At 62.4% G+C, this 230686-nt stretch carries 205 protein-coding genes, 5 tRNA genes, 1 other RNA gene and 4 pseudogenes (2 of these 215 only partly in view); 86 read left to right on the forward strand and 129 right to left on the reverse strand.

Features of this window, described 5'->3' with window-relative positions; translation table 11 throughout:
- Nucleotides 1–1160, reverse strand: partial view of a PvdJ/PvdD/PvdP-like protein gene (locus LOY53_RS18335; protein ID WP_252825201.1) — the 5' portion only. It extends 466 nt beyond the left edge of the window; only the first 1160 of its 1626 coding nucleotides appear in the window; the start codon lies at nucleotides 1158–1160; the stop codon falls past the left edge of the window.
- Between the two features lie 198 nt (nucleotides 1161–1358).
- Here LOY53_RS18335 and pvdM point away from each other — a divergent pair, with 198 nt between their 5' ends.
- Together pvdM and LOY53_RS18345 are read left to right on the forward strand one after the other, a co-directional pair.
- Nucleotides 1359–2705, forward strand: a complete 1347-nt coding sequence (gene pvdM, locus LOY53_RS18340) for a pyoverdine-tailoring dipeptidase-like protein PvdM (RefSeq protein ID WP_252825203.1) — start codon at nucleotides 1359–1361, stop codon at nucleotides 2703–2705.
- A gap of 16 nt (nucleotides 2706–2721) precedes the next feature.
- On the forward strand, nucleotides 2722–4005 hold the full coding sequence (locus LOY53_RS18345) for an aminotransferase class V-fold PLP-dependent enzyme (protein WP_258703109.1): 1284 nt from the start codon (nucleotides 2722–2724) through the stop codon (nucleotides 4003–4005).
- A gap of 50 nt (nucleotides 4006–4055) precedes the next feature.
- Here the strand turns inward: LOY53_RS18345 and LOY53_RS18350 are convergent, their stop codons facing one another.
- Nucleotides 4056–5018, reverse strand: a complete 963-nt coding sequence (locus tag LOY53_RS18350) for an alpha/beta hydrolase (RefSeq protein WP_252825207.1) — start codon at nucleotides 5016–5018, stop codon at nucleotides 4056–4058.
- A gap of 140 nt (nucleotides 5019–5158) precedes the next feature.
- Here LOY53_RS18350 and LOY53_RS18355 point away from each other — a divergent pair, with 140 nt between their 5' ends.
- Nucleotides 5159–6280, forward strand: a complete 1122-nt coding sequence (locus LOY53_RS18355) for a cupin-like domain-containing protein (RefSeq protein ID WP_258703110.1) — start codon at nucleotides 5159–5161, stop codon at nucleotides 6278–6280.
- Nucleotides 6281–6393: 113 nt separating this feature from the next.
- Nucleotides 6394–7320, forward strand: coding sequence for a siderophore-interacting protein (locus tag LOY53_RS18360; protein ID WP_258703111.1), 927 nt, complete (start codon nucleotides 6394–6396; stop codon nucleotides 7318–7320).
- Between the two features lie 214 nt (nucleotides 7321–7534).
- Here LOY53_RS18360 and LOY53_RS18365 read toward each other — a convergent pair whose 3' ends face one another.
- The 3 genes from LOY53_RS18365 to LOY53_RS18375 form a co-directional block, all read right to left on the reverse strand.
- A complete protein-coding gene (locus LOY53_RS18365) occupies nucleotides 7535–8926 on the reverse strand; it encodes an aspartate aminotransferase family protein (protein WP_258703112.1) in 1392 nt (463 codons plus the stop codon).
- Nucleotides 8927–9091: 165 nt separating this feature from the next.
- Nucleotides 9092–10414, reverse strand: coding sequence for an ATP-binding protein (locus LOY53_RS18370; protein ID WP_099454853.1), 1323 nt, complete (start codon nucleotides 10412–10414; stop codon nucleotides 9092–9094).
- The gene (locus LOY53_RS18375) at nucleotides 10411–11094 is read right to left on the reverse strand and encodes a response regulator transcription factor (RefSeq protein ID WP_252825213.1); all 684 of its coding nucleotides are present in this window, start codon (nucleotides 11092–11094) and stop codon (nucleotides 10411–10413) included. The genes LOY53_RS18370 and LOY53_RS18375 overlap by 4 nt, the downstream gene beginning before the upstream one ends.
- 165 nt (nucleotides 11095–11259) lie before the next feature.
- Here LOY53_RS18375 and dsbD point away from each other — a divergent pair, with 165 nt between their 5' ends.
- The 8 genes from dsbD to LOY53_RS18415 all read left to right on the forward strand — a co-directional run bounded on the left by dsbD (nucleotide 11260) and on the right by LOY53_RS18415 (nucleotide 20033).
- Nucleotides 11260–12972, forward strand: coding sequence for a protein-disulfide reductase DsbD (gene dsbD, locus LOY53_RS18380; RefSeq protein ID WP_258703113.1), 1713 nt, complete (start codon nucleotides 11260–11262; stop codon nucleotides 12970–12972).
- Entirely contained in the window at nucleotides 12972–13808 is an 837-nt protein-coding gene (locus LOY53_RS18385; protein WP_099454856.1) for a TlpA family protein disulfide reductase, read from the forward strand. The genes dsbD and LOY53_RS18385 overlap by 1 nt, the downstream gene beginning before the upstream one ends.
- 1 nt (nucleotide 13809) lies before the next feature.
- A complete protein-coding gene (dsbG, locus tag LOY53_RS18390) occupies nucleotides 13810–14571 on the forward strand; it encodes a thiol:disulfide interchange protein DsbG (RefSeq protein WP_099454857.1) in 762 nt (253 codons plus the stop codon).
- Between the two features lie 1147 nt (nucleotides 14572–15718).
- Nucleotides 15719–16585 (forward strand): McbB family protein, encoded by an 867-nt coding sequence (locus LOY53_RS18395; RefSeq protein ID WP_258703114.1) that lies wholly within the window; start codon nucleotides 15719–15721, stop codon nucleotides 16583–16585.
- Nucleotides 16582–17373, forward strand: coding sequence for a SagB/ThcOx family dehydrogenase (locus LOY53_RS18400; protein WP_258703115.1), 792 nt, complete (start codon nucleotides 16582–16584; stop codon nucleotides 17371–17373). Before LOY53_RS18395 ends, LOY53_RS18400 begins: the two co-directional genes overlap by 4 nt.
- A 3-nt stretch (nucleotides 17374–17376) precedes the next feature.
- A complete protein-coding gene (locus LOY53_RS18405) occupies nucleotides 17377–18579 on the forward strand; it encodes a YcaO-like family protein (protein WP_258703116.1) in 1203 nt (400 codons plus the stop codon).
- Nucleotides 18576–19331, forward strand: coding sequence for a hypothetical protein (locus LOY53_RS18410; protein WP_252825221.1), 756 nt, complete (start codon nucleotides 18576–18578; stop codon nucleotides 19329–19331). Before LOY53_RS18405 ends, LOY53_RS18410 begins: the two co-directional genes overlap by 4 nt.
- Nucleotides 19332–20033 carry an ATP-binding cassette domain-containing protein gene (locus tag LOY53_RS18415; RefSeq protein WP_252825222.1) on the forward strand — a complete coding sequence of 234 codons (702 nt, stop codon included), beginning with the start codon at nucleotides 19332–19334 and terminating at the stop codon, nucleotides 20031–20033.
- Nucleotides 20034–20100: 67 nt separating this feature from the next.
- On the opposite strand, the gene LOY53_RS18420 is transcribed toward LOY53_RS18415, so the two are convergent.
- Complete coding sequence (locus tag LOY53_RS18420) at nucleotides 20101–33054, reverse strand: non-ribosomal peptide synthetase (protein WP_258703117.1); 12954 nt, start codon at nucleotides 33052–33054, stop codon at nucleotides 20101–20103.
- Between the two features lie 320 nt (nucleotides 33055–33374).
- Here LOY53_RS18420 and LOY53_RS18425 point away from each other — a divergent pair, with 320 nt between their 5' ends.
- A complete protein-coding gene (locus tag LOY53_RS18425) occupies nucleotides 33375–33905 on the forward strand; it encodes an RNA polymerase factor sigma-70 (protein ID WP_027592914.1) in 531 nt (176 codons plus the stop codon).
- A 41-nt stretch (nucleotides 33906–33946) separates the two neighbouring features.
- On the opposite strand, the gene LOY53_RS18430 is transcribed toward LOY53_RS18425, so the two are convergent.
- Together LOY53_RS18430 and LOY53_RS18435 are read right to left on the reverse strand one after the other, a co-directional pair.
- Complete coding sequence (locus LOY53_RS18430; protein ID WP_258703118.1) at nucleotides 33947–34960, reverse strand: GNAT family N-acetyltransferase; 1014 nt, start codon at nucleotides 34958–34960, stop codon at nucleotides 33947–33949.
- Nucleotides 34961–35023: 63 nt separating this feature from the next.
- Nucleotides 35024–35824, reverse strand: coding sequence for an ABC transporter substrate-binding protein (locus LOY53_RS18435; protein WP_252825225.1), 801 nt, complete (start codon nucleotides 35822–35824; stop codon nucleotides 35024–35026).
- Nucleotides 35825–35995: 171 nt separating this feature from the next.
- Here LOY53_RS18435 and LOY53_RS18440 point away from each other — a divergent pair, with 171 nt between their 5' ends.
- Both LOY53_RS18440 and LOY53_RS18445 read left to right on the forward strand, forming a co-directional pair.
- Complete coding sequence (locus LOY53_RS18440; RefSeq protein WP_027592917.1) at nucleotides 35996–36547, forward strand: exonuclease domain-containing protein; 552 nt, start codon at nucleotides 35996–35998, stop codon at nucleotides 36545–36547.
- Nucleotides 36548–36620: 73 nt separating this feature from the next.
- Nucleotides 36621–36905, forward strand: coding sequence for a pyrimidine/purine nucleoside phosphorylase (locus tag LOY53_RS18445; RefSeq protein ID WP_099454863.1), 285 nt, complete (start codon nucleotides 36621–36623; stop codon nucleotides 36903–36905).
- Nucleotides 36906–36956: 51 nt separating this feature from the next.
- On the opposite strand, the gene LOY53_RS18450 is transcribed toward LOY53_RS18445, so the two are convergent.
- On the reverse strand, nucleotides 36957–37649 hold the full coding sequence (locus LOY53_RS18450) for an alpha/beta family hydrolase (RefSeq protein ID WP_258703119.1): 693 nt from the start codon (nucleotides 37647–37649) through the stop codon (nucleotides 36957–36959).
- Nucleotides 37650–37698: 49 nt separating this feature from the next.
- Between LOY53_RS18450 and ccoN (LOY53_RS18455) the strand changes: the two genes are divergently transcribed.
- The 16 genes from ccoN (LOY53_RS18455) to LOY53_RS18530 all read left to right on the forward strand — a co-directional run bounded on the left by ccoN (LOY53_RS18455) (nucleotide 37699) and on the right by LOY53_RS18530 (nucleotide 53430).
- Nucleotides 37699–39123 carry a cytochrome-c oxidase, cbb3-type subunit I gene (gene ccoN, locus LOY53_RS18455; protein WP_027592920.1) on the forward strand — a complete coding sequence of 475 codons (1425 nt, stop codon included), beginning with the start codon at nucleotides 37699–37701 and terminating at the stop codon, nucleotides 39121–39123.
- Nucleotides 39124–39136: 13 nt separating this feature from the next.
- Nucleotides 39137–39745 carry a cytochrome-c oxidase, cbb3-type subunit II gene (gene ccoO / locus LOY53_RS18460; RefSeq protein ID WP_027592921.1) on the forward strand — a complete coding sequence of 203 codons (609 nt, stop codon included), beginning with the start codon at nucleotides 39137–39139 and terminating at the stop codon, nucleotides 39743–39745.
- Nucleotides 39746–39750: 5 nt separating this feature from the next.
- On the forward strand, nucleotides 39751–39945 hold the full coding sequence (locus tag LOY53_RS18465) for a cbb3-type cytochrome c oxidase subunit 3 (RefSeq protein ID WP_027592922.1): 195 nt from the start codon (nucleotides 39751–39753) through the stop codon (nucleotides 39943–39945).
- Nucleotides 39942–40883, forward strand: a complete 942-nt coding sequence (ccoP, locus tag LOY53_RS18470) for a cytochrome-c oxidase, cbb3-type subunit III (RefSeq protein WP_027592923.1) — start codon at nucleotides 39942–39944, stop codon at nucleotides 40881–40883. The genes LOY53_RS18465 and ccoP (LOY53_RS18470) overlap by 4 nt, the downstream gene beginning before the upstream one ends.
- Nucleotides 40884–41338: 455 nt before the next feature.
- Complete coding sequence (ccoN, locus tag LOY53_RS18475) at nucleotides 41339–42781, forward strand: cytochrome-c oxidase, cbb3-type subunit I (protein WP_027592924.1); 1443 nt, start codon at nucleotides 41339–41341, stop codon at nucleotides 42779–42781.
- Nucleotides 42781–43389, forward strand: a complete 609-nt coding sequence (gene ccoO, locus LOY53_RS18480; RefSeq protein ID WP_003254286.1) for a cytochrome-c oxidase, cbb3-type subunit II — start codon at nucleotides 42781–42783, stop codon at nucleotides 43387–43389. The genes ccoN (LOY53_RS18475) and ccoO (LOY53_RS18480) overlap by 1 nt, the downstream gene beginning before the upstream one ends.
- A gap of 5 nt (nucleotides 43390–43394) precedes the next feature.
- Complete coding sequence (locus tag LOY53_RS18485; RefSeq protein ID WP_033699345.1) at nucleotides 43395–43592, forward strand: CcoQ/FixQ family Cbb3-type cytochrome c oxidase assembly chaperone; 198 nt, start codon at nucleotides 43395–43397, stop codon at nucleotides 43590–43592.
- Nucleotides 43589–44569, forward strand: a complete 981-nt coding sequence (ccoP, locus tag LOY53_RS18490; RefSeq protein ID WP_252825228.1) for a cytochrome-c oxidase, cbb3-type subunit III — start codon at nucleotides 43589–43591, stop codon at nucleotides 44567–44569. The genes LOY53_RS18485 and ccoP (LOY53_RS18490) overlap by 4 nt, the downstream gene beginning before the upstream one ends.
- Nucleotides 44570–44868: 299 nt before the next feature.
- On the forward strand, nucleotides 44869–46284 hold the full coding sequence (gene ccoG, locus LOY53_RS18495) for a cytochrome c oxidase accessory protein CcoG (protein WP_027592927.1): 1416 nt from the start codon (nucleotides 44869–44871) through the stop codon (nucleotides 46282–46284).
- Between the two features lie 15 nt (nucleotides 46285–46299).
- On the forward strand, nucleotides 46300–46827 hold the full coding sequence (locus LOY53_RS18500; protein WP_085272544.1) for a FixH family protein: 528 nt from the start codon (nucleotides 46300–46302) through the stop codon (nucleotides 46825–46827).
- A gap of 143 nt (nucleotides 46828–46970) precedes the next feature.
- Complete coding sequence (locus tag LOY53_RS18505) at nucleotides 46971–49415, forward strand: heavy metal translocating P-type ATPase (protein ID WP_258703120.1); 2445 nt, start codon at nucleotides 46971–46973, stop codon at nucleotides 49413–49415.
- 13 nt (nucleotides 49416–49428) lie between these two features.
- Nucleotides 49429–49644 (forward strand): cbb3-type cytochrome oxidase assembly protein CcoS, encoded by a 216-nt coding sequence (ccoS, locus tag LOY53_RS18510; RefSeq protein WP_027592930.1) that lies wholly within the window; start codon nucleotides 49429–49431, stop codon nucleotides 49642–49644.
- Entirely contained in the window at nucleotides 49637–50320 is a 684-nt protein-coding gene (locus tag LOY53_RS18515) for a sulfite exporter TauE/SafE family protein (RefSeq protein WP_252825230.1), read from the forward strand. Before ccoS ends, LOY53_RS18515 begins: the two co-directional genes overlap by 8 nt.
- A gap of 204 nt (nucleotides 50321–50524) precedes the next feature.
- The gene (gene hemN / locus LOY53_RS18520) at nucleotides 50525–51907 is read left to right on the forward strand and encodes an oxygen-independent coproporphyrinogen III oxidase (protein WP_186682711.1); all 1383 of its coding nucleotides are present in this window, start codon (nucleotides 50525–50527) and stop codon (nucleotides 51905–51907) included.
- A gap of 186 nt (nucleotides 51908–52093) precedes the next feature.
- Nucleotides 52094–52828: a Crp/Fnr family transcriptional regulator FnrA gene (fnrA, locus tag LOY53_RS18525; RefSeq protein WP_099454870.1), complete on the forward strand. Its 735-nt coding sequence runs from the start codon at nucleotides 52094–52096 to the stop codon at nucleotides 52826–52828.
- Between the two features lie 53 nt (nucleotides 52829–52881).
- Complete coding sequence (locus LOY53_RS18530; protein WP_252825231.1) at nucleotides 52882–53430, forward strand: adenine phosphoribosyltransferase; 549 nt, start codon at nucleotides 52882–52884, stop codon at nucleotides 53428–53430.
- Between the two features lie 134 nt (nucleotides 53431–53564).
- Here LOY53_RS18530 and recR read toward each other — a convergent pair whose 3' ends face one another.
- The 3 genes from recR to dnaX all read right to left on the reverse strand — a co-directional run bounded on the left by recR (nucleotide 53565) and on the right by dnaX (nucleotide 56725).
- Nucleotides 53565–54167 carry a recombination mediator RecR gene (gene recR / locus LOY53_RS18535; RefSeq protein WP_027592934.1) on the reverse strand — a complete coding sequence of 201 codons (603 nt, stop codon included), beginning with the start codon at nucleotides 54165–54167 and terminating at the stop codon, nucleotides 53565–53567.
- 88 nt (nucleotides 54168–54255) lie between these two features.
- Entirely contained in the window at nucleotides 54256–54591 is a 336-nt protein-coding gene (locus LOY53_RS18540) for a YbaB/EbfC family nucleoid-associated protein (protein ID WP_008093501.1), read from the reverse strand.
- Between the two features lie 64 nt (nucleotides 54592–54655).
- Entirely contained in the window at nucleotides 54656–56725 is a 2070-nt protein-coding gene (dnaX, locus tag LOY53_RS18545; RefSeq protein WP_252825233.1) for a DNA polymerase III subunit gamma/tau, read from the reverse strand.
- Between the two features lie 123 nt (nucleotides 56726–56848).
- Between dnaX and LOY53_RS18550 the strand changes: the two genes are divergently transcribed.
- From LOY53_RS18550 to LOY53_RS18560, 3 genes are all read left to right on the forward strand, one after another.
- Nucleotides 56849–57616 carry an ABC transporter substrate-binding protein gene (locus LOY53_RS18550; RefSeq protein ID WP_252825235.1) on the forward strand — a complete coding sequence of 256 codons (768 nt, stop codon included), beginning with the start codon at nucleotides 56849–56851 and terminating at the stop codon, nucleotides 57614–57616.
- Nucleotides 57617–58300: 684 nt separating this feature from the next.
- On the forward strand, nucleotides 58301–58495 hold the full coding sequence (locus tag LOY53_RS18555; protein WP_085272539.1) for a hypothetical protein: 195 nt from the start codon (nucleotides 58301–58303) through the stop codon (nucleotides 58493–58495).
- 30 nt (nucleotides 58496–58525) lie between these two features.
- The gene (locus LOY53_RS18560; RefSeq protein ID WP_252825236.1) at nucleotides 58526–58705 is read left to right on the forward strand and encodes a hypothetical protein; all 180 of its coding nucleotides are present in this window, start codon (nucleotides 58526–58528) and stop codon (nucleotides 58703–58705) included.
- Nucleotides 58706–58720: 15 nt separating this feature from the next.
- On the opposite strand, the gene LOY53_RS18565 is transcribed toward LOY53_RS18560, so the two are convergent.
- Nucleotides 58721–59194, reverse strand: a complete 474-nt coding sequence (locus tag LOY53_RS18565) for a DUF2938 domain-containing protein (RefSeq protein WP_408981308.1) — start codon at nucleotides 59192–59194, stop codon at nucleotides 58721–58723.
- A 93-nt stretch (nucleotides 59195–59287) separates the two neighbouring features.
- On the opposite strand from LOY53_RS18565, the gene LOY53_RS18570 reads away from it, so the two are divergent.
- The gene (locus tag LOY53_RS18570; protein WP_252825239.1) at nucleotides 59288–59731 is read left to right on the forward strand and encodes a helix-turn-helix domain-containing protein; all 444 of its coding nucleotides are present in this window, start codon (nucleotides 59288–59290) and stop codon (nucleotides 59729–59731) included.
- On the opposite strand, the gene LOY53_RS18575 is transcribed toward LOY53_RS18570, so the two are convergent.
- The 7 genes from LOY53_RS18575 to LOY53_RS18605 form a co-directional block, all read right to left on the reverse strand.
- Nucleotides 59678–60868: an MFS transporter gene (locus tag LOY53_RS18575; protein ID WP_252827446.1), complete on the reverse strand. Its 1191-nt coding sequence runs from the start codon at nucleotides 60866–60868 to the stop codon at nucleotides 59678–59680. The two genes, LOY53_RS18570 and LOY53_RS18575, sit on opposite strands and share 54 nt — an antisense overlap.
- 94 nt (nucleotides 60869–60962) lie before the next feature.
- Complete coding sequence (locus LOY53_RS18580; RefSeq protein WP_258703122.1) at nucleotides 60963–61517, reverse strand: GNAT family N-acetyltransferase; 555 nt, start codon at nucleotides 61515–61517, stop codon at nucleotides 60963–60965.
- Nucleotides 61518–61672: 155 nt separating this feature from the next.
- An RNA gene (gene ffs, locus LOY53_RS18585) (signal recognition particle sRNA small type) lies at nucleotides 61673–61769 on the reverse strand.
- 121 nt (nucleotides 61770–61890) lie between these two features.
- Nucleotides 61891–64221 (reverse strand): NAD-dependent DNA ligase LigA, encoded by a 2331-nt coding sequence (gene ligA / locus LOY53_RS18590; RefSeq protein ID WP_258703123.1) that lies wholly within the window; start codon nucleotides 64219–64221, stop codon nucleotides 61891–61893.
- A gap of 239 nt (nucleotides 64222–64460) precedes the next feature.
- Nucleotides 64461–65342, reverse strand: a complete 882-nt coding sequence (gene zipA / locus LOY53_RS18595; protein ID WP_099454889.1) for a cell division protein ZipA — start codon at nucleotides 65340–65342, stop codon at nucleotides 64461–64463.
- 204 nt (nucleotides 65343–65546) lie between these two features.
- Nucleotides 65547–69035, reverse strand: coding sequence for a chromosome segregation protein SMC (smc, locus tag LOY53_RS18600; protein ID WP_252825244.1), 3489 nt, complete (start codon nucleotides 69033–69035; stop codon nucleotides 65547–65549).
- 2 nt (nucleotides 69036–69037) lie between these two features.
- A complete protein-coding gene (locus tag LOY53_RS18605; protein WP_027592947.1) occupies nucleotides 69038–69697 on the reverse strand; it encodes a GntR family transcriptional regulator in 660 nt (219 codons plus the stop codon).
- Between the two features lie 267 nt (nucleotides 69698–69964).
- Between LOY53_RS18605 and xdhA the strand changes: the two genes are divergently transcribed.
- From xdhA to guaD, 4 genes are all read left to right on the forward strand, one after another.
- Nucleotides 69965–71419 (forward strand): xanthine dehydrogenase small subunit, encoded by a 1455-nt coding sequence (xdhA, locus tag LOY53_RS18610; RefSeq protein WP_252825246.1) that lies wholly within the window; start codon nucleotides 69965–69967, stop codon nucleotides 71417–71419.
- Nucleotides 71412–73811, forward strand: coding sequence for a xanthine dehydrogenase molybdopterin binding subunit (xdhB, locus tag LOY53_RS18615; RefSeq protein ID WP_099428686.1), 2400 nt, complete (start codon nucleotides 71412–71414; stop codon nucleotides 73809–73811). The genes xdhA and xdhB overlap by 8 nt, the downstream gene beginning before the upstream one ends.
- 120 nt (nucleotides 73812–73931) lie before the next feature.
- Nucleotides 73932–74777, forward strand: a complete 846-nt coding sequence (gene xdhC, locus LOY53_RS18620) for a xanthine dehydrogenase accessory protein XdhC (RefSeq protein WP_085272530.1) — start codon at nucleotides 73932–73934, stop codon at nucleotides 74775–74777.
- A 10-nt stretch (nucleotides 74778–74787) separates the two neighbouring features.
- On the forward strand, nucleotides 74788–76092 hold the full coding sequence (gene guaD / locus LOY53_RS18625; protein ID WP_027592951.1) for a guanine deaminase: 1305 nt from the start codon (nucleotides 74788–74790) through the stop codon (nucleotides 76090–76092).
- Here guaD and aqpZ read toward each other — a convergent pair.
- Nucleotides 76089–76787 carry an aquaporin Z gene (gene aqpZ / locus LOY53_RS18630; protein WP_258703124.1) on the reverse strand — a complete coding sequence of 233 codons (699 nt, stop codon included), beginning with the start codon at nucleotides 76785–76787 and terminating at the stop codon, nucleotides 76089–76091. The two genes, guaD and aqpZ, sit on opposite strands and share 4 nt — an antisense overlap.
- A 236-nt stretch (nucleotides 76788–77023) precedes the next feature.
- Entirely contained in the window at nucleotides 77024–77779 is a 756-nt protein-coding gene (locus LOY53_RS18635; protein WP_027592953.1) for a GntR family transcriptional regulator, read from the reverse strand.
- 281 nt (nucleotides 77780–78060) lie between these two features.
- Here LOY53_RS18635 and LOY53_RS18640 point away from each other — a divergent pair, with 281 nt between their 5' ends.
- Nucleotides 78061–79410, forward strand: coding sequence for an NCS2 family permease (locus LOY53_RS18640; RefSeq protein WP_186704050.1), 1350 nt, complete (start codon nucleotides 78061–78063; stop codon nucleotides 79408–79410).
- A 514-nt stretch (nucleotides 79411–79924) separates the two neighbouring features.
- On the opposite strand, the pseudogene LOY53_RS18645 reads toward LOY53_RS18640, so the two are convergent.
- Both LOY53_RS18645 and uraH read right to left on the reverse strand, forming a co-directional pair.
- Nucleotides 79925–80155: pseudogene (locus LOY53_RS18645) on the reverse strand (RHS repeat-associated core domain-containing protein); the annotation flags it as partial.
- Between the two features lie 200 nt (nucleotides 80156–80355).
- Nucleotides 80356–80709 carry a hydroxyisourate hydrolase gene (uraH, locus tag LOY53_RS18650; protein WP_027592955.1) on the reverse strand — a complete coding sequence of 118 codons (354 nt, stop codon included), beginning with the start codon at nucleotides 80707–80709 and terminating at the stop codon, nucleotides 80356–80358.
- A gap of 375 nt (nucleotides 80710–81084) precedes the next feature.
- On the opposite strand from uraH, the gene puuE reads away from it, so the two are divergent.
- From puuE to LOY53_RS18685, 7 genes are all read left to right on the forward strand, one after another.
- Nucleotides 81085–82011 (forward strand): allantoinase PuuE, encoded by a 927-nt coding sequence (gene puuE, locus LOY53_RS18655; RefSeq protein WP_027592956.1) that lies wholly within the window; start codon nucleotides 81085–81087, stop codon nucleotides 82009–82011.
- Nucleotides 82011–82526 carry a 2-oxo-4-hydroxy-4-carboxy-5-ureidoimidazoline decarboxylase gene (gene uraD, locus LOY53_RS18660; RefSeq protein ID WP_027592957.1) on the forward strand — a complete coding sequence of 172 codons (516 nt, stop codon included), beginning with the start codon at nucleotides 82011–82013 and terminating at the stop codon, nucleotides 82524–82526. The genes puuE and uraD overlap by 1 nt, the downstream gene beginning before the upstream one ends.
- Nucleotides 82527–82575: 49 nt before the next feature.
- Nucleotides 82576–83079, forward strand: coding sequence for an ureidoglycolate lyase (locus tag LOY53_RS18665; RefSeq protein ID WP_027592958.1), 504 nt, complete (start codon nucleotides 82576–82578; stop codon nucleotides 83077–83079).
- 43 nt (nucleotides 83080–83122) lie between these two features.
- Nucleotides 83123–84439, forward strand: coding sequence for a urate hydroxylase PuuD (locus LOY53_RS18670; protein WP_027592959.1), 1317 nt, complete (start codon nucleotides 83123–83125; stop codon nucleotides 84437–84439).
- Nucleotides 84440–84602: 163 nt separating this feature from the next.
- Nucleotides 84603–85958, forward strand: a complete 1356-nt coding sequence (locus LOY53_RS18675) for a nucleobase:cation symporter-2 family protein (protein ID WP_027592960.1) — start codon at nucleotides 84603–84605, stop codon at nucleotides 85956–85958.
- A 143-nt stretch (nucleotides 85959–86101) separates the two neighbouring features.
- Nucleotides 86102–86887, forward strand: a complete 786-nt coding sequence (locus LOY53_RS18680; protein WP_258703125.1) for an outer membrane protein OmpK — start codon at nucleotides 86102–86104, stop codon at nucleotides 86885–86887.
- Between the two features lie 353 nt (nucleotides 86888–87240).
- A complete protein-coding gene (locus LOY53_RS18685) occupies nucleotides 87241–88023 on the forward strand; it encodes an outer membrane protein OmpK (RefSeq protein ID WP_027592962.1) in 783 nt (260 codons plus the stop codon).
- Nucleotides 88024–88088: 65 nt separating this feature from the next.
- Here LOY53_RS18685 and LOY53_RS18690 read toward each other — a convergent pair whose 3' ends face one another.
- Nucleotides 88089–88403, reverse strand: a complete 315-nt coding sequence (locus LOY53_RS18690; protein ID WP_258703126.1) for a hypothetical protein — start codon at nucleotides 88401–88403, stop codon at nucleotides 88089–88091.
- Nucleotides 88404–88555: 152 nt separating this feature from the next.
- Here LOY53_RS18690 and LOY53_RS18695 point away from each other — a divergent pair, with 152 nt between their 5' ends.
- Nucleotides 88556–90499, forward strand: a complete 1944-nt coding sequence (locus tag LOY53_RS18695; protein ID WP_258703127.1) for an LTA synthase family protein — start codon at nucleotides 88556–88558, stop codon at nucleotides 90497–90499.
- On the opposite strand, the gene LOY53_RS18700 is transcribed toward LOY53_RS18695, so the two are convergent.
- Nucleotides 90489–91397, reverse strand: a complete 909-nt coding sequence (locus LOY53_RS18700) for a DUF808 domain-containing protein (protein WP_258703128.1) — start codon at nucleotides 91395–91397, stop codon at nucleotides 90489–90491. The two genes, LOY53_RS18695 and LOY53_RS18700, sit on opposite strands and share 11 nt — an antisense overlap.
- Nucleotides 91398–91527: 130 nt before the next feature.
- On the opposite strand from LOY53_RS18700, the gene LOY53_RS18705 reads away from it, so the two are divergent.
- Nucleotides 91528–92139, forward strand: coding sequence for a TetR/AcrR family transcriptional regulator (locus LOY53_RS18705; protein WP_099428678.1), 612 nt, complete (start codon nucleotides 91528–91530; stop codon nucleotides 92137–92139).
- 135 nt (nucleotides 92140–92274) lie between these two features.
- On the opposite strand, the gene LOY53_RS18710 is transcribed toward LOY53_RS18705, so the two are convergent.
- The gene (locus LOY53_RS18710) at nucleotides 92275–92715 is read right to left on the reverse strand and encodes a heme-binding protein (protein ID WP_027592967.1); all 441 of its coding nucleotides are present in this window, start codon (nucleotides 92713–92715) and stop codon (nucleotides 92275–92277) included.
- Nucleotides 92716–92972: 257 nt separating this feature from the next.
- On the opposite strand from LOY53_RS18710, the gene gcl reads away from it, so the two are divergent.
- The 6 genes from gcl (at nucleotide 92973) to LOY53_RS18740 (ending at nucleotide 100532) form a co-directional block, all read left to right on the forward strand.
- Nucleotides 92973–94748: a glyoxylate carboligase gene (gene gcl, locus LOY53_RS18715; protein WP_027592968.1), complete on the forward strand. Its 1776-nt coding sequence runs from the start codon at nucleotides 92973–92975 to the stop codon at nucleotides 94746–94748.
- A 54-nt stretch (nucleotides 94749–94802) separates the two neighbouring features.
- Nucleotides 94803–95585 carry a hydroxypyruvate isomerase gene (hyi, locus tag LOY53_RS18720; RefSeq protein WP_027592969.1) on the forward strand — a complete coding sequence of 261 codons (783 nt, stop codon included), beginning with the start codon at nucleotides 94803–94805 and terminating at the stop codon, nucleotides 95583–95585.
- 166 nt (nucleotides 95586–95751) lie between these two features.
- A complete protein-coding gene (locus LOY53_RS18725; RefSeq protein WP_099428674.1) occupies nucleotides 95752–96645 on the forward strand; it encodes a 2-hydroxy-3-oxopropionate reductase in 894 nt (297 codons plus the stop codon).
- A 137-nt stretch (nucleotides 96646–96782) separates the two neighbouring features.
- Complete coding sequence (locus LOY53_RS18730; RefSeq protein WP_099428673.1) at nucleotides 96783–98057, forward strand: glycerate kinase; 1275 nt, start codon at nucleotides 96783–96785, stop codon at nucleotides 98055–98057.
- Nucleotides 98054–99469 (forward strand): pyruvate kinase, encoded by a 1416-nt coding sequence (gene pyk, locus LOY53_RS18735; RefSeq protein ID WP_238217376.1) that lies wholly within the window; start codon nucleotides 98054–98056, stop codon nucleotides 99467–99469. The genes LOY53_RS18730 and pyk overlap by 4 nt, the downstream gene beginning before the upstream one ends.
- A 184-nt stretch (nucleotides 99470–99653) precedes the next feature.
- Nucleotides 99654–100532, forward strand: coding sequence for an urea transporter (locus LOY53_RS18740; protein ID WP_252825251.1), 879 nt, complete (start codon nucleotides 99654–99656; stop codon nucleotides 100530–100532).
- A gap of 4 nt (nucleotides 100533–100536) precedes the next feature.
- Here the strand turns inward: LOY53_RS18740 and LOY53_RS18745 are convergent, their stop codons facing one another.
- Nucleotides 100537–101283: an RHS repeat-associated core domain-containing protein gene (locus LOY53_RS18745; RefSeq protein WP_258703129.1), complete on the reverse strand. Its 747-nt coding sequence runs from the start codon at nucleotides 101281–101283 to the stop codon at nucleotides 100537–100539.
- Between the two features lie 146 nt (nucleotides 101284–101429).
- Between LOY53_RS18745 and LOY53_RS18750 the strand changes: the two genes are divergently transcribed.
- The 3 genes and pseudogenes from LOY53_RS18750 to LOY53_RS18760 all read left to right on the forward strand — a co-directional run.
- On the forward strand, nucleotides 101430–102251 hold the full coding sequence (locus tag LOY53_RS18750) for an ion transporter (RefSeq protein ID WP_252825253.1): 822 nt from the start codon (nucleotides 101430–101432) through the stop codon (nucleotides 102249–102251).
- A 111-nt stretch (nucleotides 102252–102362) separates the two neighbouring features.
- The gene (locus LOY53_RS18755; protein WP_252825254.1) at nucleotides 102363–103361 is read left to right on the forward strand and encodes a sulfate ABC transporter substrate-binding protein; all 999 of its coding nucleotides are present in this window, start codon (nucleotides 102363–102365) and stop codon (nucleotides 103359–103361) included.
- A gap of 139 nt (nucleotides 103362–103500) precedes the next feature.
- Nucleotides 103501–103731: pseudogene (locus LOY53_RS18760) on the forward strand (mechanosensitive ion channel protein); the annotation flags it as partial.
- 49 nt (nucleotides 103732–103780) lie between these two features.
- On the opposite strand, the gene LOY53_RS18765 reads toward LOY53_RS18760, so the two are convergent.
- The gene (locus tag LOY53_RS18765) at nucleotides 103781–104707 is read right to left on the reverse strand and encodes a class I SAM-dependent methyltransferase (RefSeq protein WP_252825255.1); all 927 of its coding nucleotides are present in this window, start codon (nucleotides 104705–104707) and stop codon (nucleotides 103781–103783) included.
- A 31-nt stretch (nucleotides 104708–104738) separates the two neighbouring features.
- Nucleotides 104739–105635, reverse strand: a complete 897-nt coding sequence (locus tag LOY53_RS18770) for a DMT family transporter (protein ID WP_252825256.1) — start codon at nucleotides 105633–105635, stop codon at nucleotides 104739–104741.
- A gap of 134 nt (nucleotides 105636–105769) precedes the next feature.
- Here LOY53_RS18770 and LOY53_RS18775 point away from each other — a divergent pair, with 134 nt between their 5' ends.
- The 3 genes from LOY53_RS18775 to LOY53_RS18785 all read left to right on the forward strand — a co-directional run bounded on the left by LOY53_RS18775 (nucleotide 105770) and on the right by LOY53_RS18785 (nucleotide 108955).
- Nucleotides 105770–106207, forward strand: coding sequence for an Lrp/AsnC family transcriptional regulator (locus LOY53_RS18775; RefSeq protein WP_027592981.1), 438 nt, complete (start codon nucleotides 105770–105772; stop codon nucleotides 106205–106207).
- Between the two features lie 471 nt (nucleotides 106208–106678).
- Nucleotides 106679–108211: an NCS1 family nucleobase:cation symporter-1 gene (locus tag LOY53_RS18780; RefSeq protein WP_099454914.1), complete on the forward strand. Its 1533-nt coding sequence runs from the start codon at nucleotides 106679–106681 to the stop codon at nucleotides 108209–108211.
- A 15-nt stretch (nucleotides 108212–108226) separates the two neighbouring features.
- Nucleotides 108227–108955, forward strand: coding sequence for an aspartate/glutamate racemase family protein (locus tag LOY53_RS18785; RefSeq protein WP_027592983.1), 729 nt, complete (start codon nucleotides 108227–108229; stop codon nucleotides 108953–108955).
- 214 nt (nucleotides 108956–109169) lie between these two features.
- On the opposite strand, the gene LOY53_RS18790 is transcribed toward LOY53_RS18785, so the two are convergent.
- The 4 genes from LOY53_RS18790 to LOY53_RS18805 all read right to left on the reverse strand — a co-directional run bounded on the left by LOY53_RS18790 (nucleotide 109170) and on the right by LOY53_RS18805 (nucleotide 112719).
- A complete protein-coding gene (locus LOY53_RS18790) occupies nucleotides 109170–110363 on the reverse strand; it encodes a D-amino acid dehydrogenase (protein ID WP_252825258.1) in 1194 nt (397 codons plus the stop codon).
- 45 nt (nucleotides 110364–110408) lie between these two features.
- Entirely contained in the window at nucleotides 110409–111071 is a 663-nt protein-coding gene (locus LOY53_RS18795) for a histidine phosphatase family protein (protein ID WP_252825260.1), read from the reverse strand.
- A gap of 326 nt (nucleotides 111072–111397) precedes the next feature.
- Complete coding sequence (locus tag LOY53_RS18800; RefSeq protein ID WP_252825261.1) at nucleotides 111398–111736, reverse strand: FKBP-type peptidyl-prolyl cis-trans isomerase; 339 nt, start codon at nucleotides 111734–111736, stop codon at nucleotides 111398–111400.
- Nucleotides 111737–111777: 41 nt separating this feature from the next.
- Nucleotides 111778–112719, reverse strand: coding sequence for a DMT family transporter (locus LOY53_RS18805; protein ID WP_252825263.1), 942 nt, complete (start codon nucleotides 112717–112719; stop codon nucleotides 111778–111780).
- Nucleotides 112720–113104: 385 nt separating this feature from the next.
- On the opposite strand from LOY53_RS18805, the gene LOY53_RS18810 reads away from it, so the two are divergent.
- Nucleotides 113105–114352 (forward strand): IS256 family transposase, encoded by a 1248-nt coding sequence (locus tag LOY53_RS18810; protein WP_258702816.1) that lies wholly within the window; start codon nucleotides 113105–113107, stop codon nucleotides 114350–114352.
- Between the two features lie 127 nt (nucleotides 114353–114479).
- Here LOY53_RS18810 and LOY53_RS18815 read toward each other — a convergent pair whose 3' ends face one another.
- The 12 genes from LOY53_RS18815 to ccmA form a co-directional block, all read right to left on the reverse strand.
- Complete coding sequence (locus LOY53_RS18815; RefSeq protein WP_252825265.1) at nucleotides 114480–115268, reverse strand: PhzF family phenazine biosynthesis protein; 789 nt, start codon at nucleotides 115266–115268, stop codon at nucleotides 114480–114482.
- 51 nt (nucleotides 115269–115319) lie between these two features.
- Nucleotides 115320–116258 (reverse strand): 2-hydroxyacid dehydrogenase, encoded by a 939-nt coding sequence (locus LOY53_RS18820; RefSeq protein ID WP_252825266.1) that lies wholly within the window; start codon nucleotides 116256–116258, stop codon nucleotides 115320–115322.
- Between the two features lie 96 nt (nucleotides 116259–116354).
- Complete coding sequence (locus tag LOY53_RS18825) at nucleotides 116355–116774, reverse strand: hypothetical protein (protein ID WP_027592990.1); 420 nt, start codon at nucleotides 116772–116774, stop codon at nucleotides 116355–116357.
- Nucleotides 116775–116786: 12 nt separating this feature from the next.
- Entirely contained in the window at nucleotides 116787–117977 is a 1191-nt protein-coding gene (ccmI, locus tag LOY53_RS18830) for a c-type cytochrome biogenesis protein CcmI (protein WP_252825268.1), read from the reverse strand.
- Nucleotides 117970–118458: a cytochrome c-type biogenesis protein gene (locus tag LOY53_RS18835; protein WP_258703130.1), complete on the reverse strand. Its 489-nt coding sequence runs from the start codon at nucleotides 118456–118458 to the stop codon at nucleotides 117970–117972. The genes ccmI and LOY53_RS18835 overlap by 8 nt, the downstream gene beginning before the upstream one ends.
- The gene (locus tag LOY53_RS18840) at nucleotides 118455–118991 is read right to left on the reverse strand and encodes a DsbE family thiol:disulfide interchange protein (RefSeq protein ID WP_027592993.1); all 537 of its coding nucleotides are present in this window, start codon (nucleotides 118989–118991) and stop codon (nucleotides 118455–118457) included. The genes LOY53_RS18835 and LOY53_RS18840 overlap by 4 nt, the downstream gene beginning before the upstream one ends.
- The gene (locus LOY53_RS18845; protein ID WP_172960407.1) at nucleotides 118988–120961 is read right to left on the reverse strand and encodes a heme lyase CcmF/NrfE family subunit; all 1974 of its coding nucleotides are present in this window, start codon (nucleotides 120959–120961) and stop codon (nucleotides 118988–118990) included. The genes LOY53_RS18840 and LOY53_RS18845 overlap by 4 nt, the downstream gene beginning before the upstream one ends.
- Before the next feature lie 11 nt (nucleotides 120962–120972).
- Nucleotides 120973–121428: a cytochrome c maturation protein CcmE gene (gene ccmE / locus LOY53_RS18850; protein WP_099428657.1), complete on the reverse strand. Its 456-nt coding sequence runs from the start codon at nucleotides 121426–121428 to the stop codon at nucleotides 120973–120975.
- A complete protein-coding gene (gene ccmD / locus LOY53_RS18855) occupies nucleotides 121425–121601 on the reverse strand; it encodes a heme exporter protein CcmD (protein WP_099428656.1) in 177 nt (58 codons plus the stop codon). The genes ccmE and ccmD overlap by 4 nt, the downstream gene beginning before the upstream one ends.
- Nucleotides 121598–122365, reverse strand: a complete 768-nt coding sequence (locus tag LOY53_RS18860; protein ID WP_027592997.1) for a heme ABC transporter permease — start codon at nucleotides 122363–122365, stop codon at nucleotides 121598–121600. Before LOY53_RS18860 ends, ccmD begins: the two co-directional genes overlap by 4 nt.
- A gap of 46 nt (nucleotides 122366–122411) precedes the next feature.
- On the reverse strand, nucleotides 122412–123089 hold the full coding sequence (ccmB, locus tag LOY53_RS18865) for a heme exporter protein CcmB (protein ID WP_371097214.1): 678 nt from the start codon (nucleotides 123087–123089) through the stop codon (nucleotides 122412–122414).
- Nucleotides 123077–123709 (reverse strand): cytochrome c biogenesis heme-transporting ATPase CcmA, encoded by a 633-nt coding sequence (gene ccmA, locus LOY53_RS18870; RefSeq protein WP_258703131.1) that lies wholly within the window; start codon nucleotides 123707–123709, stop codon nucleotides 123077–123079. The genes ccmB and ccmA overlap by 13 nt, the downstream gene beginning before the upstream one ends.
- Before the next feature lie 165 nt (nucleotides 123710–123874).
- Between ccmA and LOY53_RS18875 the strand changes: the two genes are divergently transcribed.
- The 3 genes from LOY53_RS18875 (at nucleotide 123875) to LOY53_RS18885 (ending at nucleotide 128587) form a co-directional block, all read left to right on the forward strand.
- On the forward strand, nucleotides 123875–125431 hold the full coding sequence (locus LOY53_RS18875; RefSeq protein WP_258703132.1) for a flagellar hook-length control protein FliK: 1557 nt from the start codon (nucleotides 123875–123877) through the stop codon (nucleotides 125429–125431).
- Nucleotides 125428–125766 carry an EscU/YscU/HrcU family type III secretion system export apparatus switch protein gene (locus LOY53_RS18880; RefSeq protein WP_252825271.1) on the forward strand — a complete coding sequence of 113 codons (339 nt, stop codon included), beginning with the start codon at nucleotides 125428–125430 and terminating at the stop codon, nucleotides 125764–125766. The genes LOY53_RS18875 and LOY53_RS18880 overlap by 4 nt, the downstream gene beginning before the upstream one ends.
- 82 nt (nucleotides 125767–125848) lie before the next feature.
- Nucleotides 125849–128587: a dermonecrotic toxin domain-containing protein gene (locus tag LOY53_RS18885; protein WP_258703133.1), complete on the forward strand. Its 2739-nt coding sequence runs from the start codon at nucleotides 125849–125851 to the stop codon at nucleotides 128585–128587.
- A gap of 125 nt (nucleotides 128588–128712) precedes the next feature.
- Here LOY53_RS18885 and LOY53_RS18890 read toward each other — a convergent pair whose 3' ends face one another.
- The 55 genes and pseudogenes from LOY53_RS18890 to LOY53_RS19160 form a co-directional block, all read right to left on the reverse strand.
- Nucleotides 128713–129108 carry a DUF2802 domain-containing protein gene (locus tag LOY53_RS18890; RefSeq protein WP_099454927.1) on the reverse strand — a complete coding sequence of 132 codons (396 nt, stop codon included), beginning with the start codon at nucleotides 129106–129108 and terminating at the stop codon, nucleotides 128713–128715.
- A 1-nt stretch (nucleotide 129109) separates the two neighbouring features.
- The gene (locus LOY53_RS18895) at nucleotides 129110–129589 is read right to left on the reverse strand and encodes a chemotaxis protein CheW (protein ID WP_003254393.1); all 480 of its coding nucleotides are present in this window, start codon (nucleotides 129587–129589) and stop codon (nucleotides 129110–129112) included.
- 42 nt (nucleotides 129590–129631) lie between these two features.
- Nucleotides 129632–130507, reverse strand: coding sequence for a CheW domain-containing protein (locus tag LOY53_RS18900; RefSeq protein WP_258703134.1), 876 nt, complete (start codon nucleotides 130505–130507; stop codon nucleotides 129632–129634).
- Nucleotides 130507–131295 carry a ParA family protein gene (locus tag LOY53_RS18905; protein ID WP_027593005.1) on the reverse strand — a complete coding sequence of 263 codons (789 nt, stop codon included), beginning with the start codon at nucleotides 131293–131295 and terminating at the stop codon, nucleotides 130507–130509. Before LOY53_RS18905 ends, LOY53_RS18900 begins: the two co-directional genes overlap by 1 nt.
- Before the next feature lie 148 nt (nucleotides 131296–131443).
- On the reverse strand, nucleotides 131444–132301 hold the full coding sequence (motD, locus tag LOY53_RS18910) for a flagellar motor protein MotD (protein WP_027593006.1): 858 nt from the start codon (nucleotides 132299–132301) through the stop codon (nucleotides 131444–131446).
- Nucleotides 132302–132303: 2 nt separating this feature from the next.
- Nucleotides 132304–133044 carry a flagellar motor protein gene (locus tag LOY53_RS18915; protein WP_027593007.1) on the reverse strand — a complete coding sequence of 247 codons (741 nt, stop codon included), beginning with the start codon at nucleotides 133042–133044 and terminating at the stop codon, nucleotides 132304–132306.
- Nucleotides 133044–134177 (reverse strand): chemotaxis response regulator protein-glutamate methylesterase, encoded by a 1134-nt coding sequence (locus tag LOY53_RS18920; protein ID WP_252825277.1) that lies wholly within the window; start codon nucleotides 134175–134177, stop codon nucleotides 133044–133046. The genes LOY53_RS18915 and LOY53_RS18920 overlap by 1 nt, the downstream gene beginning before the upstream one ends.
- Nucleotides 134178–134223: 46 nt before the next feature.
- Complete coding sequence (locus LOY53_RS18925; protein WP_258703135.1) at nucleotides 134224–136443, reverse strand: chemotaxis protein CheA; 2220 nt, start codon at nucleotides 136441–136443, stop codon at nucleotides 134224–134226.
- Nucleotides 136444–136455: 12 nt separating this feature from the next.
- Nucleotides 136456–137244, reverse strand: coding sequence for a protein phosphatase CheZ (locus tag LOY53_RS18930; RefSeq protein WP_027593010.1), 789 nt, complete (start codon nucleotides 137242–137244; stop codon nucleotides 136456–136458).
- A gap of 20 nt (nucleotides 137245–137264) precedes the next feature.
- Nucleotides 137265–137639 (reverse strand): chemotaxis response regulator CheY, encoded by a 375-nt coding sequence (locus LOY53_RS18935; RefSeq protein ID WP_077068541.1) that lies wholly within the window; start codon nucleotides 137637–137639, stop codon nucleotides 137265–137267.
- 117 nt (nucleotides 137640–137756) lie between these two features.
- Entirely contained in the window at nucleotides 137757–138497 is a 741-nt protein-coding gene (fliA, locus tag LOY53_RS18940) for an RNA polymerase sigma factor FliA (protein WP_027593012.1), read from the reverse strand.
- On the reverse strand, nucleotides 138494–139327 hold the full coding sequence (gene fleN, locus LOY53_RS18945; RefSeq protein WP_027593013.1) for a flagellar synthesis regulator FleN: 834 nt from the start codon (nucleotides 139325–139327) through the stop codon (nucleotides 138494–138496). Before fleN ends, fliA begins: the two co-directional genes overlap by 4 nt.
- A 93-nt stretch (nucleotides 139328–139420) precedes the next feature.
- Nucleotides 139421–140728, reverse strand: a complete 1308-nt coding sequence (gene flhF, locus LOY53_RS18950; RefSeq protein ID WP_027593014.1) for a flagellar biosynthesis protein FlhF — start codon at nucleotides 140726–140728, stop codon at nucleotides 139421–139423.
- A gap of 11 nt (nucleotides 140729–140739) precedes the next feature.
- Nucleotides 140740–142869, reverse strand: a complete 2130-nt coding sequence (gene flhA / locus LOY53_RS18955; RefSeq protein ID WP_027593015.1) for a flagellar biosynthesis protein FlhA — start codon at nucleotides 142867–142869, stop codon at nucleotides 140740–140742.
- 318 nt (nucleotides 142870–143187) lie between these two features.
- Nucleotides 143188–144330: a flagellar biosynthesis protein FlhB gene (gene flhB / locus LOY53_RS18960; RefSeq protein ID WP_258703136.1), complete on the reverse strand. Its 1143-nt coding sequence runs from the start codon at nucleotides 144328–144330 to the stop codon at nucleotides 143188–143190.
- A 2-nt stretch (nucleotides 144331–144332) separates the two neighbouring features.
- Nucleotides 144333–145109, reverse strand: coding sequence for a flagellar biosynthetic protein FliR (gene fliR / locus LOY53_RS18965; protein WP_027593017.1), 777 nt, complete (start codon nucleotides 145107–145109; stop codon nucleotides 144333–144335).
- Nucleotides 145110–145116: 7 nt separating this feature from the next.
- Nucleotides 145117–145386: a flagellar biosynthesis protein FliQ gene (gene fliQ / locus LOY53_RS18970; RefSeq protein WP_027593018.1), complete on the reverse strand. Its 270-nt coding sequence runs from the start codon at nucleotides 145384–145386 to the stop codon at nucleotides 145117–145119.
- A gap of 21 nt (nucleotides 145387–145407) precedes the next feature.
- Nucleotides 145408–146163 (reverse strand): flagellar type III secretion system pore protein FliP, encoded by a 756-nt coding sequence (gene fliP / locus LOY53_RS18975; RefSeq protein ID WP_027593019.1) that lies wholly within the window; start codon nucleotides 146161–146163, stop codon nucleotides 145408–145410.
- The gene (gene fliO / locus LOY53_RS18980; RefSeq protein WP_099455882.1) at nucleotides 146163–146597 is read right to left on the reverse strand and encodes a flagellar biosynthetic protein FliO; all 435 of its coding nucleotides are present in this window, start codon (nucleotides 146595–146597) and stop codon (nucleotides 146163–146165) included. The genes fliP and fliO overlap by 1 nt, the downstream gene beginning before the upstream one ends.
- A gap of 12 nt (nucleotides 146598–146609) precedes the next feature.
- Entirely contained in the window at nucleotides 146610–147074 is a 465-nt protein-coding gene (gene fliN / locus LOY53_RS18985; RefSeq protein WP_099455883.1) for a flagellar motor switch protein FliN, read from the reverse strand.
- Nucleotides 147075–147121: 47 nt separating this feature from the next.
- Nucleotides 147122–148090: a flagellar motor switch protein FliM gene (fliM, locus tag LOY53_RS18990; protein ID WP_027593022.1), complete on the reverse strand. Its 969-nt coding sequence runs from the start codon at nucleotides 148088–148090 to the stop codon at nucleotides 147122–147124.
- A gap of 9 nt (nucleotides 148091–148099) precedes the next feature.
- A complete protein-coding gene (gene fliL, locus LOY53_RS18995) occupies nucleotides 148100–148597 on the reverse strand; it encodes a flagellar basal body-associated protein FliL (protein WP_085272506.1) in 498 nt (165 codons plus the stop codon).
- A gap of 338 nt (nucleotides 148598–148935) precedes the next feature.
- Nucleotides 148936–150201 (reverse strand): flagellar hook-length control protein FliK, encoded by a 1266-nt coding sequence (locus LOY53_RS19000; protein ID WP_258703137.1) that lies wholly within the window; start codon nucleotides 150199–150201, stop codon nucleotides 148936–148938.
- A 72-nt stretch (nucleotides 150202–150273) separates the two neighbouring features.
- The gene (locus LOY53_RS19005) at nucleotides 150274–150621 is read right to left on the reverse strand and encodes an Hpt domain-containing protein (RefSeq protein WP_027593025.1); all 348 of its coding nucleotides are present in this window, start codon (nucleotides 150619–150621) and stop codon (nucleotides 150274–150276) included.
- A 60-nt stretch (nucleotides 150622–150681) separates the two neighbouring features.
- Nucleotides 150682–152373, reverse strand: a complete 1692-nt coding sequence (locus tag LOY53_RS19010; RefSeq protein WP_258703138.1) for a fused response regulator/phosphatase — start codon at nucleotides 152371–152373, stop codon at nucleotides 150682–150684.
- A gap of 8 nt (nucleotides 152374–152381) precedes the next feature.
- Nucleotides 152382–152687, reverse strand: coding sequence for an STAS domain-containing protein (locus tag LOY53_RS19015; RefSeq protein WP_099454935.1), 306 nt, complete (start codon nucleotides 152685–152687; stop codon nucleotides 152382–152384).
- A gap of 248 nt (nucleotides 152688–152935) precedes the next feature.
- Nucleotides 152936–153388 carry a flagellar export protein FliJ gene (fliJ, locus tag LOY53_RS19020; RefSeq protein ID WP_027593028.1) on the reverse strand — a complete coding sequence of 151 codons (453 nt, stop codon included), beginning with the start codon at nucleotides 153386–153388 and terminating at the stop codon, nucleotides 152936–152938.
- Nucleotides 153389–153394: 6 nt separating this feature from the next.
- Nucleotides 153395–154753 (reverse strand): flagellar protein export ATPase FliI, encoded by a 1359-nt coding sequence (gene fliI, locus LOY53_RS19025; protein WP_027593029.1) that lies wholly within the window; start codon nucleotides 154751–154753, stop codon nucleotides 153395–153397.
- The gene (gene fliH, locus LOY53_RS19030; protein ID WP_085272502.1) at nucleotides 154743–155513 is read right to left on the reverse strand and encodes a flagellar assembly protein FliH; all 771 of its coding nucleotides are present in this window, start codon (nucleotides 155511–155513) and stop codon (nucleotides 154743–154745) included. Before fliH ends, fliI begins: the two co-directional genes overlap by 11 nt.
- A gap of 160 nt (nucleotides 155514–155673) precedes the next feature.
- Nucleotides 155674–156693 (reverse strand): flagellar motor switch protein FliG, encoded by a 1020-nt coding sequence (gene fliG / locus LOY53_RS19035; protein ID WP_027593031.1) that lies wholly within the window; start codon nucleotides 156691–156693, stop codon nucleotides 155674–155676.
- Nucleotides 156686–158464, reverse strand: coding sequence for a flagellar basal-body MS-ring/collar protein FliF (fliF, locus tag LOY53_RS19040; protein ID WP_027593032.1), 1779 nt, complete (start codon nucleotides 158462–158464; stop codon nucleotides 156686–156688). The genes fliG and fliF overlap by 8 nt, the downstream gene beginning before the upstream one ends.
- A 15-nt stretch (nucleotides 158465–158479) precedes the next feature.
- Nucleotides 158480–158812, reverse strand: coding sequence for a flagellar hook-basal body complex protein FliE (gene fliE / locus LOY53_RS19045; RefSeq protein ID WP_027593033.1), 333 nt, complete (start codon nucleotides 158810–158812; stop codon nucleotides 158480–158482).
- Nucleotides 158813–159059: 247 nt separating this feature from the next.
- Nucleotides 159060–160424: a sigma-54 dependent transcriptional regulator gene (locus LOY53_RS19050; protein ID WP_252825289.1), complete on the reverse strand. Its 1365-nt coding sequence runs from the start codon at nucleotides 160422–160424 to the stop codon at nucleotides 159060–159062.
- Entirely contained in the window at nucleotides 160424–161641 is a 1218-nt protein-coding gene (locus LOY53_RS19055) for a PAS domain-containing sensor histidine kinase (RefSeq protein ID WP_258703139.1), read from the reverse strand. Before LOY53_RS19055 ends, LOY53_RS19050 begins: the two co-directional genes overlap by 1 nt.
- A gap of 253 nt (nucleotides 161642–161894) precedes the next feature.
- Nucleotides 161895–163370 (reverse strand): transcriptional regulator FleQ, encoded by a 1476-nt coding sequence (gene fleQ / locus LOY53_RS19060; protein ID WP_099428640.1) that lies wholly within the window; start codon nucleotides 163368–163370, stop codon nucleotides 161895–161897.
- Nucleotides 163371–163538: 168 nt separating this feature from the next.
- Complete coding sequence (locus LOY53_RS19065) at nucleotides 163539–163832, reverse strand: flagellar protein FliT (RefSeq protein WP_099428639.1); 294 nt, start codon at nucleotides 163830–163832, stop codon at nucleotides 163539–163541.
- A 16-nt stretch (nucleotides 163833–163848) separates the two neighbouring features.
- Entirely contained in the window at nucleotides 163849–164244 is a 396-nt protein-coding gene (gene fliS, locus LOY53_RS19070; protein WP_027593038.1) for a flagellar export chaperone FliS, read from the reverse strand.
- A 78-nt stretch (nucleotides 164245–164322) separates the two neighbouring features.
- Nucleotides 164323–165677: pseudogene (fliD, locus tag LOY53_RS19075) on the reverse strand (flagellar filament capping protein FliD).
- 79 nt (nucleotides 165678–165756) lie between these two features.
- Nucleotides 165757–166107 (reverse strand): flagellar protein FlaG, encoded by a 351-nt coding sequence (locus LOY53_RS19080; protein ID WP_258703140.1) that lies wholly within the window; start codon nucleotides 166105–166107, stop codon nucleotides 165757–165759.
- 76 nt (nucleotides 166108–166183) lie between these two features.
- The gene (locus tag LOY53_RS19085; RefSeq protein ID WP_258703141.1) at nucleotides 166184–167884 is read right to left on the reverse strand and encodes a flagellin; all 1701 of its coding nucleotides are present in this window, start codon (nucleotides 167882–167884) and stop codon (nucleotides 166184–166186) included.
- A gap of 317 nt (nucleotides 167885–168201) precedes the next feature.
- Complete coding sequence (locus tag LOY53_RS19090; RefSeq protein ID WP_085272500.1) at nucleotides 168202–169131, reverse strand: ketoacyl-ACP synthase III; 930 nt, start codon at nucleotides 169129–169131, stop codon at nucleotides 168202–168204.
- A gap of 295 nt (nucleotides 169132–169426) precedes the next feature.
- Entirely contained in the window at nucleotides 169427–170992 is a 1566-nt protein-coding gene (locus LOY53_RS19095) for a flagellar hook-associated protein 3 (RefSeq protein WP_258703142.1), read from the reverse strand.
- 12 nt (nucleotides 170993–171004) lie between these two features.
- The gene (flgK, locus tag LOY53_RS19100; RefSeq protein ID WP_258703143.1) at nucleotides 171005–173047 is read right to left on the reverse strand and encodes a flagellar hook-associated protein FlgK; all 2043 of its coding nucleotides are present in this window, start codon (nucleotides 173045–173047) and stop codon (nucleotides 171005–171007) included.
- Between the two features lie 10 nt (nucleotides 173048–173057).
- Nucleotides 173058–174212, reverse strand: coding sequence for a flagellar assembly peptidoglycan hydrolase FlgJ (gene flgJ, locus LOY53_RS19105; RefSeq protein ID WP_258703144.1), 1155 nt, complete (start codon nucleotides 174210–174212; stop codon nucleotides 173058–173060).
- Between the two features lie 11 nt (nucleotides 174213–174223).
- Nucleotides 174224–175333 (reverse strand): flagellar basal body P-ring protein FlgI, encoded by a 1110-nt coding sequence (locus LOY53_RS19110; RefSeq protein WP_408981309.1) that lies wholly within the window; start codon nucleotides 175331–175333, stop codon nucleotides 174224–174226.
- Nucleotides 175334–175345: 12 nt separating this feature from the next.
- A complete protein-coding gene (flgH, locus tag LOY53_RS19115; RefSeq protein WP_016488460.1) occupies nucleotides 175346–176041 on the reverse strand; it encodes a flagellar basal body L-ring protein FlgH in 696 nt (231 codons plus the stop codon).
- Between the two features lie 48 nt (nucleotides 176042–176089).
- The gene (flgG, locus tag LOY53_RS19120; protein WP_238215402.1) at nucleotides 176090–176875 is read right to left on the reverse strand and encodes a flagellar basal-body rod protein FlgG; all 786 of its coding nucleotides are present in this window, start codon (nucleotides 176873–176875) and stop codon (nucleotides 176090–176092) included.
- A 46-nt stretch (nucleotides 176876–176921) separates the two neighbouring features.
- Nucleotides 176922–177662, reverse strand: coding sequence for a flagellar basal body rod protein FlgF (locus tag LOY53_RS19125; protein WP_186679627.1), 741 nt, complete (start codon nucleotides 177660–177662; stop codon nucleotides 176922–176924).
- Nucleotides 177663–177821: 159 nt separating this feature from the next.
- A complete protein-coding gene (locus LOY53_RS19130) occupies nucleotides 177822–178013 on the reverse strand; it encodes a hypothetical protein (protein ID WP_258703145.1) in 192 nt (63 codons plus the stop codon).
- 154 nt (nucleotides 178014–178167) lie between these two features.
- Complete coding sequence (flgE, locus tag LOY53_RS19135; RefSeq protein ID WP_252825301.1) at nucleotides 178168–179490, reverse strand: flagellar hook protein FlgE; 1323 nt, start codon at nucleotides 179488–179490, stop codon at nucleotides 178168–178170.
- A gap of 27 nt (nucleotides 179491–179517) precedes the next feature.
- Nucleotides 179518–180219 carry a flagellar hook assembly protein FlgD gene (gene flgD / locus LOY53_RS19140; RefSeq protein WP_085272497.1) on the reverse strand — a complete coding sequence of 234 codons (702 nt, stop codon included), beginning with the start codon at nucleotides 180217–180219 and terminating at the stop codon, nucleotides 179518–179520.
- A gap of 12 nt (nucleotides 180220–180231) precedes the next feature.
- Nucleotides 180232–180675 carry a flagellar basal body rod protein FlgC gene (flgC, locus tag LOY53_RS19145; protein ID WP_027593052.1) on the reverse strand — a complete coding sequence of 148 codons (444 nt, stop codon included), beginning with the start codon at nucleotides 180673–180675 and terminating at the stop codon, nucleotides 180232–180234.
- A gap of 2 nt (nucleotides 180676–180677) precedes the next feature.
- The gene (gene flgB, locus LOY53_RS19150) at nucleotides 180678–181085 is read right to left on the reverse strand and encodes a flagellar basal body rod protein FlgB (protein WP_027593053.1); all 408 of its coding nucleotides are present in this window, start codon (nucleotides 181083–181085) and stop codon (nucleotides 180678–180680) included.
- Between the two features lie 379 nt (nucleotides 181086–181464).
- Nucleotides 181465–182292 (reverse strand): protein-glutamate O-methyltransferase CheR, encoded by an 828-nt coding sequence (cheR, locus tag LOY53_RS19155; RefSeq protein WP_027593054.1) that lies wholly within the window; start codon nucleotides 182290–182292, stop codon nucleotides 181465–181467.
- 51 nt (nucleotides 182293–182343) lie between these two features.
- Nucleotides 182344–183273, reverse strand: coding sequence for a chemotaxis protein CheV (locus tag LOY53_RS19160; protein ID WP_099428629.1), 930 nt, complete (start codon nucleotides 183271–183273; stop codon nucleotides 182344–182346).
- A gap of 77 nt (nucleotides 183274–183350) precedes the next feature.
- Here LOY53_RS19160 and flgA point away from each other — a divergent pair, with 77 nt between their 5' ends.
- The 5 genes from flgA (at nucleotide 183351) to LOY53_RS19185 (ending at nucleotide 186646) form a co-directional block, all read left to right on the forward strand.
- Nucleotides 183351–184103 carry a flagellar basal body P-ring formation chaperone FlgA gene (gene flgA, locus LOY53_RS19165; protein WP_099428628.1) on the forward strand — a complete coding sequence of 251 codons (753 nt, stop codon included), beginning with the start codon at nucleotides 183351–183353 and terminating at the stop codon, nucleotides 184101–184103.
- Between the two features lie 156 nt (nucleotides 184104–184259).
- Nucleotides 184260–184574, forward strand: a complete 315-nt coding sequence (gene flgM / locus LOY53_RS19170; RefSeq protein WP_099454952.1) for a flagellar biosynthesis anti-sigma factor FlgM — start codon at nucleotides 184260–184262, stop codon at nucleotides 184572–184574.
- Nucleotides 184575–184624: 50 nt separating this feature from the next.
- Nucleotides 184625–185092 carry a flagella synthesis protein FlgN gene (locus LOY53_RS19175; RefSeq protein WP_252825303.1) on the forward strand — a complete coding sequence of 156 codons (468 nt, stop codon included), beginning with the start codon at nucleotides 184625–184627 and terminating at the stop codon, nucleotides 185090–185092.
- A 79-nt stretch (nucleotides 185093–185171) separates the two neighbouring features.
- Nucleotides 185172–185915 carry a flagellar brake protein gene (locus LOY53_RS19180; RefSeq protein WP_099454954.1) on the forward strand — a complete coding sequence of 248 codons (744 nt, stop codon included), beginning with the start codon at nucleotides 185172–185174 and terminating at the stop codon, nucleotides 185913–185915.
- Between the two features lie 152 nt (nucleotides 185916–186067).
- Nucleotides 186068–186646, forward strand: coding sequence for a hypothetical protein (locus LOY53_RS19185; protein WP_252825304.1), 579 nt, complete (start codon nucleotides 186068–186070; stop codon nucleotides 186644–186646).
- A 58-nt stretch (nucleotides 186647–186704) separates the two neighbouring features.
- Here the strand turns inward: LOY53_RS19185 and LOY53_RS19190 are convergent, their stop codons facing one another.
- The 3 genes from LOY53_RS19190 to bkdR form a co-directional block, all read right to left on the reverse strand.
- Nucleotides 186705–188045 carry an MFS transporter gene (locus LOY53_RS19190; RefSeq protein WP_027593061.1) on the reverse strand — a complete coding sequence of 447 codons (1341 nt, stop codon included), beginning with the start codon at nucleotides 188043–188045 and terminating at the stop codon, nucleotides 186705–186707.
- Nucleotides 188046–188175: 130 nt separating this feature from the next.
- Nucleotides 188176–189417: a glutamine synthetase family protein gene (locus LOY53_RS19195; RefSeq protein WP_252827447.1), complete on the reverse strand. Its 1242-nt coding sequence runs from the start codon at nucleotides 189415–189417 to the stop codon at nucleotides 188176–188178.
- 309 nt (nucleotides 189418–189726) lie between these two features.
- Nucleotides 189727–190212 carry a Bkd operon transcriptional regulator BkdR gene (gene bkdR, locus LOY53_RS19200; protein ID WP_027593063.1) on the reverse strand — a complete coding sequence of 162 codons (486 nt, stop codon included), beginning with the start codon at nucleotides 190210–190212 and terminating at the stop codon, nucleotides 189727–189729.
- A 197-nt stretch (nucleotides 190213–190409) separates the two neighbouring features.
- Here bkdR and LOY53_RS19205 point away from each other — a divergent pair, with 197 nt between their 5' ends.
- From LOY53_RS19205 to lpdA, 4 genes are read left to right on the forward strand one after another with little or no spacing between them, the layout of a single operon-like run.
- Nucleotides 190410–191642 carry a 3-methyl-2-oxobutanoate dehydrogenase (2-methylpropanoyl-transferring) subunit alpha gene (locus tag LOY53_RS19205; RefSeq protein ID WP_258703146.1) on the forward strand — a complete coding sequence of 411 codons (1233 nt, stop codon included), beginning with the start codon at nucleotides 190410–190412 and terminating at the stop codon, nucleotides 191640–191642.
- 1 nt (nucleotide 191643) lies between these two features.
- The gene (locus LOY53_RS19210) at nucleotides 191644–192702 is read left to right on the forward strand and encodes an alpha-ketoacid dehydrogenase subunit beta (protein WP_027593065.1); all 1059 of its coding nucleotides are present in this window, start codon (nucleotides 191644–191646) and stop codon (nucleotides 192700–192702) included.
- Entirely contained in the window at nucleotides 192703–193989 is a 1287-nt protein-coding gene (locus tag LOY53_RS19215; RefSeq protein WP_258703147.1) for a dihydrolipoamide acetyltransferase family protein, read from the forward strand. It abuts the gene before it with no gap.
- A 2-nt stretch (nucleotides 193990–193991) separates the two neighbouring features.
- The gene (gene lpdA / locus LOY53_RS19220) at nucleotides 193992–195371 is read left to right on the forward strand and encodes a dihydrolipoyl dehydrogenase (RefSeq protein WP_258703148.1); all 1380 of its coding nucleotides are present in this window, start codon (nucleotides 193992–193994) and stop codon (nucleotides 195369–195371) included.
- Between the two features lie 142 nt (nucleotides 195372–195513).
- Here lpdA and LOY53_RS19225 read toward each other — a convergent pair whose 3' ends face one another.
- A complete protein-coding gene (locus LOY53_RS19225; protein ID WP_252825309.1) occupies nucleotides 195514–196512 on the reverse strand; it encodes a sensor domain-containing diguanylate cyclase in 999 nt (332 codons plus the stop codon).
- Between the two features lie 215 nt (nucleotides 196513–196727).
- On the opposite strand from LOY53_RS19225, the gene LOY53_RS19230 reads away from it, so the two are divergent.
- The 6 genes and pseudogenes from LOY53_RS19230 (at nucleotide 196728) to LOY53_RS19255 (ending at nucleotide 201826) form a co-directional block, all read left to right on the forward strand.
- Nucleotides 196728–197255, forward strand: a complete 528-nt coding sequence (locus LOY53_RS19230; protein ID WP_258703149.1) for a hypothetical protein — start codon at nucleotides 196728–196730, stop codon at nucleotides 197253–197255.
- Between the two features lie 124 nt (nucleotides 197256–197379).
- The gene (locus LOY53_RS19235) at nucleotides 197380–198000 is read left to right on the forward strand and encodes a GntR family transcriptional regulator (RefSeq protein WP_099455885.1); all 621 of its coding nucleotides are present in this window, start codon (nucleotides 197380–197382) and stop codon (nucleotides 197998–198000) included.
- 264 nt (nucleotides 198001–198264) lie between these two features.
- On the forward strand, nucleotides 198265–199638 hold the full coding sequence (gene abaF / locus LOY53_RS19240; RefSeq protein ID WP_027593071.1) for a fosfomycin efflux MFS transporter AbaF: 1374 nt from the start codon (nucleotides 198265–198267) through the stop codon (nucleotides 199636–199638).
- A gap of 37 nt (nucleotides 199639–199675) precedes the next feature.
- The gene (locus LOY53_RS19245) at nucleotides 199676–200620 is read left to right on the forward strand and encodes a dihydrodipicolinate synthase family protein (protein WP_408981310.1); all 945 of its coding nucleotides are present in this window, start codon (nucleotides 199676–199678) and stop codon (nucleotides 200618–200620) included.
- A gap of 140 nt (nucleotides 200621–200760) precedes the next feature.
- A pseudogene (locus LOY53_RS19250) lies at nucleotides 200761–201500 on the forward strand (AzlC family ABC transporter permease).
- The gene (locus LOY53_RS19255; RefSeq protein WP_099430121.1) at nucleotides 201500–201826 is read left to right on the forward strand and encodes an AzlD domain-containing protein; all 327 of its coding nucleotides are present in this window, start codon (nucleotides 201500–201502) and stop codon (nucleotides 201824–201826) included. Before LOY53_RS19250 ends, LOY53_RS19255 begins: the two are co-directional and overlap by 1 nt.
- Nucleotides 201827–201895: 69 nt before the next feature.
- Here the strand turns inward: LOY53_RS19255 and LOY53_RS19260 are convergent.
- Together LOY53_RS19260 and phnN are read right to left on the reverse strand one after the other, a co-directional pair.
- Nucleotides 201896–201972 (reverse strand) — tRNA-Arg (locus tag LOY53_RS19260).
- An 88-nt stretch (nucleotides 201973–202060) separates the two neighbouring features.
- Nucleotides 202061–202690, reverse strand: a complete 630-nt coding sequence (phnN, locus tag LOY53_RS19265) for a phosphonate metabolism protein/1,5-bisphosphokinase (PRPP-forming) PhnN (RefSeq protein ID WP_252825315.1) — start codon at nucleotides 202688–202690, stop codon at nucleotides 202061–202063.
- A gap of 347 nt (nucleotides 202691–203037) precedes the next feature.
- Here phnN and LOY53_RS19270 point away from each other — a divergent pair, with 347 nt between their 5' ends.
- Nucleotides 203038–203364, forward strand: a complete 327-nt coding sequence (locus LOY53_RS19270) for an Arc family DNA-binding protein (RefSeq protein ID WP_003254499.1) — start codon at nucleotides 203038–203040, stop codon at nucleotides 203362–203364.
- 190 nt (nucleotides 203365–203554) lie between these two features.
- Here LOY53_RS19270 and mgtE read toward each other — a convergent pair whose 3' ends face one another.
- The 21 genes from mgtE to acs all read right to left on the reverse strand — a co-directional run bounded on the left by mgtE (nucleotide 203555) and on the right by acs (nucleotide 225559).
- Nucleotides 203555–204997 (reverse strand): magnesium transporter, encoded by a 1443-nt coding sequence (gene mgtE / locus LOY53_RS19275; RefSeq protein ID WP_252825316.1) that lies wholly within the window; start codon nucleotides 204995–204997, stop codon nucleotides 203555–203557.
- Between the two features lie 376 nt (nucleotides 204998–205373).
- A tRNA-Arg gene (locus tag LOY53_RS19280) sits at nucleotides 205374–205450 on the reverse strand.
- Nucleotides 205451–205522: 72 nt separating this feature from the next.
- A tRNA-Arg gene (locus LOY53_RS19285) sits at nucleotides 205523–205599 on the reverse strand.
- Nucleotides 205600–205671: 72 nt separating this feature from the next.
- Nucleotides 205672–205748 (reverse strand) — tRNA-Arg (locus LOY53_RS19290).
- Nucleotides 205749–205855: 107 nt separating this feature from the next.
- A tRNA-Ser gene (locus LOY53_RS19295) sits at nucleotides 205856–205946 on the reverse strand.
- A gap of 72 nt (nucleotides 205947–206018) precedes the next feature.
- A complete protein-coding gene (csrA, locus tag LOY53_RS19300; protein ID WP_003254503.1) occupies nucleotides 206019–206207 on the reverse strand; it encodes a carbon storage regulator CsrA in 189 nt (62 codons plus the stop codon).
- Nucleotides 206208–206367: 160 nt separating this feature from the next.
- Entirely contained in the window at nucleotides 206368–207603 is a 1236-nt protein-coding gene (locus LOY53_RS19305; RefSeq protein WP_027593076.1) for an aspartate kinase, read from the reverse strand.
- Between the two features lie 84 nt (nucleotides 207604–207687).
- A complete protein-coding gene (gene alaS, locus LOY53_RS19310; RefSeq protein WP_085272489.1) occupies nucleotides 207688–210312 on the reverse strand; it encodes an alanine--tRNA ligase in 2625 nt (874 codons plus the stop codon).
- Nucleotides 210313–210705: 393 nt separating this feature from the next.
- Nucleotides 210706–211713 (reverse strand): succinylglutamate desuccinylase, encoded by a 1008-nt coding sequence (gene astE, locus LOY53_RS19315; RefSeq protein ID WP_252827448.1) that lies wholly within the window; start codon nucleotides 211711–211713, stop codon nucleotides 210706–210708.
- 10 nt (nucleotides 211714–211723) lie between these two features.
- Nucleotides 211724–212014, reverse strand: coding sequence for a topoisomerase II (locus LOY53_RS19320; RefSeq protein WP_099454972.1), 291 nt, complete (start codon nucleotides 212012–212014; stop codon nucleotides 211724–211726).
- A gap of 14 nt (nucleotides 212015–212028) precedes the next feature.
- Nucleotides 212029–213378, reverse strand: coding sequence for an N-succinylarginine dihydrolase (gene astB, locus LOY53_RS19325; protein ID WP_252825320.1), 1350 nt, complete (start codon nucleotides 213376–213378; stop codon nucleotides 212029–212031).
- A gap of 23 nt (nucleotides 213379–213401) precedes the next feature.
- Nucleotides 213402–214865, reverse strand: a complete 1464-nt coding sequence (astD, locus tag LOY53_RS19330) for a succinylglutamate-semialdehyde dehydrogenase (protein ID WP_258703150.1) — start codon at nucleotides 214863–214865, stop codon at nucleotides 213402–213404.
- On the reverse strand, nucleotides 214866–215894 hold the full coding sequence (gene astA, locus LOY53_RS19335) for an arginine N-succinyltransferase (RefSeq protein ID WP_027593082.1): 1029 nt from the start codon (nucleotides 215892–215894) through the stop codon (nucleotides 214866–214868). It abuts the gene before it with no gap.
- An 86-nt stretch (nucleotides 215895–215980) separates the two neighbouring features.
- Nucleotides 215981–217000, reverse strand: coding sequence for an arginine/ornithine succinyltransferase subunit alpha (aruF, locus tag LOY53_RS19340; protein WP_027593083.1), 1020 nt, complete (start codon nucleotides 216998–217000; stop codon nucleotides 215981–215983).
- Nucleotides 217001–217142: 142 nt separating this feature from the next.
- Nucleotides 217143–218363 carry an aspartate aminotransferase family protein gene (locus LOY53_RS19345; protein ID WP_252825323.1) on the reverse strand — a complete coding sequence of 407 codons (1221 nt, stop codon included), beginning with the start codon at nucleotides 218361–218363 and terminating at the stop codon, nucleotides 217143–217145.
- 498 nt (nucleotides 218364–218861) lie between these two features.
- Entirely contained in the window at nucleotides 218862–219842 is a 981-nt protein-coding gene (gene argR / locus LOY53_RS19350) for a transcriptional regulator ArgR (protein WP_027593085.1), read from the reverse strand.
- A 103-nt stretch (nucleotides 219843–219945) separates the two neighbouring features.
- Entirely contained in the window at nucleotides 219946–220710 is a 765-nt protein-coding gene (gene aotP, locus LOY53_RS19355; RefSeq protein WP_027593086.1) for an arginine/ornithine transport ATP-binding protein AotP, read from the reverse strand.
- Between the two features lie 22 nt (nucleotides 220711–220732).
- The gene (locus tag LOY53_RS19360; protein ID WP_027593087.1) at nucleotides 220733–221431 is read right to left on the reverse strand and encodes an ABC transporter permease; all 699 of its coding nucleotides are present in this window, start codon (nucleotides 221429–221431) and stop codon (nucleotides 220733–220735) included.
- The gene (locus tag LOY53_RS19365) at nucleotides 221428–222117 is read right to left on the reverse strand and encodes an ABC transporter permease (protein WP_027593088.1); all 690 of its coding nucleotides are present in this window, start codon (nucleotides 222115–222117) and stop codon (nucleotides 221428–221430) included. Before LOY53_RS19365 ends, LOY53_RS19360 begins: the two co-directional genes overlap by 4 nt.
- An 88-nt stretch (nucleotides 222118–222205) precedes the next feature.
- Nucleotides 222206–222991 carry an ABC transporter substrate-binding protein gene (locus LOY53_RS19370; RefSeq protein ID WP_027593089.1) on the reverse strand — a complete coding sequence of 262 codons (786 nt, stop codon included), beginning with the start codon at nucleotides 222989–222991 and terminating at the stop codon, nucleotides 222206–222208.
- Between the two features lie 606 nt (nucleotides 222992–223597).
- Nucleotides 223598–225559: an acetate--CoA ligase gene (gene acs, locus LOY53_RS19375; RefSeq protein ID WP_027593090.1), complete on the reverse strand. Its 1962-nt coding sequence runs from the start codon at nucleotides 225557–225559 to the stop codon at nucleotides 223598–223600.
- Between the two features lie 408 nt (nucleotides 225560–225967).
- Here acs and LOY53_RS19380 point away from each other — a divergent pair, with 408 nt between their 5' ends.
- Entirely contained in the window at nucleotides 225968–226222 is a 255-nt protein-coding gene (locus LOY53_RS19380) for a DUF2790 domain-containing protein (RefSeq protein ID WP_252825325.1), read from the forward strand.
- A 72-nt stretch (nucleotides 226223–226294) separates the two neighbouring features.
- Here the strand turns inward: LOY53_RS19380 and LOY53_RS19385 are convergent, their stop codons facing one another.
- Nucleotides 226295–227854, reverse strand: a complete 1560-nt coding sequence (locus LOY53_RS19385; protein WP_252825326.1) for a sigma-54-dependent transcriptional regulator — start codon at nucleotides 227852–227854, stop codon at nucleotides 226295–226297.
- Nucleotides 227855–228110: 256 nt separating this feature from the next.
- Here LOY53_RS19385 and phhA point away from each other — a divergent pair, with 256 nt between their 5' ends.
- The 4 genes from phhA to LOY53_RS19405 form a co-directional block, all read left to right on the forward strand.
- Nucleotides 228111–228899 (forward strand): phenylalanine 4-monooxygenase, encoded by a 789-nt coding sequence (gene phhA, locus LOY53_RS19390; RefSeq protein ID WP_027593093.1) that lies wholly within the window; start codon nucleotides 228111–228113, stop codon nucleotides 228897–228899.
- A gap of 37 nt (nucleotides 228900–228936) precedes the next feature.
- Nucleotides 228937–229293: a 4a-hydroxytetrahydrobiopterin dehydratase gene (locus tag LOY53_RS19395; RefSeq protein WP_027593094.1), complete on the forward strand. Its 357-nt coding sequence runs from the start codon at nucleotides 228937–228939 to the stop codon at nucleotides 229291–229293.
- Between the two features lie 189 nt (nucleotides 229294–229482).
- A complete protein-coding gene (locus LOY53_RS19400; protein WP_256214942.1) occupies nucleotides 229483–229611 on the forward strand; it encodes a hypothetical protein in 129 nt (42 codons plus the stop codon).
- 95 nt (nucleotides 229612–229706) lie between these two features.
- Nucleotides 229707–230686, forward strand: the 5' portion of a protein-coding gene (locus LOY53_RS19405; protein WP_252825328.1) for an MFS transporter. It continues 220 nt past the right edge of the window; the window shows 980 of its 1200 coding nt (coding positions 1–980); the start codon lies at nucleotides 229707–229709; its stop codon lies beyond the right edge, outside the window.

Consider the following 230686-nt stretch of genomic DNA (forward strand, 5'->3'; position numbering starts at 1 on the left):
TCACGCGGCACCGAGGCCCAGCGCATGTGCAGCCAGTCATGCAGGCCCAGCTCCACCTCTGAACCGAATTGGCCCAGGGTCAGTGTGCTCAGGTAGTCCGGGTCGCTGTAACGCGACTCCCATACCTGGAAATTGCCATAGTAGGTATCCGGGTTCTTGATGTCGCGTACCCACTGGGTGTAATCCGCATCACCACTCGCCAACCAAGTGGGCGGCAAGGCGTTGCCGTCATGGTTGTCCCAATAGCGTGCGAACCCGGCACGGTCGCGCTCGAGCTCCGGCTGAGGCTGCGGAAACCGCGTCCATGAAGGCAGGTCCTGCAAGGCCCGGGCACTGCCAAGCATGTGCCGGTGCATGAAAAAGAAATCCTCACCCGAGCCGTTGCGGTCCTTGTGCCGGCCGCGCGCGTCACGCTCCCGATCACGCGGCCCCGGCTGCCAGCCCAGGCCGCGCAGAGCGGCTTGCTTGTCTTTATCCAGCTTGTGCCATTTGTCACGCGAGGCATGCCACAACTGGTGGAACAGTCGGTGCTCCGGAGTGATCAGCCAGGCCAGCAGTTGCGGGCTTAACGGCGTGCGCTCGCGCGCCTCGGGGAAGGTGTGTTTCAGTGCCAGAAAGTGGTTGTCTTGCACCGGCAACGACAACGCTCGGTCCAGTGGCGCAATGCGCCCGTTGAGGGTTGCAGGCCCGGCATTGCCGAAGCGGCCCCAGACCTCGTCGATGACGATATGGCATTCGTAGCGGGCTTGCGTTTCACCTGGCTGGCTCGACAACAAGCGCCAGCGCAAGGTGCCCGGTTTGTCTGCCAGCAGGTCGCCCACCACGCGGTAGCGCGGCTGTTCATCGCTGCGTAGGCGCTCGGGGGTGTCCAGGTAGCCGCGCAACGCCCGCCCACTGGGCGCAACATCCAGGAACAACTCCAGCTCGCCTTCAGGCAACCCTTGCAGGCCTGAGTCCTTGCCATGCAAGGTCCAGCGCCAGATCCCGCGCAAGGTGTCACCCAACTGCTGCAGGTGCGTATCAGCCAGTTCGACGACCGCCTCGCCGGGGGTTTCCGGAAACGCCTCGGCGGCTCGCTGGCGCTGTACATACAACGCACCGGGCACCACCACGCCCGTCAATGCCACACCGGCGATGAACCCGCGTCGAGAAATCGTCATTGCAACTACCTGTGCATTCATTGCGGCCGTGGAGCACAGCCCGTCCAAGGCTAGAACGTTGTCCACACCGCGAAATTTACCGCCGCCGACGCAGGGGCGCCGCCACGGCTGGCTAAATTTCCGCAGGGTGGGCTCGTTCACTCCAGGTAGCGGCGGCCTCTGTGCCCATCCCTCGACGGTGAACCTACTGAGACCAAGATGACGACTCCACGCTGGAAAAAAGCCCTGTTCATCAGCCTGGCCGCGGCCGTGACCGCAGGTGCCGGCTTTGCCGCCTGGCACTATTTCACTACACCGGCCGGCTACTCCAGAGAGGTGGTGCGCCAGGCCAACGACCTGCAGGAACGCATCATCTCGTTCGACAGCCATGTCACCCTGCCGCTGACTTTCGGCACTGAGGGCAGCGAGGCCGACAAGGATGGCAATGGCCGCTTCGACCTGGCCAAGGCCGCCCGCGGGCGGCTGTCTGGCGCCGCGCTGACGATCTTCGCCTGGCCCGAATCGTGGACCGGCGACGATGGCCCGCACCGGCCGACCGCAGGCTTCGTCGAAGCCGCCCGCCACACCCAGGACGTGCGCTACAACGCCATCGACGCCATGGTCCGCGACTTCCCCGAACAGGTCGGTATCGCCTACACACCGCAAGACATGCGACGCCTGCACGGCGAAGGCAAGTTCGCGGTGTTCCTCAGCATGCTCAATGCCTATGCCCTGGGCGACGATATCGACCAGCTCGACCGCTGGGCCGCCCGTGGCGTGCGCATGTTCGGCTTCAGCTACGTGGGTAACAACAGCTGGGCCGACTCTTCGCGCCCGTTGCCGTTCTTCAATGACACCGCCGATGCTTTGGACGGCCTTTCGCCGGTTGGCAAACGCGCCGTACAGCGGCTTAACGACCTGGGGGTGATCATCGATGTGTCGCAGATGTCGAGCAAGGCACTGGCCCAGGCGGTCAGCCTCAGCCGCGCACCCGTGGTGGCGTCGCACTCTGCGCCACGCGCCATGGTCGACATTGCCCGCAACCTGTCCGACAAGGAAATGCAACTGATCAAGGACAGCGGCGGCGTGATTCAACTGGTGGCCTTCTCCACCTACCTAAAGCCACTGAGCGCGAAAACCCAGGACAAACTCAACGCTCTGCGCGCCCGCTACGACTTGCCGCCGCTGGCCAACCTCAACTACGCGCTGATGCCGGGTGACCCGGTCATCGCCGGTTGGCCGGAGCAGAAGGTGGGCCAGTACGCCAACGCGTTGTACGGCATCCTCGACGAAGAGCCACCGGCCACGCTCAAGGACTTCGGCGACGCCATCGACTACACGGTGCGCAAGGTCGGTATCGACCATGTGGGGCTGAGCTCGGACTTCAATGAGGGCGGCGGCATTGACGGCTGGCACGACGCAAGCGAAGCGCGCAACGTCACCGCCGAACTGATCACCCGAGGGTACTCCGAGGCCGATATCGCCAAGCTCTGGGGCGGCAACTTCCTGCGGGTGTGGGAGCAGGTCCAGCACGCCGCGCAACCCGCCACCACTTCGTCCCGATAACCCTGCGAGCGCCTTCATGAACGACCGCCGTACCTTCCTCAAACAGGCAGGCCTGCTGGCCGCCGCCCTGCCCTTGGCCAGCCAGTTGCTGCCGGGCGCTCAGGCAGCGCCATTGCCAGCCGCTGGCAGCGACGCCTGGGCCGCCTTTCGCGGCCTGTTCGACCTGGACCCCGCCTACGCGCACTTCGCCAACTTTCTGATCACGTCACACCCAAAGCCGGTACGCGAGGCCATCGAGGCCCTGCGTGCGAGCTTCGACCGCCACCCGGCGCGCAGGGTTGACTGGGACAGCCAGGCGGAGTGGAAGCACGAGGCCGCAGTGCGAGAATGGGCCGGTCGCTACCTCGAGGTAAACCCACGACAGATCGCCCTGACCGGCAGCACCACGGAAGGCCTGGGCCTGATCTATGGCGGCCTGAAGCTTGCACCTGGGCAGGAAATTCTCACCACCGTGCACGAACATTCGGCGGCGCGCCAGACGATGAGTTTCCGCACTGCCCGCGATGGCACGCCGGTACGCCGCTTGCGCCTGTTCGAGACCCCGTCACAGGTCAGCACCGACCAGGTACTCGGCACCCTGGCTGCGGCCATCAGCGCCAAGACCCGGGTACTGGGCATGACCTGGGTCCATTCCGGCAGTGGTGTGAAGCTGCCGGTGGGCGAGATTGGCGCACTGGTGCGCGAGGTCAATCGCCAGCGCGACGAGAAGGACCACATTATTTACGTGATCGACGGTGTGCATGGCTTTGGCGTCGAGGACATGCGCTTTGCCAACCTGAACTGCGACTACTTCATCGCCGGCACCCACAAGTGGATGTTCGGACCACGTGGCACCGGGATCATCTGCGCGGCCTCCATCGAGCTCAAGCAGCTGAACCCGACCATTGCGACGTTTTCCGAGAATGAAGACTTCGCCACCATCATGACTCCAGGCGGCTACCACGCCTTTGAGCACCGCTGGGCGCTGGGCAAGGCCTTTGAACTGCACCTGCAGCAGGGCAAGGCGAATATCCAGGCGCGTATTCATGGGCTCAATGACTACCTCAAGCAGCGTCTTGAGGCGGTTGAAGCGGTCGAACTGGTGACGCCGCGCAGTGCCCAGTACTCGGCTGGATTTACCTTTTTCAGGGTCAAGGGCCAGGATGCGGATGACGTGGCCGGGTATCTCAACAGCCAGCGCATTGTCGTCGACGCCGTGTCGCGTGATGCTGGGCCGGTGGTGCGTACCGCGCCTGGGCTGCTGAACACCGAGGCCGAGATCGACCGCTTGGTCGATGTGCTAGGGCGGCGGGTGAGTTGATCTTGAAGAATGCGGGGGCGCGAAGCGGCCCCAGCGATTCCAACCTTAACTCACCCCCCAACCTTCTTCAGCCAGCCCCTCACATCCTGATAAATCTCCCCCACCTGCCCCACGATCCCGGACATGCGCAAGAAGTCATGGGTCAGCCCCTCGACCCGTGCAAACGTCACCTCGGTTCCCCCCGCCACCAGCCAGTCTCGGTAGGCAAGCCCTTCGTCATGCAACGGATCGTACTCGGCCACGAACAGGTACGCCGGCGCCAACGGCTCGCGCACCGTCGACAGCAAGGGCGACACACGCCAGTCCAGACGCTGCCCCGGCTGCGGCGCGTAGTGCTGGTAGAACCACTCCAGGGTAGGCGTTTCCAGCAGGTAGCCCTCGGCATGCTCGCGGTGAGAGTCGCGCTGGCAGGAAATGTCTGTCACCGGGTAGAACAGCAACTGCGCCAGTGGCTTGAACGCCAGCGCTTCAGGCTGCTCGACAGCCGTGATGGCCAGCACAGCGGCCAGGCTGGCACCGACGCTGTCCCCGGCCACCACCACCCGGCGGTTGTCCAGGCCCAGCGCCCCAGCCTGCTCTGCCAGCCAGTTGGCGGCATCCAGCACATCGTGCAGCGCGACCGGAAACTGCTGCTCCGGCGCCAAACGGTAGTCCGGCGCCAGCACCGCGAACTCACCCATGGCTGCCAGGCGGCGGCACACCGAATCATGCGAGTCGAGGCTGCCCACCACATAACCACCACCGTGCAGGTAGAAGATCACCGGCTGCAAGGCATCGCCTGCGTCGCCCGTGCGGTACAACCGTGCTGGCAGGCTGGCGCCATCGCGCGCCGGGACCTGCAGCTCGCTCACCGCCACGCTGCCGGGCGGGCTTGGGTCGAGCACTTGCGAACTGCCCTCGAACTCCGCCCGGGCCTGGGCCACGTCCATCGCGTGCATGGGCAGGCTTCTGCCCGTCAACCGGCCAAATTCGACCAGTTCCAGAAATCCCGCCAGATCAGGGTGCAATGCCATGTCGGATCCTTGCTTGAACAATATGACTGCTGTCCCTACGGGACGTATAAGGCCCAGCGAAAATTAGCCGTAAACGACGCTAAATCGATGGCGGACACACTCGTTATCCCTGCACAACGAAATCCCGTCAGAGGCTAACCGTGGACCTTCAGAGCATCCTCAGCAAACTGTTCGCCAACGCCCATGCCGTCGGCATCGAAGGCGTGTTTCAGTTCGTCTTCGGCCACGACCGGGCCTTCTGGTCGGAAGTGCGCGACACCAGCCGCACCGGCGCAGGCCGGCACAGCACCCCGGATGTCACCATCGAAGTGGCCGAGCGCGACTTCCTCGGCATCATGGGCGGCACGGCCAACGTCGAGGAGCTGTTCGCCAGCGCACGCCTGAAGATCACCGGCAACATGGGCCTGGCCACCTTGCTGCCGCAAATCATCAACAACGCCCGCAAAGGCGCGGCACCGACCAAGGTGGCGATGAACCAGCGCTACCCAACGCCGGCACGCCTCAGCGAGCGGGTCTCGGCCGCGCTGCCGGTGCAGCGCGAGGTGCAGCGCATTGCCCGGGCAGACATGCCCCTGCAACGGTTTCAAAGCGACTACCTGGCGCAAGGCATACCGGTGGTGCTCAGCGATGCCCTGCAGGACTGGCCGCTGTTCACCATGGGCCGCGAAGCGTCACTTGAGCATTTCGCCGAGCTGCAAGGCATTACCCGGCACGGTGACTACGTCAAGAAAACCTTTTCTACCGACCGCGATTTCCGCTCGACCTCCATGGCCGATTTCATCGCCTCGCTGGACACCCCGGCCAAGCCTGGCGAAACGCCAGCCTACATGGGCAACAACATCGTCCCGGAAAAACTCCTGACCCTGATCCGCTTTCCGGACTACTTCGAGCGCCAGCGCTTCATCTCGCCACGCATCTGGATCGGCCCCAAGGGCACCCTGACGCCCCTGCACCGCGACGACACCGACAACCTGTTCGCACAGGTGTGGGGGCAGAAGTCGTTCATCCTGGCTGCGCCCCACCACCGTGCGGCGCTGGGCACCTGGTCGACCAGCCCCAAGGGTGGCCTGGACGGCTGCGATTTCAACCCCGACGCACCGGACTACCAGCGCTTCCCGGCAGCGCGTGACGTGCCGTTCCTGCGCGTGGTGCTGCAGGCCGGTGACCTCTTGTTCCTGCCTGAAGGCTGGTTCCACCAGGTACAGTCCGTGTCCACGTCGTTGTCGGTGAACTTCTGGGTGAATTCCGGGCGCGGCTGGTAGCCGCCTGTGCGGGGTTAATTTGCTGTGGCGTCGGCTCGTTCTTTGAGAAACCGCTTGCAAGAGGACTCCCGCATGGCCACCCAACCCGCCTGTCCCAGGCGCTTCAGCAAGGCTTGCGCCAGCTGGTCAAAGGCCGCTCGCCGAGCACCAGCGCCTACCGCGTGTTCGACCTGGTGCTGGCCCGGCGCATCAGCCTCAGCCCGTCACTGACACGCCTGGTCTTCAACGGCCCCGATGTTGCCCAGATGTGCACCTTGGCCCCTGACCAGCGCGTGAAGCTGTTCTTCCCGGCCCCCGATGGCTCGCTGCCGAGCCTGCCGAACGAGCTGCACTGGAAGGCCGCGCACGGCGCCCTGCCGCCGGCCCAACGCCCACCGATGCGTACCTACACCATTCGAGACTTGCGCCGGGAAGCCCTGGAGGTCGATGTCGATTTCGTGCTGCACGGCGTCAACGGGCCTGCCTCGGCCTGGGCCACCCACGCCCAGGTGGGCGACGGCCTGCAAATGGTTGCCCCTAATCTGGCCTATGCCGGCGACCCGGGCGGTTATGAATGGAAGCCGCCGCAAGGCGTACGTAAGGTCTTGCTGGTAGGCGATGAAACGGCGCTACCGGCCATCGCCGGCATTCTTGAGCAATTGGCCAACCTGCAGCCCGAGCTCGCGGTGCAAGCCTTTATCGAGGTACCTCTGGAGGCCGACTGCCTGGCACTGCGCCACAGCGCCGCCGCCCACGTGCACTGGCTGCCCCGCGAGCTGCTGCATTGCGAGCATGGCCAGGCCATGCAGCATGCCGTGCGCGAGCTGGCCGACCTGCCCAATGGCAGCGCCGCACCCCGGCTGAAACTGGAAGAGGTGGACATCGACACGCGCATCTTGTGGGAACAGGCCAGCACACGCCACAGCGCATTCCATGCCTGGGTGGCGGGCGAGTCGGCGACGGTGATGGATATCCGCCGGTACTTGATCAAGGAACGCGGATTGCCGCGAGACAGCCTGACGCTGATGGGGTATTGGCGGGCCGGGCGCACATTCGACTGATGGGGTAATGCTGGGGGCGCTGTGCGCCCCAATCGCCGGCAAGCCGGCTCCCACAGGGTTCCTCACAAGGTCTGAGCCTGCGCAGTTACTTGTGTGGGCTTGCCCGCGAAGAGGCCGGAACAAGCACCACAAGACAGTTGCTACCAAAGCTCGCGCCGAACCCGGTGGGAGCCGGCTTGCCGGCGATTGGGCCGCAAGGCGGCCCCGGTAATGATCAGACAGCTGCCCTGAGGGCTTCGGCAAACCGCTGCGCCACGTCGTCGATCTGCTCGCCACTGATGATCAACGGCGGCAGGAAGCGCACCACCGCGCCATGGCGCCCACCCAGCTCCAGGATCAGGCCGCGCTTGAGGCACTCACGCTGCACCTTCGGCGCAAGCTCACGATTGGCCAGAGGGTGACCAAGGGCATCGCGCTGGCCCTGCGGGTCGACCAGCTCCACCCCAAGCATCAGCCCACGCCCACGGACATCACCCAGTTGCGGGTAATCCCGCTGCAGGTGAAGCAAATGCTGACGCAGGCGCTGGCCCATGGCCTCGGCATGCTCGGCCAGGCGATGTTCGACCAGGTAATTAATCACCGCAGAACCTGCGGCCATGGCCATCTGGTTGCCACGGAAGGTGCCGGCATGGGCGCCCGGCTTCCAAGTGTCCAGCCAGTCGCGGTACACCACCACCGCCAGCGGCAGGCTGCCGCCGATTGCCTTGGACAAGGTCACCACGTCCGGCACGATGCCGGCATGTTCGAAGGCGAACATCCGCCCGGTACGGGCGAAGCCGCTCTGGATCTCGTCGACGATCAGCGCCACCCCGGCTTGCTCGGTGATCCGCCGCACGCCCTTGAGCCACTCGATGTCGGCCGGGATCACCCCACCCTCGCCCTGCACCACTTCAAGAATCACTGCAGCCGGCAGCGGCACACCGCTTTCAGGGTCGAGCAGCAGGTTTTCCAGGTAATGCAGGTTAGCCTTCACTCCCGCTTCGCCACCCAGGCCGAACGGGCAACGGTAGTCGTACGGGTACGGCATGAACTGCACACCGTTGCCCAGCAAGGCGCCCAGCGGCTGCTTGGGCCCGTGGCTGCCCATCAGGCTCAGCGCACCTTGGCTCATGCCATGGTAGGCACCTTGGAAGGCCAACACGGTGCTGCGCCCCGTGGCCCCGCGCACCAATTTCAACGCCGCTTCAACGGCATCGGTCCCGGTCGGGCCGCAAAACTGCACCTTGGCTTCCCGGCGCAGCGCCTCGGGCAGCACGCCGAACAGGTCCTGAACAAAGCGGTCCTTGACCGGCGTGGTCAGGTCGAGGGTGTGCAGCGGCAGTTCGTCGGCCAGTACACGCTGGATCGCCTCGATCACCACCGGGTGGTTATGGCCCAGGGCCAAGGTGCCGGCACCGGCCAGGCAGTCGATGAACTGACGGCCTTCGACATCTTCGACATGGATCCCACGGGCGCGTTTGAGCGCCAGGGGGATGCGCCGCGGGTAGCTGCGGGCGTTGGATTCCTGTTGCTGCTGGCGTTGCAGCAAGGGCGAATCGGTGAACGCGTACAGGGGTTGCGGCGAACTGGCCGGCAAGACCTGGGCAAAGCTGGAAGCGGTCGACATGGGTAGATCCTCGCAAGCAAGCGAAAGTGCCCCGCCACGCCCCTGTAAGCAGATGTGTGCGGGTAGTTGTCGCTTGGAGAACGCTTCAGCGCAAGGAGGATTTAGCGGTTGTTGTGGGATTTTTACAGCCTGGGCAGGCCTATAGACCGGCCCAGGCCAAGCAGGTCAACGCCCCGAACGCGCCGGTACCTGCAACAGCACGCGCAAGCCATCGCTACGGCTGTCGAAACGCAGGCTGCCGGCACAGCGCTGGACGATTGCCTGGACGATCGCCAAGCCCAACCCACACCCGCCACTCTGGCCGTTGCGCCAGAAACGCTCGGTCAGGTGCTGCAGGTCCGCTTCGGCAATGCCCGGCCCGTGGTCGCGTACCATGAACCCCACCTGGCCGTCAGTCATCTGCACCTCCAGCTCCACTGCGCTTTCGCCACCATGGCGCAGGGCGTTGTCCAGCAGGTTGCGCAAGGCCGCAACTGCCAGCGGCGCGGGCATGCCCAGGTAGATTTGCGTGGCCTCCTCGGGCAGGCGCAATACGATGCGCCGGTTATCGCCACCGCCGGCATCCTGCACCGCCTGGCGGGCGACCTGCTCGGCGCTGCACTGCACGCCATCCTCGAACGACAGGCTGCCTTCCACACGCGCCAGCATCAGCAGTTGCTCAAGCGTGCGGTGCATGCGGTCGGTACCTTGCTCGGCATGCTCCAGTGCCTGTTCACGCACCGCGCCGTCGGTCATCCGCGCCACCTGCAGGTGAGTCTTGATCGCCGTCAGCGGGCTGCGCAGCTCGTGGGCGGCGTCATCGGTCAGGCGCCGTTCGCGCTCGATGGTTTGGGCGATCCGCAGGAACAACTGGTTCTGCGTGTCCAACAGCGGCTGCAGCTCGCTGGGCAGGCCCGCCACCTGCAGGGGTTCGACGCTGTCAGCGCGCCTTCGACGCAAGGCATCGCGCATCCGGTTGAGCGGCTCCAGGCCCTTGCCCAAGCCGATCCACAACAGGCCGAGGCTGCCGAGCAATGCCATCAGCACCGGCGCCGAGGCGGCCAGCAGGATCGACTGGTTGAGGGCCTCACGCTCCATGTGGCGGTCGGCGGTGGTGATGCGCACATCGCCGTGGTTATAGGTGAACGTACGCCACAACGCGCCGTCGATGGTCTGGTCACGGAAACCGCTGCGCTGGTCATCCATGGCGCCATCATGCTTGTGGTTGCTGGCCAGGATCTCCCCGCGCAGCGAGCTTACCTGGCACGCCATACCATCCGGCACGCTGAACTGGTCGGCGGAAAAGTGCGCGTCCTCGCCCTTGGCCGCCAGCGGCTGCGGCAACTGGTCGATCAGCCCGGCCACCATACGTGCCGAGGCCACCAGGCGCTGGTCGAGGGAAAACATCATCTGCTGGCGCAGGTCGCGCAGCATCCACGCGGCAGCCAGTACCCAGATAATCACGAAAGCGCTGCCCAGGATCAGGCTCAGGCGTACCCGCAGGCTCATGAAGCCGCCTCTCCCGGTGCTTGCGCCGGGCCAAGCCGGTAGCCCAGGCCGCGCACGGTCTCGACGATACCGTTGCCAAGCTTGCGGCGCAGGTGGTGGATATGCACGTTGAGGGCGTTGCTTTCGACCTCGTCGCTGAAGCCGTAGACGCAGTCCTTCAACTGCTCGCTGGACAGCACCCGCCCAGGGTTCTGCAGCAATGCCTGGAGCAGCGCCTGCTCACGACGGGACAGATCGACCGGCTGCCCGGCCAGGAAGGCTTCGCAGCTGCTAGGGTCGTAACGCAGCGGCCCATGCTCGATGACATTCACCGCGCGCCCGGCCACCCGGCGCAGCAGGGTGTGCAGGCGCGCTGCCAGCTCGCGCAGGTCGAACGGCTTGAGCAGGTAGTCGTCGGCACCGGCTTGCAAGCCATCGACCCGGTCGGTAACCGCATCGCGGGCGGTGAGCACTAGCACAGGCAGAGTCTCGCCCTGCTGGCGCAAGCGCCGCAACAGCTTGAGGCCATCCTCGTCGGGCAGGCCGAGGTCGAGGATCATCACATCGAACTGCGCGGCCTGGAGCATCGCCCGCGCACCTGCGGCATTGGCTACCCGGTCCACGGTCAGGCCCTGGGCGGTGAGGCCGGCGCAGATGCCACTGGCGATCAGGTCATCGTCCTCGCAGAGCAGAACGTGCATGGTGGGGGCTCCGGGGTAAGTGAGGCAGATACTGCACCACGGGTGGATTAAGTGGGGATTATGGACCTTGAGCGTGCGTTTAGGGGGGATGTAGGACCGGGTTAACCTTGGGTTAATCGACCCAGGCCAGCATGGCCCACTTCATCGTATAGCCAAGGCGAAGACATGCGCGCCCTCTTTCTGTTCCTGGCCCTCTTGCTGGCCGGCCCCCTGCAAGCCAACCCGTTCGAGGTCAAATCCGACTTCCTGCCGGTCGACCAGGCCTTTGTCCTAACCCACGACCGCCAGCCCGACGGCCAGATGCGCCTGTTCTTCCAGATCAAGCAAGGCTACTACCTGTACCAGAAGCGCCTGAAGTTCGACGGCCTGAGCCCCGAGCAGCAGCCACAGCTGCCCCCCGCGCTCAACCACCATGACGAATTCTTCGGTGACAGCGCGGTGTACCGCGACCAGCTCGAACTGTTAGTCCCCGCCAGTGCGCAAGGCCAGCTACGCCTGGGCTGGCAAGGCTGTGCCGACGCCGGCCTATGCTATCCGCCGCAGACCACCGCCATCGACCTGGGCGGCAACGTGGCCCCCGCCGCCGATCAGGCCAGCGACCAGGCCCTGGCCAGCAACCTGCAACAGGGCAACCTGGCCTGGGGCCTGCTGGCCTTCTTCGGCCTCGGCTTGCTGCTGGCCTTTACCCCCTGCTCGCTGCCGATGCTGCCGATCCTTGCCGGGCTGGTGCTGGGCAATGGCGCCAGCGCCCGGCGCGGCTGGCTGCTGGCCGGGGTCTACGTGCTGAGCATGGCGTTGGTATACGCCGCCCTGGGGGTGGTGGCCGCGCTGCTCGGCGCCAGCCTGCAAGCCTGGTTGCAGCAACCCTGGCTGCTGGGCAGCCTGGCGGTACTGTTCGTGTTGCTGGCGCTGCCGATGTTCGGCGCCTTCGAGCTGCAGTTGCCCGCTGCCCTGCGCGATCGCCTCGACCGCGCCGGCCAAGGAACCCGTGGCGGCAACCTGTACGGCGCGGCGTTGCTCGGGGCGCTTTCCGGCTTGCTGCTCGGCCCGTGCATGACCGCACCGCTGGCCGGCGCGCTGCTGTATATCGCCCAGAGCGGCGACGTGCTGCAGGGAGCGCTGGTGCTGTTCAGCCTGGGCCTGGGCATGGGCGTGCCGCTGCTGTTGCTGGTGACCCTGGGCAATCGCTACCTGCCACGCCCCGGCGCATGGATGAATCGGGTCAAGGGCGTGTTCGGCTTCGTGTTCCTGGCCATGGCCTTGTATACCGTGCGTAGCCTGCTGCCAGAAAGCCTGCTGCTGGCTCTGAGCGGTGCCTGGCTGATCGCCCTGGCCTGGGCCGCGTGGCCGGCCCTGCAGCGGTTACCAGCACTTCGCGCGGTGCCGTTGCTGGGCGCGCTCTGGGGTGCCCTGTTGCTGGTCGGCGCGGCCGCCGGGGGGGATGACCTCTGGCAACCCCTGCGACCGTTCGCGGGGGGTGCCGCGCCTGCGGCCGGGCAGCACGCCGAGGATGCCTTCGTCACCGTCAACCGCCCCGAGGACCTGCAACGCGAGCTGGAGGCTGCCAAAGCCCGTGGCCAGTGGGTGATGGTCGACTACTATGCCGACTGGTGCGTGTCGTGCAAGGTCATGGAAAAAAACGTCTTCACTCGCGCCGACGTGCAAGCCAGCCTGGCCGGCGTGCACCTGCTGCGCCTGGACGTGACCGCCGATACCCCGGCGAGCAAGGCATTGTTGCAACGCTACCAGGTACCCGGCCCGCCCAGCATCATCTGGGTCGGCCCGGAAGGCGACGAACGCCGCGCGCGGCGCATCACCGGTGAAGTGGATGCCGCCGCGTTCCTGCAACACTGGACCCAGACCAGGAGCCAAGGCTGATGCTGACCGTAACCCTCGGGCCACTGACCATGGCCCTCAACCACCTGCTGATGCTCACCGCCCTGGTGATCGCCAGCGTGGTCGGCTGGTGGGTCGCCCGACGCGGTGGCGAAAGCCCGGAGTCGGCCCTGTTCAACCTGTTTCTGATCGGTGTGCTATGCGCGCGCCTGGGCTTCGTCGTGGCCTATTGGCCGATGTACCAGGATGACCTGGTGCAGGTCATCGACATCCGCGACGGCGGCTTCCTGTTCTGGTCTGGCCTTGCCGGCATCGTGCTGGCCGCACTCTGGCAAGGCTGGCGTCAACCAGGCCTGCGCCGCCCGCTGGGCTGGGCATTGTTCAGCGGCGCGCTGTTCTGGGGCCTGAGCAGCCTGGGCAGCCACCTGTACAGCAAAGGCACCGAGCTGCCTGAGTTGAGCCTGCGCAACGCTGGCGGGCAGCCCGTGGCGTTGCACAGCTACCGCGGCAAGCCACTGGTCATCAACATCTGGGCCACCTGGTGCCCACCTTGCCGCCGCGAAATGCCCGTGCTGCAACAAGCCCAGGGCGACTATCCCCACGTAACCTTCCTGTTCGTCAACCAGGGCGAGACGCCCGAGAATGTCAGCACCTTCCTCGCCACCACTGGCTTGAGCCTGACCCACGTGCTGTTCGACGGCGCCGGGCAACTGGCCCAGCGCGTCGGCTCGATGGCCCTGCCCACCACGCTGTTCTACGACAGTGATGGGCGGCTGATCGGCAGCCACCTTGGCGAGCTGTCCCGGGCCAGCCTGCGCCATGCTCTGGAACCTTTCGACCGGGCCATCGCGCCCACCCCTGCCGCACAAGGAAACTGACATGCGATTGACTGCACTACTGCCCCTGTCCCTGGCCCTGCTGGCCGCCCCGCCCTTGCACGCCGAAGACGCGCTGCCCAAGGCGATCCAGCAACTGCAAGCCAAGGGCGCCGTGATCAAGGGCAGCTTCGACGCCCCCGACGGCCTGCGCGGCTATGCCGCCGAATACCAGAACAACGGCATCGCCCTGTACCTGACGCCTGATGGCAAGCATGTGTTGGTCGGCAGCTTGTTCGACGAACAAGGTCAAGACCTCAGCGCCGCTCCGCTGGACAAGCTGGTGTATGGGCCGATGAGCAAGGAAATCTGGGCGAAGATGGAGAAAACCGCCTGGATCGCCGACGGCAAGGCCGACGCGCCGCGCAAGGTGTACCTGTTCAGCGACCCCAACTGCCCGTACTGCAACATGTTCTGGGAGCAGGCGCGGCCGTGGGTCGAGTCGGGCAAGGTGCAGCTGCGCCATATCATGGTTGGCATCATTCGCGAGGACAGCCCTGCCAAGTCGGCGGCGCTGCTGGCAGCGAAAGACCCGGCCAAGGCCTTGGCAGAGCACGAGAAGGCCGGCAAGGCCAGTACGCTCAAGCCGCTGGAGAAGGTGCCAGAGGCCGTGCAGCAGAAGCTGGCGGCGAACATGGCGTTGATGGAAGAAATGGGGCTGCAGGCGACCCCGGCGATTTTCTATCAGGATGAGCAGGGTAACTTGCAGAGCCAGCAAGGGGCGCCGCGGCCGGAGCTGCTGGGGAAGATTTTGGGTAAGCGCTAGCGCATGTCTTGAGTTTTGCAGTGGGGCAGAAATCGAGCGCCGCCCGCGCGGCGCTTTGCAGCACAAGGCTGCTCCTACAGTTGTTCAGGGCCAGTTATTCCTGGGGCAAACGCGCGCCCCCCTTTAGTGCCCGCCTCAATATAGAGTCGAATCAACAAGGCGGTCGCGCGCGGAAGGCACAGGCGAAACTGGCCCGAAGCAACTGTAGGAGCAGCCTTGTGCTGCGAAGCGCCGCGAGGGCGGCGCTCGATGTCCGCCGCCCCGCAAAACTCAAGGCGAAACCCTAACCCTACAGCCCCTCAAGCTCCGCCATCAGGTCACTCAGCCGGTCAACCTTGTCGTCATCCAGCACACGCCCCTGCAACCCCTCCACATACACCGCCAGTTCCGGCGCCGTGCCCGCCATGATCGAAGAGCATTACCCCTACCTACTTCATGCACATAAGCCCTTTCGACTTTAGTACTACTTCTCTTTCGTACGTCAGCTTGCATAGTTGAAAACAGCCACATGGAAATATAATGAAACACTACAACTTACTCATTTGCAACTGAACACAGAGCCAGCAACACCAGTGCCAAAATATAAAAATCAAACCAATCTAGGAAACATCCTTAATTGCGATCAGAACCATCAGACACAGGAATCAGAAAATTCCGACTATGATTCGAGAAACGAAAACCAAATAACTGCAACGCTAACCCTTTGCAGGAATATCCTTAAAGAACACTCTTACACAAAGCTATTCTGGCAAACAAAGCAGGCAACAGCGCCTGCGACCCTAAAACCCACAAACCATTGACATTATGCAAATTCAAATCTAATCCTCTACGTGCCCTGGCAATCGTGGCGACAACAAAAACAATCGAGGATATATCAATGGAAATTCAATACGGCATCAACCTGTTGGAACTAGCTCCTGATGCAAACTGCGAAATGGAAGCGACATTTTTCGGTGGTTCAGGGGGTGCCGGCGGGTGTGGCGGTAGTGGCGGTTGTGGAGGTGGCGGTGGATGTAGTGGTGGCAGCGGTGGTTCAGGAGGTAGCGGCGGCAACGCGGCAGACAATAGCGAGAACGCTAGCCACTAACTAAAAGGCGGCGCTCTTGATGATTTATCGAGAGCGCCCGCCCCTGCCCAGGCGACAACTATGAATACGCTGAGAATTTACAACTACGAAATCCTCAACTTTGACACTGAGCCTATGGTCTTCTCTGCCACGGGCTTTACGAAAATCACTGAACCTAACATTACAAATGCGCTGAAACGTATCGAAAAAATTCGATCAAAATACATTCACTACGACGCATTACAACAACTACTTCGCGATGAAAACCTTCATCCCGACACCGCCATTCAATTCCTGAAATCGCTACTAATTATTAGCGAAAAAGCAGAAACACCCCACATTAAAAACACAATAATATATCACGACCTAAACATATCAGATAACCTGAAGCCCCACCTGGAGAAAACAAACGAAAGAAATATACAATTCAAAGATCTCCCAACCAACGACCTACCTCATTCGGACTCACCCACCCTATACGTGCTCGCCTGTTTAAAACTTTGCCCTCAATCGCTTAGAAACACCTATACCGAACTACTAAAACAGAATCCAGAATGCGCAATTAGCGTTGGCTTTGTCAGTGGAAATCATTTCCACTTGACCGAGCCTCACATACCAACGATTGGGAATCCTTGCGCCTACTGTACGCTCGATCGTATCGCTCATTACGAGTCAAAAAGGACCAGCCAGCACTACTGGAGCAAAATTTTGACGTTCTGTTGCGCTAACAATCTTGACCTTCCCAGAACAGAGACTGACGAGTTTCAAAACACCTTAATTCTCGGAGCCATCATTTCCTTCGCAAACAAACTGACGCAGGCCCCTAAATCCAAGATCACGCAAGATCAAACATTACTCTCAAGAACCCTTAACTTGGACAACGGCACATACACTGAGGACTGCAGCATTCACTGGCCACTCTGCCAATGCCTAGGAGACAAACCATGAGTATTACCCACGACCACTACCTGAAATACACCTCCCCCAGCGTACTGGATGAAACCTTAGCATTCCACGCCAAAGGCAATTACGTAATCCACAAGACCACCCACCACTTGAGCACCCTCCATCAACTACCACCCAGCGCGCTAGAAAAACTGACCGGCAATGAACTTCAGCTCAATATCCTCGCCTGCGAAAACGGACAAGGAAATATCGAACTTACAGGACTCCCCTCGTCCCATCCTCTGAAGAGAAACAGCTCCTGCGAACGATTTAATGAACGCCCACTCCACTTTGATACTGTCCGAACACTCCTCGCGCCCTTACTTGAAAAGGACAGTACCACGGGCAAGCGAGGCTACCCAAGTGGCGGAGCACTTTACCCTATTGAGGTTTTTTGCATCAATTTAAATAACACCATTCAACAATGGCCATCCGAGCAGAGCGCACTGCACTTACTTCCCTCATCAAGATCCTTTGAAGTGCATACACCCGACCTCAATTCAAAGCCACTCGCGCGTGCAATTCTACCGATGACTGCCGACATGGGCTCGCCCTCGCTGGCGCTGATTTACTTCATTTACTTACCCAAGGCGCTGTTCAAGTATCGCTACAGAGGGTATCGCTTAGCGCTCATGGAGGTGGGTTCAATGTACATGCTCACAGATCTGCGTTGTAAGGAGCTAAAGCTTGGCAGTAGGCCTTGGTCAGGCTTCACCGACCATCAAGTATCAAAGTACTTAAACTTAAATCCCACCCTCTTTTTACCTGCATGCATCCAACTAATTGGTTGACCCATGAATACGTATAACGAGATCCACAACCCTACCTTTGCTGATTTTAAATTACTCCGACCCAGCGCGACCCTCCACTTCCCGCACAGCATCGAATGCGGTAGCCGCTGGCAAACATTCGGCTCCAGCAGCGGCTGGACCACTGACATAGCATCAAGCGCCTTAGGTGAGCATTTCGAACGCAAGCATTTCTATTTGGACGTACCGGTGCACGACACTGGTACGCTCGATGACGGATTGACATCTCAAGAATACGACGATTTTATCAAAGCATTCTCCCAGACAAAAAACCACCGAACGAGGGCAGACTTGGCTTCACATGTCTTTGATCGTACAAATGTTTATAGGATCGTTGACTTTACACGCTGCAAAGTACCGACCGCATGCATCTCAATATCAGCGTGCCTAAATCCCATCGACAATCACTTTTACCCCATGAGGGACACCTGCGGCTGCAGCGCACATATTAGTGTAGAGCGCGCACTTCTTGGCGCCCTTAAAGAGGCTATGGAACGCCAGTTTCTGCTCCGATTCTGGTTAACCAACACCTGCACTGAGAAAATCGGACATGACGAATCCTGCGCCATGCTTCTTGGGCGCTCTTGTTTGTCGCTTTTTAAGGAGCTGTGTAAAACGGGGGAAATCTGCGTACTCGATCTAACTGATAAGCGCTTCCCCGGTAGCTGCATTTTTCTGTCTTACGGAAATCAAAATGACAACGCTAAAGTCAAATATTGCGCTGGCATGGCGTATGCGGAATCGCTAGACAAAGCACTCGAAAAGTCGATTGTTGAATTATGGCAGACCTTTCGCTTCATGCTGTCATTCGACCAGGCAAACATCGGCAAGACTGAAACCTTAGACCCTTACATCAAGCACTTTCTAGAGTGCAATCGATATGAGACATTTGGCAAGACCTCTTCCCCCACCAAACTGGCAGCTCTCCAACATCACAAAATACAACCCGACACACTAAGCCTTAGCAGCTTGCTCCCTGCTATACGCCGCCTCGAAATCAATGGCTATTTTTATTTAGCCTCCCTACCAACAAAAGGGCCGACCCTCTACTTTTGCAAGTACCTTTCACCCAAACTATTCCTCCACATGAACAATGCCAGCAACTTCAATCTTGAGAACACCTACTCCGCCCCCTTCCTTGATCAAATTATTAAAAATCGTCTAACAGAAATGGTACCCTTCCCATGACCCACTCAGCCCAGCACATTACTTCCACTGCGGCATGTATATTTAAGCTTACAAAAACCCTCACCCTCGAAAACCTGAGAGAACCCACTGCACTTCTATGGACAGCTATTGCACCATCGGTGATGTTCATTTTCGCAACTCAAAACAACCGAGCACTCCCCCCTTTAGAAGAAAACTTTCTAGCCTCAGCCGCGTGGTTTTACTCATATATTTCTGCAAGCGTCGCCTTTTTTGGATTCAGTTTTTACTTAATAGGAAGAAGGGAAAGTGGGTTTCTCCGATCCTTTATTTATCAACGGAACGCAATCAGGCTCTTCCTCGCCTCACACACCCTAAGCTATTCATTACTCAGCTTCGTCTACTCCTCGCTTTTCTACATCGTCGCCAAACCCTTGTACGGTCCTTATTCGGCCAACGAGTTCTTTTACCTTACAGCATGTTTCTATACCAGCTATCTTATATTTACCTGCATTGGCCTGGTGATCATTGCACTGCCGATTAAATTCAGCACTGCCAGCACCCTATTCTCGCTCATGTCATTTCTCATGCTGCTTTCCGGCTATTTAGGTGCAGCTCAACACAGCACTCCTCACGCAGTGACACTGCTCAGCCCATTGTATTTAAGCACCCAAATCTTCCTGGGCGACGTCTCACTGCCTATCAGTTTTCTCTCAGCGTTTAGCGCCTCAACGCTTGGCATCTACCTCACGGGAAGATTCTTCAGAACCCAGCCTGTCTGGAGCAGATATTAAATGACCCTATTATCTATCGATAACTTAAAATACCAACACAACCGCAAGACACTCATGGAGAACTTATCACTCACGGTAAAAAAAGGCGAACTCGTTGGCGTCCTCGGCATTAATGGCGCCGGAAAAACAACACTATTTGATCTGATCTGTAAAATGAGAAAACCCAGCCACGGGACGATTATCAACCACGCCGAGCGCCAAGTTTACTTGACGCAGATCCTGACACCACCTCCTTTACTTCGTATGCGTGAGATTTTCAGCATCATCAGTTGCCTAAATTCAAACCATGCGCTCAGCCAGCGCGAAGTTTTTTCCCGCCTAGCCCACTGGTCACCCTCATTGTCCAAACGCTATGCGGATATATCGGAAAAGAAAGCCGCCACGTGCAGCTATGGTGAGATTCGCAGTTTTTTCACGCTGACGCTTCTGCTGATGGGCAGTGACTTGATCATCCTCGACGAGCCCACTGCAGGGGTGGACCCTGAGTTCCGACATTATATTTGGCTCGGCATAAAGCACGCCTGCGAGGAAGGCGCAAGTGTGCTGGTTTCCTCACACTACACTCAAGAAATCTCAGAGAACTGCCACCGTTTTTACATGCTTGCTCATCACCGGCTCGAAGCCTTCGACAATGGCGATCAATTTTTGAATCGCCACAACGCAGCCACGCTCGATGAGGCGTTTATCAATGCCGCGATGTAGTAGCTGAGGTTGCTGGGTGGGGAGACTTGGCATGCCCGCGAAGGGGCGCAAAGCGCCCCTCAACTTTTTACAGCCCCTCAAGCTCCGCCATCAGGTCACTCAGCCGGTCAACCTTGTCGTCATCCAGCACGCGCCCCTGCAACCCCTCCACATACACCGCCAGTTCCTCCACCGTGCTGCACTCGAACATCGCCCGCAGCGGCACATCCAACTGCAACTGCTTCTGCACCCGCGAAGCGATCTGCGTGGCCAGCAGCGAATGCCCGCCCAACTCGAAGAAGTTGTCGTGTACCCCCACCCGTTCGGCCTTGAGCACATCGGCCCAGATACCGGCCAACACCGCTTCCAGCTCGTTGCGCGGCGCCAGGTAGGCCTGGCTGTGCTGGCTGCCGATGTCGATGGCCGGCAGTGCCTTGCGGTCGAGCTTGCCGTTGGCGTTGTGCGGCAGGCTGTCGAACCAGCCCCAGTGCAGCGGCACCATGTACTCAGGCAATGCCACGCGCAGGCGCTGCTTGATTTGTTCGAGCAACGCCGCATCAGGGGTTACGCCCTGATGGGCCACCAGGTAGCCGACCAGGTGCTTGCCGTTGACGCCCTCCTGCACGCCCACCGCGGCATCGCGGATTTCGGCCTGTTCGTGCAGGCGCGCTTCGATCTCACCCAGTTCGATGCGATACCCGCGAATCTTCACCTGGTGATCGATGCGGCCCACATACTCCAGCACCCCGTCCGGGCGCTGGCGCGCCAGGTCGCCGGTGCGGTACAGGCGTTCACCCGGCACGCCATGGGGGTGCGGGATAAAGGCCAGGGCGGTACGCACGGGGTCGCCGACATAGCCACGGCCGACGCCGGTACCGGCAACGCACAGCTCACCAACCGCGCCCAACGGCACCAGGGCCTGGTCCTCGCCGAACAGGTACAGGCGGTTGTTGTCGGTCGGGGTGCCAATCGGCAGGTAACTGCCGCGGGTGGACTCGACATCGACACGGAAGAACGCCACGTCGTCGGAGCACTCCGCTGGGCCGTAGGCATTGACCAGGCCAATGCCTGGGTATCGCTGCAGCCATTGCGCGGCCAGCTCTGGCGGCATCGCCTCGCCGGTCGGCAGCATCCAGCGCAGGCCGTTGAGAGCCTGGTGATCGTTGGCCAGCATGCCCTGGATCAGCGACGGCACGCTTTCCAGCACGGTGATGCCGGTAGCCTGCACATGCGCCAGCAGGCCTTGCGGATCATGGGCGATGGCATTGGGCACGATCTCCAGCCTGGCGCCGAACAACGGCGCGGCCAGGAACTGCCAGACCGAAATATCGAAGCTCTGCGAAGCGGTCTGGGCGATTACGTCCTGCTCGCTCAGGGCCAGATAAGGCACCTTGCTGAGCTGGTTATTGAGCATGCCGCGCTGCTCGACCATCACCCCTTTGGGCAAACCGGTGGAGCCCGAGGTGTAGATCACATACGCGAGGTTGTCGGGCCCGCTATGAATACCCGGGTTGTGACTGGCGATGTTGCTGGCCTGGATGTCTTCCCAGACCAACAATTGCGGCCGCGCCACACCCTCCAGTGCGACCAGCAACTGCCGCCCCTGCTCGGCACAGGCCGCGCTGCATACCAGCACCGGTGTGCGGCTGAGCGCGACGATGCGCTGCAGGCGCGCGGCGGGCAGGCCGGGGTCCAGCGGCAGGTAACCGGCACCGGCCTTGAAGCTGCCGACGATCATCCCCAGCAATGGCAAACCGCGCTCGGCCAACAGCGCAACGGGCTGATCGACGGTGACGCCTGCGCCGATCAGGGCATGGCCCAGGCGGTTGGCCGCAAGGTTCAGGCCCGCGTAGTCAAAGGACGCGTCCAGGCAACGCGCCACCGTGCGCTCTGGGTGCGCGGCGACCTGCGCCTCGAACTGCTCGACATAGCTGTGTTCCAGCGCGTAGGCCTGCTCGCTGCGGTTGCAGTCTTCAATCAGGAAGCGTTGCTCTTCGGCACTCAGCAGCGGCAGGTCGCTTACCTCGCCTTCAAAGCCCTGCACCAATGCCAACAACAGACGCTTGAACTCGGCCAGCAGGCGTTCGACGGTCGAAGTGTCGAAGTAACGTTGGTCGAACGACAGGTGCAGGCCCAGGTCATCCCCCGGGTAGCACACCGCCGTCAACGGGAAGTTGGTGTGGGTGCGGCCTGAGTCGGAGCTGGCGTTGAGGTGCTGGGCGTGGTCCAGCACTGCGGTTTCCACCGGCGCGTTCTCGAACACGAACAGGCTGTTGAACAGCGGCTGGCCCTTGGGCAGTTCACTGCATTCCTGGATTGCCACCAGCGGCAGGTACTCGTACTCGCGCACTTCCATATTGTGCTCGAGCACGCTTTGCAGCCACTGGCGCACGCTGCAGCGCTCGCCGGCGGCGGGCAGTTGCACGCGCAAAGCGATGCTGTTGATGAACAGGCCAACGGTGCGCTGCATCTGCGGCATGCTCACCGGGCGCCCGGCCACGGTGACGCCGAAGGCCACGTCGCGCTCGCCACTGTAGCGCGCCAGCACCAGGGCCCAGGCCGCCTGGGCAAAGGTGTTGATGGTCAGCTGATGGGCTTGAGCCAATTCGCGCAAGCGAACACCTTCAGTGACGTCCAGGCGGGTGTAGCAGTCGCCGACGATCATGCCGTCACCGGCGTGGTCGTGGCGCAACGGGCGGTCGCTGGGGATCGCCGTGGCCCGTTCGAAGCCGGCCAGGTTGGCCTGCCACCACTGGCGCGCTTCGTTCAGGTCCTGGCGTTGCAGCCAGCCGATGTAGTCACGGTAGCGTGGCGGCACCGGCAACTGGGCCGGGCGGCCTTCGCCAAGGGCCTGGTAGACCTCGAAGAAGTCGTTCATCAGCAACGAGCGGCACCAGGCATCGATCAGGATGTGGTGGTTGCTCATCATGAACCAGTAGCGTTCATCGGCGACGCGCACCAGGCGCAGGTGGAACGGCGCTTCACGCAGCAGTTCGAAACCGGCCTCGCGCTCCTGCTTGTGCAGGGCTTGCAGGCGGGCTTCCTGGGCACCGTCGTCGAGGCCTCGCCAGTCTTGGTAATCCACTGCCGTCTTGCCGGGTTTGTGGATGATCTGCAGCATCGCCTCGCCGGCGTTCCAGCTGAACGACGCCCGCAGGACCTCATGGCGCGCCACCACCGCCTGCCAGGCTTGGGCGAAGCGTTCGGCGTCGAGCGCGCTGTTGATGCGGTAGCGGTCCTGCATGTAGTAGATGCCGGTGCCTGGCTCGAGCAGGGTGTGCAGCAGCATGCCTTCCTGCATCGGCGTCAGCGGGTAGACATCGTCGATCTCGGCGGCAGCGACCGGCAAGTTGTCGATCTGCTCCTGGGTCAGGTGCGCCAAGGGGAAGTCGGACGGCGTGAAGCTGCCGTTGCCGTCGGCCAGGCAGTGGCCGACCAGTGCAAGCAACTCTTGGCGGTAGCCTTCGGCCAGGGTGGCGATGGTCTGCTCGTCGTAACGCTCGGTGCTGTAGGTCCAGCGCAATTGCAGGGCACCGGCATAGACCTGGCCGTCGACACTCAGCCAATTGGGCAGCGGCGCCTCCAGGTCATGGGCCAGGCCCGCCGGCGCATCCAGCGGCTGGAACAGCGTATCAGCGTCAAACTGCTGGTCGAACTGCCCCAGGTAGTTGAAGGTGATGCGGGCCTGCGGCAGTGCGGCCATGCGCTCGCGCCCGGCCGCGTCGGCCAGGTAGCGCAGCACGCCATAGCCCTGCCCTTTGTGCGGCACCTGACGCAGTTGCTCCTTGACCCGTTTGATCGAGCGGGCGCGCGCAGCATCGTCATCACCCAGCACCGGGCAAAGGCTCAGCGGGTAGGCGTTTGTGAACCAGCCGACGCTGCGGGTCAGGTCCATGTCTTCGAACAGCCCGTCGCGGCCGTGGCCTTCTAGCTGTACCAGCACCTCATTGTCACCGCTCCACCGGCACAAGGCGCGTGCCAGGGCTGTCAGCAGCAGGTCGTTGACCTGGGTGTGGTAGGCCGCGGGTGCCTGTTGCAGCAACTGGCGGGTCTGCTCGGCATCGAGGCCGATGGCCAGGGTGCGGGCGTGGCGGTGCAGGTTGCCACCCTGCGGGTGATCACAGGGCAGTTCGTGGCGCACAGTGCCGAGCTGGGCGTGCCACCAGTCCAGCTCGTCTCGCAGCGAGTCGCTGCCGGCATAGTTGACCAGGCGCGCGGCCCAGTCGCCCAGGGTGTGGGTCTTGGCCGCCAGCGGCTGGCCACGGTACAGCGCCTGCAAGTCTTCGAGCAGCACGCGCCAGGACACGCCATCGACCACCAGGTGGTGAATCGCCAGCAGCAGGCGTTGGCTGCCCTGCCCGTCCGTCACCAGCAAGGCTCGCAGCAGCGGGCCTTGCTCCAGGTCGAGGCTGCGCTGCAGGTCGGTGTACAGCGCCTGGCAATCATCGAAGTCGGCAACCGTGGCCGCCCACAGCAACTGCTGAGGCGCAGGCTGGGCATACTCGGCCTGCCAGCGGCCATTGGCCTGGCGGAAACGCAGGCGCAGGCTGTCGTGGTGCTGCACCAGTGCAGCCAGGGCCTGCTCCAGTGCCGCGCTGTCCAGCAGCTGGCGCGCTGCCAACAGTACGGCCTGGTTCCAGTGCTGTGGCTGGGCCACTTCGCTGTCGAAGAACCAGTGCTGGATTGGCGTCAGCCCGGTTTGCCCCTCGCGCAGGCCCTGCTCGATACCGCTTGGCGCGGCGCTCAGGCTGACCACGGTGGCCAGGGTCTGGATGGTCTGGTGCTGGAACAGGTCACGCGGGGTGAACTGCAGGCCCAACTGACGGGCCCGGCTGACCACCTGAATCGAGAGGATCGAGTCGCCACCGAGTTCGAAGAAGTTATCCTGCACGCCAACGCGGGCAACGTTGAGCACGTCGCGCCAGATCTGCGCCAGCTGCGCTTCCACTTCGTTGCCTGGGGCCTGGTAATGCTGGTGCGCCTGCTCCAGGTCCGGCAACGGCAGCGCCTTGCGGTCGAGCTTGCCGTTGCCCATCAGCGGCAGGCTGTCGAGCAGCACCAGGTGCGCGGGCACCATGTAGTCCGGCAGATGCTGGCGGGCATCGGCCTTGACTGATTCGCGCAGCGCGGCCTGGGCCTCGCTGTTGGCACCGGCCTGCTTGCACACCAGGTAACCCACCAGTTGTTTGCCGCCCGGCAAGTCGAGGGCCAGGACCACCGCCTCGTCGACATCGGCATGCGCCTGCAGGCGGCTTTCGATTTCGCCCAACTCGATGCGGAAGCCGCGAATTTTCACCTGCTGGTCGGCACGGCCAACGTACTCGACCAAACCATCGACGCCCAGGCGCACCAGGTCGCCGGTGCGGTACAGGCGCCCGCCCTGTGTGCTGAACGGGTCGGCAACGAAGCGCTCGGCGCTCAGCCCCGGGCGGTCGTGATACCCCTGGGCCAGGCCGGCACCGCCGATGTACAGCTCGCCGATGCCGCCTTGTGGCAGCAAGGCCAGGTCCTCATCGAGGATGTACGCATTGCGGGCGCCGATCACGCGGCCGATCGGCACACTGCCCAGGTCGGCCGGCAGCGTGGGTGGCGCCAGGCAGGCCAGCGGCATGACCACGGTTTCGGTCGGGCCGTAGGCGTTGAAGAACTGTTGCGGCGTGAACGCCTGGCGAATGCGCTGCAGGTGCTCGCCGGTCAACGCCTCGCCGCCGGTGATCACCAGGCGCACCGGCAACTGCTCGCCCTGCCCGGCCAGGTACTGGGCCAGCTGGCTGCCATAGCTTGGGGTGAAGCCAAGGATGCTTACCTGTTGCTCGCGCACCAGCTGGCAGATCTCTTCAGCGCCCCACTGGCCCTGGGCGCGGATAACCACGCGGGCACCACACAGCAGCGGGGTCAGCAGGCGTTCGCTGGCCGCGTCGAAGTTGATCGAGTAGAAGTGCAGTTCGCAGTCGTCGCTGCGCATGCCGAAGGCCTCGATCACGGCCTGGCAATGCATGGCGATTTCACCATGGCTGACCACCACGCCCTTGGGCTTGCCGGTGGAGCCAGAGGTGTAGATCAGGTAAGCCTGGTGCTGCGGCAGGTTGAGGTTATCCAGCGGGGCATCGCTGAAGGCGTACAAGCCTGCAGTATCGTCTTCCAGGCTCCAGCGGGCCACGCCGTCTGGCAGTTCGCCAAGGGTTTTCAGCAACGCGCGCTGGCTGAGCAGCAGGCCGATGCGGCTGTCTTCGATCATGTAGCGCAAGCGGTCGAGGGGGTACTCGGGGTCGAGCGGCACATAGGCACCGCCTGCCTTGAGAATGGCCAGCAGGCCGACGACCATTTCCAGCGAACGCTCCAGGGCCAGGCCGACGCGTACCTGCGGGCCGACACCGCGCTCGCGCAGGGCGCGGGCCAGGCGGTTGGCCCGCTGGTCCAGTTCGGCATAGCTCAGGTGCTGGCCCGCGAAGGTCAGCGCAGGGGCGTGTGGTGTGCGCGAAGCCTGGGCGGCGAACAGGCCGTGCAAGGTCTGGTCGAGGGCAAAATCTTGCTCGCCCTGTAGTTGCCCAACCAGCACTTGCTGCTCGCCCGTGCTCAGCATCGGCAGCTCGCACAGACGCTGTTGTGGGTCGTCCAGCAGGCCGATCAGCAACTGCTGCCAGTGCTCGGCCATGCGCGCAATGCGCGGTGCGTCGAACAGGTCGCGGCTGTAGGTCAGGCAGCAGCCCAGGCGGCCATCGAGGTCAGTGACTTCGAGGTACAGGTCGAACTTGGTGGCGCTGGCGTCGTTGACCAGGTAGTCGACCTGCATGCCCACCAGCTCGCGGCTTTGCTGGAACGCCCAGCGCTGGACGTTGCACATCACTTGGAACAGCGGGTTATAGGCGCTGCTGCGCGGTGGCTGCAGGGCTTCGACCAACTGGTCGAATGGCAGGTCCTGGTGCGACTGGCCTTCAATGGCGGCCTGGCGCATCTGCTCCAGCAGCTCGGCGGCGGTCATCTGGCCGTCCAGTTCGCAGCGCAGTACCTGGGTGTTGAGGAAGGCGCCAATCAGCCCCTCGCTTTCCGGGCGGATGCGGTTGGCCACCGGTGCGCCGATGCGCAGGTCACGCTGGCCGCTGTAGCGGTGCAACAAGGCCGCCAGGGTTGCCGTCATGGTCATGAACAGGGTCAGCCCGCGCTGGCTGTTGAACGCGTGCACGCGCGCCACCACCGCCGGGTCGAGCTCGAACCGGTGCAACTCGCCACGGTGGCTCTGCACCGCTGGGCGTGGGCGATCGGACGGCAATACCAAGACCGGGTGCTCATCGCCCAGGCGGGCTTTCCAGTAGGCCAGCTGCCGCGCGCCTTCGCCGCTTTCCAGCCAGTGCCGCTGCCACACGCTGTAGTCCAGGTATTGCACTGGCAGCGGCGTCAGTGGCGACTCGCGATCATCGACAAAGGCTTCGTACAGCTCGCCCAACTCGCGAGCGAAGATGTCCATGGCCCAGCCCTCGGTGACGATGTGGTGCAACGTCAGGACGAAGTAATGCTCACGTTCCTCAGCCTTGACCAGGCAGGCGCGCAGCAGCGGGCCGCGCTCGAGGTCGAACGGCTGGTGCGCCTGGTCATCCGCGAGCTGTTGCAGGCGCTGTTGGCGGGCCTCGGCGGGCAAGGTGCTGAAGTCTTGCCAGTCGAGGTGCACGCCGCTGTCTTCGGCCACGCACTGGTACGCCACGCCGTCGATGCTGGGGAACGTGGTGCGCAGGGTTTCGTGACGCACGATCAGCGCCTGCAGCGCCCGCTCGAATGCGTCCACGTGCAGCGCGCCACGCAGGCGGGCCATGCCGCCGACGTTGTAGGCGGGGCTGTCAGGCTCCATCTGCCAGAGGAACCACATGCGCTGTTGCGAGTACGACAACGGCACCGCTTGGCGGCGGTCGATACGGGCGATTTCGCCTTGCAGGTTATGCGCGCCGGCCTCCCGCAGGCGCGTGATCTCGGCGCAGAACGCGCCCAGCTCGCTGGCATCGAACAGCACTTTCAGCGGCAGCTCGACATCGCACGCCTGACGGGTCCGCGAGACGATCTGGGTGGCGAGCAGCGAGTGGCCACCCAGGGCAAAGAAGTCGTCCTGCAGGCCAACACGCGGTAGGTTGAGCACTTCACGCCAGATCGCCGCGACCTGCTGCTGCACGGCACTTTGCGGCTCAACATGCTCGCGCTGTTGCCACACCGGGGCGGGCAACGCCTTGCGATCGACTTTGCCGCTTGGGCCCAATGGCAAGTGTGCCAGCGGGATCAGCTGCGCCGGCACCATGTACGCCGGCAGTTGCTCGGCCAAGGCGGCCAGCAGTGCAGCCGGCTCGGCCGCACCGCTGTAGTAGCCGACCAATTGCGCGCCCACAGCGTCCTTGTGGATCAGCACCAGTGCCTGGTCGACACCCGCTTGCGCCAACAGGCAAGCCTGCACTTCTTCGGGTTCGACGCGGAAGCCGCGCACCTTCACCTGCTGGTCGAGGCGCCCCAGGTATTCAAGTGCCTCTAACTGGACTTGCCAGCGGGCACGGTCGCCACTGCGGTACAGGCGCTGGCCGTCGCCGTCGGCCTGGGGCACGAAACGCTCGGCCGTCAGGCCCGGGCGGCCCAGGTAACCTCGGGCCAAGCCTACGCCGCCCAGGTACAGCTCACCCGGCACGCCGGGGGCGGTCAGTTCCAGTTCATCGTCCAGCACGCGGCACAGCACGTTGCCCAACGGGCGGCCGATCGGCGAGCGCTCGCCGTCTTCGGCCTGGCAGTGCCAGTGGGTGACGTTGATCGCGGTTTCGGTCGGGCCGTAGCGGTTGTGCAGTTGCACCTGGGGCAGCAGTTGCAGCACACGGTCACGCAGGGTGGCCGACAACGCCTCGCCGCCGGAGAACAACCGCCGCAGACTGGTGCAGGCGGCGGCCTGCGGCTCTTGCACGAACACCTGCAACAGTGGCGGCACAAAGTGCAGTGTGGTCACGCCATGCGCTTGCACCAGCGCAGCGATGCGCTGCGGGTCGCGGTGTTCGCCAGGGCCTGCCAGGACCAACTTGCAGCCGGTGATCAGCGGCCAGAAGCACTCCCACACCGAGACGTCGAAACTGATGGGCGCTTTTTGCATCAGCACATCGCTGTCGTTCAGCGCATAGGTGGCCTGCATCCACTGCAGGCGTTCGGCCAGGGCCGCATGGGTGTTGCCCACGCCCTTGGGCTGGCCAGTGGAGCCCGAGGTGTAAATGACGTAGGCCAGGTTGTCGCCGTGCAGGTGCAGGCCGGGGGCATGGCTGGGCCAGCTGTCCAGGTGCAACTGGTCGAGGGCGATGGCGCTAACGCCTTCGACCTGCGGCAGCTTGCCCAGCAGGCCGCTGTGGCTCAGCAGCAGGCTGGCATTGCAGTCGCCGAGCATGTAGGCCAGGCGCTCGACCGGGTAGTCCACGTCCAGCGGCACGTAGGCGCCGCCGGCCTTGAGGATGGCCAGCAGGGCGACCAGCAACTGCGGCGAACGCTCGACGGCGATGGCCACGCAGGCATCGGGACCAACCCCTTTATCACGCAGGTAATGGGCCAGGCGGTTGGCTTGCTGGTGCAACTCGGCATAGTCGAGGCTGCCGCCCTGCCAGGCCAGCGCGGTTCGCTGCGGCGTCAGCCGGGCCTGCTCGTTGAGCTGTTCGACCAGCAGGCGCTGGGGCGCTGCCGCCGGTGCCTGGCCCCAGCCGAGCAGCTGTGCGCGGTGCTGTTCATCGAGCAACTGCACCTCGCCCAGCGCCAGCTGCGGTCGGGCGCAAACCTGCTCGAGCAAGGCCAACAGGTGCGCGGCGAGGCGTTTTACCGTGCTGGCCTCGAACAGTTCGGCGGCATAGTCGAAGGCCAAGGTCAGGCGGCCTTGATGGTCCTCTTCACTGTGCAGCTGCAGGTCGAACTTGGCTTCGCGGCTGTGCCACGGCAACTCTTCGGCAAGCAAACCTGGCAAGCGGCGCAGCGCCGAAAGGTCACGCTGCTGGTGGTTGAACATGACCTGGAACAGACCCTGCTCGCGCGCCTCGGGCAGGGCTTCGAGCAGCTGTTCGAACGGCAGGTCCTGGTGGGCCTGGGCCTCAAGGGTGGCCTGGCGGGCCTGGGCCAGCAGGTGATCGAAGGGCAAGCGGCCATGCAGTTGCGCACGCAGCACCTGGCTGTTGATGAAGAAGCCGACCAGGCCCTGGGTTTCCAGGCGCGGGCGGTTGGCATTGGGCACGCCGATGCGCAGGTCTGCCTGGCCGCTGTAGCGGTGCAGCACCGCTTGCCAGCCGGCCAGCAGCACCATGAACAGGCTCGCCTGCTGCTCGCGGGCCAGGGCGTTGAGCGCTTCGGTCAGCTTGGCTGGCACCTTCAGGGTGTAGCGCGCCGCGCGTTTGTCACGCTGGCTGGCGCGCGGCTGGTCGGTGCACAGGTCGAGCACCGGCAGTTCATCACCCAGCTTGGCTTTCCAGTACTGCAACTGGCGTTCGGCCTCGCCGTCGGCCAGCCATTGCCGTTGCCAGGTGCCGTAGTCGGCGTAACCCAGTGGCAGCGGCGCCAGCGTGGCCGTTTGGCCCTGGCAGTGCGCGGCGTACAGTTTGGCGAACTCGTCGAGCAAAATGTTCAGCGACCAGCCATCGGCGACGATGTGGTGCAGTGTCACCCACAGCTGGTGGTCTTCATCGTCCAGGCGCGCCAGGGTCACGCGCAGCAGTGGCCCTTGGCACAAGTCGAACGGCTGCTGGGCCTCTGCCTCGCGGCACGCAGCAACCTGCTCGGGGGGCTCGCCTTCGAGGTCCAGGCGACGCAGGCTGAACGGCTGCTGCGCCTGAACCTGCTGCAGGGCTTGGCCATCCACTTCGCTGAACACCGTGCGCAGCGACTCATGGCGCGCCACCAGGGCCTGGAATGCAGCCTCCAGTGCGGCGACGTCCAGCTCACCGCGCAGGCGCAGGCCGGCCGGAATGTTGTAGGCCGCCGATTGTGGCTCCAGTTGCCACAGCAGCCACAGGCGGTTCTGTGCCAGCGATTGCGGCAGCGACTGGTCGCGCGCCTGGGTGCTGATGGCCTGGGCTTGGGCGCCACCCTCAGCGAGGATCGCGGCGACCGCAGCGCTGTACTCGCCCAACAGCGGGGCTTCGAACAAGGTACGTAGGCTCAGGTTGATGCCCAGCTCATCCGCCAGGCGCGCGGTGGCCTGGGTGGCTGCAATGGAGTTGCCGCCCAGCAGCAGGAAGTGGTCGTCCGCCGCCACAGCTTCGACCTTGAGCACATCGCGCCACACAGCGGCGATACGGGCCTGCAGATCATCTGCCACCGCGCCGCTTGCGGGTTGCTCGCTGGCCTGCGGGAAGCGCGCGTAACAGTCGAGGCTGCCATCGTCCATGCGCTGGCGGCAGGCTGAGCGTTGCAGCTTGCCGCTGGAAGTCTTGGGCAGCGCGCCCGGGTTAAGCAACAAGACCACGGCCGGCGCCTGGCGGCAGGCGTCGGCAATGACCTGGCGCAGGGTCTTGATCAATGCCTGGGGCTCGAGGGCTTTTTGCACGTTGCGGCTGATCTCCACTGCCACGCCGATGCCCTCCTCGCCCTGGTGGTCCACGGCAAACACCGCCACGCGGCCTTTGCGCAGCACGTCGACTTCGCGCTCCAGGGTCTGTTCCAGGTCTTGCGGGTAAAGGTTTTGGCCGCGGACGATGAGCATGTCTTTCAAGCGCCCGGTGACAAAGACTTCACCCTCGCGCATGAAGCCCAGGTCGCCGGTGCGCAGCCAGGTCTGGCCATCGCGCTCGACGAATGTGCGCGCGCTGGCCTCAGGGTTGCGCCAGTAGCCCAGGGCGATGCTCGGGCCACCGGCCCAGATTTCACCCACCTGGTTGTCGCCCAGCGCTTCGAGGCGCTGCGGCTCGACGATGCGCACCGCGTGCCCGGGTTGCGGGTAGCCACAGCTCATCAGCACGCTGCCGCTGCCGTTTTCGGCGCGGTTGGCGGCAAAGGCTTCGGCGTCCAGCGCGAGGGCGCCGATGCCCTGGCCACGGCGGCTGCCGCTGACGAACAGGGTCGCTTCGGCCAGGCCATAGCTGGCAAAGAAGCTCTGCGGGTCGAAGCCACAGGCCTGGAACTTGTCGGCGAAGGTTGCCAGGCTGTCCTGGCGAATCGGTTCGGAGCCGGAATAGGCCACGCGCCAGCGGCTCAGGTCGAGCCCGGCCAAGGAGGCTTCGCTGACCCGTTCGCTGCACAAACGGTAGGCGAAGTCGGGGCCACCGCTGATGGTGCCGCCGTATTCGCTGATCGCCTGCAACCAGCGCAGCGGCCGGGCGAGGAAGTAGCCCGGCGACATCAGCACGCACGGCACGCCGCTGAAGATCGGCTGCAGCAAGCCGCCGATCAGCCCCATGTCGTGGTACAGCGGCAACCAGCTGACGATGACATCGTCGGGGTTCACATCGATGCCGAAACCGTGACGGATCAACTGCTCGTTGGCCACCAGGTTGCCGTGGCTGACCTGCACGCCCTTGGGCAACGCGGTGGAGCCCGAGGTGTACTGCAGGAAGGCAATGTCATCGCTGGCCAGGGCTGGTGCCTGCCAGGCATCGGCCAGGGTCGGGTCAAGGCCATCCACGGCCAGCAGTTCAGGGGCGTTGTCGGCCGCCAGCGCGTCCAGGCCTTGCAAGCTGTCGTGCAGCGCCGCGACGGTCAGCAGCAGGCGCGGTTCGGCGTCGTCGATGATCGACAGCAGGCGCTCCTGGTGATGGTGACGGGTAGATTCCGGTGGATACGCTGGCACGGCGATGACGCCAGCGTAGAGGCAACCAAAGAACGCCGCGACATAGTCCGGGCCACTGGGGAACAGCAGCACCGCACGCTCACCGAACTCGGCCCGGGCCTGCAAGGCGGCGGCGATGGTGCGCGCGCGGCGGTCCAGGTCCCGGTAGCTGAGCACGGCCTGCTCGCCAGGAGCGTCGGCGAGAAAGCGCAGGGCTATCTTGTCCGGGGTCTGCGCGGCGCGTTGCGCCAGGGCCTGGACCAGCGAGAGCGGGAGTTCGAAGGCGTCCGTCATGGGGTGTTCCTGCCAGTGTCTGGTGAAGTCGGGCCGGCTGCGCCGCGCACGTCGGCGGGCAGCACTCGGCGGCCGGATGTACACAGGGGAACGGATGGGCGGGGGAAGAAATTAGCGGGGTATGCCTTGAGAGGTGTGGCGCGTGGGAGACCGAGTGCCCACGCGACACACGTCTCAATCCTTGCTTAGAACCGAAACGTACAGATACTAATTACGTTTCGTATTTGACAATCATTATCATTCTGAATAGCTTGTCGCACGTCTCGGGAAGCTTCCCAACCTTGGGTGCCTCCTCTCCCCTCTGTGACAAGGTGATTTCCATGGCGGAACAACTATCCACAAGTAAGTGCGATTCACCATTACTCCAGGCCTTCGTCGACAATCGCAGCATTCTGGTCAAGATCGCTGCGCGCATCACCGGCTGCCGCTCACGCGCGGAAGACGTGGTGCAAGATGCATTCTTCCGGCTCAGCGCCGCCCCGCAGATCACCTCGTCCTTCAAGGCGCAACTCAGCTACCTGTTCCAGATCGTGCGCAACCTGGCCATCGACCACTACCGCAAGCAGGCGATGGAGCTGAAATATTCCGGCAGCGAAGAGGAAGGCCTGAACGTGGTCATCCAGAACGCCTCGCCCGAAGCCACGCACATCAACCTCGCCGCCCTCGATGACATCGCCGAGGCATTGAGCGAGTTGCCACAGCGCACCCGTTATGCGTTCGAGATGTACCGTTTGCACGGCGTGCCGCAAAAGGACATCGCCAAGGAACTGGGCGTATCGCCGACCTTGGTCAACTTCATGATTCGCGATGCCTTGGTGCATTGCCGCAAGACGGCCAACCGTCAGGTCTGAATAGTTGAAATGGCTGGGGGTGCGAAGCGCCCCCAGCAATCTCAGACCAAGGTACACCGATCGAAAAACCGCTCCCGCCCCAGAATCATCAGCGCCGCGCGCTTGTGCGGGAAGTCGAATTCTTTGTCGCAATGGAAACACTGATCGTGCATGTAGCCGATCATCTTGCCGTTGTCCGCCCGCGGCTCGGCCACCACCCGTTGGGTGCGCGGGTCATCGAGGAACAGGTAGTGCACCAGCGCCGATAACCAGCTGGCCACCTTGTGCGGCCCACGGTGCGCCTCCTCCCCTACCAACATGTGAATGCCGCGGTCGTAATCATCGGCCGAGTAGAACGGCGCAATCCGGTCTTCCTTTGCCCAATACGCCTCGAAGTAGGCGAACGGCTCATCGTCGAAGCAGCCGATGAGCGTTAGGGTATGCGGGTCGGCTTCCAGCTTTTCCAGGTATTCACGGTGCTGCTGTAAAGAGCCGCTTTCCTGCCAGAACGCGTCGACCCGGGGGTTGTTCTGCCAGCGGCTGAAGCGCTCCAGGTCTTGATCGATTTCCAGTGCGCGCAGCGACACCCAACTGCCCAGGCGCGCATCGAAGCGCCGGTACACTTCGCCGCGGGGCTTGGGCGCCCGGCGCGGATGGCGCTTGCCGTTGCTGATCTGCATCTGCTGCGGGTAAACACTCGCAGCCGTGTCGCCGAGCCAAGGCTGGGGCAACTGCCAGAACAGCGCACGCTCGCACAGGTATACGCCCGGCTGCTCGCCGGGCAGCAACAGCCCGCTGGCGAACGCCTGTGGCACGCCCTCGGGCAGGTGCCAGGCCAGGCGCTGGCAGGCGACATCACGCGATAGCAGCCAATAGCAGGCGGCCCACAGGGCCTGATATGGGCGCTCTGGGCAAAGGCTTTGCAGGTGCACTTCCAGGCACGCACCCGGCACCAGCCGCAACTGGATCAGCGGGCGCCCTTCAAGGGTCAGGCTCAGCCAGCTATCGCCCTCATCGGCGCTGAGGGTGCGCCAGCGTGGCGGTGACAGTGGCTGCGAAGCGGCATCGAACGGCATGGTCTTGGCTCACGAAGATGAAAAGAAGGCTCACCGTGGAAAACGTTGCCGCAGCAGCGGAATTTAGTCGCGCGGCGCCTGCACCGTGATCCGGTAGGGCTGGAAGATACGCGTCAGTTCCCCGTTGTCGCGCAGGGCACGCATCAGGGCCGCGAACGACTGCTCGCCGATGGGCGCGCCCGGGCGTAGCAAGGCGTAGTGGTGATAGACCTGGTCGATCCGCTGCGATGCCACCAGTTGCGTCTGGCTGTCGGGGTTACGCTGCAGAAAGTCGCTTAAGTACGAACGCGTGACCAGGGCGATGTCGGCACGGCCAGCCTGCACCATCAGCAGGTTGCTGTCGTGGGAGTAGGTCAGGGTCGCGTTGAAGGCTTTACGCAAGTAGTCAGGGTCGGCATTGAAGCGGGCGAAGGCGTAGTGATAGCCGTTGAACAGCGCCAGGCGCTTGCCGCGCAGCTCATCGAAGTACCGCGGGTCACGGCCATTGGCCTGGCTGGCAACGAACACCTCGGCATCCTCCAGGCCCATGTCCACGGTCTGATGGGCAATGCCCTGCCAGCCCCATTGCGGGTTCTCGAAGATCGCCAGGTCGGTGCGGCCCTGCTGCAAATCGCCAAAGCGCCGCTGGATGGAGGTGGGCACCAGCACAAAATGGTAGCCCTGTTGCGCACGGTTCAGGGCTGCGACCAACTGCGGCAACAGACCGGTGTCAGCCCCCTGCTCGGGGCGCACGGTGTAGGGCGGGAAGTGCGCGGCGCCGATCTTCACTTCGATCACGTCGGCAGCCCAGCCTGGTATCGCCAGCCAGAGCGCGGCCAGCATCAGCAGAATGGGCAAGGCCTTTAAGCCGGGCGCTGGGGTCAAGACGCACACTCATCACGGTTCGTACCTGGTTGCGCCTAAGCTAGGCGTTTTCCGGGCAGGGCACAACTGCTGGTCGCCGGCCTTTGTGCCAAAGCAGGCGGCAAATTGCCAGGGGGTGCCGTAAGGCCAGACATTGGCTACGCTCTAGCAGGATCTGCAAGGGAGCCTGGTATGGGCCATTGGTTGGTGATCGACCTGGAAGCCACCACCGACGATGGTGGGTGGCCGGTCACAGAGATGGAAATCATTGAAATCGGTGCAAGCCTGGTAACCCGCGAAGGCCGCGAAGTCGACCACTTCCAGCGTTTCGTACGGCCCCGGCGGCGGCCACAGCTGACGCCGTTTTGCCGCGAGCTCACGCACATCAGCCAGGCCAGCGTCGACAGCGCCGCGCCCTTCCCTGAGGTGTGGGCGCGCTTCGAGCGCTGGCTGGGGCACCATCGCGGGCAGTTGCAGGCCTGGGTCAGCTGGGGCGACTACGATCGCCAGCAGTTACTGCAGGAATGGCAACAGCACGGGCTCGACAGCCTGCTGCGCAACGTGCCGCACATCAACCTCAAGCAGCGCTTCGCCAAAGCCCGTCACCTGCAGCGGCCGACCGGCCTCAATGGCGCCTTGCAACTGGCCGGCATGCACTTTTGCGGGCAGCAGCACCGGGCCCTGGAAGATGCGCGCAATACCGCGCGGCTACTGCCCTTGAGCCTGCCGGCCAATGGCACCTGAAAGCAGATGACGACGGGGATGGCCTTGGGCATACTGGCCAGCCCTTTTTCATCCCCCTGTTCAGGAGTCGCCCATGTTCCAGGTCAACGAGTACTTCAACGGCACCGTCAAGTCGATCGCATTCGCAGGCGAAGAAGGTCCGGCCACCGTGGGTGTGATGGCACCGGGCGAATACGAGTTCGGCACGGCCAAGCGCGAAATCATGCATGTGATTTCCGGTGCTTTGACCGTCAAGCTGCCGGGTAGCGACAACTGGGAAACCTTCAAGGCTGGCGACAAGTTCAATGTGGCCGCTGACAGCAAGTTCCAGCTGCAGGTGAAAGTGGATACCGCCTACCTGTGCGAGTACCGCGACTAAGCGCTGGCCTGCATCGGCCTCTTCGCGGGCAAGCCCGCGAAGAATCCAGCACTATTTCGACAAAAACCCCGCCACCTTCTCAGCCGCCGCCTGCAAATGCTGCGCATGGCTGAACCCCGAGGCCTTCAACGGCTTCAGGTCATGATCGCCCGCCACCAGCCAGCTCACCTCGATCGCCGGTGACAGTGCATACCCCGCTACAGCCTCACGGTTACCCAGCGCATCCCGTTCGCCCTGCACGATCAACGTCGGTGTCTTCAGCCCCGCCAGGTGCTCGACCCTGGGCTTCTCCGGCTTGCCCACCGCATAGAACGGATACCCCAGGCACACCAGTGCATCCGCTTCGAGTTCGTCGGCCAACAAGCTGGCCATACGCCCGCCCATGGACTTGCCACCGATAGCCAGCTTACCTGTGACCAAAGGTCGCACCTGCCGGTACACCTCGCGCCAGCATTGCAATAGCACCTTCTGCGGATTGGGCGGCCGCTTGCCGCCGTTCACCCTGCGCTCGGCCATGTACGGGAACTCGAAGCGAATCACCCCGACCCCAAGCGCCGCGAGCCTTTGCGCCATCTCGTCCATGAACCCGCTGTCCATCGGCGCACCGGCACCATGGGCCAGGATCAGACAGCCTTTATAGCCGTCATCCCCTTGAATTTTCGGAAGATCGCAGCGCAAGCCTGGGACATTTCCGACCTTCGCCCATTGATCCCCGTCAATACCGGCACTTTGCCCATTAATCATGCTTGCCTCGCTCTATAGCCTGCCAATAACCGTGGATGGGAACCCATACATGAACACAACCAGCAGTACCGCCTACAACTACAAGGTGGTCCGCCAATTCGCCATCATGACGGTGGTGTGGGGAATCGTCGGGATGGGGCTCGGCGTTTTCATCGCCGCCCAGCTCGCCTGGCCGTCCCTCAACTTCGACCTCCCCTGGACCAGCTTCGGCCGCCTGCGCCCTCTGCATACCAATGCGGTGATCTTCGCCTTCGGCGGCTGTGCACTGTTCGCCACCTCGTATTATTCGGTGCAACGTACCTGCCAGACCACCCTGTTTTCACCCAAACTGGCCGCGTTCACCTTCTGGGGCTGGCAACTGGTGATCCTGCTCGCGGCCATCAGCCTGCCGCTGGGCTACACCAGCTCCAAGGAATACGCCGAGCTGGAATGGCCGATCGACATCCTGATCACCATTGTCTGGGTCTGCTACGCCATCGTGTTCTTCGGCACGCTGATGAAGCGCAACACCAAGCATATCTACGTGGGTAACTGGTTCTTCGGGGCCTTCATCCTGACCGTGGCGATGCTGCACATCATCAACAACCTGGAGCTGCCGGTCAGCCTGACCAAGTCCTACTCGGTCTACGCGGGCGCTACCGACGCCATGGTCCAGTGGTGGTACGGCCACAACGCGGTGGGCTTCTTCCTGACCGCAGGCTTCCTGGGCATGATGTACTACTACGTGCCCAAGCAGGCCGAGCGGCCGGTGTATTCCTATCGCCTGTCAATCGTGCACTTCTGGGCACTGATCACCCTGTACATTTGGGCTGGCCCGCACCACCTGCACTACACCGCGCTGCCCGACTGGGCACAGTCGCTGGGCATGGTGATGTCGCTGATCCTCCTGGCACCGAGCTGGGGCGGCATGATCAACGGCATGATGACCCTCTCTGGCGCTTGGCATAAGTTGCGCAGCGACCCAATCCTGCGCTTCCTCGTGGTATCGCTGGCGTTCTACGGCATGTCCACCTTCGAAGGCCCGATGATGGCCATCAAGACGGTCAACGCCCTGTCGCACTACACCGACTGGACCATCGGCCACGTCCACGCCGGCGCCCTGGGTTGGGTGGCGATGATCTCGATCGGCGCGCTGTACCACACCATCCCCAAAGTGTTCGGCAAAGAGCAGATGCACAGCATCGGCCTGATCAACGCGCACTTCTGGCTGGCGACCATCGGCACCGTGCTGTACATCGCCTCGATGTGGGTCAACGGCATCGCCCAGGGCCTGATGTGGCGCGCGGTCAACAGCGACGGCACGCTCACCTACTCGTTCGTCGAAACCCTGGTGGCCAGCCACCCTGGCTTCATCGTGCGCTTCGTCGGCGGTGCGATCTTCCTCAGTGGCATGTTCCTGATGGCCTGGAACACCTGGCGTACGGTGCGTGCGCCAGCCACTGACGCCGCCCCTGCGAACGCCCAGCTGGCCTGAGGAGACACGCCTGATGAAACATGAAGTCATCGAGAAAAACATCGGCCTGATGGCGCTGCTGATGGTGTTTGCCGTCAGCATCGGCGGCCTGACCCAGATCGTCCCGCTGTTCTTCCAGGACGTCACCAACAAGCCGGTCGAAGGCATGAAACCCTACACCGCGCTGCAACTGGAAGGCCGCGACATCTACATCCGCGAAGGCTGCGTCGGCTGCCACTCGCAGATGATTCGCCCATTCCGCGCCGAGACCGAACGCTACGGCCACTACTCGGTCGCCGGCGAGAGCGTGTGGGACCACCCGTTCCTGTGGGGCTCCAAGCGCACCGGCCCGGACCTGGCCCGCGTGGGCGGCCGCTACTCGGACGACTGGCACCGCGCGCACCTGTATAACCCGCGCAACGTGGTGCCCGAGTCGAAGATGCCGTCCTACCCGTGGCTAGTCGCCGAGCAGGTCGACAACAGCCACACCGAAACCAAGATGCGCACCCTGCGAACCCTCGGCGTGCCGTACACCGACGCGGACATCGCCGGTGCCCGCGACGCGGTCAAGGGCAAGACCGAGATGGACGCGCTGGTCGCTTACCTGCAGGTGCTCGGCACCGCGATCAAGAACAAGAGGTGAGTGCGATGGAAATAGACATCGGCATGATCCGCGGGCTGGGCACCCTGGTGGTGATGATCGCCTTCATCGGCCTCTCGCTCTGGGTATTCAACCGCCGCCGCGACCGTGATTTCGCCGAAGCGCGCCTGCTGCCCTTCGTCGACGACCGCCTGCCCCCTGCCGGGCAGGAACCTGCTGCCAAGAGGAGTTCCGGGCAATGACCACCTTCTGGAGTACGTACATCAGCGTACTGACCATCGGCAGTTTGATCGGCCTTACCTGGCTGCTGCTGTCGACCCGCAAGGGCCAGAGTACCGACACCACCGACCAGACCATGGGCCACAGCTTCGATGGCATCGAGGAATACGACAACCCGCTGCCCAAGTGGTGGTTCTGGTTGTTCGTGGGCACCCTGGTGTTCTCGGTCGGCTACTTGATCCTCTATCCAGGCCTGGGTAACTGGAAAGGCATCCTGCCGGGCTACGACAACGGCTGGACCGGGGTCAACGAATGGCAGAAGGAAATGGACAAGGCCGATGCCAAGTTCGGCCCGATCTTCGCCAAGTACGCGGCAATGCCGGTCGAGGAAGTGGCCAAGGACCCGCAAGCCCTGAAGATGGGCAGCCGCCTGTTCGCCTCCAACTGTTCGGTGTGCCACGGCTCGGACGCCAAAGGCGCCTATGGCTTCCCCAACCTGACCGACAAGGACTGGCGCTGGGGCGGCGAGCCGGAGACCATCAAGGCCTCGATCATGAACGGTCGCCACGGCGTGATGCCGGCTTGGGCCGAGGTCATTGGCGAGCAGGGCGTGGCCGATGTGGCGGCGTTCGTGCTGACCAACCTGGATGGCCGCAGCTTGCCGGAAGGGGTCAAGGCCGACCCGGCCAAAGGCAAGGAAATCTTCGCCGGCAACTGCGTGGCCTGCCACGGGCCTGAAGCCAAAGGCACCCCAGCCATGGGCGCGCCTGACCTGACTCACCCGCAGGCGTTCATCTACGGCTCGAGCTTTGCCCAGTTGCAACAGACCATTCGTTATGGTCGCCAGGGGCAGATGCCGGCACAGGCCGAGATCCAGGGCAATGACAAGGTGCACTTGCTGGCGGCTTATGTGTATAGCCTGTCGCACGGTGACGCGCCTGAAGCAGTGACTGTTAAGTAATACCAGGGGGCTGGTTTGCGGCCCATTCGCAGCGCAAGGCTGCTCCTACAGGCGATCGCATGCTTCTTGTAGGCGCAGCCTTGTGCTGCGAATGGGCTGCAAAGCAGCCCCCACGCCCTCCCCCGCCATACCCCCTCCCCTTGCACCCCCCCCTAACCGAACTAAGCTTGTTGCCTCAGTGGGCTTCGCTGCCAATCCAGCGAAGCAGACGCGGCGCATAGCCTGGTGCCGTCCGACAAAAAAGCCTGACCGATCGATCAGAAAAAGATGAAAAACGGTACACATTACAAATATTTATTTGTGTACAATCGTTCGAACCCAACACCGCTGGACACAGGTGGACGGGCTTGGACACGGGTCGGCGTACCAAAGTTGCGTTGCGGTAACCCGAGGGGTTATCGATACTGGCGCCGATTTTTCGACCAACAAGAACATCAAAACCGTGGAACCTTAGAATGAGCACAGCAATCAGTCCGACTGCTTATAACTATAAGGTCGTCCGCCAGTTCGCCATCATGACGGTGGTCTGGGGGATCCTTGGCATGGGCCTCGGCGTTTTCATCGCCTCGCAACTGGTATGGCCGCAACTGAACCTGGACCTGCCCTGGACCAGCTTCGGCCGCCTGCGCCCGTTGCACACCAACCTGGTGATCTTCGCCTTCGGCGGCTGTGCGTTGTTCGGCACCAGCTACTACGTGGTGCAGCGCACCTGCCAGACCCGGCTGATCTCCGACAGCATGGCGGCCTTCACCTTCTGGGGTTGGCAAGCGGTGATCGTCGGCGCACTGATCACCCTGCCGATGGGCTACACCACCACCAAGGAATACGCCGAGCTGGAATGGCCGCTGGCGATCCTGCTGGCCATTGTCTGGGTGACCTACGGGCTGGTGTTCTTCGGCACCATCGTCAAGCGCAAGACCAAGCACATCTACGTCGGCAACTGGTTCTACGGCGCGTTCATCGTGGTCACCGCGATGCTGCACATCGTCAACCACATCTCGCTGCCTGTCAGCCTGTTCAAGTCGTACTCGGCCTACTCCGGCGCCACTGACGCCATGATCCAATGGTGGTACGGCCACAACGCGGTGGGCTTCTTCCTCACCACCGGCTTCCTGGGAATGATGTACTACTTCGTGCCCAAGCAGGCCGAGCGGCCGATCTACTCGTATCGCCTGTCGATCGTGCACTTCTGGGCGCTGATCACCCTGTACATCTGGGCCGGCCCGCACCACCTGCACTACACCGCCCTGCCCGACTGGGCACAGTCGCTGGGCATGGTGATGTCGATCATCCTGCTGGCGCCAAGCTGGGGTGGCATGATCAACGGCATGATGACCCTGTCCGGTGCCTGGCATAAATTGCGCACCGACCCGATCCTGCGCTTCCTCGTGGTATCGCTGGCGTTCTACGGCATGTCCACCTTCGAAGGCCCGATGATGGCCATCAAGACCGTGAACTCGCTGTCGCACTACACCGACTGGACCATCGGCCACGTCCACGCCGGCGCCCTTGGTTGGGTAGCGATGATCTCGATCGGCGCGGTTTATCACATGATTCCCAAGCTGTATGGCCGGGCGCAGATGCACAGCGTCGGCTTGATCAACGCGCACTTCTGGCTGGCGACCATCGGCACCGTGCTGTACATCGCCTCGATGTGGGTCAACGGCATCACCCAGGGCCTGATGTGGCGCGCCATCAACGATGACGGCACGCTCACCTACTCCTTCGTCGAAGCCTTGCAGGCCAGCCACCCGGGCTACATCGTCCGCGCGCTGGGCGGTGCATTCTTCGCCTCGGGCATGTTGCTGATGGCCTACAACGTGTTCCGCACCGTACGCGCGGCCAACCCGGTTGAAGCAGATGAAGCCGCCAAGATCGTCGTCGTGGGAGCGCACTGATGAAGCATGAAGCCGTCGAGAAGAACATAGGCCTGCTGGCCTTCTTCATGGTCATCGCCGTCAGCGTCGGTGGCCTGACCCAGATCGTCCCGCTGTTTTTCCAGGACGTCACCAACAAACCCGTTGAAGGCATGAAGCCGCGCACCGCGTTGGAGCTTGAAGGCCGCGACATCTACATCCGCGAAGGCTGCGTGGGCTGCCACTCGCAGATGATCCGCCCGTTCCGCGCCGAGACCGAGCGCTACGGCCATTACTCGGTCGCCGGTGAAAGCGTGTGGGACCACCCCTTCCTGTGGGGCTCCAAGCGCACCGGCCCGGACCTGGCCCGCGTGGGCGGCCGCTACTCCGACGACTGGCACCGTGCGCACCTGTACAACCCGCGCAACGTGGTGCCCGAATCGAAGATGCCGTCCTACCCGTGGCTGGTCGAGAACAAACTCGACGGCAAGGACACCGCGAAGAAGATGGAAGTCCTGCGGACCCTCGGCACGCCGTACACCGACGCCGACATCGCCGGCGCGCGGGACGCGGTCAAGGGCAAGACCGAGATGGACGCCATCGTCGCGTACCTGCAGGGTCTTGGCACCATCATCAAAAGCAAACGGTGACGCTGATGGATATCGGGATGATTCGCGGCCTGGGCACCGTCGTGGTGATGGTGGCCTTCGTAGGCCTGGCGCTGTGGGTGTTCAACCCACGGCGCAAGCAGGAGTTCGACGAGGCGACCCGGTTGCCCTTCGCGGATGATCCCGAAGCCACCCGGCACGTCGAGCAAGCGCAAGCAAAAGCTTCTGGGAGCAAAAAACAATGACAACCTTCTGGAGTCTGTACGTCACCGTCCTGACCCTGGGCACCATCTTCTCACTGACCTGGCTGCTGCTGTCGACCCGCAAGGGCCAGCGCGAAGAGGTCACCGACGAGACCGTCGGGCATGCCTTCGATGGCATTGAGGAATATGACAACCCGCTGCCCAAATGGTGGTTCTGGCTGTTCGTCGGCACCATCATCTTCGCCCTCGGCTACCTGGTGCTGTACCCAGGCCTGGGTAACTGGAAAGGTATGCTGCCGGGCTATTCGTACCTGGACACCGACAAGCAGACCGAGTTTGCCAACGGCCAGCCGGGCTGGACCGGCGTGCACGAGTGGGAAAAGGAAATGGCCAAGGCCGATGCCCGCTTCGGGCCGATCTTCGCCAAGTTCGCGGCGATGCCCATCGAGGACGTCGCCAAAGACCCACAGGCCCTGAAAATGGGCGCACGGCTGTTCGCTTCCAACTGCTCGGTGTGCCACGGCTCCGACGCCAAGGGCGCCTACGGTTTCCCCAACCTGACCGACAACGACTGGCGTTGGGGCGGTGAGCCGGAAACCATCAAGACCACCATCATGGGCGGTCGCCACGGCGTGATGCCGGCCTGGTCCGAGGTGATCGGCGAGCAAGGCGTTGCCGATGTGGCAGCCTTTGTGGTCAGCAAGCTCGATGGCCGCACCCTGCCGGAAGGCGCCAAGGCCGATGCCGAAAACGGGCAGAAAATCTTCGCCGCCAACTGCGTGGCCTGCCACGGGCCAGAGGGCAAGGGTACGCCGGCCATGGGTGCACCAAACCTGACCCATCCACAGGCGTTCATCTACGGCTCGAGCTTTGCCCAGCTTCAGCAGACCATTCGCTATGGCCGCCAAGGGCAGATGCCGGCGCAGGAGCAGCTGCAGGGCAATGACAAGGTGCACCTGCTGGCAGCTTATGTGTACAGCCTGTCGCATCAGGAGCAGGAGCCTCAAAAGGCTGAGTAAGCAGGTCCGGCCTCTTCGCGGGTAAACCCGCGCCCACAGGTATCTCGCCGAGCCTGAGGGCAGCGGGGTCCCTGTGGGAGCGGGTTTACCGGCGAAGAATCCAGCACAAGCTGACCTGGATCAATTGACACCCGCCATATCACGATTCATACCACGAACCCAACGCGACTAAAGGTCGCAGTGCAACCCCTGGGTGCCATCACAGGCGTATCATGGGTCGCAGAGCGCTAGCAGATTGCGCGAGACTGCGGCCGGCATGCACTGGCCGCGGCATTTCTCCACTGCCGTGGGACTTGATGATGAGCAAGCAAATTCCGGTACATGACGTCACCCCGCCTGCCAACAAAGGGAAGGATTCCGTCGACCTCTACGCCTCCCGCGAGAAAATCTACACCCGCGCCTTCACAGGCGTCTTCCGCCGCCTGCGCATGGTCGGCGGGGCCGTGCTGTTCCTGCTCTATTTCGGCACCGTGTGGCTGAACTGGGGCGGTCACCAGGCGGTTTGGTGGAACCTGCCCGAGCGCAAGTTCTACATCTTCGGCGCCACCATCTGGCCCCAGGACTTCATCCTCCTGTCAGGCATCCTCATCGTCGCTGCGTTCGGCCTGTTCTTCGTCACCGTGTATGCCGGCCGGGTGTGGTGCGGCTATACCTGCCCGCAAAGCGTGTGGACGTGGATTTTCATGTGGTGCGAAAAAGTCACCGAGGGTGACCGTAACCAGCGCATGAAGCTTGACCGCGCCCCCATGAGCGGCAACAAGTTCCTGCGCAAATTCGCCAAGCACAGCCTGTGGCTGCTGATCGGTTTCGTCACCGGCATGACCTTTGTCGGATACTTCTCGCCGATCCGTGAGCTGGCCATCGAATTCTTCACCGGCCAAGCCGATGGCTGGGCCTATTTCTGGGTCGGTTTCTTTACCCTCGCCACCTATGGCAACGCCGGCTGGCTGCGCGAGCAGGTGTGCGTGTACATGTGCCCCTATGCACGCTTCCAGAGCGTGATGTTCGACAAGGACACGCTGATCGTGTCCTACGACCCGCGCCGTGGCGAAACCCGTGGCCCGCGTAAAAAAGACATCGACTACAAGGCCCAAGGCCTGGGCGACTGCATCGACTGCACCATGTGCGTGCAGGTCTGCCCCACCGGCATCGACATCCGCGACGGCCTGCAGATCGAGTGTATCGGCTGCGCCGCCTGCATCGACGCCTGCGATACCATCATGGACAAGATGAACTACCCCAAAGGGCTGATCAGCTACACCACCGAGCACAACCTGTCCGGGCAGAAAACCCACATGCTGCGCCCTCGGCTGATCGGCTATGCGCTGGTACTGCTGGTCATGATCGGCGCCCTGGCCACCGCCTTCGCCACCCGCTCGCTGGTCGGCTTCGACGTCAGCAAAGACCGCGTGCTGTACCGCGAAAACGCCCAGGGCCGGATCGAGAACGTCTACAGCCTCAAGGTCATGAACAAAGACCAACGCGACCACGTCTACGTGCTCGATGCCGCCGGCCTGCCAGACCTCAAGCTCGAAGGCCAGCGCGAGATCCGCGTGGCGGCCGGTGATATCGTCAGCCTGCCCGTGCAGCTGTCGATAGCACCCGAGAAACTGCCATCGACCACCAACGAAATCACCTTCATCCTCAAGAGCGCCGATGACAGCGACGCCCAGGTTGAAGCCAAGAGCCGCTTCATCGGCCCACAGATCCGCTGAGAGAGATTATCGACAATGCCTGCCGCCACCGCCGCCAGCCCTTGGTACAAGCACCTCTGGCCCTGGATCATCATCGGCATCCTCACCACCTCGGTGTGCCTGAGCCTGACCATGGTCAGCATTGCCGTGCGCAACCCGGACAACCTGGTCAACGACAACTACTACGAGGCTGGCAAGGGCATCAACCGCTCGCTGGACCGTGAGCTGCTGGCCCAGACCTTGAACCTCAAGGCCAGCGTGCATTTGGATGAGCTGACCGGCGAAGTCGACCTGCGCCTGACGGGCGACAGCGACCCGCAAACGCTGGAACTGAATCTGATCTCGCCCACCCAACCGGACAAGGACCGCAAGGTGGCGCTAACCCGTGCCGAGGCTGGGCGCTATGTCGGGCAACTGGACGACAAGGTCGAAGGGCGGCGCTTCGTCGAGCTGCTGGGCAGCCAGCAAGGGCAGGTGTGGCGGTTGTTCGAGGAAGAGAAGGTGGAACATGGTGTGACCCTGCAGCTGGGCGATGAAGCGTTGCTAGGCGCAGAACACAAATAATCGCGACACTTTCTCTACCTGTGGGAGCGGGCTTGCCCCGCGAAAGGGCCAAGCCTGCTTATGATGTCGCCCATGCCGGCCCATTCGCGGGGCAAGCCCGCTCCCACAGGACCCGTCCCTGACAGTCAATGCGTGCTCGCCTTATGACCCAACCCACCCCCTGCTACCACTGCGCCCTGCCCGTCCCCGCTGGCAACCGCTTCACCGCCGTGGTCCTCGGCGAGCCCCGGCAGTTCTGCTGCCCAGGCTGCCAGGCGGTGGCCGAGTCCATCGTCGCCGGGGGCCTGGAGCACTATTACCAGCACCGCAGTGACACCAGCGCCAACCCCGAAGCCTTGCCCAGGCAACTGCAGGATGAACTGGCGCTCTACGACCGCAGCGACGTGCAACAAACCTTCGTCCGCCACGCCGGCGAACTGGCCGAAGCCACCCTGCTGGTCGAAGGCATCAGTTGCGCCGCCTGCGGCTGGCTGATCGAAAAGCACCTGCGCAACCTGCCCGGGGTCACCGAAGCACGCCTGAACCTGTCCAATCACCGCCTGCTGCTGGCCTGGGACGACCACCAGTTGCCCCTCTCGCGCCTGCTCGCCGAGCTGCGCCAGATCGGCTACGCCGCCCATCCCTACCAACCGGACCAGGCCGCCGAACAGTTGGCCCGGGAGAACCGCAGCGCCTTGCGGCGCCTGGGTGTCGCCGGGCTGCTGTGGTTCCAGGCGATGATGGCAACCATGGCCACTTGGCCCGAATTCAACATAGACCTGTCGCCCGAGCTGCACACCATCCTGCGCTGGGTCGCGCTGTTTCTGACCATCCCGATCGTGTTCTACAGCTGCGCGCCGTTCTTCAAAGGCGCAGCGCGCGACCTGCGCACCCGCCACCTGACCATGGACGTCTCGGTATCGCTGGCCATCGCCCTGGCGTTCGGCGCCGGGATTTGGACCGCGATCAGCGGCAGCGGCGAGCTGTATTTCGATACCGTCGGCATGTTCGCGCTGTTCCTGCTGACCGGTCGCTACCTTGAGCGACGCGCCCGCGAGCGCACTGCGGCGGCCACCGCGCAACTGGTCAACCTGCTGCCCGCCTCGTGCCTGCGCCTGGACCTCATCGGCCGTGCCGAGCGCATCCTGCTCAGCGAACTGCAGCGCGGCGACACGGTGCAAGTCCTGCCCGGCGCGGTAATCCCTGCCGATGGGCGCATCGTCGAAGGCCGCTCCAGCGTCGACGAATCACTGCTGACCGGCGAATACCTGCCGCAACCGCGCCGCGTCGGCGATCGGGTCACGGGTGGCACCCTGAACGTCGAGAGCACCCTAAACGTGGAAGTCGAAGCCCTCGGCCACGACTCGCGGCTGTCGGCCATCGTCCGCCTGTTGGAACGCGCGCAAACCGAAAAACCGCGCCTGGCCGAGATCGCCGATCGCGCTTCGCAGTGGTTCTTGCTGTTTACCTTGATAGCCGCCGTGGCTATCGGCCTGTGGTGGTGGCACCTGGCCCCGGACCGCGCCTTCTGGATCGTGCTGGCCATGCTGGTGGCAACCTGCCCTTGCGCACTGTCCCTGGCCACGCCCACGGCCCTTACCGCCGCCACCGGCACCCTGCACAAACTCGGCCTGCTGGTGACCCGCGGCCATGTGCTCGAAGGCCTCAACCAGATCGACACGGTCATCTTCGACAAGACCGGCACGCTCACCGAAGGCCGCCTGACCTTGCGCAGCATTCGCCCGCTGGGCGACCTGGCCGCCGACCGTTGCCTGGCCCTGGCCGCAGCCCTGGAAAACCGCTCCGAACACCCCATCGCGCGCGCTTTCGGCCGCACCGCCGCGCCTGCGGACGATGTGCAGACCGTGCCAGGCCTTGGCTTGGAAGGGCTGGTTGACGGCCAGCGCTTGCGTATCGGCCAGGCCACGTTCGTCTGCGCCCTGAGTGGCGCCGAAATCCCAGGCGTGCCCGAGCCACGCGGCCAATGGCTGCTGCTGGGTGATCGCCAAGGGCCGCTGGCCTGGTTCGGCCTCGATGACCGCCTGCGCGATGACGCCCCGGCCCTGCTCGCTGCCTGCAAGGCGCGGGGCTGGCGGACGCTGCTGCTGTCGGGTGACAGCTCGCCGATGGTCGCCGAAGTGGCGGCGCAACTGGGCATCGACCAGGCCATCGGCGGCCTGCGCCCGGACGACAAGCTGGACCGGCTCAAGGCATTGCAAGCCGCTGGCCGCAAGGTGCTGATGCTGGGCGACGGGGTCAACGACGTGCCGGTGCTGGCGGCCGCCGACATCAGCATCGCCATGGGCAGCGCCACTGACCTGGCCAAGACCAGCGCCGATGCGGTGCTGCTGTCCAACCGCCTGCAGGCGCTGGTACAGGCCTTCGACCTGGCCCGCCGCACGCGCCGCAACATCCTCGAGAACCTGCTGTGGGCGACCCTGTATAATGGCCTCATGTTGCCGTTTGCCGCGCTCGGCTGGATCACCCCCGTATGGGCGGCCATCGGCATGTCGGTGAGCTCGCTGATCGTGGTCCTCAACGCCCTGCGCCTGACCCGGCTGCCAGGCGTGGCGGCCACCAGCAGCCACCCGCAACCCGCCACCGCCTGATCAGGAGCCGCCCATGCCAGCCCTCTATGTCATGATCCCGGCCGCCCTGCTGCTTGTCGGCGTTGCCGTGTACATCTTCTTCTGGGCGGTGGACAGCGGCCAGTACGACGACCTCGAAGGCCCTGCCCACAGCATCCTGTTCGACGACCAAGACCCACGCCACCAGGCTGCGGTCAAGCCGGACGACAGCCTGGCCGAAGACGACAAGGAACCCCCACCCCGTGCCTGACCTGCTGCCCCTGCTCGGCTCGGCGCTGATCCTTGGCTTGCTCGGTGGCGGCCACTGCCTGGGCATGTGCGGCGGCCTCATGGGCGCGCTGACCCTGGCCATCCCGCCCGAGCAGCGCGGCCGACGCTTGCAGCTGCTGTTGGCGTACAACGTCGGGCGCATTCTCAGCTATACCTGCGCCGGCCTGCTGGTGGGCCTGGCTGGCTGGGCCGTGGCCAGCAGCCCGGCCGCCCTGGCGCTGCGGGTGCTAGCCGCGTTGCTGTTGATTGCCATGGGGCTGTACCTGGCCGGTTGGTGGAGCGGGTTGACCCGTATCGAGGCCCTGGGCCGGGGGCTGTGGCGGCATATCCAGCCAGTCGCCTCGCGCTTGCTGCCGGTGTCGAGCCTGCCGCGCGCCCTGTTGCTGGGGGCCTTGTGGGGCTGGTTGCCGTGCGGGCTGGTGTACAGCACGTTGCTGTGGGCTGCGAGCCAAGGGCATGCGGGGTACAGCGCGGCGTTGATGTTGGCCTTCGGGCTGGGCACCTGGCCGGTATTGCTGGCCACGGGCTTGGCGGCGGAGCGGGTCAGCAGCCTGTTGCGACGGCGCAGCGTGCGCATGGCGGGTGGGTTGCTGGTCATCCTGTTTGGCCTGTGGACGCTGCCTGGGCCACACCAGCATTGGTTGATGGGGCACTGAAGCGGGCTGCTGTGCAGCCCATCGCCGGCAAGCCAGCTCCCACAGCTACAGCACAAGCCTTGAGGCAGTGAGGCCCCTGTGGGAGCTGGCTTGCCGGCGGTGGGCCGCTCAGCGGCCCTAAAGGCTCTTGATACAAATCAACACAGATTCCTACAGACGGCCATAGACTCCGGACACTGCTCGCTCTATCCGGGGACCGCCCACATGCTCGACGACCTACGTTGGGACACCGACCTGATCCGCCGCTACGACCTGGCCGGACCACGCTACACCTCCTACCCGACCGCCGTGCAACTGCACAGCGAAGTGGGCTCGTTCGACTTGCTCCACGCCCTGCGCGAGAGCCGCCGGGCGGTGCGACCGTTGTCGCTGTACGTGCACGTGCCGTTCTGCGCCAACATCTGCTACTACTGCGCCTGCAACAAAGTCATCACCAAGGACCGTGGCCGCGCTGCGCCCTACCTGCAACGCCTGGAGCAGGAAATCCAGCTGATCGCCTGCCACCTGGACCCTAAGCAACGGGTCGAGCAACTGCACTTCGGCGGCGGCACGCCCACCTTCCTCAGCCCCGTGGAATTGCGTCAGCTGATGGCTACCCTGCGCCAGCACTTCAACCTGCTGGACGACGATTCCGGTGACTACGGCATCGAAATCGACCCACGCGAAGCCGACTGGTCGACCATGGGCCTGCTTCGCGAGCTGGGCTTCAACCGTGTCAGCCTGGGCGTGCAGGACCTGGACCCGGCCGTGCAGCGCGCGGTCAACCGCTTGCAGAGCCTGGAGCAGACCCGCACCCTGATCGAGGCAGCGCGTACCTTGCAGTTCCGTTCGATCAACCTGGACTTGATCTACGGCCTGCCCAAGCAGACCCCGGAAGGCTTTGCCCGCACGGTCGAAGAGGTGATCCGCCTGCAACCCGACCGCCTGTCGGTGTTCAACTACGCCCACCTGCCCGAGCGCTTCATGCCTCAGCGACGCATCGACAACAATGACCTGCCGAGCCCGTCAGCCAAGCTCGAGATGCTGCATGCCACCATCGACCAGCTTACCGCCGCCGGTTACCGCTACATCGGCATGGACCACTTCGCCCTGCCCGACGATGAGCTGGCCATGGCCCAGGAAGAAGGCACCCTGCAACGCAACTTCCAGGGCTACACCACCCATGGCCATTGCGACTTGATCGGCCTGGGGGTGTCTGCCATCAGCCAGATCGGCGACCTCTATTGCCAGAACAGCAGCGACCTCAACACTTACCAGGACAGCCTCTCCAACGCCCAACTGGCCACCCAGCGCGGCCTGCTGTGCAACCACGACGATCGCCTGCGCCGGGCAGTGATCCAGCAGTTGATCTGCCATTTCGAACTGGACTACGAGCCGATCGAACAGGCCTTTACCATCGATTTTCGCGGCTACTTCAACGACCTTTGGCCAGAACTGCTGACCTTGCAGCGTGATGGCCTGATCAGCCTGGACGACAAGGGTATCCGCATCCTGCCCGCCGGCCGCCTGTTGGCGCGCTCGGTGTGCATGGTGTTCGACGCCTACCTGGCGATGCAAAACCGCCAGCGCTTCTCACGGGTTATCTGAAAAGCGAGACGTTCAACCGCATGGACAAGTGGGCTTGTGCGGCACACTATGGGTACACGAAAGGCCTCGGCGCGCACCCGCCGAGGCTTCGCCAGCACGCACCACAATAGCGCACGCTGGCCTACAACCTACGCCGTGAGTTACCCTTACGTCTTATGTGTGCTTTCCCACAAGGATCGATTGAAAATGTCCGAGCCAGTTAAACTGCGCCCACATACCCAGGCCCATTGCAAGGATTGCAGCCTGGCCCCCCTGTGCCTGCCTCTTTCGCTGAACCTGGAAGACATGGAAGCACTGGATGAAATCGTCAAACGTGGACGGCCGCTGAAGAAAGGCGAGTTTCTGTTCCGCCAGGGTGACAATTTCGGCTCGGTCTACGCAGTACGTTCCGGCGCCCTCAAAACCTTCAGCCTCAGCGACAGCGGCGAAGAGCAGATCACCGGCTTCCACCTGCCCAGCGAACTGGTCGGACTGTCCGGCATGGACACCGAAGCCTACCCGGTGTCGGCCCAGGCCCAAGAGACCACGTCGGTGTGCGAAATTCCCTTCGAACGCCTCGACGAACTCTCGGTGCAATTGCCACAGTTGCGTCGTCAGTTGATGCGTGTGATGAGCCGCGAGATCCGCGACGACCAGCAAATGATGCTGCTGCTGTCGAAGAAAACCGCCGACGAACGCATCGCCACCTTCCTGGTCAACCTGTCCGCGCGCTTCCGCGCACGTGGCTACTCGGCCAACCAGTTCCGCCTGAGCATGTCGCGCAACGAAATCGGCAATTACCTGGGCCTGGCGGTGGAAACCGTGTCGCGAGTCTTCACCCGCTTCCAGCAAAACGGCCTGATTCGCGCCGAAGGCAAAGAAGTGCATATCCTCGACCCGATTCAGTTGTGCGCGCTGGCCGGCGGTGCAATGGAGGCCTGAGCCTTTGTTAACGGGTATACTGGCGCCATCGTTTTTCCAGGATACCCGCAACAATGCATAGCGAAGCCTTCGACCTCAAAGCCCTGATCCGCCCGGTAGTGGACTTCCCCAAACCGGGTGTGATCTTTCGCGACATCACCCCGCTGTTCCAATCCCCGCGCGGGCTGCGCTATGTCGCCGACCAGTTCATCGAGCGTTATGTCGAGGCTGAGTTCAGCCACATCGGCGCCATGGACGCGCGTGGTTTCCTGATCGGCTCGATCATCGCCCACCAGCTGAACAAACCGCTGATCCTGTTCCGCAAACAAGGCAAGCTGCCGGCTGACGTGCTGAGCGAGGGTTATCAGACCGAGTACGGCGAGGCCTTCCTCGAAGTGCATGCCGACAGCCTGTGCGAAGGCGACTCGGTGTTGATTTTCGATGACCTGATTGCCACTGGCGGCACCCTGCTGGCGGCAGCCAACCTGGTACGTCGCACCGGGGCTCAGGTATTTGAAGCGGCAGCGATCATTGACCTGCCGGAGCTGGATGGTTCGCGCCGGCTGCAGGCTGCGGGTGTGCCGACCTTCTGCCTGACCGAGTTTTCGCTGAACGAATACTGAGTGCATTGCAGCCATCGCTTTTTGTAGGAGCAGCCTTGCGCTGCGAAGAGGCCAATGACAACGAGGCTATTTTCGTTGCCATTACCGGCCTCTTCGCAGCACAAGGCTGCTCCTACAGACCGCGCGTAAGGTCTTTAGAGCGAAATCGGCCTGCGCCCCGCAAAGGCATGGGCCAATGTCCCGCCATCTACCAGCTCCAGCTCGCCACCCAGCGGCACACCATGGGCAATGCGCGACGCCACCAGGCCTTTCTCGTTCAGCAACTGCGCGATGTAATGCGCCGTCGCCTCCCCTTCCACCGTCGGGTTGGTCGCTAGGATCACCTCGGTGAAGGTGCCCTGCTCTTCGATTCGCGCCATCAACTGCGGCACGCCAATCGCCTCAGGCCCCAGGCCATCGAGCGGCGACAGATGCCCCTTAAGTACGAAATAGCGGCCGCGGTAACCGGTCTGCTCCACCGCATACACATCCACCGGCCCCTCGACCACACACAACTGCGTGTCGTCACGGCGCGGGTCGGCGCACTGCGGGCACAGTTCCTGCTCGGTCAGGGTGCGGCACTGACGGCAATGGCCAACCCCTTCCATGGCCTGGGTCAACGCCTGAGCCAAACGCAGGCCGCCGCTGCGGTCACGCTCAAGCAGCTGCAGGGCCATGCGCTGGGCGGTTTTCTGGCCGACACCCGGCAGGGTGCGCAAGGCATCGATCAGTTGGCGGATCAGGGGGCTGAAGCTCATGTAGGCAGGCCTGCAAGTCGGGGGGACAGAATGAACAAGGGAGCAACGACCCCAAGGCCGTTGCTCCCCATTTGACGCAAAAGGTGTATCAGAACGGCATTTTGAAGCCTGGCGGCAACTGCATGCCAGCGGTCATGCCGCCCATTTTTTCCTGGCTGCTCTGCTCGACCTTACGAACCGCATCGTTCAGCGCGGCAGCGATCAGGTCTTCAAGCACTTCCTTGTCGTCTTCATCGGTCGACATCAGGCTTTGGTCGATGCTGACGCGCTTAACGTCGTGACGACCGGTCATCACCACGCTCACCAGGCCGCCACCGGATTGGCCGGTCACTTCGGCGTTGGCCAGTTCTTCCTGCATCTTGGCCATTTTTTCCTGCATCTGCTGGGCCTGCTTCATCAGGCCGGCCATGCCACCTTTCATCATGGGGGTATACCTCGATTGGGTCATGTGATGCGGCCCGGCACCGGGCCAGCCGCATGGTTATCCGTTACTGGCCCTGATTGGCCAGGGCCTCTACAGGCTCAATAGTATCCTGTCGCACCTTGGCACCGAACTGCTTGATCATCTGCTGGATCAACGGATCCTGCTCGATCGACACCACGGCGTCCTGCTGGCGCTCGGCACGCTTGCGCGAAGCGGCCTGGGCTGGCGTTTCCTGCTCAGGGCGTATCAGCTCGATACGCAGGTTCAGGGTGCGCCCAAGGTGCTGATTGAGCGCGTCGTTCAAGCGCCGCTGCTGGGTGGCGTTGAACAGTGCGCCCTGGCCTGGGTCCAGGTGCAACAGCCAGTCGTCGCCGTCGGCGGCAATCAGCGTACAGTTTGCGGCGATGTTGCCTGTCATACCGGAGACAGGCAACTGTGGGAATAATTCCAGCCATTGCAGGGCCAGGCCCGTAGCCGGCTGGGCGGCCGGCAGCGGTTCGGCAGCAGGCTTGGGCTGCTCTTCCTGTACGTGCTCGGCCAGTTCATCAAGGTAACTGAAGCCGACGGGGTCGCTGTCACCTACGTAGTAATCTTCGTCCGCCGGCGGTTCGTCGTCGCGGTCCATGCCCGCTGCCGCATAGGCCGACGGGTCGAACGGCGGCTCGTCGTAGGCCGGCTGCTCGCGCTGCGGCTCGGCCATGGCTGGCTGGGGCGCAGGTGTTGGCTCAGGCGCAGGCTCAGCCACAGGCGAGGCGGCAACCGGCACGGGGGGCACTACAGGCGCTTCCCAAGGCAGGTCGATGACGTCCTCGACAGGTGCGGGTGCCGGCGCAGCAGGTTCAACTGGCGCTGGCTGAGTAACCGCAGGCGTCGGCTCTACAGCGGGTGCTACAGGGGGCGGCACCTCCACCGCTTGCGCGACAACCGGCGCCACGGGCGCTGCGGCTGGCTGATGGGCCACTCCCGCAGCTGCCACCGGTGTTGCAGGATCAGCTGTGGCTTGGCTGATCCCCACCGGCTTTAGCACCGGTTTCGGCGCGTCATCGGTGTCGGCTGGGCGGAACGCCAGCATGCGCAACAGGACCATCTCGAAGCCACCCCGTGGGTCCGGCGCCAAGGGCAGGTCGCGACGGCCAATCAGGCCCATCTGGTAATAGAACTGCACGTCCTCGGCCGGCAATGCCGAGGCCAGCGCCAATACGCGGTCGCGGTCGCCCTGGCCGTTGTCCACCGCCTCCGGCAGTGCCTGGGCAATGGCGACACGGTGCAGCACGTTGAGCATTTCGGCCAGCACGCCACTCCAGTCCGGCCCTTGCTCGGCAAGGTTGCGCACCGCCTCCAGCAGCGCCCGGGCATCGCCTTCGAGCAGCGCCTGCAGCACGCCATAGACCTGGCCATGGTCGAGGCTACCGAGCATGGCCCGCACATCAGCCGCCAGCACCTTGCCTTCACCAAACGCGATGGCCTGGTCAGTCAAGCTCATGGCATCGCGCATCGAACCGTCGGCGGCGCGGCCGAGCAGCCATAGGGCATCTGGCTCGAACGGCACGTTTTCGGCGGTCAGCACATGGCTGAGGTGCTCGACTACCCGCTCCGGGCTCATGTTCTTCAGCGAGAACTGCAGGCAGCGCGACAGGATGGTCGCTGGCAGCTTCTGCGGGTCGGTGGTGGCGAGGATGAACTTGACGTAGGGCGGCGGCTCTTCCAGCGTCTTGAGCAAGGCGTTGAACGAGTGGGTCGAGAGCATGTGCACTTCGTCGATCAGGTAGACCTTGAAGCGCCCACGGCTCGGGGCATATTGCACGTTATCCAGCAACTCGCGGGTGTCTTCGACCTTGGTGCGGCTGGCGGCGTCGATCTCGATCAGGTCGACGAAACGGCCCTCGTCGATCTCCCGGCACACCGAACAGGTGCCGCAGGGCGTCGAGGTGATGCCGGTTTCGCAGTTCAGGCATTTGGCGATAATGCGGGCGATGGTAGTCTTGCCCACGCCGCGGGTGCCGGTAAACAAGTAGGCATGGTGCAGGCGCTGGTTGTCCAAGGCATTGATCAAGGCCTTGAGCACATGGGCCTGGCCGACCATTTCGCGGAACGAGCGCGGACGCCATTTTCGTGCAAGAACCTGATAACTCATCGAAAAACCATCGTAGCCTGATCGAGCGAAAGATCGCTAATGCTAGCGGAGCGGGGCCGAAATTGCACCCTGCGCGACTGGTCTAAGCTATGAAACTGGCGCGCTATCCAGGGAGGATGTGCCTTGCGAAGACTGTTGCCCCTGCTATTGCTGTGGACCACCCACAGCCTGGCCGACCCACCCGTGCTGCGTTTTTCCGTCGCCGAGAGCTGGAGCATGCCGCTGATGCGTGTCGAAGGCGATCAACCGGTGGAAGGTTTGCTGTTCGACCTGATGCAGGCCATTGCCCGGGAAGTGGGTGTACGCCCGGAGTATCACGTACTGGCACGCCTGCGCCTGCTGGAGGCCATGGAAAGCGGCGATATCGACGTGCGCTGCTATGTCAGCACCCAGTGGTTTCAGGATCGGCCGGGCAATTTTGTCTGGAGCATCCCCGTGATCCACCAGCGCGACGTATTGGTTGGCGGCGCTGATGCAAGCAACCCTACCCGCCCAGAGCAACTGGCGCCGCAAGCCATTGGCACTGTGCTGGGTTATGCCTACGGCACCCTGCAACCCTTGTTCGAGCAGGGCCGATTGCACCGCGAAGACAGCCGCAGCCAACTGCTGGCCCTGCAGAAGCTGCACGCGGGGCGGTATCTGCATGCGGTGAGCAACGAGTTGTCGTTGCAGTGGTTCAACCAAGGCTTGCCGGCGGGGCAACAGCTGCAAACGCTGGCAGTGCTGGAAGAGCAAGACTTGGGATGCATGGTGCGCACTGACCCGGGGGTACCGACGCAAGGGGTGCTCAGGGCACTGGTGCGCATGAAGCAGTCCGGGGAGATTGAGCGGATCAGCCAGCGGTATGGGGGTGCGGGGTATGCTGGGAATGCCGCGGCGCGGACGCCCTAAATAGAGACGTTTCGCACAATTTTTGCGAGCCCTACAGATGCAGCAGGAAGTCGTCTAGATAGATGTATGAACCGTCCTGGTTTTAGAGCGCGTTGGGGCTGACAGGTGTCCGCCGGAAGCGCTATGGCGCCTTCGAGATCGAGCGCCGCCCGCGCGGCGCTTCGCAGCACAAGGCTGCTCCCACATCTGTTTCGGGCCAGTCACGCCTGTGCCAGCGCGCGCGACCGCCTTTTTCGTACGACACGATATTGAGGCGGGCGCCAAGGGGCGCGCGACAATCCCTCAGGAATAATTGGCCCGAAACAGATGTGGGAGCAGCCTTGTGCTGCGAAGCGCCGCGCGGGCGGCGCTCGATCTCAACAACCACTCAAGACTCACGCCATGCGCCTGGCCCCAGGCGATTTGCATGGCGCGCAGGCCGTGCTCCAGCTTCCACACCCGATCGCTGAACCGACAGCGACCGCAAAAGCCTATTGGGTGGGGTTTCCAAGGACAATCAGACGGGAGTCGACGGGATGCGTAGGATATTTCTACGAGCCTTACAAATGCAGCAGGAAACCGCCTATACGAGAGTAGGATCCTTCCTTGTTGGAAATTGGACTACGAAATCTGGTGTATACAGCGATTCCGACCTCTCGCCTGATGGCGCATAATTTTCGCCACCCCTCAAAAAGACACCTCCCGATGCTCCAAGATGATCGAGACAATCTCGAACTCGACAGACTACAGATCGAGAATCGCAAGCTAGCTGCAGAAGCACTCAAATTCATGGCTGAAGAGCGCAAGCTTAGACAAGAAGCGTTCTGGCACCCCTTCGCAACCGGCTCGGTCATACTGACTGCCATTGCGGGTATCATGGCCCTGCTGGTTAAACTCTAAGCACGCTCGTTTATGGCAAGAGGAAAGATCATGCCCCGTTCCACTCAAGATAGGGTTGAACAATCCCATCGCGAAGTAGAGGCCCTGGCCGAAGAAATACGCAAGGCAAGAGCCTTTTCTCCTTGGTCAGCGCTTTTGCCGTTCAGCCTAGGTGCGGGCTTTGCTTTGGCGTTACTTCTCGCCGGTCTCTTGATCTTGCGACTGCTGTAATCCCGAGCGCTGTCTTCAACCTGACGCAATCAAACCGGCACTCAAAAACAACCCAACCCCAAACACCGTATGGGTCACCAGACTCTTCAGGCAGTTACGCCCAGGCGTCGGCGTCCGCGAGGCAAAGAACCCCGCCCCCATCACCGGCTGCATGAAGCACAGCGGCGCCGCCACCGTCGCCACACCCCAAACCAGCGCAGGCCACAGCGTCGGGGCACTCAGCCAGCCTTCCCCGACCATCCCCACCAGCATCACCGCAAACAGCACACCGATCACGTAGTGGATAACCCAACCCAAGGCCAGTTCGTTCGCAACCGGTTCGGCCTTGGCGATAGCGTCGTGGCGCACCCGCCCCTTCATCACATGGCCCGCCCAGCGCCCCACCATGGCGAAATTCAAGGTGGGGATACCCAAGCGCCGCAGCAACATCCCCCACAGGTCCATGATCGCGGTGGCCCCTACCCCGATCAGCAAAGCGGCTTTTAGCATGGCAAGCGTCATCGATTCAGCCCTCTAAGATTGACGTTCAGCAACATGCCGCGCAGCATAGAAGTTGAAGTCAACTTCAAGTCAAGGCCTAGAATGGACATTGCCGATGTCGCCAAGCGCACAGGCGTACCCGCATCAACGCTGCGCTATTACGAAAAGAAAGGCTTGCTCAAGTCCCTCGCCGGCCGCGGCCAGCGGCGGCAGTTTGCTGCCGACGTGGCGGACCGGCTGGCACTGATTGCCCTAGGGCAGGCTGCTGGGTTTTCCCTTGATGAAGTGGGCGCGATGCTGGTGGACCTGCAGGTCGATCGGCAAATGCTGATAGCTAAAGCGGACGAAATCGATGCACGGGTCAAGCGCTTGCAAGCAATGAGCAAGGGGCTGCGGCATGCAGCGCAGTGCCCGGAGGACGATCACCTGGCCTGTCCGAAATTTCAGCGCTTGATGAAGCTTTCAGCCGCCGGGGCGTTGGGGGAAAAGCACCTACACCAGGGCGGGCCTGGAAAAACGCGAAGCCAGCCACCTCGCCGTACTTAGCCCAACAATCAAAAGCGCAACGCCCTCAATGCTCAACATCATCGCACTGACGCCTAGCTGCGTGATCAATTGACTGGCTACGAAGGGGAACCCGAACACACCGATGAAATACGACAGGCTGAACAGCAGCAGTGCTTGCGCGGTAAGGCCCGCTGGCGCCTCATTGGCAGCCAGCCCGTTGATTACCGAGTAGTTCAAGCCATAACCCACGCCCAACAGCATGGCCATCGCCAGATAGCGTTCGGCGCTGTGCACCCATTGATCAAAGCCCACTACGGCAGTGGCCATGATCAAGGTTAAAACCCACGAAGTCGCCAGCGGCGGTTGCTTCACAACCCAGCCGGCCAGCAAGAGCCTGCAGGCGATCGCAGCGCCCATGAAGCCAATGAAGAAGATCGAGTAATCAAGCCCGAGGCGGTCGGCATAGCTGGTCTGGAAACTGCCCATCGTGCCGAAAATCGCCCCACCCAGCCCTACCATCAAAATCGACAAGCCCGAACGCGAACGCATCACGTTGAGCGCGGACACCAAACCGATCTGCACCTTCTCAGCCGGTCGTTGCCCCAGCGAAGTCGAACCCAGCCAAGCAAAGTACAGCCCCGCCAACCCTGCAGCGCACGCCGCCACCCAAAAAGCGAGCTGGGTAGGCAGCGCCACGAAGGCCGCGAACTTACCCAGTAATGGCCCGGTACCTATGCCAGTCAACATGCTGCCGGAGAGCAATGCAAAACAGTGCGTGCGGCGTGATGGCTCGACCATTTGAGCAACCATGATCGGCCCTACCGTGTAGAAGAGCCCCCAACCAACCCCAAGCATCAAGCCACACGCCAACAACGCGCCGCCCAGGCCGGGCACCACGGCAAAACCCACTGACGCCACGACCAGGCAGAACGCCCCGACAGCGATAGCGCGAGCAGCGCCAACGCGCTGCAACAGATGCCCCGAGCCCACCACAGACATCAGCGTACTGAGCATCGCGACTGCAAATACCCGCCCTGCATCGCTCGCAGTGCCGCCCAACGTCTGCACCAGCATAGAGAGCAGAAACGTCGTGCCATAGCTGATGGAGAGTAGGAAACAGGCGATGCAGAACACGGTAAAGTGCTGAAACCGTGGCAGGGGTACAGACGACTTCATGTAAGCAGTCCTTGCTGAAAGGTACTGCTTTCTATCACGGCAAGGCACTGGCAAAGGCATGCATTTGCTGACGTTGAGATCGTCACTTCAGTACCTAAACGACCGCCGCCCTTTGACGCCACTGATCGCGGCTCAACTCCCAGATCTCTTTGAGCACGGCGCCACAGACGAAATGCCCCGGCTCAGTCCCGACCAGGCGCATGCCTTCGTGCAGGGAAACACTGCGCGACCTGCCATTGCTCGCCGCCTTGGGCACCTGCATGACGCAACGCCCAAGCGTCTCGAACCAATAGTCGTTGATGACCACACAGGCCTCACGGATGTAGCCGTTTTTTTGCCATGCAGGTGCGAGCCAGAAGCCACGGTTGTTACCCGGCTGGTCATAGAGGCTGATGCTGCCGATGATCTGCGTTGGCGTCGTCTTCAGGCGGATCATCCAGTGCCATTCGCAGCCAGCGTTCATGGCAGGCAATGCGATGTCTCGGACGTAGACGAGTGCGCCGTCTTCGGGATAGGGCCATGGCACTCGGCTGTCCAGGTAGCGAACAATGTCCCAGCAGGGAAACAATTGCTGAATAGCGGGTGCGTCGCCAAGCTGCAGCGGCGTGAGTATCAGGCGCGAGGTTTCGAGAGTAGGAAGGCTGTCCATGGCGCAGCGTCCGTTCTGCAGGCGGTATGGCCTTCTGGCATTCTCACAGAGCAGAGGTTGAAACGTCGAGACGCCATGCGCTTTCGCACATTGACTAAGAGGTATTTTTGAACGAGATATCCTTGAGAGCTCAAGGATTTAAAGAATGGAGGCAGCCCCACCAGCCACACCCCGGCACTCGATGTTCCCGCTATGGCTGCTCCCTTCCGGGCCTGACCAGGTTAACGGGTAATCAATGCGGGGGGACCGATGGGGCCACCACTGACGCAACTCGCTAAGCAGCGAGCCGCGCCATTGTACCGGTCTGAGGCGAAGTTACAACCTCTTCGGGGAGAAAAAGTCATCATTTCTCAATGACTTGTTTAAAGGTGGGTCAGATTGCGATGCCCTGCTCCGCCAGGAAGGCGATGAACGCGTCTTCGTCCAGCACCTTCACACCCAGCTCACTGGCCTTGGCCAGCTTGGAGCCCGCGCCAGGGCCGGCGACCACGCAGTGGGTCTTGCCGGAAACGGAACCTGCCACCTTGGCGCCGAGGCTTTCCAGTTTGTCTTTGGCAATGTCGCGGCTCATGCGCTCCAGGGTGCCGGTCAACACCCAGGTCTGCCCGGCCAGAGGCAGGCCTTCGGCGACTTTCTTCTCGCTGTTCCAGTGCATGCCGAACGCCAGCAACTGGGCTTCGATATCCCGCGCCAGCTTCTGGTTCGCTTCGTCCTTGAAGAACTCGCGCACGGCCTCGGCCTGCTTGGCGGCCAGGGCCTGGCGCAGATCGATGCCGTCGGCGGTGATGATCTTGTCCAGGCTGTCGAGCTTGGCCACCAGCTTCTCAGCGCCGGTCGGGCCGACCGAGGCGATGTCGAGCTTGGCAATCATCCCAGCCAGGGTGGTGCTGGCGGCGAACTCGGCGGCCAGGTCGCCTTCGTCCTGCAACTGCATGCCGCAGGCGAGCAGTTGCTCGATGACTTTGCGGTTATGCTCGTCTTCGAAGAAGTTGTGGATTTCGTATGCCACTTCAAGACCAATGTCCGGCAAGTAGGTCAGCACCTGTGGCAGCGCCTGCTGCACCCGCGCCAGGCTGCCCAGCGAGCGAGCCAGGACCTTGGCGGTCTCTTCCCCCACATCCGGAATGCCCAGGGCGTAGATGAAGCGCGCCAGGCTCGGGCGCTTGCTGGCTTCGATGGCATCCAGCAGCTTCTTGCTGGAAACTTCGGCAAACCCTTCCAGCCCGACGATCTGGTCGAACTGAAGCTTGTACAGGTCTGCTGGCGAGCCGATCAGCCCTTCGTCCACCAACTGCTCTACGCTCTTTTCGCCCAGGCCGTCGATATCCATCGCGCGGCGCGAAACGTAGTGGATGATCGCCTGCTTGAGCTGGGCACCACAGGCCAGACGACCGACGCACCGGTACACCGCGCCTTCGCTGGTGGTTTCCTTGCCTTTGCTGCGTTTGACCAGCTGCGTGCGCTCGACCTGCGAGCCACACACCGGGCATGCGCTCGGCACTTCAACCGGGCGGGCATCTTCGGGGCGGCGCTCGAGCACTACTTGCATGACTTGCGGGATCACGTCGCCGGCGCGGCGGATGATCACCGTGTCGCCAATGCGCAGGCCCAGGCGGGCGATTTCGTCCATGTTGTGCAGGGTGGCGTTGGACACGGTCACGCCGGCCACTTTGACAGGCTTCAGGCGTGCCACAGGCGTCACCGCCCCGGTACGCCCCACCTGGAATTCCACATCCAGCACCTCGGTCAGCTCTTCCATGGCCGGGAACTTGTGGGCAATCGCCCAGCGCGGCTCGCGGGCGCGGAAGCCCAGTTCGCGCTGGGATGCCAGACTGTTGACCTTGAACACCACGCCGTCGATCTCGTACGGCAGGCTGTTACGGCGTTCGCCGATGTCGCGGTAGTACGCCAGGCACTCTTCGATGCCGGCGGCATGCCGTAGCTCACGGCTGATCGGCAGGCCCCAGGCCTTGAGCTGTTCGAGGATGCCAATGTGGCTGTCGCCGATGCTTGCGGACACCTGCCCTACGCCATAGCAGCAGAACTCCAGCGGGCGGCTGGCGGTGATTTTCGAATCCAATTGGCGCAGACTGCCGGCGGCGGCGTTGCGCGGGTTGGCGAAGGTTTTGCCACCCGCTTCTGCCTGGGCGGCATTGAGCCGATCGAAACCGGCCTTGCTCATGTACACCTCGCCACGCACCTCCAGCACCGCAGGCCAACCTTCGCCCTGCAGCTTGAGCGGGATGTTGCGCACGGTGCGCACGTTGGCACTGATGTCTTCGCCGGTGGTGCCATCGCCACGGGTGGCGCCTTGCACCAATTGGCCGTCGCGGTACAGCAGGCTTACCGCCAGGCCATCGAGTTTGGGTTCGCAGCTGTAGTCGACCGCACCCGGCTGATCGAGACCATCTACCACACGGCGGCCGAATTCACGCAGGTCAGCTTCTTCGAAGGCGTTACCCAAGCTGAGCATGGGCACTTCATGACGTACCTGGCTGAATGCAGCCAGGGCCTGGCCGCCGACGCGCTGGGTTGGCGAGTCCGGCGTTACCAAGTGCGGGTGTTCGGCTTCCAGCGCCTTGAGCTCGTTGAACAGGCGGTCGTATTCAGCATCGGGCACGCTGGGCTCATCGAGCACGTAGTAGCGGTAGTTATGCTGGTCGAGCTCGGCGCGTAGGGCGTGGATTCGGGATTCGGCGGTCATTCGTTTGTCTTCTCTTGCAAAGCAAAAGAGCAGCCTGAGGGACGTTGCCTGGGGCCCTGGATCCTTTATCCCTGGTCTGGCCCCTTCGCGGGTAAACCCGCTCCCACAGGTACGCCACTGGGCTCAAAAACAGTGGGGTACCTGTGGGAGCGGGTTTACCCGCGAAGGGGCCAGATCAGACAACCTAGGAGCCCGAACCGGCCAGCACGCCCCGCAGGCTGCTCTTTCGTCTGGATCTATCAGCGCTTCTGGGTCAGCGCGCGGCGCTCGAACTCGACGATGCGCTGGCGGTAATGCTCGATGGTCTGGGCGGTCAGCACGCTGCGCTGGTCGTCCTTGAGTTCGCCATTGAGCTCATGGGCCAACTTGCGCGCCGCCGCGACCATCACGTCGAAGGCCTGCTTAGGGTGACGCGGGCCTGGCAGCCCCAGGAAGAAGCTCACCGCACGGGTGCTGAAGTGGTCGATGTCGTCCAGGTCGAAAATACCGGGCTTCACGGCGTTGGCCATGGAGAACAGCACTTCGCCGTGGCCGGCCATGCTCTCGTGGCGGTGGAAGATGTCCATCTCGCCAAAACGCAGGCCGCTCTCAAGAATGTTCTGCAGCAGTGCCGGGCCTTTGAACCCCCCCTCGTCGCGGGAGATGACGCTGATCACCAGCACTTCTTCAGCGGGAGGCAGTTCCTTGACCGTGTTGTTGCTGGACGACGCACCGCTGTTGCGGTTGTTGTCGGCGGCAAAATCATCATCGGCATCGGCGAACAGATCAGGCTCGCGTGCCTCTGCGACCAGGTTCAGGTCACCTTGCGGCACTTCTGCGGCACGCTTGCTACGCTTGCTGGCCTTGACCGGCTTGGGCTCGCGTTCGCGATCGCGCGACGACGCACTGAGCGAGGGCAGGTCGCTCTCGTCCAGTTCTGGCTCCTTGTGGTTATCCAATACCCGCGATGGGCCAAGCACTTCAGCGCCGCCCTCTTCGTCGGGGACATTGGAATAACTGCGGTCCAGACGGAATTTCAACTTGCCTTTCCCGCCGCGCATGCGGCGCCAGCCGTCGAAAAGAATACCGGCAATGACAATGATGCCGATGAGGATCAGCCACTCGCGCAGACCGATTTCCATGTAATCCCGTGCCTCTATAAAAATATGCTTGAAAACAAAGGGTTCAAAGCCCTTTAACACGTGGCGCCAACTCTATGTTCTGACAGGCGTTTTACCCACGCAAAAAACGAGTGACATTAAGCTAGCACGACCAAAGACAACTTTACACCGTCTGTCGCACATGGCGGGGCCATTTCACTACAGAATGTGCCCTATCTTCGCGCATCAGGCGTCGACCATGGCCATCGCCTCCTCCACATCCACTGCAACGAGGCGTGAGCAGCCCGGCTCATGCATCGTCACCCCCATCAATTGATCCGCCATCTCCATGGCAATCTTGTTATGGGTGATGTAGATGAACTGCACGCTTTCACTCATTTCCTTCACCAGCCGGGCGTAACGCCCGACGTTGGCATCGTCCAGCGGCGCATCGACTTCGTCGAGCATGCAGAACGGTGCGGGGTTCAACTTGAAAATGGCGAACACCAGCGCCAGGGCGGTCAGTGCCTTCTCGCCACCGGACAGCAGATGGATGGTGCTGTTCTTCTTGCCCGGGGGTCGCGCCATGATCGTTACCCCTGTATCGAGTAGATCTTCGCCCGTCAGTTCCAGATAAGCGCTGCCACCACCGAAAACTTTTGGAAAAAGCGCCTGTAATCCGGCATTTATCTGATCAAAGGTATCTTTGAAGCGGTTGCGCGTTTCCTTGTCGATCTTGCGGATGACGTTTTCCAGCGTCTCCAAGGCCTCGACCAGGTCGGCGTTCTGGGCGTCCAGGTAGCGCTTGCGCTCGGACTGCTGCTCGTACTCTTCGATGGCCGCCAGGTTGATCGCGCCCAGGCGCTGGATACGCGCCTCGGTCTGCTCCAGCGCCTGCTCGGTGCTCTGTTCGGTGGCATCGGCTTCAAGGGTGGCAAGCACGCCTTGCAGGTCGTAGCCGTCGGCCAGCAGCTGTTCCTGCAGGGTCTTGCGCCGTACATCCAGGCCCTGGCACTCCAGGCGTAGCTGCTCCAGCTGACCACGCAACAGCTGGGCTTGCTGCTCGGCTTGGGTGCGGCGTTTTTCCGCGTCGCGAAGGGAACGGTCTGCTTCGTCCATGTGCAGGCGCGCCTGACGCATCTCTTCGTCGACGCTCATGCGCCGCTCCAGCAGCTCTTCGAGTTTGAGGCGCAGCTCTTCGAGGGGCGCTGCGCCCTCCTCCAGGTTCAGGCTCAGTTGCTCCTGGCGCTCGGTCAGGCGTGCTGCCTGCTGCTCCAGGCGCTCCAGGGCCTGATGGGTGGAGTCGTGCTGGGCACGCAGCGAGCCCAGGCGCACGGCCAACTGGTGGGCGTGGTCCTTGTGCTGGCGGGCCTCCTGACGGATGCGGTCAAGGCCTTCGCGCAGGGTATCGCGGCGGGCCATCAACTGCTCGCGCTGCTCGGTGTCCTGGGCCATCAGGTCCAGGGCTTCTTGCAGCACCCGCCGCGCCTCGCCCAGTTGCTCGTGCTCCAGGGCGCGCTGCTCTTGCAGCTCGGTCAGCTCTTCGTGCAGACGGCGGCGACGCAATTCGACTTGCTCGGCACGGGCCCGGCTGGCCGACAAGCTGGCCTTGAGCTCGCCGTGCTGGCGGCTTTCTTCCTGGGTGCGACGGCGCAGTTGCTCGCGCTGTTCTTCCAGGCCCAGTTGCTGCTCGCGCAAATCCTGCAGCTGTTGCTCAAGGTGCTCCAGGGCCGCTTCCTGCTCCAGCTGTTGCTGGCCCAGGCGCTCGATCTCCTGGCCACGGGCCAACACCCCACCTTCGGCCTCGCCGCCTCGGCTGACCCGCAAAAAATGCCGGCCAACCCAATAACCGTCACGGCTAACCAGGCTTTGCCCTTCAGCCAGGGTCGCGCGCAGTGCCAGCGCCTGGGCCAGGTCATCGACCGGTTTCACCTGCCCCAACCAGGGCGTCAGGTCGGTACGCCCTTCGACTTTGTCCAGCAGGCTGCCCGCCAGCCGCGCACCCTCGCCGCTTGCCAGCAGCAAACGCAACTCGCCTTGTTCCAAATCGGCAAAATCGAGGCTGCTGAAATCATCGACCAGCACGGCTTGCAGATCGGCGCCAAGCACCGTCTCCACGGCCAGTTCCCAGCCCGGCTCGACGCGCAGCCCTTCCGCCAGGCGCGGTCGCTGTGCCAGGCCCTGCTCACGTAACCAGTCTGCGGCCCCCACACCCGGCTCTAGCGCGGCCTGCTGCAAGGCCTCCAGCGATGCCAGCCGCCCGCCCAGGCGCTGCAGGTCACCCTGCGCCTGTTGTTGCGCCTGGGTGGCCTGTTGCAATTGCTCGCGCGTGCCTTCGAGTTGCTCGACCACTTGCTCTTCAGACAGCTGCAACGTTTCGAGCAGCATCTCGCTGCTGGCCAACTGCTCGGACAGCTCAACCAGGGCCGCGTCCTGCGGCTCGGCACCTAACAGGTCGCGTTCTTCACCCAGCTTGCGCTGGCGCTCCGACAAGCGTTCAAGGCTAGCTTCAAGCTGCTGCAGGCGGGACTGTTGCACTTCTGCCTGACGGCGGGGCTCAGCGGAGCGGGTGTTGAAGGTGTCCCATTGTTCTTGCCAGCCGTGCATGCCCAGCTCGGCTTCTTCGAGGGTGGCGGCAGCTTCTTCGGCGGCCGCCAGGGTCATTTCCTGTTCGGGCTCGAGCATGGCCAGTTCTTCGCCGAGGGTGGCCAGCAAGGTGCGGTCGTGGCCCAGGTGGGACTCGGTCTCCAAGCGCGTGCGCTCGGCCTCTTTGAAGTCGTCCTGCAACTGGCGAAGGCGCTGCTGGCCGTGCTGGATGCTCTGCTCGACCCGGGCGATATCGCCCGCCACCGAATAGAAGCGGCCCTGCACCTGGTTGAAGCGCTCGGACAATTCGTGGTGGCCATCACGCAGGCGCTCGATACTCGCGTCGGCATTGCGCTGCTCGGCCACCAAGGCCTCGTGGGACACGTCCTGATCACCGATCACCGCCTCGCGCTGGCGTACGCGTTCGTCCAGGTCGCGCCAGCGCAGGGCCGACAAGCGGGCTTTCAGCTGGCGTTCCTGGGCCTTGTACTCACGGTACTTTTCAGCTGCCTGGGCCTGACGGTGCAGCCGCTCGAGCTGGCGTTCGAGCTCGTCACGCAAGTCGGTGAGGCGCGCCAGGTTTTCCTGGGTGCGGCGGATGCGGTTCTCGGTCTCGCGGCGGCGCTCCTTGTACTTGGAGATACCCGCCGCTTCTTCGATGAAGTTGCGCAGCTCTTCGGGCTTGGCTTCGATCAGTTTGGAGATCATGCCCTGCTCGATGATCGAGTAGCTGCGCGGCCCAAGGCCGGTGCCGAGGAAAATATCGGTGATATCCCGGCGACGGCATTTTGCGCCGTTGAGGTAATAGCTGTTCTGCGCGTCGCGGGTCACCTTGCGGCGGATGGAAATTTCAGCGTAAGCCGCGTACTCCCCGACCAAGGTGTTGTCGCTGTTATCGAACACCAGCTCGATACTGGCCTGGCTGACCGGTTTGCGGCTGGTAGAGCCGTTGAAGATGACGTCGGTCATCGACTCGCCACGCAGGTTCTTCGCCGAACTCTCGCCCATCACCCAGCGCACCGCGTCGATGATGTTGGATTTGCCGCAACCGTTGGGGCCTACCACGGCCGCCATGTTGCTGGGGAAGTTGACCGTGGTGGGGTCGACGAACGACTTGAACCCGGCCAGGCGAATGCACTTGAGGCGCATCGTCAGGCCCGGGCCAACGCCGCCAGCACCAGCTCACAGCTGCGCTGGCAATAGGCGGTGAGCACCTCGCGAATGCGCGGCAGGTCGCGGGCGACCACCGCCTCAAGCAGGCGCGCGAATAGCTCCAGGTAGTCGTCCGTGCTGGCCTGGCGTTGGTCCAGGGCCAGGTAGTAGGCGCGGCTCATGGCCGGCTGCAGGTTTTCGACGGTTTCCTGCAGGTACGGGTTGTCGGCGAACGGGTAGGCAGCCCGCATGACGGCGAAGCTTTCAGCGACAAAGGCCTTGATATCTTGCTGGTCGCGGGCATGCTGCAAGCGCTGCTGGATCTCCAGAAACGGGCGCAAGTCGGCCTCCAGGCGCCATTTTTGTGCAACGGCGTTACCCAGCAGGATATAGAACTCGCCCATCAGGTTGCACAGGCTGCGCACACTGCGCTCGTCCAGCTTGGTCACATGCGCACCGCGACGCGGCAAGATCGCGACCAGATGGCGACGTTCGAGGATCAACAGCGCTTCACGCACCGAGCCGCGGCTGACATTCAGCGCCTGGGTGACCTTCTGCTCCTGGATGCGCTCGCCCGGCGCCAGCTCGCCGCGAATAATGCGTTCGGCCAGGTAATCGGCAATCTGCTCGGAGAGGCTGTCCGGGGCCTTGAACGTCATGGTTTTCCTTCAAAATCATTGAACTGGGCACAAGGGGCGGATTGTAGCGTACTTGACCCGCACTCGCGCAGAGGGGCCTTGAGCTTTATTTGGCCTGCCAGGCAGCTGCCTGCACGGCGCGATCTATGCTTGTGATATAGGCAATGTGTTCGGCCGGGTGTAGACATACGCATTTTCCTGACCTTTGAGTCAGAAAAATATTGACCAGTTCGTCAGGTCTGCTTATTGTCCGCCCAACAACAATAAAACCATTGCGAGGCCATCCCCGTGATCCAGTTTCTCGTCAACCAGGAGCTGCGTAATGAGCACGCCCTGGACCCGAACATGACGGTGCTGCAATACCTGCGCGAGCACCTGGGCAAACCCGGCACCAAGGAAGGCTGCGCCAGCGGTGACTGCGGTGCGTGTACCGTGGTGGTCGGTGAATTGACCCAGGACGACCAAGGCCAGGATACCCTGCGCTACCGGAGCCTCAACTCATGCCTGACGTTCGTTTCGTCACTGCACGGCAAGCAGTTGATCAGCGTCGAAGGCCTCAAGCACCAGGGTGAACTGCACAGCGTGCAAAAAGCCATGGCCGACTGCCATGGCTCGCAATGCGGCTTCTGCACCCCAGGCTTTGTTATGTCGCTGTTCGCCCTGCAGAAAAACAGCCAAAGCGCCGACGTGCACCAGGCCCAGGAAGCCTTGGCCGGCAACCTGTGCCGCTGCACCGGCTACCGGCCGATCCTCGATGCCGCCGAGCAAAGCTGCCGCCAGCCTTGCCGCGATCAGTTCGACGCCCAACAAGCCCAAACCATCAGCCGCCTCAAGGCCATCGCGCCAACCCAGACCGGCGAGCTCAACAGCGGCGACAAGCGCTGCCTGGTGCCGTTGACTGTGGCCGACCTGGCCGACCTGTACAGCTCGCACCCCGAAGCACGCCTGCTGGCCGGCGGTACCGACCTGGCGCTGGAAGTGACCCAGTTCCACAAGACCCTGCCGGTGATGATCTATGTCGGCCATGTGGCCGAGCTCAAGCGCATCGACAAGACCGCCAGCCACCTGGAAATCGGCGCAGCCACCTCGCTCACTGACTGCTACGAGGCGCTCAACGCCGAGTACCCTGATTTCGGCGACCTGCTGCACCGCTTCGCCTCGCTGCAGATCCGCAACCAAGGCACCCTGGGCGGCAATATCGGCAACGCGTCGCCGATTGGTGACTCGCCGCCCCTGCTGATCGCCCTGGATGCCCAGGTGGTGCTGCGCCAAGGCGAACGCCAGCGCACCCTGGCGCTAGAGGATTACTTCATCGATTACCGCATCACCGCGCGCCAGGACAGCGAGTTCATCGAGAAGATCATCGTGCCGCGCGCCAGTGAGGAATGGGCCTTCCGCGCCTATAAAGTGTCTAAGCGCCTGGATGACGACATCTCTGCCGTGTGCGCAGCGTTCAACCTGAGCATCGAGAACGGCGTGGTCAGCGGCGTGCGTATCGCCTTCGGTGGCATGGCCGCGATCCCCAAACGCGCCCGCGCCTGCGAAGCGGCCCTGCGCGGCAAGCCGTGGAACCAAGCCAGCATCGAGCGCGCCTGCCAGGCCCTGGCCGAAGACTTCACCCCGCTCAGCGACTTCCGCGCCAGCAAGGAATACCGCCTGCTGACCGCGCAAAACCTGCTGCGCAAGTACTTCATCGAACAGCAAACGCCGTACATCGAAACCCGGGTGACCGCTTATGTCTAACCATCACGTAGCCAAGAGCCAGGCCGAGATGGCCGAACTGTTCAGCCAGGACCTGACCACCGGAGTCGGCCGCAGCGTCAAGCACGACAGCGCCGACAAACACGTGGCCGGCGAAGCGGTGTACATCGATGACCGCCTCGAATTCCCCAACCAGTTGCACGTCTATGCGCGCACCGCCGACCGTGCCCATGCGCGCATCCTGCGCATCGACACCACGCCGTGCTATGCCTTCGAGGGCGTGCGCATCGCCATCACCCACGAAGACATCCCGGGCCTTAAGGACATCGGCCCAGTCGTAGCCGGTGACCCACTGCTGGCCATCGACAAGGTCGAGTTCTTCGGTCAACCGGTGCTTGCCGTGGCTGCCCGCGACCTGGAAACCGCCCGCCGCGCCGCCATGGCGGCCATCGTCGAGTATGAAGACCTGGAGCCGGTACTGGATGTGGTCGAAGCGTTGCGCAAAAAGCACTTCGTACTCGACAGCCACACCCACCAGCGCGGCGACTCGGCCGCGGCCTTGGCCAGTGCTCCGCATCGCCTGCAAGGCACCTTGCACATCGGCGGCCAGGAGCACTTCTACCTGGAGACGCAGATTTCTTCGGTGATGCCCACCGAGGACGGCGGCATGATCGTCTACTGTTCCACGCAAAACCCCACCGAGGTGCAGAAGCTAGTGGCCGAAGTGCTGGACGTACCGATGAACAAGGTCGTCCTCGACATGCGCCGCATGGGCGGTGGTTTCGGCGGCAAGGAAACCCAGGCCGCCAGCCCGGCCTGCCTGTGCGCGGTAATTGCGCGCCTGACCGGCCAGCCGACCAAGATGCGCCTGCCGCGCGTAGAAGACATGACCATGACCGGCAAGCGTCACCCGTTCTATGTCGAGTACGACGTTGGCTTCGATGACAACGGCCGCCTGCACGGCATCAACTTCGACCTGGCCGGCAACTGCGGCTACTCGCCCGACCTGTCCGGCTCGATCGTCGACCGCGCCATGTTCCACTCCGACAACGCCTATTACCTGGGCGATGCCACCGTGCATGGCCACCGCTGCAAGACCAACACCGCCTCCAACACCGCCTACCGCGGCTTCGGCGGCCCACAGGGCATGGTCGCCATCGAGCAGGTGATGGACCATATCGCCCGCCACCTGGGGCGTGACCCGCTGGCCGTGCGCAAAGCCAACTATTACGGCAAGACCGAGCGCAACGTCACCCACTACTACCAGACCGTCGAGCACAACATGCTCGACGAGATGACCGCCGACCTGGAAGCCAGCAGCGATTACGCCGAACGCCGTGAGTCGATCCGCCGGTTCAATGCCAACAGCCCGATCCTCAAGAAGGGCCTGGCGCTGACCCCGGTCAAGTTCGGCATCTCGTTCACCGCCACCTTCCTCAACCAGGCGGGGGCGCTGATCCACATCTACACCGACGGCAGCATCCACCTGAACCACGGCGGCACCGAGATGGGCCAGGGCCTGAATACCAAAGTCGCCCAGGTGGTCGCGCAGATCTTCCAAGTCGATTTCGACCGTATCCAGATCACCGCCACCAACACCGACAAGGTGCCCAACACCTCGCCTACCGCAGCCTCCAGCGGCGCAGACCTGAATGGCAAGGCAGCGCAAAACGCCGCCGAGATCCTCAAGAAGCGCCTGACCGAATTCGCCGCGCGGCACTATCAGGTGACCGAGGAGGACGTCGAGTTTCGCAACGGCCATGTGCGTGTGCGCGATCAGATCGTCAGCTTCGAGCAACTGGTGCAGCAGGCGTACTTCGCCCAGGTGTCGCTGTCGAGCACCGGCTTCTACCGCACGCCGAAAATCTTCTACGACCGCAGCCAGGCCCGCGGCCGGCCGTTCTACTACTTCGCCTTTGGCGCGGCCTGCGTGGAAGTGATCGTCGACACCCTGACCGGCGAGTACAAGATGCTGCGCGCCGACATCCTGCATGACGTGGGTGACTCGCTGAACCCGGCCATCGACATCGGCCAGGTTGAAGGCGGCTTCATCCAAGGCATGGGGTGGCTGACCACCGAGGAACTGGTGTGGAACGCCAAGGGCAAACTGATGACCAACGGCCCGGCCAGCTACAAGATCCCCGCAGTGGCCGACATGCCGCTGGACATGCGCGTGAAGCTGGTGGAAAACCGCAAGAACCCGGAGGACACGGTGTTCCATTCCAAGGCCGTGGGCGAGCCGCCGTTCATGCTCGGCATCGCCGCCTGGTGTGCGATCAAGGACGCCGTGGCGAGCCTGGCCGACTACCGCGTGCAGCCGAACATCGACGCACCGGCGACCCCGGAGCGGGTGTTGTGGGGCTGTGAGCAGATGCGCAAGGAAGTGGCTCAGCAGCAATCTGCCGAACAAGAACTGGAAACCGTGACTCACTGACATCGCGTAACCCTGTGGGAGCGGGCTTGCCCCGCGAATACGAGGGTGTGGCCACTGCCGCATTCGCGGGGCAAGCCCGCTCCCACAAGAACAATGTCAGCCTTCAAGAGAGGTTGAATCATGCACCAATGGATCAACGCCCTCGCCGACCACCAGTCCCGTGGCGAACCCTGCGTACTGGTCACCATCATCGAGGAACGCGGCTCTACCCCGCGCAACGCCGGCTCGAAAATGGTCGTCAGTGCCACCGCGCTGTTCGACACCATCGGCGGCGGCCACCTGGAATACAAGGCCCTGCACATCGCCAGGCAGATGCTCGAAGCACAACGCACCACCCCGCACCTGGAGCGCTTCAGCCTCGGTGCCAGCCTCGGCCAGTGCTGCGGCGGCGTCACCGTGCTGCTGTTTGAACCGATGGCCGCGGTGCAGGCGCAGATCGCGGTGTTCGGTGCGGGCCATGTCGGCCGTGCTCTGGTACCCTTGCTCGCCGCGCTGCCCTGCCGGGTGCGCTGGATCGATTCGCGCGAACAGGAATTCCCCGAGCTCATCCCCCCAGGGGTGACCAAGGTGGTCAACGAGGAGCCGGTCGATGAAGTGGCCGAGCTGCCAGCCGGTTGCTATTGCATCGTCATGACCCACAACCACCAGCTCGACCTGGAACTGACCGCCGCCATTCTCAAGCGCAACGATTTCACCTGGTTCGGCCTGATCGGCTCGAAGACCAAACGGGCCAAGTTCGAGCACCGCCTGCGCGAGCGCGGCTACGACGCTGCCGTCATGGCCCGCATGCGCTGCCCCATGGGCATTGCCGAGGTCAAGGGCAAGCTGCCGATCGAGATCGCCGTGTCCATCGCCGCGGAAATCATTGCCACCTATAACGCCTGCTTCGGCCAGCATGACGCTGCCGCCAACGCTGGCCCCATTGCCCAGTTGCTGCCGCCCTCCCGGCGCAGCCAAGCCATTTGACGAGCGCTTTATGACCGCAACCCGCAAAGCCTACCGTGCCGCCATCCTGCACAGCATCGCCGACCCGGCCGAGGTCGGCCTGGAGGCCTCCCATGAATACTACGAAGACGGCCTGCTGGTGGTCGACGATGGCCGCATCAGCGCCATCGGTCACGCCAGCGAGCTGCTGCCGACTCTGGATGCCGGTATCGACGTGGTGCATTACCAGGATGCGCTGATCACCCCGGGCTTCATCGATACCCATATTCACTTCCCACAGACCGGCATGATCGGCTCCTACGGCGAACAGCTGCTGGACTGGCTCAACACCTACACCTTCCCGTGCGAGAAACAGTTCGCCGACAAGGGCCATGCCGACCAGGTCGCGAAAATCTTCCTCAAGGAACTGCTGCGCAACGGCACCACCACGGCCCTGGTGTTCGGCAGCGTGCACCCGGAGTCGGTCAACGCCCTGTTCGAAGAAGCCGAACGCCTCGACCTGCGGATGATCGCTGGCAAGGTGATGATGGACCGCAATGCCCCTGATTACCTGACCGACACGGCCGAGTCTGGTTACACCGAAAGCAAGGCACTGATTGAGCGCTGGCATGGCAAGGGCCGCCTGCACTATGCGGTCACTCCGCGCTTCGCACCGACCAGCACCCCTGCGCAACTGACGCTCGCAGGCCAACTGCTCAAGGAGCACCCGGGCGTGTACCTGCACACGCACTTGTCGGAGAACCTCAAGGAGATCGACTGGGTCAAGTCGCTGTTCCCCGAGCAGAAAGGCTACCTGGACGTCTATGACCACTTCGAGCTGCTGGGCGAGCGCTCGGTGTTCGCCCACGGCGTGCACCTGTGCGACGACGAGTGCCAGCGCCTGGCCGAAACCGGCTCGGCCGTGGCCTTCTGCCCGACCTCCAACCTGTTCCTGGGCAGCGGTTTGTTCAACCTGCCGCAGGCCGAGCGCTTCAAGGTCAACGTTGGCCTGGGCACCGACGTGGGCGCCGGCACCAGCTTCTCGCTGCTCAACACACTGAACGAGGCGTACAAGGTCATGCAACTGCAGGGCGCGCGCCTGCACCCGTACAAGTCGCTGTACCTGGCCACCCTCGGCGGCGCCCGCGCACTGCGCTTGGACGACCGCATCGGCAGCCTGCGCGCCGGTAACGATGCCGACTTCGTGGTGCTCGACTACAAGGCCACGCCGCTATTGGACTACCGTATTCAGCAGTCCAACAGCATCGAAGAGACCCTGTTCGTGCTCACCACCCTGGGCGATGACCGCACCGTGCGCGAGACTTACGCCGCAGGGCGTTGTGTGCACCAGCGCTAAGGCTCTTTCGCCAGGCCCCGGTACAACGCGCCGCCGATCGCCGCCCCGATCAGCGGCGCCAGCCAGAACAGCCACAGCTGCTGCAGGGCCCAGCCACCGACGAACAGTGCAGGCCCCGTGCTACGCGCGGGGTTGACCGAGGTATTGGTCACCGGGATCGAGATCAGGTGGATCAGGGTCAGGGCCAGGCCGATGGCAATCGGCGCAAAGCCTGCCGGGGCGCGGGCATCGGTGGCCCCCATGATCACCACCAGGAACATCGCCGTCATCACCACCTCACTGACAAACCCCGCCCCCAGCGAATAGCCGCCGGGCGAGTGATCAGCGTAGCCGTTCGACGCCAACCCTGACGACAACTCGAAACCGGCCTTGCCGCTGGCGATGAAATAGATCAACGCTGCCGCAAGGATGGCGCCGATCACCTGGGCGATGACGTAGGGCAGCAGTTCTTTGGCGGGGAAGCGCCCACCCACCACCAGCCCGAACGACACGGCGGGGTTGAGATGACAGCCAGAAATGTGACCGATGGCGAACGCCATGGTCAGGACAGTGAGGCCAAACGCGAAGGCGACACCGAGAACGCCGATGCCAAGCGGGGAACTGGCTGCGATTACCGCACTGCCGCAGCCGCCGAGGACCAGCCAGAAGGTGCCGATCAGTTCGGCCCCCATGCGTGTACCGAGGGACATGCTCATGAATCCTTTCCTCAAGAAGTTGAACGCAATGAATGCGCAAGCCCAACTGCTTGATGAAGGTTTGCTCACAAGAATTTAGCAGACGTTTGGTTTATGGCCAGTAATGACCAGGGGCCGCTTCGCGCCCCATTCGCAGCACAAGGCTGCTCCTACAAAGGATCGCGTAACCCCTGTAGGAGCAGCCTTGTGCTGCGAATGGGCCGCAACACGGCCCCCTAGTTCATACAAGCAAACGATCAACCCTTGGCAGCAACCTTGGGCTTTTTCAACAGATGCGAAAACACCGCATGCAGATCGTCCGAGGCACTTTCTTCGTCCAGGTTCAGCTTGCTGTCGATGTGGTCCATGTGATGCATCATCAGGCTTACCGCCTGCTCGGCATCACGCGCCTCGATGGCATCGATCAGTTGCATGTGCTCGTCGTACGAGCAATGCGAGCGGTTACCGCTTTCGTACTGGGCAATGATCAGCGAGGTCTGCGACACCAGGCTGCGCTGGAAACTGACCAACGGCGCATTACCCGCCGCCTCGGCCAGCTTCAGGTGGAATTCGCCGGACAGGCGAATGCCCGCGCCGCGATCACCGCGGGAGAAGCTGTCGCGCTCCTCACGCACCATCTGACGCAGCTCGTTGAGCTGCTCAAGGGTAGCGTGCTGCACCGCCAGTTCGGTGATGGCGCGTTCGACCATGCGCCGCGAGAAGAACACTTGGCGTGCCTCTTCCACCGTCGGGCTGGCCACCACCGCACCGCGGTTGGGCCGCAGCAGCACCACGCTTTCGTGGGCCAGGCGCGACAGAGCGCGACGGATGATGGTGCGGCTGACGCCAAAGATCTCGCCCAGCGCTTCCTCGCTCAACTTGGTGCCCGGCGCCAGACGCTGTTCGAGGATCGCCTCGAAAATATGCGCGTAGACGATGTCGTCCTGGGTACCGCTGCGCCCGGCCTTGCCAGCGCGCACAGGTTTTTTCAGAGGTTGCAGCTGTTCGTTCATGGGCTCTCGAGGCACGAAGGAAAGTATGGCGCCATTGTACACAGGCTGAGCCGTTTCTGCAGGTGGCCTTTTACCTATATAGCCGTTGTACGACGCATTGCGCACACAAAAGATAAAACATTATTTGCTTTCTTTGTACACAAAAGCATAATCCACCGTGCAACTTCCTGACCCATAAGTCAACAAAACGGTCAGGCGTCTGCCTTCCCTCGCGGAGCCGCCAAGTGCAAGCGCAGGACAATGGCTCCAAAACAACAAGAAAGACTTGAGGAGTACCCGCTGTGGAAAGCCGCAAATCCGAAGCCCCTACGCTGGATCTCGCCCCGCCGCTCGAAACGAGCTGGCTGGAGCGGATTTTCAAACTCAAGCAACATGGCAGCACCGTCAAAACCGAAATGATCGCCGGGGTGACCACCTTCATCACCATGGCGTACATCATCTTCGTCAACCCCAACATCATGGCTGACGCCGGCATCGACCACGGCGCGGCGTTCGTCGCCACCTGCATCGCCGCCGCGCTGGGCTGCCTGCTGATGGGCCTGTACGCCAACTGGCCGGTGGGCCTGGCGCCCGGCATGGGCCTGAATGCGTTCTTCACCTACACCGTGGTCGGCACCATGGGCTACAACTGGGAAACGGCACTGGGCGCGGTGTTCGTCTCGGGTGTGCTGTTCATGTTCCTGACCTTGTCAAAAGTGCGCGAGTGGTTGCTCAACAGCATCCCGGTGAGCCTGCGCCATGCAATGGGGGCCGGCGTCGGATTGTTTCTCGGGCTGATCGGCCTCAAGACTGCAGGCATCATCGTCGACAGCCCGGCCACGCTGATCAAGCTCGGTTCGCTGCATGAACCCGGCCCGCTGCTGGCGGCGGTATGCTTCCTGTCGATTGCCATCCTCAGTTACAAGCGGGTGTTCGGCGCGATCCTGATCAGCATCATCGGCGTCACCCTGGCCGGCTGGGGCCTGGGCCTGGTGAAATTTGGCGGGGTGATGTCGATGCCGCCAAGCCTGGCGCCCACCTGGATGGCCATGGATGTCGCCGGCGTGTTCAACGTCAGCATGATCAGCGTGGTGCTGGCGTTCCTGTTCGTGCACATGTTCGACACCGCCGGCACGCTGATGGGCGTGGCGCAACGCGCCAACCTGGTGGCGGCGGATGGCCGCATCGAAAACCTGTCGCGGGCGTTGAAGGCCGACAGTGCATCTAGCGTGTTCGGTGCCGTGGTCGGCGTGCCGCCTGTGACCAGTTATGTGGAGAGTGCTGCGGGTGTCGCAGCGGGTGGGCGTACGGGCCTGACTGCCGTCGTGGTCGGCCTGCTGTTCGTCGCGGCGATGTTCTTCGCGCCGCTGGCGGGGATGATTCCTGCCTATGCCACTGCCGGTGCGCTGATCTATGTAGCGATGCTGATGATGGGCAGCATGGCGCACATCCACTGGGACGAAGCCACCGACAGCATTCCAGCGATCGTCACGGTGATCATGATGCCGCTGACCTTCTCGGTCGCGGACGGTATTGCCCTGGGGTTCATCACCTATGTGGCGCTGAAGGCGGGGACTGGCAAGTACAAGGAAATCTCGGCCAGCCTGTGGGTGCTGTGTGCGATTTTCATTGCCAAGTTTGTGTTCCTCTAATAGCCACTCGCATCAACAAAGGGCGCCTCGGCGCCCATTCTATCTAGGCGCCGGGTGCTGGTTTTTTCTTGAAGGCATAGGGCGCTGCACGCAGCTCCACTACCTTCGCACCTAGCGGAGGTAAGTCCCACATCTGGATATAAGGGAATACTGGTGGCTTGAGCACGATCCGGCCTGCCTTGTCCTTTCCATAGCCAATAGTTGGAACCAAGCTGACACCTTCTTGCAAAAATGCCCCCAGAACCTCACCTGGGCCGTCGGCCGCTTTAGCGTATGCCTCGGCTTGGTACATATCATCCGTTATATAAAAACCTTCTCCTTGAAGTCGCCTATCAGGCAGTGAATGCCCACGCGCCAAACCACGTTTCAACGAGGGTCCATTTGAAGCCTTCGTACCATGAAAGCCAATTAACTGAGTAAATTTCTTTGGGGTGTTATCTGCAGCCCGAGCCAGCGCTGCCTGACCGCTCGCAGGTACTCTATTGACCATTTCCACCAGTGCTTTTACTAGCCAGTGACCGGTTGGATCGCGGTGATTCAGTGGATCACCCTGGCAGTAGCTGTATGCGTTCAAACCACCTTGGGCGAACGGGCTCAAGCTATCCGGGCCATTGAAACGCATCAAAACGGGGTTGTACGCTCTATACCCATTACCCAGATGATAATGGCCAGTAACCCAATCCGATCGTGCACCGTTGAAGCCAAGAGCAGCCTGATGAAGCAGTGCGTGGCCAAAAGGGGAATACCCATGAATTGTATTCATCAGGTGAGATCCTCAAAGGTTACTTAAAACCTGATTTTCTCAACCCCTCCCCAAAGAGCCCACTGGTAAAAATGTCAGTCGCGCAGTGCAATTCACCTGTAGATACAAAAACACCAGACGAAAAAAAGCCCGCCAGTGTGAGAGCGGGCCAAAGGACCTACGAAGATTCTTCTAGCGACCAACTAGCTTCCGCGATAGGTCGAATAGCTGTACGGCGAGATCAGCAGCGGCACGTGGTAATGCTCCTGTTTCTCGTCGATGCCAAAGCGCAGCACGACAACATCCAAAAACGCCTGGGCCGGCAGTTGCACACCGCGAGCGCGGTAGTAATCGCCAGCGCTGAACTGCAACTGGTAAACGCCCGTGCGGTAATCGTCACCTTGCAGCAACGGCGCATCAACACGGCCATCGCTGTTGGTCAGGGCGGTGTTCACCAGCTCCAGCTGTTGGCCTTCGACACGGTACAACTCGACCTTGATCGAGCTGCCCGGGCAGCCATGCGCGGCATCCAGTACGTGTGTGGTCAAACGTCCCATTGCTTGTCGCCTCTTGTTCAATCTGTGGGCAAAAAATACACGGCCATCATCACGCCAACCGGCCTGCGATGTGCGGGAATGACGTTATTAAGACATTCCATCGCCAAATTGTACACAATTTTTTGAACCCGTCCGTCGCGGCCCAGGCAAACCCGCCAACAGTCGCAAATACAGGCACCGTGCCGAGGCCAACGTCATTAGCTGACCAATCAGGCAGGTTTATTGCAAGGGATTCTCAGGCGACAAAAGGGAAGAAATGCGGAAAAACAGGCTTACAAAAGATTTCAGAAGTTGTATACAATCAGCCCATCCGGTGGTGCGACATACCGACGCGGCCCGCCCACCCCGCACTAACACACAAGAAGGAAGACTGCAGTGAGCGCTGACTATCCTCGCGACCTGATCGGTTACGGCAACAACCCACCTCACCCGCAATGGCCGGGCAACGCCCGTATTGCCCTGTCTTTCGTCCTCAATTACGAAGAAGGTGGCGAGCGCAACATCCTGCACGGTGACAAAGAGTCCGAAGCCTTCCTGTCCGAGATGGTCGCCGCCCAGCCGTTGCAGGGCCAACGCAACATGAGCATGGAGTCGCTGTACGAATACGGCAGCCGTGCCGGCGTGTGGCGCCTGCTCAAGCTGTTCAAGGACAGCGGCGTACCGCTGACCGTGTTCGCCGTGGCCATGGCCGCCCAGCGCCACCCGGATGTGATCCGCGCCATGGTCGAAGCCGGCCACGAGATCTGCAGCCACGGCTACCGCTGGATCGACTACCAGAACATGGACGAGGCACAAGAGCGCGAGCACATGCTCGAAGCCATCCGCATCCTCACCGAACTGACCGGCGAGCGCCCTGTGGGCTGGTACACCGGCCGCACCGGCCCGAACACCCGCCGCCTGGTGATGGAGGAAGGTGGTTTCCTCTATGACAGCGACACCTACGACGACGACCTGCCCTACTGGGAGCCGAACAACCCCACCGGCAAGCCGCACCTGGTGATCCCCTACACCCTGGATACCAACGACATGCGCTTCACCCAGGTACAAGGCTTCAACTGCGGCGAGCAGTTCTTCCAGTACCTCAAGGACGCCTTCGATGTGCTGTACGCCGAAGGCGCCGAAGCGCCGAAGATGCTCTCCATCGGCCTGCACTGCCGGCTGGTCGGCCGCCCGGCGCGCCTGGCCGCGCTCAAGCGCTTCGTCGACTACGCCAAGAGCCATGACCAGGTCTGGTTCGCCCGTCGCGCGGACATCGCCCGCCACTGGCACACCACCCACCCGTACAAGAAAGAGAACGCCTGATGACCGCTTTCAAGACCCTCACGCCATCGACCCTGGGCCGCGACGCCTTCGTCGCCGCCTTCGCCGACATCTACGAGCACTCGCCGTGGGTCGCTGAAAAAGCCTATGGCCTGGGCAACCTGAGCGAGCTGGACGAGATCGAAGTGCTGCACCAGCGCATGAGCGACATCCTGCTCAGCGCCAACCACGCCGACCAGCTGGCGCTGATCAACGCTCACCCGGACCTGGCCGGCAAAGCCGCCATCCAGGGCGAGTTGACCGAATCGAGCACCAACGAGCAGGCCGGCGCCGGTATCCACCAGTGCACCGCCGAAGAGTTCGCCCGTTTCACCGAACTCAACGACGCCTACAAGGCCAAGTTCCAGTTCCCCTTCATCATGGCCGTGAAGGGTAGCAACCGGCACCAGATCCTCGCCGCTTTCGAGAAACGCATCCACAACGACGCGGATGCCGAATTCAAGGAAGCCCTGGCGCAGATCAACCTGATCGCCTTGTTCCGTCTGCTGCAGCTGTAAGCAACAGCCGAACCTCATTCAGAAAACGAACAATAGAAGAGATAACCGCATGCGCACCCTGATGATCGAGCCCCTGACCAAAGAAGCCTTCGCCCCCTTCGGTGACGTGATCGAAACCGATGGCAGCGACCACTTCATGATCAACAACGGCTCGACCATGCGCTTTCACAAGCTCGCCACGGTCGAAACCGCCGAGCCTGAAGACAAAGCGATCATCAGCATCTTCCGCGCCGACGCGCTGGACATGCCGCTGACCGTACGCATGCTGGAACGCCATCCGCTGGGCAGCCAGGCTTTCATCCCGCTGCTCGGCAACCCCTTTCTGATCGTGGTCGCGCCCGTTGGCGATGCACCTGTATCAGGCTTGGTCCGCGCCTTCCGCAGTAACGGCAGGCAGGGCATCAATTACCATCGCGGCGTTTGGCACCACCCGGTGCTTACGATCGAAAAGCGGGATGATTTCCTGGTGGTTGATCGCAGTGGTTCTGGCAACAACTGCGATGAGCATTACTTCACCGAGGAACAGATGCTGATCCTCAATCCCCACCAATAAGAAAAGGTCGATCATCGTAAGGTGATCGGCAGAGGTACATACTGTGGAAGCACACCTTCACGAATGGCTGAACCTGAGCATTCGCTGGGTTCACATGATCACCGGTGTCGCCTGGATCGGTGCATCGTTCTACTTCGTCTGGCTGGAAAACAACCTGAACCGGAGCAATCCGCGTGACGGGCTGTCGGGTGACCTTTGGGCCATCCACGGCGGTGGTATCTACCACCTTGAAAAGTACAAGCTGGCACCCCCGAAAATGCCCGAGAACCTGCACTGGTTCAAATGGGAAGCCTACTTCACCTGGATGTCCGGTATCGCCTTGCTGTGCGTGGTGTTCTACTGGAACCCGACCCTGTACCTGCTGGCCCCTGGCAGCACCCTGAGCGGTGCCGAGGGCGTGGCCATTGGTATCGGTTCGCTGGTGGCCGGCTGGTTCATCTACGACCTGCTCTGCGACTCGCCGCTGGGCAAGCGCCCGGCATTGCTGGGTGGCGTGCTGTTCGTGCTGATCATCGCTGCGTGCTGGGGCTTCAGCCTGGTATTCAGCGGCCGTGGCGCATACCTGCACACCGGCGCGATCATCGGCACCATCATGGTCGGCAACGTGTTCCGCATCATCATGCCGGCCCAGCGCCAGCTGGTGGCTGCAATCGAGAACAACACCACGCCTGACCCACGCCTGCCGGCCAAAGGCCTGCTGCGTTCGCGTCACAACAACTACTTCACCCTGCCGGTGCTGTTCATCATGATCAGCAACCACTTCCCGAGCACCTACGGCAGCCAGTACAACTGGCTGATCCTGGCCGGCATTGCAGTGGCGGCGGTATTGATCCGTCACTACTTCAACACCCGTCACGACAGCAGCAAGTACGCCTGGACCCTGCCCGTCGGCGCTCTGGCGATGATCTGCCTGGCCTACGTCACCGGCCCCAAGCCGATGGCCGTCAGCCCTGAGCAAGCAGCCGCGAAGATCGAGTACCAACCGCTGCCCGCCACCGCCGTCGGCGGCAAGACGGCTGCCGAGCTGCGCGCCGAGGAGGCCAGCAAGCCCGCCGAAGCCCCTGCGGCACCGGCGCCAGCCACTGCCCAGGCAAGCGGCGACAGCTTCGACAAGATCCACAATGTCATCCAGGAACGCTGCACCGTGTGCCACTCGTCCAAGCCGACCAGCCCACTGTTCAGCGCCGCCCCTGCTGGCGTGATGTTCGACACCCCGCAGCAGATCCAGGCCCAAGCCGCGCGCATCCAGGCGCAAGCGGTCGCCAGCCAGATCATGCCGTTGGGCAACATCACCCAGATGACCACCGAAGAGCGCAAGCTCGTCGGTGACTGGATCGCCAAAGGCGCCCCGGTCAACTGACCCATCGGGCACACACCGTTCCCGGTGGGAGCGGGTTTACCCGCGAAGAGGCCGGCCTGTCCGGCCTCTGTTTCAAGGCAATACGCAACTAGCAAGCATCGAGCGCCCAGGCCTGCAGCCTGGCGCTTGGATCCGAGAATAAAAACAAAACTCGAGGTGCTGCATGTCCGAGTCACGCAAGGCGTACATTCCCGTTGCGCCGCCGCGTCAGCCTCTGCCCCTGTTCCAACTGATCCTGGTAGGCCTGCAACATGTACTGTTGATGTACGGAGGCGCGATTGCCGTGCCTTTGATCATTGGCCAAGCCGCCGGATTGTCCCGTGAAGAAGTCGCCTTCCTGATCAACGCCGACCTGCTGGTCGCAGGCGTCGCTACCATCATCCAGTCGTTCGGTATCGGCCCGGTGGGCATCCGCATGCCCGTGATGATGGGCGCCAGCTTCGCTGCCGTCGGCAGCATGGTGGCCATGGCCGGCATGCCCGGCGTCGGCCTGCAGGGGATCTTCGGCGCGACCATCGCCGCCGGGTTCTTCGGCATGCTGATCGCACCGTTCATGTCCAAGGTCGTACGCTTCTTCCCGCCCCTGGTTACCGGTACCGTCATCACCTCGATCGGCCTGTCGCTGTTCCCGGTCGCGGTCAACTGGGCCGGTGGCGGCCATGAGGCAGAAGCCTTCGGCTCGCCCATCTACCTGATGGTCGCAGGCCTGGTACTGGCTGTGATCCTGCTCATCAACCGCTTCATGCGTGGCTTTTGGGTCAACGTTTCGGTGTTGGTGGGCATGGGCCTGGGTTACATCCTCGCCGGCTCCATCGGCATGGTCGACCTGACCGGCCTGAAAGACGCACCGTGGCTGCAAGTGGTCACCCCACTGCACTTCGGCATGCCAACCTTCAGCCTGGCACCGATCCTGTCGATGTGCCTGGTGGTGGTGATCATCTTCGTCGAGTCCACGGGCATGTTCCTCGCCCTGGGCAAGGTGACCGATCGTGAAGTCACGCCTGGCATGCTGCGTCGCGGCCTGCTGTGCGATGCCGGCGCGTCGTTTGTCGCGGGCTTCTTCAACACCTTCACCCACTCATCGTTCGCCCAGAACATCGGCCTGGTGCAGATGACCGGGGTACGCTGCCGCTACGTCACCGTGGTGGCCGGCGCGCTGTTGATCCTGCTCAGCCTGCTGCCCAAGGCGGCCTTCCTGATTGCTTCGATCCCGCCTGCGGTACTGGGCGGCGCGTCCATCGCCATGTTCGGCATGGTCACCGCCACCGGGATCAAAATCCTTCAGGAAGCAGACATCGGCGACCGTCGCAACCAGCTGCTGGTTGCGGTGAGTGTCGGTTTCGGGCTGATCCCCGTGGTACGCCCGGAGTTCTTCGCACAGATGCCCCAGTGGATGGAACCGATCACCCACAGTGGCATCGCCATGGCCACGGTCAGCGCCTTGGTGTTGAACGTGCTGTTCAACATCCTCGGTGGTGCCGACCGCGCAGCGCATAACGACGCCTGTCACCAGCACTGAGCCAGACGGGGCGGTGCAATGGCCGCCCCTCTCTCACACCCGCAGTAACCGCTACACCGTCGGCCCGCCGGAATGGGCCGCTCGGGGCGCCCCTGCGCGCTAAAAAAACCGCCAACAAAAACAATAAGTCCGGGAATCACGACATGAAGCGCATCACCACGTCCCTGTTATTGGGCAGCAGCCTGCTGGCCACCCTCCCCTCGCATGCAGGCGAATGGCTGCAATGGCACGGCGAAAGCCTGAGCTACCTGTACGGCAAGGACTTCAAGGTCAACCCTGATATTCAGCAGACCATCACGTTCGAGCACGCCAACAAATGGAAGTACGGCGACACCTTCATGTTCGTCGACAAGATTTTCTACAACGGCAAGGCCGACCGCAGCAAAGGCGTGACCACCTACTACGGTGAGTTCAGCCCACGCCTGTCGCTTGGCAAGATGACCGGCCACAGGTTTGAGTTCGGCCCGATCAAAGACGTGCTCATCGCCATGACCTACGAGCGTGGCGAAGGCGACAACGAGGCTTACCTGATCGGCCCCGGCTTCGACCTGGCCGTCCCCGGCTTCAACTACTTCACCTTGAACTTCTACGTGCGCAACACCGAGGGCAGCCGCCCCGGCGACAACGTCTGGCAGATCACCCCGGCCTGGTCGTACACCATTCCCGTGGGCAGGTCCGACATCCTCATCGACGGCTACATGGACTGGGTCGTGGACAACGACCAGACCCGCCGTGGCACCTACCACGCCAACTTGCAGTTCAACCCGCAGGTCAAGTACGACCTGGGCAAGGCCCTGAACCTGGGTGCCAAGCAGCTGTACGTGGGCTTTGAATACAGCTACTGGAAGGACAAATACGGCATCGACAGCCGTGGCAATGTGGACAGCAACCAGAGCGTTGCAAGCGCCTTGATCAAAGTCCATTTCTAATAACCTGACCAAACGCACAAGTTTGATTCACACCGCTCCAGGACGGAGCACTTGAGGACCGGCGCGCAAGCCAGTAATCTGCGCGCCCCCTCGATCAGGGCAGAACGGATTCTGCCTGCGTTTACTGACCGCTCAGTCAATGAATACGGGCGGTTGGCCAACGTGTTGCCAGCCTGAAAGACCCTTTTCATCCGTTCAGAACGAAGTCGAGCAGGAAGGTTGTGCCAGCCCGGAAAAGTTGGCTCAGCTCTTGCCAAACAGCTGTGGCCTATCGAAAAAAGCTGACTCAAAAGACAAAAACAGCGCCAACACCGAGCGCTGACAACAGATCAATCAAGGGAGCGACACTCGCAATGCGTACCATCAACAGCCTGATCCTCGCCGGCGGCCTGCTGGCCTGCGGCACCACCTTCGGCGGCGACCTGCTGCAGTGGCAGAACAACAGCCTCACCTACCTGTGGGGCAAGAACTTCAAGGTCAACCCCGAGATCCAGCAAACCGTGACCTTCGAGCACGCCGATGGCTGGAAGTACGGCGACAACTTCATTTTCGTCGACAAGATCTTCTACCAAGGCAAGAAAGACGCGGGTAACGGCCCCAACACCTACTACGGTGAAATCAGCCCGCGCCTGTCGTTTGGCAAGATCTTCGACCAGAAGCTGGCGTTCGGCCCGGTCAAGGACGTGCTGCTGGCGATGACCTACGAGTTCGGCGAGGGTGATACCGAGTCCTACCTGATCGGCCCGGGCTTCGACCTGGACATCCCAGGCTTCGACTACTTCCAGCTGAACTTCTACCAGCGCACCACCGACGGCAGCCGCGCGGGTGACAACGTCTGGCAGATTACCCCGGTCTGGTCCTACACCATTCCAGTCGGCTCGTCCGACATCCTCATCGACGGCTTCATGGACTGGGTGGTGGACAACGACGAGAACCGTCGCGGCACCTACCAAGCCAACCTGCACTTCAACCCACAGGTCAAATATGACCTGGGCAAGGCGTTGCACCTGGGTGAGAAGCAACTGTATGTCGGTTTTGAATACGATTACTGGAAGAACAAATACGGCATCAAGGACTCCGATGCCTTTACCACTGACCAAAACACAGCGAGCTTCTTGGTAAAAGTACACTTCTAAGCCGCTGAAACGTGACAGCGTTGCTAACCGGTGACGCTGTCACGTATTAAGTTGTAAGAAAGTTCTTACAAGTTTTTAGGAGAAAACCTACCCAACAAATAACTTGCCTTGTAGGTCAGAACAACCCCAACCGGCAGAACAATGCCTACTATCACCAACGCCATCTCCACCTGATGGTGCTCAAGCATCTGCATGATATCCACCACCAGCATCACCACACTGATGGTCAGCGCCACGCCGAACATCGCGCAGCCCTTGTAGAGCGCCTGCACGTCTATCCCGCGCAGCAGGAAGCCAAAGCCCAGGCTTACCCAGGCAATCGCCGTGATCAGATACAACGCCAAGTGATAGGCGTCGTAGGTCAATACATTGCCGAACATGTGCACACCTCCCCATCAAGCCTGTAAGCGACAGTGCCTAACTATAAATCTGACTTTCTCTGTGCGCACCGCAAAATTTTGACATTTTTTTTGCAACCGCTGATCTAATCTTCCGCCCTCTGCACAACTAAAAAAGACAACAGGGCTATTTGATGCGCACTACCCTCGCCGCCCCTTGGCGCTACTTGGTACTACTTTGCTCACTCTGGTTCGGTATTTTCCTACTGACGCGGTTGGTATTGCTGGTAACCCATCTGGATGAAGTCAGTGGTAATTACTTCTCATTGTTTTTTGACGGGGCAATCTACGACCTGAGTTTTCTTGTCTATGCTGCCCTGCCAATCGGCGTATGCCTGGCGCTTTGCCCGACCTCGCTGTGGCGTACGCGCGCCCATCGTGGGCTGCTGACCGGGCTGCTGGTGGTCAGCCTGTTCGTGATGCTGTTCGTCGCAGTGTCGGAATGGCTTTTCTGGGACGAATTCGGTGTGCGCTTCAACTTCATCGCCGTCGACTACCTGGTCTACTCCAAGGAAGTACTGGACAACATCCGCGAATCCTACCCATTGCCCACGCTGCTCAGCGCCATCGCGTTGGTCGCAGTGGTACTGGCGGTGCTGCTGCGCAAACCGCTGGCCCAGGCCCTAACCGCCCCCGCCGCGAGCGTGCGTCAACGCGTATTGGGCATTGCCCTGCTGGCGGCGCTGGCTGGCCTGAATGGGGTGGTAATCGATCAGCAGTTTCCGCGCGGCCAAGGCGGCAACGCCTACCAGCGCGAGCTGGCCAGCAATGGCCCGTATCAGTTCTTCGCCGCCTTCCGTAACAATGAACTGGACTACACGCAGTTCTATGCCAGCCTCGACGCAGCGGACGTCGGCGCGCACATGCATCAGGAACTGGCCGAACCCGACGTCCGCTTCCAGGGCCAGGAGCCACAGGACATTCGCCGCCACATCAGCGCCCATGGCCCACAGCGCACCCCGAACATCATCCTGGTGACCATCGAAAGCTTCAGCGCCAAATACATGGGCAGCAACGGCGACGCACGCAACCTCACGCCCAACCTCGACGCCTTGCGCCGCGAGAGCCTGTACTTCAACAATTTCTACGCTACCGGCACCCGCACCGACCGCGGCCTGGAAGCCATCACCCTGTCGATTCCGCCAACCCCGGGGCGCTCGATCGTCAAGCGCATCGGTCGCGAAAGCGGCTATGCCAGCCTCGGCCAGCAGTTGACGGCCAGGGGCTACGATGCCGTGTTCGTCTACGGTGGGCGCGGCTACTTCGACAACATGAACGCGTTCTTCAGTGGCAATGGCTATCGCATCGTCGACCAGAGCAGCATCGATGAAAGCGAAATCAGCTTCAAGAACGCCTGGGGCATGGCTGATGAAGACCTGTATCGGCAAACCCTGAAGCTGGCCGACGCTGACCATGCCAAGCAGCAGCCGTTCTTCCTGCAACTGATGACCACGTCCAACCATCGCCCCTACACCTACCCGGAAGGCCGCATCGACATTCCATCCGGTGATGGCCGTGAAGGTGCGGTGAAGTACACCGACCATGCCATCGCGCAGTTCCTACAGGCGGCCAAGCACAAGCCGTGGTTCGACAACACGCTGTTCATCTTCGTCGCCGACCACACCGCTGGCAGCGCTGGCGTGGAAGACCTGCCGGTGAGCAATTACCAGATCCCGTTGTGGATCTATGCACCCAAGCTCATCGCGCCCCGAGAGGACGCCAAGCTGGCCAGCCAGATCGACCTGGCGCCGACCGTGCTCGGCTTGCTCAACCTTGACTACACCTCGACCTTTTTCGGCCGCGACCTGCTAAAGGAAGATGCACTGCCACCTCGCGTACTGATCGGCAACTACCAGCACCTGGGCCTGTTCGACGGCAAAAACCTGGCCATCCTCAGCCCACGCGGTGGCATGCGCGTGCATGAAGACGCCTTGGGCAACAGCCATGAAACCACCGTGGGCAACGACAACCTGTTGGTACGCCGGGCCATTGCCTACTACCAGAGCGCCGCCTACGGCTTCAGCAAGGGCCTGCTGGCCTGGAAGCCGGAGGAAAGCGGCGTGGTCGTCAGCCCCTGAAGGCGCGCCACATCTTCGTTATACCGCTGACCACCGCCAGCACCACGGCCCCGGCCACGACACCGGCCACACCGTTGAGCAAGGCCACGGTCAGCCCACCACCGCGCCCCACGCTGAAGGCCTCGATGGCATGATGCAGGGGCGCGATGCCATGCACCAAAATCCCGCCGCCGACCAAGAACATCGCCGCCGTCCCGATCACCGACAGGCTCTTCATCATGTAGGGCGCGGCGCGCAGGATGCCGTTGCCGACCGCCTGGGATAGTTTGGATGCTTTCTGGGTCATCCACAGGCCCAGGTCATCGAGCTTGACGATGCCGCCCACCAGCCCGTAAACGCCAACCGTCATGACGACGGCGATGCCCGACAGCACGATGATCTGCTGGGGCAGCGGCGAATCCGCCACGATCCCCAAGGTGATGGCAATGATCTCGGCCGACAGGATGAAGTCGGTGCGCACCGCGCCCTTGATCTTGGCCTTCTCGTAGGCGACCAGGTCGACAGTGGCGTCGGCCACGGCCTCCTTGCGGGCCTCATGCTGCGCGTTGTCCTCTTCCTTGCTGTGCAAGAACTTATGCGCCAGCTTCTCGAACCCCTCGTAGCACAGGTATGCGCCACCGACCATCAGCAACGGCGTCACCGCCCACGGGATGAAGGCGCTGATCAGCAACGCCGCCGGCACCAGGATCGCCTTGTTGACGAACGAGCCTTTGGCCACCGCCCAGACCACCGGGATTTCGCGTTCGGCGCGCACGCCGGTCACCTGCTGGGCATTGAGCGCCAAATCGTCCCCCAGCACGCCGGCCGTCTTTTTCGCCGCGACCTTGGTCATCAACGACACGTCGTCGAGTACCGTGGCGATATCGTCGATCAGTACCAGTAGACTGCTTCCTGCCATGTGCCTGTTTCCCGTGAAATGAATGTGCCGGAGTCTAGCCGAAAGTCGCTGCCTTGAGCGCCCTTCAGCCGCGGTGCTAACATGCCCGATCCCTCTTAGAGGTGGCCAGACACGAGGAAGATCCCTGACAATGAGCACCATTCGCGAGCGCAACAAGGAACTGATCCTGCGCGCGGCCAGCGAGGAATTCGCCGACAAGGGCTTCGCCGCCACCAAGACCAGCGATATCGCGGCCAAGGCCGGCCTGCCCAAGCCGAACGTGTATTACTACTTCAAATCCAAGGACAACCTCTACCGCGAGGTCTTGGAGAGCATCATCGCGCCGATCATGCAGGCCTCGACGCCGTTCAATGCTGACGGTGACCCTAAAGAAGTGCTGAGTGCCTACATTCGCTCGAAAATCCGCATTTCCCGCGATTTGCCGCATGCCTCCAAAGTGTTTGCCAGCGAGATCATGCACGGTGCGCCGCATTTGTCGCCCAACCAGGTCGAGCAGCTCAACGAGCAGGCACGGCACAATATCGAGTGCATCCAGGGCTGGATCGAGCGCGGGCAGATCGCCAATGTGGATGCGCATCACCTGATGTTCAGCATCTGGGCGGCGACCCAGACCTATGCCGATTTCGATTGGCAGATTTCGGCGGTGACGGGCAAGGCCAAGCTGGCCGAGAGTGATTATGACGCGGCGGCCGAGACCATCATTCGGCTGGTGCTCAAGGGCTGTGAGCCTGAGGCGGCCTGATAGAGCCAGTGGGGCTGCTCTGCAGCCCTATGACCGGCAAGCCGGCTCCCACAGTGACCGCACAGCTTTTGAACACTGTGAATGTCCTGTGGGAGCCGGCTTGCCGGCGATGAGGCCAGTACAACCAGTAGAGATTTAAGCAGCCACCCCCGCATCCGCCTTCAACCCAACTGCCTCGATCGCACTGATCGCGCATTGCTCGTCGATATCCGACGTATCCCCGCTGATCCCCACCGCACCCAGCACCTTGCCGTCCTGATCACGAATCAGCACACCCCCCGGTGCCGGCACCACCGGCCGCTCCCCCAGCCCATTCAACGCGGCAAAAAACGCCGGCCGCTGCTGCGCATCCAGCGCCAACAAGCGTGAGCCCTTGCCCAGGGCAATTGCCCCCCAGGCCTTACCGGTGGCCACTTCCGGCCGAATCAGGCTAGCGCCATCCTCGCGCTGCAGCGCCAGCAAGTGCCCGCCCGCATCCAACACCGCCACAGTCAACGGCGCAGCGTTGATCTGGCGGCCTGCCGCCAGCGCAGCATTGACCAGGCTTACCGCGACTTTCAGGTTCAGAACGTTCATGAAAAGGTCCTCTTCTTGTTGTGAGAAGCCCTAAGGGCAGTTGAAAACCAATAGCGCAAATAGAACACAACAGAAGATATTTTTGTATACAATATTTTAAAACGATCGTACTCGATCCGACAGAACGCCGTTTTCACGGGCGCTCCGACGAAAGCTATTCTCCCCGATGAAAATCCATTGACCTAAGCGGGCAGGCGTGAATACACTCTGCCGCACAGCAAGTTGTATACAATTACAAAATCGATGAGGCACAACCCATGAGCAAAATGAGAGCAATCGATGCAGCCGTTCTGGTCATGCGCCGTGAAGGTGTAGATACCGCGTTCGGCATCCCAGGGGCTGCCATCAACCCGCTGTACTCGGCCCTGAAAAAAGTCGGTGGCATCGATCACGTCCTCGCTCGTCACGTCGAAGGTGCCTCGCACATGGCCGAGGGCTACACCCGTGCCAACCCAGGCAACATCGGCGTGTGCATCGGCACTTCCGGCCCTGCCGGCACCGACATGGTCACCGGCCTGTACAGTGCGTCGGCCGACTCCATCCCAATTCTCTGCATCACTGGCCAGGCCCCGCGTGCACGTCTGCACAAAGAAGACTTCCAGGCCGTCGACATCACCAGCATCGTCAAGCCGGTGACCAAGTGGGCGACCACCGTGCTGGAGCCAGGCCAAGTGCCTTACGCGTTCCAGAAGGCCTTCTATGAAATGCGCACCGGCCGCCCAGGCCCTGTGCTGATCGACCTGCCGTTCGACGTGCAGATGGCCGAAATCGAATTCGACATCGACGCCTACGAGCCGCTGGCCGTCAACAAGCCATCCGCCACCCGTGTACAGGCCGAAAAAGCCCTGGCAATGCTCAATGACGCCGAGCGCCCACTGCTGGTTGCAGGCGGCGGCATCATCAACGCCGACGCCAGCGACAAGCTGGTCGAGTTCGCTGAGCTGACCGGTGTACCGGTCATCCCGACCCTGATGGGCTGGGGCACCATCCCGGACGACCACGCCCTGATGGTCGGCATGGTCGGCCTGCAGACGTCGCACCGCTACGGCAACGCCACCCTGCTCAAATCCGACCTGGTGTTCGGCATCGGTAACCGTTGGGCCAACCGCCACACCGGCTCCGTCGACGTCTACACCGAAGGCCGCAAGTTCGTGCACGTGGACATCGAACCGACCCAAATCGGCCGCGTATTCACCCCAGACCTGGGTATCGTGTCGGACGCTGGTAAAGCACTGGACGTGTTCCTCGAAGTGGCCCGCGAATGGAAAGCCGCTGGCAAGCTCAAGTGCCGCAAGGCCTGGCTGGAAGACTGCCAGGAGCGCAAGGCCACCCTGCAGCGCAAGACCCACTTCGACAACGTGCCGGTCAAGCCGCAGCGCGTGTACGAAGAGATGAACCAGGTGTTCGGCAAGGACACCACCTACGTCAGCACCATCGGCCTGTCGCAGATCGCCGGCGCGCAGTTCCTGCACGTGTACAAGCCACGTCACTGGATCAACTGCGGCCAGGCTGGCCCGCTGGGCTGGACCATCCCTGCCGCACTGGGTGTGGTCAAGGCCGACCCATCGCGCAAAGTGGTTGCCCTGTCGGGTGACTATGACTTCCAGTTCATGATCGAAGAGCTGGCAGTCGGCGCGCAGTTCAACCTGCCGTATGTCCACGTGCTGGTGAACAACGCCTACCTCGGCCTGATCCGCCAGGCGCAGCGTGGCTTCGACATGGATTACTGTGTACAACTGGCGTTCGAGAACATCAACTCCAGCGACGCCGCCAGCTACGGTGTCGATCACGTCGCCGTGGTCGAAGGCCTGGGCTGCAAGGCCATCCGCGTATTCGAGCCAGGCGAAATCGCCCCTGCCCTGCTCAAGGCGCAGAAGATGGCCGAAGAGTTCCGCGTGCCGGTGGTGGTTGAAGTGATTCTCGAGCGTGTGACCAACATTTCCATGGGCACCGAGATCAACGCGGTCAACGAGTTTGAAGACCTGGCCCTGGTCGGCAACGACGCGCCAACCGCCATCTCGATGCTGGACTGATCGCCTGACGCCCCCAGGCATGCCCCGGGGGCCTTCATCGCAAGGAGACAACTCATGCCTCGCTTCGCTGCCAACCTGTCCATGCTGTTCACCGAACAGGACTTCCTGGCCCGCTTCAAGGCCGCCGCCGATGCTGGTTTCAGCGGCGTCGAATACCTCTTCCCGTACGATTTCAGCGCGGCTGAAATCAAGCAGCAGCTCGATGCGCACGGCCTGACCCAGGTGCTGTTCAACCTGCCGGCCGGCGACTGGGCCAAAGGCGAGCGTGGCATCACCTGCCACCCTGACCGCGTTGAAGAGTTCCGCGCCGGTGTCGACAAGGCCATCGAATACGCCAAGGTCCTGGGCAACACCCAGGTCAACGCCCTGGCCGGCATCCGCCCGCAAGGCCTGCAATGCGCCGACGTACGCAAGACCTTCGTCGACAACCTGAAGTTTGCCGCCGAAAAACTGAAAGCCGCCGGGATCCGCCTGGTCATGGAAATGATCAACACCCGCGACATCCCAGGCTTCTACCTGAATACCACGAAGCAAGCCCTGGAAATCCAGGCCGAAGTCGGCAGCGACAACCTGTTCCTGCAGTACGACATCTACCACATGCAGATCATGGAAGGTGACTTGGCTCGCACGATGGAAGCCAACCTGAAACTGATCAACCACATCCAACTGGCCGACAACCCAGGCCGCAACGAGCCAGGCACCGGCGAGATCAACTACCGCTTCCTGTTCGAGCACCTGGACCGCATCGGCTACCAGGGTTGGGTGGGCGCAGAGTACAAGCCGCTGACCACCACTGAAGCGGGCCTGGGCTGGCTGAAGACCCACAACGCGATTTAAGGGCGCATACGCACGTTGTAGGAGCAGCCTTGTGCTGCGAAGAGGCCATCGCTGCGCTAGAAGATCCGCCTGTCATACCGGCCTCTTCGCAGCACAAGGCTGCTCCCACAAGGGCCTGCGTTGCCTGCTCCATCGAGATTCAACAAATACAACGAGGTAATCTCTCATGGCTAAAATCGGCTTTATCGGCACCGGCATCATGGGCAAGCCCATGGCTCAGAACCTGCAAAAAGCAGGTCACAGCCTGTTCGTTTCCACCCACCACGACGCCGCCCCGGCCGACCTGATCGCCGCTGGCGCGGTGGCCCTGGCCAACCCGAAAGAAGTGGCTCAGGAAGCTGAATTCATCATCGTCATGGTCCCCGACACCCCGCAGGTGGAAGCCGTCCTGTTCGGTGAGAACGGCGTGGCCGAAGGTGTCGGCCCGAACAAGGTCGTGATCGACATGAGCTCGATCTCGCCAACCGCTACTAAAGCCTTCGCCGAGAAGATCAAAGCCACCGGCGCCGCCTACCTGGACGCCCCGGTGTCCGGCGGTGAAGTCGGCGCCAAGGCCGCGACCCTGAGCATCATGGTCGGTGGCTGCCCGAAAGCCTTCGAGCGCGCCCTGCCGCTGTTCGAAGCCATGGGCAAGAACATCACCCGCGTGGGTGGCAACGGCGACGGCCAGACCGCCAAGGTGGCCAACCAGATCATCGTTGCGCTGAACATCCAGGCGGTTGCCGAAGCCCTGCTGTTCGCCGCCAAGAACGGCGCCGACCCGGCCAAGGTGCGTGAAGCACTGATGGGCGGCTTCGCGTCGTCGAAAATCCTCGAAGTGCACGCCGAGCGCATGATCAAAGGCACTTTCGACCCAGGCTTCCGCATTAACCTGCACCAGAAGGACCTGAACCTGGCCCTGCAAGGCGCCAAGGAGCTGGGCATCAACCTGCCCAACACCTCCAACGCCCAGCAAGTGTTCAACACCTGCCAGGCCCTGGGTGGCGGCAACTGGGACCACTCGGCGCTGATCAAAGGCCTGGAGCACATGGCCAACTTCTCGATCCGCGACGACAAGTAAGCATCCATTGGCCCATTCGCGGGCTTGCCCGCGAAGAAGCCAACACCGAGCAACACCCGCCCCTGGTTCGGCCTGCACGGAGGCAGTTCCAGGGGCGTTTTCGATTCTGCAGAACAACAATAATTTGGGAGCCTGCCATGTCGGTCGATCCGCAAAAAATTCTTCGCGAGCTGTTCGACACAGCCATCGCCGCCGCCCACCCGCGCCAAGTCCTCGAACCTTACCTGCCCGCCGACCGTAGCGGCCGGGTCATCGTCATCGGCGCCGGCAAGGCCGCAGCCGCCATGGCTGAAGTGGTCGAGAAAAGCTGGCAGGGCGAAGTGTCCGGCCTCGTCGTCACCCGTTACGGCCACGGCGCCAACTGCCAGAAAATCGAGGTGGTCGAAGCCGCTCACCCGGTCCCCGATGCCGCCGGCCTGGCCGTGGCCAAGCGCGTGCTGGAGCTGGTCAGCAACCTGAACGAAGACGACCGTGTCATCTTCCTGCTCTCTGGCGGTGGTTCGGCACTGCTGGCACTGCCCGCCGAAGGCCTGACCCTGGCCGACAAGCAACACATCAACAAGGCGCTGCTCAAGTCCGGCGCCACCATCGGCGAGATGAACTGCGTGCGCAAGCACCTCTCGGCGATCAAGGGTGGCCGCCTGGCCAAGGCCTGCTGGCCAGCCACGGTCTACACCTATGCCATTTCCGATGTACCGGGCGACCTGGCCACGGTCATCGCCTCCGGCCCCACCGTCGCCGACCCAAGCACCAGCGCCGACGCCCTGGCCATCCTCAAGCGTTACAACATCGAAGCGCCCAAGGCCGTCATCGATTGGCTCAACAACCCGGCCTCGGAAACCGTCAAGGCCGATGACCCGGCCTTGGCCCGCAGCCATTTCCAACTGATCGCCAAGCCCCAGCAATCGCTGGAAGCCGCCGCCGTCAAAGCGCGCCAGGCTGGCTTCAGCCCGCTGATTCTGGGCGACCTGGAAGGCGAGTCGCGTGAGGTGGCCAAGGTGCATGCTGGCATTGCCCGGCAGATCGTCCTGCACGGCCAGCCCCTCAAGGCACCGTGCGTGATCCTGTCGGGTGGCGAAACCACCGTCACCGTACGCGGCAACGGCCGCGGCGGGCGCAATGCCGAGTTCCTGCTCAGCCTCACCGAAAACCTCAAGGGCCTGCCGGGCGTGTACGCGCTGGCCGGTGATACCGACGGCATCGATGGCTCCGAAGAAAACGCCGGCGCCTTCATGACCCCGTGCAGCTATGCCCGCGCCGAAGCCTTGGGCCTGTCAGCCAGTGACGAGCTGGACAACAACAACGGCTACGGCTACTTCGCCGCGCTCGATGCGTTGATCGTCACCGAGCCGACACGCACCAACGTCAACGACTTCCGCGCCATTCTGATCCTCGAGACTCCGCAATCATGACGCCTGATAAAAAAGTCAAAATCCTCGCCACCCTCGGCCCTGCGATCAACGGCATCGACGACATCCGCCAACTGGTCGAAGCCGGGGTGAACATCTTCCGCCTCAACTTCAGCCACGGCGAACACGCCGACCATGCCCTGCGCTACCAGTGGATCCGCGAAGTCGAGCAACAGCTGAATTACCCGCTGGGCATCCTCATGGACCTGCAAGGGCCAAAGCTGCGCGTGGGCCGCTTTGCTGAAGGCAAGGTGCAACTGCAACGTGGCCAGGCACTGCGCCTGGACTTGGACAAGGCACCAGGCGACAGCCGCCGGGTCAACCTGCCGCACCCAGAGATCATCGCTGCGCTGGAACCCGGCATGGACCTGCTGCTTGATGACGGCAAGTTGCGCCTGCGCGTGACCGCCAAGCACAGTGACGCCATCGACACCGAAGTGCTGAACGGTGGCGAACTGTCCGACCGCAAGGGCGTCAACGTGCCGCAAGCGGTGCTCGACCTCTCCCCGCTCACCGAGAAGGACCGCCGCGACCTGGCCTTCGGCCTGGAGCTGGGAGTTGACTGGGTGGCCCTGTCATTCGTGCAGCGCCCTGAAGACATCGTCGAGGCGCGCCAGCTGATTGGCGACCGTGCCTACCTGATGGCCAAGATCGAGAAGCCCTCGGCGGTCGAACAGCTGCAGGCTATCGCCGAACTGGCAGACGCGATCATGGTGGCCCGCGGTGACCTGGGCGTGGAAGTACCCGCCGAAAGCGTGCCGCAGATCCAGAAGCGCATCATCGGTACCTGCCGCCAACTGGGTAAACCGGTGGTGGTGGCCACGCAGATGCTCGAATCCATGCGCTTCTCGCCTGCGCCCACCCGCGCCGAGGTCACCGACGTGGCCAACGCTGTGGCCGAGGGTGCTGATGCGGTGATGCTGTCGGCCGAGACCGCGTCGGGCGACTACCCGTTGGAAGCCGTGCAGATGATGAGCAAGATCATCCGCCAAGTGGAAAACGGCCCCGACTACCAGGCACAGCTTGACGTTGGCCGGCCGAAAGCCGAAGCCACCGTGTCGGACGCCATCAGCTGCGCGATCCGCCGTATCAGCGGCATTCTGCCGGTAGCGGTGCTGGTCAACTACAGCGAGTCGGGCGCCTCGACGCTGCGTGCCGCGCGCGAGCGACCACGGGCGCCGATCCTCAACCTGACGCCGAACCTGAACACGGCACGCCGCCTGAGCGTGGCCTGGGGTGTGCATTCGGTGGTCAACGACCGCCTGCGTCAGGTTGACGAAATCTGCTCGACCGCCTTGGAAATTGCCCAGGCACAAGGCATGGCCAGCCGCGGGGACACGCTGTTGATCACCGCCGGTGTGCCTTTCGGCAAGCCGGGTTCGACTAATACGCTGCGGATCGAGACCTTGGTCTAACGCTGAGGCCCTTTCGCGCGGCAAGCCCGCTCCCACAGATTCACGGCCGTGCGCGGCCCCTGTAGGCGCTGGCTTGCCTGCGATTGGAGGGCAAAGCCCTCCGCTAACACCGATCCAACAAACCTGCGGAAAACCCGAGGCCCAAAGAGGCCCACCGCTTAAACCTCAACCTCAATGACTGCCCATGTACACCAAAAATTTCGTCAACCCGTGCCCCGACTGGGCCACGGCGCTGCTCAACGGCTTCAGCCAGGTGCTGCTGCTGCGCAACCCCTTGTGCGGCCTGTGCTGCCTGCTGGCCATCCTGCTGACCGCCCCCAACCTGGTCGGCGGCGCCCTGCTCGGCGCCCTTGCTGGCCTGCTCACCGCCCAGCGCCGCGGCTACGACCGCGCCGACCGCCAGGCCGGGTTGTACTGTTACAACGGCGTGCTGATCGGCATCCTGATCAGTGCGGCACTGCCGTGGTCAGCGATCATGCCGCCGCTGATCCTCGCAGCCGGTGGGCTGTCGAGCATCATCACCCACCAGTGGCGCAAGCGCGGTGGCAAGTTGCTGATCGCCTATACGGCACCGTTTGTGTTGCTGGGCTGGGGCACCCTGTTGCTGGCCGCCCCCTCGACAGTACCCTCTGTCGAAGCCGACCCGCTTTATGCACTGCTGCGTGGTGTGGGCCAGGTGTTCTTGCTCGACAAGCCAATGGCTGGCCTGCTGATCGTAATCGGGATGTACCTTGCCAACCCCTACGCAGCAACCTGGGCAGTGATTGGCTCTGCCATCGGCGCAGGCGTGGCCCTTCTGGCCGATCAAACGCAGGCTGCATGGATGGGTCTGTACGGTTTCAACGCTGCATTGGCGGCACTGGCGTTCAGCAGGCAAGGAGAGCGTCCCTGGGTGACGCTGCTGGCAATTGCGCTAGCCCTGCTGCTGCAAACCCTGTTCAAATTGCTGCCTGTGCCTGGCCTGACTGCACCATTCGTTGCGGCCTGCTGGCTGATACATGTGGCAGACCATCTAGGTCAAAGAAAACGAAAAACAGCCCCCATCAATTATCGAGCTGAGTGAAGGTCTACGGCGGATTGAGAGGTTTCCGCAAGGAGGCTGCGTCAGATGCCAGATGACGAGCTTTTGGTGGCCGCGGAGGAGGTGTCAAAGATGACGCAGGCAGCGGCTGAGATGACGCAGGCAGCGGCTGAGATGACGCAGGCAGCGGCTGAAGAGGCTTCGGAAGGTTTTTTTGCTCCACCAGTGCTATGACTTGGTTTTGAAGTGCTTGCATCTGCTGTTCTAGCCACTGGCTCTGAGCTTCATATCCAGCGATGGTGGATTTTAGCTGATCCACCTCCTTCAGAGTGGCGCCCATCCCATCAATCATAGTCGCCTGATAATTTCCCTTCGAGAACTTTTTAATTTGGTAGCCAACCTCTTCGAACGCCACATGATAAACCGTTTCTGAAGGTTTATTTTTGAAATAGGCTTTGACGCCAGGCCTTAACAACTCAGGTATGTTGAGGCGTTTAAACTCAGCCTTGAGCCCATTTATGCCTTGACCGGATGGGTCAGTATTGTTTATCGGGTCACCTTCGCAATAGCAGTAAGCATTCAACCCACCTTTTTCAAAGGGACTAAAAGCATCGGGGCTGCAGAACCGCATAAGAATTGGGGTATAGAACCGATGCCCATTGCCCAAGGCATATGCATGTGAATTCCTTATTTTTGGCTCACCATTGAACCCCAACAAGAGGCTTTGTGGTGGGCAAGAATGCCCATAAGCGGTGTACGACAACGCCCGAATCGCCATGCTTTGCTCACCCATAGCCGTTCGCTCAGCTATCTGTCCCATTTCACACCATTGTGCTCTAGCCACTGCTCTCCAGGGAACTAGCAGTTTTACTAGTTCACTCGTTGCAGACGTGGGCAGAGACCTTCTAGGCTTACCGCTTGACCTTCGGAACTCAAGCCATGTCCACCTCGCAATCCTTACGCGAACGCCTCTACATCATGGTCTTCCAGACCGACACCGTAGCTGGCCGCCGCTTCGACAAGACCTTGCTACTGATCATCCTCGCCAGCCTGGTCACAGTAATCCTCGACAGCATCGACGAGGTGCACCAAAGCTACGCCGGCCTGCTGGCGGGCATCGAATGGGGCTTCACCGCGATCTTCCTAGCCGAATACCTCACGCGCCTGTACTGCTCGCCCAAGCCCCTGCGCTACGCCTTCAGCTTCTACGGCCTGGTCGACCTGCTGGCGATCGTACCCGGTGTCATCGCCCTCTATTACAGCGACGCGCAATACCTGCTGATCATCCGGATCATCCGCATGCTGCGGATCTTCCGCGTGCTCAAGCTTGGCCAGTACCTCAAGCAGGCCAATTACCTGATGGCCGCGCTGCGGGGCAGCAAGCAGAAGATCATTGTGTTCCTGGTCACTGTCTCGACCTTGGTGACCGTGTTCGGCACCTTGATGTACGTGATCGAAGGGCCGGAGCATGGTTTTACCAGCATTCCCAAAGGCATCTATTGGGCCATTGTCACCCTGACCACGGTGGGCTTTGGCGATATCGTGCCGAAGACGCCGCTGGGGCAGGTGCTGTCGTCACTGGTGATGATCACCGGTTATTCGATCATCGCCGTGCCTACCGGCATCTTTACCGCAGAATTGGCCAATGCCATGCGTGGGGAGCAGTTGCAGCATGACTGCCCAACCTGCCACAAGAGCAGCCACGAACACGATGCGTCATTCTGCTCGCGGTGTGGCAATGGGCTGTTTCCCAAGCAGTGATGCTGCCTGTAGCGGCATAACCAAAGTATTTTTTATTCTTTATCCCCTGCAAAGCCAGCCGCTATAGTCGCTGGCTATCTGCCCATAACTTCTCAAGAACAAGGAAGCAACGTGAAAAAACTCTTCACCGCCTCGCTGCTCGCCGCAGGCCTGGCCCTTGGCAACCTCGCCCAAGCCGCCCCGACCCTGCTCAACGTCTCCTACGACGTGATGCGCGACTTCTACAAGGACTACAACCCGGCCTTCCAGAAACACTGGGAAGCCGAGCACAACGAGAAGGTCAATGTGCAGATGTCCTTCGGCGGCTCGAGCAAGCAAGCGCGAGCGGTGATCGACGGCCTGCCGGCCGATGTCATCACCATGAACATGGCCACCGACATCAACGCCCTGGTCGACAACGGCAAGCTGGTGCCAGACAACTGGGTCACTCGCCTGCCGAACAACAGCGCGCCGTTCACCTCGGCCACCGTGTTCATCGTGCGCAAAGGCAACCCCAAGGCACTGAAAGACTGGCCCGACCTGCTCAAGGATGGCGTGCAAGTGATCGTGCCCAACCCGAAAACCTCGGGTAACGGCCGTTACACCTACCTCTCGGCGTGGGGTTATGTGCTCAAGCAAGGCGGTGACGAGACCAAGGCCCGCGATTTCGTCGGCAAGCTGTTCAAACAGGCGCCGGTGCTGGATACCGGTGGCCGCGCGGCGACCACTACGTTCATGACCAACCAGATCGGCGACGTGCTGGTGACCTTCGAAAACGAAGCCGAAATGATCGCCCGCGAGTTCGGCCGCGACCAGTTCGAAGTGGTCTACCCAAGTGTGTCCGCCGAAGCCGAGCCACCGGTAAGCGTGGTCGACAAGGTGGTGGCGAAAAAAGGTACCCAGCCCGTGGCCGAGGAATACCTGAAGTACCTGTGGTCGCCAGAGGCACAGGAAATTGCCGCCAACAACTACCTGCGCCCACGTGATCCGGCGGTGCTGGCCAAGTACACCGACCGCTTCCCGAAAGTGGACTTCCTGTCGGTGGAAAAAACCTTTGGTGACTGGCGTACCGTGCAGAAGACCCACTTCAACGACGGTGGCGTGTTCGACCAGATTTACAGCGGACAGTAAGCTGCACGGTAATCGCTGACCCTTGCACACGCTCATCGAACTTTCGCGACGCTGAACGGCTCAGTTTCTGGAGTAACCCTGCCCCGCTCATCCCGGCCCAGGAGTACTCCAGTGCTGCGCTACCTCACCACCCTGCTGCTCGGCTGCCTGCCTGACCATCCGAACCCTGCGCCTGCGCGACGGCAAGGGGTTCGTGCACTCGGTGCCGTTTGGCCAGATCAAGGCGGTTACCAACCAGTCGCGGCAGTTCGCCTATGCGTTTTTCTCGCTGCAATTCACCTACGACAGCGATGTGGACCAGTCGCTGGCGCTGATCTTCGCGGGCAAGCCCGCTCCCACAGGGGCTCTATTGCTGCGCTCGAATGTTGAGCTGTTCCTGTGAGACGGGCTTGCCCGCGAAGGGGCCGGCAAAGCAAGCCTCAACCCTGCCGGAATACCAAGGCTTTAAGGCCCCCAGCCGGATCCGCATCAGGAAACTCCGGCGGGTTCTCCAGCCGCTCGACGAAGGCCAACGTCGGCGCCTGCTCGGCCATGCCCTCGATCAAAAACGCCGGCCCGATCCCCGGGTCGTTCACACAGGCCAGCACGGTCCCGCCCTCACTCAGCAGCTCCGGCAACCGCCGCAGAATCTTCGCGTAATCCTGGGTCAGCACAAAGCTGCCCTTCTGGAAGGTGGGCGGGTCGATGATGATCAGGTCATAGGGCCCGTATTTACGCACCTTGCCCCAGGACTTGAACAGCTCGTGCCCCAGGTACGCTACCCGTGACGCATCGTGGCCATTGAGCCGGTGGTTGTCTCGCCCGCGGGACAACGCCGACTTGGCCATGTCCAGGTTCACTACCTGCTCCGCCCCACCCGCAATGGCCGCTACCGAAAAGCCGCAAGTATAAGCAAACAGGTTGAGCACCCGCTTGCCTGCTGCCTGTTCGCGCACCCAGTGTCGGCCATAGCGCATGTCCAGGAACAGGCCATTGTTCTGACGTACGCCCAGGTCCAGCAGGTAAGTCAGGCCGTCCTCGACGACCTCCCGCTGCTGGCACGGCTCGCCCCACAGCCATTGGCCGGGGCTGTCCGGCAGGTAGCGGTGCTGGATGAGGATGGCCTGGCCATGCCATTGCGGGCGCTGGGCGAGGTCACGCAGCATGGCCTCCAGCTCCGCCAGTTGGCCTTCAGGCGGCTCACGGAACAGCGCCACCGACAGCACGCCTTGCAGCCAGTCCACCGTCACCTGCTCAAGGCCCGGCCAGCAGCGGCCACGGCCGTGGAACAGGCGACGGGTTTCCTGTGGGGCGGGGTCAAGGGCAGTAAGCAGATGCTGTTCGAGGGTCTGGATCGGTGAAGTCATGGCGGGTCGCAAGCACGTAAAAGGGAACATTCTACCCTTTGGTCGCAACGGGCGCCGAACGGAACCACCAACCTTGCTGCATCCCCGCCGCTGCCAGCAGAATCAGTGCCACGCCCAGCCATTGCAACGGCGCCAGCCGGTGCCCAAAGGCCACCCAGTCGACAAGAATTGCCGCAATCGGGTAAACGAACGACAGCGCGCCGGTCAGTGCCGTGGGCAAGCGCTGAATAGCGCTGTACAGCAGCACATACATCACCCCGGTATGAACGATGCCGAGGGTCACCAGGCTGGTCAATGCCGAGGTCTCACCCGGCAACCCACCCAGCTTGACCCACGGCGCCAGAAGCAAAACACCGGTGGCAACCTGGATCAATGCAATCAGGTGCGGTGGTGTGCCTTTGAGGCGCTTGATGATCAACGCAGCGATTGCATACAAAAACGCCGCGCCCAGCGCCAGGCCAATACCCAGCAGGTAATCCTCGCCACTGCCCTGCCCCGCGCCGTGGGCGCTGACGATTGCCAGCATGCCAAGGAAGGCGACGCTCAACCAGGTGACCTTGGGCAAGGTGATCTTCTCGCCCAGAAACACGGCCGCCAGGCCCACCAGCATGAACGGTTGGACGTTGTAAACAGCGGTGCCGATGGCGATCGAAGCGCGTGAATAGGAGGCGAACAGCAACACCCAGTTGCCGACGATGGCCACGCCGCTGGCAATCGCCAGCAGAAACGCCGTGCGGCCGATCACACCTGGTTTGAGAAAGCCCAAGGCCGCGCAGATCACCAGCAGCGTACCGGTACCGAACACGCACCGCCAGAACACCACGTCGAGTACTGGCTGGCCCGACACCAGCACGAACCAGCCGATGGTCCCGGAAATCAGCATGGCAGCGACCATTTCCAGCGAACCACGGCGCAATGAACTGTCCATCTCACACCTCCCATTGATAATGGCAACAGTATGCAAAGGGTGGCAGGGGACCTTCCAGCGGATATCAAAGGCGTATCCGCCAGCTTGCCTTTACTATCAAGGCAAATCACCCGAATAGCCTGATGAGGTTAAGCATGACCGATGCTATCGACCAACTGCTGATCAACGCGTTGATGGAAGACTCGCGGCGCTCACTCAAGGCCCTGGCGCAGATCAGTGGCTTGTCTGCCCCCAGCGTCAGCGAGCGCCTGCGCCGCCTGGAAGAGCGCGGCGTCTTGCGCGGTTACACCGTGGATGTCGACCCGCGCAGTTTCGGTTACCAGTTGCAGGCGATCGTGCGTATCCGCCCGCTGCCGGGGCAGTTGCAGGAAGTGGAGCGGCAGATCATTGCGATCCCTGAATTCACCGAATGCGACAAGGTGACCGGCGAGGACTGCTTCATTGCGCGTTTGCATGTGCGCTCGATGGAACAGCTCGACACCCTGCTCGACCGGATCAATGTGCTGGCCGAAACCAACACCGCGATCATCAAGAAGAGCCCGGTGAAGCGACGCCTGCCGCCGATGGGCTGAACTTGCGTCGACGTGGTAGGCACAGGCAAAAGCTGACTATTTTTTGTACACAGTAATGTCACAATAGGTGCCATTTTTGTGTGCACTTTTCACAACCGCGCCCCAATACGTTACACCCTCCACGCCACTAATTTTGACCAATTGATCAACTAACAAAACGATCAAAAAATAAAAGCTGTTAAGTTGGTCAAATTTTATTTCCTTAATTTCATTTAGTTAGCGTTAAACAAGACGAAATCAAAACAATGGCAACTTGAACGTCGCTTTTCGGCTGGCATGGAACTCGCTTTTGTGTGTTCGTGTTTTGTATACAAGTTAGACAAAACATAAATACACAAGAACCCGCGACGCCGCCCTACCCGTCGGCCGCCGCGCCCAGAACCCAGTGATGCCAACGCTGCACCGACGAGATGGCGAGCCCGTGCGCATTGCCCGCTCATCGCAGTCCACGTGCATCAGGAGCCTGCCGGAATGCGTACAAGCCTCGACCTTGCCCCTGAACTTTCCGTCGCCAGCAGCAACCCCATCTCCACACTTGCCGGCCCTGCGCCAGCACTTGAACTGAGCCCGCGCCTGCACAACCGCGACCTCGCCCCGACACGCGCCGAAGGTCGGCGCTGGGGTGGTTACAGCATCTTTGCGTTATGGACCAACGATGTGCACAACATCGCCAACTACTCGTTCGCCATGGGGCTGTTCGCCCTCGGGCTGGGCGGCTGGCAGATACTGGTGTCGCTGGCCATTGGTGCGGCGCTGGTGTACTTCTTCATGAACCTGTCTGGTTACATGGGGCAAAAGACCGGCGTACCGTTTCCGGTCATCAGCCGCATTGCCTTCGGTATCCATGGCGCGCAAATACCGGCGTTGATCCGCGCGGTCATTGCCATTGCCTGGTTCGGCATCCAAACCTACCTGGCCTCGGTGGTGCTGCGCGTGCTGCTGACCGCCGTGTGGCCGCAACTGGGCGTCCACGACCAGGACAGCATCCTTGGCCTGTCGAGCCTGGGCTGGGTTTGCTTCGTGGCGATCTGGCTGGTGCAGTTGGTGATCCTCGCCTACGGCATGGAGATGGTGCGCCGCTACGAGGCCTTCGCCGGCCCGGTAATCCTGCTTACCGTCGCCAGCCTGGCGGTGTTCATGTACTTCAAGGCCGACGCGCGAATCGCCTGGTCGGTGGCGGCGCCGCTGACCGGTTACGAGATGTGGCGCAACATCTTCGCGGGCGGTGCCCTGTGGTTGGCGATCTACGGCACCCTGGTGCTCAACTTCTGCGACTTCGCCCGCTCATCGCCCTGCCGCAAGACCATCCGCGTCGGTAACTTCTGGGGCTTGCCGGTGAACATCCTGGTGTTCGCGATGATCACCGTGGTGCTGTGCGGCGCGCAGTTCCAGATCAACGGCCAGATCATCGACAGCCCGACGCAGATCGTCGCCAGCATCCCCAATACCCCCTTCCTGGTCCTGGGTTGCCTGGCCTTCCTGATCGTCACGGTGGCCGTGAATATCATGGCCAACTTCGTCGCCCCGGCTTTCGTGCTCAGCAACCTGGCGCCACGCCACCTGAACTTCCGTCGCGCCGGGCTGATCAGCGCCACCCTCGCCGTGCTGATTCTGCCCTGGAATCTGTACAACAGCCCGCTGGTGATCGTGTACTTCCTGTCGGGCCTGGGCGCCCTGCTGGGCCCGCTGTACGGGGTGATCATGGCCGACTACTGGTTGCTGCGCAAAGGCTGCATCAACGTGCCGCAGCTGTACAGCGAAGACCCGGCTGGCGCCTATCACTACACCAAGGGCATCAACCTGCGTGCCGTGGCCGCCTTCGTGCCGGCCGCAGTGCTGGCCATCGTGCTCGCCCTGGTACCCAACTTCCATAGCGTGGCGCCGTTCTCTTGGCTGATCGGTGCCGGCATCGCCGCGGCCCTTTACCTGCTGATCGCGCCACGCAACCGCCACTACCTGGATGTCAGCGGTGAGTGCATCGCCGTTGACCACAGCAGCCACTGATCAGGGAGAACTGCCATGCGTATTCTGATTGCCAACGTCAACACCACCGAAGCCATCACCGAGGCCATCGCCGAGCAGGCGCGCGCCGTTGCCGCGCCAGGTACCGAAATCATCGGCCTGACCCCGTGGTTTGGCGCCGAGTCGGTGGAGGGCAACTTTGAAAGCTACCTGGCGGCCATCGCGGTGATGGACCGGGTGCTGGCCTACGATGGCCCCTACGATGCAGTGATTCAGGCCGGCTACGGTGAGCACGGCCGCGAAGGCCTGCAAGAGCTGTTGAACGTCCCCGTGGTGGACATCACTGATGCCGCCGCCAGCACGGCGATGTACTTGGGCCACGCCTACTCGGTGGTGACCACCCTGGACCGCACCGTGCCCTTGATCGAAGACCGCTTGCGGCTTTCCGGCCTGTACGACCGCTGCGCGTCGGTGCGCGCCAGTGGCCTGGCCGTGCTCGAGCTGGAAGCCGACCCACAGCGCGCCGTCGAAGCTATCGTCGAGCAGGCTGAGCGCGCTGTGCGCGACGACAAGGCCGAGGTGATTTGCCTGGGTTGTGGTGGCATGGCGGGGCTGGATGAGCAGATCCGTCAACGCACCGGCGTGCCGGTGGTGGACGGTGTGAGCGCAGCGGTGACCATTGCCGAGTCGTTGGTGCGGATGGGGTTGAGTACGTCCAAGGTGCGGACCTATGCCACGCCGAGGGTGAAGAAAGTGGTGGGCTGGCCGATGCGCTTCGGGCGGTAAGATTCAGGTGCCTTAAGCGGCCCTATCACCGGCTAGCCGACTCCCACAGGATGATCACAGGCCGGAAGGTTCTGAGACACCTGTGGGAGCAACTGTCTTGTGGTGCTTGTTCCGGCCTCATTGCTGGCAAGCCAGCTCCCACAGGGGCGGCGCTAAACTTGGAGGCTACATAGTTCAGGTGGGAGCTGGCTTGCCAGCGATAGGGCCGGTCCAGTCAGCGCAACATTCTGGCCAACCGCTCCCCACTGCCACAGGCCAACGTAAAACCCAGTGCCCCATGCCCCACGTTCAGCCACAGGTTTCGATAAGCCGTAGCCCCAATGATCGGCACCCCGGTAGGCGTCGCTGGCCGCATCCCCGCCCATTCCACCGCCTGCCCGTAGTCGGCGGCGTTGGGCAGCGTATCCAGCGCCAGCCGGCGCATGCTGTCGAGTCGGCGCGCATCCACCGATTCGTCGTAGCCGACGATATCCACCATCGCCGCCACCCGCAGTTGGCGGTCAAGGCGCGCATAAACGATCTTGCGTTCGTAGTCGGTAACACTGACCTCCGGTGCCCGATGCTCCGGGGTAATCGGCGCAGTCAAGCTGTAGCCCTTCAGCGGATAGACCGGCAACCTCAACCCCGGTAGCGCCAACCCCGCACTGCGATGCCCCGCACACAGCACCAGGCGCTGCACATCTACCTGCTCGCTGCCCAGTTGCAACGCAACCACCTGATCGTGATGTGCGACCAGCTGAGTCACAGGCTTACCGAGCAAAAACTGGCACTGCCCGGAGGCGCGCAAGCGCTCGGCCAGGCGCACACAGAAGCGGTGACAGTCAGCGACTTCTTCATCAGGTGTGAGCACGCCCCCCACGAACGGCGCCCCGGCCAAGGCCGGCTCCAGGGTTTTGAGCTCGACGGCATCGAGCACGCGTTGGCTGACTGGATCGAGCAGGCGCCTACGCGCTTCGGCGAACGCCCGCTCACTGCGAAAGGCGACCAGCTTGCCGTTACGCCGCCAGGCAAAATCCGTCAGCCCACCCTCCTCGCGCCAGCGCGCCAGGGCGGCTTGGCTTTCCAGCGCCAACGCCAACAGCTGTGCGCCATTGCGAGCATTGACACGGCTGCGACAGGCCATCATGAACGCCAGTAACCAACGCCACTGCGCCGAGTCAAATCGCAACCGCAAACGCAGCGGCGAATCCCCCTGCAACATCCAGCCCAGTGCCTGCCACGGCACACCGGCATCGGCCAATGGCGCCACATAGCGGTACGACAACTGCCCGCCATTGGCGAAACTGGTGGCAGACGCCAGGCTGTCCCGCGCCTCGATCAGTGCTACCGACAGCCCTTCGCGCACCAGCGCATAGGCCGTCGCCAGGCCAATGACACCCCCTCCAATGACCGTCACCTCGTGCTTCATGCATGGCCCCTGTTTCGGCTTCCTTGCCCAAACAGTAGCAGCGCATCAGCTCGGACAGCTATGGGCACCGTCATTGAGGCCCTGCCGCACATTGCGGCTGAGCAGGCTGGCCTTGCCGTCGTGCCAGGTCAGCGTGAGCACATACAGGGTGTCGAAATCGTCGCCGTTCCAGTCCTCGGTAATCACCCGCTCCTCGCCCAGGGCCTTGCCAGCCACGGTATTGATGAGCTCTGGCAGGTAGCCGTGGGACCAGGCGGTGTAGACCGTCGCGTTGCGGTATTTGTCGCTCAGCAACTCTTCGGCCAGCGCGTCGGTGTCGTTGGCACCGTAATCGATGTTCACCGGCAGGCCCTGGCGGATGGCGCTGGGGGTGATAGTCATCAATGGGCGGATATAGCTGTAGCTCTCGTCCTTGCTGCCTTCCTCGACATGCCGTGACGGGTTGGCAGCGAACACGTAGTCGGCATTGCCAAAACGTTCTGGCAGCAGCGTGGCCAAGTCCAATGCCCGGTTGAGGCCTTGGCAGTTCAGTTGCCCGAGCCCCTCGCCCGGTTTCTCGGCGTGGCGCAGGAAGACCAGAGTCTGGGTGCCATCGACCGGCTGCGCACGGCTTTCGACAGCATCCAGCGCCAGCGGTATGGCCACGGCCGTGAGCGCCAGGCTCAACAGCAAGTGGCGACGACGGCGGAGAAAGGTTGGCAACTTCATCAAGGCAGGCTCTTGTGGCAGAGAAAATCGGGTTGACCCGCCACGTTGCCCTGCGCCGCAGCCGCAGGGCGTCCTTGTAGTGAGTGCCATCCCTGGCAACGAGTGAGGGTCAGAGTGCCGTCAACCCGTTTGGTTCCTCCCTGAGCGTGATTGCCGTTCCCTAGGCAAGGGCAACGTTAGAGGATGTGTGTTGCTGAATTATGTATACCCTGTATGTATGGCGTGAATGATCTGACGCCTACAAGACCGAGCGCCGCGCGGGCGGCGCTCGATCTCGTAGGCACTGCAAACCTCAAGGCATACACCCGCAAAAACTCATCAATATCTCAATCATCCCGCGTCAGCACTTCCAGCAGCTCAATCTCAAACGTCAAATCCGAATTCGGCGGGATCGCCCCCACACTGCGCTCGCCGTAACCCAGGTGCGCCGGCACCTGCAATTTGCGTTTGCCGCCAACGCGCATGCCGATCAGGCCTTGGTCCCACCCTTTGATCACGCGTCCCGTGCCGATCACGCACTGGAAGGGTTTGCCGCGCGACCAGGATGAATCGAACGTGCTGCCGTCGGCCAGCCAGCCGGTGTACTGGGTGGTGATCAGGGCGCCTTTGACGGCGGCTTTACCGTCGCCTTCGACGAGGTCGATGATCTGCAGTTCGCTGCTCATGGGCATGCTCCAACGCTGAAAAAATCAAAGCCGCCCTTTTCTCAGGTATGCACCGGTTTGGCAAGTTCTCGCGGCGTTCCGTGCTGGCGCATGGACCACAGCACGCCGCCGATCACCAGTATGATCGCTGCCGCCTCTAGCACGCTCGGCCCGGTCTGCCGCCAAAGGAAGGCATAAAGCAGGGCGAACAGGGTTTCGAAGACAATCAGTTGGCCGCTCAGGGTGAGTGGCAGGCGCTTGGAGGCGGCGTTCCACAGCGCCATGGCCAACCACGAACCCAGCACCGCGCAGCCCAGGCTGGCCGCCCAGAACAACCACCAGCGCGCCATCGGCGCGTCCACCTGCAACTGTTGCGGCTGCCATAGGGCCAGGGCTGCGACCATCACCAGGCTGGCCAGCCCGGTCATCACCCCACACAGCACCGACCACTGATGGCTGTCGAAATGCCCGCATTGCTTGAGGTAACGGCTGTTCTGTACCGCGTACCAGGTCCAGCAGGCCAGGGCGGCCAAAGCGTAGAACAGGCCCAGGAGCTTGTCGCCGATGTCGCCGGGGGCGAAGGCGAACGTCTCCAGGTTGATGCACAGCATGCCCGCCAGAATCAGCACCAACGGGCCGACTAGCCGCGCCAGCGGTACCGCGCCACTGTCGTTGCGACCGTATAGGGTGATGGTCAGCGGCAGTACGCCAACAATCAGTGAAGCTGGCGCCACGCCCAGACGCTGGATGGCGGCCACCAGGAAGACGAAATAAACCAAGTTGCCGATGACGGCCAGGCGCAGCAGCATCCACACGTCGTGCAGGGTTAGCTGACGCAGCTGGCGGGCCATGGGCAGAGCCAGCATCAGCGAGATGACCCCGACCATGACATAGCGCACGCTGCTCAGCAGCATCGGGTTGAACTCAGGCAGCAGCTCAGGGGCCATCAACACCATGCCCCACAACGCACCGGCCATGCCGGCGTACATCACACCGCGTCTCACGTCTGCGATCCTCGTTTGAATTGAGCGCAGGCTACTGGTTGTGCGGGGGGGAGGCAATGATTTGGGGGATGGGGGTGGGGTTGCGGGGGCATGTCTTGGGGTTTGCAGCGCCTGGGAGATCGAGCGCCGCCCGCGCGGCGCTTCGCAGCACAAGGCTGCTCCTACATTTGTTTCGGGCCAATTAGTCCTGGGGCATTGGCGCGCGGCCCCTTGGCGCACACCATGATATCGCGTCGGACCAACAAGGCGGTCGCGCGCCGCCCCCACAGGCGTGACTGGCCGGAAACAGATGTAGGAGCAGCCTTGTGCTGCGAAGCGCCGCGCGGGCGGCGCGGGGGTGTCAGAAATTTTGTGTTCGGGCATAACATGAGTAAGAGGTGCATGTATGCCAACCAAAAAGAAACCCCTTCGTGACCTACCAAAAATCCCCAAGGAGCTGCTCGAACAGTTCGGTGAGGGGCTGATGACCGCAGAGGCTATCGAAGACGCTTCTGCGGCCTTCAAGAAGGCCTTGATCGAGCGAGCATTGAGTGCCGAGCTCGGTCACCACCTGGGGTATCCGCCGGGCGCGCAGCGCCCAGAGGATGAAACCAACCAGCGCAATGGTAAAACGGGCAAGACGGTTTTGACGGGGGATGGCCCGCTGCGGCTGGAGATTCCCCGTGATCGGGATGGCAGTTTTGCCCCCATTCTGATCCCCAAGCATGAGCGGCGTTACACCGGTTTTGATGACAAGATCATCGCCATGTATGCCCGAGGCATGACCGTTCGAGAAATCCGCGCTTTCCTCTCTGAGCAATACGGGACGGATGTTTCCCATGACTTCATCAGCTCAGTCACAGACGAGGTGATGGAGGAAATTGGTGCGTGGCAACAGCGACCGCTTGAGCCGATGTACCCAGTCATTTTCTTCGATGCGCTGCGGGTCAAGATCCGAGAAGAAGGCCTTGTCCGCAACAAGGCGATTTACTTGGCGCTGGGTGTTTTACCCGATGGAACGCGCGATATTCTTGGTATCTGGATCGAAAACACCGAGGGTGCGAAGTTTTGGATGAAGGTCTTCAACGACCTCAAGACCCGCGGCGTAGAGGACGTGCTGATCGCCGTGACCGACGGTCTCAAAGGCATGCCAGAGGCGCTAAGCGCAGTATTTCCGGCAACAACGCTGCAAACATGCATCGTCCACTTGATCCGCAACAGCCTCGATTACGCGGCGTGGGACAAGCGCCGTGAGCTGGCCAAGGCGCTAAAACCGATCTATCAGGCCATCAACGCAGAAGCGGCTGAGCAAGCACTGGATGCCTTTGAAAATGGCCCTTGGGGTAAGCAATACCCAACGGTGGTGGCGGCCTGGAGACGAGCCTGGGATCGAGTGATTCCATTCTTTGTCTTCCCGCCTGCGATTCGAAAAGTGATGTATACGACCAACGCTATCGAAAGCATCAACGCTCAGCTACGCAAGATCATCAAGACCCGAGGCCACTTCCCGACGGATGACGCAGCGACCAAGCTGATCTGGCTTGGGCTGCGTAACATCACGGCAAACTGGGGCTCGGCGGCTCATGACTGGAAGAGTGCGATGAATCAATTTGCGATTCTGTACGGAGATCGATTTATCAGGCCGACCTGGTAAAAGCATGGCCTGCCTGACGGCAGGCCGTTATCGGCCCGCACACAAAAAAACTGACACTCTCGGCGGCGCTCGATCTCACAGGCGCTGCAAACCTAAAGGCATGCACCTCATGCACCAAAAACATCCCTCAGATAAACACCTGCCCCCGCAGATACAACGCCGCCCGCCCGCTGATAATCACCCGTCCATTGCCCGGCACCTCGCACAGCAGCTGCCCCTTGCGCACCCCACCCTGCTCGCAGCTCAGCACATTCTTGCCCAACCGTTCGGCCCACAACGGCGCCAGCGAAGTGTGCGCCGAGCCTGTTACCGGGTCCTCGTTCACGCCCACCCGCGGGCCAAACCAGCGGGTGACAAAATCAAACCCACGCCCCGCCGCAGTCACGGCGACCCCGCGCACGTCAAAGGCCGACAGGGCGACAAAATCGGGTTTCAACGGGTCCAACAACGACGCGTCATCAATCACCACCACCAAGTCATCGCTGCGGTACACCGCACGCGCACTGCTCAGGCCCAGCGCCTCCAGCAGGCCCGCTGGGGCCTCCACCGCTTCCGGCTGCTTGGCTGGGAAGTCCATCGCCAGCAGCCCGTCGGCGCCGCGGCTGACACGCAACTCGCCACTGCGGGTATTGAACCGCAACACGGGCGCCTGCACACCCAACTGCTCGTACAACACATAGGCCGAGGCCAAGGTGGCATGGCCGCACAGGTCGACCTCGACTGTCGGGGTGAACCAACGCAGGTCGTATGCCTCACCGTTACGCACGAAATAAGCGGTTTCGGACAGGTTGTTCTCTTCGGCGATGCGTTGCAGCACATCGTCCGGCAGCCAGCTGTCCAGCGGGATGACTGCCGCCGGGTTGCCACCGAAAGGCTCAGTGGAAAACGCATCGACCTGGAAGATCTCGAGTTGCATGCACACACTCCTTGTTGGCCAGGCCGCTGCCGGGCTCATGGGTGAAAAGAGTCAGTTTCGTACCGGGGTGAGCACCGGCTCACCGGCAAAGAACGCCTGCAAATTGCGCACGACCAACGTCACCGTGTCGCGCGCGGCCTCCGGCGACTGGCCCGCCACGTGGGGCGTCAGCACCGTGTTGCAGAGCGCCTTGAGGGCATCGGGCACTGCCGGCTCGTCGTCAAAGACGTCCAGAGCGGCACCGGCAAGCTGGCCGCTCGCCAGTGCCGCCACCAGGGCCTGGGTGTCCACCACGCTGGCACGGGCGATGTTCACCAGGTAGCCTTCGGCGCCGAGGGCTTCGAGTACCGGTGCATCGACCAAGTGATGGGTAGAGGCGCCCCCTGGCGTGGCCACAACCAGAATGTCGACGGCATTGGCCAGGTGCAGCGGGCTGTCGTACCAGGTGTACGGCACATCCGGGCGCGGCGTGCGGCTGTGGTAGCTGATGCTCATGTCGAAGCCGAGGTTGGCACGCTTGGCGATCGCCAGCCCCACCGCGCCCAGGCCGAGAATGCCCAGGCGCTTGCCGCTCACCGATGGGCTGATCACACGGTTCCACTCGCCACGGCGGGTACTGGCATCGGCACGGGGAATGTCGCGCAACAGCGCGAGCACCATTGCCAAGGTATGGTCGGCGACCGCGGCGGCATTGGCCCCAGCACCGTTGGTCACCGTGATACCGCGCGCGGCGGCGGCGGCCAGGTCGACCTGCTCGTAGCCGGCACCGATCACGCAGATGATCTGCAAGTGGGGCAGCGCCTCGATTTCTGCGGCGGTCAGGCCCAATGGGCCCCGGGTGAGCACGGCATCGATTTCGCGGGCGTGGCGCTGGATGGCTTCGGTACGCAGTTGCGGCGACGGTGCGCGGATCAGTCGATAACCCGCCTGTTCCAGCAGAGGCAGGTAATCGTCGACGGTTTCCACCAACACCAGGACTGTCTTGCTCATGCCACCTCCGCGTCTGATCGAAGGGGCATTATGCGTAATCAGCGGGCGGTACAGTCAATCGATAAATCAGCAGAAAACTGTACTGTACCGGGCAAGTTACTGGGCGAACGCCCGCCCAAGGCCACCGGGTACACCGCTGCTGTCGGTGTCCTGCCATGGGCCATCGGGGCTCAGTGACCAGCTCCAGCCCCCGTCGTAGCGGTAGTAGGTGCGCTGGCGGTAGAAGGTGTTGGGTTTTTTCTCCAGCACGTAGACGCCCAGTTTAGGGTCCCAATGGCTGGAACCGCCCGGTGGCGGTGCAAAGCTGGCGGACGTGCGGGGCATCGGCTTGGGCGTCGCTGCGGGTTTGCTCGGCTGGGTCGAAGGCTGCCCGCCCGGCAACGGCTTGACCACCGGCCCCTGGTGCGGCGGTAGCCGCTCGATCGGTGGCGCGGGCTGCTCGTAAGGTTCATGCACCGTACACGCGGACAAACCCAGGGCCAGGGTGATCAGGGTCAGGCGGACGGTGCTGTGCATGGCAATGCTCTCTTACGGGTCTGGGCTGTCGATGGTCAGGTGTTGCGTGGCCTGGGTGGCAGTGGCCAGTGGCGAACCCTGGCCGATCCACTCGCCATGAGTGGGCTGGCCGGCACGCGACACACGGGCAACGAGTTGGACTTCAGTAAAGTCCGACAGTTTCATCTGCGGCATCATCGCGTCGGCATCGGACAACTCCACCTCGATCGGCAACTGCGCCACGGTCACCCGCTTCGCGGCCACGGGCATGGGCGGGCCATGACTGGCACGGGCGAAAATGAACACTGTGTCGTCGGGCTTGACCTTGTCTTTGAGCGCCGCTGCCAGCTCCACACGCACCTTCAGCCGGGCCGCCACCGGTGTGACAGTTTGGCCAGGCTCACCGCCCAGCCGCTCGGCAGCCCGGTCGATACCGCCTTGCAAGGCGGCGCGCGAGGCATCGCCTTCAGGCAGTTGTGCCAGCAGGCGCTTCCAATAGTCGATGGCTTCCTGGTAACGCTCACCCTCGAACGCAGCAATGCCGCGCAGGCCCAGGCTAGTCACTTCGTTCGGGTCAGCCTTGAGGGCTTCATCGGTCAACGCCTGCAGTTGCGGGTTCCACTGTTTGTCGGCGGCAAAGTACTGCGCCTGGGCCCATTGCCCCAGCAACTCGGGCTGACGGCCCGCCAGGGCCACGGCACGTTCGAAGGTGCGTGCCGCATCGCCCGGGCGCTGTTCGGCCATGTAGGCACGCCCAAGGAAATACAGGGCTTCTGCCGAATCCGGCTGGGCCTTCACCACACGCTCAAGGCGGGTAGTCATCTCTTCCATGGTCTTGGGCGCCTGGGCAAATTCCTGGGTCAGTTCGACCTTGTCAGCCGCGCCAAAGTGCAAGTACAACCCTAAGGCCATCAGCGGCACCAACACCGCCGCCGCCAATGGCAGCGCTTTGCCCAGATGGCCTTGGCGCGCGGCCTCGCCACCTTCGGTGTCCGCCAGCAGTTCACGGGCCGCTTCGTCACGGCCCTTGGCCAATTGCACGTCATCGAGCACGCCAGCGGCTTGCTGCGCAGCCAGTTCGGCCACGCGCTCCTGGTACAAGGCGACGTTCAGGGCGGTGCGGTCTTCCTCTTGCTGACGGCGACGGCCACGCAGGATCGGGATCAGCAGAAAGCTGAGGGCAGCGAGCAGCAGCAGGCCCGCGCTAAGCCAGAATTCAATCATGGGTCTGTTCTTTTTCCAGCAGTTTAGCGAGACGCTCGCGTTCGTCGACGGACAACTCTTGCGCACCTTGGGCCGCGGCACCGCGGCGGCGGCGAACGATCACCAGCAGCACCACGAAGCCACCGACCAGCAGGATCCCCGGGCCGAACCACAGTAGCCAGGTGCGCCCGCTGAGCGCGGGCTTGTAGCGCACGAAGTCGCCATAGCGGTCGACCATGAAGTCGACGATCTGCTCGTTGTTCTTGCCTTCGCCCAGCATGCGGAAGATTTCGCGGCGCAGGTCGGCGGCAATCGGTGCGTTGGAGTCGGCGATGTCCTGGTTCTGGCACTTCGGGCAGCGCAGTTCCTTGGTCAGTTGCTGGTACCGCTCACGCTCGGCGTCATCGCGGAACTGGTAGGTATCGATGGCCGCCCTGGCCACGCCCGCCACGCCCAAGCCCAGGGCCAACCCCAGTACGGCAGCTGCCAGCCCGCGCTTCATGGCTTGGCCTCATCGACCAGGCCCTGGTACAGCGGCGCCAGCTGTTCGCGCCAGACGCTGGCATCGACAATGCCCACGTGCTTGTAGCGGATGATGCCCTTGGCGTCGATCAGGAAGGTTTCCGGCGCGCCATACACGCCCAAGTCCAGGCCCAGGGTGCCCTGCTCGTCGCGGATATCCAGTTGGTAGGGGTTGTGGAACTCGGCCAGCCACTTCAGCGCCGCGCCATTGTCGTCCTTGTAGTTGACCCCGTGGATGACCACGCCCTGCTCGGCCAGCTGGTTCAGGTACGGGTGCTCGACCTTGCACGACGGGCACCAGGTCCCCCACACGTTGACCAGCGCCGGGCGGCCCAACAGGTCGGCCTGGGTCAGGTTACGGTCGCCCTGCACCGAGGCCAGGGAAAACGCCGGGAAGGGCTTACCGATCATCGCCGAGGGCAGCTCGTCGGGCTTGAGGAACAAGCCTTTGTAGAGGAAAACCGCCACCAGCAGAAACACCGCCAGTGGCACCACCATGATCCAACGCTTCATGCAGCTGCTCCAGACACGCCCAGGACATCACGCACCCGGGTCTTGACCTTGACGCGGTAACGCCGGTCGAGGGCCGCCAGCAACCCGCCCAGGCCGGTCAGCAGACCGCCCAGCCAGATCCAGCGGACATAAGGCTTGATATGCACACGCACCGCCCAGGCGCCGTTTTCCAGCGGCTCGCCCAAGGCCACGTAGAGGTCGCGGGTGAAGCCAGCGTCGATGCCGGCTTCGGTCATCATCGACTGCTGCACGGTGTACAGCCGCTTCTCGGGGTGCAGCGTGGTCACTTCGCGACCGTCGCGAGACACCACCACGGTGCCCTTGTCGGAAATGAAGTTCGGCCCCTCAAAATGCTTGGCACCCTGGAACAGGAAGTGATAACCGCCCAGCTCCACGCTTTCGCCCGGCGCCATGCGCAGGTCGCGTTCGGCACTGTTGTTGCTCGACAACACCACGCCCAGTGCGCACACCGCCAAGCCCAGGTGCGCCAGCTGCATGCCCCAGTAGCTGCGGGTAAGGCCACGCATGCCTTTGGCCAGGCCCTTGTGGCGGGTCTTGTCGAGCACATCACGCAACCCGCTGAGCACGACCCAGGCCGCCAGGGCAAAGGCTGTCAGGGTGGGCCAGTCGAAGTCGTCGACGATGAAGCCGGCGACCGGGGCAAGCACTGCACTGCCGATCAGGACCGGGGTCATCATGCTTGCCAGCCATTTGCCGGGCGTGTCCTTCCAACGCACCACCACGCCCACCCCGAGCACCACCATCAGCAGTGCCATCAGCGGCAGGAACAACGCATCGAAGTAAGGCGGGCCGACCGACAGCTTGGCCCCGGTCAGGGCATCAAGTACCAGGGGGTACAGCGTGCCCAAAAGGATCATCGAGGCCGCCACCACCAGCACCAGGTTATTGGCCAACAGCAGCGTCTCGCGCGACCACAGGGCAAAGCCGACTTGGCTCTTGACCACCGGCGCACGCAGGGCGAACAGGGTTAGCGAGCCACCCACCACGAACAGCAGGAAGATCAGGATGAACACGCCGCGTGACGGGTCAGCGGCAAAGGCATGCACCGAGGTCAGCACCCCGGAACGGACCAGGAAGGTGCCCAACAGGCTCAATGAGAAGGCTGCGATCGCCAACAGCACGGTCCAGCTCTTGAACACGCCACGCTTCTCGGTCACCGCCAGCGAGTGGATCAAGGCTGTGCCCACCAGCCACGGCATGAACGAGGCGTTTTCCACCGGGTCCCAGAACCACCAGCCGCCCCAACCCAGCTCGTAGTAAGCCCACCATGAGCCCAGGGTGATGCCCACGCCAAGGAAGGCCCAAGCGACGATGGTCCACGGCCGCGACCAGCGCGCCCAGGCGGCATCAAGGCGCCCGCCAAGCAAGGCGGCGATGGCGAAGGCAAAGGCCACCGAGAAGCCCACGTAGCCCATGTACAGCATCGGCGGGTGGACGATCAGGCCAATGTCCTGCAGCAACGGGTTGAGGTCACGGCCATCGGTCGGCACTTGCGGCAGCAGGCGCTGGAACGGGTTGGAGGTGATGATCAAAAAGCTCAGGAAGCCCACGCTGATCATGCCCATTACCGCCAGCACACGGGCCAGCATCACTTGCGGCAGCTGACGCGAGAACACCGACACGGCGAAAGTCCAGCCGCCCAGGATCAACGCCCAGAGCAGCAACGAACCCTCGTGCGCGCCCCACACGGCACTGAACTTGAAGTACCAGGGCAAGGCGCTGTTGGAGTTGCTGGCGACGTAGGCGACCGAGAAGTTGTCGGTCATGAAGGCATGGGTGAGGCAGGCAAAAGCGAAGGTCAGGAAGGCGAATTGCCCCCAGGCTGCCGGGCGTGCCAGGCTCATCCACAGGCTGTCGCCGCGCCAAGCGCCTAACAGCGGCACACTGGCCTGCACGGCGGCGAAGCAGATGGCCAGGATCATCGCCAACTGGCCGAGTTCGGGTATCACCAGTGCCGCATTCATGGTTTCGCCTCCGCGCCGGCGGCGGCTTGGCCGCTCTCCTTCAGGGCCTTGGTGACCTCGGGCGGCATGTATTTTTCGTCGTGCTTGGCCAGCACTTCATCGGCCACCACCACGCCCTCGGCATTGAGCTTGCCCAGGGCAACGATGCCCTGCCCTTCGCGGAACAGGTCGGGGAGGATGCCGCGGTAGGTGATCGGCACCGACTTGTTGAAGTCGGTGACCACGAAGCGCACGTCGAGCGAGTCGGCCGAACGCTGCACCGAGCCTTTTTCGACCATGCCACCGGCACGGATACGGGTATCCTGCGGCGCCTCGCCGTTGGCGATCTGGGTCGGCGTGTAGAACAGGTTGATGTTCTGCTGCAAGGCGCTCAGGGCAAAGCCGACGGCAATCCCGACACCGACCAACAGGCCGACGATAAGCAACAGGCGTTTCTTGCGCTGCGGATTCACTGGTTGTTCTCCCGGCGCAAACGGCGCGCCTCTTCTTGCAGGTAGCGACGGCGGGCCAGCAGCGGCGCGGCGACATTCAGCGCCAGCACCGCCAGGCAGATGCCATAGGCCGTCCACACGTACAGGCCATGGTGGCCCATGGCGAGAAAATCGCCGAACGAGGCAAAACTCATCGTGCGGCCCTCCGCCCCAGGCTGTTCAATACTTCCTCCTTGACCCAACTGGCGCGTGCCTCGCGCTTGAGCACCTCAAGGCGCATGCGCATCAACAGCACCACGCCGAAGAAGCAGTAGAAACCCAGCGCCGTGCATAGCAGCGGCAACCACATTTCGGCAGGCATCGCCGGCTTTTCGGTCAGGGTGAACGTGGCGCCCTGGTGCAGGGTGTTCCACCACTCCACCGAGTACTTGATGATCGGGATGTTGATCACGCCGACAATCGCCAACACCGCACAGGCCTTGGCCGCGCTGTCACGATTACTGATTGCCTGGCCCAGCGCAATGATGCCGAAGTACAGGAACAGCAGAATCAACATCGACGTAAGGCGGGCATCCCACACCCACCAGCTGCCCCAAGTCGGCTTGCCCCAGATGGCACCGGTGACCAGCGCCACGGCGGTCATCCAGGCGCCGATCGGCGCTGCGCACTGCAGGGCGACGTCGGCCAGTTTCATCTTCCACACCAGCCCCACCACCCCGGCCACCGCCAACAGCACGTAGCAGGACTGCGCCAGCATCGCCGCCGGCACATGGATGTAGATGATGCGGAAGCTGTTGCCCTGCTGGTAGTCCTGGGGCGCGAATGCCAGGCCCCAGGTGATGCCCACCAGCAACAGCGCGAGGGAGGCAATGGCCAGCCACGGCAACATACGGCCGCTGATGGCATAGAACCATTTGGGGGAACCGAGCTTGTGGAACCACGTCCAACTCATTTTCATCAGGGTACATCCAGGGTATTAGCCAGGCTTGAGAGCCCAGGACTCGTTATTCGCCGACGCTGATCTTCAGGCCGGCCGCTATCGCAAAGGGTGCCAGTGTCACCGCCAGGGCCGTGAGGCTGGCAAGCCAGAGCAGATGGCCGGTGGCTGGCATATTTTGCAACGCCGCCTGCAACGCACCACTGCCCAGGATCAATACAGGGATATACAACGGCAGAATCAGCAATGCCAGCAGCAGACCACCGCGTTTAAGACCGACCGTCAGCGCCGCACCCACCGCGCCCAACAGGCTCAGCACGGGCGTCCCCAGCAGCAACGAGGCGAGCAGCACCGGCAGGCAATGGCTCGGCAGCCCCAGCATCAGTGCCAACAGTGGCGCCAACAATACCAGCGCCAGGCCGGAAAAGATCCAGTGCGCCAGCACCTTGGCCAATACCAGGAGCGCCAGCGGATGCGGCGACAGCACCCATTGCTCCAGCGAGCCATCCTCGAAATCGCTGCGGAACAGGCCGTCCAGCGACAGCAGCACGGCCAGCAAGGCCGCCACCCACACCAGGCCAGGCGACAAGGTTTGCAACAATTGGCTTTCAGGCCCGACCGCCAGCGGGAACAGGGCCACGACGATGGCGAAGAACACCAGCGGGTTGGCCAGCTCGGCCGGGCGGCGGAACAACAGGCGCGCTTCGCGGCGCAACAACAGGATGAATACGCTCATACCGCCCATTGCCCCAGGTTCAGTTCACGGTAGCCCGACGGTTTGCGTTCGAGGCTGTGGTGGGTGGTCAGCACCACCGTGCCGCCCTGCTCGCAATGCGCCGCCAGGTGCGCTTCGAGCTGCGCCACGCCTTGTTTGTCGAGGGCGGTGAACGGCTCGTCGAGAATCCACAAGGGGGGGCTTTCGAGGTACAAGCGGGCCAGGGCCACACGGCGCTGCTGGCCGGCGGACAAGGTATGGCAAGGCACGTCTTCGAAACCGCGCAGGCCGACCGCTGCCAGCGCCGCCCAGATCGCCTCGGCGCTGGCAGGTTGGTGCAAAGCACAGAGCCAGGTGAGGTTCTCCTCGGCGGTGAGCAGGTCCTTGATCCCCGCAGCATGGCCAATCCACAGCAGGATGCTGGCCAGGGCATGGCGCTGTTCGGCCAACGGCTGGCCACCGAGCAGAATCTGCCCGGCAGTCGGCTGCATCAACCCGGCCAGCAGGCGCAACAGGCTAGTCTTGCCGCTGCCGTTGGGGCCACTGATCTGCAGCATGTCGCCGGGCCGCAGCTCGAAATCCAGGTGCTCGAACAGCAGGCGCCAGTCGCGCTCGCAGGCCAGGCCCGCGGCTTGGAGGTGAAGGGTCACGGTTTCGCCTTATCTGTGTAGGGTTCAAGACCAATCGCCGATCTTGAACCCAGTGTCTCAAGTCGCCCCCCTCCCTGCCGTTACAGTGGCAGTGGCGGACGGGCGGCATTATTACATGCACGGCCTCGCTGCCAAGAGGGCGGGTTCGACAGGTTGTATACAATCATGACTGAAATCAATAGTCTCGGCGCACAAACCGCGATCAGCGCCCAGGCCATCAAGGCGGGCATGACCGGCGAACTGCTGCGCCTCACGCAAGCACAACCCGGCTTGCTGGCCCCGGGCGAAACAGCGCAGGCCGAGGTGTTGTCGATGCGTCAGCTGGGCCGGGAATTCCAGCTCGTGCTGCGGCTGATGCAGGCCAACGGCGCCCAAACCCAACTGCAAGCCAGTGCCAGCCAGCCCTTGCCCCCGGGCAGCCAGGTCACGGTCAGTCAAACCGAAGGCAATCGCCTGGCCATCCTGTTGCAACAGGCCAGCACCAGCAACATCGCCACCCTCACCCGCCTGGACACGGCCAAGGTACCGGTCGGCACCCTGCTGCAAGGCAAGGTCCTGACCAACCAGCCCATCCTTCAAGCGCAGGGCCAGGCCGCCGGTTACCGTTCGCTGGTCAGCCTGCTCAACAGTGCCCAGGCCGGCGCCACCCTGACCATCGACAGCCCACGCCCGCTGCCGGTGGGCAGCCTGCTCAGCGCGCGGGTGCAAGGCGACCAGTCGCTGCAATTCGTGCCACTCAGTGGCCGGCAAGACCAGCTGAGCATTGCCCAGCAACTGCTCACCCAGCAAAACCGTCAGGCCTCGTTACCTGGCCTGCTCAGCGCATTGCAACAGCTTGCCCGCGACCCGAGCGCCCACGGCGACCTGCGTGCGACGGCCGACCGCGTGCTCGCCGGCCTGCCGGACGCGCGCCAGCTCGGCGATGCCAAGGCCGTCGCCCAGGCCCTGAACAACAGCGGCGCCTTCCTTGAAGCGAAGCTGCTGGGCGGCCTGCCAGCAAGCGTCGCGACCGACCTCAAGGCTCACCTGCTCAGGCTGGTAACCCAAGCGTCGGTCACCACGCCCGGCGCACCAGCCCTAGCCCCCAGTACCTTGGCCCTGACAATGCCGGCCTTGGCCCGCGGGGCGCTGGGCATGCTGGACCGGGTCAGCCCGAAACCCCAGCCTGGGGCGTTTCCGCTGCCCTCACGGCTGCTCAAGGCCATGGAAGACGAAGGTGACCTGCAACAACTGCTGCGCCTGGCCGCGGCGGCTGTCTCGCGCCTGCAAAGCCACGCCATGAGCAGCCTGCAACAAACTGGCACGCTTGAAAACGGCAACCTGCAAACCACCTGGCAAACCGAGGTCCCCATTCGCCATGGCCAGGAATTCATCCCGCTGCAAGTCAAGCTGCAACGCGAGGAAACGCCGCAGCAGCAGGCCGACCGCCAGCAGGAATCGCAAGACCCGCTGCAGGCCCTGTGGCGCATCGAACTGGCCTTTGACCTCGCGCCGCTTGGCCCGCTGCAAGTCCAGGCCCAGTTGAGCCAGGGCCGCTTGAATGGCCAACTGTGGGCAGAACGTGAACCCACCGCACGGCTGATCGACAGCCAGCTCGGCACCCTGCGCGAGCGCCTGCTGGCACGCGGCCTGGACGTCGGCGACCTGGAATGCCACCCCGGCATCCCTCCTCAAGGCCCCCGCACGCGGGTCGAACAACGCTGGGTGGACGAAAACGCATGAGCCTCAACCCACCCCGCCAAGCCATTGCCCTGAGCTACGACGGCCAACAGGCACCCACCCTCAGCGCCAAGGGCGACGATGCCCTGGCCGAAGCCATCCTCGCCCTGGCCCGCCAACACGAGGTGCCGATCTACGAGAACGCCGAGCTGGTGCGCCTGCTGGCCCGGCTGGAGCTGGGCGATCAGATACCCGAGGCGCTGTACCTGACCATCGCCGAAATCATTGCCTTTGCCTGGCAACTGCGCGGCAGGGTGCCACCAGGCTTTGACGATTCCACCAAACCCGAGCGTGACGTCACCGAGTTGTTGCCGCGCCTGCCCGGCAAGTCGGGCTGAACCGCCCGGCAAGCATTATCTACCGTCGCACCCTGGCCCGGTCGGTCGATCCTGTGGTTTTTCCCGCATCACGGAGACCGACATGCCGACCACCCACATCAACGCGGCTGGCGTGCAGTACGTACGCAATCACCTAGCCACCCTGCCCCGACCCGACCGCGACGCCAAGCAGGCCATCCAGGACTGGCTGGTGACACAAGGCGTGCACCTCGACCCCGACCAGGTCGAGGTGGTAACGCTGCACATACACCCGGCTGGAGCCACCCAGTACCAGGCACAGGTAGTGCAGCGTGTGAGCCTGACGCAAGCCGTGCTGATGAACTGGCAAGGTGAATCCAACAACGACTTTTTCGGCGGCCTGTTCAAAGCCCCCTGGGCCGGCAGGCTGCCCGACGACGGCCCAATCACCTGTGTCGAGCACCTCCCAGCACAACCGCACGTCGACAACGGGGCCTGGTATGAGGTGTTCAACGGCCTGTTCAAGCGGACCGAACCTGCCCGCTACGACCACTCGACGCTGCTGAACGTACGTGCCGAAGCCCTGCAGCGTCACATCGAGGCACTGGACTTCCACACCCGCTACAAGGCGTCGCTCGACGCCTACTGGCACGACCAACTGCTCAGTTACCGCCTGTGCTGCAAACTCAACTTCCTAGCTGCCTGCAACAAGCAGATCGGCGACGGCAGCCTCAGCGACGCCGCCCGCCAACTGGCCTGGCGCGCGGCCGATGTCATCCCACGCGGCAAGGGCCTGCGCCTGAGCACCCTGAGCATTTACGGCTACGCATCCACGGACCTGCTGTACATCAACGACAGCCACAGCGACCTGACCTTGCTCTATGTAGCCGGCAACAGCTCGCCCCTGCAGGAGTTCGCCAGCGAAGCGCTGTTGAAGGATTGGGTCGGCCAACAGTGCAAGGACGCCACCCGGCGCCAGGCGCTCAAGCAACACTTTCGCTTGGCCGATGGCCCCCAGGGCATCGACTTCAGCGGCCTGGACACCGCCCTTGAAGGCTTGGGCGAATACCCACGCAGCCATCGCCTGCCACCGGAACATGGCTTTTTCAACGACGACGGCACCTGGCCCCCGCGCACCTATGTCAACTACCGCCCCGGCAAGTACAACCCGAGGATCACCGGCGACCTGTTCCAGGCCATGGCCCTGCGTCAGCGGCAGCGCTGCTACGACGATGCCGATTTCATCATCACCAGCAACAGCGAGATCAGCAAACGCAAATGGCGCAGCTACCTCAACAGCACGCTCAACCTGCTGGCGCCGCTCACCTTCGTGGTGCCCGGCCTGGCGCCCTTGCTGGCGCTGGGCGGTATCGTGCAACTGGGCCTGGGCCTGGACCAAGCCATCAATGGCAAGACCCTGCACGACAAGCTCGACGGCATCGGCAACATCACCTATGGCCTGCTCAATGCAACGCCGCTGGCACTGGAAGCAGTGGCCAAAGGCAAGGGCCTGCTGCGTTTCGAGCAGGACGGCTTCGTCGCCCCGCGCCGGGTGAACGAGCAGTGGGGTTACCCGCTGAGCCCTTCCGACCCACCGCATTTGCCCCCAGTGGATGTCGCGCCCTACTTCCACCGCCCTGCTCCCATCGCGCCACTACCGGACGGCGATGCCGCAGTGGCCAACTCAATACGGCGCTACCCGCGGTACAACGGCGACACCGATCGGATGATCAGCTATTACGAGGAGACGCCGGATTACCCGCAAGAGCTTGAATTGGTTTATGACATGCAGGCCGACCTGTTCATCACCGAGGAAGGCACTAATGAAGTAGACCCGACCTACTTCGAAGCCGAACCGCTCACCGGCAACATGCGCCCCGCCACCCCCGAAGGCCGGGCCGTCACCGACCCGATGCGCATGGCATCACTGCGCGGCCTGGGTATCGACCTGCAACTGCCCGTGCAGCTACCCAGCGCATTTCCCGCCGGCGCCCGCCCCATCCCGCAACGGATTACATCGCTGTGGGTAGGCGACAAGACGCTTGGCCCCGAGCTGCTTGAAACGTTGGCTGGCAATGCCCGGCGCCTGCAGGAAGGCCCGTACCAGTACCGGCTGTACTTGTCCAAGGCAAACCCGCAGGCCCATGCGCACAACGTCGAAGAACTGGCCAGGAACGTGCCGGGGCTGCAGGTACTGCCATTGGAGGACCAAGCGTTTTTCAAAGCCTTCGAGCGAAGTCAGTATTTCGGCCATTACCAGGCAGCGATCGACGGCAATAATGGCGTGGCCACCAACTTCTCTTCCGCATCGGACGTGTTGCGCTACCCGATGCTGCACGCCGAAGGTGGGCTGTACATGGACGTCGATGACCAACTACTGGGCCAAGGCGCACACGCGGCGATCGATGATGTGGTGCTGGCGACCACCGATGACGGGTTGCTCCTGCATCCGCCCATGTCCAATCAGAAACTGGGCATGAACACCCTCTATAACACCAGCATGATCGGTAGCCATGCTGGCAACCCGACCTTGCTGGCGATATCGGAAGAGATGCAGGCGCGTTTTCTCGCCGACCCGGACTTCTACCGAGCGCGGCCGACCCTGGCCAGCGACCCGCGAGGGTTCTATGCGTACGCCAAACGCCTCAGCCACATCACCGGCCCGGCGATGCTCAACGCAGTGACCGACCGCTTGCTGCCCGACCTGTACCTGATTCGTCAGCTGTACAACCTGTACACGATGCCGCGTATTAACAGCAACCTGTTCATCGAGTTCGAGATGTTGCGCGCGGTCTGGCACGAACGCTTGCCGCTCAATCGCCTGGCCAAGGTGGGAGGGATGCATTCCTGGGCTACCACCTGACGTGTGAGCCATTGGGGCTGCTGCGCAGCCCTTCGCAGCACAAGGCTACTCCTACAAAATGGCGCTGTACCTGTAGGAGCAGCCTTGCGCTGCGAAGGGCCGCACAGCGGCCCCAACGACTCAGCTCACTCGGTACGGTGCAGCTTGCTCATCAACTCCGCCTCGGCCTGGGTCAGGCCGCAGGTCTCGGTCAGCTCGGACACGCTCGCGCCCATGCCGACCAGCTTGGCCGCCTGGCTGAAGGTGACGCTGCTGGGGTCACGCTGCTCCAGCCGCTCCAGCCGATCCGGCAAGGTGGCCAACGTCTCGCGCACGTCATGGATGGCCTCACCCATGCGCACGGTACCGTTCTGGTAGTCGTCCAGGCGCTTGGCCAGGTCCTTGATGCGCTGATCACGCAGCGCATCACCCGCAGCCTGTTGCGCCGCCAGCTCCCGCTGGCGCTTGGTGTGGTTGAGGAACATCCACACACCCAGCGCCCACAGCAGCGCCAGGAAGATGACAGCAACCTCAAGGATCAACTCAGATGTTCTCAAGCTCGGACCACTCTTCCTCGGTCATCATCTTGTCCAGTTCCACCAGGATCAGCAGTTCGCCGTTCTTGTTGCACACGCCCTGGATGAACTTGGCCGATTCTTCGTTACCCACGTTCGGCGCCGTCTCGATCTCGGACTGACGCAGGTAGACCACCTCGGCAACGCTGTCGACCAGGATGCCGACCACTTGCTTGTCCGCCTCGATGATGACGATACGGGTGTTATCGGTCACCTCGGTCGGCATCAGGCCAAAACGCTGGCGGGTGTCGATCACCGTCACCACGTTGCCACGCAGGTTGATGATGCCCAGCACGTAGCTCGGCGCGCCCGGTACCGGGGCGATCTCGGTGTAGCGCAGCACTTCCTGCACCTGCATGACATTGATCCCGTAGGACTCGTTGTCCAGACGGAAGGTTACCCATTGCAGGATCGGATCTTCGGAACCTTGTGCGGACGACTTTTTCATTCCCCTACCCCTCAAAATCCGCCCTAGGCGGTGTGTTCGGTGTCATTTGTGTTTGGCGTGCATCTGCTTGACTGCGCCGCTGGCGATCAGCTCGGCCAGTTCGGCTACGTCGAGCAAGGCACACATGTGTTCGATCACCGTGCCGGCCAACCAGGGGCGCTGGCCACGCTGGCTGCGCCACTTGATCTCGGACGGGTCCAGGCGCAGGGAACGGCTGACCTGGTGCACGGCCAGCCCCCATTCATAGCCCTGAACCGAAATCACATACTGCAGGCCCTGGCGAAAATCGTCGCGGTAGCGGTCGGGCATTACCCAGCGCGCGGTGTCGAGGACCTTCAGGTTGCCGGCCTGGCAGGTCAGGATGCCAAGAAACCAGTCCGGTTGGCCGAACAGCGGCGTCAGCTCCTGACCGGCCAGGTTGTAGATCGAGCCCAGGCACACCAAGGGCACCGCCAAGGTCAGCCCGGCGACGTCGAACAGCAGGCACTCGAACGGCTCCGCTGCCCAGGCCGGGCGGCCATCGATGCTGGCCGGCGGCACCGGCAGGTTCGGCGCTGGCAGGTGCACATCCACCACCGGCACCGCCGGTTCTACCGCGGGCGCTTCGATCAGCACCGGGATGCTGGCCTCGGCCACTACCTGCTGCTCGACCACCGCCACCACCGGTTCTTCCACCGGCAGCACGCTGGGCAGCACCTGTAACCGCGGTTCGGCAAAGGGCCGGGGCGCCGCGAGGGTGGCCTGGGCAGGCTGGCGTGCATCACGCGCCTGCTCCTCGCGCACCGCGTCGGCGAAGGCCTCCGGTGCCGTCGGCAGCTCGATCAGGTCGTCGGCCTCGGTGGCCTCTTGCAACAAGCCATCGAGGTAGGATTGCAGGGCCATCTGCGGCCGCGTGCTGGTTTGCCGTGTCTGGGTCATCAGGCCACCTGCACTGCGGTTTTGTAGGTCAGTAAATGCTTGAGCAGCGCCCGGTAGGCAATCAGCCCACGACTCTTGCCATCGAACTGCGAAGGCGTCACGCCCTTGCGGCTGGCATCGCGCAAGCGCGTGTCGACCGGGATGTAACCCTGCCAGACATGCTGCCCATAAGTGTCGCGCAACAGTTTGAGCGTGCCCAGGGAGGCCTGGGTACGGCGGTCGAACAGGGTCGGTACGATCTGGTAAGGCAGGGCCTGTTTACGCGAACGGTTGACCATGGCCAGGGTACCGACCATGCGTTCCAGGCCCTTGACCGCGAGGAATTCGGTCTGCACCGGGATCACCAGTTGCTGGCTGGCCGCCAGCGCGTTGACCATCAGCACGCCGAGCAAGGGCGGGCTGTCGATCAAGGCAAAGTCGAAGTCTTGCCACAGCTGCGCCAGACTCTTGGCGATCACCAGCCCCAGGCCATTCTTGCCCGGCGACTGGCGCTCCAGCACCGCCAGCGCAGTGCTCGATGGCAACAGCGAAATACGCTCGTCGCTCGTCGGCAGCAGCAATTGCCCCGGCAAGCCCTCGGGCACGCTGCCCTGGTGCAGGAACAGGTCATAGCAGCTGTGTTCCAGCGCATCGGGGTTGTGCCCGAAATAACTGGTCATCGACCCATGCGGGTCGAGGTCGACGACGACCACGCGCTTGCCCGCCTCAGCCAGCAGGCCAGCCAGGGCGATGGTCGTGGTGGTCTTGCCGACGCCACCTTTTTGATTGGCTACTGCCCAGACTCTCATAGGACAACTCTTGACTCATGATGACGCTGATACCCTGTGGGAGCCGGCTTGCCGGCGATCACCGGCAAAGCCGGTGCCACACACCGCGTTGCCTGCATCGCCGGCAAGCCGGCTCCCACAGGGTACGCGGTGACAGAGAATTGACGAGTTATTGCCCCGTCCCCATTGCTGGCGTTGCCGGTGCACTTTGTGTGCCAGCACGGCGCAACGCCGCATCCGGCGTAGCATTGGCGCTGCCTGTGCCGGTCAGGCTGCGGCGCACTTCGAGGTTGCGCGAAATCACCAGCACCACGCGGCGGTTGCGCGCACGGCCTTCGGCACTGTCGTTGCTGGCGACCGGCTGATACTCGCCATAGCCCACCGAGGCCATGCGCGCCGGGTTGACCCCTTCCATGGCCAGCAGGCGGACGATGCTGGCCGCCCGCGCCGACGACAGTTCCCAGTTGGTCGGGTACTGCGCGGTGCGAATCGGCAGGTTGTCGGTAAAGCCTTCGACATGCACCGGGTTGGCGAACGGCTTGAGGATGTTCGCCACCTTTTCGATGATATCGAAGGCCTTGTCGCTGGGCATGGCATCACCGCTGCCGAACAACAGCGAGGAACTGAGCTCGATTTCAATCCACAGCTCATTGCCGCGCACGGTCATCTGGTCGGTCTTGATCAGGTCGCCGAAGGCGTCGCGCACGTCGTCGCTGATGGTCTTCAGCGGGTCGACGTTGGTCTGCGCCAGGCCCGCTTCGGTCTGCTCGCTGTCCCTGACCAAAGGCTCGGCTGGGCGCACGCTCAGCGGCTGCTCATCACCGATGGGGATCGGCTTCATGCTCCGCTCGGGGTCGTTGAACACACCGAGCAAGGCCTGCGAGATGACCTTGTACTTGCCCTCGTTGATCGAGGAAATCGAGTACATGACCACGAAAAACGCAAACAGCAAGGTGATGAAGTCGGCGTACGACACCAGCCAGCGCTCGTGATTCTCGTGTTCCTCGGTATGACGACGGCGGCGCATGGTTACTCCATGAAGCCTTGCAGCTTCAGCTCAATCGAGCGCGGGTTTTCACCCTCGGCAATCGACAGCAGGCCCTCAAGCAGCATCTCGCGGTAGCGCGACTGGCGCATGACGATGGCCTTGAGCTTGTTGGCGATCGGCAACAGGATCAGGTTGGCGCTGGCCACGCCGTAGATGGTGGCGACGAACGCCACGGCGATGCCGTTACCCAGCTGCGACGGGTCGGCCAGGTTGCCCATCACATGGATCAGGCCCATCACCGCACCGATGATGCCGATGGTCGGGGCGTAGCCGCCCATGCTCTCGAACACCTTGGCGGCCTGGATGTCACGGCCTTCCTGGGTCAGGAAGTCGACTTCGAGAATGCTGCGAATGGCTTCAGGCTCGGCACCGTCGACCAGCAACTGCAGGCCCTTGCGCGCATAAGGGTCGGGCTCGGCATCGGCCACCCCTTCCAGGCCCAGCAGGCCCTCTTTGCGCGCCGTCAGGCTCCAGTTGACCACCCGGTCGATACCGCCCGCCAGATCGACCCGGGGCGGGAACAGGATCCAGCGCAAAATCTGCAAAGCACGCTTGAAGGCCGACAGCGGCGACTGCAACAGCGCCGCCGCCAAGGTGCCGCCCAGCACGATCAAGCCCGCCGGGCCATTGATCAGCGCACCGACATGCCCGCCTTCGAGGAAGTTGCCGCCGACAATCGCGACAAACGCCAGGATCAGGCCGATCAGGCTTAGCACGTCCATCAGACGCAGGCCTCGACCAGGTGCTTGCCGATCTCGTCCAGGCTGTACACCGCGTCGGCCAGGTTGGCTTTGACGATGGCCATGGGCATGCCATAGATCACGCAGCTGGCTTCATCCTGGGCCCACACGGTACTGCCGCCCTGCTTGAGCAGGCGCGCGCCTTCACGGCCGTCGGCGCCCATGCCGGTGAGCACCACCGACAGCACCTTGTCGCCGTACGACTTGGCGGCCGAGCCGAAGGTGATGTCCACGCACGGCTTGTAGTTGAGGCGCTCGTCACCCGGCAGGATCTTCACCGTGCCACGGCCATCGATCATCATCTGCTTGCCACCCGGAGCCAGCAGCGCCAGGCCTGGGCGCAACAGGTCACCGTCCTCGGCTTCCTTCACGCTGATCTTGCACAGCTTGTCCAGGCGTTCGGCAAACGCCTTGGTGAAGGCCGCTGGCATGTGCTGGATCAGCACGATCGGCGCCGGGAAGTTGGCGGGCAACTGCGTCAGCACCCGCTGCAGCGCCACCGGGCCGCCCGTGGATGTACCGATGGCCACCAGCTTGTAAGGTTTGCGCTTGGGTGCCGGGGCATGTGCCGCGGGCGCCGCGGCCGGGGTGCGTACCGGCGGTGCCGTGCGCGCCGGGGCCGAGGCCGGGCTTGCGAAACTGCTGGTCGGCGCATGGCTGCTGCCGGTAGTGATCGGCGCAGGGGCAGGCGCTGGGTTGTAGCTGCCGAAACGACGGTTGCTGCGCGACAGGGTATGCACCTTTTCGCACAGCATCTGCTTGACCTTCTCGGGGTTGCGCGAGATGTCTTCGAAGTTCTTCGGCAGGTAATCCACCGCACCGGCATCCAGCGCGTCGAGGGTCACCCGGGCGCCTTCATGGGTCAGCGAAGAAAACATCAACACCGGCGTCGGGCAGCGCTGCATGATGTGCCGCACTGCGGTGATGCCGTCCATCATGGGCATTTCGTAGTCCATGGTGATGACATCGGGCTTGAGCGCCAGCGCCTGGTCGATTGCTTCCTTGCCATTGGTCGCGGTACCCACTACCTGGATCGTCGGGTCCGCCGAGAGGATTTCCGAGACACGGCGGCGGAAGAAACCGGAATCATCCACCACCAGGACCTTGACTGCCATAAACACTCCATTAGGCGGCGCAACCCGCCAGGGCGCGCCACCGAAATCAAATACGCCGCGCGGCGTAACGCTTGAGCATGCTCGGAACGTCGAGGATCAACGCGATACGACCGTCGCCGGTGATCGTGGCCCCGGACATGCCCGGCGTGCCCTGCAGCATCTTGCCCAGCGGCTTGATTACCACTTCTTCCTGGCCCACCAGTTGATCGACGACAAAGCCGATGCGTTGGGTGCCGACCGACAGGATCACCACATGGCCCTCGTGCTGCTCTTCGTGCACCTGGCCCTGGACCAGCCAGCGCTTGAGGTAGAACAGCGGCAGTGCCTTGTCGCGCACGATCACCACTTCCTGGCCATCGACCACGTTGGTGCGCGAGAGGTCGAGGTGGAAGATCTCGTTGACGTTGACCAACGGGAAGGCGAAGGCCTGGTTGCCCAGCATCACCATCAGGGTCGGCATGATCGCCAGGGTCAGCGGCACCTTGATGACGATCTTCGAACCCTGGCCCTTGGCCGAGTAGATGTTGATCGAGCCATTGAGCTGGGAAATCTTGGTCTTCACCACGTCCATGCCGACACCACGGCCAGACACGTCAGAGATCTCGGTCTTGGTCGAGAAGCCCGGGGCGAAGATCAGGTTGTAGCAGTCCGACTCGCTCAGACGCTCGGCGGCGTCCTTGTCCATCAGGCCCTTTTCCACGGCCTTGGCGCGCAGGATGTTGGGGTCCATGCCCTTGCCGTCATCAGAGATCGACAACAGGATATGGTCGCCTTCCTGTTCAGCCGACAGCACCACCCGGCCCGTCCGCGCCTTGCCGGTGGCTTCACGCTCGTCGGGCATCTCGACGCCATGGTCGACGGCGTTGCGCACCAAGTGCACCAACGGGTCGGCCAGGGCCTCGACCAGGTTCTTGTCGAGGTCGGTTTCTTCACCGACCAGCTCCAGGTTGATCTCTTTCTTGAGCTGGCGGGCCAGGTCGCGAACCAGGCGCGGGAAGCGGCCGAAGACTTTCTTGATCGGCTGCATGCGGGTCTTCATGACCGCGGTCTGCAGGTCGGCGGTGACCACGTCGAGGTTCGACACGGCCTTGGACATGGCCTCGTCACCGCTGTTCAAGCCCAGGCGCACCAGGCGGTTACGCACCAGCACCAGTTCGCCGACCATGTTCATGATCTCGTCCAGGCGTGCAGTGTCGACGCGCACGGTGGTTTCCGCCTCGCTGACCGCATGTTTTTCTGCCGCTGGGGCCGGCGCGCGAGGCGCAGGTGCCGGCTTGCTGGCAGCTGCTGGGGCGGGTGCCGGAGCAGCTGCCGGTTTGGCCACCGGCTTACTCTCGACCTTGGCGGCGACAGGCGTTTCGACCGCGACCGCGTCCCCCGAGAACTTGCCCTTGCCGTGCAACTCATCGAGCAAGGCTTCGAACTCGTGCTCGCTGATCTCGTCACTCGTTGGGCTGGCCGCTGCAACGCTTTGCGGCGCTGCCGCTGCTGGCGCATTGGCGGCCGGCAAGGCATCGGCCTGGAAGGTGCCCTTGCCGTGCAACTGGTCGAGCAGCGACTCGAACTCTTCATCGGTGATTTCATCGCTGACCGGTGCCGCAGCGCTGGCCACAGGCTCAGCGGCGACTTCGGCGCTGAACTGGCCTTTGCCATGCAACTGGTCGAGCAACGATTCGAATTCGGCGTCGGTGATTTCGTCACCGGCGCTGCTGACGGTTTCGCCTTGCATCTGCTCATCGGCAGCGGCCTGGGCCTTGACCGCGTCGAGCGAGTCGAGCAGCTGCTCGAATTCGCTGTCGGTGATGTCTGGCTCTTCGGCAGGCGCCGCGGCGACCGGCTCGGCTGCAGCCGCAGGCGCTGCGACCTCCTCGGCAGCAGCAGGCTCGGCCAGGCGCGACAACGCCGCCAGCAGTTCTGGGGTAGCGGGGATGACCTCGCTGCGCTCGCGGACCTGGCCAAACATGCTGTTGACCGTGTCCAGCGCCTCCAGCACCACGTCCATCAATTCGGCGTCGACCCGGCGCTCACCTTTGCGCAGGATGTCGAACACGTTCTCGGCGATATGGCAGCACTCCACCAGCTCGTTGAGCTGGAGGAAGCCGGCGCCCCCTTTTACAGTGTGGAAACCGCGAAAAATGGCATTGAGCAGGTCGGCATCATCCGGTCGGCTTTCCAGCTCGACCAGTTGCTCGGACAGTTGCTCAAGAATTTCGCCGGCTTCTACCAGGAAATCCTGAAGGATTTCTTCATCGGCGCCGAAGCTCATTAAACGTGCTCCTTAAAAACCCAGACTGGACAGCAGATCATCGACATCGTCCTGACCGGACACGACGTCTTCACGCTTATCGGCATGAATCTGCGGACCTTCACCCCGAGTCGGATGTTTTTCTTGATCTTTTTCAGCACGCAGCTGCTGGTGGTCATGTTCGATACCGGCAAAACGGTCGACTTGACTGGCCATCAGCACGAGCTTGAGCAGGTTGCTTTCCACCTCGGTGACCAGCGCGGTGACCCGCTTGATCACCTGCCCGGTCAGGTCTTGATAGTCCTGAGCCAGCAGAATGTCGTTGAGGTGGCCTGAGACCTTGCGGTTACCTTCGGCGCTGTGTGTCAGGAAACTGTCGACGCGTTTGACCAGGTCACGGAATTCCGGCGCGGCCACTTCGCGGCGCATGAAGCGCTGCCAGTCCACGCTCAGGGCCTTGGCCTCACCCGCCAGGTCGTTGAGCACCGGTGTGCTTTCCTCGACCAAGTCCATGGTGCGGTTAGCGGCACCTTCGGTCAGTTTGACCACATAGGACAGGCGCTCGGTGGCGTCGGTGATCTGCGAGACCTCCTCGGCCTGCGGCATGTGCGGGTCGATCTGGAAACTGACGATCGCACTGTGCAGCTCACGGGTCAGCTTGCCGACTTCCTGATACAAGCCGCGGTCGCGGGTCTGGTTCAGCTGATGAATCAGCTGCACCGCCTCGCCGAAGCGCCCGCGCTCCAGGCTCTCTACCAGCTCCTGGGCATGCTTCTTCAGGGTCGATTCGAACTCCCCCAAAGACGTTTGTGATGAATCCATGGCGCGCCCCCTGACGTGACTCAGCCGTTGACGCGTTCGAAGATCTTCTCGATCTTTTCTTTGAGCACCTGAGCGGTGAACGGCTTGACCACGTAACCATTAACGCCGGCCTGGGCCGCTTCGATGATCTGGTCGCGCTTGGCCTCGGCCGTCACCATCAGTACCGGCATGGTTTTAAGCTTTTCGCTGGCGCGGACTTTGCGCAGCAGATCGATACCGGACATGCCCGGCATGTTCCAGTCGGTCACCAGGAAGTCGTAGTGGCCGTTTTCCAGCATCGGCAACGCGGTGGTGCCGTCGTCAGCTTCGTCGGTGTTGGTGAAGCCCAGATCACGCAGCAGGTTCTTGATGATCCGCCGCATCGTCGAAAAGTCGTCAACGATGAGGATTTTCATGTTCTTGTCCAATTAGACCTCCAAGCAGTCTCAAACGCGCTCGGCCCCCGAGCACGCATTCATTCAATTCGGCACAACGTAAAACGGCTGCAGCGTCTTCAGTGCAACGGCTGGCGCTCAGCGCGCCCGCCACTCACCCAGACGGCTGCGCAAACGTGCGGCGCACTGGCTGTGCAACTGGCTTACCCGCGACTCGCTGACGCCCAGCACCTCACCGATTTCCTTGAGGTTCAGCTCTTCGTCGTAGTACAGCGCCAGCACCAGCCGCTCGCGCTCTGGCAGGTTGGCGATCGCATCGGTCAGGGCAGCCTGGAAGCGCTCGTCTTCAAGGCCCCGCGCCGGTTCGACCTGGCCACTGGCGCCGTCTTCGTGCAGGCCTTCGTGCTCGCCGTCCTGCAACAGGTCGTCGAAGCTGAACAGCCGGCTGCCCAGGGTATCGTTCAAAATCCCGTAATAATCATCGAGACTCAATTGGAGTTCGGCAGCAACCTCGTGATCTTTAGCGTCGCGACCGGTTCTTGCTTCAACGGCGCGCATTGCGTCACTGACCATGCGGGTATTGCGGTGCACCGAACGCGGTGCCCAATCGCCCTTGCGCACCTCATCGAGCATCGCGCCGCGGATGCGGATGCCGGCGTAGGTCTCGAAGCTGGCGCCCTTGCTGGCGTCATACTTGTTGGCCACTTCCAGCAGGCCGATCATGCCAGCCTGGATCAGGTCTTCGACCTGGACGTTGGCCGGCAGCCGCGCCAACAGGTGATAGGCGATGCGCTTGACCAGCGGGGCGTAGCGTTCGATCAGCTCGTACTGGGCGTCTTTTGACGCCCTGCTGTACATCTTGAAGCCGCTCGCATTCATAGTACCGGTCCTGCGCTGGTGGGCTGCACCAGACGCTCGACGAAGAATTCCAGATGCCCGCGCGGGTTGGCCGGCAACGGCCAGCTGTCGACCTTCTGCGCAATGGCCTTGAAGGCCAACGCACACTTGGAACGCGGGAACGCTTCGTACACCGCACGCTGCTTCTGCACCGCCTTGCGCACGCACTCGTCGTATGGCACGGCGCCCACGTACTGCAGGGCAACGTCAAGGAAGCGATCGGTGACCTTGGTCAACTTGGCGAACAGGTTGCGCCCTTCTTGCGGGCTCTGCGCCATGTTGGCCAGCACCCGGAAGCGGTTCATGCCGTAGTCACGGTTGAGCAGTTTGATCAGTGCGTAGGCGTCGGTGATCGAGGTGGGTTCGTCGCACACCACCAGCAGCACTTCCTGGGCCGCGCGAACGAAGCTGACCACCGAGTCACCGATACCCGCAGCGGTGTCGATCACCAGCACATCGAGGTTGTCGCCGACGTCGCTGAACGCCTGGATCAGGCCAGCGTGCTGGGCTGGCGCCAGGTGCACCATGCTCTGGGTGCCGGAGGCCGCCGGTACGATGCGCACACCGCCGGGGCCTTGCAGCATCACATCGCGCAGCTCACAGCGCCCTTCAATAACGTCGGCCAGGGTGCGTTTGGGGGTCAGGCCAAGCAATACGTCGACATTGGCCAGGCCCAGGTCGGCGTCCAGCAACATGACCCTGCGGCCAAGCTCGGCCAGCGCCAGAGACAGGTTCACTGAAACGTTAGTCTTGCCGACGCCACCTTTGCCACCGGTCACGGCGATCACCTGTACGGGATGCATGCTACCCATGTCTGTTCTTTACCTTGTCTCGCTGGGACTCAGGCCACACGTGAGGCAATTCTGCGTGCCCCTTGGCATAGCTACGTTGCACACACTTCATCATCAACCCGCTCGCCGTGGGTTGTGATAGAGATCAGCGAACATATCGGCCATGGCCTCTTCGCTGGGCTCGTCCTGCTGCTGCACATTGACCGCACGGGTGACCAGCTGGTGCGCCCGGGGCAAGTGCAAATCGTCGGGAATGCGCGGCCCATCGGTCAGGTAGGCCACCGGCAATTCATGACTGATGGCAAGGCTCAGCACGTCGCCGAGGCTTGCCGTTTCATCGAGTTTGGTCAGGATGCAGCCGGCCAGGCCACAGCGCTTGTAGCTGTGGTAGGCGGCGGTCAGCACCTGCTTCTGGCTGGTGGTTGCCAGCACCAGGTAATTCTTCGCGGCGATGCCACGGCTGGCCAGGGTTTCCAGCTGCATGCGCAGGGCCGGGTCGCTGGCCTGCAGGCCAGCGGTATCGATCAGCACCACGCGTTTACGCAGCAGCGGTTCCAGCGCCTGGGCCAGGGACTGGCCCGGGTCGACGTAGGTCACCGGCACATTGAGGATGCGCCCCAGGGTCTTGAGCTGCTCCTGGGCGCCGATGCGGAAGCTGTCCATGCTCACCAGCGCCAACTGCGGGGCGCCGTACTTGAGCACGTAGCGCGCGGCCAGCTTGGCCAGGGTGGTGGTCTTGCCCATGCCGGCCGGGCCGACCATGGCGATCACACCGCCCTCTTCAATCGGCTCCACCTCGGGGATTTCGATCATCCGCGCCAGGTGCGCCAACAGCATGCGCCAGGCCTGGCGTGGCTCTTCGATCTCAGTCGTGAGGTCGAGCAGTTCACGGGCAATCGGGCCGGACAGGCCGATGCGCTGCAGGCGGCGCCAGAGGTTGGCCTGCTGCGGCTTGCTGCCTTGCAGCTGGCTCCAGGCCAGCGAGCCGAGCTGCACTTCCAGCAGCTCGCGCAGGCCCGAAAGCTCCGAGCGCATGGCATCGAACAGGCGCGGGTCGACTGGCGCCGGGGCTGGCGCAGCGGCAGGTGCAGGGGCGTCCACGTGCGGCTCGACCAGCGGCTCGGAGGCCGTCAGCGACTGGCCGGCGAACAATTGGCGGTTGTTGTCGCTGGTGTCGCTGCGCTGGTCCAGTTCAGCCTGAGCCGTGGCAATGCGCGTGTGGGTCTTGCGCAGCTCTTCTTCAAGCTCGGCGTTGGGCACGCGCGGGGCCAGGGCGGACAATTTGTAGTCCAGCGCGGCCGTCAATTCGACACCACCGGCGATGCGGCGGTTACCGATGATGGCGGCATCGGAGCCAAGCTCATCCCGGACCAGCTTCATGGCCTGACGCATATCGGCGGCGAAAAATCGCTTAACTTGCATTATCCACTACCTCAGCCGTTAGGGCCCACGGTGGCAACGATGGTGACTTGCTTGTTGTCAGGTATTTCCTGATACGCCAGAACATGCAAATTCGGTACAGCCAGGCGACCGAAGCGCGACAGCATGGCGCGGATCGGGCCGGCGACCAGGAGAATGGCCGGCTGGCCTTGCATCTCTTGGCGCTGGGCCGCGTCAATCAGCGAACGCTGCAGCTTTTCGGCCATGCTAGGCTCCAGAAGAACACCGTCTTCCTGACCCTGCCCGGCCCTTTGCAGACTATTGAGCAAAATCTGTTCCAACCTCGGTTCAAGGGTGATCACCGGCAGCTCAGACTCAACGCCGACAATGCTTTGCACGATGGCGCGACACAATCCGACGCGCACCACAGCCACCAGCGCGGCGGTATCTTGACTCTTGCCTGCGTTGTTGGCGATCGCCTCGGCGATGCTGCGGATATCGCGCACCGGCACTTGCTCGGACAGCAATGCCTGCAGGACCTTCAGCAGCCCCGACAAGGAAATGACACCCGGCACCAATTCTTCTGCCAGTTTAGGCGAAGCCTTGGACAACACTTGCAGCAGTTGCTGCACTTCCTCATGGCCGATCAGCTCGTGACAGTGCTTTTGCAGGATCTGGTTGAGGTGCGTGGCCACCACCGTACTGGCATCGACCACGGTATAGCCCAGCGACTGCGCCTGGGAGCGCTGGCCAACGTCAATCCACACCGCCTCCAGGCCAAAGGCCGGGTCGCGTGCGGCAATGCCGTTGAGGGTGCCAAATACCTGGCCTGGGTTGATCGCCAGTTCGCGGTCCGGGTAAATCTCCGCTTCAGCCAGGATCACCCCCATCAACGTGAGGCGGTAGGCGCTGGGCTGCAGGTCGAGGTTGTCGCGAATGTGCACGGTGGGCATAAGGAAACCCAGGTCTTGGGACAGCTTCTTGCGCACGCCCTTGATCCGCGCCAGCAACTGGCCGCCCTGGTTGCGGTCGACCAGCGGGATCAAGCGGTAACCGACCTCAAGGCCGATCATGTCGATCGGGGTGACGTCGTCCCAGCCCAGCTCTTTGGTTTCCAACGCACGCTGTGGCGAGGGCAGCAGGTCCTGCTGGCGCTGCGCCTCTTCCTGGGCCTTGACCTTCACCTGCTGCTGTTTCTTCCACACCAGATAAGCGCCGCCACCGGCCATCAGGCCAAGGCTGAGGAAGGCCACATGCGGCATGCCCGGCACCAGGCCCATGATGATCATCAGCGCACCAGAGACCGCCAAGGCCTTGGGTGAGTCGAACATCTGCCGGTTGATCAACTTGCCCATGTCTTCCGAGCCCGAAGCCCGGGTGACCATGATGGCTGCAGCGGTGGACAGCAGCAGTGATGGCAATTGCGCCACCAAACCGTCACCGATGGTCAACAAGGCGTACACCTTGCCGGCTTCGCTGAACGGCATGCCGTGCTGAAGCATGCCGATGAGCATGCCGCCGATGAGGTTGATGAACAGGATCAGCAGGCCGGCGATGGCGTCGCCGCGCACGAACTTGCTGGCACCGTCCATCGAGCCGTAGAACTCGGCCTCCTGCGCGACCTCGGAGCGGCGGGCCTTGGCCTGGGCCTGGTCGATCAGGCCGGCGTTGAGGTCGGCGTCGATGGCCATCTGTTTGCCGGGCATGGCATCGAGGGTGAAGCGCGCGCTCACCTCGGAAATACGCCCAGCACCCTTGGTCACTACGACGAAGTTGATGATCATGAGGATGGCGAACACCACCGCACCGACCACGTAGTTGCCGCCGATGACCACTTCACCGAAGGCCTGGATCACCTTGCCCGCAGCGCCATGGCCCTCTTGGCCGTGGAGCATGACCACGCGGGTGGAGGCGACGTTCAGCGCCAGGCGCAGCAGCGTCGCCACCAGCAGGATGGTGGGGAACGCGGCGAAGTCGAGTGGGCGCAGGGCATAGACGCAGACCAGCAGCACCACGATCGACAAGGCGATGTTGAAGGTGAAGAACACGTCGAGCAGGAACGGCGGTATCGGCAACATCATCATTGCCAACATCACCAGCAGCAACAGCGGCACACCCAGGTTGCCCCGACCGAGACCGGCCAGGTTGTGGCGTGCGTTGTTGATTAACTGAGTGCGATCCACCGCGAGTCCTCTTGATGCAAAACTTTGACGCCCAGGAGGCGCCTGGGCGTGGCTCTGCAAGAAGCCTTCCAACTTTGCTGTTCGGGTGTTCGCCTAGGGGTTTTTGGTGGGTTTGAGATCGAGCGCCGCCCGCGCGGCGCTTCGCAGCACAAGGCTGCTCCTACATTTTTCTCGGGCCAATTATTCCTGAGGCGATCGCGCGCAGCTATCACAGGCCTCACTGGCCCGAAACAGATGTAGGAGCAGCCTTGTGCTGCGAAGCGCCGCGCGGGCGGCGCTCGATCTCACAGGCGCTGAACGACCATCGCCAAACACCTATTAGCCATCACGCCGCAAATCCGGCGGAATCGGCAGGTCATCGCTCAACGGCTCCGGCCGCTTGCCCTTGCCCGACCGGTACTGACGAATCTGGAACACATACGCCAACACCTGCGCCACCGCCAGGTACAACCCCGCAGGGATCTCCTGCTCAAGCTCGGTGGAGTAATAGATCGCCCGCGCCAGGGCTGGCGATTCAAGGATCTGGATCTTGTGCTCGACACCAATCTCGCGAATCTTCAACGCCATGAAATCGGTACCCTTGGCCAGCAGCAAGGGCGCTGCCCCACTCTTCTCCGGGTCGTACTGCAGGGCCACGGCATAGTGCGTCGGGTTGGTGATGATCACGTCCGCCTGCGGCACCGCCGCCATCATGCGCCGCTGCGACACTTCGCGCTGCAGCTGGCGAATACGCTGCTTGACCTCAGGCTTGCCCTCCGAGTCCTTGTACTCGTCACGCACTTCCTGCTTGGTCATCTTCATTTTCTTGTGCGTCTGCCACAGCTGGAACGGCACGTCCGCCGCCGCGATCAGCAGCAGCCCCGCCGACATCCACAGCGCACTCCACCCCACCACCTGAACACTGTGAATGATCGCCTGTTCCAACGGCTCATTGGCAATCGACAGCAACGCCTGGCGGTCGCTGACCAGCACCACTACCGCCACGATCAGGATCGCGAAAAACTTGGCCAACGCCTTCAGCAACTCGGTCAGGGCATGCATCGAAAACATGCGCTTGATCCCCGACAGCGGGTTCATGCGGCTGAATTTGGGCTGCAGCAGGCTGCCGGAAAACAGGAACCCACCCAACGCGATCGGGGCAACGAACGAGATCACGAACAGCAGAATCAGTACGGGTTGCACCGCCCAGATCGCCATCTTGCCCGAGGCCAGCAAAAACGCGCCCATGGCGCGCTCATCGACGATCATGTCGCGGGTCAGGCTGAAGTTCATGCGCATCACGCTCAGCAGCGTCTCAGCCAAGTGGCCGCCGAACATCAGCAGGCCGCCGGCGCCTGCCAGGGTCACCGCCACCGTGTTCAGCTCCTTGGAGCGGGCGATCTCACCTTTTTCACGCGAGTCGCGCTTGCGCTTATCGGTGGGGTCTTCGGTCTTGTCCTGACCACTCTCGCTTTCAGCCATGCTCAGCGCGCCCTTGCCAGATCACGCAGCCATTGCAGCGCGTCGCTGGCCAATGCCTGGTAGTGGGAAAGCATATCGGCCAGGCCGACCCAGAAAATCCCCATGCCCATGACCAGCGTCAGCGGGAAGCCAATGGAGAAGATGTTCAGCTGTGGCGCCGCACGCGTCATCACGCCAAAGGCGATGTTCACCACCAGCAACGCGGCAATCACCGGCAAGATCAGCAACAGCCCGGCACCGAACACCCAACCCAGGCGCCCGGCCATTTCCCAGAACTGGCTGACCATCAGCGCATTGCCCACCGGCAAGGTGGTGAAGCTTTCGGTCAGCACTTCAAAGACCACCAGGTGCCCGTTCATCAACAGGAACAGCACACTGACCAGCATGGTCATGAACTGGCTGATCACCGTGACGTTGACGCCGTTGGCCGGGTCGACCATCGAGGCGAAGGCCATGCCCATCTGCACCGCGACAATCTGCCCAGCGATGACGAAAGCCTGGAACAGCAACTGCAGCGAGAAGCCGAACAACGCCCCGACGATGATCTGCTCGCCACACAGCAGCAGGCCCTGCAGGCTCAACGGCTCGAACTCGGGCAACGGCGGCAGCGCCGGGACGATCACCACAGTGATGGCCACCGCCACGTACAGGCGCACCCGCGCTGGCAGCATGCGCGTACCGAAGATCGGCATGGTCATCAGCACCGCCGTCACCCGGAACAACGGCAGGATGAAGGTGGCGACCCAGGTGCCGATCTGTGCGTTGGTCAGCTCCAGCATGGCCGTGTCAACCGATCAGCTGCGGGATGCTGGTGTAGAGCGTGGTGATGTATTCCATGAACTTCTGCACCAGCCAAGGCCCGGCGACGATCAGCGTGACCAGCATCACCAGCAGACGCGGCAGGAAGCTCAGGGTCTGTTCGTTGATCTGCGTGGCGGCCTGGAACATCGCCACCATCAAGCCCACCAGCAGGCTCGGCACCACCAGGATGCCGACCATCAGCGTGGTCAGCCAAAGCGCATCGCGGAACAGGTCGACAGCAACTTCAGGGGTCATGCGTGGCTCTCCTTGACGGCGTCAGACGCCGCCGAAACTACTGGCCAATGTGCCCATGATCAGCGCCCAGCCATCGACCAGGACGAACAGCATGATCTTGAACGGCAGCGAAATGATCAGCGGCGACAGCATCATCATACCCATGGCCATCAGCACGCTGGCGACCACCATGTCGATGATCAGGAACGGGATGAAGATCATGAAGCCGATCTGGAACGCGGTCTTCAACTCGGACGTGACGAAGGCCGGTACCAGAATGGTCAGTGGCACCTGGTCAGGGCCTTCGATGTCAGTGCGCTTGGACAGGCGCATGAACAAGTCCAGGTCGCTCTGCCGAGTCTGCGCCAACATGAAGTCTTTGAGCGGCCCCTGGGCCTTGTCGATGGCCTGCTGGGCTGTCATCTGCTCTTTCAGGTAGGGCTGCAGCGCATCTTGGTTCACCCGGTCGAACACCGGCGCCATGATGAACATGGTCAAAAACAGCGCCATGCCGGTCAGAATCTGGTTCGAAGGCGTCTGCTGCAGGCCCAGGGCCTGGCGCAAAATCGAAAAGACAATGATGATGCGGGTGAAGCTGGTCATCAGGATGACGAACGCCGGGATAAAGCTCAGCGCCGTCATGATCAGCAGGATCTGCAGGCTGACCGAATACTCCTGCTGCCCGTCTGCCCCATTGGACAGAGTAATGGCCGGGATCGACAGCGGGTCGGCGGCCAGGGCCAATGGCGCGGCCAGCAGCAGCGCCAGGGTCAACATCATGCGCAGCACGCCGGTCATCACTTCTTGTCCTTCTGGTCCTTGCCCATCAGCTCCATCAGCCGCTGGGCAAACTCCGGCGCTGCCTGACGGGCAGCCGCGGGCACTTCGACGGGTTCGGCCAGCACATGCAGGGCCTCGATACTGCCTGGGGTGTGGCCGATCAGGATCTGCTCCTTGCCGACTTGCACCAGCAGCAGGCGGTCACGCGGGCCAATGGCCCGGCTGCCGACGATCTCGATCACCTGGCCACCTTTGACCGCCGCGCCTTGCATGCGGCGCAACATCCAGGCCAGGAAGAAGATCAGGCCCACCACCAACAGCAGGCCAAAGACCATCTGCGCCAGTTGCCCACCCAGGCTGCCAGGCGCGGCAGCGGTGGTTGCCGCAGGGCTGGCCGCCGCGCAGGCCCACTGGCTGGCGAGCAGCCCAACAAAAGCGGCGCCGGCGCGCATCATGCCCTTCACTCAACGCAGCTTCTTGATACGTTCGCTGGGGCTGATCACGTCGGTCAGGCGGATGCCGAACTTCTCGTTGACCACCACCACTTCGCCATGGGCGATCAGCGTGCCGTTGACCAGCACGTCGAGCGGCTCGCCGGCCAGGCGGTCGAGCTCAATCACCGACCCCTGGTTGAGCTGCAGCAGGTTGCGGATGTTGATCTCGGTGCTGCCCACTTCCATGGAGATGTTCACCGGGATGTCCAGGATCACGTCCAGGTTAGGGCCTTCGAGGCTGACGTTCTCGTTAGGCCGCGGCGAGCTGGCGAACTCTTCCATCGGCAGGCGGCCAGCGCCGCTGTTGCCGGTGTTGCCGCCCAGCAGCGCGTCGATATCGGCCTGGCCGGCATCACCGGTTTCTTCCAGCGCCGCCGCCCATTCGTCGGCCAGGGCCTGGTCTTCCGGGGAAGTGATCTCGTTTTCGTTAGCCATGATTTCCTCGACAGGCATTCAATTCGTAGTGAGCGACCGGCACGCCGTCAGCGGCGTTCGATCGGGTCGATGATCTGCAGGGCCAGGTTGCCCTTGTGCGAACCCAGCCGCGCCTTGAACGACGGCACGCCGTTGGCGCGCAGCACCAGGTGCTCGGGCAACTCCACCGGGATCACATCGCCAGGCTGCATGTGCAGGATGTCGCGCAGCTTCAGCTGGCGGCGGGCAACCGTGGCAGTCAGTGGCACGGCCACGTCCAGCACGTCTTCGCGCAGGGCCTTGACCCAGCGCTCGTCCTGGTCGTCAAGGTCGGACTGGAAGCCCGCATCAAGCATCTCGCGCACCGGCTCGATCATCGAGTACGGCATGGTCACGTGCAGGTCGCCACCACCGCCGTCCAGCTCGATGTGGAAGGTCGACACCACCACCGCTTCGCTGGGGCCGACGATGTTGGCCATGGCCGGGTTGACCTCGGAGTTCATGTACTCGAAGTTGACCGGCATGATGGCTTGCCAGGCTTCCTTGAGGTCGACGAAGCACTGGTCGAGGACCATGCGCACCACGCGCAACTCGGTCGGGGTGAACTCACGGCCTTCGATCTTGGCGTGACGGCCGTCACCGCCAAAGAAGTTGTCCACCAGCTTGAACACCAGCTTGGCGTCGAGGATGAACAGCGAAGTACCGCGCAGCGGCTTGATCTTGACCAGGTTGAGGCTGGTCGGCACATACAGCGAATGCACGTACTCGCCGAACTTCATCACCTGCACGCCGCCCACCGCCACGTCCGCCGAGCGGCGCAGCAGGTTGAACATGCTGATGCGGGTGTAGCGGGCGAAGCGTTCGTTGATCATTTCCAGGGTCGGCATACGACCGCGGACGATACGATCCTGGCTGGTCAGGTCGTAGCTTTTGATACTGCCTGGCTCGGAAGCGCTTTCGGTCTGCACCAGACCATCGTCGACACCGTGCAACAGCGCATCGATTTCATCCTGGGACAGCAGGTCCTGTACGGCCATTGCGGACTCCTACTGCAATACGAAATTGGTGAACAGCAACTGGTCGATGACCGGTTTGCCGACTTCCTTCTGGGCGACTTCCTGCACCACGGCGGTGGCTTTCTGGCGCAGCATCTCTTGCCCTACCGGGCTGCCGGCCAGGGTGTCGAAGCCCTGCCCAGAGAACATCATCACCAGGTTGTTGCGAATCACCGGCATGTGCACCTTGAGGGCATCCAGGTCAGCCTGGTTGCGCGCTTGCAGGGTGATGCTCAGTTGCATGTAGCGCTGGCGGCCGTTCTGGTTGAAGTTGACTACGAAGGCCGGGGTGAGGGCTTCGTAGATGGCCACAGGCTTGACGTTGGCGGCGGCCGGGTCGGTGGCCGGCGCGGACTCGCTCTTGTGCATGATGAACCAGGTAGCGCCCACCGAAAGGCCGATCGCCAGCACCAGGCCCAGCACCAACAGCAGGATCAGCTTGAGTTTGCCTTTTGTGGCGGGGTCTTTTACTGCTTCGGTCTTCGCCATGCCAATAATCCGTCGTCCATCGGGGGTTCAAAGGAGGATGACGTGGCTTGAGCAAGTGTTATGCCAGGTTTTGGGTGGGGGATGGAATGAGGTTTGGGTGGGTTTGGCGTTAGGGGGGCAGCGCCTGGCAGATCGAGCGCCGCCCGCGCGGCGCTTCGCAGCACAAGGCTGCTCCTACATTTATTTCGGGCCAGTAAAGCCTGTGATAGAGGCGCGCGCCCCCACGACAGGAATAATTGGCCCGAAACAGATGTAGGAGCAGCCTTGTGCTGCGAAGCGCCGCGCGGGCGGCGCTCGATCTCAACGGCACCAACAACCTAAAGACAGGCACCCCGCCCTCACGCGTAATAATCAACCGCACTGTCGCCAATCACCACCTGCTGCTCAACCGGCCTGCTGCTATCGACCTGCTCGGAGCCGCCCTGCCCGGCCTGTTGCCGCGCTGCAACGCCCGACAGATTACTGCCCTGCTCCTGCGCCTGCTGATGCTGTTGCCCACGCGACTGGTCAGCAACGTTGACGTCTGGCTGCGCCAGGCCCTGCTGGGTGAACAGCTCGCGCAAGCGGTGCACCTGGCTGTCGAGGGCATCACGCACACCGGCGTGGCCGCTGATGAAGGTCACCTGGGTCGACTGATCCGCCGCTACATTGACGCGGATGTCCAGCCGCCCCAACTCGGCTGGCTCCAGCTGGATGTCTGCCGACTTGAGGTTCTGGCTGGACAAGTACATGACCCGATTGACCAGCCCTTCGGTCCAGGCGTTCTGGTTCATCGGCAAGGGTTGGTGCAAGGGACTGGCATTAGCCGGCACGGCATTGGCGGTTTTCGCCGTGGCCGCCTGGGTCAGGCTGGCCAGGCGATCGGCGAAATCATCGACGCGCGTGTCGCTGCTGGCGCTCTTGGTGTCCTTCAGACCCTCTTCAAGCAGTGCACCGAAGGCCTTGTCGCCTGGCTCGCCCGCCTCGCCCTCAGCGCTATCGACCAGATTCGCCAAGGTATTGACGGCTCCACGGCCTTCATCACCTTGAGTTTGCGAAGGGTCCACGGCGTGTGCCGAGGTAGTGCCTTTAGCCTGGGCGCTCTGCTCCAGCGCCAGGCGCAAGGTTGGCAGGTTGGCCAAGGGGTCGGCGTCGGGGTCGAACGCCTCTTCGGCGGCAGGCTCCTCCGTCAGCGCTGCGCTGGCTTGCGACTGTGCAGTGGCAGCCTGAAGCACGGGCGCCACGGCCTCAGCCTGGGCTTGAATCAGCTGCGCGCCGGGCTGCGCATCGGTGACCTGGCCGGCCACCAGGCTGGCGTCGCGCAACCCCGTGTCAGCAGGGTCTGAGGCCTGATCGCTGGCTGGCAATTTGTTGCCGTCATCGGCAACCGATGACTTGTCGGCAGCGTCATTCTTGCCGCCGTGTGCCACTTCTGGCTTGTCCTTGGGCTTGGCCTGGGCGACCTTGTCGTCCTGCCCAAACGCTTTCTGCTTGGCCATGACCTGGTCGAAGCCAGCGCCCGCGTCACCCAGCGCCTGCGAGGGCTTGTCCACCATCGAGCTGGTCGCTCGCGACGACTTGCCAACAGCGTTTGCTTGCAACAAAGGATTGGGTGCGACAGGCATTGAGCGGTCTCCGCGCCAGAAACTGAAAAGTCATCCGGGCAAAGACAGGCAAGACTCGCGCCAAGTCGCGCATCAGCCCGCCGAGATACGGTGCTCCTCACCGCGGTAGAAGCGCCGAACCTCTACATATTCCAGGTCGATACGGTTGATCAGGTCCTCGATGCCATACAGCGGTGGCTGGCGCACGCGGTCTTCCAGTTGCTGACACAGGCCAGCCAGCGCGACAGCCCCCATGTTGCTGCTGCTGCCCTTGAAGCTATGGGCCGCTGAGCCCAGCTCATCGGCGTTTTTGGCAGCGTGCAACTCGCTCAAGCGCCGCTCGGAGTCATCCAGGAATGTCTGCACCAGATGCAGGTAGCCATCCTCCATGACCTCACGCAGGTCGTTTAGCACCTTGTGGTCGATATGAATCTCAGTCACTTGCTCACTCCTTGATCAAGCCAGATTATGCCCGAGCCAGCCCCAGGGTCACAGGCGGGCTCACCATACAAACTCTACCCGGGCGCAGCGGCCGCCCTCTGACCATTGCGCGTTACTGCCCAGTCGCGTAACCAGCTGCAGGCCACGGCCACTCAGGCCCTGCTCTGAGGGCGGCTGCGACAGCACCCGCTGCACATCGAACCCTGCGCCACTGTCACGCACCTCAATCATCAGACGCCCGCCTTCGGCGTGGGGTTCAACCTTCAAGTCAATGCGTACAAAACCGTCAGCCAATGCCGCCAGGCGCTGGGCACGCTCCCGGTAGTAATCGGCAAAGCCCTGTACATCGCACTTGAGCCGTGAATCCAGGCCCAACACCCCATGCTCCAAGGCATTGGAGAACAACTCGCTGAGCACACTGTGCAGATTGCCGGTGCGCGAGCGCAGCGGGTGGATTTCCTGCAAGAGCTGCACCAGGTACGGCACTGGGTTGGACTGCTTCAGGCTTTCGCCGCGCAGCTCGAACCCGAGCGACCAATCCAGCGGGCTGGGGCGACCGCGTTCAGCGTAGATCATCGGCGCCGGCACGCGCTCATCGGCCGCGAACATACGGATATCGCACAGGCTGATGTCGTCCCGAGGCTGCCCGCCGAAACACTCCAGGGCCTGCATCACCTCATCGAACAGGTGGGCCGGGTCTCGGTTGCCGGCCAGCACCCCCTGCAGACGCTCGACGCCGAACAAGCGTTCCTGGTCATCGGCGGTGTCCAGCACGCCGTCCGACAACAGCAGCAAGCGCTCACCCGCCGCCAGCGGCAGCACTTGCGTGCTGTCGTCAAAGCGCTCAGGGGCAAGAACACCCAGCGGCAAATGGCGCGAAGCCAGTGTCGACAGCACCTCGCCGCCTGCAGACAAGCGATAGCCGTCCGGCATGCCGCCGTTCCACACCTCCACTGAGCCACGCTGCACGCTCAGGTTGAGCATCACTGCACAGCAAAACATGTCCACCGGCAGGATGCGTTTTAGCTTGGCGTTCATTTCGCGCAGGGTCTGCGCCAGGCCATACCCCTTGGCTGTCATGCCGTAGAACACTTCTGCCAGGGGCATCGCGCCGACGGCGGCAGGCAGGCCGTGGCCGGTGAAATCCCCCAGCAGCACCTGCATGTCCCCCGAGGGCGTGAACGCGGCCAGTAGCAAGTCACCGTTGAACAGTGCGTAGGGCGATTGCAGGTAGCGAATGTTGGGCGCAGCCAGGCAGCCCGCATGGGCCACCTTGTCAAATACCGCCTTGGCCACCCGCTGCTCGTTGAGCAGGTGGTGATGGTGGCGGGTGATCTCGTCGCGCTGGGCCAGCACGGTGGCCTGCAGCCTGCGCAGGCGGCCCATGGCGCGTATCTTGGCAGCGAGGATCACCGCGCTATAGGGCTTGGCCATGAAGTCATCGCCGCCGGCCTCCAGGCAGCGCACCAGGGCATCCTCCTCGTTCAGCGAAGTGAGGAAGATGATCGGCACCAGCGTTTCGCCGGCCAAGGCCTTGATCTGCCGGGCCGCTTCGAAGCCGTCCATCACCGGCATCAGCGCATCGAGCAGCACCAGTTGCGGGCGCTGCTCGACAAACAGCGCCACCGCCTGCTCGCCGTTTTCTGCGGTGAACACCTGATGTCCCTGGCGCCGGACGATTTGCGCCAGCAACAGGCGGTCGGCGGCCCCATCTTCGGCGACCAGCACGGTCAACGCCTGTTCGGCAGCCATCACGCGGCTCAACTGATATCGAACAGTTTTTCGAAATTGGAGATGGCGAGTATCTTGCGCACATCGGAGCTGGCATGCACCACGCGCACGTCCGAATCGTCGCCGCCCGCGTGATCGCGCAGCAGCAACAACATGCCGAGCGCAGAGCTATCGAGGTAGGTGGTTTCTTTCAGGTCGACGACCACCGAGTCCGGCCGATCAGGCTGGCGCTCGTAGGCTTCGCGAAACGCCTGATGCTTGCCGAAATCGAAACGACCCTTGACCTTGATCGTCAGCTTTTTCCCTTCCTGCGAAAAATCAGTCTCGACTGCCATGCTAGCGATTCCTTCGATGATGGCGGATGCAACCCTTTTAGGTTTAGCAGCCTGGGGTGGGAGTGCAAGCGAGACGGTCCGGCGGATCGCCCCCAGCGGCGCGCGCCCCCTGTAGGAGCAGCCTTGTGCTGCGAAGGGGCCGTGAGGGCAAGCTGGGGCTACTGGCCTCTTCGCAGCGCAAGGCTGCTCCTACAAGGAATTGTGCGCCGACGATTAGTAACAAGGAATTGTGCGCAAGCGATAAGAAATCAAGGGTGATTCTGCCTGGGCAAGCGCTGCGACAGCTCATCCAGCAAGCGCTGCTCGCGCTTGTCTTCAGCCCGCCGCGCTTCATCCAGGTAACGCTGTACCAGCTTGCGCAACCCCTCGACCCGGGCATAGGCCTGCTGCCAGGTGCCGCGGGCGTTGTTCAGGTTGTTCTGGTGCCAGGTCAGGCTCTGGCGCTGCTGGGTCATGGCTGTTTCCAGCTGCCCGAGAAAGCGCTGGTAATTGACCAGCCAGCTGCCATTGACGCCCTGCCCGCCGCGGTTGATCCACTGCAACTGGTAGTCCTCGCGAAAACGCTCCAGCTCAGCCAACTTGACCTGTGCCTGGGTCACCAGTTGCTGAAAATGCCCAAGGCGCTGGGCGGCCTTGCGCTCGGCCTCTTCGGCCATGTCCACCACCGGCGCGAGGCGCGCGGCACGTCCAGGCAGCGCCATGGCCTATCAACCGCCCGCCGGAGGCGTGAATATCGCCCCCAGCTGATCGCGGCTCTGCGCCATGCCGACGTTCTCGTCCAGGCCTTGACGCAGAAAGTCTACCAAGCGGGACTGCAAGGCGATGGCCAGGTCAGTCTCCGGGTCGCCACCGGCCACATAGGCACCGACGCTGATCAGGTCGCGGCTCTGCGACAGGCGCGACCACAGCTGCTTGAATTTTTGCGCCTGGCGCAGATGATCAGTATCGACCACCTGCGGCATTACCCGGCTGATCGACGCTTCGATGTCGATCGCCGGGTAGTGGCCTTCTTCGGCCAAGCGCCGGGACAACACGAAGTGGCCGTCGAGCACCCCCCGCGCCGAGTCGGCGATCGGGTCCTGCTGGTCGTCGCCCTCCGACAATACCGTGTAGAACGCAGTGATCGAGCCGCCACCAGGCTCGCCATTGCCCGCCCGCTCCACCAGCTTCGGCAGCTTGGCGAACACCGACGGCGGGTAACCCCGGGTGGCCGGCGGCTCGCCGATCGCCAACGCGATCTCACGCTGGGCCTGGGCAAAACGGGTCAGCGAATCCATCAACAACAGGACATTCTTGCCCTTGTCGCGGAAGTATTCGGCAATGCGCGTGCAATACATGGCGGCGCGCAAGCGCATCAGTGGCGCGTCATCGGCGGGCGAGGCGACCACTACCGAGCGCTTGAGGCCCTCTTCACCGAGGATGTGTTCGATGAATTCCTTCACCTCGCGGCCCCGCTCACCGATCAGCCCAACGACGATGATCTCGGCTTCGGTGAAGCGCGTCATCATGCCCAGCAATACCGACTTACCCACACCGGTACCGGCGAACAGGCCCAGGCGCTGGCCACGGCCGACGGTGAGCAGGCCATTGATGCTGCGGATGCCCACGTCCAGCGGCACGCTGATAGGGTCGCGGTTGAGCGGGTTGATCACCGGGCCATCCATCGGCACCCAGTCTTCAGCCTTCATGCCGCCTTTGCCATCGAGGGCGCGCCCGGCGCCATCCAGCACCCGCCCGAGCATGCTCATGCCCATGGGCAGGCGGCCGCCGTCGTCCAGCGGTACCACCCGCGCACCGGGGGCGATGCCGACGATGCTGCCAACCGGCATAAGGAATACCTTGGACCCGGCAAAGCCCATGACCTCGGCCTCGACCTGCACCGGGTGGTAGCTGTCGTCATTGATCACCAGGCAGCGACTGCCCACTGCGGCGCGCAGGCCTTCGGCCTCAAGGGTGAGGCCGACCATGCGCAGCAGGCGGCCTTCGACGATCGGCTGCACCGGCAGCTCGATCGCCTCGGCGTAACTGCCCAGGCGTTTGCCGAAACTGGTGCGATCAAGGCGCATCGGGGCGGTCCAGGTCGATCGACACATCGGCCGGCGCGGGGTGCAAGGAGTGGTCGTGAAGCTGGTCGAACAGCTGCGCCACGGCCTTCTCGATCCGCGTTTCCATGCTGGCGTCGATACGGCTGTGGGCGGTCTCGATACGGCAGCCTCCCGGCAGCAAGGCCTCGTCTTCGAGCAGCCGCCAGTTTTCTTCGTGGCGCTCGCGCAGGGCCTTGGCCAGTTCGAAGTCCTGGGGGTTGAGGTGAATGCGGATGTTGTCCGCGCCCATTGGCAGCAGCTTGAGGGCTTCGCGCAGCACGTGGGTAATCTGGCTGGAATCGCTGCGCAGCTCGCGGCCGATCACCTGGCGGGTCATGTGCGCGACCAGGTGCACCAGGGTTTTCTCGATCTGCGTGTCTTGCTCGGCGATGGGCGCCATCAGGTTGACCATCAGCCGCTCGAGGCTGCCGACCTTGGCCGCCAGGGCCTGCTCAGCCTCTTGGCGCACCTTCAGCTGGGTGCTGTGAAAGCCCTCGCGCTCGCCGGTGGCAAAGCCTTCGTTGTAGGCGTCCTGGCGAATGGCTTCGAGTTCTTCGAGGGTCAGCGGCTGGACTTCTTCCAGCGGCACTTCCTCGACTTCTTCCTCGATGACTTCGGGTTCCGGCTCGGGCTCGGGTTGCGGCTCGGGTTCCGGGTCGAAGCTGGGCAGCGCCCAAACATCGACGCCCTCGAGGTCGCGGGCGCGGATCAGGTCGCTGGGGTGATGTTCTTTGCTGGACATGCTGTGATGTTCTCAAACCACGTTCAGCCAACGCGATCCCTGTGGGAGCGGGCTTGCCCGCGAATGCGTCGGCAGGGACAACCTCATCACCCGATCTGGCGCCTTCGCGGGCAAGCCCGCTCCCACAGTGGGCTGCGACAGTCGGCAGAATCCGGCAACGTTAGATCATTTCCTCGGCACCCTTGCCGCCGAGCACGATCTCGCCGGCCTCGGCCATGCGTCGGGCGATGGTGAGGATTTCTTTCTGCGCCGTTTCCACGTCGCTGACCCGTACCGGCCCTTTGGCCTCCAGGTCGTCGCGCAGCAGTTCCGACGCACGTTTGGACATGTTCTTGAAGATCTTGTCCTTGACCCGCTCGTCGGCGCCTTTGAGCGACACCACCAGCACGTCCGAAGACACCTCGCGCAGCAGCGCCTGGATGCCACGGTCGTCGACGTCGGCCAGGTTGTTGAAGACGAACATGAGGTCTTCGATCTGCTCCGAGAGGTCGTTGTCGACTTCGCGGATCGAGTCCATCAGCGCACCTTCCACCGAACTGTCGAGGAAGTTCATGATGTCAGCCGCACGCTTGATACCGCCCAAGGTGGTCCGCGCAGCATTGGAGTTGCCCGAGAACTGCTTCTCGAGAATCTGGTTCAGCTCTTTCAGCGCCGCCGGTTGCACGGTGTTCAGCGACGACACGCGCAGAATGATGTCCAGGCGCACCTTGTGGTCGAAGTTGCTCAGCACTTCACCGGCCTGGTCGGGATCCAGGTAGGCGACCACAATGGCCTGGATCTGCGGGTGCTCGTAGCGGATCACATCGGCCACGGCACGCGGTTCCATCCACTTGAGGCTGTCCAGGCCGCTGGTGTTGCCGCCCAGCAGGATGCGGTCGATCAGGCCGTTGGCCTTGTCCTCGCCCAAGGCCTGGTTGAGCATCTTGCGGATGTAACCGTCAGAGCCCACGCCCAGGCTGGTCTGGTCGCCGACGATGTCGACGAACTCGCTCATCACCTGCTCGACCTGGTCGCGGTGCACGTTGCCCATCTGCGCCATGGCCACGCCCACGCGTTGCACTTCCTTGGGGCCCATGTGCCGCAGTACCTGGGCAGCATCGGTTTCACCCAGCGAGAGCAGGAGGATCGCCGCTTTGTCGACGCGGCTCAGCTTGGCGGTAACGGCTCGGTTATCACTCATCGGCGTTGATCCAGTCTTTCACGACCTGGGCCACGCGGCCCGGGTCTTCGGCCACCAGGCCTTTGATTGCGTTGAGCTGTGCCTCGTAGCCCTCGCTCGGGCTTGGCAACAGAATGCTTGTCGGGCCACCCAGACTGACGCGGTCGTTGGCCAGTTCGCCATCCAGACCGATCATGCCGCCCAGCTCCATGTCGCTGTCCGAGGCAGCCTGCTTGCCGCCCCCTGTGATGTTGTTGAGCACCGGGCGCAGCACGCCGAACACCAGCACCAGGATGAACACCACGCCCAGCACTTGCTTGACGATGTCCCAGAACCACGGCTGCTGATAGAAGGCGATGTCGGCGATTTCTTCGCCGCGGTCGGCGGCAAATGGCACGTTGATCACCGTCACGCTGTCGCCACGGCTGGCATCGAAGCCGACCGCGTCCTGCACCAGGCGGGTAAAGCGCGCCAGGTCCTCGGTACCCCAAGGGGCACGCGTGGTCTCACCACTGGTGGGGTCGATCTTGAGCTGGTCGTCGACCACCACCGCCACCGACAGGCGGGTCATGCGGCCCTGCTGCTGACGGGTGTGGCTGATGGAGCGGTCCAGCTCGAAGTTCTTGGTGCTCTGCTGACGCTTGTCTGCCGGGTACGGCGCAAGCATCGGCTGGCCGGTGGCCGGGTCCATGATCTGCTGGCCATTGGCATCCACCAGCGGCTGGCCGGGCTGGATGGCGGCGGCCGGGGTGGCTGCGGCACCCGTGGTTTGCGGCGCAGACGCAGCACCCGGTGGCTGGTTGCTCAGCGCGCCAGGCACGCCTTGCGGGCCCTGGCTGCTGGCGCGCTGTTCGTCCACCGACTGCTCGCTGCGCAGCGCAGGCTGGTCGGGGTTGAACTGCTCGGAGGTCGACTCGACTGCACTGAAATCCAGGTCGGCGGAGACTTCGGCCTTGTAGCGATCGTTACCCAACACCGGCTGCAAGATATTGTGCACGCGCTGGGTAAGCATGCTTTCCATGCGGCGGCTGTAGTCGAACTGTTTGCCCGCCATGGTCAGGGCGGTGTCCTGCAGCTGTTCGGAGAGCAGGTTGCCCTTCTGGTCGACGACAGTGACTTGCGACTTGTCCAGCTCTGGCACGCTGGTGGCGACCAAGTTGACGATCGCCATCACCTGCCCGGCTTCCAGCCCACGGCCTGGGTACAGCTCGACCAATACCGAGGCGCTGGGCTTGCGTTCGTCACGCACGAACACCGAACTCTTCGGGATGGCCAGGTGCACGCGCGCAGCCTTGACGTTGTTCAGGCTGGAAACGGTACGGGCCAGTTCGCCTTCCAGGCTGCGGCGATAACGGGTGGCCTCCATGAACTGGCTGGTGCCCAGGCCCTGCTCCTTGTCGAGCAGCTCGAAACCGACGTTGCCATCGCTCGGCGCCACGCCTGCGGCCGCCAGCTTCAGGCGCGCACGGGAGAGGTCGTCGGCCTTGACCAGCAGCGCGCCGGAATTGGGCTCGACGTTGTAGGGAATGTCTGCGGCGGCCAGGGTTTCCATGACCTGCTTGGTGTCCATGCCCGACAGGCTGCCATACAGCGGCCGATAGTCCGGCTGTTGCGACCACAGCACCACGGCGAAGCCGATCGCCACGCTCGCCGCCAACCCGACCATGAGGCCGACCTGACGCAGCATGGGCATCTGCGAAATGTTTTCCAGAAACGCCATGCCGAACAGCGGCGGTTTGGCCGCTGGCTGGCCGCTCTTGGCGGGGGCGTTATCGACGACTGCTTCAGCCATGGGTTACGTCCGTCCTCAAACCGGCATCTGCATGATGTCTTGATACGCCTGGACCAGCTTGTTGCGTACCTGGGTGAGTGCCTGCATGGAGACGCTGGCCTTTTGCGAGGCGACCATGACATCGGTCAGGTCGACGCCGGTCTTGCCAATTTCGAAGGCGTTGGCCAGCTGGGTGGAAGCCTGCTGCGTCTCATGCACCTTGCCGATGGCCTGGCCGAGCATGTCGGCAAAGCTGCTCTGGCCCGGGGCCAGTTCGGGGGCAGCGGACACCTTGGGCAGCGACATGGCATCAGCCTGCATCGCGCGCATGTCCAGCATCAGACGATTGAATTCAACACCTTGGCTCATGACCTTCTCTCTCCGGCGGCCGCATTTTTTTGACACTCATGCGGCGGATAGCTCGTGTAAAGCAACAAAGGTGCCAGCCTTGCAACCCTGTCCACTTGGTTTAGCGCGATCCCTGCAAAGCAGGCTTGGTGATGTTTGCTGAGGAGCTGAAATCCAGGGGCTGCTTCGCAGCCCATCGCAGGCAAGCCAGCGCCTACAGAAAAACCCATAACCTGTTGATTTAGCGGGTGCCTGTGGGTGCGATGCATCAGCCGAAGAGGCTGGCCTCGACGTCGAACCCGGCATCGCGCATCTGCGCCAGCTTGTAACGCAGGGTGCGCGGGCTGATGCCCAGGCGCTCGGCGGCTTCCTTGCGGCGGCCGCGTTCGGCGCGCAAGGTGTCGATGATGGCCTGGTACTCATGGCGGCGCAGGTCATCGCCCAGGCCACTGGCTTCGGCAACCACGGCTGCCACTGACGGCGCCGCGCCGGCCGACAATGGAATGGCGCCCGCCAGACAGAAATCCGCCGCTTCGATCACCCCGCCCTGCTGCAGGATCAAGGCGCGCTGCAAGGCGTTGTCCAGTTCACGCACGTTGCCGGGCCAGGCATGCGCCTGCAGGCAGGCCCGCGCATCGGCAGACAGGCGCACGGGTGCGTGCTTCATCTTGCTGACATGGCGTGCCAGCAAACGCTCGGCCAGCGGCAGGATATCGCCCTTGCGCTCGCGCAGCGCGCACCAGGCCAGGGGGAACACCGACAGCCGGTAATACAGGTCTTCACGGAAGCGGCCAGCCGCCACTTCACCTGCCAGGTCGCGGTTGGTGGTGGCCAGCACGCGGATGTCCAAGCTGATCGGCTTGCGCCCACCTACCCGCTCCACCTCGCGCTCCTGCAGCACCCGTAACAGTTTGGCCTGCAAGGCCAGCGGCATCTCGGAAATCTCGTCGAGCAGCAAGGTGCCGCCCTCTGCCTGCTCGAACTTGCCGGCCTGGGCCGCGATGGCGCCGGTGAAGGCGCCTTTCTCGTGGCCGAACAGCGTGGCCTCGAGCATGTTGTCGGGGATGGCCGCGCAGTTGATCGCCACAAAAGGCTCGGCCGCCCGCGGGGACTGCTGGTGAATGTAGCGCGCCAGCACTTCCTTGCCGGTACCCGACTCGCCAGAGATCAACACGGTCGAGTCGCTGCGTGCCACCCGCGCCGCCAGCTCGAGCAACTGCCGGCTGGCCGGCTCGCAGGCCACTGGCCCTTCTTCTTCCGCTGCACTGACACGGCCAGCGGCGTGGCGCTCCACCAGGCTCAACAGCGCCTTGGGCTCGAAGGGCTTGACCAGGTAATCGGCAGCGCCTTGGCGCATCGCCTCCACGGCACGCTCGACTGCGGCATGCGCCGTCATCAGCAGCACCGGCAGTTGCGGCTGCTGGCGACGCAATTGCGCCAGCAGCTGATGCCCATCCATGCCGGGCATGTTCACGTCACTGACCACCAGGCTGAACGCCTCGGCCAGCACCGCTTCCAGCGCCTCTTCGGCACTGCCCACGGCGTGGTAGTCGAAGCCGCCGATTTCCAGGGTATCGCCAAGCGCCTGGCGCAATACGCGGTCATCCTCGACCAGCAGCACCTTGATCGCCATCAGCCCGCCTCCGCCAGTTGCCCATCGATCAGCGGCAGCTCGACCCGCACGCAGGTGCCGCGCCCAACCTTCGAACGCAGGCTGAGGGTGCCCTGGTGCGCCCGCACCACGGCCTTCACCACGGCCAGGCCCAGCCCGGTGCCGGTGGCCTTGGTGGTCAAGAACGGCTCGCCCAGGCGGCCCAGCAAATCGGCGTCGATACCGCTGCCAGCATCACTCACGCACAGGTGCAACACCTGCTCACGGCGGAACACGTGCACCTTGAGCCGGGCCGGTGCTTCGCTGGCTTGCAGGGCGTTCTCGATCAGGTTGAGCAAGGCGCCAACCAGGGTGTCGCGGTTGCACAGCAGCTCGCCCAGGTGGCTGTCGCACTGCCAACGCACGGCGTGCCCTTGCACGTGCGACTGCGCCGCCTGCTGCAGGGCCTGGAACAATGCTTTCGGGGTCACACGATCACCCAGCGGCAGCTCGCCGCGGGCGAACACCAGCATGTCGCGCACCTGGTGCTCCAGCTCGTGCAGGCGTTCCTTCAAGGTACCGGCGAAGCGCTGGCGGGTTTCGGCGCTCAGGTCTTGCTCGCTGTCGGCCAGGTGGCTGGCATAGAGCATGGCTGCCGACAGTGGCGTGCGAATCTGATGGGCCAGCGAGGCGACCATGCGCCCCAGCGACGACAAGCGCTCATGGCGCGCCAGTTGGTCTTGCAGGCGACGGGTTTCAGTCAGGTCGTTGAGCAGCACCAGTTGGCCGGGCTCGGCATCCAGCGAACGGGTGGCGATGGACAAGCGGCGGCCGTCGCGCAGCGACACTTCGTGGCCGTCATCCTTGCGCGGAGCGAAGCTGCGGGCAATGACCTGGCGCCACAGCTCACCGATCAGCGGCTCGCCGAGCAGTTCGCAGGCGGCTGGGTTGGCTTCGCGCACCCGGCCCTGGCCATCGATCACGATCACCCCACCGGGCAACAAGTCCAGCAGGTTTTGCAGGCGATTGGCCAGGCGCTCTTTTTCGTTCAGTTCGTCCATGCGCTGGGCGCTGACCACGGCCAGTTCGCCCTTGAGCTCGCTGACGCGGGCTTCGAGCAGGCTGTAGGACTGGCTTAGCTGGCTGGAGACCTGATTGAACAAGGCGAAAGCCTGCTCGACACCCTGTCGGCTTTCCTGCTCGACCGGGGTATGCCCCTGCAGATCGGGGGCTCGGGAAACGTGGGCGGCCTGGGGCATCGTGCTCTCTCGCGTGGCTGACCGTCATAAAAACGGTGTGGTGCCAGCGGTGTAGCAATAGCCGTGCCGGAGATGGGGTTTTACCGCGCTGTAATGCGTATCGCGCAACCTGTGCAACCTGTGTAGGAGCAGCCTTGTGCTGCGAAGAGGCCGGCGGCAGCACAGAAAGGCTCTGTGCATGCGCCGGCCGCTTCGCAGCACAAGGCTGCTCCTACACGGGTTTACCGACTGCCTGAAACAGGCGCAAAGGGGGTCAATCCTCCGCCTGTTCCTCGCCACCCTGACGGCTCATGCCGTACTTGCGCATCTTCTCGACCAGCGTGGTACGGCGGATACGCAAACGTTCAGCCGCGCGTGCAACGATACCGTTGGCATCGTCCAGCGCCTGCTGGATCAAGCCCTGCTCCAGGCTGCCCAGGTAGTCCTTGAGGTCAAGGCCTTCGGGCGGCAGCATCGCGGGGTTGGCGAAGTTCGGTGCATGGCCGTTGATGGCCACGCGCTCTTCGAGATCACTGCGCAGGTGGTCGACCATCTGCTCGTCTTCATCATCGACGTAGCGGAATTTTTTCGGCAGTTCGGACACGCCGATCACCCCGTACGGGTGCATGATCGCCATGCGCTCGACCAGGTTGGCCAGCTCGCGCACGTTGCCCGGCCAGCCATGCCGGCACAGCGACATGATCGAGGCAGAGTTGAACCGGATCGAACCGCGCTTCTCGTGCTCCATGCGCGAGATCAGCTCGTTCATCAGCAACGGGATGTCTTCCACCCGCTCACGCAGGGGCGCCATCTCGATGGGGAAGACGTTCAGGCGGTAGTACAGGTCTTCGCGGAACGTCCCATCCTCGATCATGCTCTCGAGGTTTTTGTGGGTCGCGGCGATGATGCGCACGTCGATGCTCTGGGTTTTGTTGCTGCCCACGCGCTCGAAGGTGCGCTCCTGCAACACGCGCAGCAGCTTGACCTGCATCGGCAGCGGCATGTCGCCGATCTCGTCGAGGAACAGGGTGCCGCCGTTGGCCAGCTCGAAACGCCCGGCACGGCTGGTGATGGCACCGGTAAAGGCGCCCTTCTCGTGGCCGAACAGTTCGCTTTCCAGCAGCTCGGCCGGGATCGCGCCGCAGTTGACCGGCACGAACGGCGCATCGCGGCGCTTGGAGTGGTAGTGCAGGTTGCGCGCCACCACCTCTTTGCCGGTGCCCGACTCGCCGAGGATCAACACGCTGGCATCGGTGTCCGCCACTTGCTGCATCATCTGCCGCACATGCTGGATGGCGCGGCTGGTGCCGACCAGGCTGCGGAACAGGTTCGGCTCGCGCTGGCGCCCGCGCTCGCGTGCCTGGTCGTACATCTCGCGATAGACCTGGGCACGGTGCAGCGAATCGAGCAACTGGCTGTAGCTCGGCGGCATTTCGAGGTTGGAAAGGACCCGACGGCGAAGCTCTTCTGGCAACTCTGCAGAAGAAATTTCACCTAAAAGCAGCACCGGAAGGAACTCATCCCACCCAGCCACTGTCTTAACGAGCCCAAGGAGATTGCCCGGAGCATTCACGGCACCGACAAGCACGCACAGCACTTCCCGACTCGAAGACAACGATTCCACCGCCTGCTGCCAGTCCTGGCTCGAGCACGCGAGGTTTTCTTCGCCTAGAAAATTCAGGACCACCGCCAGATCGCGGCGGCGGGCGCTGTCGTCATCGATCAGAAGAATCTTGGTTTCACGCCACATGCAATAGCAACTTCCCTAGTCATATCGGCGCCCTGTGGGGCGTGCTCGACATCATTCCGACTGAATGGTCAGTGTTCGGACGTCTGAAATTCGAAAACAGCCACTAGTAAAGTCAAAAACTTAGAAGCAGTCAAATTTATGGCGCCGAGCTTTGCGTTCTGCTCAGCGTCAGCTGAATAGATGGTATACCTTTGTGGCCTGTTTCGCTTGATTGATATTCGTCATTTGCTGGACTAAAGATTGACGTTCGTCACTTGCTACGTCGATTAGTTGGCGATAAACGTCCATCAGCGCTTCGAGGTTCACCCGAACCGCCGCCTCATCCTCCACCGCCCCTTGCAGCAATTCGTCCATCTGCGCCCTGCAGGCCAGGTCTAGCTCGCCGATGGCGGCCCAGTCGCGCGCTTGCAGTGCCTCGTTCAGGGCCTGACGGGTGTCTTCGATTCGCTGCAACGCGTTCATGTGGCCTCCTGGCGTGTCACTGCTCGGCTGTGGCGATGGCATCCCAACCGCTTTTGACGGTGATCATCAGCTGGGCGACTTCGTCGATGATGGCGGGGTCGCTGTCCAGGTTGGCCTGGATCAGACGGGTGGCCATGTAGGCATACAGGCTATCGAGACGGTCCAGTTCGTCTGGGTTGTCGGTCTTTTCCTTGTCCAGCCCTTCACGCAGGCCACCGATGATGTCGATCGCCTTGCCCAGCATCACACCCTTCTGCGCCACGTCGCCGCGGCTGATCGCGCCCTTGGCCTGGGCCATACGGTCCAGCGAACCTTCCATCAGCATCTGCACCAGGCGGTGCGGGGTCGCTTCGGAAATCTGGGCGTGGGAATTGACCTTCTGGTACTGGCGAAGGGCTCTCATCGGGTGCATGGGGGATCCTCAGTGAACGGGGCAGAACAGTGGCCGTATACCTAGGTAATCGGCCCTGAGCTGGATTTCTTTAGGCGATCAATCGTCGCTGTTGGACTTGTTCAGCGCGTTTAGCGTGGTCATTACGCTGTCGCTGGTCGCCTTGAGCTTGGCCACCAGGGTGTCCATGGCGTTGTACTTCTTGGTCAGGGTGTCGGTCAGCGACTCGATACGGCGATCAAGCGCGGTCTGCGACTCTTCCAACTGCTTGAGCTGGGTGGTCAGGCTCGCCTGGCGCGACGCGAGGATACCCCCTGTCTTGGCGTATTCTTCAGTGGCCGCGGTCATGCGACTGAGCAGGCCTTCCTTACCGATGAACAGGCCACTGATGTCAGCGCCCATCGTTTTGACTGCGGCATCCCACTTGTCGTTGTTGAGCTCAAGCAACCCCGTCTTCTGTACGGTATTGATGCCTAGCTGCGACAGCGTACGCAGGCCACCGGTACCCACACTGCGGGTGAGCTCGCTACGGATCGAGCTGACCAGCGAACGCATGGTCGCATCGCCTGTCAGCGATGCACCCGAGGCGCTGCTGTCGTCGGCGCCCGTGGTGACCTTGGTCTGCGCATTGATGGTCGTCATCAAGGCGTTATAAGCGGTCACGAAGGACTGCACCGAGGTTTTCAGGGTGTCGTTGTTGCTCGCGACCACAAGGCTCGACTTGCCTTCTTTGACCAGGGTGATATCCACGCCACTGACCGCACCGGTCACGGTGTTGGAAGCCGATTCCAGCTCGAGGCCGTCGAGCTTGTACTTGGCATTCTGCGGCTCTGCAATGGTCGTCACACCGGTGGCCATGTCGGCGGTGCCACCCAAGGTCAGCTCGGTGCCATCACCCATTTTGGTCGACGAGAAGATCAGCCGCGAACCACTGGCGTCAGTGACGATGTTGGCTGTGATGCCCTTGGATTGCAGTTGATCGTTGATCGAGTCGCGCGCCTGCTGCAGCGTTGCACCCGAGGCGATGGACACGTTGTGCGTGGCATTGCCCTGGCTAATGGTCAGGGTTTGCGACTCGCCCGAATCGTTGATGATGGTCGAGGTGTTCTTGTAAACCTGAGTCGAAATCTTGGATGCCGTTGCCAGCTGCGTCACTTCAAGCGAGTACGTGCCCGACGACGCGCCATCACCCAATTTGATCTTGGCGATAGCTTCGTCAGACGACGAGCCAGACAAACCATTGAAGCTCGCTGCGGTATTAAGCTTGGTCAGCGCCGCGCGGTACGTTTCCAGCGCACTTTTGATCGTACCGATGGCCGACAAGGTGGTGGTGGCGGTGGCGGTCTGATTATTGATCTGGGTTTGCTTGGGGCTTTTTCTGCACCCGCCAACGCCGCAACAAGCTCGTCGATCTTAAGACCCGAACCCAGTCCGGTAATAGTAGAACTCGCCATCTTCACACTCCTTATCGGTGACCGTCGAAAATCCGACGAAAACGCGTCCGTGCGGCTTTACAACAAAAGCCGTGCCAACTCAGGCCTGGGTATCGAACAACAGGCTGTTGGCATCCTTCAGGTTTTCCGCCAGCTTCAGCGCCACTTCGGAGGGCAACTGGCGGATGACTTCGCCGCTCTGGCGGGCGATGACCTTGACGACCACCTGGCCGGTGGAGTCATCGATCGAAAAATCGAGTTGTCGCTCTGAAGCCTTGACGAAGTCCTGGATGGCATTGACTGCGGTCTCCAGGGTTTCTCGGGCTACAGGCTGGGATTCTTGCTTGGCCGGCTCGTTGGCCGCCAGCTCGTTCTCTTGCCGCTTGCTCACTGTTGCTTCGGGAGCAGCGGAGGCGGGATAGGACAGGCCCAGTTTCACGCTCATATCCATTTCTGGCACCTCTTGTTCTCGGAAAGACGAAAGGGTACGTCACCGTACCCTTCGTCAAACTACTTAGCGATCAGGATCAGCCCAGCAGTTTCAGTACCGACGACGGCAGCTGGTTAGCCTGGGACAGGATCGCGGTGGAAGCCTGTTGCAGGGTTTGCTGCTTGGTCAGCTCGGCGGTTTCCGAAGCGAAGTCGGCGTCCTGCACACGGCTGCGGGCAGCGGTGGAGTTTTCCGAGATGCTGTTCAGGTTGGCAACGGTGCTGTCGAAGCGGTTTTGCACAGCACCCAGCTGAGCGCGCTGGCTGTCGATCTGAGCGATAGCGGCATCCAGAGCCTGGATGGCTTTCTGCGAATCGGCAGCAGTGGTGATGCTCAGGTTGGAAACGGTGGTTTCCTGGGTGATGGCTACGGTGCTGTTGGTGGTAGCCAGGCCCAGAGCATCCAGACCGGTACCTTGGCTGCCGTCGGCAACAGTGATGTTCTCTTTCGAGAACAGCTTCAGGGTGTTGTCGGCGTTCTTGCTGGCGGTGACGCCGGTGCTCGCGGTGTTGATCGCCGAGATGATGCCGTCCAGGGTATCGCCCTTGGTGAACTTGACTTCAGTGCCGTTCAGGGAGATAGAGGTATCAGCGACCAGCTTGGCTTCGGTAGTACCGGCAGCCAGACCCACCTTGGCCAGCGCGCCTTGGCCAGCGGCACCGGTGCCGTTGGTCAGGTTGATGGCTTTGCCATCAATGGAGCTAAGCTGCAGGCGGCCTTCAGTGCTCAGAGTTGCGCTGACGCCGGTAGTAGCGGTTTCGTCATTGATGGCCTGGAGCACATCGCTCATAGCATCACCAGCGGCGGCGCCAATGGCGGTACCGTTGATGTTGAAGGAAATAGCCGCTGGGAAACTAGTTACTGGAGCTACTGTCGCTGCTGCCGCGAAGCCACCGAGGTTGGCTGCTGTGGTGGCGTTAGTTGCAGTTGCAGTGAAGGTAGAGCTGGAGCTCATTACAATCTTGCCGGTACCGTCGTCAGCTGCGCTGACACCGGTAGTAGCAGTTTGAGCATTGATCTTGCCGATAACCGCGGTAGCGTCATCGGCGTCGGTCAAGGCGATAGGAGCCGCACCATTTAGCACCAGGTTAACCGTTTCGCCGGTCGGCGGAACCCAGTCTACAGCTGGTGCAGAGTAGGTGGTAGTGCCAGCTGGCGCGACAGCACCAGTGACCACAGCCGACAGGTCAGTTGCCTTACCATCAGTCTTAGCTTCGCTGAACGAACCTTTCAGGCCAGTCGAGCTGATGTCGGTCATGCCGAACGAGATAGTTTCGTTAGCGCTGGAACCGATCTGGAAGCTGACGTTCTGGAACGAACCGTCGAGGATTTTACGGCCACCGAAGGTGGTGGTGTTGGCGATACGGGTCAGTTCGCCCGACAGCGCAGTGAATTCTTGTTGCAGGGAAGTACGGTCGTCATCGCTGTTCGAGCCGTTGGCGGACTGCAGGGACAGTTCGCGCATACGCTGCAGGATGCTGGTCGATTCTTGCATCGCGCCTTCAGCGGTCTGGGCGATGGAGATGCCGTCGTTGGCGTTTTTCACGGCAACGCTCAGGCCTTTGATTTGGCTGGTCAGACGGTTGCCGATCTGCAGGCCGGCGGCGTCGTCTTTGGCGCTGTTGATTTTCAGGCCGGAAGACAGGCGGGACATCGAAGTACCCAGCGCGTCGGAAGCACGGTTCAGGTTCTTCTGAACGCCCAAGGAGGTGATGTTAGTGTTAACGGTCAAAGCCATGACGAATTCCTCGTTGAATGGATACAGCGGCTTCCGGCCCTGGCAACCGCCGGGTGTGGCCTAGAGAACCTTCGTAATGGTTATCGTCGGGTGCGCGGGTTGCTTGAGGGGTTTTTCAAAAAAAAAATGGTGGCACGCTGCCAGCCCAGTGAAATCAGGGGGTTAAGGGCGAATTTTTGACGTCAAAAACTGTGCAGAAAAACCTGTTGGCACTGCCAACCTGTGGGAGTTGAGGCAACTGGAGCCCTGTTTTCAGGCAGGCACAAAAAAAGCGCCGGGCGGTGGCCGCCGGGCGCTTTTTTTGAGGCTGCTGAAGGTCAGTCGCGATAGAGAATCGCCGAGCCCCACGACAGGCCCACACCGAACCCGCTGATCGCCACACGCTTCCAGTTACCGTCGAGCATGTGCTTCTGCAGCAGCAGCGGCACGCTGGACGACACGGTATTGCCGGTCTCGAGCATGTCCTTGACGAACTTCTCCGGGTTTTCTTCCTCGAAGCGGCGCGCCACGGCATCGACGATCGCCGCGCTGCCCTGGTGGATGCAGAAGGCGTCGATATCCTTCGAGGTCAGCCCGCTGGCGTCGAGCAGCTCATGCAGGTGCGCCGGCACTTTGATCAGGGCAAAGTTGAACACCTGGCGGCCGTTCATGAAGAACTTGCCGTCGTTGACCTTTAGGTGCTCCGCGCCGGAACCGTCAGTGCCAAAACGCGCCTGGCCCAGGTTCCACACTGCATTTTCGCCCATCCAGGTGGCCGTGGCGGCATCACCGAACAGCATGGTGGTGTTGCGGTCTTCCGGGTCGACGATCTTCGAGTACGGGTCAGCGGTGATCAACAGGCCATTCTTCAGCCCTGCCGCTTCCATGAAGCCCTTGATCGCATACAGGCCATACACATAACCCGAGCAGCCCAGCGACACGTCGAACGCCGCTACGCGGGTCGACAGGCCGAGCTTGCTCTGGACGATGGCGGCCGTGTGCGGCAGGCCTTCTTCGTCACCGTTCTGGGTGACCACGATCAACGCATCAATCGATTGCGGATCAAGGTCAGGGTTGGCGGCGAACAGGGCCTGGGCCGCTTCGACGCACAGGTCCGAGGTTTCTTGGTCTTCGGCCTTGCGCGGCAGGAAGGACGCGCCGATCTTGCCGAACATGAACTCTTCGTCCTTGCCGAACTTCGCACCCTGGACGTAGTTGTCCAGGCCAGCGGTGGGCACGTAACTCGCGATGCTTTTGATGCCAATCATTCTGGCTTCCCAATGAAAACAGCCAAAGACCACCACTCGATGAATTGAGGGCGCCAAATACCGGAGCGTCACCCCACAGGGGGCAAGCAAGGCCTGGCAGCCTCGCTCGAATGCAAACCGGTAACAAAATGCTGCAACAGCTGCTGCATAGAATACAGGGAAGATGACCGTTTTGACTCATTGGTCACATTGAAATGCTACGAAAGCCTGGCGGGGGGTGTGGAGACTGGAGGGTTTTGCGGGGGAATTGAGGGATTTTGGGGCTGCAAAGCAGCCCCAAAAACTCACAATAGACTCAAAGCTTGTTGAACAGGCTCAACTGCGAAATCCGCGCAAACGCCAGCTGCGAGGCCTCGAGCATCGCCTGTTGCAGGGTCAGCTGAATGGTCGCCGACGCCATGTCGGTGTCACCAATAGCGCTCTGGGTGGTCTTGTTGGCCAGGCCCAGGCTGATGTTCTCCTGCTCCTGGATCTCCAGCGAGTTACCGCGCGCACCAATCGAACCGCGGGTAATGTCGATACGCTCACGGGCACTGGCCAGGTTGGAAATCGCCGAGTCGGTCGCCGTCTTGAGCGCTGCCTGCGCCTCTGGGCTGTCGACTGGCTTGCCCAGCGCCGTGCGCAATTGGCCGAGGCTGTCGAGCACGTTCTGCGTGCGGTGCGTGTTGGCCGTCACCGAGAACTGGTCGCCTTCGCCAGGTGCACTGTCGAGCTGGAAGGTCACACCCGCCACCGTGACCGCATTACCCGCCCCGACCGTGCCCAAGGCCACGGGTTTGCTGTCGGCACTGTACGGCTGCGCATACAGCGAATACTCGGTCGCACTGGTGAACTTGATCACCGCGCCATTGCTGGGGAAGGTGCTGCGATAGGCATCGGCATCGGTGATGCTGCTGCCGGTAACCTGCGCGGTCGATGGGTTACCCGCACTGCGCGTGGCATTCAGGGTGTCGGGCTTGGCTTCGAGGGTGAACACATGGCCCGCCACCGCCGCGTCGGCATCATCACCTTCCTGCAGGTTCAGGTTGATCTCGAAATCGACACCGCGCAGCGAAATCATCTTGCCGCCTTCGGTGTTGACGTCGAACTTGCCGTTGCTCGCAGTTTCGCTGGTGATGTCCTTGCCGGTGGCATCCTTGACGCTGTACTCGGTGGCACTGGTGAAGGTGATGGTGTACGGCTGGCCGCCGGCGAACTGGTTGTTGTAGGTGTTCGCCGAGGTCATCAGGCCACCGGACAACAGCACCTTGCCATCGTCCGGGGTCGGCGCCTGCAGGCTCGACTGCGTACGGCTGTTGTTGGTCGCCTGGTCGAAGATACTGAAACCGCTGTCATTGGTTGCCAGGCTCAAGGTATCGGAGACCTGCAGGCTGAGCTGGGTCTGGTCACCCTGGTAGCTGTAGGTACCGTCGCTATTGCGCACGTAGGGCGGCGTTGACGACTTGGAGCCGCCGAACATGTAGTCGCCATTGGCGTCGCGGGAATTGAGCAGGCCGAAGACGTTCGCCTCGATCTCTTTGATCTCGCTGGCGATCGATGCGCGGTCGGCATCGCTCTTGCCACCGTTACCCGCCTCCAGCGCCAGCTCGCTGGCACGCTGCAGGGCATCGTTGATGGTCGAGAGCACGCTCTCTTCCTGCAGCAGGGCATTCTTGACCGTGGTCATGTTGCCGTTGTACTGGTCCAGCAGCGCGCTCTGCTGCTGCAGCAACAGCAGGCGCGCGGCACCGACCGGGTCATCGCCCGCCGTCTGGATACGCGACTTGGAAGTGATCTGCTCGGTGGTCTTGGCCGTGTCCGAGAAGTTCTTCGAGTAGGTGTTGGCGCTGGTCTCATAAAACTGAGCAGTAGAAATACGCACGGCCAGCACTCCTTAAAGGGCGTTGATCAAGGTCGAAAAGGTTTCTTGCGCCGCCTTGATGATCTGCGACGACGCGGTGTAGTAATGCTGGAACTTCACCAGGCTGGCCGCCTCGTCATCGAGGTTGACCCCCGACACCGCACTGCGGCTTTCGGCGGCGGACTTGAACACGGCCTGGGTCGCGGTGGTGTCGATGGCGGCCTGGCTGGCCTTGGCCCCCACGCGCTCGACCAGCGAGGCATAGGCCGAGGTGAAACTGGTGCCACCGCCAGAGCCGGTGGCCACGGTCGATTTGGTCTGCAGCTCCAGCAGCGAGGTAGCGTTGCGGTTGTCGGCCTTGCCGTCGGCATTGAACGACAGGGTAAAGCTGTCGTTGGCAGACGGGCTGCCGCCGATGGTGGTCTCGACATTGAAACTGCGCGGCTTGCCGTCGCCATCAAGGATCGGCTGGCCCGCGGCATCGAGCATTGGCACGGCGACGGACAATTTGTTGTCCTGCCCAGGCACCACGCTGCCGGTGCCGATCTGCGTGCCCTTGGCATCGAACAGCTTGTAGCCTTGGGAACCGCCGTTGGCGGCGTCGAACACCACGCGCACCGGCATCGATTCGCGAATCGCCTGCTGCACCAGCGCTGTATCGGCACCGCCGTAGATGTCCAGCGAGTCGCCCAACACCGGCTGGGTGATGGTGCCGGTGCCCCCGTTGCCGCTGCCCGCCGTGGCGCTGATCGGCCCGGCAAAGGCCAGCTTGTTGGCATCGGTCATGATGGTCGAGATATTGCCCGCCGCGGAGCGGGTCGGGATCACCTTGAAGCTGTCCCCCGCTGCCAGGCCACCGCCCTTGAGCGCCAGGCTGAAGCCGTCGATCACCGGCGCCGGGTCGGCGCTCAAGTCGAAGCTGCCCATGTCGGTGCCATCGGAGCGGCGCACGCTGTACTGGTTGGCGCTGGTGAACTTCACTTCGTAGTCGTACGTGGTCAGCGCGCCGCTGTCGGCAATGGTCACATCGAGGTTACCGGACCCGGCACTGTTGCTCGACGAAGCCAGGCTGCGCTGGGCCAATGCACTGGCGCTGTTGATGCTGGAGAACAGCGCGCTGCCGAATTGGGCGTTGGCATCCAGGCCTTGGCCCAGCTGGCTGTTGATGCTGTCAGCAACCACCAGGGCCACGCGGCCGAGCTCGTTCATCGACGGCATCAGCACGTCCTGGCGGTAGCGCAGCAGGCCGCCGATCGTGCCACCACTCACCACCGAGGTCACGTCGGAGCTGAACGACTCGTAGTTGATGCGCAGGCTGGCTTGGCTTTTGTCAGCCACACCTGGCTGCACCGACAAGGTGTTGGCCTTGACCCCGGTGACCAGTGACTGGCCACTGCCCAGGTAGACGTCGTAGTTGCCGTCGCGCTCCTGCACCGTGACCCCGACCAGCTCGTTGAGCTGGCGCACGGCTTCGCTGCGCGCATCCAGCAGGCTGTTAGGGGTATTGCCGGTGGCGGTGGCCGCGACGATCTGCTTGTTGTACTCGGCAATGTTGCTGGTGAGCTTGTTCACCTGGCCTGCGAGCGTGCCGAGCTGAGAGTTGATCGTTTCGTTCTGCTGGGTCAGCTGAGTGCCCACCGCATTGAAGCGGTTGCTCAGGGTTTGCGCCTGGGTCAGCAGCAACTGCCGCGAAGCGACATCACCCGGCGTGGCCGAAGCGGTCTGCAACGCCGAGAAGAACGCGGTCAGCACCGAGCTGATGCCGGTATCACGGTCGGCCAGCAATTTGTCGACGCTGGTGATCTGGTCCTGGAACGCCACCGAGTCGGCCTGCAACGAGGTCGCGGTCTGCAACTGATTGTCCAGGTAGGCGCTGTAGATCCGGCGCACGTCCGAAAGCGTGGTGCCCGTACCCAAAAAGCCCGCGCCGATGTTGTGCGAAGGGCCTGCGACCTGAACCGCTTGCTGGCGCGAATAGCCACTGGTGGCGGCGTTGGCAATGTTGTTACTGGTAACCGACAGTGCCGCCTGGCTGGCACCAAGGCCACTCAGACCGATCGAAATCAGACTCGACATGTTTTAGTCCTTATAGATTCGTAGTTCTGCCAGCCATGGCGTATTGCGGGGTTGCTTGCATTTGCTGGGCGATGCTGATGATCTTCTTCGCATAGCCCGGGTCGGTCGCATAACCTGCTTTTTGCAGCTCTCTTGCAAACTGCTCAGGGTTATCGGCCGCGTCCAGCGCACCTTGATAGCGGGAATTGCCCTGTAACAGGTTTACCAGGTCATGGAAGCTGTCCTGGTAGGAATCGTACGAGCGGAACGCTGCGGTTTCCTTGACGAACTGGCCATCGCGGAACTCGCTGGTGATCGCCCTCGCCTGCTCGCCTTGCCAATTGCCACTGGCCTTGATGCCGAACAAGTTGTGGCTGCTGCTGCCGTCGGTGTTGCGCATGACCGACTTGCCCCAGCCCGTTTCCAGGGCCGCCTGGGCGACCAGGTAACGCGGGTCGATACCGATGCGCTTGGCGGCCTGCTCGGCCATCGGCAGCATGGTGGCGACAAAGGCGTCGCTGTCGGCGAAGGCCTTGTTCGGCGCCAGCGGCGGCTGGGCGACGGCACGCCCGACAATGCGCAGGCCGTTTTCTGGCACGGCGAAGGCCTTGGCCACTTGCTGGCCGTCACGGGCCGGCACGCTGGCGGTGTTGGTGATCGCAGCCGACGGCACGATACCTGCCAGCAGGCGGTCGGTGAGCTTGCTCGGCAAGGCCAGGCGCCGCGCATTGAGGGCCGCGACATCATTGCGCGTTGCACTGGTCTGGGCGGCATGCGCGGGTTCGGCCACCTTGTTGCCCCACAGCGCCGGGCCACTGCCCTCGCTGCGCGGAAACGGGCTGGTGGCGCCGGCCGTGCTTTTGCTCTTGGTCAACTGGCGCACCAGTACGTCCTGCAGGCCGATACCACCCCCCTCGCGGGACATGCTCACGGCCAACTGCTGGTCATACATGTCGCGGTATTGCTTGACCGTCTCGGTGTTCATCGGGTTGTCGTCGGCCAGCACATCGCTGGCCTTGCGCGAGGCCTTGAGCATTTCGCTGATGAACAGCGACTCGAATTCCTGGGCCACCTTGCGCACGTTGGCTTCGCTGTCGCGGTCGCCGTGCTTGAGCGAACTCAGGCGGTTGAGGTCGGTGTAGGCGCCGCTGTCGGCACTGCCAGACACCAAGCTTTTGCTGTTCATGCGCGGCGTCCTCAGATCACGATCAGGTCGGCCTGCAAGGCGCCGGCCTGTTTCAGGGCTTCAAGGATCGCCATCAGGTCGCCGGGTGCCGCGCCGACCTGGTTCACCGCGCGGACGATTTCATCCAGCGTGGTGCCCGGGCCGAACTTGAACATCGGCTTGGCTTCCTGCTCGGCGTTGACCCGCGAACGCGGCACCACGGCGGTCTGGCCGTTGGAGAACGCGCCCGGCTGGCTGACGATCGGGTCTTCGGTGATGGTCACGGTCAGGCTGCCATGGGTCACCGCTGCCGGCGACACCTTGACGTTCTGGCCGATGACGATGGTGCCGGTACGCGAGTTGATGATGACTTTCGCCACGGCCTGGCCTGGGTCGATATCGAGGTTTTCCAGAATCGACAGGTAGTCGACGCGCTGGCTCGGGTCCATCGGCGCACTGACGCGTACCGACCCGCCATCCACAGCCTGGGCAACACCTGGGCCGAGCAGTTCGTTGACCTTGTCGACGATACGCTTGGCCGTGGTGAAGTCCGGGCGGTTAAGGTTCAGGGTCAGGCTGTTGCCCTGGTTGAACCCGCTCGGCACCGAGCGCTCGACGCTGGCGCCGCCAGGAATTCGCCCTGCCGACGGAACGTTGACGGTGATCTTCGAACCGTCACGGCCTTCGGCATCGAAGCCGCCCACCACCAGGTTGCCCTGGGCGATGGCGTAAACATTGCCATCGATACCCTTGAGTGGGGTCATCAGCAAGCTGCCGCCGCGCAGGCTCTTCGAGTTACCGATCGAGGAAACGGTGATGTCCACCACCTGGCCCGGCTTGGCGAATGCCGGCAGGTCGGCATGCACCGACACCGCCGCGACGTTCTTCAACTGCACGTTGCCAGAACCGGCCGGCACCTTGATGCCGAACTGCGACAGCATGTTGTTGAAGGTCTGCAGGGTGAACGGCGTCTGGGTGGTCTGGTCACCCGTGCCGTTGAGCCCCACCACCAGGCCATAGCCGATCAACTGGTTGGAACGCACGCCAGAGATGCTGGCGATGTCCTTCAAGCGCTCGGCCTGGGCCGTAAAGGCGCATGACAGTAGCAGGGTTGCGGCAATCAGCTGCCTCACGTTGAACATGGTCATCCGTACTCAGAAAGGCCAAAGCGGGCTGATGAAGAAGCGGTCCAGCCACCCGGGCTGGCTGGCATCGGCAAACGAGCCGGTACCCGAATAGGTGATGCGCGCATCGGCCACGCGGGTGGACGGCACGGTGTTGTCGGTGGCGATGTCATCGGCGCGGATCATGCCGGCAATGCGCACCAGCTCTTCGCCAGTGTTCAGGGTCAGCCACTTCTCGCCGCGCACGGCGATGATGCCGTTGGGCAGCACTTCAGCCACGGTCACGGTGATCGAGCCGGTCAGGGTGTTGCCCTGGGTGGCCTTGCTGTCGCCCTTGGTGGCGCGCTCGCCGTTGTAACCGGCCTCCAGCGACAGGTCACCGCCGCCGAACGGGTTGTTGGTGTTAGGCGTGCTGCCGAACAGCGAGGTCAGGCCGATGTCGGCCTTGCTGTTCTTCTGGATCTGCGAACCTGCGTTCTTGCTGGCCGAGGTCTTCTCGTTAAGGGTGATGGTGATGATGTCACCGACCCGGAAGGCCTTGCGGTCGCTGTACAGGTTCTGCTCGAAACCGGCCTGGTAGATCGAACCGTTGTTGGCCGCCGCCGGCAACGGGGTGCGCGGCAACACCGGCGCATAGTACGGGTCGTTGGGCTTGGGCGTCGGCCCGACGCAACCTGCCAACAACACCGCTCCCCCCAGGGCGAAGACGGACAACAGACGATTCATGACGCTTACCTCACGGTGTATCTGGGCTACGGGGCCGGGATCAGGGGCTTACAGCTGCTGAGTGACGAACGACAGCATCTGGTCGGCGGTGGAGATGACTTTCGAGTTCATCTCGTAGGCACGCTGGGTGGTGATCATGTTCACCAGCTCTTCCACGGTGCTGACGTTGGAGTTTTCCAAGGTCTGCTGCAGGGTGGTGCCGAAGCCGTTCAGGCCTGGGGTGCCGACTTGCGGCGCGCCGCTGGCGGCGGTTTCCAGGAACAGGTTGTCACCGATCGCTTGCAGGCCGGTCGGGTTGATGAAGTCGGCGGTCTGGATGTTGCCGATGACCTGCGCCGCCGGGTTGCCAGCCGTGGTGATCGACACGGTACCGTCCTGGCCGACGGTGAAGGTTTGCGCGTCGTTCGGCACGACGATGGCTGGCTCCAGGGCGAAACCGTTGGCGGTGACGATCTGGCCATCGGAGTTCAGGTGGAAGGTGCCGTCGCGGGTGTAGGAAACAGTGCCATCCGGCTGCAAGACCTGGAAGAAGCCACGCCCGTTGACCGCCATGTCCAGCGGGTTTTCGGTGGTTTGCAGGCTGCCGGCGGTGAAGTTTTTCTGGGTGCCGACAATGCGCACACCGGTACCCACCTGCAGGCCCGAAGGCAGCTCGCTGTCTTGGGTCGACTGGGCGCCCGGTTGACGCTTGATCTGGTAGAGCAGGTCCTGGAATTCGGCGCGATCACGTTTGAAGCCGGTGGTCGAGACGTTGGCCAAGTTGTTGGAAATGACCGTCAGGTTGGTGTCCTGGGCGGACAGGCCGGTTTTAGCGACCCAAAGAGCCGGAAGCATGCTGTTCTCCTCGTGCGCCTGTTTTACGGCACCCGTTCAAATGTGATTAGCCGATTTGCAAAACCCGAGCCATGGCTTCGTCGCCTTCCTTGGCCGTGTTCATCATCTTGACGTGCAGTTCGAACTGACGGGACAACGCCAGCACCGAGGTCATTTCCTCGACGGCGTTGACGTTGCTGCCTTCCAAGAAGCCCGACACCACGCGCACGTTGACGTCGGCATCCGCCGGTTGGCCATTGGTGGTGTGGATCATGCCGTCCAGGCCCTTGGTCAGGCTTTTGATGTCGGGGTTGACCAGCTTGATGCGGTCGACTTCGGCCATCATGCGCGGGTCTTCGCCCATGGCGCGGATGCTGATGGTGCCGTCCTCACCCACTTCCACCTTTTGCTCTGGCGGAATGGCAATCGGGCCGCCGTTGCCGATCACCGGCATGCCGTTGCCGGCACGCAGCACGCCCAGGGCGTCGATGTTCAGGCTGCCGGTGCGCACGTAGGCTTCGCTGCCATCCGGCGCCTGCACAGCGATGAAACCCTTGCCAGTCACAGTCACGTCCAGCTCGCGGCCGGTCTCGACCATCGGGCCTTCGCTGAAGTCGGTGGCCGGGCGCTCGGTCATGGCAAAGGCGCGCGCCGGAAAGCTGTCGCCAAACACCGGCATCGAGCGCGCCTGCTCCAGGTCGCGCTGGAAGCCGTTGGTGGAAATGTTCGCCAGGTTGTTGGCATGGGCCTTCTGCGCCAGCGCGTTCTGGCTGGCGCCGGTCATGGCCACGTAAAGCATCTTGTCCACAGCATCTCCTATGCGCGTACCTGCCGCGCTGTCACTGAGCAGGGATAAGCAATAATCGAACCAGGTCCGCAAACCAATGAATTCAGGGGTTGCATCGCGCCGAGGGGCAAAAACCGTCAGTTTGTCGGCGGATGTTTGCCGCGAGCGGCAAGGCAGTGCTCAGTACACCCGGCAACCGGCGTTGTTGTAGGGGCCGGAAAAGCGCATCCAGCCTTCGCCTGGGTTGGTGGCCGAGCACATGAAACGGCCGGTGGCCAGGCTTTGCCATTGGTAGAAGGGGGCGGGGGCGGCAGCGAGCAAGGGGGCCATGGCGAGGATGGGGAGAATCGCTAGTAGCAGCAGCCTTTTCATGGGGGTAACCTTTGGGATTTTGGGGCCGCTTTGCGGCCCATTCGCCGGCAAGCCAGCGCCTACAGGGATCGCGTGACCTGTAGGCGCTGGCTTGCCGGCGATGGGCTGCAAAGCAGCCCCAATTACAGAAAACAACACACCACACTAACCACCATCAGCTCATCTGGATGATGGTCTGCATGATGGTGCTTTCAGTGGAAATGGTCTTGGCGTTTGCCTGGTAGTTGCTCTGCGCCTTGATCAGGTTGACCAGCTCGCCGGTCAAATCGACGTTCGAGTCTTCCAGCGCGCCGCCGGTGATCTGCCCCAGCGTCCCGGTATCCGGTTGGCCGACAACAGGCACGCCCGATGTGTAGGACTCTTTCCAGGCAGTGCCGCCCACCGGCGTCAGGCCTTGGAGGTTGGCGAAGTTGACCAGCGCGACCTGGCCGATCACCTTGTTCTCACCGTTGGTGAAGTTGGCGAACATGTTGCCGCTGGCATCAATGCTCAGGCCAGACAACTCACCCGTCGCAAAGCCATCACCGCTCTTGGCGGTCGTGGCGGACGCGGCGTTGTATTGCGTGGTGGCGATCATGTCCAGCTTGACCCCGGAGGCATGCGCGTTAGCGCCGTTGGCGGCCCACACACCTGCAACTGTCTTCTGCGCCGGCACCCAGCCGTCCAGGTTGAAGGTCTTGTCGGCGTTGATGGTGAGCCCACCTGCCACTGCACCCTCGTTCATGAGCGCCGTGTCCAAGGTGCCGTCACTTTTGAATGGCAGCGTGTTTGCCAGCGGGGTGGTCAAAGACGGGTCGGCTGGGTTGCGGCCGTCGATGGTGGTGTACATGGTCCAGGAGTTAGTACCCGCATCCTTCATGAAGTACTGGTTCATCTGGTGCAGGTTGCCCTGGCTGTCATACACATCGGTGTTGAAGGTGTAGTTGTAGGTCTTGACGTTACCCGGGTCGAACGGCGACTCGGCCGGGGCGGTATCGCTGGACTTGAGGTTGAGCGTCTCAGTGATGCGCCCGGTAGGGTTGGGCGTCAGGTTGGACGTGTCGATTTTCAGGTCGGTCAGCGCGCCCGGGACGACATTGCCATTGCCATCAACCCCATAACCTTGCAGCTTGGCGCCCGACGAGCTGATGACATTGCCTTCCTTGTCGCTGTAGAACATGCCGGCACGGGTGTAGATCTTCGAGCCATTGTCATTCAAGGCGAAGAAGCCGTTGCCGTCGATCGCCATGTCCAGGGCTTGGCCGGTACCGTTGATATTGCCCGGCGTGAACATCTGCGACACCGATGCGGTTCTCACGCCAGTGCCAACGACCGTCTTGCCGCCGCTGGTGCCGCGGATGGAGTTGGAGTACTGATCCGCGAACTCGGCGCGCGAGGCTTTGAAGCCGGTAGTGGCGACGTTGGCAATGTTGTTGCCAGTGACGTTCAGGGCCTTGTTTGCTGCATTGAGGCCGCTAAGGCCGGTATTGAAAGACATGTGCTACTCCTGTCGTTAACTTAGGCCCTAGATGCCAATGGTTTGAACTTTGGACAGCGCGACGCTGCCCAGCCCGGCGAGGTTGAGCGTCATTTCGGCGCCGTTGGTACCCATGGTCACGCTGGTGACCGTGGCCGGCAGGTTGGTGGTCATGGCCGTAGAAGTGCCATCGATGCTGGCGGTGGCCTTGAAGGTGTAGGTACCCGCCTCCAACGCCTCGCCGTCGTCGTCCAGGCCATCCCAGGTGAAGTCGGCCTTGCCGGCGGCCTTGGAGCCCAGGTCCAGGGTGCGCACCAGCTTGTCGTCTTTGTCATAAATGCCGACAGACGTGGCGGTACTCGACGAGGTCAGGTTGACCGACCCTTTCATCTCTTTGCTGGTGTCGACCAAAGCCTTGTCGGTCTGGACGATCACATTGCGCCCAACCAGCGACGAGGCCTGCAACGCCTGCGAAGACTGGAACGAACCGGCGATGTAGTTCACCGTGTCGTTCAGGGTCTGCATGCTTTCAAGGCTGCTGAACTGCGCCAGCTGCGCAACGAACTCGCCGTTTTCCTGCGGGTCGAGCGGGTTCTGGTTTTTCATCTGCGTTACCAGCAACTGCAGGAACGCATCCTTGCCCAGCGCACTGCCGGCAGCGCCGGTGCTGCTGTCGGTCTTGCTGGTCTGCTTTTGCAGCGAGGTCAGGTACGCGCTGCCGACGTCACTGGTGGAATTGGTCGTGGTCATGTCGGCTTCCTATCACTGACCCAAGGTCAAGACTTTCTGCATCATGCTTTTGGCGGTGTTCATCAGTTCGGCGTTGGTCTGGAACGCACGGCTGGCAGAGATCATGTCAGCCATTTCTTCAACCACGTTGACGTTCGGGTAGTAGACGTAGCCGTCCTTGTTCGCCGCGGGGTGGTTGGGCTCGTAACGCGCCTCCAGATTGCTCTGGTCTTCGACGATGCCTTTGACCTGCACGCCCTGCCCCGCTTCGCCCTGGTCCTCGAACAGCGACTGGCTGGCGCCGCCCTGTGCGTTCTGGAAGGTGGTGGCGAACACCGGGTGGCGGGCGCGGTAGGTCTGGTCGATGCTCGACGACACGGTCTCGGCGTTGGCGATGTTCGAGGCCACGGTGTTGAGGCGGGTGTTCTGCGCGCTCATGCCGCTGCCGGCAATGTTGAAAACACTGGAAAGGGACATGGTTACTCTCCGCGCAGGGCCGAAACCAGCCCTTTGAATTTACTGTTGAGCAAGGTGAAGCTGGCCTGGAAACCGATGGCGTTTTCCGCGTAGTTCGATTGCTCGATCTGGGCATCCACGGTGTTCTGGTCGATCGACGGCTGCAACGGCGTGCGGTATTTGAGCGCCTCGTCGCTGAGGGCCAGGCCGTCGGCCTCGATGTGCCGGCTGTTGGTGCGGTCCAAGGCGAAGCGGCCGCTTTGCTGCTTTTCACTCTCGGCGGCGAGCACCGAAGAGAAGTCCATGTCACGCGCCTTGTAGTTGGGCGTGTCGGCGTTGGCGATGTTGTTGGCCAGCACTTCGGCGCGCTGGGCGCGGAAGCCCAGGGCCTTTTCGTGAATGCCAAGCGCCTTGTCGAAACTGATGCTCATGTCGGGGAAACCTTCGGAGGTTGACCGGAGTGTCGTTGGTCAAGCTATAGCAAGGGCTGTGCCAACCGACGCAAAGCCCGGAAACAGGGGGTTGCGAGGGGGCAGGGGGCAGGCGGTATGCCAGAAAAGCGGCAAAGTGCTTCCGCTTGGGGAGGGAAAAGCGGCAATCGCCGGGCGGCAAAAGCGGCAAAACAAAATATTGACGTCAGACCACCACGGCCGAAACCAGACCCGTGTAGGAGCAGCCTTGTGCTGCGAAGAGGCCGGTGTAGGAGCAGCCTTGTGCTGCGAAGAGGCCGGTGCAAGTGCAGTAAATCTACTGCAGCCTCACCGGCCTCTTCGCAGCGCAAGGCTGCTCCTACAGGAATCGCGCCTGGCTTTACTTGGCCTGGTAGATGATCCCGGGGCTGCACTGCACCATCTGGTAATGGTCCGGCAACCCGTTCAGCGCCTCCGAGGCACCCAGGAACAGGTACCCACCAGGCTTGAGCGTACTGTGGATGCGCAGCAGGATGTCCTTCTTCACCTGGGCCGAAAAGTAGATCAGCACATTGCGGCAGAACACGATGTCGAACTTGCCCAGGCTCGCGTAGCTGTCGAGCAGGTTGAACGAGCGGAACTCGACGCGGCTGCGAATGGCCGGCTTGACCGCCCAACGCCCCGGCCCTTTAGGGTCGAAGTAGCGCTGCAGGCGCTCTTGCGACAGGCCGCGGGCGATGGCCAGGCTATCGTATTCACCGGTTTTGCAGTTGTTCAACATGGTCCCGGACAGGTCGGTGGCGACGATCTGTGCACCCATCTTCAACTGGCCCAGGTTGCTGCGCTCGAACTCGTCGATGGCCATCGAGATCGAGTAAGGCTCCTGCCCCGACGAGCACGCCGCCGACCACATGCGCAGGCGCTGGCCTGGGTTGTTCTTGATGAACTCAGGGATGACCTTGTTCTTCAACACCTCGAAGGGATAGGAATCGCGGAACCACAGGGTTTCGTTGGTCGTCATCGCGTCGACCACCTGTTCGCGCAAACCGCTGCGCGGCTGGGCCTGGATGCGCTGCACCAGCTCGCCCAGGCTCTTGATGCCCTGTTGCTCCATCAGCTTGTTGAGACGGCTGGAGACCAGGTACTGCTTATTCTCGCCCAGCAGGATGCCACAGGCTTTCTCCAGGAAGACCCGGAACTGTTCGAAATCCAAATTACCCGTAGACACTCTTGCCGCCTCTTTTCAATCGCTGGTGCCGGGAGCGGACTCCCGGCTGCTTCAATGCGTTGCTTTGATCCGGTCGACCACGCGCTGGGCCAGGTCGTCCGGCTTGAACTTGGCCAGGAAATCATCGGCGCCGACTTTTTTGACCATCGCCTGGTTGAATACCCCGGAGAGCGAAGTATGCAGGACGATGTGCAATTTTTGCATGCGCGGATCGCTGCGGATCTCTGCGGTGAGCGTATAGCCGTCCATTTCTGGCATTTCAATGTCCGAGATCATCATCAGGAACTCTTCTTCCGGCCGCTTGCCCTCCTCCACCAGCTGGCGCAGGTAATTGAGCGCCTGGCGGCCGTCGTTGAGCGCTACCACCTCGACACCGACGGTTTGCAGGCAGCGGCTGACCTGCTTGCGCGCCACCGACGAATCGTCGACGGTCAGCACCCGCAGCAGTACGGCCTTGTCCTGCACCTCGGCATCGACCACCCCGGCAGACACCTGTTCGGACGACGGTGCCACTTCGGCCAGCACCTTCTCCACGTCGATGATCTCGACCATGCGGTTGTCGACACGGGTGACGGCGGTCAGGTAATGGTCGCGGCCGGTGCCCTTGGGTGGCGGGTGGATTTCTTCCCAGTTCATGTTGACGATGCGCTCGACCGAGTGCACCAGGAAGCCCTGGGTCTTGGTGTTGTATTCGGTGATGATCACAAAACTGTTGCGCGTGTCTTCCTGCAGCGGCGCCAACCCCGTGGCCATCGACAGGTCGAGGATCGGGATGGTCGCCCCACGAATGTTGGCCACGCCGCGCACCACCGGGTGTGACTTGGGCAGCAAGGTCAGCGCCGGGCACTGCAGCACCTCTCTGACCTTGAACACGTTGATGCCGTAGAGCTGACCGCCATTGAGGCGGAACAGCAACAATTCCAGGCGATTCTGCCCCACCAGCTGAGTGCGCTGGTTGACCGAATCCATAACACCCGCCATGCCAGACTCCTTAACGTTTCAGCCTTTCGTTGCAATTCAGGTACCGAGTCGGCACGGGCTTTGCTTTTTTGAGCGCCATGTACACGAAAACGACATTTTTCCGACGATTGACGCACCTGCTGACTGGCTCGCTGGCCACGCTGTGCCTGCTGGCGCCCGGCGTTCGCACGCTGGCGGACGCTTTTACCTTGCCTGAACAGCTTATCGGTGTCACCCAAGGGTTTCTTGAATTCACCGTAGAAGATTATCTGGCCAGCACCCAGACCGCCGGCCGTTACGAGATCCAGGTCAGCACCCTTGACCCGCGCTTGCGCATGCCGCTGTGCAGTCAGCCGCTGGACGCGTCGCTGGAAAGCCCCGCGCAGCCGCTGGGCCGGGTCACGGTGCGGGTCCGCTGCGACAGTGCCGCGCCGTGGACCGTGTTCGTGCCGGCAACGGTGCGGCTGTTCCGCGACGTGGTGGTGGTCACCCGCCCGCTCAAGCGTGACAACGTGGTAGGCGAAGGCGACGTGGCGCTGCGCGAGCGCGATGTCGGCACCCTTGGCCAAGGTTTTCTCAGTGAGCTGGACCAGGCGGTGGGCATGAAGATGCTACGCCCCACGGTCATCGACCAGGTCCTTACCCCGCAGCACCTTGAGCAAGCGGAGGTGGTGCGCAAGGGCGACCAGGTGGTGATCATCGCCCGCAGCGGCAGCCTGAGCGTGCGCATGCCCGGCGAAGCGTTGAGCAAGGGCGGCCTGAGCGAACAGATCCGGGTGCGCAACCTGAATTCCAAACGGGTGATCAAGGCCAGGGTGACCGGCCCCGGCCAGGTCGAGGTGACGATGTAGCGGCATTGTGCTGGCGGTGTGGAACCGCTTTTCCTAAACTGTGTCAGAAAACGGGTTCGCGGGCTTGCTGACAGGCGGCTACGCAATTGGGCCTAAAGTTTCTTTCGGGTTGGCCGAAAACAAGGCAAGCGTCCAAATACCCAGGGGTTTCTGATCATGGTCATCGACTTCAGTCGTTTGAATAACTCTCCGTCCGTTACGGGCGGCGTTCGCGGCAATGCTGCGGCCGGCAGCGCCGATAAGGCCGCTGCCAGCCCGGAAGCGCCAAAAGGCACCAGCGCCAGCGGAGAGGCAGTACACCTCAGCCAAGAGGCACAGCAGTTGCAGAAGGTCAGCGATACGCTGCGCGACCAGCCCGTCGTCAACAGCGCCCGCGTGGCCCAGTTGAAACAGGCCATCGCCGATGGCAGCTACCAGGTCGATGCCGGCCGGGTTGCCAGCAAACTGCTCGATTTCGAAGCCCAGCGCTGACCGTTCGGCGCGCTGACTTCACGGACGCTTACTAAAGCCAAGAGTTAGCCATGCACGACACCACCTTGCTGCAACTGATCGAAGATGACATCGCCCCGATGCAGGAACTGCTCGACCTTCTTCAAAAAGAAGCGATTGCCCTGCATGGCCGCGACATGGCGCTGCTGGAACAGATCCTGGCCCGCAAGCAGTCATTGATCATCTTGCTCGAGCAGCATGGGCAGCGGCGCAGCCACTTGCTCACCAGCCTCGGCCTCAGCGCCGACCGCGCCGGTGTGCAGGCAGTGGCCGCGCAGTCACAGCATGGCGAGGCGATGCTGCAACGGCTGGACATGCTCTCGCAACTGATGGACACCTGCCAGCAGGTCAACGAGACCAACGGCCGGATCATCCAGGTGCAGCAACACATCACCAACAATCAGGTCAGAATCCTCATGGGTGGCGATTCTCCGTCGCTCTACGACAGCCGCGGCAGCACCTCGCTGCTGGCCAAGCCGCGCGCCCTCAGCCAAGTGTGATACTTCTATCAAGCCACGTCACATACTGGCAAAATGCCGTTACTTGCGTGTGTCGTTTTTGCCTGGAGAGTGATTAGCCGTGTTCAATGAAGCCGATGCCCCGCAGCCGCCAAAGGTGCTCAGTACGCCTTTGGAGATCGCGGCCAACCTGCGACAGCTGCAGGAAAGCCATGACCCCCTGATCATCACCTTCCCTGATCGCAGCCAGCGCTTCCAGAGCTACGTGGTGCATGTCGACCGCGACAGCAATACCCTGGCACTGGACGAGATGATCCCCCGCGACGGGGAAAAATTCATCGAGAACGGCGAACCGTTCCGCGTCGAGGGCTTCCACGATGGCGTGCGCATCGCCTGGGAATGCAATGCCCCGCTGACCATCAGTGAAGTCGACGGCCACCGCTGCTACCGCGGCGCAATGCCTGAAGAAATGACCTACCACCAGCGCCGCAACGCCTTCCGTGCTGCGCTGAAGCTGTCGCAACTGGTCGACATCATCCTCGACGGCACCCACCTCAAAGGCAACGGCGCCCTGCGCGGCAAGCTGCTGGACATCTCCGCCACCGGCTGCAAATTGCGTTTCGACGGCAACGTCGAGGATCGCCTGCAACTGGGCCAGGTGTACGAGCGCTTCAAGGCTGGCAACCCGCTGGGCCTGGTGGACACCATGGTCGAACTGCGCCATCTGCACTTCGAGGAGCGCATCAACACCACCTTCGCGGGCGTGCGCTTCCATAACCTCAGTGGCCAGGCGCAGCGCAAGATCGAGAGTTTCGTCTACCAGCTGCAGCGCGAAGCGCGTCGGTTCGATAAAGACGATTACTGATCCGCCTGCCTGGCTTTCAGCGAAGGCCGAAGGGGCTGCTGCGCGGCCCCATCGCTGTAGCCAGAAGGGATTCCCCGTTACCGTTATTTGACCGACTGCATAGTGTGGCTTGCGCCGCGCCGACTTCAGGCGCCTTCAGGAGCCGGGACTCTATGATTCGTTCAACATTCACAGCCGCGCTGCATTGCCAATACGGCCAGGTCGGGGTGATCGATACGCCTTTATGGGCCCATCCGTTTTTTTCCGCCGACCAGGACGGCTGGCTGTGCACCGATTACAAGCGAGGCGACTCCGTCAGCTTCAGGCCGATCGAATTCACCTTCACCTTCATCGAGGCAACGAAAAACCGCCTCTATTACAAGATCAACTGCGCGACGGGCCCAAAGTTTCTCAGCGGCCGGCTCGAGCAGAACTCAAACGGCTGGCTGGGCTTGTATGGGTATGCGTGGGGGGATGATCTTGCCAACTGCATCTTCCCACCCAGCCTACTGGCCCGGCTGCCCGCCTTGCAGGACACGTGGAAAATGGAATTGCTCGGCACATGGGATGGCGACCTGGAGAGCGCCGAGAATGTCGAGTTCTACCTGCGTGACAAAGAGGGCCACAGAGTCGCGCAAGTGGAGGCGCGATACTCAAGAACCAGCCCACCGCTACGTAACTGGTTCTTGCACGCCGGTAACAAAGAAGGCGATATCTTGAGATTCCACCTGCACGACATCAAGGTTGAATGACTGCCGCGTGGCCCACCGATGAAGCTAGCAGCGCCCCTTCATCGGTGCCCACGCCGCGTCACACCGACCTGTCGACCTCGACCTCAGGTTTGACACCACGCTCACTCGCCGCCTGCTCTTCTTCGGTATCCTCGGCCGCCACCGGCGTCTGCATCACATCCTGCACGGTCTGCTCATCGACCCGCGGGTCGAGCGCCGCCGACAACGGCGAACCAGCCGCTGGCATCGCCACGTGGCCCAATGGAGCGTCCTGCACCTGGTGCAGCCCGGTGACCGCTTTCGGCCGAATGCGCCACACCAGCACCAGCGCGAAGAACACGAAGAAGGCATAGAGCATCTGCGCGCCCAACACCTTCATCAATACCCCTGCCGCCAGTGGCCCGATACAGGCGCCGACACCATAGGTGACCAGCAGCATGGCCGTCAGCGAAACGCGGCGCTCGCTCTCCACATGGTCATTGGAAAACGCCACCGCCAACGGATACAGGCAGAACTGCAGCAACGAGATGACAAAGCCGATACCGAACAGCAGCTCCAGCGGCACGCTGGGCAAAATCGCCAAGGGCGCCGAGGCCAGCGCCAGCCCCACCGCGGCACTGCGGATCAGCACCGCGCGGTCGTAACGGTCAGACAGCCAGCCCAATGGCCACTGCACCACCAGCCCGGCAAAGATGCAGCTACCCATGAACAGACCGATCTGCTCGGTGCTCAACCCCTGGCTGGAGGCGTACAGCGGCGCGAGGCCGTAGAACGAACCGACGATCAAGCCCGAGCCCAGCACCGTACTGAGTGACTGCGGCACGCGCTTGATGAAAAATTTCGGTTCCATCGGCGCCGGCCGCAAAGGCGCCGGGTGGATGCGCCGGGTCATTGCCACCGGCACCAGGCACAGGGCAAAGCACATGGCGACCAGCATCAGCAGCTCAGGGCCGAGTTCAGGGTGCACCACCAGGATCAGTTGGCCGAGCACCAACCCGAGGTAGGAGGCGATCATGTAGCCACTGAACACCGCACCCCGGTGTTTGGCGTCGGCTTGTTCGTTGAGCCAGCTCTCGATGACCATGTACTGGCACATCATCCCCAAGCCGACCACCATCCGCAGCCCGACCCAAGCCGGGAGCCAGTTGGTCATGCCATGGCCCAGCACCGCCGCACAGACAATGCCGGCGCAGGTCGCATACGCGCGGATGTGCCCTACCCGGCCGATCAGCCGGTGGCCGACCTTGCCGCCCACGGCCAGGCCAAAGTAGTTGGCGGCCATCAGCGCACCGACCCACAAGCTGTCGACATGATCGGCTGCCAGGCGCAGTGCCAGGTAGGTACTGAGCAAGCCCGAGCCGATAAGCATCATCAAGGCAGCGAAATACAGCGACTGAAACGGCTTCCAGATGTTTCGCATACGTCCCGTCGGGCTCCCTGGTCAGGTGGCGTTGGCTTGCTGGCTAGCATAAAAGCAATTTCGCCGCGGCGCAGTCCCCTGCCGCCGAAATAGCCAACGAGGGACGCGTCCAGTAGTGGTTGTGTCGCGATCAGGCCTGTGCCGCCAGCACACGCCGCTCCCAGGGTGTGATCTCATCGAAGAAATCGCTCAGCTCCAGGGTCTTGGTGGCGACGTAGCCTTCGATGAACTCAGCCCCGAACAGTTCCCGCGCCAGCGCACTGCGCTTCAGCCGTTCGAGTGCAGCGTGCAACGTGCATGGCAGGCTCAGGTGCTCTGGCACAGCGAACTCACCCTGAATCGCCGGGGCCGGCTGCAGGCGTTGCTCGATGCCATGCAGCCCGGCCGCCAGGCTGGCGGCGATGGCCAGGTAGGGGTTGGCGTCGGCGCCCGGCAGGCGGTTTTCCACGCGCCTGGCCACCGGCGCACTGGCCGGGATGCGCAGCCCTGCGGCACGGTTGTCCTCGGACCAACACGCATTGTTGGGCGAGGCGTAGGGGTGACAAAGCCGCTGATACGAGTTGACGTTGGGTGCGAACAGCGCAGTGAAATCAGCCATGCACGCTTGCTGGCCACCGATGAAGTGGTAGAAGGTCTCGGTCGGTTGCCCCAGGTCATCGCTGAACACATTTCGGCCGCTGTCGATGTCCACCAGGCTCTGGTGGATGTGCATGGAACTGCCCGGCGTATGCGCCAATGGCTTGGCCATGCACACCACGGTCAGCCCATGCTTGAGCGCCACTTCCTTGAGCAGGTGTTTGAACAGGAACGTCTGGTCGGCCAGCAGCAGCGGGTCACCGTGCAAGAGGTTGATCTCGAACTGGCTGATGCCCATCTCGTGCATGAAGGTGTCGCGCGGCAGGCCAAGCGCCGCCATGCAGTGGTAGACCTCATTGAAGAACGGCCGCAGGCCGTTGTTAGAGCTGACACTGAACGCCGAATGGCCCAGCTCCCGGCGGCCATCCTTGCCCAGTGGCGGCAAGAACGGCTGCTGCGGGTCGGTGTTGGGGGCGAAGACGAAGAACTCGAGCTCCGTCGCCACCACCGGCGCCAGGCCCAACGCCGCATAGCGGGCGATGACCGCCTTGAGCTGACCGCGGGTGGACAACGCCGAAGACCTGCCATCCAGTTCGTTGGCATCGCATATTGCCAAGGCCCGGCCGTCTTCACTCCAAGGCAGGCGGTGAATGTGAGCGGGCTCGGCCACCAGCGCCAGGTCGCCATCATCACTGCCATAGAACCGTGCCGGCGGGTACCCCCCCATGATGCATTGCAACAGTACACCGCGGGCCATCTGCAGGCGCCGGCCTTCGAGGAAGCCCTCGGCGGTCATCACCTTGCCGCGCGGTACACCATTGAGGTCGGGGGTGACGCATTCGATTTCATCGATGCCCTGGAGGTGCTCGGCGAGGGTGCTCGGGCCTGGGGTGGTCATGACGCTTGTCCTTGTTGTTATAGGCTGGCAACAACATAGGCTGGGGGTGTTTAAAATATCAAGCACCTGATTCTGGATGGCCCCCATTCTGTAGGAGCAGCCTTGTGCTGCGAAGAGGCCGGTGATCGCGCTGCACATCTTTGCAGTCATTACCGGCCTCTTCGCAGCACAAGGCTGCTCCTACAGGTGTGTGTAATTCCGCTTCACTTATTCGCGCAGGGTCATCCCATTCGCGGGCAACGGCAGCGCCGTTTTATAGCGCACCTGCTTCAAGGCAAAACTCGACCGGATATTCGCCACGCCCGGCAACCGCGTCAGGTAATCGAGAAAGCGCTCCAGCGCTTGAATACTGGGAAGGAGCACCCGCAGCAGGTAATCCGGGTCGCCCGTCATCAGGTAGCACTCCATCACCTCGGGGCGCTCGGCGATCTCTTCCTCGAAGCGGTGCAGCGACTGCTCGACCTGTTTTTCCAGGCTCACATGGATGAACACATTCACGTCCAGCCCCAACGCCTCCGGCGACAACAAGGTCACCTGCTGGCGGATCACCCCCAGCTCTTCCATCGCTTTGACCCGATTAAAACAGGGGGTCGGCGACAAGTTGACCGAGCGCGCCAGCTCCGCGTTGGTGATGCGGGCGTTTTCCTGAAGGCTGTTGAGAATACCGATATCGGTACGATCGAGTTTGCGCATGAGACAAATTCACCGGTTTTTTGTGTTTATGCGGAATGTTTATCTGCGCCCGTCAGCAAAGGCAACCAACTTGAGAGAAAAATTCTCCTGCCGTGCCACTAAGATGTAGGTGACGCTGACTTACCAGTCACAAGCCGGTACTCAGCGGCGGCCGCTTCAGAGCTCACAAAAACAACATTCGAGCGAGCGTAAAAAGCATGAACGAGTACGCCCCCCTGCGTTTGCATGTGCCCGAGCCCACCGGCCGGCCAGGCTGCCAGACCGATTTTTCCTACCTGCGTCTGAACGATGCAGGTGTTGTCCGCAAACCGTCCATCGACGTCGACGCTGCCGACACCGCAGAGCTGTCCAACAGCCTTATCCGCGTATTGGACGCGCACGGTGACGCCCTCGGCCCATGGGCCGAAGACATCGACCCGCAGGTACTGCGCCAAGGCATGCGCGCCATGCTCAAGACGCGCATCTTCGACAGCCGCATGGTGGTTGCCCAGCGCCAGAAAAAGATGTCCTTCTACATGCAGAGCCTGGGCGAGGAAGCCATCGGCAGCGCCCAGGCCCTGGCCCTGAACCGCACCGACATGTGCTTCCCCACCTACCGCCAGCAGAGCATCCTGATGGCCCGCGACGTGTCGCTGGTGGAGATGATCTGCCAGTTGCTGTCCAACGAGCGCGACCCGCTCAAGGGGCGCCAGCTGCCGATCATGTATTCGGTACGCGAGGCCGGCTTCTTCACCATCAGCGGCAACCTGGCGACCCAGTTCGTGCAGGCGGTTGGCTGGGCCATGGCTTCGGCGATCAAGGGCGATACCAAGATCGCCTCGGCCTGGATCGGCGACGGCGCCACCGCCGAATCGGACTTCCACACCGCCCTGACCTTTGCCCACGTGTACCGCGCGCCGGTGATCCTCAACGTGGTCAACAACCAGTGGGCGATCTCCACCTTCCAGGCCATTGCTGGCGGTGAATCGACTACCTTCGCCGGCCGTGGCGTGGGCTGCGGTATCGCCTCACTGCGCGTCGACGGCAATGACTTCGTCGCTGTGTACGCCGCCTCGCGCTGGGCCGCCGAACGCGCCCGCCGTGGCCTGGGCCCGTGCCTGATCGAATGGGTCACTTACCGTGCCGGCCCGCACTCCACCTCCGACGACCCGTCCAAGTACCGCCCTGCCGATGACTGGAGCCACTTCCCGCTGGGCGACCCGATCGCCCGCCTGAAGCAGCACCTGATCAAGATCGGCCACTGGTCCGAGGAAGAACACCAGGTGGTCACCGCCGAGTTCGAGGCTGCGGTCATCGCCGCGCAGAAGGAAGCTGAACAGTACGGCACCCTGGCCAACGGCCATATCCCGAGCGCGGCCTCGATGTTCGAGGACGTGTACAAGGAAATGCCCGAACACCTGCGCCGTCAACGCCAGGAACTGGGGGTTTGAGATGAACGACCATAACAACAGCATCAACCCGGAAACCGCCATGGCCACCACTACCATGACCATGATCCAGGCCCTGCGCTCGGCCATGGATATCATGCTCGAGCGTGACGACAATGTCGTGATCTACGGCCAGGACGTCGGCTACTTCGGTGGCGTGTTCCGCTGCACCGAAGGCTTACAGACCAAGTACGGCAAGTCGCGTGTGTTCGACGCCCCGATCTCGGAAAGCGGCATCGTCGGCACTGCCGTGGGCATGGGCGCCTACGGCCTGCGCCCGGTGGTGGAAATCCAGTTTGCCGACTACTTCTACCCGGCTTCCGACCAGATCGTGTCGGAAATGGCCCGCCTGCGCTATCGCTCGGCCGGCGAGTTCATCTCCCCGCTGACCCTGCGCATGCCCTGCGGTGGCGGCATCTATGGCGGCCAGACGCACAGCCAGAGCCCCGAAGCGATGTTCACCCAAGTGTGCGGGCTACGCACTGTCATGCCGTCCAACCCCTATGACGCCAAGGGCCTGCTGATCGCCTCGATCGAATGCGACGACCCGGTCATCTTCCTTGAGCCAAAACGCCTCTACAACGGCCCGTTCGACGGCCACCACGACCGCCCTGTGACGCCGTGGTCCAAGCACCCGCACAGCGCCGTGCCGGATGGCTACTACACCGTGCCGCTGGACAAGGCGGCAATCACCCGCCCCGGCAGCGACGTTACCGTGCTGACGTATGGCACCACGGTCTACGTGGCCCAGGTGGCTGCCGAGGAAACCGGCGTCGATGCCGAAGTCATCGACCTGCGCAGCCTGTGGCCGCTGGACCTGGAGACCATCGTCGAGTCGGTGAAAAAGACCGGCCGTTGCGTGGTGGTGCACGAGGCTACCCGTACCTGCGGTTTCGGTGCCGAGTTGGTGGCGCTGGTTCAGGAGCACTGTTTCCATCACCTCGAAGCGCCGATCGAGCGCGTCACCGGTTGGGACACCCCCTACCCTCACGCACAGGAATGGGCTTACTTCCCAGGGCCTTCGCGGGTAGGTGCGGCATTGAAACGGGTCATGGAGGTCTGAATGGGCACGCACGTCATCAAGATGCCGGACATTGGCGAAGGCATCGCGCAAGTCGAGTTGGTCGAGTGGTTCGTCAAGGTCGGCGACGTGATCGCCGAAGACCAGGTGGTGGCCGATGTCATGACCGACAAGGCGACCGTGGAAATCCCTTCGCCGGTCAGCGGCAAGGTATTGGCCCTGGGTGGCCAGCCGGGTGAAGTGATGGCAGTCGGCAGCGAGCTGATCCGCATCGAAGTGGAAGGCAGCGGCAACCATGTCGACGCGCCGCAGGGCAAACCCGCCGAAGCCAAGCCCGTCGAGCCAGTGGCGGCGCCAGTCGCCAACACACCGCCAGCGCGTGCCGCAGTCGCAGCGCCAGCCTGCCAGGCCACAGCCACAGCCACAGCCGCGCCCATCGTGCCGCGCCAGGCGGGCGACAAGCCGCTGGCCTCCCCGGCCGTGCGCAAGCGTGCGCTGGATGCCGGTATCGAGCTGCGCTACGTGCATGGCAGCGGCCCAGCCGGGCGCATCCTGCACGAAGACCTCGATGCGTTCATGAGCAAGCCACAGACTGCCGCCGGGCAAGCGCCCAGTGGCTACGCCAAGCGCACCGACAGCGAACAGGTGCAAGTCATCGGCCTGCGCCGCAAAATCGCCCAGCGCATGCAGGACGCCAAGCGCCGGGTCGCGCATTTCAGCTACGTCGAAGAGATCGACGTCACGGCCCTGGAAGCTCTGCGCCAGCAGCTCAACCAGAAGCACGGCGACAGCCGCGGCAAGCTGACCCTGCTGCCGTTTTTGGTCCGCGCGTTGGTCGTGGCCCTGCGCGACTTCCCGCAGATCAACGCCACCTATGACGACGAAGCGCAAATCATCACCCGCCATGGCGCGGTGCATGTGGGCATCGCCACCCAAGGCGACAATGGCTTGATGGTACCGGTACTGCGCCATGCCGAAGCCGGCAGCCTGTGGGGCAATGCCAGCGAGATCGGCCGTTTGGCGACCGCTGCGCGCAGCAACAAAGCCAGCCGCGAGGAACTGTCCGGCTCGACCATCACCCTGACCAGCCTCGGCGCGTTGGGCGGCATCGTCAGTACACCGGTGGTCAACACCCCGGAAGTGGCGATCGTCGGCGTCAACCGCATGGTCGAGCGGCCGATGGTGATCGACGGCCAGATCGTCATACGCAAGATGATGAACCTGTCCAGCTCGTTCGACCACCGGGTGGTCGACGGCATGGATGCTGCGCTGTTCATCCAGGCCGTGCGTGGCCTGCTTGAGCAACCCGCCTGCCTGTTCGTGGAGTGAGCATGCAACAGACTATCGAAACCACCCTGCTGATCATCGGCGGCGGCCCTGGCGGCTATGTAGCCGCCATCCGCGCCGGGCAACTGGGTATTCCCACCGTGCTGGTGGAAGGCCAGGCGTTGGGCGGCACTTGCCTCAACGTTGGCTGCATTCCGTCCAAGGCGTTGATCCATGTCGCCGAGCAGTTCCACCAGACCTCGCGCTACACCGAGCCATCGGCACTGGGCATCAGTGTCAGCTCACCGCGCCTGGACATCACCCGCAGCGTGGCCTGGAAAGACGGCATCGTCGACCGCCTGACCACCGGGGTGGCTGCCTTGCTGAAAAAGCACGGGGTCAAGGTGATCCATGGCTGGGCGAAGGTACTCGACGGCAAGCATGTCGACGTCGACGGCCAACGCATCCAGTGCGAGCACCTGTTGCTGGCGACCGGTTCCAACAGCGTCGAACTGCCGATGCTGCCGCTGGGCGGGCCGATCATTTCCTCGACCGAAGCGCTGGCCCCCGAAGCCTTGCCGCAGCACCTGGTTGTGGTGGGCGGTGGCTATATCGGCCTGGAGCTGGGTATCGCCTACCGCAAGCTGGGCGCGCAGGTGAGCGTGGTGGAAGCGCGCGAGCGCATCCTGCCGACCTACGACAGCGAGCTGACCGCCCCGGTGGCCGAGGCGCTGAAGAAGCTGGGTATTGCCGTGCACCTGGGCCATAGCGTCGAGGGTTATGAGAACGGTTGCCTGCTGGCCCGTGACGGCCAGGGCCAGCCACTGCGCCTGGAGGCCGACCGGGTGCTGGTGGCTGTGGGCCGGCGCCCACGTACGCAAGGTTTCAACCTTGAATCGCTGGAACTGAAGATGAACGGCGCCGCCATCGTCATCGACGAACGCTGCCAGACCAGCATGCGCAATGTCTGGGCCATCGGTGACGTGGCGGGTGAACCGATGCTCGCACACCGGGCGATGGCCCAGGGCGAGATGGTCGCCGAGATCATCGCCGGCAAGGCACGGCGTTTCGAGCCGAATGCGATCGCCGCGGTGTGCTTCACCGACCCGGAAATCGTAGTGGTCGGCAAGACGCCGGAGCAAGCCAGCCAACAAGGCCTGGACTGCATCGTTGCGCAGTTCCCGTTCGCGGCCAATGGGCGGGCCATGAGCCTTGAGTCAAAAGCCGGCTTCGTTCGCGTGGTAGCGCGCCGCGACAATCACCTGATCTTGGGTTGGCAGGCGGTTGGTGTGGCGGTCTCGGAACTGTCCACGGCGTTTGCACAATCGCTGGAAATGGGCGCTTGCCTTGAGGACATTGCCGGCACCATCCACGCTCACCCGACACTGGGTGAAGCGGTACAGGAAGCTGCGTTGCGTGCACTGGGCCACGCCTTGCATATCTGACACTGAAGCGGCTGAGGCCGATTTGGCCCGCTGCGCCGCAAGGCGCTGCGGGTCTTTTTTCTTTCGCTCAGCGGGGACCTGTGGCGGCCAAAGGGGCCGATGCGCAGCCCATCGCAGCGGCCCCAATTCACCCATCGCCAGCTCATTCAGCTATCGCATTCTTGCCCGCCCCCTTGGCGCGATACAGGGCCTTGTCGGCGCGGGCCAACAAATCATCCGGGTCTTCACCCTCCTGCCACTGCACCACCCCATAGCTCATGGTCAGGCGACACTCGCCAACCGGCTCCACCTGCTCCATTACCTGACGCAACCGTGCGGCCACTTCAAGCGCATCGTCCAGCGCCGTCTGCGGCAGCACGATGACGAACTCGTCACCGCCCCAGCGCGCCAGTAGGTCATGCTCGCGCAGGCAGGTGCGCAGGTTGTCGACCACCTGCACCAGCGCCGCATCGCCACGGGCATGGCCGTAGTGGTCGTTGATCGGCTTGAAGTCATCCACGTCCATGGCAATAAGCGATAAGGGCTGGCGGAAGCGCTGGGCGCGCTCGCACTCTTGCTGCAACACTTTTTCCAGCCGGTACCGATTGGCGATGCGGGTCAGCGCATCGCGCTCGGCCAGTTCGCGGTTTTCATCCAGCTGACGCTGCAATTGCTGGTTGACCCAGGACAGCTCGCGGGTGCGCTCGGCCACCAGGCCTTCCAGCGACAGGTTCTGCTGCTCAAGCTGGGCCACCCGCCGCTTGCCGGCATCGATATTGCGGTGGGCACCAAGCATGCGGGCCACCGAGCCGTCGTCGTTGCGGGCGATGATATAGCCGCTGTCTTCGATCCACAGGTAGCTGCCATCCTGGCAGCGGCAGCGGTACTCGATCAGGTAGCGCTCGTTGCGGTGGTTGATGTAGGCCTCGAAATGCGCCATGACTCGCGGGTAGTCCTCCGGGTGAATCACGCTTTCCCAGGTGAGCACCGAGTTGGCCATGGAATGGCTGGCATAACCGAGCATGGCGTACCAGCCTGGGTTGCGGTAGACGTAGCCGGTGTTGGCATTCCAGTCCCAGATGCCGTCACTTACCAATTCGAACAAGGTCTGCAGCTGCTGCTCACTGAAACCGGCGGGTGCCGGCATGGTTTCCTGACTCATGGACGCTCTCCCTGATGCCCAGCAACTGCGCTCCGTTCAAGGGGCTGCCGACAGTATTGATGGTTGCCGCATGCGGCAAGGCAATGCCTCTGACGGGCAAGCATATGCCCAGCGGGAAGTAACCGGAATAGGCCCAAAGCCCTATTTTGCGCCTGTTCAGTGCTGGCATGGCTTTTGCGCGTAATGCCTGCCAATGAGATTTCCAAGGAGGAAACATGATAATCGCCCATAACGGCGTCAGCTGGCAGCCCACCGCTCACCAACCCCAGCGCGTCGCTGATGAACAGGCCGTTGCCCAGACCGCGCAACTGCGCGCGCCAGTGGCTACCGGCAACGCCGCAGCGCAACAGCACAGCCAAGGCAATACCTCACAGCAAAACGCCGAGGATGCACGTGAAGAAGCCTTTGCCAAACTCAAGGTGGCGCTGCAAAACCCTGACGGCCCTGCGCGCGAGCAAGCCGGCGCTGACACGCAGACAACCAGCAACGCCCTTCAGGATTTTCGCGATTTCATGGCCAAGTCGCCAGGTGAAATGATCAAGGAAAAGCTACTGCTCGAACTGGGTCTGACCGAAGAGGAATACGCGCGCTTACCGCCGGAGGTACGGGCGAAGGTCGACGAGTTGATCGCCCAGCGCATGAAGGAAGACATTGAGCGCAAAATCCAGGCAAAGGTCGAGGCACAGGTCGTGGAGCAGCCAGCAACTGCAGATGAAGAGGACCAGGCGTCCAGCCAGGTGTGAGGTGACGCGGCGGTTGGTGTGGATAGCCCTGCGTTTCGTATAAGATATCCGCAACGCCCACCTGCTGGAAAAACCTGTGCCGCTGCCGTCCTTCAAAGCCACCAACCTGGGGGCGACCCCTTCAATGTCTGAAATCATCGCCAAGCACCTGCGCGAGGCGATCATTTCAGGCCAGCTCGCCGAAGGCGAACCCGTGCGCCAGGACGAGGTGGCGCAAGCGTTCAATGTCAGCAAGATTCCCGTACGTGAAGCCTTGAAACGCCTTGAAGCGGAAGGCCTGGTGGACTTTCATCGTAACCGCGGCGCACTGGTCACGCGCATCTCGGAGCCGGAACTGGCGCAGATGTTCGAGGTAAGGGTGCTGCTGGAAGTGAAGGCGATCCGCCTGGCGATCCCCAACATGACCGAAGAACACTTTGCCCGTGCCGAAGCCATCTGCGCAGAGTTTATCGGCGAGGATGACATCGGCCGTTGGGCCGACCTCAACTGGGCGTTGCACGCTTGTTTGTACGAGCCGGCGAAACGCCCCTACTTGATCAGCCTGATTCGCTCCATACATGACAAAGTCGAACGTTATTTGCGCATGCAGATGAGTTTGTCGGCGGGCAAGGACCGGGCCGATCACGAGCATCGCGATATCGTCGCCGCCTGCCGTGCGCGGGATGTGGAGCTGGCCGCTCGGCTGATCGAAGCGCACATCAATGGTGTGTGCCAAAGCCTTTACGATCACCTGCCCCATAACTAAATCACTCCCCCACCGCGCGCCCTTTGTAGGAGCAGCCTTGTGCTGCGAAGAAGGCAGTAATAGCCCCGTAAATCTCCGCCGACAGCACCGGCCTCTTCGCAGCACAAGGCTGCTCCTACACGCCATACCGAGACCGACCTGTTTGGCTTCGTTTTTGCTTATATAGATATCGTATACGAAATACCATATAAGGAATGCACGGCACTCAATCGATGCCGAACTGCCTACTCCTTCTTCCAATAATACGTATCGGAGTGCAAAACGATGGCCACACCCTCAACGGCGGCATCAGTGAATGCCGTGAACACAGCAGACAAGGCGCCTGCGGGCATCAAACGTGTGGTGGCAGCCGCGATGGCGGGCGCTGTTGCCGAGTGGTACGAGTTCTTTCTCTATGGCACAGCATCGGCCTTGGTGTTCGGCCAGCTGTTCTTCCGCCAGACCGGCAGTGCGATGGACGGCATCATCGCGGCTTTCGCCCTTTACGCCGTGGGCTTTCTCGCACGCCCCATCGGCGGCTTGGTGTTTGGCCACTACGGCGATAAGGTCGGCCGCAAGCACCTGCTGCAGATCAGCCTGATCGTCGTCGGGGTGACCACCTTCCTGATGGGCTGCTTGCCCACCTTCGAACGCATCGGCTACGCCGCCCCCATCTTGCTGGTGGTACTGAGGTTGATCCAGGGCTTTGCTTTTGGCGGTGAATGGGGCGGCGCGGTATTGCTGGTGTCCGAACACAGCCCGGACAACCGCCGCGGCTTCTGGGCCAGCTGGCCGCAAGCCGGCGTGCCAGCAGGCAACTTGATTGCCACGGTCATCCTCTTGCTGCTCTCCACCAACCTGAGCGAAGCGCAGTTCCTGGACTGGGGTTGGCGCGTTGCGTTCTGGTTCTCGGCGGTGGTCGTGCTGATTGGCTACTGGATCCGTACCCGAGTCGACGATGCGCCCATCTTCAAAGAAGCCCAGGCCCGCCAGCAGTTGATGGAAAGCCAGCAACTGGGCGTGGTCGAGGTGGTCACCAAATACTGGCGCGAGGTGCTGATCGGCATTGGTGCGCGGTTTGCCGAAAACATTCTGTACTACATCGTCGTTACCTTCTCCATCACCTACCTCAAACTGGTGGTGCACAAGGACACGTCGCAGATCCTGCTGCTGATGTTTGGTGCCCACCTGCTGCACTTCTTCATGATCCCGTTCATGGGCTACCTCTCGGACATCATCGGGCGCAAGCCTGTGTACCTGATCGGCGCCGTGCTCACCGCCTTCTGGGGGTTCATCGGCTTCCCGATGATGGACACCGGCAACAACTGGCTGATCATGGCCGCCATCACCCTGGGGCTGGCCATCGAGTCGATGACCTACGCGCCCTACTCCGCCCTGATGGCCGAGCTGTTCCCTACCCATGTGCGCTACACCGCCCTGTCGCTGTGCTACCAGGTCGCACCGATCCTCGCCGGTTCGCTGGCCCCGCTGATCGCAGTGACCCTACTCAAGGAATACAACAGTTCCACACCGATCGCCTGGTACCTGGTGGCCTCCGCCGTGATCTCGATCATTGCCGTCGCCGGCGCCAGGGAGACACGCGGCAAATCACTGCGGGCGGTGGACGAAGAATCCGTGGCGCGCACTGCCAAGCGCTGACCGACCAACAACAACGACAATTCTCGAGGTAATGACCATGAGCAACATCTTCACCGGCACCATCCCCGCCCTGATGACCCCGTGCACCCCGGACCGCAAACCGGACTTCGACGCGCTGGTACGCAAAGGCCGCGAGTTGATCGACGCCGGCATGAGCGCCGTGGTGTATTGCGGCTCCATGGGCGACTGGCCGCTGCTGACCGAGGCCGAGCGCCAGGAAGGCGTGGCCCGCCTGGTCGCCGCCGGCATCCCGACCATCGTTGGCACCGGCGCGGTCAATTCCCGCGAAGCCGTGGCCCATGCCGCCCATGCGGCCAAGGTCGGCGCCCAGGGGTTGATGGTGATCCCCCGCGTGCTCTCCCGCGGCGCCTCGGCGGTAGCCCAAAAGGCTCACTTCAAAGCCATTCTCGACGCTGCCCCTCAGCTGCCGGCGGTGATCTACAACAGCCCGTACTATGGTTTTGCGACCCGCGCCGACCTGTTTTTCGACCTGCGCCGCGAACACCCGAACCTGATCGGCTTCAAGGAATTCGGCGGCGGTGCCGACCTGCGCTATGCCGCAGAATTCATCACCTCCAAAGATGACGACGTGACCTTGATGGTGGGCGTCGATACCCAGGTGGTGCACGGTTTCGTCAACTGCAATGCCACCGGCGCCATCACCGGCATCGGCAATGCCCTGCCGCGCGAAGTGCTGCACTTAGTCGCGCTGGCCAAACGCGCAGCCAAAGGCGATGCGAAAGCGCGCCGGCTGGCCGGCGAACTTGAAGCGGCCCTTGCCGTGCTCTCATCGTTCGATGAAGGCTGCGACCTGGTCCTGTACTACAAGCACCTGATGGTGCTCAATGGCGATCAGGAATACACCCTGCACTTCAACGAAAGCGATGCGTTGAGCGACGCCCAACGTCGCTATGCCGAACAGCAGTATGCGTTGTTCCGCAGCTGGTACGCCGATTGGTCGGCGGCCAACAACATAGACTGACCGCGCGGATCCATCGCTGAGGCATGCCCCCTTCCTCTGGCAGGGGGCGACACCTTGAACACGCAGCCATTGCGGGCAACTTTCACGCGCATTACCTTGGGAGCGAGCATCCCCTTCCCGTACACCGCCAAGGAATACAAATGCCGTACCCCAGCGCGACCCAAGCGTTCAGACAGGGCGCCCACAGCGTCCTGCCGTTGACCTCCGGGGTCGTACCCTTTGGTTTGATCACCGGGGTCACGGCGATCGGCATGGGCCTGTCGCCCGCCGATGCCATCGGCATGACGTTGCTGTTCTATTCAGGCTCCGCGCAGATGGTGGTGATGCAATTGATGCAAAGCGGCGCCCTGCCGGTGACGATGGTGGTCACGGCGCTGGTGATCAACCTGCGCTTTCTGATGTACAGCGCCAGCCTCGCCCCGCACCTGAGCCACCTGCCACGCGCCACAAATGGCCGATGGCCTACCTGCTTTCCGACCAATCCTTTGCCTTGTGCTCATTGAAGATGTCCTCAGGCGAGCTCGGGCGCTTCGCCTTTCACTACTACGCTGGCACGGCCATCACCATGTGGTTTGGCTGGAACCTTTCGGTGCTGGCCGGCATGTACCTGGGCGCGGGCATCCCCGAAGACTGGTCGCTGGGTTTTGCCATCCCTTTGTCGTTCCTGGCGCTGCTGATCCCCAGCATCCGTAACCGGGCGACGCTCGGCGCAGCGCTGACCGGTGGCCTGCTCGCAGTGCTGGCGGTCGACCTGCCTTATAACCTGGGCCTGTTGGCGGGTGCATTGGGTGGGATCATCGCCGGCTTGACCCTCGAGAACCTGCAGCAGACAAAACCTGTACAGCCCGTGGCGGATGAACACATCGAGCAGGACGCATGATGAGCGAAATGAGCCAATGGATTACCTTCCTGCTGATCGGCCTGGGTACCTTCGCGGTCCGGTTGTCGTTCATCGAGTTCTACACCGTGCTGCGCATCCCGCCGCTGTTTCGCCGCGCGTTGGCCTATGTGCCAGCCAGCGTGCTGGCTGCACTGGTGCTGCCGGCCGTAGTGTTCCCTGACCGGCACGCCGACTTCGACTGGATGAACCCGCAGATTCCCGCCGCGATACTGGCGGGCCTGGTGGCCTGGCGTACGCGCAGCACGCTGTTGACGCTGGGGGTGGGCATGGGCGCGCTGTGGGCATTGAAGCACTGGGGGCTGTAGGCAAAGCGCACGCACGTCTGCCGACAAAGGGGTCGGAGGGCGATGAAGGTGTGGAATCGTTTGAAGAAATGGCGTCCCAGGCAGGAATTGAACCTGCAACCTTCCCCTTAGGAGGGGGATGCTCTATCCAATTGAGCTACTGAGACGCAAGAACCGACAGTGAACACTGCACGGTTGGACGTGCCAGCATGTTAACCAGCATGCTGCCGTTTGTCATGCTGCAACAGGCCTTTTTCACGTAATCCTTTTCTGCGGCTCCGGGGCTGGCTGGGTCAGGTACGGGATCACGCCTTCATCATGCAGCAGTTTGAACAACCCGGTCACCGCTGCGTCGAGCGTAGTGGAATTGTCCAGCACATGCACGGCAGGGTCGTCGAAGGCCTGCAGCCCCGCATTACGCACCAACCGCTGTTCGATCTCGCCCGGGGTTTCCCTGCCTCTCGCCAGCAAGCGCTGGCGCAGTACCTGAGGCTTAACGTCGATGAGCACTGCCAGAAGATCCGGGTAGCGCAGCCGCGCTTCGGCCAGATAGGCACGAGAGCCGTTCACCAGCACCGCGCTGCCCGCTTCCAGCCATTGATCAACGTGCTGCGGGATCCCGTAGTTCAGACCATTGGCCTGCCAGTGCATGGCGAACGCACCCTGCGCACGCATCGCTTCGAACTGTTGGGCAGTGACGCCTTGGGCTGCCTCGCCTTTGGCTTCAGCCGAGCGTGTGATGACGCGGCGGGCAATTTTTACCCCGGCAGCAGTGAGTTGCTCGCGCGCGGCATCGATCACGGAATCTTTCCCTGAACCCGAAGGTCCTATCAGAAATATCAGGCGGCCTGTCGCTGATCGCCGTGCGCTTGCGTCATGTTGCATAGCCACTATGCTCTATGAAAGGAAACCCGCGCATTCTAGGGGTTTTCTTGGCCTTTTGCTGCGTTTTACCAGTTTTTGACGGCAGAAGACTGACGGCGGGACAAGTCGGAGCATGTAAAACTTTTCAAACCAGTGCTCATTTCTGATAATTGGTACTGGCAGAAAGCCTTTACCGGGCTCACTATTTGTCACAGAATTGACGCCAAGGAAACGGCGACCATGAGGCAAGATGAGCATCCAATTTTCCACGAGGGTTGAACATTTTGTTGTCGCCACGGTCGTATTTCCACCCCGTGCGGCCAATTTGAGAACCGCGTCCCCTGAACCAGTAAATCCGGTCAATTTATATGCGCCCAATGAAACAGGCTATTTACTCCAGCCGCACTGCTGACAAGTTTGTCGTCCGCCTGCCAGATGGGATGCGTGAGCGCATTGCCGAGGTAGCGCGCAACCATCACCGCAGCATGAACTCCGAGATCATCGCGCGCCTGGAACAGAGCCTTATCCAGGAAGGCGCGTTGGGTGACGAGCTGAGCATGCGCCTGGACAGCCCTGAACTGTCCCTGCATGAGCGCGAGTTGCTGCAACGCTTCCGCCAACTGTCCCACCGCCAGCAGAACGCTCTGGTCGCCCTCATCGCTCACGATGTAGAAATGGCCGCCGACGCTTCCTGAAGGTTGCCAGCGAACACAAAAAAGCCAGCGTAAGCTGGCTTTTTTATTGTTCGTCACATCATTAGCAATCGTGTGTAGGAGCAGCCTTGCGCTGCGAAGAGGCCAGTGACAACGCCATGAATGCTGGCTGCTATCAGGGCCTCTTCGCAGCACAAGGCTGCTCCTACAGGCCATGGGCTGGCCCCACGAATCAGAGCAGGAACAGCGTCGCCAAGCCCAGGAAGATGAAGAACCCGCCGCTGTCGGTCACTGCCGTGATCATCACGCTGGAGCCCATCGCCGGATCGCGCCCCAGGCGTGTCAGGGTCATCGGGATCAACACCCCCATCAACGCTGCCAACAGCAGGTTCAAGGTCATAGCCGCGGTCATCACCAGGCCCAACGACCAACTGCCATACAGCCAGAACGCCACCGCACCGATCACGCCACCCCAGATCAAGCCGTTGAGCAACGAGACTGCCAACTCCTTGCGCATCAGGCGGCTGGTATTGCCTGGCGACACCTGGTCCAGCGCCATCGCGCGCACGATCATGGTGATGGTCTGGTTGCCAGAGTTGCCACCGATACCTGCCACGATCGGCATCAAGGCGGCCAGCGCCACCAGTTTCTCGATCGAACCCTCGAACAGGCCGATCACCCGCGAAGCCAGGAATGCGGTAATCAGGTTGATGGCCAGCCACGCCCAACGGTTGCGCAGCGAACGCCAGACCGAGGCGAAGATGTCTTCTTCTTCGCGCAGACCGGCCATGTTCAGCACTTCGCTCTCGCTCTCTTCACGGATCAGGTCAACCATTTCGTCAATGGTCAGACGGCCGATCAGGCGATCGCTCTTGTCCACCACCGGGGCGGATACCAGGTCGTAACGTTCAAAGGCTTGAGCCGCGTCGTAGGCATCTTCCTCGGGGTGGAAGGACACAGGGTCGGTCGCCATGACCTCTGCCACCTTCTTGTCCGGGTCGTTGACCAGCAGGCGCTTGATGGGTAGCACGCCCTTGAGAATGCCGTCATAGTCGACCACGAACAGTTTGTCGGTGTGGTTCGGCAGCTCTTTCAGGCGGCGCAGGTAACGCAATACGACTTCGAGGCTGACGTCTTCGCGGATGGTGACCATCTCGAAGTCCATCAACGCGCCGACCTGCTCCTCGTCGTAGCTCAGCGCCGAACGCACGCGCTCGCGTTGCTGGGCATCGAGGGTTTCCATCAACTCGTGAACGACGTCGCGCGGCAGCTCGGGTGCCAGGTCGGCCAGTTCGTCGGCGTCCATTTCCTTGGCAGCGGCGAGCAGCTCGTGATCGTCCATGTCGGCGATCAGCGATTGGCGAACCGAATCGGATACTTCAAGCAGGATGTCGCCGTCGCGCTCCGAGCGCACCAGCTGCCAGACCGTCAGGCGGTCTTCCAGGGGCAATGCTTCGAGGATGTAGGCGACGTCGGCGGGGTGCAGGTCATCGAGCTTGCGCTGCAGCTCGACGAGGTTCTGGCGGTGGACGAGGTTTTCGACCAGGTCGTGATGAGCACCCTCCTGGCGGTGGGTGAGGTCTTCGACCACGCGCTGGCGCTGCAGCAGTTCGACCACCTGAGCCAGGCGATCCTGCAGGCTCTCTTGCGCTTTCTTTACTTCTACTTCAGTCATAGGCGAACTCCACTCCCAGCAGCGGAGCACGCCGGGGGAATCAATCGGTCAGATCTTTCTGTATGAATCTTGTTAAGGAGTAACTACTGGGTAAGTCCATGGTGGTATTCCACAAGCCCCGGCGGGGCTGACGGGCGCAATCATACACTGCCTAAGCTGTCAGATCGCTTAAATTTTTGGCCAGAACAATCGTTTGCGAGCTAAAGCTAGGACAACGCTCGAAGCTATGTGTGCGACGGCGCAAGCAAAAGAAAAAACACAGTTGCCGCGCAAAAGATTATCGGGCCGGTTTATGTGCAGTCTAGCGGGCATCACTGAGAAACAGTGACGGGAGAAAACAAAAAGCCCGCTCATTTGAGCGGGCTTTTTGTTTGTATGGCGGACTCAGCAGGATTCGAACCTGCGACCGCTCGGTTCGTAGCCGAGTACTCTATCCAGCTGAGCTATGAGTCCGTGGTCGGTATTTTTAGGCCAGATTACCACTGGCTTGTTGAAGCGTCTTTGCAAGCAAAGCCACTTCAAAAGTGGCGGACTCAGCAGGATTCGAACCTGCGACCGCTCGGTTCGTAGCCGAGTACTCTATCCAGCTGAGCTATGAGTCCGTGGTTGGTAGTTTTAGACCAGATTACCACTGGTTGTTTGAAGTAGCCTTGTAAGCAAAGCCACTTCAAAAGTGGCGGACTCAGCAGGATTCGAACCTGCGACCGCTCGGTTCGTAGCCGAGTACTCTATCCAGCTGAGCTATGAGTCCGTGTCTTGCCGCGCATTATAGGTCGCTGAAACATTTTTGCAAGAACTTTTTTCGTTTAATTTCAACTACTTAGCGTTCTTACTGTTTACAGCGGCCTAAGCGAATAATGGCGGTGAAGGGGGGATTCGAACCCCCGATACCCTTATGAGGTATACTCCCTTAGCAGGGGAGCGCCTTCGGCCACTCGGCCACCTCACCGCAACACGAGGCGAATATTAAAGAACCTCTTTCACCTTTGCAACCCTTTTTTTGAAAAAAACTTCAAAAGAATTAAAGGCTTGGCTCCTCGTCCTTCTCTTTCTTGATCCGCAGGTAGATTTCCTCGCGGTGCACAGCCACTTCTTTCGGGGCGCTGACGCCAATACGCACCTGGTTGCCTTTGACGCCAAGCACCGTCACGGTGATCTCGCCGTCTCCAATGATCAGGCTCTCGGCGCACCGGCGAGTCAGAATCAACATAGCTTTCTCCTTACGCAAAACATTCAGGGATAACAGTCTTTGGTATCGGGGGCCTGGTCGTGGACGACGACCCAGCCCTGGTTGCCCGCCCCGCAGCAGCGCGTGCGTGGCGAGCAGAAACGCGAAGGGCGCGGCAAGCCGCGCCCTTCCAGGCAGCGCCTTACTCGCCCTGTCGGGCAGGAGCGTCCAGTTCGAACGCGGTGTGCAGCGCGCGTACGGCCAGCTCCAGGTACTTCTCTTCGATCACGACCGACACCTTGATCTCGGAAGTGGAGATCATCTGGATGTTGATGCTCTCCTTGGCCAGGGCTTCGAACATGCGGCTGGCAACGCCCGCGTGGGAGCGCATGCCAACGCCAACGATGGAGACCTTGGCGATCTTGGTGTCGCCGATCACTTCACGGGCACCGATTTCGCGGGCAGTGTTTTCCAGCACGTTCTGCGCCTTCTCGTACTCGTTGCGGTGTACGGTGAAGGTGAAGTCGGTGGTGTTATCGTGCGCCACGTTCTGCACGATCATGTCGACCTCGATGTTCGAGGCGCTGATCGGGCCGAGGATCTTGAAGGCCACGCCCGGGGTGTCCGGCACGCCGCGAATGGTCAGCTTGGCTTCATCACGGTTGAAGGCGATACCGGAAATGATCGGCTGTTCCATGGATTCCTCTTCATCAATGGTAATGAGGGTACCCGGACCCTCCTTGAAGCTGTGCAGCACGCGCAGCGGGACGTTGTACTTGCCGGCGAACTCCACCGAACGGATCTGCAGCACCTTGGAACCGAGGCTGGCCATTTCCAGCATCTCCTCGAAGGTGATCTTCTCCAGGCGCTGTGCCTGCGGCACGACGCGCGGGTCAGTGGTGTAGACGCCATCGACGTCGGTGTAGATCTGGCACTCGTCAGCCTTGAGCGCCGCCGCCAGGGCTACGCCGGTGGTGTCGGAGCCGCCACGGCCAAGGGTGGTGATGCTGCCGTGCTCGTCGACACCCTGGAAACCTGCAACCACGACCACACGCCCTTCCTTGAGGTCGGCGCGAATCTTCTGGTCGTCGATCTGCAGGATGCGGGCTTTGTTGTGCGAGCTGTCGGTCAGAATGCGCACCTGGTTACCGGTGTAGGACACCGCTGGCACACCACGCTTGATCAAGGCCATGGTCAGCAGGGCAATGGTGACCTGCTCACCGGTCGACACGATCACATCCAGTTCACGCGGAACCGGCTGATCGGTGATCTGCTTGGCCAGATCGATCAGGCGATTGGTTTCACCGCTCATGGCCGACAGCACGACCACCAGGTCATCGCCCGCCTCACGGTGTTTCTTGACCTTTTCGGCTACCTGCTCGATCCGCTCGATGGAACCGACAGAGGTGCCGCCAAATTTCTGTACGATCAACGCCATTTCAATGGTGCCTCAGCCCATACAGGGCCCCAAAAAACAATCCAACATGAAGGAGCCGGCGATTAGACCGCCGGCCCCCTCATCTCAAAGTCCCTGCTCTGCGAACGGCACGGCCAGCGCCAGGGCCTGGTCCAGCGCAGCGACGTCGACGCCGCCACCCTGGGCCATGTCCGGACGGCCACCGCCCTTGCCACCCACTGCCGCAGCGGCTTGTTTCATCAGATCGCCAGCCTTGAGTTGGCTGGAGAGGTCCTTGGTCACGCCGGCCACCAGCACGACCTTGCCCTCATGCTCACTGCCCAGCAGGATCACTGCGTGGCCGAGCTTGTTCTTCAGCTGATCGACCAGGGCCAGCAAGGCCTTGCCATCCTGCCCATCCAGGCGAGCGGCAAGCACCTTGGCACCCTTGACCTCAACGGCCGCGTTGGAGAGATCATCCCCGGCGGCGCTGGCGGCTTTGGCCTGCAGCTGTTCCAGCTGCTTCTCCAGCTGACGGTTGCGCTCGAGCACCGCCGACAGCTTGTCGATCAGGTTGTCACGGTTACCCTTGACCAGTTGCGCGGCTTCCTTCACCTGCTCTTCAGCAGCGTTCAGGTAGGCCAGCGCAGCCGCGCCGGTAACCGCTTCGATACGACGCACCCCAGAGGCCACGCCGCCTTCGCTGATGATCTTGAACAGGCTGATATCGCCAGTGCGCTTGGCATGGATACCCCCGCACAGCTCCACCGAGAAGTCGCCACCCATGCTCAGCACGCGCACGGTATCGCCGTACTTCTCGCCGAACAGGGCCATGGCGCCTTTGCGCTTGGCGGTCTCGATGTCGGTCACCTCGGTCAGCACCTCGGTGTTGCGGCGCACTTCACGGTTGACGATGTCTTCCAGGGCCTTGATCTGCTCTGGCTTGACCGCTTCGAAGTGGCTGAAGTCGAAACGCAGGCGCTGGCTGTCGACCAGCGAGCCCTTCTGTTGTACGTGATCGCCCAGCACCTGGCGCAGCGCTTCGTGCAGCAGGTGAGTGGCGGAGTGGTTCAGCGAGGTGGCGTGCTGCACGTCGGCGTCGACCTTGGCCTCGACCTCGGCACCCACGCTCAATGCACCGCTGGCAACCACACCGTGGTGCAGGAAGGCACCGCCGGTCTTGGTGGTGTCGCGCACGTCAAAGCGCACGGCGCCGGCCTGCAAGAAGCCGCTGTCACCCACCTGGCCGCCGGACTCGGCGTAGAACGGCGTGCGGTCGAGGATCACCACGCCCTGCTCGCCTTCGCCCAACTGCTCGACGGCCTGGCCGTCCTTGTACAGGGCAATGACCTTGGCCTGGCCTTCGGTGGTGGTGTAGCCCAGGAAGTCCGTGGCGGTATCGACCTTGACCAGGCTGTTGTAGTCCATGCCGAAGGCGCTGGCAGAGCGTGCACGCTCTCGCTGAGCGTCCATTTCACGCTCAAAACCGGCTTCGTCGATGGTCAGCTCGCGCTCGCGGGCGATGTCGGCGGTCAGGTCCATGGGGAAGCCGTAGGTGTCGTACAGCTTGAACACCACGTCACCCGGCACCACGTCACCCTGCAGTTGCGCCAGGTCCTGCTCGAGGATGCGCAGGCCTTGCTCCAGGGTCTTGGCGAATTGCTCTTCTTCAGCCTTGAGCACGCGCTCGATATGCGCCTGCTGGCTCTTCAGCTCTGGGAAGGCTTCGCCCATCTCGGCCACCAGTGCGGCAACGATCTGGTAGAAGAAGCTGCCCTTGGCGCCCAGCTTGTTGCCGTGGCGGCAAGCGCGGCGAATGATGCGGCGCAGCACGTAGCCACGGCCTTCGTTGGACGGCAGCACGCCGTCTGCGATCAGGAAGCCGCACGAGCGGATATGATCGGCGACCACTTTCAGCGACGCCTGGCTGTCATTGCTGCAACCGATGGCCTTGGCCGCGGCGCTGAGCAGGTTCTGGAACAGGTCGATCTCGTAGTTCGAGTGAACGTGCTGCAGTACCGCACTGACACGCTCCAGGCCCATGCCGGTGTCTACCGAGGGGGCTGGCAGCGGGTGCAGGACGCCATCGGCGGTGCGGTTGAACTGCATGAAGACGTTGTTCCAGATCTCGATGTAGCGGTCGCCGTCTTCTTCCGGCGAGCCGGGTGGGCCGCCCCAGATGTCGGCGCCGTGGTCGTAGAAGATCTCGGTGCAAGGGCCGCACGGGCCGGTATCGCCCATGGTCCAGAAGTTGTCGGACGCGTACGGGGCGCCTTTGTTGTCACCGATGCGCACCATGCGCTCGGCCGGCACGCCGATTTCCTTGGTCCAGATGTCGTACGCTTCGTCATCGGTGGCGTAGACGGTGACCCAGAGCTTTTCCTTCGGCAGGTTCAGCCACTTGTCCGAGGTCAGGAAGGTCCAGGCGTAGGTAATCGCGTCGCGCTTGAAATAGTCGCCGAAGCTGAAGTTGCCCAGCATCTCGAAGAACGTATGGTGACGCGCGGTGTAGCCGACGTTTTCCAGGTCGTTGTGCTTGCCACCGGCGCGTACGCATTTCTGGCTGCTGACGGCGCGGGTGTAGGCGCGCTTTTCCTGGCCGAGGAAGCAGTCCTTGAACTGGTTCATGCCGGCGTTGGTAAACAGCAGGGTCGGGTCATTGCCCGGGATCAGGGAGCTGGAGGCAACTCGGGTGTGTCCCTGCTCTTCGAAGAAGCGAAGGAAGGCTTCACGGATTTCTGCGCTTTTCATAGGTTCTTCCACGGAAACGGCGGCCCTGGTGGGCAAACGCGTCGACGAAACGACGGCAAAGGGCCGCATTATATCGGTCCTGCAAACTCGGTGCAGTGTGTTTATGCGATGGAAAACGTCGAATAGACGGTTTTCAGGCGGTTGCAAACGAAAATGACATGATCGGATGCTAATTGCAGCCTTTCGCCACTGGCAAGCCCATTACGGCCGAAGGGAAGGGAAAATGGAATAGACGGTGAATTAAAAGGTTTTCATGGTGAAACAGGATCCAATAATCCTGCATTTCCGGTAGGAGCAGCCTTGTGCTGCGAAGCGGCCAGTGTAAGCAGCGAGCATTCATTGTGCTTGCACTGGCCTCTTCGCAGCACAAGGCTGCTCCTACAAGGGCGGTATTCAGCCTAGGCGCTGGCCCGAATCCGGTACCACCAGAATTCCCGCGCGCAGCCCGTTTTTTACCTTGGGGTTAGGGAAGATGATCCGCGCGCCCTCCTCCTCGACCACCCAGCGCATTTCGGCCAGGTCTTCGGCCAGCAGGTAACCCTTGCTCAGCTCGGAGAAGTTTTCGATATCCGCCGGCAAGTGCAGGCGGAAGCCCTCGCTGTGCTTGATGATCTCGCGGGCGACGCTGAACAGTTTCAAGCCCTCCAGCGAGTCTTCAGTCTCAGGCTCGGTGCCTTCGATGATCTGGATCAGGCGCTCTTCCAGCTTGTCGAGGTTGACCTGCTCGTTCTGCCCAAACGGCCGCGCCTTACCAAGCTCCAGGGTGAACGCTTCGGCGTCGAGCTGCTCGTAGGTGAAGGCGCTGAAGGTAATGGACGACTTGCTCTGCAACAGCACGGCCTCCATACCCGCTGCGGCCAGGCGCGCCAGCTCCCGGCGGGAATGCTTGCGCCCTTCCTTGTAGGGGTACAGGGCAAACTGCTCGATCTTCGAGCCACGGATGGCGGTATGCAGGTCGTAATGCAAGCGGGGGCGGCCCAGCTTGCTGAAGAACACCCGGGCAAACTGCTCAAGCTCGGCGGCGCGCAGCGCCTCGAAACCACTGGACAGCTCGTGGCGACCATTGAACAGGCGGTTGATGTCCTGCTCGACGAAGCGCTCGCCCTTGCGGATGGCCGCCGGGTTGCCGAACAGGAACAACACCCGCGCACGCGGCTTGATCTTGCCATTGGCCACGCCATGCAACAGGCGCTCGAGCAACTCGATCGGCGCCGTTTCGTTACCATGGATACCGGCCGACAGCAGCAGGTCGAGCCCACTGTCCTCATGCTCGGGCGGGCGCACCTCAAGGGCACCCTCCCCCAGCCAGCGCAAACGCACGCCCTTGGGTGTAACTTGGGTCTTCTCGGCCGGTTCGTGATCGGTCAAGGTCAGCTCAAGCAATTTGCCGAGGGCGAGCATAGGCACTTCCTTAGTGGTGGTGGCCGCAATCAGGGCCATGGACGTGATCGTCGCCTTCAGCGGCTTCAGCCAGCTCCATTTCCAGCTGCAGGCTGACCAGGTTGGTGGCCATCGGGCGCAGCAGCAGGTTGGCATACTCGGTGTCGTTTTCATCGACATCCACGCCAATCAGCAACTGGCCGCGGCCGTCCTGCTGAATCCACACTTCCTTGCCTTGCCAGACCACAGCAAAACGGGTGCAGGAGGTTTCCAGCTGGGTGCCGTCTTCGTCTTCGAGGATCAGGCGCAGGGCATCGGTCATTACTTAGTCTCTCTTCAAGGTTGGCGTTGGAACGGATAGACCGAACCCAACTTCAGAATCTGGGTCAACTCATCCAGTGCCGTACGGCATTCGACCAGCAGTTGCGGATCGGCCAGCTCCGCTTCGCCAAGGCGATCGCGGTAATGCTTGTCGACCCATTGCAGCAGGGTGTCGTACAGCGGCGCGGTCATGATAACGCCTGGATTCACCGCCGCCAGTTCCGATTCCTTCAATGCCACGCGCAGACGCAGGCAAGCAGGGCCTCCGCCGTTCTGCATGCTCTGCTTGAGGTCGAACACTTTGACCTCCTTGACCGGGCCGCCCTGCTGGGTCAGTTGCTCCAGGTAGGCCCAGACGCGCTCGTTACTGCGGCACTCTTCCGGCACTACCAGCAGCATGGAGCCGTCGTCACGGCTGAGCAGCTGGCTGTTGAACAGGTACGAACGCACGGCGTCGTCTACTGCCACCGCCGCACGCGGCACACGGATGGCCTGGAAGTTGCCGCCCTTGTTGGCCAGTTTAGCTTGCAGCTGGCCAAGCACCGCATCGGTCTCGAGGAAGGCGTCCTCGTGGTAGAACAGCACCTCGCCGTTGCCCACCGAAATCACGTCGTTGTGGAACACGCCCTGGTCGATCACTGCCGGGTTCTGTTGAGCGTAGACCACGCCGTCGTCGCGCAGGCCGTGCAGCCGCACCACGGCCTGGGACGCCTCCAGGGTTTGCCGCGCCGGGTACTTCTGCGGCGCAGGGTAGCGGCTGTCGAAGGCGCTGCGGCCGTAGACGAAGAATTCGACGCCCGCCTCGCCATAGCTGCGGCAGAAGCGAGTGTGGTTGGCCGCACCCTCGTCACCGAACTGCGCCACCGCCGGCAATGCCTCGTGGTGGGCGAAGTGCTTGGCATCGGCGAACATCGCCCCCAGCACACGGCTGGTGGTCGGGTGCTCGATGCTGCGGTGGTATTTGCAGTTGAGGTTGGCAGCGGTGAAATGCACGCGGCCATCGGCGGTGTCGGCGCTGGGGCTGACCGTGGCAGCGTTGGCCACCCACATGCTCGAGGCCGAGCAGCTGGCCACCAGCAACGGCATGGCCTGCTTGGCGGCGCGCTGGATCACTTCGGCATCGCTGCCAGAGAAGCCCAGGCGGCGCAGCGCCGCTACGTCCGGGCGCTCCTGCGGGGCCAGCACGCCCTGCTTGAAGCCCATGTCGGCCAAGGCCTTCATCTTTGCCAAGCCCTGGCGCGCCGCTTCACGCGGATTGGACGCCTGCTGGCTGTTGCTTTGCGAAGCCACATTGCCGTAAGACAAGCCGCCATAGTTGTGGGTAGGCCCCACCAGGCCATCAAAATTCACTTCATAGGATTTCATCGGCTAGGCTCCGAGACCGTTTGTTATAGGGTGACGCCCGGCGTCAAGGTTGCCGGCAAGGCGAGGCTGGCGGTCTCCAGCGAAGCCACGGGGTAAGCGCAGTAGTCGGCCGCGTAATAGGCGCTGGCGCGATGGTTGCCGCTGTTGCCGACACCCCCGAACGGGGCACTGCTGGCGGCGCCGGTCAACTGTTTGTTCCAGTTGACGATGCCCGCCCGGCTGCGCAGCCAGAAGTACTGGTAACGGGCGCGGGAGTCGGACAGCAGCCCGGCGGCCAGGCCGTACTGGGTGTTGTTGGCCTCATCGATGGCGGCATCGAAATCGGCGTAGCGAATCACCTGCAGCAACGGGCCGAAGAACTCTTCGTCCGGGCGATCAGCAACGGTGCTGACATCGAGAATGCCCGGTGTCAGCAACGCGGCATCGGCCTCGGGCTGGGTCATTTCCAGCAACTTCAAGGCGCCCTTGCCCACCAGCTCGGCCTGGGCTGCGATCAGCGCCTGTGCTGCCTGCAGCGAAATCACCGAACCCATGAACGGCGCTGGCTGCTGGTCGAAAGCGCCAACGGTGATGCTTTTGCACACCTCGACCAGCCGTGTGATCAACGAATCGCCCCATGCCCCTTGCGGCACCAGCAGGCGTCGCGCACAGGTGCAGCGCTGGCCAGCAGAAATGAAGGCCGACTGGATGATGGTGTACACCGCGGCGTCCAGGTCCTTGACCTCGTCCACCAGCAACGGGTTGTTGCCGCCCATCTCCAGCGCGAGGATCTTGTCCGGGCGCCCGGCGAACTGCTGGTGCAACAGGTTGCCAGTGCGGCTGGAGCCGGTGAAGAACAACCCGTCGATACCCGGGTTGGCCGCCAGCGCCACGCCTGTTTCACGCGCGCCCTGGACCAGGTTGAGCACCCCGGCAGGCAGGCCAGCAGCGATCCAGCAGTTGACCGTCAGTTCGGCCACCTTGGGCGTCAGTTCGCTGGGTTTGAAGACAACGCAGTTACCCGCCAGCAGGGCCGGCACGATGTGCCCATTGGGCAAGTGGCCGGGGAAGTTGTAGGGCCCGAACACCGCCACCACACCGTGGGGCTTGTGCCGCAGCACGGCTGTGGCATCGGCCAGTGGGCCGCTTTTTTCACCGGTGCGCTCGCGGTAGCTCTGTACCGAGATCGCCACCTTGTTGATCATGCTGGTGACTTCGGTCGCCGATTCCCACAGCGGCTTGCCGGTTTCTTCGCCAATGCAGTGCGCCAGCGCTTCGGCATGCTGCTTCAGCTGTTCGGCGAACTTTTCCAGCACATCGATACGTGCCTCCAGGCTCAACTGTGCCCAGGCCGGAAAGGTCTGGCGCGCAGCCTTCACGGCAGCGTCAACCTGGCTGGCGTCGGCGCCCTGCCCGTCCCAGACAACGGCCTGGGTCACGGGGTTGAGCGATTGCAGGGGGGCTCCCTGGCCGGCCTGCCAGTGGCCGGCGATGTAATGCGTGGTCATTTACTGGGCCTCCCGGCTTGCCGACAGCGGCACGGCACGCACGTTGTCGCCAGCCCCCATGCGCAGGCGTTTGGCGGTCAGCGGGTCGACCACCAACGTGCCAGCCGCCAGGCGTGCAGGCGCGGCCGTGATGCGGCAGTCGTCGCGTTTGCGGTTGTGGATGATGTAAGGGGTGGCGTCATCGCCCGGGGTACCGACCGCCAACACCAGGGTCTGGCTTTCGCGCACGGCGCGAATCTTGGCGGTCTCGCACTCGATGGCCGGGCCTGCGTCGAAGATGTCGACATAGCCCTGGTAGTTGAAACCTTCCTGCTTGAGCATGGCCAGCGCAGGCTCGGTGTCGGTGTGCACTCGCCCAATCACGTTGCGCGCGGCTTCGGAGAGGAAGCAGGTGTACAGCGGGAACTTGGGCATCAGCTCGGCGATGAACGACTTGTTACCCACCCCGGTCAGGTAGTCGGCCTGGCTGAACTCCATCTTGAAGAAGTGCCGGCCCAGGCTTTCCCAGAACGGCGAACGGCCCTGCTCGTCGGACATGCCGCGCATCTCGGCAATGATCTTCTTGCCGAACAGCTCCGGGAACTCGGCGATGAACAACATCCGCGCCCGCGACAGCAAGCGGCCATTGAGGCCGGAACGGTAGTCACTGCGCAAAAACAACGAGCACAGCTCGGAGTTGCCGGTCAGGTCGTTGGCCAGGAACAGGGTGGGGATCTCGCGGTAGATGTTCAGCTCCTGCGAGGCGCTGACGGTGAGCCCGACCCGGTAGTTGTACCAAGGCTCACGCAGGCCGACGGCCCCGGCGATGGCGCTGATGCCCACCACCAGGCCCTCGTCGTTTTCCAGCACGAACAGGTAGTCGGTGTCGCCCCGCTCGGCCTCGCCACGGAAGCTCTTTTCGGCCCAGCCCACGCGATGCCCAAGGCGCTCTTCGTTGGCTGGCAGCGTGGTCAGCCCGGTGGTACCGGTGCTGCGAGCCAATTCGATCAGCGCGGGTAAATCGCTGCTGCGTACGGGACGAACGATCATGCTATCTCCTTGAGCGGCGACCTCTGCCACCGCGAAACGCTTCGTTTCGAGCTTGCTGTTTCGAGCTGCCTGCGCAGGCTCACGCCTTAGACGGCAACCAGCCGCACGCTTGCACCCTCACCGACACCCAGGGCCTCGGCTGCGTCACGCCCCAGGCTGACCGGCTTGCCGGGCACCCAGTCGAGTTCCAGCAACACCGCGCGGTAGTCCTGCAACTGGCCGTTGCACACCAGGTACGGGCGCCCACCCTTCGCCGGGGCCTCCTCCAGCTTGACCGGTACTACACGGCTCTGGGCAATCGAGCGGATGCCCGAAGCCCGTGCGTGCAAGGTCGGCCCGCCGTCGAAGATGTCGATGTAGTGTTCTGTCTCGAAGCCTTCACGCATCAGGATGTCGAAGGTGATCTGCGCGCGCGGATGCACCTGGCCCATGGCCTCCTGGGCTTCGTCGGGCAGCAGCGGCACGTAGATTGGGTAGTGCGGCATCAGTTCGGCCAGGAAGGTACGGCTCTTCAGCCCGCACAGGCGCTCGGCATGGGCGTAGTTGAGGTCGAAGAAGTTGCGGCCTATGGCATCCCAGAAAGGCGACTCGCCCTGATCGTCGCTGTAGCCCACGATCTCGGTCACCACCGAATCGGCAAAACGCTCCGGGTGCGAGGCCATGAACAGCAGGCGGCCGCGCGAGTTGAGCTCGGCCCAGCCGCTGCCGACCAATTCGGGCAGTACATAGAAGCTGGTCAGCAAGCTGTTGCCAGTCAGGTCGTGGCACAGCGAGAGGACGTGGATCTTGTTGTGGATCTTCAGCTCGCGCGAGGCGTGCACGAAGGTCTCGTTACGGAAACTGTAGAACGGCTCGGAGTAACCGGCCGAGGCGACGATGGCCGAGCAGCCGGCAAGCTTGCCGGTGTCGCTGTCTTCGAGCACGAAGAAGTAGCTTTCTTCGCCGTTGAAGCTGACCTCGGCGGCGAAGGAGGTTTCCGACGCGGCGATCTTGTCGCCCAGACGGGCAGTATCGTCCGGCAGCGAGGTGACACCAATGGGGCTGTCGGCAGCCATGCGCTGCACTTCGTTCAGGTCAGCCATTTGCGCGGGGCGCATCACCAGCATGGTGTCACTCCTTTGGTAAAGCGGGCCGTTCGTGACGGCACGAAAAAACGGCGGGCGCGTGATTGAAACGGCAAGCACGCGCCCGCACTGGAATTCAGCTATCGCCGGCCCGCAAAGGGCCGGCGAAGGGACCGCAGGCCAATCAGCCTTGGGTCAGTTTGGCCACGGCGCGCTCGAAGCGGTTCAGGCCTTCATCGATGTCGGCGTCTTCAACCACCAGGCTAGGCGCGAAACGCACCACATCCGGGCCGGCTTGCAGCACCATCACACCTTCTTTCTCGGCGGCGTTGAGCACGTCCTTGGCCTTGCCTTGCCAGGCGTCGGTCAGCACGCAACCGATCAGCAGGCCGACGCCACGCACCTGGGAGAACAGGCCGTACTGCTGGCCGATCTCCTCCAGACGGGTTTTGAAGCGTGTGTGCTTGGCCTTGATGCCGGCCAGGGTTTCAGGGGTGTTGATCACGTCCAGCACGGCGCAGGCAACAGCGCAACCCAGTGGGTTACCGCCATAGGTGGTGCCGTGGGTGCCGACGGCCAGGTGTTTTGCCAGCTCGGTGGTAGTCAGCATGGCGCCGATCGGGAAACCGCCGCCCAGGCTCTTGGCGCTGGTCAGGATGTCCGGTGTCACACCGTAGTGCTGGTAGGCGTACAGCGAACCGGTACGGCCAACGCCGGTCTGCACTTCGTCGAAGATGAGCAGGGCATTGTGCTCATCGCACAGCTTGCGTGCGCCTTCCAGGTACGCCTTGTCGGCCGGGACCACACCACTTTCGCCCTGGATCGGTTCGATCACCACGGCGCAGGTCTTGTCGGAAATCTGTGCTTTCAGTGCTTCCAGGTCGTTGTACGGCACATGGCTGATGCCGGTGATCTTCGGCCCGAAGCCATCGGAGTACTTCGGCTGGCCACCGACGCTGACGGTGAACAGGGTACGCCCGTGGAAGCTGTTCACGGTGGCGATGATTTCGTGCTTTTCAGGGCCGAAGCGGTCATGGGCCACGCGACGGGCCAGCTTGAAAGCGGCCTCGTTGGACTCGGCACCGGAGTTACAGAAGAAGGCACGGTCGGCAAAGGTCGCGTCTACCAGCTTGTGCGCCAGGCGCAGGGCCGGCTCGTTGGTGAAGACGTTGGACACGTGCCAGAGGGTGTTGGCCTGCTCGGTCAGCGCCTTGACCAGTGCCGGATGGCAGTGACCCAGGGCATTGACGGCGATACCGCCAGCAAAGTCGATCAGCTCGCGACCCGACTGGTCCCAAACCCGGGAACCCTCGCCTCGGACAGGAATGAAGGCCGCCGGCGAATAGTTGGGAACCATGACCTGGTCGAAATCGGCACGTTGCACCGGGGCTTGCTCAACGGACATCTGAGTCTCCTGAAGAGGAACGCTGGCCTGGAAGTGGCGAGCGATGGGGGGATTGTAAGGACTGATCAGCGCCTGTCCTTGCGGCCAAGCGACAACTTGTTACAGCGCAAAACCCTGTTTTACCCAGGCTTTCGGCAATGCGACAAACACTGTCGCAATCGCGCAGTGTAACGGGAGTGGATGGCTGGGTGAACGGGTGTAGGGCGATGATGTGGCGGTGGCGCGGAAATCGAGCGCCGCCCGCGCGGCGCTTCGCAGCACAAGGCTGCTCCCACATCTGTTTCGGGCCAATGAGTCCTGAGGCAGAGGCGCGCGGCCCTTTTGGCGTCCACCTCGATATCGTGTGGAACAAACAAGGCGGTCGCGCGCGTAGGTACAGGCGTAACTGGCCCGAAACAGATGTAGGAGCAGCCTTGTGCTGCGAAGCGCCGCGCGGGCGGCGCTCGATTTCGGCGCCACCATCACCCCCAAGGCATTCGCCCGAACCCAACCAGAATCTCAGCCCTTTTCAGCCGGCGCCGAGCTCAACTCGAACGGGCTGCTGTTACGCCGCTGGTTGCGATCTTCCCGCGGCGTCGCGCCAAAGAAATTGCGGTAGGCACTGGAAAAATGCGGCCCGGAAGAGAACCCGCACGACAAGCCGATCTGGATGATCGACTTGCTGGTCTGCATCAGCATCTGCCGCGCCTTGTTCAGCCGCAGCTCGAGGTAATACTGGCTAGGTACGCGGTTCAGGTACTGCTTGAAGATCCGCTCCAACTGCCGACGCGACACGCACACATGCTGGGCGATCTCGTCGGTGGTCAGCGGCTCTTCAATGTTGGCTTCCATCAGCAGCACAGCCTGGGTCAGTTTGGGGTGGCTGGAGCCCAAGCGGTTTTGCAACGGAATGCGCTGACGCTCGCCACCCTCGCGAATGCGTTCGACCACCAGCTCCTCGGACACCGCTCCCGCCAACTCCGCGCCATGGTCACGCGCCAGCACGGCCAGCAACAGGTCGGTCACCGCCATGCCACCACAGGCGGTCAGGCGGTCGCGGTCCCAGTCGAACAGATGGCTGGTGGCGATGACCTTGGGGAAGCGCTCGGCAAAATCATCCTGCCAGCGCCAGTGCACCGCCGCGCGGTACCCGTCGAGCAGGCCAAGCTGCGCCAGCGGATACACGCCGGCAGACAAGCCACCGATCATGCAACCACTGCGCGCCAGTTGCTTGAGCGCGGTGGACAGCACCGAACCCACAGCCTGCGGCGGCTCATCGGCCAGCAACAAGAGCTTCTGGCACCCTTCTAGGCGGCCATTCCACGGCTCGCCTGGCAAGCGCCAAGCGCCCTCCACCGCCGGCTCGGCCTGCAGAAACGCCAAGTCGTAGACCACATCCGGATGCACCCGCTGGGCCACCTGCAACACTTCCTCGGCCAGCGCCAGGGTCAAGGGCTTGGTGCTGGGCCAGATGAGAAAACCGATTCGCTGGGTGGTCATAGGGTGCGGTCCGAAACCTTGGGGGCGTTCACGTCAGTGGCACAGGGTCAGGCTGCGCTCGCTGCGCAGCATGCCCTATTCTGGTGCAAAAATGCAGCCTACTTTACTTGAGGCTGCCGGAGAGGAATTGCTTTAGCCGCTCCGATTGCGGGTTAGCCAGCACCTCGCGCGGGCAGCCGGTCTCTTCGACCAGGCCCTTGTGCAGGAACACCAACTGGTTCGACACCTCGCGGGCAAAGCCCATCTCGTGTGTCACCACCACCATCGTCCGGCCTTCCTGGGCCAGCGCCTGCATGACCTTGAGCACATCGCCCACCAACTCGGGATCGAGGGCCGAGGTCGGCTCGTCGAACAGCATCACCTCAGGCTCGACGGCCAGGGCACGGGCAATCGCCACCCGCTGCTGCTCACCACCGGACATATGCCCCGGGAAGGCATCCTTGCGGTGGGCCACACCGACCTTGGCCAGGTAGTACTCAGCCTTTTCCAGGGCCTCTTTCTTGCTCACCCCGAGCACGTGCACGGGGGCTTCGATGACGTTCTCCAACGCGGTCATGTGCGACCACAGGTTGAAATGCTGGAACACCATCGACAGGCGCGAGCGCATGCGCTGCAACTGGCGCGCGTCGGCCGCCTTGAGCGCGCCATCCTTGCCGGCAACCAGTTTCAGCTCTTCGTTGTTGAGCAGAATCTTGCCCGCGTGGGGCTGCTCCAGCAGGTTGATGCAGCGCAGGAAGGTCGACTTGCCCGAACCGCTGGAGCCGATGATGCTGATCACATCGCCTGCCTTGGCCGCCAGGGACACGCCCTTGAGCACTTCATGGCTGCCATAGCGCTTGTGCAGGTCTTGGACTTCGAGTTTGTACATGCTGTCGATTCTCACAAAGCGGTCAGTGCTTGCGCGGCGCCAGGTAGCCGAGCCAGCGGCGTTCGGCCATCTTGAACAGGCGCACCAGGATGAAGGTCAGGCACAGGTAGAACACGCCCGCCGTGATGTAGGCCTCGAAAGGCAGGTAGTACTGGGCATTGACCGTGCGCGCCGCACCCGTGATGTCGATCAGAGTGACGATCGACGCCAGGCTGGTGGTCTGCAGCATCATGATCACTTCGTTGCTGTACTGCGGCAATGCCCGGCGCAAGGCCGAGGGAAGCAGAATGCGGCGGTACATCTTGAAGCGCGACATGCCCATGGCCTTGGCCGCTTCGATCTCGCCATGGGGCGTGGCCTTGAGGCTGCCGGCGATGATTTCTGCGGTGTAGGCACTGGTGTTGACGGCAAAGGCCAGGCAAGCGCAGAAGGTCGCACTGGACAGCAGCGGCCAGAAGATGCTCTCGCGCACCGCTTCGAACTGGGCCAGGCCGTAGTAGATCAGGAACAACTGCACCAGCATCGGCGTACCGCGGATCACATAGGTATACAGCCAGGCGGTGAGGTTCACCAGCGGCTGCTTGGACACCCGCATCAGCCCCAGCGGAATCGCCGCGAGCAAACCGAACAACAGCGACAGCGCCAGTAGCTTCAGGGTGGTCAGCAACCCGCCCAAGTACAGCGGCATGGCCTCCCACACCACGTTGTAGTCGAAGATCATAGTTCAACCACCTTGACGCCTACCGAGTAGCGTTTTTCAAGATACTTCAGCGCCAGCAGCGAAACACTGGTCAGCACCAGGTACAGGGCCGCCACCGCCAGGAAGAAGGTGAAGGGTTCACGGGTGGCGTCCGCTGCCTGCTTGGCCTTGAACATCATGTCCTGCAGGCCGACCACCGAGATCAGCGCCGTGGCCTTGGTCAGCACCAGCCAGTTGTTGGTGAAGCCCGGGATGGCCAGGCGGATCATCTGCGGCACCTGGATGCGGAAGAACACCTGACGGTTGCTCATGCCGTAAGCCACGCCGGCTTCGGCCTGGCCCTTAGGGATGCCGAGGAAGGCGCCGCGGAAGGTTTCCGACAGGTAGGCGCCAAAAATGAAGCCCAAGGTCCCGATACCCGCCGCCAGCGGATTCAGGTCGATGTAGTCTTCGTAACCGAGCAGCGGTGCCACCCGGTTGATGATGTCCTGCCCGCCGTAGAAGATCAGCAGGATCAGTACCAAGTCCGGAATACCACGGATGACCGTGGCATACATATCGCCCAGCCAAGCCAGCCAGCGCACCGGCGACAAGCGCAGCGCCACACCGATCAGGCCGAGCACGATGGCCAGGGCCATCGACGACAGGGCGAGCTGCAGCGTCAGCCACGCCCCGTCGAGGATGACTGCCCCGTAGCCTTTCAACATGATGAGGTCCTCGACCTAGAGAATGAAAAATGGTGCAAACCTCAGAGCCTCTGCTGTTTGCACCATTGCACAGGTTTAACCCGACGTCTTACTTCGAGTCTGGACCGTAGATATCGAAATTGAAGTACTTGGCTTCGATTTGTTTGTACTTGCCGTTGGCACGGATGGCGTCGATGGCCGCGTTGATGCGGTCGACGTTGGCCTTGTCGCCCTTGCGCACGGCGATGCCGATGCCGTCACCGAAGTACTTGGCGTCGGTGAATGCTGGGCCTACGAACGCGAAGCCTTTGCCAGCGTCGGTCTTCAGGAAGCCATCTTCCAGCAGGGTGGCGTCAGCCACGGTGCCATCGAGGCGACCGGCCGCGACATCCAGGTAGATTTCGTTCTGGGTGCCGTAAGGGACCACGGTGGCACCTTTGGCGCCCAGCACTTCCTTGGCGAAGCGGTCATGGATCGAGCCACGCTGCACGCCGATCTTCTTGCCCTGCAGTTCGTTGAGGCTGTCGCTGACGGTGGTGCCTTCCTTCATGACCAGGCGCGCTGGGGTCAGGTAGTAGCGCTTGGTGAAGTCGACCGATTTCTTGCGGTCTTCGGTGATCGACATCGACGACAGGATAGCGTCGATCTTGCGCACCTTCAGCGCCGGGATCAGGCCGTCGAACTCTTGCTCGACCCAGGTGCACTTGGCTTTCATCTCTTCACACAGGGCATTGCCGATGTCGTAGTCGAAACCGGCGATGCTGCCGTCGGGCTGCTTGAAGGCGAAGGGTGGATAAGCGGCCTCGATACCGATTTTCAACGGTTTTTCATCGGCCTGCGACACCAGGGAAAACACGGACAGCGCCAGGGCGCCAAGCAGTGCGAGCTTCTTCATCAGGTAACTCCATCGGTACGGGGCAATACAAGGCAGGGTAACAACTGCCCGATATGCGAATGGGTACAACGCGAGCCGCGCAGGGTTCGACCAAGGCCGCAGACCACGAGCGAGTGAGTGGCATTTTAACGACAGCCCGGTAGTCGATATTTCTTCAAAGCGACAACTACTTACAGAAGCGCTTGAAACCACTGCGGGCGATGTTGACAGCCATTGCAAAACATGCAAAGGCACAAGGAAAATAACCTATAGACCTAGCAATTACTGGGCCTATTATTCGCAAAGCCTTGTACGACGGCAAGTGTAGCGTGCTGTGTTGCAGAAAATGGCTCAGCAAACGCACCGAAACGGGTCATGACTGTTTCCGCTCGCCCCGCGCCTGTGCGTAATCGGTGACAGAAGAGTTACCGATGAATGTCGGGTAACAGTAAAGCAAAAAACCCCGCCGGTTGCCCGTGCGGGGTTTCTACTTGGAGGGGACTGCGCTGCAGTCCAATCGCCGGCAAGCCGGCTCCCACAGGTTCGGCGGTACTCCTGAAAACTCTGCGCCCCCTGTGGGAGCCGGCTTGCCGGCGATAGGGCTGCAAGGCAGCCCCGCTCATAGCATCAGGCCGTAGCCAGGTTCATGGCCTTGTGCGTGTCGATCAGATGCTGCACCACACCTGGGTCGGCCAGGGTCGAGATATCGCCCAGCGAACCGTATTCCGCCGTGGCGATCTTGCGCAGGATACGCCGCATGATCTTGCCCGAGCGCGTCTTCGGTAGCCCTGGCGCCCACTGGATCACATCCGGCGAGGCAATCGGGCCGATCTCCTTGCGTACCCAGTTCTTCAGCTCCAGACGCAATTGCTCGCTAGGCTCCACGCCGGCATTGAGGGTGACATAGACATAGATACCCTGGCCCTTGATGTCGTGCGGCACGCCCACCACAGCCGCTTCGGCGACCTTGGAATGGGCAACCATGGCGCTTTCGATCTCGGCAGTCCCCATCCGGTGGCCAGACACGTTGAGCACGTCGTCCACACGCCCGGTGATCCAGTAGTAGCCATCCTCGTCGCGGCGCGCGCCGTCGCCGGTGAAGTACATGCCCCGGAAGGTCTTGAAGTAGGTGTCGACGAAGCGGTCGTGGTCGCCATACAGCGAGCGCGACTGGCCCGGCCAGGAGTCGAGAATCACCAGGTTGCCTTCGGCAGCGCCATCGATCAGGTTGCCCAGGTTATCCACCAGTGCCGGCACCACGCCGAAGAACGGACGGGTCGCCGAACCCGGCTTGAGGCCAGTGGCGCCCGGCAGTGGGCTGATCAGGATGCCGCCGGTCTCGGTCTGCCACCAGGTGTCGACGATCGGGCAGCGCTCCTTGCCGACGGTCTTGTAGTACCAATTCCACGCTTCGGGGTTGATCGGCTCGCCGACCGAACCCAACAGGCGCAGGCTGGACCCATCAGCACCCTCTACCGCAGCCTGCCCTTCGGCCATCATGGCGCGGATTGCGGTCGGTGCGGTGTAGAGGATATTGACCTTGTGCTTGTCGACGATCTTCGACACACGGGTGATGTCCGGGTAGTTCGGCACGCCTTCGAACAGCAAGGTGGTGGCGCCGTTGGCCAGCGGGCCGTAGACGATGTAGCTGTGGCCGGTGACCCAGCCAACGTCGGCGGTGCACCAGTAGACTTCACCTGGGCGATAGTCGAACACGCGCTCGTGGGTCAGCGCGGCGTAAACCAGGTAACCCCCGGTGGTGTGCAGCACGCCCTTTGGCTTGCCGGTGGAGCCGGAGGTGTAAAGGATAAACAGCGCTTCCTCAGCGCCCATCTCTTTCGGCGCGCAGTGGCTGGAGGCCACTTTCATCAGGTCTTCGTACCAGATGTCGCGGTGTTGGTGCCAAGCGATATCGCCACCGGTGCGCTTGCACACGATGATCTTCTGCACGCTGCTGGTCTCAGGGTTGGTCAGCGCCAGGTCGACGTTGCCTTTGAGCGGCGTACGGCGCCCGCCACGCACACCTTCGTCGGCGGTGATCACCACCTTGGACTTGCAGTCGATGATTCGGCCAGCCAACGCCTCAGGGGAGAAGCCACCGAACACCACCGAGTGGATTGCACCGATGCGGGCGCAGGCCAGCATGGCGACCACGGCCTCGGGGATCATCGGCATATAGATAGTCACCACATCGCCACGGTGCACGTCTTGGCCGCGCAGGGCGTTGGCGAACTTGCAGACCTGCTCGTGGAGCTCGCGGTAGGTGATGTTGCGGTGCTCGGAAGGGTCGTCGCCCTCCCAGATGATCGCCAGTTGGTCGCCACGCTCTTCAAGGTGACGGTCCAGGCAGTTGGAGGAAACGTTCAGAGTGCCGTCAGCAAACCACTTGATATCGACATGGTGGTCATCGAACGAGGTCTGCTTGACCTTGGTGAACGGCTTGATCCAGTCGAGACGCTGGGCCTGCTCGCGCCAGAAGCCGTCCGGGTTGATCACCGATTGCTGGTACATGGCCTTGTAGGTGGCCTCGTCGGTCAGGGTAGTGGCCGCAACCTCGGGACGAACGGGATACAGTGGAGCCGCACTCATCTGTGTTACCTCGGTGTAATAGTTGTTTTTGTATGGAACCGTTTGTAACTGTACCAGAGCGGCAAAAGCCATTCGACGTTGGTAGTAAAGCCGCGGATTTTGGTACTGACGTACGAGCAAAGCGCTCTAGCACGCGGCTCGCAGCCCAGGGCACAAAGAATCGCGGTTTTTTTCGCGTGATTGTTACAGATTCTGTCAAAACACTTTATCAAAAGTCCCACTGTTTCAGCGGTTGCCACCCCCCTAGAATTCATCTCGCCAACAACGGCAAGGCGATTAACTTCTGGCAACAGCCCCCACGAAGGCAAGCGTTAATCACCCGCTAAATCCCGATCGTTAAAACTAGCAGTCCTCGCGGCGCCACAAGCGCCGCGCACCCCCTCACGACCTTAGACAGGTAAATAGAAAATGAAAGCGTTACTGGCATTGGTACTTGGCAGTCTTTGCGGCGCGGCCATGGCCGGCGAAGCAAACGATGCCGAGCAGATTCCGGTTGAACAGTACAGTTACTCGCAGCACTTGGACATTGCCCGCGTCATCTCCATGAGCGAAGTGCCCAACGTCTGTGAAGTCGTGCCCGCCCGCATGACCTACGAGGACTCCCAGGGCCAAAAGCACATTCTTGAATACCGCGTGATGGGGAACGGTTGCTCTAACGGCTAACCCTTGAGATTGGGGCCCCGCTGGGGCCCTTCGCGGGTTTACCCGCGAACGAATAAACCCCGTCGGCTGGCTTTATTCAGTTGACTTGCCTAACGCATAATCCCGCAACTTATTGGCAATCGTGGTGTGCGAAACACCCAATCTTTTGCCCAGTGCACGACTACTTGTATATTCCCCCATCAAACTTTCCAGCACGGCTTTTTCAAAACGGCCGACAATCTGTGAAAGGTCCCCTTCCAATGAAAACTCCCCCAACGGTTGCCGCACACCGTAGTCCGGCAAACGTATATGTTCACTTTTAACTACTCCGCCTTCACATAACGAAACCGCCTGGAACAATACGTTTTCCAGTTGCCGTACGTTGCCTGGCCAGTGGTACTGGCTTAGTTTATCCATCGCGGCCGGCAATAACCGTGGCAAGGCGCAGCCGATCTGCCGGCTGGCCTGGTCGAGAAAGTGCTGCACCAAGCCTTCCAGCCCGTCCATGCACTCACGCAATGGCGGAATGTGCAGCGACAGCACGTTGAGGCGGTGGTACAGGTCCTGGCGGAACTCACCGCGCGCGCACAGCTCGGACAAATCCACCTGGGTGGCGCAGATCACCCGCACATCCAGGTACACCTCTTCATCACTGCCTACGCGGCGAAAGCAACCGTCCTGCAGAAAGCGCAGCAGTTTCACCTGCAAACGCGGGCTCATCTCCCCTACCCCATCAAGAAACAGCGTGCCGCCGGCCGTCAGCTCCAACAGGCCCAGCTTGCCCTCAGCCCGCGCGCCCTCGAAAGCACCCGGCCCGTAGCCGAACAGCTCGGTCTCGGCCATGGACTCTGGCAACCCCGCACAGTTGAGCGCCATGAGCGGCGACTGCCCACGCGGGCTGGCCAGGTGGCAGGCACGTGCCAGCAACTCCTTGCCGGTGCCGGTCTCCCCTTCGATCAGCAAAGGGGCATCCAAGGGCGCCATGCGCCGTGCCTCGCGCACCACCGCCGCCATCACCCGCGAGCTCTGGAAGATACTGTCAAAACCGCGCAGCTCCTGCTTGCGCACGTTGTAGATGCGCTCACCGATACGGTCGGCGCGGTGCAAGGTCAGCACCGCGCCGGCCAGCGCCTCGCTGTCGTCATGCTCGGACTGCAAGGGGGCGATGTCGGCGAGAAACACATCCCCTTTCACCTTGACCCGCAGGCCATTGATACGCGACTTGTTGGCGCGCACCAACTCGGGCAGGTCGAAGTCTTCCACATAACGCGCCAGCGGCATGCCCGGCACCTCGTCGACGCGCACCCCGAGCAACTGCGCCGCAGTGCGGTTGGCGGCGACGATGCTGCCGCCCATGTCGATCGACAGCACCGGAAAGTCCAACGCACCCAGCAACGCGTTCAGCTCCATGTGCCGGCGCTCGCTAGGCATCAAGCCGACGCGCTTGACGCCGAACACCCCGGCAATGGCTTCGAACTTGGGCCGCAGCGCCTGAAACTGCAGGTTGATCAGGTTCGGGCAGTGCAAGTAGATGGCGTTGCCATGGTCGCCGCCCACCTCACCACGCAGCACGTTGATGCCGTACTCCACCAACAGGTTGAGGATGTCGCGAAGGATGCCGATGCGGTTCTGGCAATGCACTTTGATACGCATGAACGCTCTCGAAGCGCCGAAGTTTTTCAACCGGACGCAGAAAATTCGTAAAGATAAGCTGACAAAAACCGGTAAACCATCAGCCCTTTGCCCCGGATTTTCCGACACCTACGCCTTTTTGTAAAATTATCGTTACGAACCAGGGCCGATCCTGGACGGGGGTGGCCCCCCTACCCCCGTGCAAATCGGCCAATGAGGGGATATTCCTTAGGTATGTCGTGGACATAACAAGAAAAGCCCTCACCAGGAGAGCCACATGAAACAGACGCAATACGTGGCACGCGAGCCCGATGCGCATGGTTTTATCGACTACCCGCAGCAAGAGCATGCGGTGTGGAACACGCTGATCACGCGTCAGCTGAAAGTCATCGAAGGCCGTGCCTGCCAGGAATACCTGGACGGCATCGATCAGTTGAAGCTGCCCCACGACCGTATCCCGCAATTGGGCGAGGTCAACAAGGTCTTGGGTGCCACCACCGGCTGGCAGGTTGCCAGGGTGCCAGCGCTGATCCCCTTCCAGACGTTCTTCGAACTGCTGGCCAGCAAGCGCTTCCCGGTCGCCACCTTCATCCGCACGCCGGAAGAGCTCGACTACCTGCAAGAGCCCGACATCTTCCACGAGATCTTCGGCCACTGCCCGCTGCTGACCAACCCGTATTTCGCCGAATTCACCCACACCTACGGCAAGCTCGGCTTGGCTGCGACCAAGGAACAGCGCGTTTACCTGGCGCGCCTGTACTGGATGACCATCGAGTTCGGCCTGATGGAGACCCCGCAAGGTCGCAAGATCTATGGCGGCGGCATCCTCTCCTCGCCGAAAGAAACGGTCTACAGTCTGTCGAACGAACCGGAACATCAAGCGTTCGACCCGATCGAGGCGATGCGCACGCCGTACCGTATCGACATTCTGCAGCCGCTGTACTTCGTGCTGCCGAACCTCAAGCGCCTGTTCGACCTGGCCCATGAAGACATCATGGGCATGGTGCAGCAGGCCATGCAGCTGGGCCTGCACACCCCCAAGTTTCCACCCAAGGTTGCTGCCTGAAGCCACCCTGATAACAACTCGAACTGGAAAAGACACCATGAATGCCTTGAACCAAGCCCACTGCGAAGCCTGCCGCGCCGACGCCCCGAAAGTCAGTGACGAAGAGTTGGCCGAGCTGATTCGCGAAATCCCGGACTGGAACATCGAAGTGCGTGACGGCCACATGGAGCTAGAGCGCGTGTTCAAGTTCAAGAACTTCAAGCACGCCCTGGACTTCACCAACGCCGTGGGTGAAATCGCTGAAGCCGAAGGCCACCACCCCGGCCTGCTGACCGAGTGGGGCAAGGTCACCGTGACCTGGTGGAGCCACTCGATCAAAGGCCTGCACCGCAACGACTTCATCATGTGCGCGCGCACCGACAAGGTCGCCGAGACGGCCGAAGGCCGTAAGTAACAAGCGAAAACGGGGCCGCAATGGCCCCGTTTTTTGTAAGGCAAATGTCCGCTATTCGCCCGTAAAACCGACAAACGAACGGGAAAAATTTCAAACTGTCATCCAGACTGCTGTATCCTGCCCCAGCTTTTTAAAGCCCCACACGCGCCTGGCGCAGCCTTTTCACTCACACTTGCGAGGAACGACGAGATGCATGAAATCCCGAATCTTCCCTTCCCAAGCCTGAACCCAGAAGAGCAAACCGTTACCGTCCATGCCGAGCCGACGCCTGCCGTCGATCAGGATGGTGACGATCAATCCAGCGCTGACCAGGAATAACTGCGCATCCCCCGACTGTGTGAAAACGGCTGACCTGCGGGCCACCCCCGTCATCACGTTTTCACACCGTCCAGAACTCTGCCACGAAGGCCCCCATGCCCCACTCACCGCGCCCTCTTGCGGTCACCCTGCAAGTCGTCTCCATCGTCCTCTTCACCTTTATCGGCTACCTGAACATCGGCATCCCCCTGGCCGTATTGCCCAGCTATGTGCATAACGACCTGGGCTTCAGCGCCGTGGTCGCTGGCCTGGTGATCAGCGTGCAATACCTCGCCACGTTGCTCAGCCGCCCGACGGCCAGCCGCATCATCGACAACCTCGGCAGCAAGCAGGCGGTGATGTATGGCCTGGCCGGTTGTGGGCTCAGCGGCGTATTCATGCTGGCTTGCGCCTTCCTCACCCACCTGCCCTGGCTAAGCCTGAGCTGCCTGCTGATCGGCCGCCTGGTGCTAGGCAGCGCCGAAAGCCTGGTGGGCTCAGGCGCGATCGGCTGGGGCATCGGCCGGGTAGGCGCCGAGAATACCGCCAAGGTCATCTCCTGGAACGGCATTGCCAGCTATGGCGCACTGGCCATTGGCGCGCCGCTGGGGGTGCTGATGGTCAAGTCACTGGGGTTATGGAGCATGGGCGTAAGCATCATGCTGCTGTGCGCAGCCGGCCTTCTGCTGGCCTGGCCCAAGCGCGCGGCGCCCATCGTCAGCGGCGTGCGCCTGCCATTCCTGAGTGTATTGGGCAAGGTATTCCCGCATGGTTCAGGCCTGGCCTTGGGCTCGATCGGCTTTGGCACCATCGCCACGTTCATCACCTTGTACTACGCCAGCCGCGACTGGCCGAATGCCGCACTGACCTTGAGCCTGTTTGGCGCCAGCTTCATCAGTGCCCGCTTGTTGTTCGGCAACCTGATCAATCGCATCGGTGGTTTTCGCGTGGCGATCGCCTGCCTTTCGGTGGAGACCGTGGGGCTGTTGATGCTGTGGCTGGCCCCCAGTGCCGAACTGGCATTGGCAGGGGCGGCACTGAGCGGGTTTGGTTTTTCGCTGGTGTTCCCGGCGCTGGGCGTGGAAGCGGTGAACCA

The organism is Pseudomonas sp. B21-031 (assembly GCF_024748985.1).
GTDB classification, from domain to species: domain Bacteria; phylum Pseudomonadota; class Gammaproteobacteria; order Pseudomonadales; family Pseudomonadaceae; genus Aquipseudomonas; species Aquipseudomonas kermanshahensis.

Coding starts and splice junctions, on each gene's coding strand:
- LOY53_RS19360 (WP_027593087.1), bottom strand. CDS start 221,431: ATGATCTTCGACTACAACGTGGTGTGGGAGGCCATGCCGCTGTACTTG.
- astE (WP_252827448.1), bottom strand. CDS start 211,713: ATGCTCGCCCTCGGCAAATTGCTTGAGCTGACCTTGACCGATCACGAA.
- LOY53_RS18750 (WP_252825253.1), top strand. CDS start 101,430: ATGTCCACCTCGCAATCCTTACGCGAACGCCTCTACATCATGGTCTTC.
- ccoP (WP_252825228.1), top strand. CDS start 43,589: ATGACAACCTTCTGGAGTCTGTACGTCACCGTCCTGACCCTGGGCACC.
- LOY53_RS18685 (WP_027592962.1), top strand. CDS start 87,241: ATGCGTACCATCAACAGCCTGATCCTCGCCGGCGGCCTGCTGGCCTGC.
- ligA (WP_258703123.1), bottom strand. CDS start 64,221: ATGACCGCCGAATCCCGAATCCACGCCCTACGCGCCGAGCTCGACCAG.
- LOY53_RS18915 (WP_027593007.1), bottom strand. CDS start 133,044: ATGGACGTGCTAAGCCTGATCGGCCTGATCCTGGCGTTTGTCGCGATT.
- motD (WP_027593006.1), bottom strand. CDS start 132,301: ATGCGCCGCCGTCGTCATACCGAGGAACACGAGAATCACGAGCGCTGG.
- LOY53_RS18790 (WP_252825258.1), bottom strand. CDS start 110,363: ATGAAGCACGAGGTGACGGTCATTGGAGGGGGTGTCATTGGCCTGGCG.
- LOY53_RS18800 (WP_252825261.1), bottom strand. CDS start 111,736: ATGAGCAGCGAACTGCAGATCATCGACCTCGTCGAAGGCGACGGTAAA.
- ccoO (WP_027592921.1), top strand. CDS start 39,137: ATGAAACATGAAGTCATCGAGAAAAACATCGGCCTGATGGCGCTGCTG.
- csrA (WP_003254503.1), bottom strand. CDS start 206,207: ATGTTGATTCTGACTCGCCGGTGCGCCGAGAGCCTGATCATTGGAGAC.
- fleQ (WP_099428640.1), bottom strand. CDS start 163,370: ATGTGGCGTGAAACCAAGATTCTTCTGATCGATGACGACAGCGCCCGC.
- fliL (WP_085272506.1), bottom strand. CDS start 148,597: ATGGCGAAGACCGAAGCAGTAAAAGACCCCGCCACAAAAGGCAAACTC.
- fliH (WP_085272502.1), bottom strand. CDS start 155,513: ATGTCCAGCAAAGAACATCACCCCAGCGACCTGATCCGCGCCCGCGAC.
- fliN (WP_099455883.1), bottom strand. CDS start 147,074: ATGGCTAACGAAAACGAGATCACTTCCCCGGAAGACCAGGCCCTGGCC.
- LOY53_RS19385 (WP_252825326.1), bottom strand. CDS start 227,854: ATGCGTATCAAAGTGCATTGCCAGAACCGCATCGGCATCCTTCGCGAC.
- LOY53_RS19000 (WP_258703137.1), bottom strand. CDS start 150,201: ATGCCTGTCGCACCCAATCCTTTGTTGCAAGCAAACGCTGTTGGCAAG.
- fliS (WP_027593038.1), bottom strand. CDS start 164,244: ATGCACCCGATGAGAGCCCTTCGCCAGTACCAGAAGGTCAATTCCCAC.
- LOY53_RS19225 (WP_252825309.1), bottom strand. CDS start 196,512: ATGAGTCAGGAAACCATGCCGGCACCCGCCGGTTTCAGTGAGCAGCAG.
- recR (WP_027592934.1), bottom strand. CDS start 54,167: ATGAGCTTCAGCCCCCTGATCCGCCAACTGATCGATGCCTTGCGCACC.
- LOY53_RS19245 (WP_408981310.1), top strand. CDS start 199,676: ATGAGCAACATCTTCACCGGCACCATCCCCGCCCTGATGACCCCGTGC.
- LOY53_RS18405 (WP_258703116.1), top strand. CDS start 17,377: ATGAATACGTATAACGAGATCCACAACCCTACCTTTGCTGATTTTAAA.
- LOY53_RS18825 (WP_027592990.1), bottom strand. CDS start 116,774: ATGCACAGCACCGTCCGCCTGACCCTGATCACCCTGGCCCTGGGTTTG.
- LOY53_RS18540 (WP_008093501.1), bottom strand. CDS start 54,591: ATGATGAAAGGTGGCATGGCCGGCCTGATGAAGCAGGCCCAGCAGATG.
- ccmB (WP_371097214.1), bottom strand. CDS start 123,089: ATGGGCGGTATGAGCGTATTCATCCTGTTGTTGCGCCGCGAAGCGCGC.
- LOY53_RS18765 (WP_252825255.1), bottom strand. CDS start 104,707: ATGACTTCACCGATCCAGACCCTCGAACAGCATCTGCTTACTGCCCTT.
- aruF (WP_027593083.1), bottom strand. CDS start 217,000: ATGCTGGTGATGCGCCCCGCGCAAATGGCTGACCTGAACGAAGTGCAG.
- LOY53_RS19255 (WP_099430121.1), top strand. CDS start 201,500: ATGAGCGAAATGAGCCAATGGATTACCTTCCTGCTGATCGGCCTGGGT.
- LOY53_RS19175 (WP_252825303.1), top strand. CDS start 184,625: ATGCACGACACCACCTTGCTGCAACTGATCGAAGATGACATCGCCCCG.
- LOY53_RS18695 (WP_258703127.1), top strand. CDS start 88,556: ATGCGCACTACCCTCGCCGCCCCTTGGCGCTACTTGGTACTACTTTGC.
- LOY53_RS18665 (WP_027592958.1), top strand. CDS start 82,576: ATGCGCACCCTGATGATCGAGCCCCTGACCAAAGAAGCCTTCGCCCCC.
- LOY53_RS19395 (WP_027593094.1), top strand. CDS start 228,937: ATGAATGCCTTGAACCAAGCCCACTGCGAAGCCTGCCGCGCCGACGCC.
- uraH (WP_027592955.1), bottom strand. CDS start 80,709: ATGGGACGTTTGACCACACACGTACTGGATGCCGCGCATGGCTGCCCG.
- LOY53_RS19065 (WP_099428639.1), bottom strand. CDS start 163,832: ATGAACGCGTTGCAGCGAATCGAAGACACCCGTCAGGCCCTGAACGAG.
- LOY53_RS19190 (WP_027593061.1), bottom strand. CDS start 188,045: ATGCGAAACATCTGGAAGCCGTTTCAGTCGCTGTATTTCGCTGCCTTG.
- LOY53_RS18815 (WP_252825265.1), bottom strand. CDS start 115,268: ATGCAACTCGAGATCTTCCAGGTCGATGCGTTTTCCACTGAGCCTTTC.
- LOY53_RS18450 (WP_258703119.1), bottom strand. CDS start 37,649: ATGATTAATGGGCAAAGTGCCGGTATTGACGGGGATCAATGGGCGAAG.
- flgA (WP_099428628.1), top strand. CDS start 183,351: ATGTACACGAAAACGACATTTTTCCGACGATTGACGCACCTGCTGACT.
- LOY53_RS19270 (WP_003254499.1), top strand. CDS start 203,038: ATGCGCCCAATGAAACAGGCTATTTACTCCAGCCGCACTGCTGACAAG.
- LOY53_RS18500 (WP_085272544.1), top strand. CDS start 46,300: ATGCCTGCCGCCACCGCCGCCAGCCCTTGGTACAAGCACCTCTGGCCC.
- LOY53_RS19210 (WP_027593065.1), top strand. CDS start 191,644: ATGAACGACCATAACAACAGCATCAACCCGGAAACCGCCATGGCCACC.
- fliO (WP_099455882.1), bottom strand. CDS start 146,597: ATGCGCGCCGGCGCCGCTTTTGTTGGGCTGCTCGCCAGCCAGTGGGCC.
- smc (WP_252825244.1), bottom strand. CDS start 69,035: ATGCGCCTCAAGTGCATTCGCCTGGCCGGGTTCAAGTCGTTCGTCGAC.
- astB (WP_252825320.1), bottom strand. CDS start 213,378: ATGAAATCCTATGAAGTGAATTTTGATGGCCTGGTGGGGCCTACCCAC.
- LOY53_RS19235 (WP_099455885.1), top strand. CDS start 197,380: ATGTCTGAAATCATCGCCAAGCACCTGCGCGAGGCGATCATTTCAGGC.
- LOY53_RS18840 (WP_027592993.1), bottom strand. CDS start 118,991: ATGAAGCGTTGGATCATGGTGGTGCCACTGGCGGTGTTTCTGCTGGTG.
- ccoN (WP_027592920.1), top strand. CDS start 37,699: ATGAACACAACCAGCAGTACCGCCTACAACTACAAGGTGGTCCGCCAA.
- LOY53_RS18580 (WP_258703122.1), bottom strand. CDS start 61,517: ATGGACAGCCTTCCTACTCTCGAAACCTCGCGCCTGATACTCACGCCG.
- LOY53_RS18375 (WP_252825213.1), bottom strand. CDS start 11,094: ATGCACGTTCTGCTCTGCGAGGACGATGACCTGATCGCCAGTGGCATC.
- aqpZ (WP_258703124.1), bottom strand. CDS start 76,787: ATGAGCATGTCCCTCGGTACACGCATGGGGGCCGAACTGATCGGCACC.
- fliA (WP_027593012.1), bottom strand. CDS start 138,497: ATGAATGCGAGCGGCTTCAAGATGTACAGCAGGGCGTCAAAAGACGCC.
- LOY53_RS18680 (WP_258703125.1), top strand. CDS start 86,102: ATGAAGCGCATCACCACGTCCCTGTTATTGGGCAGCAGCCTGCTGGCC.
- fliI (WP_027593029.1), bottom strand. CDS start 154,753: ATGCGCCTTGATCGCACCAGTTTCGGCAAACGCCTGGGCAGTTACGCC.
- dnaX (WP_252825233.1), bottom strand. CDS start 56,725: ATGAGTTATCAGGTTCTTGCACGAAAATGGCGTCCGCGCTCGTTCCGC.
- xdhC (WP_085272530.1), top strand. CDS start 73,932: ATGCACCAATGGATCAACGCCCTCGCCGACCACCAGTCCCGTGGCGAA.
- LOY53_RS19010 (WP_258703138.1), bottom strand. CDS start 152,373: ATGGCTGCCGAACAGGCGTTGACCGTGCTGGTCGCCGAAGATGGGGCC.
- flhF (WP_027593014.1), bottom strand. CDS start 140,728: ATGCAAGTTAAGCGATTTTTCGCCGCCGATATGCGTCAGGCCATGAAG.
- LOY53_RS18925 (WP_258703135.1), bottom strand. CDS start 136,443: ATGAGCTTCGGCGCCGATGAAGAAATCCTTCAGGATTTCCTGGTAGAA.
- pvdM (WP_252825203.1), top strand. CDS start 1,359: ATGACGACTCCACGCTGGAAAAAAGCCCTGTTCATCAGCCTGGCCGCG.
- LOY53_RS18895 (WP_003254393.1), bottom strand. CDS start 129,589: ATGAAAAAGTCGTCCGCACAAGGTTCCGAAGATCCGATCCTGCAATGG.
- LOY53_RS18935 (WP_077068541.1), bottom strand. CDS start 137,639: ATGAAAATCCTCATCGTTGACGACTTTTCGACGATGCGGCGGATCATC.
- LOY53_RS18635 (WP_027592953.1), bottom strand. CDS start 77,779: ATGAACGAACAGCTGCAACCTCTGAAAAAACCTGTGCGCGCTGGCAAG.
- LOY53_RS18400 (WP_258703115.1), top strand. CDS start 16,582: ATGAGTATTACCCACGACCACTACCTGAAATACACCTCCCCCAGCGTA.
- LOY53_RS18690 (WP_258703126.1), bottom strand. CDS start 88,403: ATGTTCGGCAATGTATTGACCTACGACGCCTATCACTTGGCGTTGTAT.
- fliF (WP_027593032.1), bottom strand. CDS start 158,464: ATGGCTGAAGCAGTCGTCGATAACGCCCCCGCCAAGAGCGGCCAGCCA.
- acs (WP_027593090.1), bottom strand. CDS start 225,559: ATGAGTGCGGCTCCACTGTATCCCGTTCGTCCCGAGGTTGCGGCCACT.
- LOY53_RS18730 (WP_099428673.1), top strand. CDS start 96,783: ATGTCGGTCGATCCGCAAAAAATTCTTCGCGAGCTGTTCGACACAGCC.
- LOY53_RS18880 (WP_252825271.1), top strand. CDS start 125,428: ATGAGCCTCAACCCACCCCGCCAAGCCATTGCCCTGAGCTACGACGGC.
- flgJ (WP_258703144.1), bottom strand. CDS start 174,212: ATGAACAGCAAAAGCTTGGTGTCTGGCAGTGCCGACAGCGGCGCCTAC.
- fleN (WP_027593013.1), bottom strand. CDS start 139,327: ATGGGTAGCATGCATCCCGTACAGGTGATCGCCGTGACCGGTGGCAAA.
- flgB (WP_027593053.1), bottom strand. CDS start 181,085: ATGAGCATCAGTTTCGACAAGGCGCTTGGCATTCACGAAAAGGCCCTG.
- LOY53_RS18345 (WP_258703109.1), top strand. CDS start 2,722: ATGAACGACCGCCGTACCTTCCTCAAACAGGCAGGCCTGCTGGCCGCC.
- LOY53_RS18740 (WP_252825251.1), top strand. CDS start 99,654: ATGTACACCAAAAATTTCGTCAACCCGTGCCCCGACTGGGCCACGGCG.
- flgK (WP_258703143.1), bottom strand. CDS start 173,047: ATGTCGAGTCTGATTTCGATCGGTCTGAGTGGCCTTGGTGCCAGCCAG.
- LOY53_RS19160 (WP_099428629.1), bottom strand. CDS start 183,273: ATGGCGGGTGTTATGGATTCGGTCAACCAGCGCACTCAGCTGGTGGGG.
- LOY53_RS18440 (WP_027592917.1), top strand. CDS start 35,996: ATGGGCCATTGGTTGGTGATCGACCTGGAAGCCACCACCGACGATGGT.
- LOY53_RS19305 (WP_027593076.1), bottom strand. CDS start 207,603: ATGGCGTTGATCGTACAGAAATTTGGCGGCACCTCTGTCGGTTCCATC.
- flgH (WP_016488460.1), bottom strand. CDS start 176,041: ATGAATCGTCTGTTGTCCGTCTTCGCCCTGGGGGGAGCGGTGTTGTTG.
- LOY53_RS18560 (WP_252825236.1), top strand. CDS start 58,526: ATGCCCCGTTCCACTCAAGATAGGGTTGAACAATCCCATCGCGAAGTA.
- LOY53_RS18770 (WP_252825256.1), bottom strand. CDS start 105,635: ATGGACAGTTCATTGCGCCGTGGTTCGCTGGAAATGGTCGCTGCCATG.
- LOY53_RS19080 (WP_258703140.1), bottom strand. CDS start 166,107: ATGGATATGAGCGTGAAACTGGGCCTGTCCTATCCCGCCTCCGCTGCT.
- LOY53_RS18900 (WP_258703134.1), bottom strand. CDS start 130,507: ATGACCCAGACACGGCAAACCAGCACGCGGCCGCAGATGGCCCTGCAA.
- fliR (WP_027593017.1), bottom strand. CDS start 145,109: ATGCTGGAGCTGACCAACGCACAGATCGGCACCTGGGTCGCCACCTTC.
- LOY53_RS18860 (WP_027592997.1), bottom strand. CDS start 122,365: ATGAAAATGAGTTGGACGTGGTTCCACAAGCTCGGTTCCCCCAAATGG.
- LOY53_RS18675 (WP_027592960.1), top strand. CDS start 84,603: ATGTCCGAGTCACGCAAGGCGTACATTCCCGTTGCGCCGCCGCGTCAG.
- phhA (WP_027593093.1), top strand. CDS start 228,111: ATGAAACAGACGCAATACGTGGCACGCGAGCCCGATGCGCATGGTTTT.
- xdhB (WP_099428686.1), top strand. CDS start 71,412: ATGTCTAACCATCACGTAGCCAAGAGCCAGGCCGAGATGGCCGAACTG.
- LOY53_RS18555 (WP_085272539.1), top strand. CDS start 58,301: ATGCTCCAAGATGATCGAGACAATCTCGAACTCGACAGACTACAGATC.
- LOY53_RS18725 (WP_099428674.1), top strand. CDS start 95,752: ATGGCTAAAATCGGCTTTATCGGCACCGGCATCATGGGCAAGCCCATG.
- LOY53_RS18905 (WP_027593005.1), bottom strand. CDS start 131,295: ATGAGAGTCTGGGCAGTAGCCAATCAAAAAGGTGGCGTCGGCAAGACC.
- LOY53_RS18885 (WP_258703133.1), top strand. CDS start 125,849: ATGCCGACCACCCACATCAACGCGGCTGGCGTGCAGTACGTACGCAAT.
- LOY53_RS19380 (WP_252825325.1), top strand. CDS start 225,968: ATGAAAGCGTTACTGGCATTGGTACTTGGCAGTCTTTGCGGCGCGGCC.
- LOY53_RS19130 (WP_258703145.1), bottom strand. CDS start 178,013: ATGAAAAGGCTGCTGCTACTAGCGATTCTCCCCATCCTCGCCATGGCC.
- flgM (WP_099454952.1), top strand. CDS start 184,260: ATGGTCATCGACTTCAGTCGTTTGAATAACTCTCCGTCCGTTACGGGC.
- astD (WP_258703150.1), bottom strand. CDS start 214,865: ATGACCACGCATTACATCGCCGGCCACTGGCAGGCCGGCCAGGGAGCC.
- LOY53_RS19205 (WP_258703146.1), top strand. CDS start 190,410: ATGAACGAGTACGCCCCCCTGCGTTTGCATGTGCCCGAGCCCACCGGC.
- LOY53_RS18605 (WP_027592947.1), bottom strand. CDS start 69,697: ATGACGTTCAAGGCCCCGGACAGCCTCTCCGAGCAGATTGCCGATTAC.
- LOY53_RS19050 (WP_252825289.1), bottom strand. CDS start 160,424: ATGGCGATCAAGGTGCTGCTGGTCGAGGATGACCGCGTATTGCGCCAG.
- bkdR (WP_027593063.1), bottom strand. CDS start 190,212: ATGCGCAAACTCGATCGTACCGATATCGGTATTCTCAACAGCCTTCAG.
- LOY53_RS19345 (WP_252825323.1), bottom strand. CDS start 218,363: ATGTCCGTTGAGCAAGCCCCGGTGCAACGTGCCGATTTCGACCAGGTC.
- LOY53_RS18420 (WP_258703117.1), bottom strand. CDS start 33,054: ATGACGGACGCCTTCGAACTCCCGCTCTCGCTGGTCCAGGCCCTGGCG.
- argR (WP_027593085.1), bottom strand. CDS start 219,842: ATGACCACCCAGCGAATCGGTTTTCTCATCTGGCCCAGCACCAAGCCC.
- fliG (WP_027593031.1), bottom strand. CDS start 156,693: ATGAGTGATAACCGAGCCGTTACCGCCAAGCTGAGCCGCGTCGACAAA.
- LOY53_RS18565 (WP_408981308.1), bottom strand. CDS start 59,194: ATGCTAAAAGCCGCTTTGCTGATCGGGGTAGGGGCCACCGCGATCATG.
- lpdA (WP_258703148.1), top strand. CDS start 193,992: ATGCAACAGACTATCGAAACCACCCTGCTGATCATCGGCGGCGGCCCT.
- zipA (WP_099454889.1), bottom strand. CDS start 65,342: ATGGAAATCGGTCTGCGCGAGTGGCTGATCCTCATCGGCATCATTGTC.
- flhB (WP_258703136.1), bottom strand. CDS start 144,330: ATGGCTGAAAGCGAGAGTGGTCAGGACAAGACCGAAGACCCCACCGAT.
- fliE (WP_027593033.1), bottom strand. CDS start 158,812: ATGAGCCAAGGTGTTGAATTCAATCGTCTGATGCTGGACATGCGCGCG.
- LOY53_RS18410 (WP_252825221.1), top strand. CDS start 18,576: ATGACCCACTCAGCCCAGCACATTACTTCCACTGCGGCATGTATATTT.
- LOY53_RS18875 (WP_258703132.1), top strand. CDS start 123,875: ATGACTGAAATCAATAGTCTCGGCGCACAAACCGCGATCAGCGCCCAG.
- flgE (WP_252825301.1), bottom strand. CDS start 179,490: ATGTCTTTCAATACCGGCCTTAGCGGCCTCAATGCAGCAAACAAGGCC.
- LOY53_RS19090 (WP_085272500.1), bottom strand. CDS start 169,131: ATGATTGGCATCAAAAGCATCGCGAGTTACGTGCCCACCGCTGGCCTG.
- LOY53_RS18795 (WP_252825260.1), bottom strand. CDS start 111,071: ATGAAGTTGCCAACCTTTCTCCGCCGTCGTCGCCACTTGCTGTTGAGC.
- fliM (WP_027593022.1), bottom strand. CDS start 148,090: ATGGCCGTACAGGACCTGCTGTCCCAGGATGAAATCGATGCGCTGTTG.
- aotP (WP_027593086.1), bottom strand. CDS start 220,710: ATGTACAAACTCGAAGTCCAAGACCTGCACAAGCGCTATGGCAGCCAT.
- LOY53_RS18810 (WP_258702816.1), top strand. CDS start 113,105: ATGCCAACCAAAAAGAAACCCCTTCGTGACCTACCAAAAATCCCCAAG.
- LOY53_RS18430 (WP_258703118.1), bottom strand. CDS start 34,960: ATGCCGTTCGATGCCGCTTCGCAGCCACTGTCACCGCCACGCTGGCGC.
- LOY53_RS18570 (WP_252825239.1), top strand. CDS start 59,288: ATGGACATTGCCGATGTCGCCAAGCGCACAGGCGTACCCGCATCAACG.
- LOY53_RS18785 (WP_027592983.1), top strand. CDS start 108,227: ATGCGTATTCTGATTGCCAACGTCAACACCACCGAAGCCATCACCGAG.
- LOY53_RS19365 (WP_027593088.1), bottom strand. CDS start 222,117: ATGTTGAAAGGCTACGGGGCAGTCATCCTCGACGGGGCGTGGCTGACG.
- LOY53_RS18575 (WP_252827446.1), bottom strand. CDS start 60,868: ATGAAGTCGTCTGTACCCCTGCCACGGTTTCAGCACTTTACCGTGTTC.
- LOY53_RS18385 (WP_099454856.1), top strand. CDS start 12,972: ATGCTGACCGTAACCCTCGGGCCACTGACCATGGCCCTCAACCACCTG.
- LOY53_RS19400 (WP_256214942.1), top strand. CDS start 229,483: ATGCATGAAATCCCGAATCTTCCCTTCCCAAGCCTGAACCCAGAAGAG.
- LOY53_RS18530 (WP_252825231.1), top strand. CDS start 52,882: ATGCATAGCGAAGCCTTCGACCTCAAAGCCCTGATCCGCCCGGTAGTG.
- LOY53_RS19085 (WP_258703141.1), bottom strand. CDS start 167,884: ATGGCTTTGACCGTTAACACTAACATCACCTCCTTGGGCGTTCAGAAG.
- LOY53_RS18485 (WP_033699345.1), top strand. CDS start 43,395: ATGGATATCGGGATGATTCGCGGCCTGGGCACCGTCGTGGTGATGGTG.
- fliJ (WP_027593028.1), bottom strand. CDS start 153,388: ATGGCGCTGCCTGGACGTGCCGCGCGCCTCGCGCCGGTGGTGGACATG.
- LOY53_RS18395 (WP_258703114.1), top strand. CDS start 15,719: ATGAATACGCTGAGAATTTACAACTACGAAATCCTCAACTTTGACACT.
- LOY53_RS18835 (WP_258703130.1), bottom strand. CDS start 118,458: ATGAAGCGCGGGCTGGCAGCTGCCGTACTGGGGTTGGCCCTGGGCTTG.
- LOY53_RS19185 (WP_252825304.1), top strand. CDS start 186,068: ATGATTCGTTCAACATTCACAGCCGCGCTGCATTGCCAATACGGCCAG.
- LOY53_RS19195 (WP_252827447.1), bottom strand. CDS start 189,417: ATGACCGCCGAGGGCTTCCTCGAAGGCCGGCGCCTGCAGATGGCCCGC.
- LOY53_RS18705 (WP_099428678.1), top strand. CDS start 91,528: ATGAGCACCATTCGCGAGCGCAACAAGGAACTGATCCTGCGCGCGGCC.
- dsbG (WP_099454857.1), top strand. CDS start 13,810: ATGCGATTGACTGCACTACTGCCCCTGTCCCTGGCCCTGCTGGCCGCC.
- fnrA (WP_099454870.1), top strand. CDS start 52,094: ATGTCCGAGCCAGTTAAACTGCGCCCACATACCCAGGCCCATTGCAAG.
- LOY53_RS19215 (WP_258703147.1), top strand. CDS start 192,703: ATGGGCACGCACGTCATCAAGATGCCGGACATTGGCGAAGGCATCGCG.
- LOY53_RS18930 (WP_027593010.1), bottom strand. CDS start 137,244: ATGGATTCATCACAAACGTCTTTGGGGGAGTTCGAATCGACCCTGAAG.
- LOY53_RS18505 (WP_258703120.1), top strand. CDS start 46,971: ATGACCCAACCCACCCCCTGCTACCACTGCGCCCTGCCCGTCCCCGCT.
- fliQ (WP_027593018.1), bottom strand. CDS start 145,386: ATGACCCCTGAAGTTGCTGTCGACCTGTTCCGCGATGCGCTTTGGCTG.
- hyi (WP_027592969.1), top strand. CDS start 94,803: ATGCCTCGCTTCGCTGCCAACCTGTCCATGCTGTTCACCGAACAGGAC.
- guaD (WP_027592951.1), top strand. CDS start 74,788: ATGACCGCAACCCGCAAAGCCTACCGTGCCGCCATCCTGCACAGCATC.
- fliP (WP_027593019.1), bottom strand. CDS start 146,163: ATGACCGGCGTGCTGCGCATGATGTTGACCCTGGCGCTGCTGCTGGCC.
- hemN (WP_186682711.1), top strand. CDS start 50,525: ATGCTCGACGACCTACGTTGGGACACCGACCTGATCCGCCGCTACGAC.
- LOY53_RS18745 (WP_258703129.1), bottom strand. CDS start 101,283: ATGGGTGAGCAAAGCATGGCGATTCGGGCGTTGTCGTACACCGCTTAT.
- flgG (WP_238215402.1), bottom strand. CDS start 176,875: ATGCTTCCGGCTCTTTGGGTCGCTAAAACCGGCCTGTCCGCCCAGGAC.
- ccmI (WP_252825268.1), bottom strand. CDS start 117,977: ATGATTGAATTCTGGCTTAGCGCGGGCCTGCTGCTGCTCGCTGCCCTC.
- uraD (WP_027592957.1), top strand. CDS start 82,011: ATGACCGCTTTCAAGACCCTCACGCCATCGACCCTGGGCCGCGACGCC.
- gcl (WP_027592968.1), top strand. CDS start 92,973: ATGAGCAAAATGAGAGCAATCGATGCAGCCGTTCTGGTCATGCGCCGT.
- ccoN (WP_027592924.1), top strand. CDS start 41,339: ATGAGCACAGCAATCAGTCCGACTGCTTATAACTATAAGGTCGTCCGC.
- dsbD (WP_258703113.1), top strand. CDS start 11,260: ATGCGCGCCCTCTTTCTGTTCCTGGCCCTCTTGCTGGCCGGCCCCCTG.
- ccoO (WP_003254286.1), top strand. CDS start 42,781: ATGAAGCATGAAGCCGTCGAGAAGAACATAGGCCTGCTGGCCTTCTTC.
- alaS (WP_085272489.1), bottom strand. CDS start 210,312: ATGAAAAGCGCAGAAATCCGTGAAGCCTTCCTTCGCTTCTTCGAAGAG.
- astA (WP_027593082.1), bottom strand. CDS start 215,894: ATGATCGTTCGTCCCGTACGCAGCAGCGATTTACCCGCGCTGATCGAA.
- LOY53_RS18465 (WP_027592922.1), top strand. CDS start 39,751: ATGGAAATAGACATCGGCATGATCCGCGGGCTGGGCACCCTGGTGGTG.
- phnN (WP_252825315.1), bottom strand. CDS start 202,690: ATGCAACATGACGCAAGCGCACGGCGATCAGCGACAGGCCGCCTGATA.
- LOY53_RS18920 (WP_252825277.1), bottom strand. CDS start 134,177: ATGGCAGTCAAGGTCCTGGTGGTGGATGATTCCGGTTTCTTCCGCCGC.
- LOY53_RS19320 (WP_099454972.1), bottom strand. CDS start 212,014: ATGACCGATGCCCTGCGCCTGATCCTCGAAGACGAAGACGGCACCCAG.
- ccmD (WP_099428656.1), bottom strand. CDS start 121,601: ATGAGTTTTGCCTCGTTCGGCGATTTTCTCGCCATGGGCCACCATGGC.
- LOY53_RS18350 (WP_252825207.1), bottom strand. CDS start 5,018: ATGGCATTGCACCCTGATCTGGCGGGATTTCTGGAACTGGTCGAATTT.
- LOY53_RS19370 (WP_027593089.1), bottom strand. CDS start 222,991: ATGAAGAAGCTCGCACTGCTTGGCGCCCTGGCGCTGTCCGTGTTTTCC.
- LOY53_RS18710 (WP_027592967.1), bottom strand. CDS start 92,715: ATGAACGTTCTGAACCTGAAAGTCGCGGTAAGCCTGGTCAATGCTGCG.
- pyk (WP_238217376.1), top strand. CDS start 98,054: ATGACGCCTGATAAAAAAGTCAAAATCCTCGCCACCCTCGGCCCTGCG.
- mgtE (WP_252825316.1), bottom strand. CDS start 204,997: ATGACTGAAGTAGAAGTAAAGAAAGCGCAAGAGAGCCTGCAGGATCGC.
- flgD (WP_085272497.1), bottom strand. CDS start 180,219: ATGACCACGACCAATTCCACCAGTGACGTCGGCAGCGCGTACCTGACC.
- flgC (WP_027593052.1), bottom strand. CDS start 180,675: ATGTCCCTTTCCAGTGTTTTCAACATTGCCGGCAGCGGCATGAGCGCG.
- LOY53_RS19230 (WP_258703149.1), top strand. CDS start 196,728: ATGATAATCGCCCATAACGGCGTCAGCTGGCAGCCCACCGCTCACCAA.
- ccoG (WP_027592927.1), top strand. CDS start 44,869: ATGAGCAAGCAAATTCCGGTACATGACGTCACCCCGCCTGCCAACAAA.
- LOY53_RS18445 (WP_099454863.1), top strand. CDS start 36,621: ATGTTCCAGGTCAACGAGTACTTCAACGGCACCGTCAAGTCGATCGCA.
- LOY53_RS18370 (WP_099454853.1), bottom strand. CDS start 10,414: ATGAGCCTGCGGGTACGCCTGAGCCTGATCCTGGGCAGCGCTTTCGTG.
- LOY53_RS18700 (WP_258703128.1), bottom strand. CDS start 91,397: ATGGCAGGAAGCAGTCTACTGGTACTGATCGACGATATCGCCACGGTA.
- LOY53_RS19110 (WP_408981309.1), bottom strand. CDS start 175,333: ATGTTCAACGTGAGGCAGCTGATTGCCGCAACCCTGCTACTGTCATGC.
- LOY53_RS19015 (WP_099454935.1), bottom strand. CDS start 152,687: ATGGCAGTCGAGACTGATTTTTCGCAGGAAGGGAAAAAGCTGACGATC.
- LOY53_RS19055 (WP_258703139.1), bottom strand. CDS start 161,641: ATGCCCCAGGCCGCCCACGTTTCCCGAGCCCCCGATCTGCAGGGGCAT.
- LOY53_RS18775 (WP_027592981.1), top strand. CDS start 105,770: ATGACCGATGCTATCGACCAACTGCTGATCAACGCGTTGATGGAAGAC.
- LOY53_RS18365 (WP_258703112.1), bottom strand. CDS start 8,926: ATGTCGACCGCTTCCAGCTTTGCCCAGGTCTTGCCGGCCAGTTCGCCG.
- ccoS (WP_027592930.1), top strand. CDS start 49,429: ATGCCAGCCCTCTATGTCATGATCCCGGCCGCCCTGCTGCTTGTCGGC.
- ccoP (WP_027592923.1), top strand. CDS start 39,942: ATGACCACCTTCTGGAGTACGTACATCAGCGTACTGACCATCGGCAGT.
- LOY53_RS18425 (WP_027592914.1), top strand. CDS start 33,375: ATGGCGGAACAACTATCCACAAGTAAGTGCGATTCACCATTACTCCAG.
- LOY53_RS18415 (WP_252825222.1), top strand. CDS start 19,332: ATGACCCTATTATCTATCGATAACTTAAAATACCAACACAACCGCAAG.
- LOY53_RS18820 (WP_252825266.1), bottom strand. CDS start 116,258: ATGAGCAAGACAGTCCTGGTGTTGGTGGAAACCGTCGACGATTACCTG.
- LOY53_RS18780 (WP_099454914.1), top strand. CDS start 106,679: ATGCGTACAAGCCTCGACCTTGCCCCTGAACTTTCCGTCGCCAGCAGC.
- abaF (WP_027593071.1), top strand. CDS start 198,265: ATGGCCACACCCTCAACGGCGGCATCAGTGAATGCCGTGAACACAGCA.